At 69.9% G+C, this 230,686-nt stretch carries 164 protein-coding genes, 1 tRNA gene and 10 pseudogenes (1 of these 175 cut by a window edge); 64 read left to right on the forward strand and 111 right to left on the reverse strand.

The features are described from left to right. On the reverse strand, nucleotides 1-322 hold the beginning of the coding sequence (locus JOD64_RS03445; protein WP_204940869.1) for a hypothetical protein. Its footprint begins 2,168 nt before the window's first position; the window shows 322 of its 2,490 coding nt (coding positions 1-322); its start codon is at nucleotides 320-322; its stop codon lies off the left edge, out of view. Nucleotides 323-905: 583 nt separating this feature from the next. On the opposite strand from JOD64_RS03445, the gene JOD64_RS33700 reads away from it, so the two are divergent. Beyond that, nucleotides 906-2,654: a ricin-type beta-trefoil lectin domain protein gene (locus tag JOD64_RS33700; RefSeq protein WP_204940870.1), complete on the forward strand. Its 1,749-nt coding sequence runs from the start codon at nucleotides 906-908 to the stop codon at nucleotides 2,652-2,654. Between the two features lie 368 nt (nucleotides 2,655-3,022). Here the strand turns inward: JOD64_RS33700 and JOD64_RS33705 are convergent, their stop codons facing one another. Beyond that, nucleotides 3,023-4,678, reverse strand: a complete 1,656-nt coding sequence (locus JOD64_RS33705) for a S8 family serine peptidase (RefSeq protein WP_204940871.1) — start codon at nucleotides 4,676-4,678, stop codon at nucleotides 3,023-3,025. A gap of 119 nt (nucleotides 4,679-4,797) precedes the next feature. Then, nucleotides 4,798-6,333, reverse strand: coding sequence for a hypothetical protein (locus JOD64_RS03460; protein WP_204940872.1), 1,536 nt, complete (start codon nucleotides 6,331-6,333; stop codon nucleotides 4,798-4,800). 284 nt (nucleotides 6,334-6,617) lie between these two features. Between JOD64_RS03460 and JOD64_RS03465 the strand changes: the two genes are divergently transcribed. After that, nucleotides 6,618-6,956 carry a YbaB/EbfC family nucleoid-associated protein gene (locus JOD64_RS03465; protein WP_204940873.1) on the forward strand — a complete coding sequence of 113 codons (339 nt, stop codon included), beginning with the start codon at nucleotides 6,618-6,620 and terminating at the stop codon, nucleotides 6,954-6,956. 16 nt (nucleotides 6,957-6,972) lie between these two features. On the opposite strand, the gene JOD64_RS03470 is transcribed toward JOD64_RS03465, so the two are convergent. Then, nucleotides 6,973-20,808: a hypothetical protein gene (locus JOD64_RS03470; protein WP_204940874.1), complete on the reverse strand. Its 13,836-nt coding sequence runs from the start codon at nucleotides 20,806-20,808 to the stop codon at nucleotides 6,973-6,975. 211 nt (nucleotides 20,809-21,019) lie between these two features. On the opposite strand from JOD64_RS03470, the gene JOD64_RS03475 reads away from it, so the two are divergent. Continuing rightward, entirely contained in the window at nucleotides 21,020-21,655 is a 636-nt protein-coding gene (locus JOD64_RS03475) for a hypothetical protein (protein WP_204940875.1), read from the forward strand. 107 nt (nucleotides 21,656-21,762) lie between these two features. On the opposite strand, the gene JOD64_RS03480 is transcribed toward JOD64_RS03475, so the two are convergent. From JOD64_RS03480 to JOD64_RS03515, 8 genes are all read right to left on the reverse strand, one after another. After that, nucleotides 21,763-23,145 carry an EsaB/YukD family protein gene (locus JOD64_RS03480; RefSeq protein WP_204940876.1) on the reverse strand — a complete coding sequence of 461 codons (1,383 nt, stop codon included), beginning with the start codon at nucleotides 23,143-23,145 and terminating at the stop codon, nucleotides 21,763-21,765. A gap of 4 nt (nucleotides 23,146-23,149) precedes the next feature. Continuing rightward, entirely contained in the window at nucleotides 23,150-23,461 is a 312-nt protein-coding gene (locus JOD64_RS03485; RefSeq protein ID WP_204940877.1) for a WXG100 family type VII secretion target, read from the reverse strand. Nucleotides 23,462-23,576: 115 nt separating this feature from the next. Then, on the reverse strand, nucleotides 23,577-23,894 hold the full coding sequence (locus tag JOD64_RS03490; protein WP_204940878.1) for a WXG100 family type VII secretion target: 318 nt from the start codon (nucleotides 23,892-23,894) through the stop codon (nucleotides 23,577-23,579). A gap of 171 nt (nucleotides 23,895-24,065) precedes the next feature. Continuing rightward, nucleotides 24,066-28,136, reverse strand: a complete 4,071-nt coding sequence (eccCb, locus tag JOD64_RS03495; RefSeq protein ID WP_204940879.1) for a type VII secretion protein EccCb — start codon at nucleotides 28,134-28,136, stop codon at nucleotides 24,066-24,068. 9 nt (nucleotides 28,137-28,145) lie between these two features. Further along, entirely contained in the window at nucleotides 28,146-30,890 is a 2,745-nt protein-coding gene (locus JOD64_RS03500; protein ID WP_204940880.1) for a right-handed parallel beta-helix repeat-containing protein, read from the reverse strand. Next, the gene (locus JOD64_RS03505) at nucleotides 30,887-31,657 is read right to left on the reverse strand and encodes a hypothetical protein (protein WP_204940881.1); all 771 of its coding nucleotides are present in this window, start codon (nucleotides 31,655-31,657) and stop codon (nucleotides 30,887-30,889) included. The genes JOD64_RS03500 and JOD64_RS03505 overlap by 4 nt, the downstream gene beginning before the upstream one ends. A gap of 101 nt (nucleotides 31,658-31,758) precedes the next feature. Then, nucleotides 31,759-32,430, reverse strand: coding sequence for a response regulator transcription factor (locus JOD64_RS03510; protein WP_204940882.1), 672 nt, complete (start codon nucleotides 32,428-32,430; stop codon nucleotides 31,759-31,761). Nucleotides 32,431-32,538: 108 nt separating this feature from the next. Then, nucleotides 32,539-35,772: a hypothetical protein gene (locus JOD64_RS03515; protein ID WP_204940883.1), complete on the reverse strand. Its 3,234-nt coding sequence runs from the start codon at nucleotides 35,770-35,772 to the stop codon at nucleotides 32,539-32,541. A gap of 225 nt (nucleotides 35,773-35,997) precedes the next feature. On the opposite strand from JOD64_RS03515, the gene JOD64_RS03520 reads away from it, so the two are divergent. Continuing rightward, entirely contained in the window at nucleotides 35,998-36,681 is a 684-nt protein-coding gene (locus tag JOD64_RS03520) for a hypothetical protein (RefSeq protein WP_204940884.1), read from the forward strand. Between the two features lie 63 nt (nucleotides 36,682-36,744). On the opposite strand, the gene JOD64_RS03525 is transcribed toward JOD64_RS03520, so the two are convergent. The 5 genes from JOD64_RS03525 to JOD64_RS03545 all read right to left on the reverse strand — a co-directional run bounded on the left by JOD64_RS03525 (nucleotide 36,745) and on the right by JOD64_RS03545 (nucleotide 63,214). Then, entirely contained in the window at nucleotides 36,745-38,892 is a 2,148-nt protein-coding gene (locus JOD64_RS03525; protein WP_204940885.1) for a hypothetical protein, read from the reverse strand. A 45-nt stretch (nucleotides 38,893-38,937) separates the two neighbouring features. After that, nucleotides 38,938-58,311 carry a hypothetical protein gene (locus tag JOD64_RS03530; protein WP_204940886.1) on the reverse strand — a complete coding sequence of 6,458 codons (19,374 nt, stop codon included), beginning with the start codon at nucleotides 58,309-58,311 and terminating at the stop codon, nucleotides 38,938-38,940. Between the two features lie 126 nt (nucleotides 58,312-58,437). After that, nucleotides 58,438-60,924, reverse strand: a complete 2,487-nt coding sequence (locus JOD64_RS03535) for a discoidin domain-containing protein (RefSeq protein ID WP_204940887.1) — start codon at nucleotides 60,922-60,924, stop codon at nucleotides 58,438-58,440. Between the two features lie 233 nt (nucleotides 60,925-61,157). After that, nucleotides 61,158-62,324, reverse strand: a complete 1,167-nt coding sequence (locus JOD64_RS03540) for a PP2C family protein-serine/threonine phosphatase (RefSeq protein WP_239559377.1) — start codon at nucleotides 62,322-62,324, stop codon at nucleotides 61,158-61,160. Between the two features lie 83 nt (nucleotides 62,325-62,407). Next, nucleotides 62,408-63,214: an alpha/beta fold hydrolase gene (locus JOD64_RS03545; protein ID WP_204940889.1), complete on the reverse strand. Its 807-nt coding sequence runs from the start codon at nucleotides 63,212-63,214 to the stop codon at nucleotides 62,408-62,410. A gap of 96 nt (nucleotides 63,215-63,310) precedes the next feature. On the opposite strand from JOD64_RS03545, the pseudogene JOD64_RS03550 reads away from it, so the two are divergent. Further along, nucleotides 63,311-63,547 (forward strand): annotated as a pseudogene (locus JOD64_RS03550) (cation transporter); the annotation flags it as partial. A 101-nt stretch (nucleotides 63,548-63,648) separates the two neighbouring features. Here JOD64_RS03550 and JOD64_RS03555 read toward each other — a convergent pair. Both JOD64_RS03555 and JOD64_RS03560 read right to left on the reverse strand, forming a co-directional pair. Next, nucleotides 63,649-64,941 (reverse strand): MFS transporter, encoded by a 1,293-nt coding sequence (locus tag JOD64_RS03555; protein ID WP_239559379.1) that lies wholly within the window; start codon nucleotides 64,939-64,941, stop codon nucleotides 63,649-63,651. A 101-nt stretch (nucleotides 64,942-65,042) separates the two neighbouring features. Further along, nucleotides 65,043-65,417 (reverse strand): ArsR/SmtB family transcription factor, encoded by a 375-nt coding sequence (locus tag JOD64_RS03560; protein ID WP_204940890.1) that lies wholly within the window; start codon nucleotides 65,415-65,417, stop codon nucleotides 65,043-65,045. Nucleotides 65,418-65,493: 76 nt separating this feature from the next. On the opposite strand from JOD64_RS03560, the gene JOD64_RS03565 reads away from it, so the two are divergent. Next, nucleotides 65,494-67,476: a heavy metal translocating P-type ATPase gene (locus tag JOD64_RS03565; protein WP_307813209.1), complete on the forward strand. Its 1,983-nt coding sequence runs from the start codon at nucleotides 65,494-65,496 to the stop codon at nucleotides 67,474-67,476. A gap of 68 nt (nucleotides 67,477-67,544) precedes the next feature. Here JOD64_RS03565 and JOD64_RS03570 read toward each other — a convergent pair whose 3' ends face one another. Next, nucleotides 67,545-68,222, reverse strand: a complete 678-nt coding sequence (locus JOD64_RS03570; protein WP_204940892.1) for a TetR/AcrR family transcriptional regulator — start codon at nucleotides 68,220-68,222, stop codon at nucleotides 67,545-67,547. 94 nt (nucleotides 68,223-68,316) lie between these two features. On the opposite strand from JOD64_RS03570, the gene JOD64_RS03575 reads away from it, so the two are divergent. Continuing rightward, a complete protein-coding gene (locus JOD64_RS03575) occupies nucleotides 68,317-69,717 on the forward strand; it encodes an MFS transporter (protein ID WP_204940893.1) in 1,401 nt (466 codons plus the stop codon). A gap of 173 nt (nucleotides 69,718-69,890) precedes the next feature. Beyond that, nucleotides 69,891-71,226: pseudogene (locus tag JOD64_RS03580) on the forward strand (GNAT family N-acetyltransferase). A 248-nt stretch (nucleotides 71,227-71,474) separates the two neighbouring features. Here the strand turns inward: JOD64_RS03580 and JOD64_RS03585 are convergent. Together JOD64_RS03585 and JOD64_RS03590 are read right to left on the reverse strand one after the other, a co-directional pair. Continuing rightward, on the reverse strand, nucleotides 71,475-71,699 hold the full coding sequence (locus JOD64_RS03585; RefSeq protein ID WP_204940894.1) for a DUF305 domain-containing protein: 225 nt from the start codon (nucleotides 71,697-71,699) through the stop codon (nucleotides 71,475-71,477). Between the two features lie 9 nt (nucleotides 71,700-71,708). Further along, nucleotides 71,709-73,895 (reverse strand): heavy metal translocating P-type ATPase, encoded by a 2,187-nt coding sequence (locus JOD64_RS03590; RefSeq protein ID WP_204940895.1) that lies wholly within the window; start codon nucleotides 73,893-73,895, stop codon nucleotides 71,709-71,711. A gap of 451 nt (nucleotides 73,896-74,346) precedes the next feature. Between JOD64_RS03590 and JOD64_RS03595 the strand changes: the two genes are divergently transcribed. Together JOD64_RS03595 and JOD64_RS03600 are read left to right on the forward strand one after the other, a co-directional pair. Continuing rightward, a complete protein-coding gene (locus JOD64_RS03595; protein WP_204940896.1) occupies nucleotides 74,347-74,676 on the forward strand; it encodes a hypothetical protein in 330 nt (109 codons plus the stop codon). After that, entirely contained in the window at nucleotides 74,673-75,116 is a 444-nt protein-coding gene (locus JOD64_RS03600; protein WP_204940897.1) for a MerR family transcriptional regulator, read from the forward strand. The genes JOD64_RS03595 and JOD64_RS03600 overlap by 4 nt, the downstream gene beginning before the upstream one ends. A 110-nt stretch (nucleotides 75,117-75,226) precedes the next feature. Here the strand turns inward: JOD64_RS03600 and JOD64_RS03605 are convergent, their stop codons facing one another. From JOD64_RS03605 to JOD64_RS03635, 7 genes are all read right to left on the reverse strand, one after another. Continuing rightward, nucleotides 75,227-75,988, reverse strand: a complete 762-nt coding sequence (locus JOD64_RS03605) for an ABC transporter permease (protein WP_239559381.1) — start codon at nucleotides 75,986-75,988, stop codon at nucleotides 75,227-75,229. 163 nt (nucleotides 75,989-76,151) lie between these two features. Then, nucleotides 76,152-76,829 carry a hypothetical protein gene (locus tag JOD64_RS03610; RefSeq protein ID WP_204940898.1) on the reverse strand — a complete coding sequence of 226 codons (678 nt, stop codon included), beginning with the start codon at nucleotides 76,827-76,829 and terminating at the stop codon, nucleotides 76,152-76,154. Then, nucleotides 76,826-78,262 (reverse strand): hypothetical protein, encoded by a 1,437-nt coding sequence (locus JOD64_RS03615; RefSeq protein ID WP_204940899.1) that lies wholly within the window; start codon nucleotides 78,260-78,262, stop codon nucleotides 76,826-76,828. Before JOD64_RS03615 ends, JOD64_RS03610 begins: the two co-directional genes overlap by 4 nt. A 14-nt stretch (nucleotides 78,263-78,276) precedes the next feature. Beyond that, the gene (locus tag JOD64_RS03620; protein WP_204940900.1) at nucleotides 78,277-79,023 is read right to left on the reverse strand and encodes an ATP-binding cassette domain-containing protein; all 747 of its coding nucleotides are present in this window, start codon (nucleotides 79,021-79,023) and stop codon (nucleotides 78,277-78,279) included. Then, nucleotides 79,020-79,757 carry a hypothetical protein gene (locus tag JOD64_RS03625; protein ID WP_204940901.1) on the reverse strand — a complete coding sequence of 246 codons (738 nt, stop codon included), beginning with the start codon at nucleotides 79,755-79,757 and terminating at the stop codon, nucleotides 79,020-79,022. The genes JOD64_RS03620 and JOD64_RS03625 overlap by 4 nt, the downstream gene beginning before the upstream one ends. Next, a complete protein-coding gene (locus JOD64_RS03630) occupies nucleotides 79,754-80,308 on the reverse strand; it encodes an RNA polymerase sigma factor (RefSeq protein ID WP_204940902.1) in 555 nt (184 codons plus the stop codon). Before JOD64_RS03630 ends, JOD64_RS03625 begins: the two co-directional genes overlap by 4 nt. Nucleotides 80,309-80,531: 223 nt before the next feature. Next, the gene (locus tag JOD64_RS03635; RefSeq protein ID WP_239559383.1) at nucleotides 80,532-81,863 is read right to left on the reverse strand and encodes a low temperature requirement protein A; all 1,332 of its coding nucleotides are present in this window, start codon (nucleotides 81,861-81,863) and stop codon (nucleotides 80,532-80,534) included. A 144-nt stretch (nucleotides 81,864-82,007) separates the two neighbouring features. Between JOD64_RS03635 and JOD64_RS03640 the strand changes: the two genes are divergently transcribed. Further along, nucleotides 82,008-82,526, forward strand: a complete 519-nt coding sequence (locus JOD64_RS03640) for an EamA family transporter (RefSeq protein WP_239559932.1) — start codon at nucleotides 82,008-82,010, stop codon at nucleotides 82,524-82,526. Here the strand turns inward: JOD64_RS03640 and JOD64_RS03645 are convergent. The 3 genes from JOD64_RS03645 to JOD64_RS03655 form a co-directional block, all read right to left on the reverse strand. Continuing rightward, the gene (locus JOD64_RS03645; RefSeq protein WP_204940904.1) at nucleotides 82,511-83,350 is read right to left on the reverse strand and encodes an alpha/beta fold hydrolase; all 840 of its coding nucleotides are present in this window, start codon (nucleotides 83,348-83,350) and stop codon (nucleotides 82,511-82,513) included. The two genes, JOD64_RS03640 and JOD64_RS03645, sit on opposite strands and share 16 nt — an antisense overlap. A 19-nt stretch (nucleotides 83,351-83,369) precedes the next feature. Further along, a complete protein-coding gene (locus JOD64_RS03650) occupies nucleotides 83,370-83,939 on the reverse strand; it encodes a DJ-1/PfpI family protein (protein WP_204940905.1) in 570 nt (189 codons plus the stop codon). 88 nt (nucleotides 83,940-84,027) lie between these two features. Then, nucleotides 84,028-84,771, reverse strand: a complete 744-nt coding sequence (locus JOD64_RS03655) for a GntR family transcriptional regulator (RefSeq protein WP_239559384.1) — start codon at nucleotides 84,769-84,771, stop codon at nucleotides 84,028-84,030. Nucleotides 84,772-85,210: 439 nt separating this feature from the next. Here JOD64_RS03655 and JOD64_RS03660 point away from each other — a divergent pair, with 439 nt between their 5' ends. From JOD64_RS03660 to JOD64_RS03690, 7 genes are all read left to right on the forward strand, one after another. After that, nucleotides 85,211-86,596 carry an extracellular solute-binding protein gene (locus JOD64_RS03660; RefSeq protein WP_307813213.1) on the forward strand — a complete coding sequence of 462 codons (1,386 nt, stop codon included), beginning with the start codon at nucleotides 85,211-85,213 and terminating at the stop codon, nucleotides 86,594-86,596. An 80-nt stretch (nucleotides 86,597-86,676) separates the two neighbouring features. Continuing rightward, nucleotides 86,677-87,543 (forward strand): carbohydrate ABC transporter permease, encoded by an 867-nt coding sequence (locus tag JOD64_RS03665; RefSeq protein ID WP_239559385.1) that lies wholly within the window; start codon nucleotides 86,677-86,679, stop codon nucleotides 87,541-87,543. Then, entirely contained in the window at nucleotides 87,543-88,454 is a 912-nt protein-coding gene (locus JOD64_RS03670) for a carbohydrate ABC transporter permease (protein WP_204940909.1), read from the forward strand. The genes JOD64_RS03665 and JOD64_RS03670 overlap by 1 nt, the downstream gene beginning before the upstream one ends. After that, nucleotides 88,454-89,521: an ABC transporter ATP-binding protein gene (locus JOD64_RS03675; RefSeq protein ID WP_204940910.1), complete on the forward strand. Its 1,068-nt coding sequence runs from the start codon at nucleotides 88,454-88,456 to the stop codon at nucleotides 89,519-89,521. The genes JOD64_RS03670 and JOD64_RS03675 overlap by 1 nt, the downstream gene beginning before the upstream one ends. Continuing rightward, complete coding sequence (locus JOD64_RS03680; RefSeq protein ID WP_204940911.1) at nucleotides 89,521-90,597, forward strand: ABC transporter ATP-binding protein; 1,077 nt, start codon at nucleotides 89,521-89,523, stop codon at nucleotides 90,595-90,597. The genes JOD64_RS03675 and JOD64_RS03680 overlap by 1 nt, the downstream gene beginning before the upstream one ends. A 276-nt stretch (nucleotides 90,598-90,873) precedes the next feature. Continuing rightward, entirely contained in the window at nucleotides 90,874-92,334 is a 1,461-nt protein-coding gene (locus JOD64_RS03685) for an NAD-dependent succinate-semialdehyde dehydrogenase (RefSeq protein WP_204940912.1), read from the forward strand. 129 nt (nucleotides 92,335-92,463) lie between these two features. Next, nucleotides 92,464-93,717, forward strand: a complete 1,254-nt coding sequence (locus JOD64_RS03690; RefSeq protein ID WP_204940913.1) for an iron-containing alcohol dehydrogenase — start codon at nucleotides 92,464-92,466, stop codon at nucleotides 93,715-93,717. 662 nt (nucleotides 93,718-94,379) lie between these two features. On the opposite strand, the gene JOD64_RS03695 is transcribed toward JOD64_RS03690, so the two are convergent. From JOD64_RS03695 to JOD64_RS03705, 3 genes are read right to left on the reverse strand one after another with little or no spacing between them, the layout of a single operon-like run. After that, entirely contained in the window at nucleotides 94,380-95,129 is a 750-nt protein-coding gene (locus tag JOD64_RS03695; protein ID WP_204940914.1) for an SDR family oxidoreductase, read from the reverse strand. Between the two features lie 28 nt (nucleotides 95,130-95,157). Beyond that, the gene (locus JOD64_RS03700) at nucleotides 95,158-95,745 is read right to left on the reverse strand and encodes an NADPH-dependent FMN reductase (RefSeq protein WP_204940915.1); all 588 of its coding nucleotides are present in this window, start codon (nucleotides 95,743-95,745) and stop codon (nucleotides 95,158-95,160) included. Then, nucleotides 95,738-97,270, reverse strand: coding sequence for an MDR family MFS transporter (locus JOD64_RS03705; RefSeq protein WP_204940916.1), 1,533 nt, complete (start codon nucleotides 97,268-97,270; stop codon nucleotides 95,738-95,740). The genes JOD64_RS03700 and JOD64_RS03705 overlap by 8 nt, the downstream gene beginning before the upstream one ends. A gap of 82 nt (nucleotides 97,271-97,352) precedes the next feature. On the opposite strand from JOD64_RS03705, the gene JOD64_RS03710 reads away from it, so the two are divergent. The 3 genes from JOD64_RS03710 to JOD64_RS03720 all read left to right on the forward strand — a co-directional run bounded on the left by JOD64_RS03710 (nucleotide 97,353) and on the right by JOD64_RS03720 (nucleotide 100,689). Beyond that, nucleotides 97,353-98,135 (forward strand): TetR/AcrR family transcriptional regulator, encoded by a 783-nt coding sequence (locus tag JOD64_RS03710; RefSeq protein ID WP_204940917.1) that lies wholly within the window; start codon nucleotides 97,353-97,355, stop codon nucleotides 98,133-98,135. A 424-nt stretch (nucleotides 98,136-98,559) separates the two neighbouring features. Continuing rightward, nucleotides 98,560-99,168 carry a hypothetical protein gene (locus tag JOD64_RS03715; RefSeq protein ID WP_204940918.1) on the forward strand — a complete coding sequence of 203 codons (609 nt, stop codon included), beginning with the start codon at nucleotides 98,560-98,562 and terminating at the stop codon, nucleotides 99,166-99,168. A gap of 318 nt (nucleotides 99,169-99,486) precedes the next feature. Further along, nucleotides 99,487-100,689, forward strand: coding sequence for an MFS transporter (locus JOD64_RS03720; protein ID WP_239559386.1), 1,203 nt, complete (start codon nucleotides 99,487-99,489; stop codon nucleotides 100,687-100,689). A gap of 136 nt (nucleotides 100,690-100,825) precedes the next feature. Here JOD64_RS03720 and JOD64_RS03725 read toward each other — a convergent pair whose 3' ends face one another. Beyond that, a complete protein-coding gene (locus JOD64_RS03725; protein ID WP_204940919.1) occupies nucleotides 100,826-101,236 on the reverse strand; it encodes a hypothetical protein in 411 nt (136 codons plus the stop codon). A 282-nt stretch (nucleotides 101,237-101,518) separates the two neighbouring features. On the opposite strand from JOD64_RS03725, the pseudogene JOD64_RS03730 reads away from it, so the two are divergent. Then, nucleotides 101,519-101,682: pseudogene (locus tag JOD64_RS03730) on the forward strand (cupin); the annotation flags it as partial. A 76-nt stretch (nucleotides 101,683-101,758) separates the two neighbouring features. After that, nucleotides 101,759-103,564 (forward strand): hypothetical protein, encoded by a 1,806-nt coding sequence (locus JOD64_RS33895; RefSeq protein WP_204940921.1) that lies wholly within the window; start codon nucleotides 101,759-101,761, stop codon nucleotides 103,562-103,564. On the opposite strand, the pseudogene JOD64_RS33900 reads toward JOD64_RS33895, so the two are convergent. Both JOD64_RS33900 and JOD64_RS03745 read right to left on the reverse strand, forming a co-directional pair. Beyond that, nucleotides 103,521-103,718, reverse strand: a pseudogene (locus tag JOD64_RS33900) (transposase); the annotation flags it as partial. The gene JOD64_RS33895 and the pseudogene JOD64_RS33900 overlap by 44 nt on opposite strands. A 187-nt stretch (nucleotides 103,719-103,905) precedes the next feature. After that, nucleotides 103,906-104,679, reverse strand: a complete 774-nt coding sequence (locus JOD64_RS03745) for a hypothetical protein (protein ID WP_204940922.1) — start codon at nucleotides 104,677-104,679, stop codon at nucleotides 103,906-103,908. A gap of 378 nt (nucleotides 104,680-105,057) precedes the next feature. Between JOD64_RS03745 and JOD64_RS03750 the strand changes: the two genes are divergently transcribed. Then, complete coding sequence (locus JOD64_RS03750) at nucleotides 105,058-105,831, forward strand: AAA family ATPase (RefSeq protein WP_204940923.1); 774 nt, start codon at nucleotides 105,058-105,060, stop codon at nucleotides 105,829-105,831. A 107-nt stretch (nucleotides 105,832-105,938) separates the two neighbouring features. On the opposite strand, the gene JOD64_RS03755 is transcribed toward JOD64_RS03750, so the two are convergent. The 5 genes from JOD64_RS03755 to JOD64_RS03775 all read right to left on the reverse strand — a co-directional run bounded on the left by JOD64_RS03755 (nucleotide 105,939) and on the right by JOD64_RS03775 (nucleotide 110,900). Continuing rightward, nucleotides 105,939-106,916, reverse strand: coding sequence for a GNAT family N-acetyltransferase (locus JOD64_RS03755; protein WP_204940924.1), 978 nt, complete (start codon nucleotides 106,914-106,916; stop codon nucleotides 105,939-105,941). 502 nt (nucleotides 106,917-107,418) lie between these two features. Then, nucleotides 107,419-107,823: a DUF1062 domain-containing protein gene (locus JOD64_RS03760; RefSeq protein WP_204940925.1), complete on the reverse strand. Its 405-nt coding sequence runs from the start codon at nucleotides 107,821-107,823 to the stop codon at nucleotides 107,419-107,421. A gap of 714 nt (nucleotides 107,824-108,537) precedes the next feature. Next, the gene (locus JOD64_RS03765) at nucleotides 108,538-108,987 is read right to left on the reverse strand and encodes a group II truncated hemoglobin (RefSeq protein ID WP_204940926.1); all 450 of its coding nucleotides are present in this window, start codon (nucleotides 108,985-108,987) and stop codon (nucleotides 108,538-108,540) included. A 234-nt stretch (nucleotides 108,988-109,221) separates the two neighbouring features. Continuing rightward, on the reverse strand, nucleotides 109,222-109,755 hold the full coding sequence (locus JOD64_RS03770; RefSeq protein WP_204940927.1) for a pyridoxamine 5'-phosphate oxidase family protein: 534 nt from the start codon (nucleotides 109,753-109,755) through the stop codon (nucleotides 109,222-109,224). A gap of 53 nt (nucleotides 109,756-109,808) precedes the next feature. Further along, complete coding sequence (locus tag JOD64_RS03775) at nucleotides 109,809-110,900, reverse strand: serine hydrolase domain-containing protein (RefSeq protein WP_204940928.1); 1,092 nt, start codon at nucleotides 110,898-110,900, stop codon at nucleotides 109,809-109,811. 196 nt (nucleotides 110,901-111,096) lie between these two features. On the opposite strand from JOD64_RS03775, the gene JOD64_RS03780 reads away from it, so the two are divergent. Continuing rightward, nucleotides 111,097-111,600: a winged helix-turn-helix transcriptional regulator gene (locus JOD64_RS03780; protein ID WP_204940929.1), complete on the forward strand. Its 504-nt coding sequence runs from the start codon at nucleotides 111,097-111,099 to the stop codon at nucleotides 111,598-111,600. A 277-nt stretch (nucleotides 111,601-111,877) separates the two neighbouring features. Here the strand turns inward: JOD64_RS03780 and JOD64_RS03785 are convergent, their stop codons facing one another. Next, nucleotides 111,878-112,276 (reverse strand): VOC family protein, encoded by a 399-nt coding sequence (locus JOD64_RS03785; RefSeq protein ID WP_204940930.1) that lies wholly within the window; start codon nucleotides 112,274-112,276, stop codon nucleotides 111,878-111,880. A 29-nt stretch (nucleotides 112,277-112,305) separates the two neighbouring features. Here JOD64_RS03785 and JOD64_RS03790 point away from each other — a divergent pair, with 29 nt between their 5' ends. The 4 genes from JOD64_RS03790 to JOD64_RS03805 all read left to right on the forward strand — a co-directional run bounded on the left by JOD64_RS03790 (nucleotide 112,306) and on the right by JOD64_RS03805 (nucleotide 118,499). Continuing rightward, a complete protein-coding gene (locus tag JOD64_RS03790) occupies nucleotides 112,306-112,620 on the forward strand; it encodes a hypothetical protein (protein ID WP_204940931.1) in 315 nt (104 codons plus the stop codon). Nucleotides 112,621-113,317: 697 nt separating this feature from the next. Next, entirely contained in the window at nucleotides 113,318-115,174 is a 1,857-nt protein-coding gene (locus JOD64_RS03795; protein WP_204940932.1) for a GH39 family glycosyl hydrolase, read from the forward strand. A gap of 2 nt (nucleotides 115,175-115,176) precedes the next feature. Then, nucleotides 115,177-116,967 (forward strand): GH39 family glycosyl hydrolase, encoded by a 1,791-nt coding sequence (locus JOD64_RS03800; protein ID WP_204940933.1) that lies wholly within the window; start codon nucleotides 115,177-115,179, stop codon nucleotides 116,965-116,967. After that, nucleotides 116,964-118,499 carry an alpha-amylase family glycosyl hydrolase gene (locus JOD64_RS03805; RefSeq protein WP_204940934.1) on the forward strand — a complete coding sequence of 512 codons (1,536 nt, stop codon included), beginning with the start codon at nucleotides 116,964-116,966 and terminating at the stop codon, nucleotides 118,497-118,499. The genes JOD64_RS03800 and JOD64_RS03805 overlap by 4 nt, the downstream gene beginning before the upstream one ends. 123 nt (nucleotides 118,500-118,622) lie before the next feature. On the opposite strand, the gene JOD64_RS03810 is transcribed toward JOD64_RS03805, so the two are convergent. From JOD64_RS03810 to JOD64_RS03830, 5 genes are all read right to left on the reverse strand, one after another. Then, nucleotides 118,623-120,503: an ABC transporter ATP-binding protein gene (locus JOD64_RS03810; protein WP_204940935.1), complete on the reverse strand. Its 1,881-nt coding sequence runs from the start codon at nucleotides 120,501-120,503 to the stop codon at nucleotides 118,623-118,625. A 1-nt stretch (nucleotide 120,504) separates the two neighbouring features. Further along, the gene (locus tag JOD64_RS03815) at nucleotides 120,505-121,434 is read right to left on the reverse strand and encodes an ABC transporter permease (protein ID WP_204940936.1); all 930 of its coding nucleotides are present in this window, start codon (nucleotides 121,432-121,434) and stop codon (nucleotides 120,505-120,507) included. Nucleotides 121,435-121,456: 22 nt separating this feature from the next. Further along, nucleotides 121,457-122,452, reverse strand: a complete 996-nt coding sequence (locus tag JOD64_RS03820) for an ABC transporter permease (RefSeq protein ID WP_204940937.1) — start codon at nucleotides 122,450-122,452, stop codon at nucleotides 121,457-121,459. 64 nt (nucleotides 122,453-122,516) lie between these two features. Continuing rightward, nucleotides 122,517-124,190: an ABC transporter substrate-binding protein gene (locus JOD64_RS03825; protein ID WP_204940938.1), complete on the reverse strand. Its 1,674-nt coding sequence runs from the start codon at nucleotides 124,188-124,190 to the stop codon at nucleotides 122,517-122,519. Beyond that, nucleotides 124,187-125,218 carry a LacI family DNA-binding transcriptional regulator gene (locus JOD64_RS03830; protein ID WP_204940939.1) on the reverse strand — a complete coding sequence of 344 codons (1,032 nt, stop codon included), beginning with the start codon at nucleotides 125,216-125,218 and terminating at the stop codon, nucleotides 124,187-124,189. The genes JOD64_RS03825 and JOD64_RS03830 overlap by 4 nt, the downstream gene beginning before the upstream one ends. 119 nt (nucleotides 125,219-125,337) lie before the next feature. On the opposite strand from JOD64_RS03830, the gene JOD64_RS03835 reads away from it, so the two are divergent. Both JOD64_RS03835 and JOD64_RS03840 read left to right on the forward strand, forming a co-directional pair. After that, on the forward strand, nucleotides 125,338-127,746 hold the full coding sequence (locus JOD64_RS03835; protein ID WP_204940940.1) for a beta-galactosidase: 2,409 nt from the start codon (nucleotides 125,338-125,340) through the stop codon (nucleotides 127,744-127,746). A gap of 158 nt (nucleotides 127,747-127,904) precedes the next feature. Next, nucleotides 127,905-128,729: a phytanoyl-CoA dioxygenase family protein gene (locus tag JOD64_RS03840; RefSeq protein ID WP_204940941.1), complete on the forward strand. Its 825-nt coding sequence runs from the start codon at nucleotides 127,905-127,907 to the stop codon at nucleotides 128,727-128,729. A 121-nt stretch (nucleotides 128,730-128,850) separates the two neighbouring features. Here the strand turns inward: JOD64_RS03840 and JOD64_RS33400 are convergent, their stop codons facing one another. From JOD64_RS33400 to JOD64_RS03895, 12 genes are read right to left on the reverse strand one after another with little or no spacing between them, the layout of a single operon-like run. Further along, nucleotides 128,851-128,982 (reverse strand): hypothetical protein, encoded by a 132-nt coding sequence (locus tag JOD64_RS33400; protein WP_275581277.1) that lies wholly within the window; start codon nucleotides 128,980-128,982, stop codon nucleotides 128,851-128,853. Nucleotides 128,983-129,021: 39 nt separating this feature from the next. Further along, complete coding sequence (locus tag JOD64_RS03845) at nucleotides 129,022-129,549, reverse strand: hypothetical protein (RefSeq protein ID WP_204940942.1); 528 nt, start codon at nucleotides 129,547-129,549, stop codon at nucleotides 129,022-129,024. A gap of 14 nt (nucleotides 129,550-129,563) precedes the next feature. After that, entirely contained in the window at nucleotides 129,564-130,346 is a 783-nt protein-coding gene (locus JOD64_RS03850) for an Rv1363c family protein (RefSeq protein ID WP_204940943.1), read from the reverse strand. Further along, the gene (locus JOD64_RS03855) at nucleotides 130,343-131,599 is read right to left on the reverse strand and encodes an MCE family protein (protein ID WP_204940944.1); all 1,257 of its coding nucleotides are present in this window, start codon (nucleotides 131,597-131,599) and stop codon (nucleotides 130,343-130,345) included. Before JOD64_RS03855 ends, JOD64_RS03850 begins: the two co-directional genes overlap by 4 nt. Further along, nucleotides 131,596-133,014 carry an MCE family protein gene (locus JOD64_RS03860; RefSeq protein WP_307813214.1) on the reverse strand — a complete coding sequence of 473 codons (1,419 nt, stop codon included), beginning with the start codon at nucleotides 133,012-133,014 and terminating at the stop codon, nucleotides 131,596-131,598. Before JOD64_RS03860 ends, JOD64_RS03855 begins: the two co-directional genes overlap by 4 nt. Next, the gene (locus tag JOD64_RS03865) at nucleotides 133,011-134,261 is read right to left on the reverse strand and encodes an MCE family protein (protein WP_204940945.1); all 1,251 of its coding nucleotides are present in this window, start codon (nucleotides 134,259-134,261) and stop codon (nucleotides 133,011-133,013) included. Before JOD64_RS03865 ends, JOD64_RS03860 begins: the two co-directional genes overlap by 4 nt. Continuing rightward, nucleotides 134,261-135,241: an MCE family protein gene (locus tag JOD64_RS03870; protein ID WP_307813216.1), complete on the reverse strand. Its 981-nt coding sequence runs from the start codon at nucleotides 135,239-135,241 to the stop codon at nucleotides 134,261-134,263. The genes JOD64_RS03865 and JOD64_RS03870 overlap by 1 nt, the downstream gene beginning before the upstream one ends. Continuing rightward, the gene (locus tag JOD64_RS03875; RefSeq protein ID WP_239559388.1) at nucleotides 135,238-136,269 is read right to left on the reverse strand and encodes an MCE family protein; all 1,032 of its coding nucleotides are present in this window, start codon (nucleotides 136,267-136,269) and stop codon (nucleotides 135,238-135,240) included. Before JOD64_RS03875 ends, JOD64_RS03870 begins: the two co-directional genes overlap by 4 nt. Continuing rightward, complete coding sequence (locus tag JOD64_RS03880; RefSeq protein ID WP_204940947.1) at nucleotides 136,266-137,546, reverse strand: MCE family protein; 1,281 nt, start codon at nucleotides 137,544-137,546, stop codon at nucleotides 136,266-136,268. Before JOD64_RS03880 ends, JOD64_RS03875 begins: the two co-directional genes overlap by 4 nt. 2 nt (nucleotides 137,547-137,548) lie before the next feature. Further along, a complete protein-coding gene (locus tag JOD64_RS03885; RefSeq protein ID WP_204940948.1) occupies nucleotides 137,549-138,352 on the reverse strand; it encodes an MlaE family ABC transporter permease in 804 nt (267 codons plus the stop codon). A 1-nt stretch (nucleotide 138,353) separates the two neighbouring features. Continuing rightward, complete coding sequence (locus JOD64_RS03890; protein ID WP_204940949.1) at nucleotides 138,354-139,124, reverse strand: MlaE family ABC transporter permease; 771 nt, start codon at nucleotides 139,122-139,124, stop codon at nucleotides 138,354-138,356. A gap of 5 nt (nucleotides 139,125-139,129) precedes the next feature. After that, nucleotides 139,130-140,101, reverse strand: a complete 972-nt coding sequence (locus JOD64_RS03895) for an ABC transporter ATP-binding protein (RefSeq protein ID WP_204940950.1) — start codon at nucleotides 140,099-140,101, stop codon at nucleotides 139,130-139,132. A gap of 162 nt (nucleotides 140,102-140,263) precedes the next feature. Here JOD64_RS03895 and shbA point away from each other — a divergent pair, with 162 nt between their 5' ends. The 3 genes from shbA to JOD64_RS32775 all read left to right on the forward strand — a co-directional run bounded on the left by shbA (nucleotide 140,264) and on the right by JOD64_RS32775 (nucleotide 142,333). Next, nucleotides 140,264-140,836, forward strand: a complete 573-nt coding sequence (gene shbA, locus JOD64_RS03900; protein ID WP_204940951.1) for an RNA polymerase sigma factor ShbA — start codon at nucleotides 140,264-140,266, stop codon at nucleotides 140,834-140,836. After that, a complete protein-coding gene (locus tag JOD64_RS03905) occupies nucleotides 140,833-141,720 on the forward strand; it encodes an anti-sigma-D factor RsdA (protein ID WP_204940952.1) in 888 nt (295 codons plus the stop codon). The genes shbA and JOD64_RS03905 overlap by 4 nt, the downstream gene beginning before the upstream one ends. A 355-nt stretch (nucleotides 141,721-142,075) precedes the next feature. After that, the gene (locus JOD64_RS32775) at nucleotides 142,076-142,333 is read left to right on the forward strand and encodes an aldo/keto reductase (RefSeq protein WP_307813218.1); all 258 of its coding nucleotides are present in this window, start codon (nucleotides 142,076-142,078) and stop codon (nucleotides 142,331-142,333) included. 332 nt (nucleotides 142,334-142,665) lie between these two features. On the opposite strand, the gene JOD64_RS03915 is transcribed toward JOD64_RS32775, so the two are convergent. The 5 genes from JOD64_RS03915 to JOD64_RS03935 all read right to left on the reverse strand — a co-directional run bounded on the left by JOD64_RS03915 (nucleotide 142,666) and on the right by JOD64_RS03935 (nucleotide 146,027). Then, nucleotides 142,666-143,430 (reverse strand): ABC transporter permease, encoded by a 765-nt coding sequence (locus tag JOD64_RS03915; RefSeq protein ID WP_204940953.1) that lies wholly within the window; start codon nucleotides 143,428-143,430, stop codon nucleotides 142,666-142,668. Next, nucleotides 143,427-144,239 carry an ABC transporter ATP-binding protein gene (locus tag JOD64_RS03920; RefSeq protein ID WP_204940954.1) on the reverse strand — a complete coding sequence of 271 codons (813 nt, stop codon included), beginning with the start codon at nucleotides 144,237-144,239 and terminating at the stop codon, nucleotides 143,427-143,429. Before JOD64_RS03920 ends, JOD64_RS03915 begins: the two co-directional genes overlap by 4 nt. Then, nucleotides 144,236-144,616, reverse strand: a complete 381-nt coding sequence (locus tag JOD64_RS03925) for a DUF1048 domain-containing protein (RefSeq protein ID WP_204940955.1) — start codon at nucleotides 144,614-144,616, stop codon at nucleotides 144,236-144,238. Before JOD64_RS03925 ends, JOD64_RS03920 begins: the two co-directional genes overlap by 4 nt. A gap of 2 nt (nucleotides 144,617-144,618) precedes the next feature. Then, nucleotides 144,619-144,966 (reverse strand): PadR family transcriptional regulator, encoded by a 348-nt coding sequence (locus tag JOD64_RS03930; protein WP_204940956.1) that lies wholly within the window; start codon nucleotides 144,964-144,966, stop codon nucleotides 144,619-144,621. 254 nt (nucleotides 144,967-145,220) lie between these two features. Next, on the reverse strand, nucleotides 145,221-146,027 hold the full coding sequence (locus JOD64_RS03935; protein WP_204940957.1) for a GNAT family N-acetyltransferase: 807 nt from the start codon (nucleotides 146,025-146,027) through the stop codon (nucleotides 145,221-145,223). Nucleotides 146,028-146,243: 216 nt separating this feature from the next. On the opposite strand from JOD64_RS03935, the gene JOD64_RS03940 reads away from it, so the two are divergent. Next, entirely contained in the window at nucleotides 146,244-147,131 is an 888-nt protein-coding gene (locus tag JOD64_RS03940; protein WP_204940958.1) for a LysR family transcriptional regulator, read from the forward strand. Between the two features lie 454 nt (nucleotides 147,132-147,585). Further along, a complete protein-coding gene (gene coaD, locus JOD64_RS03945; RefSeq protein ID WP_204940959.1) occupies nucleotides 147,586-148,062 on the forward strand; it encodes a pantetheine-phosphate adenylyltransferase in 477 nt (158 codons plus the stop codon). Between the two features lie 135 nt (nucleotides 148,063-148,197). On the opposite strand, the gene JOD64_RS03950 is transcribed toward coaD, so the two are convergent. Then, nucleotides 148,198-149,028: an SdrD B-like domain-containing protein gene (locus JOD64_RS03950; RefSeq protein WP_204940960.1), complete on the reverse strand. Its 831-nt coding sequence runs from the start codon at nucleotides 149,026-149,028 to the stop codon at nucleotides 148,198-148,200. Here JOD64_RS03950 and JOD64_RS03955 point away from each other — a divergent pair. Continuing rightward, nucleotides 148,968-149,387, forward strand: a pseudogene (locus JOD64_RS03955) (IS701 family transposase); the annotation flags it as partial. The gene JOD64_RS03950 and the pseudogene JOD64_RS03955 overlap by 61 nt on opposite strands. An 88-nt stretch (nucleotides 149,388-149,475) precedes the next feature. Here the strand turns inward: JOD64_RS03955 and JOD64_RS03960 are convergent. Further along, nucleotides 149,476-150,177: a DUF305 domain-containing protein gene (locus JOD64_RS03960; RefSeq protein ID WP_204940961.1), complete on the reverse strand. Its 702-nt coding sequence runs from the start codon at nucleotides 150,175-150,177 to the stop codon at nucleotides 149,476-149,478. Nucleotides 150,178-150,455: 278 nt separating this feature from the next. Here JOD64_RS03960 and JOD64_RS03965 point away from each other — a divergent pair, with 278 nt between their 5' ends. The 3 genes from JOD64_RS03965 (at nucleotide 150,456) to JOD64_RS03975 (ending at nucleotide 154,987) form a co-directional block, all read left to right on the forward strand. Beyond that, entirely contained in the window at nucleotides 150,456-152,225 is a 1,770-nt protein-coding gene (locus tag JOD64_RS03965) for an LVIVD repeat-containing protein (RefSeq protein ID WP_239559389.1), read from the forward strand. Between the two features lie 448 nt (nucleotides 152,226-152,673). Next, nucleotides 152,674-153,006 (forward strand): hypothetical protein, encoded by a 333-nt coding sequence (locus tag JOD64_RS03970; RefSeq protein WP_239559391.1) that lies wholly within the window; start codon nucleotides 152,674-152,676, stop codon nucleotides 153,004-153,006. Nucleotides 153,007-153,700: 694 nt separating this feature from the next. Continuing rightward, on the forward strand, nucleotides 153,701-154,987 hold the full coding sequence (locus tag JOD64_RS03975) for an MFS transporter (protein WP_204940962.1): 1,287 nt from the start codon (nucleotides 153,701-153,703) through the stop codon (nucleotides 154,985-154,987). A gap of 180 nt (nucleotides 154,988-155,167) precedes the next feature. On the opposite strand, the pseudogene JOD64_RS32780 reads toward JOD64_RS03975, so the two are convergent. The 4 genes and pseudogenes from JOD64_RS32780 to JOD64_RS03990 all read right to left on the reverse strand — a co-directional run. Further along, nucleotides 155,168-155,427 (reverse strand): annotated as a pseudogene (locus tag JOD64_RS32780) (helix-turn-helix domain-containing protein); the annotation flags it as partial. Nucleotides 155,428-155,584: 157 nt separating this feature from the next. After that, on the reverse strand, nucleotides 155,585-155,992 hold the full coding sequence (locus tag JOD64_RS03980; RefSeq protein ID WP_307813221.1) for a DUF2267 domain-containing protein: 408 nt from the start codon (nucleotides 155,990-155,992) through the stop codon (nucleotides 155,585-155,587). A gap of 69 nt (nucleotides 155,993-156,061) precedes the next feature. Then, nucleotides 156,062-156,256, reverse strand: a complete 195-nt coding sequence (locus tag JOD64_RS03985) for a hypothetical protein (protein WP_204940963.1) — start codon at nucleotides 156,254-156,256, stop codon at nucleotides 156,062-156,064. Continuing rightward, a pseudogene (locus tag JOD64_RS03990) lies at nucleotides 156,253-156,543 on the reverse strand (transposase); the annotation flags it as partial. The gene JOD64_RS03985 and the pseudogene JOD64_RS03990, both read right to left, overlap by 4 nt. 330 nt (nucleotides 156,544-156,873) lie before the next feature. Between JOD64_RS03990 and JOD64_RS04000 the strand changes: the two are divergent. Continuing rightward, nucleotides 156,874-157,500: a mycothiol-dependent nitroreductase Rv2466c family protein gene (locus tag JOD64_RS04000; RefSeq protein WP_204940965.1), complete on the forward strand. Its 627-nt coding sequence runs from the start codon at nucleotides 156,874-156,876 to the stop codon at nucleotides 157,498-157,500. Nucleotides 157,501-157,609: 109 nt separating this feature from the next. Here the strand turns inward: JOD64_RS04000 and JOD64_RS32785 are convergent. Next, nucleotides 157,610-157,717, reverse strand: a pseudogene (locus JOD64_RS32785) (transposase); the annotation flags it as partial. A 582-nt stretch (nucleotides 157,718-158,299) separates the two neighbouring features. Here JOD64_RS32785 and JOD64_RS04010 point away from each other — a divergent pair. Beyond that, nucleotides 158,300-159,292, forward strand: a complete 993-nt coding sequence (locus tag JOD64_RS04010; RefSeq protein ID WP_204940966.1) for a helix-turn-helix domain-containing protein — start codon at nucleotides 158,300-158,302, stop codon at nucleotides 159,290-159,292. Nucleotides 159,293-159,430: 138 nt separating this feature from the next. Here the strand turns inward: JOD64_RS04010 and JOD64_RS04015 are convergent, their stop codons facing one another. Beyond that, nucleotides 159,431-162,529 carry a beta-L-arabinofuranosidase domain-containing protein gene (locus tag JOD64_RS04015; RefSeq protein WP_307813222.1) on the reverse strand — a complete coding sequence of 1,033 codons (3,099 nt, stop codon included), beginning with the start codon at nucleotides 162,527-162,529 and terminating at the stop codon, nucleotides 159,431-159,433. 698 nt (nucleotides 162,530-163,227) lie between these two features. On the opposite strand from JOD64_RS04015, the gene JOD64_RS04020 reads away from it, so the two are divergent. Beyond that, nucleotides 163,228-164,418 (forward strand): cytochrome P450 family protein, encoded by a 1,191-nt coding sequence (locus tag JOD64_RS04020; protein WP_204940967.1) that lies wholly within the window; start codon nucleotides 163,228-163,230, stop codon nucleotides 164,416-164,418. A gap of 440 nt (nucleotides 164,419-164,858) precedes the next feature. Here JOD64_RS04020 and JOD64_RS04025 read toward each other — a convergent pair whose 3' ends face one another. From JOD64_RS04025 to JOD64_RS04060, 8 genes are all read right to left on the reverse strand, one after another. After that, a complete protein-coding gene (locus JOD64_RS04025) occupies nucleotides 164,859-165,530 on the reverse strand; it encodes a GntR family transcriptional regulator (protein ID WP_204940968.1) in 672 nt (223 codons plus the stop codon). Nucleotides 165,531-165,655: 125 nt separating this feature from the next. After that, nucleotides 165,656-166,408 (reverse strand): amino acid ABC transporter ATP-binding protein, encoded by a 753-nt coding sequence (locus JOD64_RS04030; protein WP_184189064.1) that lies wholly within the window; start codon nucleotides 166,406-166,408, stop codon nucleotides 165,656-165,658. A gap of 54 nt (nucleotides 166,409-166,462) precedes the next feature. Further along, nucleotides 166,463-167,338 carry an amino acid ABC transporter permease gene (locus JOD64_RS04035; RefSeq protein ID WP_204940969.1) on the reverse strand — a complete coding sequence of 292 codons (876 nt, stop codon included), beginning with the start codon at nucleotides 167,336-167,338 and terminating at the stop codon, nucleotides 166,463-166,465. A 2-nt stretch (nucleotides 167,339-167,340) separates the two neighbouring features. Further along, on the reverse strand, nucleotides 167,341-168,129 hold the full coding sequence (locus JOD64_RS04040; protein ID WP_204940970.1) for an ABC transporter substrate-binding protein: 789 nt from the start codon (nucleotides 168,127-168,129) through the stop codon (nucleotides 167,341-167,343). A 137-nt stretch (nucleotides 168,130-168,266) separates the two neighbouring features. Continuing rightward, nucleotides 168,267-169,718, reverse strand: coding sequence for an MmgE/PrpD family protein (locus tag JOD64_RS04045; protein WP_204940971.1), 1,452 nt, complete (start codon nucleotides 169,716-169,718; stop codon nucleotides 168,267-168,269). Further along, nucleotides 169,715-170,539: a cyclase family protein gene (locus JOD64_RS04050; protein ID WP_307813224.1), complete on the reverse strand. Its 825-nt coding sequence runs from the start codon at nucleotides 170,537-170,539 to the stop codon at nucleotides 169,715-169,717. Before JOD64_RS04050 ends, JOD64_RS04045 begins: the two co-directional genes overlap by 4 nt. Further along, a complete protein-coding gene (locus tag JOD64_RS04055) occupies nucleotides 170,536-171,222 on the reverse strand; it encodes an RraA family protein (RefSeq protein WP_204940972.1) in 687 nt (228 codons plus the stop codon). Before JOD64_RS04055 ends, JOD64_RS04050 begins: the two co-directional genes overlap by 4 nt. Then, nucleotides 171,219-172,370 (reverse strand): pyridoxal-phosphate-dependent aminotransferase family protein, encoded by a 1,152-nt coding sequence (locus tag JOD64_RS04060; protein ID WP_239559395.1) that lies wholly within the window; start codon nucleotides 172,368-172,370, stop codon nucleotides 171,219-171,221. The genes JOD64_RS04055 and JOD64_RS04060 overlap by 4 nt, the downstream gene beginning before the upstream one ends. A 187-nt stretch (nucleotides 172,371-172,557) precedes the next feature. Here JOD64_RS04060 and JOD64_RS04065 point away from each other — a divergent pair, with 187 nt between their 5' ends. Then, the gene (locus JOD64_RS04065; RefSeq protein ID WP_204940974.1) at nucleotides 172,558-174,465 is read left to right on the forward strand and encodes a recombinase family protein; all 1,908 of its coding nucleotides are present in this window, start codon (nucleotides 172,558-172,560) and stop codon (nucleotides 174,463-174,465) included. A gap of 402 nt (nucleotides 174,466-174,867) precedes the next feature. On the opposite strand, the gene JOD64_RS04070 is transcribed toward JOD64_RS04065, so the two are convergent. The 6 genes from JOD64_RS04070 to JOD64_RS04095 all read right to left on the reverse strand — a co-directional run bounded on the left by JOD64_RS04070 (nucleotide 174,868) and on the right by JOD64_RS04095 (nucleotide 183,371). Continuing rightward, nucleotides 174,868-179,322 carry a PDDEXK-like endonuclease domain-containing protein gene (locus JOD64_RS04070; protein WP_204940975.1) on the reverse strand — a complete coding sequence of 1,485 codons (4,455 nt, stop codon included), beginning with the start codon at nucleotides 179,320-179,322 and terminating at the stop codon, nucleotides 174,868-174,870. A 205-nt stretch (nucleotides 179,323-179,527) separates the two neighbouring features. Then, nucleotides 179,528-180,112, reverse strand: a complete 585-nt coding sequence (locus tag JOD64_RS04075; RefSeq protein ID WP_204940976.1) for a sulfite exporter TauE/SafE family protein — start codon at nucleotides 180,110-180,112, stop codon at nucleotides 179,528-179,530. Between the two features lie 94 nt (nucleotides 180,113-180,206). Then, nucleotides 180,207-181,382: a metallophosphoesterase gene (locus JOD64_RS04080; RefSeq protein ID WP_204940977.1), complete on the reverse strand. Its 1,176-nt coding sequence runs from the start codon at nucleotides 181,380-181,382 to the stop codon at nucleotides 180,207-180,209. Nucleotides 181,383-181,863: 481 nt separating this feature from the next. Then, a complete protein-coding gene (locus JOD64_RS04085) occupies nucleotides 181,864-182,331 on the reverse strand; it encodes an NUDIX domain-containing protein (protein WP_204940978.1) in 468 nt (155 codons plus the stop codon). Between the two features lie 104 nt (nucleotides 182,332-182,435). Continuing rightward, nucleotides 182,436-182,840 carry a YunG family protein gene (locus tag JOD64_RS04090; protein WP_204940979.1) on the reverse strand — a complete coding sequence of 135 codons (405 nt, stop codon included), beginning with the start codon at nucleotides 182,838-182,840 and terminating at the stop codon, nucleotides 182,436-182,438. Nucleotides 182,841-182,990: 150 nt separating this feature from the next. Then, nucleotides 182,991-183,371: a transposase gene (locus JOD64_RS04095; protein WP_307813899.1), complete on the reverse strand. Its 381-nt coding sequence runs from the start codon at nucleotides 183,369-183,371 to the stop codon at nucleotides 182,991-182,993. On the opposite strand from JOD64_RS04095, the gene JOD64_RS32790 reads away from it, so the two are divergent. Beyond that, nucleotides 183,307-183,459 carry a hypothetical protein gene (locus JOD64_RS32790; RefSeq protein WP_239559397.1) on the forward strand — a complete coding sequence of 51 codons (153 nt, stop codon included), beginning with the start codon at nucleotides 183,307-183,309 and terminating at the stop codon, nucleotides 183,457-183,459. The two genes, JOD64_RS04095 and JOD64_RS32790, sit on opposite strands and share 65 nt — an antisense overlap. Nucleotides 183,460-184,682: 1,223 nt before the next feature. On the opposite strand, the pseudogene JOD64_RS04100 reads toward JOD64_RS32790, so the two are convergent. From JOD64_RS04100 to JOD64_RS04110, 4 genes and pseudogenes are all read right to left on the reverse strand, one after another. Then, nucleotides 184,683-185,968, reverse strand: a pseudogene (locus JOD64_RS04100) (IS256 family transposase). A 139-nt stretch (nucleotides 185,969-186,107) separates the two neighbouring features. Continuing rightward, entirely contained in the window at nucleotides 186,108-186,494 is a 387-nt protein-coding gene (locus JOD64_RS32795; RefSeq protein ID WP_239559398.1) for a site-specific integrase, read from the reverse strand. Nucleotides 186,495-186,509: 15 nt separating this feature from the next. Next, complete coding sequence (locus tag JOD64_RS32800; RefSeq protein WP_239559399.1) at nucleotides 186,510-187,142, reverse strand: tyrosine-type recombinase/integrase; 633 nt, start codon at nucleotides 187,140-187,142, stop codon at nucleotides 186,510-186,512. 287 nt (nucleotides 187,143-187,429) lie between these two features. Continuing rightward, nucleotides 187,430-188,038 (reverse strand): transposase, encoded by a 609-nt coding sequence (locus JOD64_RS04110; protein WP_307813226.1) that lies wholly within the window; start codon nucleotides 188,036-188,038, stop codon nucleotides 187,430-187,432. 123 nt (nucleotides 188,039-188,161) lie between these two features. Between JOD64_RS04110 and JOD64_RS04115 the strand changes: the two genes are divergently transcribed. Beyond that, complete coding sequence (locus tag JOD64_RS04115) at nucleotides 188,162-189,139, forward strand: recombinase family protein (protein ID WP_204940980.1); 978 nt, start codon at nucleotides 188,162-188,164, stop codon at nucleotides 189,137-189,139. Between the two features lie 2 nt (nucleotides 189,140-189,141). On the opposite strand, the gene JOD64_RS04120 is transcribed toward JOD64_RS04115, so the two are convergent. Next, nucleotides 189,142-189,225, reverse strand: a tRNA-Leu gene (locus JOD64_RS04120). 231 nt (nucleotides 189,226-189,456) lie between these two features. Here JOD64_RS04120 and JOD64_RS34045 point away from each other — a divergent pair. The 6 genes and pseudogenes from JOD64_RS34045 to JOD64_RS04145 all read left to right on the forward strand — a co-directional run. Continuing rightward, nucleotides 189,457-189,930, forward strand: a pseudogene (locus JOD64_RS34045) (hypothetical protein); the annotation flags it as partial. A 1,320-nt stretch (nucleotides 189,931-191,250) separates the two neighbouring features. Beyond that, nucleotides 191,251-192,300 carry a hypothetical protein gene (locus tag JOD64_RS32805; protein WP_307813901.1) on the forward strand — a complete coding sequence of 350 codons (1,050 nt, stop codon included), beginning with the start codon at nucleotides 191,251-191,253 and terminating at the stop codon, nucleotides 192,298-192,300. 176 nt (nucleotides 192,301-192,476) lie between these two features. Then, the gene (locus JOD64_RS04130; RefSeq protein WP_204940981.1) at nucleotides 192,477-195,104 is read left to right on the forward strand and encodes a fibronectin type III domain-containing protein; all 2,628 of its coding nucleotides are present in this window, start codon (nucleotides 192,477-192,479) and stop codon (nucleotides 195,102-195,104) included. A 27-nt stretch (nucleotides 195,105-195,131) separates the two neighbouring features. Continuing rightward, complete coding sequence (locus tag JOD64_RS04135) at nucleotides 195,132-196,127, forward strand: AAA family ATPase (RefSeq protein ID WP_204940982.1); 996 nt, start codon at nucleotides 195,132-195,134, stop codon at nucleotides 196,125-196,127. Between the two features lie 14 nt (nucleotides 196,128-196,141). Continuing rightward, a complete protein-coding gene (locus JOD64_RS04140) occupies nucleotides 196,142-197,329 on the forward strand; it encodes a DUF58 domain-containing protein (RefSeq protein WP_204940983.1) in 1,188 nt (395 codons plus the stop codon). Continuing rightward, on the forward strand, nucleotides 197,323-199,707 hold the full coding sequence (locus JOD64_RS04145; RefSeq protein WP_307813229.1) for a transglutaminaseTgpA domain-containing protein: 2,385 nt from the start codon (nucleotides 197,323-197,325) through the stop codon (nucleotides 199,705-199,707). The genes JOD64_RS04140 and JOD64_RS04145 overlap by 7 nt, the downstream gene beginning before the upstream one ends. Before the next feature lie 82 nt (nucleotides 199,708-199,789). Here the strand turns inward: JOD64_RS04145 and JOD64_RS04150 are convergent, their stop codons facing one another. Both JOD64_RS04150 and JOD64_RS04155 read right to left on the reverse strand, forming a co-directional pair. Further along, on the reverse strand, nucleotides 199,790-200,581 hold the full coding sequence (locus tag JOD64_RS04150) for an SDR family oxidoreductase (protein WP_204940985.1): 792 nt from the start codon (nucleotides 200,579-200,581) through the stop codon (nucleotides 199,790-199,792). Beyond that, nucleotides 200,578-201,561 (reverse strand): LLM class F420-dependent oxidoreductase, encoded by a 984-nt coding sequence (locus JOD64_RS04155; RefSeq protein WP_204940986.1) that lies wholly within the window; start codon nucleotides 201,559-201,561, stop codon nucleotides 200,578-200,580. The genes JOD64_RS04150 and JOD64_RS04155 overlap by 4 nt, the downstream gene beginning before the upstream one ends. A gap of 254 nt (nucleotides 201,562-201,815) precedes the next feature. On the opposite strand from JOD64_RS04155, the gene JOD64_RS04160 reads away from it, so the two are divergent. Continuing rightward, entirely contained in the window at nucleotides 201,816-202,679 is an 864-nt protein-coding gene (locus JOD64_RS04160; RefSeq protein ID WP_204940987.1) for a DUF1028 domain-containing protein, read from the forward strand. Between the two features lie 32 nt (nucleotides 202,680-202,711). Here JOD64_RS04160 and JOD64_RS04165 read toward each other — a convergent pair whose 3' ends face one another. Both JOD64_RS04165 and JOD64_RS04170 read right to left on the reverse strand, forming a co-directional pair. Next, nucleotides 202,712-203,410 (reverse strand): maleylpyruvate isomerase N-terminal domain-containing protein, encoded by a 699-nt coding sequence (locus tag JOD64_RS04165; protein WP_204940988.1) that lies wholly within the window; start codon nucleotides 203,408-203,410, stop codon nucleotides 202,712-202,714. Between the two features lie 23 nt (nucleotides 203,411-203,433). Further along, nucleotides 203,434-204,321: a phosphatase PAP2 family protein gene (locus tag JOD64_RS04170; RefSeq protein ID WP_204940989.1), complete on the reverse strand. Its 888-nt coding sequence runs from the start codon at nucleotides 204,319-204,321 to the stop codon at nucleotides 203,434-203,436. 139 nt (nucleotides 204,322-204,460) lie between these two features. On the opposite strand from JOD64_RS04170, the gene JOD64_RS04175 reads away from it, so the two are divergent. Next, nucleotides 204,461-205,138 (forward strand): DUF3159 domain-containing protein, encoded by a 678-nt coding sequence (locus JOD64_RS04175; RefSeq protein ID WP_204945883.1) that lies wholly within the window; start codon nucleotides 204,461-204,463, stop codon nucleotides 205,136-205,138. 315 nt (nucleotides 205,139-205,453) lie between these two features. Here JOD64_RS04175 and JOD64_RS04180 read toward each other — a convergent pair whose 3' ends face one another. Next, nucleotides 205,454-208,351, reverse strand: a complete 2,898-nt coding sequence (locus JOD64_RS04180; protein ID WP_204945884.1) for a glycoside hydrolase family 48 protein — start codon at nucleotides 208,349-208,351, stop codon at nucleotides 205,454-205,456. An 851-nt stretch (nucleotides 208,352-209,202) separates the two neighbouring features. On the opposite strand from JOD64_RS04180, the gene JOD64_RS04185 reads away from it, so the two are divergent. Beyond that, complete coding sequence (locus tag JOD64_RS04185) at nucleotides 209,203-210,546, forward strand: GH1 family beta-glucosidase (protein WP_204940990.1); 1,344 nt, start codon at nucleotides 209,203-209,205, stop codon at nucleotides 210,544-210,546. A 75-nt stretch (nucleotides 210,547-210,621) separates the two neighbouring features. Here the strand turns inward: JOD64_RS04185 and JOD64_RS04190 are convergent, their stop codons facing one another. The 3 genes from JOD64_RS04190 to JOD64_RS04200 all read right to left on the reverse strand — a co-directional run bounded on the left by JOD64_RS04190 (nucleotide 210,622) and on the right by JOD64_RS04200 (nucleotide 215,090). Further along, nucleotides 210,622-211,044 (reverse strand): roadblock/LC7 domain-containing protein, encoded by a 423-nt coding sequence (locus tag JOD64_RS04190; protein WP_088988684.1) that lies wholly within the window; start codon nucleotides 211,042-211,044, stop codon nucleotides 210,622-210,624. After that, complete coding sequence (locus tag JOD64_RS04195) at nucleotides 211,041-213,578, reverse strand: sensor histidine kinase (RefSeq protein ID WP_204940991.1); 2,538 nt, start codon at nucleotides 213,576-213,578, stop codon at nucleotides 211,041-211,043. Before JOD64_RS04195 ends, JOD64_RS04190 begins: the two co-directional genes overlap by 4 nt. Before the next feature lie 99 nt (nucleotides 213,579-213,677). Continuing rightward, on the reverse strand, nucleotides 213,678-215,090 hold the full coding sequence (locus JOD64_RS04200; RefSeq protein WP_204940992.1) for an FGGY family carbohydrate kinase: 1,413 nt from the start codon (nucleotides 215,088-215,090) through the stop codon (nucleotides 213,678-213,680). Between the two features lie 207 nt (nucleotides 215,091-215,297). Between JOD64_RS04200 and JOD64_RS04205 the strand changes: the two genes are divergently transcribed. Beyond that, nucleotides 215,298-217,220, forward strand: a complete 1,923-nt coding sequence (locus JOD64_RS04205; protein ID WP_204940993.1) for an anthranilate synthase family protein — start codon at nucleotides 215,298-215,300, stop codon at nucleotides 217,218-217,220. Nucleotides 217,221-217,326: 106 nt separating this feature from the next. Here JOD64_RS04205 and wrbA read toward each other — a convergent pair whose 3' ends face one another. The 4 genes from wrbA to JOD64_RS04225 form a co-directional block, all read right to left on the reverse strand. Then, on the reverse strand, nucleotides 217,327-217,944 hold the full coding sequence (wrbA, locus tag JOD64_RS04210; protein ID WP_204940994.1) for an NAD(P)H:quinone oxidoreductase: 618 nt from the start codon (nucleotides 217,942-217,944) through the stop codon (nucleotides 217,327-217,329). Between the two features lie 308 nt (nucleotides 217,945-218,252). Beyond that, a complete protein-coding gene (locus JOD64_RS04215) occupies nucleotides 218,253-218,621 on the reverse strand; it encodes a DUF3037 domain-containing protein (protein WP_204940995.1) in 369 nt (122 codons plus the stop codon). Then, a complete protein-coding gene (locus tag JOD64_RS04220) occupies nucleotides 218,618-219,376 on the reverse strand; it encodes a HipA family kinase (RefSeq protein ID WP_204940996.1) in 759 nt (252 codons plus the stop codon). The genes JOD64_RS04215 and JOD64_RS04220 overlap by 4 nt, the downstream gene beginning before the upstream one ends. Nucleotides 219,377-219,445: 69 nt before the next feature. Continuing rightward, complete coding sequence (locus tag JOD64_RS04225) at nucleotides 219,446-219,838, reverse strand: DUF4190 domain-containing protein (protein ID WP_204940997.1); 393 nt, start codon at nucleotides 219,836-219,838, stop codon at nucleotides 219,446-219,448. Between the two features lie 132 nt (nucleotides 219,839-219,970). Here JOD64_RS04225 and JOD64_RS04230 point away from each other — a divergent pair, with 132 nt between their 5' ends. Further along, the gene (locus JOD64_RS04230; protein WP_204940998.1) at nucleotides 219,971-221,092 is read left to right on the forward strand and encodes a winged helix DNA-binding domain-containing protein; all 1,122 of its coding nucleotides are present in this window, start codon (nucleotides 219,971-219,973) and stop codon (nucleotides 221,090-221,092) included. An 83-nt stretch (nucleotides 221,093-221,175) separates the two neighbouring features. On the opposite strand, the gene JOD64_RS04235 is transcribed toward JOD64_RS04230, so the two are convergent. Genes JOD64_RS04235 through JOD64_RS04250 form a run of 4 tightly spaced genes read right to left on the reverse strand, consistent with a single transcriptional unit; the run spans nucleotide 221,176 to nucleotide 225,511 of the window. Then, complete coding sequence (locus JOD64_RS04235) at nucleotides 221,176-222,384, reverse strand: ABC transporter ATP-binding protein (RefSeq protein ID WP_204940999.1); 1,209 nt, start codon at nucleotides 222,382-222,384, stop codon at nucleotides 221,176-221,178. Nucleotides 222,385-222,394: 10 nt separating this feature from the next. After that, the gene (locus JOD64_RS04240) at nucleotides 222,395-223,231 is read right to left on the reverse strand and encodes a carbohydrate ABC transporter permease (protein ID WP_204941000.1); all 837 of its coding nucleotides are present in this window, start codon (nucleotides 223,229-223,231) and stop codon (nucleotides 222,395-222,397) included. A gap of 1 nt (nucleotide 223,232) precedes the next feature. Further along, nucleotides 223,233-224,228 carry a carbohydrate ABC transporter permease gene (locus JOD64_RS04245; protein WP_307813231.1) on the reverse strand — a complete coding sequence of 332 codons (996 nt, stop codon included), beginning with the start codon at nucleotides 224,226-224,228 and terminating at the stop codon, nucleotides 223,233-223,235. Then, complete coding sequence (locus JOD64_RS04250; protein ID WP_204941001.1) at nucleotides 224,225-225,511, reverse strand: ABC transporter substrate-binding protein; 1,287 nt, start codon at nucleotides 225,509-225,511, stop codon at nucleotides 224,225-224,227. Before JOD64_RS04250 ends, JOD64_RS04245 begins: the two co-directional genes overlap by 4 nt. Nucleotides 225,512-225,720: 209 nt before the next feature. Here JOD64_RS04250 and JOD64_RS04255 point away from each other — a divergent pair, with 209 nt between their 5' ends. Together JOD64_RS04255 and JOD64_RS04260 are read left to right on the forward strand one after the other, a co-directional pair. Then, nucleotides 225,721-226,044: a hypothetical protein gene (locus JOD64_RS04255; protein ID WP_204941002.1), complete on the forward strand. Its 324-nt coding sequence runs from the start codon at nucleotides 225,721-225,723 to the stop codon at nucleotides 226,042-226,044. Continuing rightward, nucleotides 226,041-226,439 carry a hypothetical protein gene (locus JOD64_RS04260; RefSeq protein WP_204941003.1) on the forward strand — a complete coding sequence of 133 codons (399 nt, stop codon included), beginning with the start codon at nucleotides 226,041-226,043 and terminating at the stop codon, nucleotides 226,437-226,439. Before JOD64_RS04255 ends, JOD64_RS04260 begins: the two co-directional genes overlap by 4 nt. 18 nt (nucleotides 226,440-226,457) lie before the next feature. Here the strand turns inward: JOD64_RS04260 and JOD64_RS32810 are convergent, their stop codons facing one another. Then, nucleotides 226,458-226,610: a hypothetical protein gene (locus tag JOD64_RS32810; RefSeq protein ID WP_239559403.1), complete on the reverse strand. Its 153-nt coding sequence runs from the start codon at nucleotides 226,608-226,610 to the stop codon at nucleotides 226,458-226,460. Nucleotides 226,611-226,991: 381 nt separating this feature from the next. Here JOD64_RS32810 and JOD64_RS04270 point away from each other — a divergent pair, with 381 nt between their 5' ends. The 5 genes from JOD64_RS04270 (at nucleotide 226,992) to JOD64_RS04290 (ending at nucleotide 229,612) form a co-directional block, all read left to right on the forward strand. Continuing rightward, nucleotides 226,992-227,792 (forward strand): helix-turn-helix domain-containing protein, encoded by an 801-nt coding sequence (locus tag JOD64_RS04270; RefSeq protein WP_204941005.1) that lies wholly within the window; start codon nucleotides 226,992-226,994, stop codon nucleotides 227,790-227,792. Beyond that, nucleotides 227,786-227,974, forward strand: coding sequence for a DUF397 domain-containing protein (locus JOD64_RS04275; RefSeq protein WP_204945886.1), 189 nt, complete (start codon nucleotides 227,786-227,788; stop codon nucleotides 227,972-227,974). Before JOD64_RS04270 ends, JOD64_RS04275 begins: the two co-directional genes overlap by 7 nt. After that, nucleotides 227,971-228,672, forward strand: a complete 702-nt coding sequence (locus JOD64_RS04280) for a VOC family protein (protein ID WP_204941006.1) — start codon at nucleotides 227,971-227,973, stop codon at nucleotides 228,670-228,672. The genes JOD64_RS04275 and JOD64_RS04280 overlap by 4 nt, the downstream gene beginning before the upstream one ends. Nucleotides 228,673-228,857: 185 nt before the next feature. Beyond that, entirely contained in the window at nucleotides 228,858-229,289 is a 432-nt protein-coding gene (locus JOD64_RS04285; protein ID WP_204941007.1) for a RusA family crossover junction endodeoxyribonuclease, read from the forward strand. A 47-nt stretch (nucleotides 229,290-229,336) separates the two neighbouring features. Beyond that, nucleotides 229,337-229,612 carry a hypothetical protein gene (locus tag JOD64_RS04290; RefSeq protein ID WP_110561761.1) on the forward strand — a complete coding sequence of 92 codons (276 nt, stop codon included), beginning with the start codon at nucleotides 229,337-229,339 and terminating at the stop codon, nucleotides 229,610-229,612. A gap of 359 nt (nucleotides 229,613-229,971) precedes the next feature. Here JOD64_RS04290 and JOD64_RS04295 read toward each other — a convergent pair whose 3' ends face one another. Next, the gene (locus tag JOD64_RS04295; RefSeq protein WP_204941008.1) at nucleotides 229,972-230,682 is read right to left on the reverse strand and encodes an HAD family hydrolase; all 711 of its coding nucleotides are present in this window, start codon (nucleotides 230,680-230,682) and stop codon (nucleotides 229,972-229,974) included. Nucleotides 230,683-230,686: the final 4 nt, after the last annotated feature.

Genomic DNA, 230,686 nt, shown 5'->3' on the forward strand with positions numbered 1-230,686 from the left:
TGCTCCGGGCGGGGGCGATGTGCACGTCACGGCCGAGTATCCCGGCGAGTTCGGCGAACGTCTCCCGGTGCTCGGCCGCGCCGTCCATCATCACCCGTACGTCGTCCCCGGCCCCGCCGCCGCGTCGGACGAGGTCGGCCATCGCGGTGGCGTCCAGGGGCGTATCCCGGCCCTGGGCACCGACCAGCCGGCCGTCGACCCCGACCCGCAGCCAGATGTCGAACAAACCGTCCAGGCGCCGATACTCCGCGCGCTCGGCACCCATGGTCTTCGCCGGTACGCGCGGCAGCCCGCCGGCGACGGCGCCCGTACCGTTGTTCATCTCGGTCCGCTCGTCTGCATGCCCCCTCAACGAACGGCGAGGCCCGGTCTTCTCAATCTCGCCGCCGGGACCGTGAACGGTACGGGAGGGATTCTCCCGGATGCCCGGAAAATTTGCGGTGACGGTCATCGGGAACAGACCCGGACCGTGCGGCGGTCAGGCGTCCCGACGGTCCTGAAGAGCGAGACGCTGGGTTCGCTCCCCGTCACGACAGGGCAGCGCAGGCGTCCCACCCCTGTCCTCCCCCTCTGGGTCGGCACGGTACGGCTCACACCGGCCGGTCACCTGTCGCGTCGCACGAGCGGGGTGGACACCACGATCTGGTCGGTCAGCCTTCCAGGCCACCACAGCGAGAATCAGCCTGGCAGGCGGACGGAGCCGACCACCAGTCCCTCATCCGGCGGCCGGCGTCCCCGTCACGGCCGGCCGGAGGGTCACCCGCGCTCCAGGCGTGGCGTCCTTGTAAGGGGGCGCCCGGCGCCCCCGTGCGCCAGACGCGGGAGAAGTTCCTCAGCGTGTTGAACGCGGTCGGGCCGGCGTTCGTCGTGATGACGATCCCGATGCCAAGAAGGGTACGAACACTGTGCGAACCTCCTCGTCCTGGAGCCCGAGCCGGTGGCTCGGCCAACTCCGCAACCGGCGCGGTCAGCGGCTCGGCTGGCTGGGGCGCCGCGCGGTGGGCACCGTCATCGCGAGCCTCGCGGTGCTCTCCGCCATCGTCGCCAGCATCGGCTGGGGCATCTCGGTGGCGGCCAACAGCAACGATCTCACCGGGCGGGCCATCTCGGACGACCAGATGACGACGATCGCCACGGCCGCCCGCTCCTGTCCGATGTTGACCCCCGCCCGGCTCTCCGGCCAGCTGATGGCCGAGTCCGGCCTCGACACCGCCGCGTCCGGCACGGTGTCCGGCGGTCGGGGCATCGCCGGACTCGACGACGGCGACTGGAAGAAATGGGTCCCGTGGCCGCAGGCGCGCCGCACGGACACCTCGGCCAACATCCTCGCGCTCGCCCACCAGGTGTGTGACCTCAGCGGGCAGCTGCGGCTGGCGAAGGTACCCGGGGACCAGTGGGGGCTCTCTCTCGCCGCGTTCCGAGCGGGGCTGGAGGCCGTACGGGACGCCGGTGGGATCCCACAGTCCGCCAGCGACTACGTCGACAAGGCCAACGCGTACGCCAACTACTACGCCACGTTGCCGCAGTTCGGTGACGCGAGCACGCGCGCTCAGTTCAACCCGACCGGAGCGCCGGCCGCCGTCAAACCCCTCCCCAACACGTACGTCCAGCCCCTGCTCGCCGCGGGCAAGGTCTGCGCACAGGTGCCGCCGTCCGCCGTCGCCGCGGTCCTCATGGCCGCCTCCCAGTTCAACCCCAACAGGTTGGGGGGGAAGAGCGAGCAGGGCATCGCACAGTTCCGCGCCGACCTCTGGCAGCGCTACGGCCCACCGAACGCCTCGGCCTGGAACCCCGCCGTCGCCATTCCGGCGGTCGGTACCGCCCTCTGCGAGATGGTCAAGGAGTTCTCCGCTCTCCAGGGCGACCCCTATCTCCTCGCGCTCACCGCGTTCCGGATCGGGCCGGACGCCGTCCGCCAGAGCGGTGGCACCCCGGACGCCGCCACTCAGGCGTTCCTGCGGGACGTCGCGTCCTACACCTCCTACTACGCGCTCGACACCCGCCTCACCGCCAAGCCCGCGGCCGCATCGCCGTCGCCCACCACGCCGGCGACCCGCCCAACCCCGGGCACCTCGCCGACGCCCTCCCCGACGGTCACGGCCACGAAGCCACCGGTGCAGAGCACCAAGCCAGCGGCCCGCAGCAACCAGCCCGCCGTCATGGCCAAGGACGCACGGGGCACCTACGGTCCGTACTTCATCTACAACAACGCGACCAAGCTCTGCGTCGACCTTCCCGGGTTCTACGGCGGTAAGACGGACGGGCCGGTGAACCAGTACCCGTGCGCCAAGACCGGCACGGACAACCAGGAGTTCGTCTTCATACCGCGAGCCACCAGCCCGGACGGGCACCAGAACTACTGGATCCGCAACATGGACGACAACTTCTGCCTCGACCCGCCCAGCACCGGCACCGTGGTCAGCAGCACCCCGCTCGGTGAGACCGTCTGCTACGACAACGACAACCAGTACTTCCAGCTCGAACCCAGGTTCGTGTCGGGCGGCTTCGAGTACTACCGACTCCGCAACACCGTCACCGGCTTCTGCCTCGACGCACCCGGGAAGGGCGAGTCCAAGGAAGCCCGCCTGGCGCTCGTCCCGTGCCTGGACAACGACGACCACGAATGGGCGCTCATGGAGAAGTCGGAGTGGTGACGCGCTCCTGAGGCACGCCGACACGGCCGGGCGAGGATCGGTTCCGATCCTCGCCCGGCCGTTTCCTGCCGAGTTCTCGTCCCTGGCGGTAGCCGGCCGGGCCCGGACCTGGGTGGTGAAAGAGCCAGCCTCAAGGCGTCGCGCACACCGACTGCTCGCACAACGTCCAGGCCGGCTCGCGCCTCGCGATGCGGGCATCCAGGCCCGAGCAGCCGGTAACGCGGGACGGAAAAACGAGAGCCGGTGACCCGGAGGCGGTGCCCCTCGGGGCCCCGACACATCCGCGTCACCGGCTCTTCCGGTGCGCCGCCGACTACCGGCGTTGCCCACCTACCGCTGGCTACCGGCGTTGCCTACCTATCGCCGGTTCACCGGCGTTGCCCGCCTACCGCTGGTTCACCGGCCTCGTCGCCCGTCTGCCGCTGCGGGATCGTCTCGTCCCGTGCCGATCCCGGCGGCGGGCCAGACTCCTCCAGGTCGTCCGGGGCGAGAACGCTGCCCCGGGCCCAGCGCCGGGCCCGCAGCAGGAGCAGCACGATCGCGGCCAGCAGAATGAACACCACGACGACGATCGCCACCGTACGCGCCAGGCCAACGCCGCTCCCGCCGGTCGCCGTGGCGGCACTCGTCTCGCCCTCGACCGCGGCGCTCACGGCCGCAGCCGGCTTGATCATTCCCCAGCCGTACTGGTGGTCTGGTGGCGCGGCGCCCATCCGCTCGGCGGTCACCTCGATGCGGTGCTTCACCTGGACCGCGTTGAGCGTGGGATAGGCGGATCGGACAAGGCTCGCCTGGCCGGCGACGAAGGCCACCGCGTACTGCGAGCCGCTCATGTTCACCGTGCCGCTCCCGTTGATGCCGAGGCTCTCGACGTCGACACCGGGAGCGACCACGTCCACCGTCGAGTCCTGGTACGCCTCAGCCAGCTTGCCGTCCGCGCCGATCCCGCCCACCAGGAGCAACGCGCCTGGAGTGCCGGAACCCTCGGAGGGCGCCGGTATCGTCGCGGACTCGGTGGGCGCGGGGGCGACGATGAGCACGTCCTGGGCCAACGCCTTGGTCACCGCCGCGGCCACCTCCGGCTCCGCCAGGCTGACGAACGAGCCGACGGCGATGACCGATGCCCCGGTGGAGACGGCCACCTCGATCGCGTTCACCGCGTCGGCCGACTTGGCCTTCGCGCCGTTGCCGACGACCCGGATCGGCAGGACGGTCGCGTCCGGCGCCATACCGCTGGGTACCTCGGGCTGGTCGGAGTCGCCGGCGATGATGCCGGCCATCGCCGTACCGGAGCCGAGGCAGTCGGAGTCGCCCTGACCGTTGCCGCTGGTGACGTCCGCGCCAACGGCCACCCGCCCGCTGAGCTGCGGCAGGCTCGCGTCGACACCCGAGTCGACCACCGCCACCATCACCCCGTCGCCTCGGGACCGTTCCCACGCGTCGTGCGGCGCCAACTGCTGCTGGGCCCAGTTCGACTGCTTGCTGGCGGCGGCGGTGCGACCGCAACTCCCCGCCGAGGCACCGCCGGTCCGCTTGGACGGCTTGGTGACATTGCTGGGCGGCTTGGTGGGGTCGACGCGAGGACCGCCGCCGGTGCTCGGATTCGTCGCCGGTTTGCCTGACGCCGCCGGCTTGCCCGCCGCGCCCGTACTCGGGGCCGCGGACGCCGTCGGCAGCAGCCCGTACCGCACGCCGTCACCGGCGGCGTCCCACGGAAGGACGAGCACCCAACCGGCGTGCAGGCGGGCGGGATCACTCAGCCCCGCCCCGTCCGCCTGGGGGCGCCCCGCGTTGAGCGCGTAAATCTCGGCGGACCGTTCGCCGCTGCCGAGCACCCGTACGGCGATCTCGGTCAGGTTCTCCGGCGCCCCCTGGTACGAGGCAGCCACCGCGTAGTACTTCACGTAGCCGGATGCCGTAGCCGGATCCGCGGTCGCCACTCCGACCGTCGTCAACTGGGCCAGTCCGCATGCCACGAAAAACACCGCGAGCAGCCGATACAGGTTCTTGCGTCTCGCTGGCACCGCCAGCCTCCTTCGCGTCACCGCGCGCCCGGTCGGACGTCGACCTGACGACGAACGCGTGCCACGCCGCGTTCAGGCAATCCGACGCGGAAGTCGAAATCGCGGTGTCGGGCGAGACGTCAGTCCGCGACGTCGAGCCGGATTGACCAGCGTCCGGCCGGCACGGAGCCGAGGATCACCGGCACGGCACGCCCCTGGGTCGCCCTGGCAAGCTGGCGGACGATCGCGGCCGGCTCCGGCAGACCCGCGCAGAGCACCACGTACGGCTCCGGGCGCGGCTCGTCGGCAGCTGGCAGCTCCGGAAAGCGCTCCAACCGGCGGGTACCCGGAACGGCCTCGTGGCCGAGCGCATCGCCGACGATGGCGACCCCGAGACCCGCGCCGCGCAACTGCCGGGCGTACGCGGCGGCGCGGCGGCGGCAATCGTCATCCGGCCCGACGATCGTCAGGACATCCGGGGTACGGGCGAGGTCGACGTGCAGCCGCCACCCGTCCCGGTGCCCGAGCACCAGCGGCACGATCGCCGGTGGGGGTTCCTCACCCTCGGCCAGCCAGGCATAGGCGGGTCGGCCTTCCCCAGGCGTCACCCCGGAGAGCCGTACGCTCACCGGACCGTCCTCGGTGAGCAGCTTCTCGCTCACGTCGGGCGTCTGGTCGTCCGCACCGGGCAGGGCGGGCCGCGGCTCGACCGGGCGTCCTGCGTCGGCCGCGCCGGCGCTCGTGGTCGCCGCGACCGGGTCGGTGGCGCGCGGTGCCCCGGCCTCGACGGTGGCGTCCTCCGGCAGTGGCACGTCGACGACCGGACGCCCGCCGCCGGAGGCGGACGGGACCGGTCGCGGCGGCGTCTCGGACCGCCCTGCCTCGGGCGTCCTGGGCCCGGGCGTGCGGGCCTTGGCGGTCTGTGTCCCGGGCGTCCGGGTGCCGGCGTTCGGGTCCGGCTCGGTGGTGGGGAGCGTCGCGGCGGACGCAGACACGCTGGGCACTCCGGGCGCGGCAGGCCGGCTCGCCGGCTCCGGTGGATCGCCGGGGTCGATCGCCGCACCCGGATCGGTCACCTTTCGGGGGCCGATGGGATCGATCGTTGGCCCGGCGGCGACGGCTGGTTCGGGCCCGGACGCCGGGCCGGTCGCGGCGCGCGCGGTGCGGCGTGACCCGCCGTGCAGCACGCGCAGCGCGAGGATGACCAGTAGGAGCGTGATCGCGAATCCGCCGATCCGCAGCAGGGTGCCGTCGATCTCGCGGTCCTCGTGGGCTGCCGCCCGCGGAGGCGGTGCCGAGGAGCCCTCCGTCGACGGCGCGCCGGGCACCACCGCCGGGATCGGTCCGGTGCGTACGCCCGGGCCCTTCGCGCCGGCGGGCAGCACCAGGATCCAGCCGGGCTTGACCGTCAGGGCGTCGGTCAGGACGTCGTCGTCGGGCTGGCGACGGCCGCGGTTGAGGTCGGCGATCTCGTGGTAGCGGTTGCCGTTGCCGAGCGTCTTGAGGGCAATCGCGTAGAGATGCTCGCGCTGGCCGTTGACCGGCTGACCGACCACGTAGTACTTGCCCGTCTCGGCCGGGGTGGCAGGCGCTCCCGGCGCGGCTGTCGGGCCGGACAGGGCCCCGAGAACGGCACCAGCGACCGCTGCGAGCACGAGCGCCAGCCGAGCCAGCATCGACACCTCCCACGATGTTTCCGTGGCACCGTACTCTCCGCCGTCACGGCCGTCGCGACCGTGACGGACCAGCGTTCCCTTTCGGGCGTCCCTCCTGCCGGGTCGCCGAGCCAGCGGCGGACAGAACACGGCGCGGCAACCCGAATGTCCCGACGGACGGTGAACCGAACCGGCCAGCCCGTCGTTGGGAGGCCGTCGACACGCGCCGGGATCGCCCCGGGCGCCGATCCGACGTGAGCCGCGAGAACCGGGTCGGTGCGACCCGCGACGAGAGGAGTTCGGCCATGCAGCCACAGCAGGAACCGTTCGGCCTGGAGGCGTTCGCCCAGCAGACCCGGGAGATGCAGGAACGGATGCAACACGTGCAGGACCGGCTGCTTGCCGCCGAGGCGACCGGGACCGCCGGGGACGGTCTGGTCAGCATCACCCTGACCGCGCGCGGGGAGGTGCGGCAGGTGTTCGTCGACCCCAGCCTCGCCGACCCCGCACGGTTGGGAACGTTGGAGGAGTTGTTGGCCGAGGCCTTCACCCGAGCCAACGAGGCGATGCGACGGCTGACCGACGACGGCATACGCCCGCTCATGCAGGACCTGGCCTGGCTGACCGACCGGCTGCCGAACTGACCGACGCGCACACCCGTCACGGCTGGTAACAGCTCATGATCAGCGTGGCCAGCTCGCCAAGCTCCGCGCCGCGGTCGGGGTACCGGGTGTTCAAGAGGTCGCGCAGGTGGCGGGCCCACTCTGTCGCGTCGTTCCCGTCGCGCAGGTACGCCCGGTTGTTCATGATGAGCCGGCGGGCCTCCGGGGGAATGATGGGCCCGTCGCCCCGCGCGCCGGCAGGCCGGCCCAGGCTGATCCTCAGCGCCTCCAGCACCGCCGCGTCCGCGCCGTACGACGGATCCTCGTCCGCGCCGTTCGCGAGTTCGACAAGCGGTTCCAGGGGCACGTCCGGCCCGGACCCCAACCACGCGACCAGCCGCTCGCGGCGGGTCTGGGGGTCCGGCTCGGTGAGGTACTCGAACGAGCGGGCCGTCTGGGTCTGCTCGGCCATCTTGAGGATCGCCCGGTAGACGCCGGCGTTGTTCCCGGCCGGCTGATCGGTGCCGGCGGCGAGGTCCGGGGCGGGGTGCCGTTGGAGGATCCGGTCGAGCGCGGCCTGGTTCTCCGGACGCAGCAGCTCCGCGCGACGGTCCCGGAAGATCTCCCGCCGGCGGGTCCAGTTCGACGCCGCCAGCCACTCGTGCAGCTCAGCGGAGAGCACGTCGCCGTACGCGGGTCCGACCCCGGTGCCGGCGGCGAGGTCCAGAGCGGCACCGACGCTCTTGACCCGCGCGGGCTCGGCGGGCTCCGGGAGGCGCACCTCCCAGAGCCAGTCGAGGCCGCGCAGCACGAGCGCGCCGGCACCGGCTGCCGAGGGCGTCTCGTCGGCGATCCGCCGTACGAGCGGCACGCCGTACCGCGCGAGCAGCGCATGGTCGCCCTCGGCGGGTTCGCCGGCGAAGACGACCACCGGCCGTACGCCCAGCTCGTAGTACGCCTCAAGGGCGCCGTTCAGATCGCCCCGGATCCGCCTGGCCTGAACCGGTCCGGCGCCCCGGCCGACCACGACCACGGGGGACTCGGACCAGGTGACCGCGTCCCCGCCCGAAGCCGTCCCCGTACGCGCCGCGGCCAGCCGTCGCGCGGCGGCGGCGACCGGAGCCAGAAAGCCCTCATCCGGCCTCGGCCCCACCAGGACCAACACCTGCTCGACCGTGGCACGCCGGGGCAGGCGGGGCCGCCGACCCGACGTGTTTGGCCGAGGCGGCTGCCCACTCCGCGAAAGGTCCTCGGTCCCGGGATTGGCCTGGGCGGGGCCGCCGGAGAGGCGTACGGGGCGCATCAGCTCACCGAGTCGCCAGTCCCCCGCCGGTTCCCCGGCAGACTCGTCGTGCGACAGCCCCAGGCGCGTCAGCACATCGTCGGGCAGCCGCACGATTTCCAGGCGCGGACCGCCTTCTCCGCCGAAGAGCAGGATGCGGTCCGTGACGCTGGTCAGCCGGTCGCGCAGCCTCGGCTCGCCGAGGAGAACGTCGAACAACGCCCGCCACACGTTGTCCGGATCGGCGAAGCCGTTGACCACCGCCGCGGCCTCGGTCAGCCGCAGGTCTCCCTCCCGGTTGTACAGGTCCCGAACCAGCCTCGCGGCCAGCCGGTAGAGCACCTGCGGCTCCTCGTCGGCGGTGAAGCGGCGGACCGGCGTCAGGACGCTTCCGCTGATCCAGCTCTTCGCCGACCCCATCGTCAACCGGTCCAGGTGCGGGAGATTCCCGCCGCCGGTGAGCGCGGAATCGAGACGGTCACGGACCGCCCAGCGGAGCTGCCACAGGGTCTGCGGCCCCGTACGCCAGTAGACCGACCGACGGCGCACGTCCATTGCCCTGGTGCTGGCGATGTCCTGGGCCGCTTCCCTCCCGCCGAACAGGATCCAGACGTCCTTCATCATCGTGCGCTGCGGCTGCCGGTAGTTGAGCTCGATCAGCTCCAGGAAGGTCGCGGTCACCGGATGGTTTCGGGCGGCCATGATGGCGGAGTTGCCGTACGTCTCGCCGTCGACGTCGCGATGCACCGCCCAGCCGTGGCGGTCGAACAGCTCCCGCAGCTCGGCGAGCAGGGCCACCGGGTCATCGTCGCGGACCTGGTTGTCGCCGTCGGTGTAGAGGCCGCCGAACCGTAGGAGGATCTCCCAGCGCAGGATGTCGGCAGCCTCCGCGAACCCCTCCGGGATCTGCTTCGCCATCGCCGAGCGGTAGAACTGGTCGGACCGCATCGGCTCGTCCCGATGGAACACCTCGTCCACCAAGATCAGCCGAATTCCGGCATCCCCCGCCCAGCGGATCATCTCCTGCGTCGGCGGCTCGCTGATCCACAGGGTGGTAACCACGCCGAACGGCGCCAGCTGGCCCGCCATCCGTGCCGCGTTCCCCACGAAGCGCTCGCGGTGGCCGTCGTCGCGCCCCAGCGGAGAGCCCAGCCAGATCATGGGCAGGTGCAGCGGCATCTCCAGCCCGTCGGGCCTGGTCCACACCTGCAGCGTGGTCGCCGGTCGGTCGCCCCATGCCAGATCGGCCCGGTCGAGGAAGTCGCCCAACCGGTCCGTCGGCAGGCTCGCCAGGCGTACGCCGCTCAGGAACTCGGGCGGCGGCGGGGGCACCCGTACCCCGAAGTAGTCAGGCCCGAGCCGGCCCTGCTCCGGGGCGGTGCGATCCATCCTGGACCGCAACAGGCGCACCAGCCGCTCCCGCCCGTCGGCGCCCGGGGGGCCTGCGGCCGGCACAACCGGAGATGAACTCGGGTCGGGCAGGTCGACGGGCTCGTCGACGTCCATCACCACGATGACCGGTGCCTCGAGCGACCGCTGCCCGGCGACGTTCCTGCCCGCGTCAGGTCCCGGCACCGGGTGGGAAACGGCTGCCGGAACCGGCTCGCCCAGCGAGACGCCCCAGCCAAGCCGCTCCTCGATCTCGGCCAGGTCCGTCCGCAGGGCCGCGATCCGCTCCTCGCTCACCTGACCGGTGACCACGGGGACCAGCCGCACCGGCACCGTGCGACGCACCACACCGTAGTCGCTGGCGCTGCCCCGCTCGGCTTTGGCCCGGATCAACAAACCGATATGAACCAGCAGCAGCGCGGAGCCGGTAGGCACCTCCCACCGTGCCGCAGAACCGGCGTGTGACAGCGGCATCAGATCACCGTCGGCCGGATAGGCGACCATCAGTCCCCCGTCGACGGGGTCGGGCAGGTTTGGCTGGACCGGGCCGGTCCCGGCCAACCACCACACGCCGTCGTCGACCTCGATCGGATCGACGGAGGCCAGCTTGTCCACCCACGCTTCGAACTGGCGGTACGCGGCGACGAGGTCGTCGAGCGATATCTCCGGCGCCGCCGCCAGTCGCTGGGCCCACATCAGGAGCAGCGGGAAGTCCTTGTCTGCCAGCCAGTCCATCCCATCCCACTCGACCGACAGGATCAGCTCGATGGCCTCGGTCACGTGCGAGGGCGGGGCCATGCCGGCAGCGCGAACGGCCGCGTGCACCCGCAACACCGCCGACAGCAGTTGGTGCTCCCCTGGCCACCGCTGCGCCAGCGCGGCGGCGGCCGTGCCGCTGGGCTCGTCCACGCCCATGACCTGCCGGCGCAGTTCGTCAGGCCCGGCATCGTCCCGATTCAGCTCCGCAACCGCTGCGATCCACAGTTCGACCTCCTGTGGGCGTACAGCCGTCGGCCGATCCGGATCGTCGCCTCGCACGCTGCCGATCGCGCGCTCCAGATCGCGCCAGTGGACCACCCGGCGTCCGCCGCCCAGCGCCGACAGCAACCGGTTCATCGCGGCCAGGTCCCGGGTCGAGAAGTCGACGCCGAACACCGCCGCCGTCAGGTACGCGACGTCGCGCAACGCCTGTTCCCGGGTGACACCGGCGCCCGGGTCGGCGGGTACGCGGGCGTCCCGCCACAGCACCGCCGCCTCGCCGGCGTCCCGTTCCAGCTCGGCCAACCGCCCCAGCAGGCCTTCGACGTCCACCCGAACCGGAGCCGTGTTCGCGCCGGCGAAGCGGTCGCTGGGCTGCGCCCACCGCAGTTCCGGCAGTGGGCTCCGCCCGCCATCCGGCTGGACCTTGGCGTTGGGAAACCACTGCCGCACCTGTTCGATCGCCTCGTCGGTCAGTCCGAGCCGGCTGGCGTCCACCCGCCGCACCGCGGCCCGAACCGTCGAGTCCAGCCGGATGTGGACGCCCTCCACCACCGCCCGCGCCGCCTCCGCGCGGTCCCGCATGGGCAGGGGCCTCAAGACCACGGCCAGCTCCGACAGGTCCACCCGATCCGGGCGGGACAGCAGCCGCCTCAGCAGCATCAGCTCTCCGCTCCGGATCACCGCCAGCCGGTTCGCCGCCTCGCCCGGTGGCGACTCGGCCGTTGCCAGCTGCCGCTGAAGGTTCGCCACCGCCTCGGTGAGATCGATCGGCGGGGAGCCGTCGCCGATGGCCGTACGGGTAGCCACCACCCGCTGGTACGTCCGCCGCGCCACACCGTTCAGCCAGCCGTGATGCCGCCGCAACTCCATCGGATCGCGCGCGACGTTCGCCGGCATCACGGCTTCTCCGAGCATGCGGTATTCGCCCACGACCAGTGCGGCGTGCCGCAGGTGCCCCTCGTTGGTGTCCACCTCCTCCATGAAGGTACGAATGTGCAGCGCCTCAAGCGGAGTGAGCGGCTTCTCCGGGTCACGCAGAAGCCCGTTGTCCAGCAACTGCCCGACGGTGAACGGCTTGCCGGGCAACTCTCCGTTCAGCAGGTCGACCCCGTGAAGGAACCAGGAGCGGTCCACGCTAAACGTCGCTGCGAACTCATTGCGGATCAGCGGCGCGTACGCCTCCAGGAAGCTCCGCAACTCCTCTGGCAGGGCCTTGAAGATTCCCGAGAGCCGGGTCCGGGGAGCCCACAGCAGGTAGTTCTTGAGCCCCGGCTTTGCGTGCTGGTAGTGACCCATCGCGACCGCGGCACCCACCGTGTAAAGGAGTGTGGCGTACCCGGCCAGCGTCACCGCAGGGGAGACCCTCGCCAGGTCCGGCGCTGATCCGCCGTTGAACAGTGCCGCCAGCCATCGCCCGAACTGCATGCCCTCCCGCAGCATCTCCTGCCCGGCGTAGGATAGGTAAACCTCCGTTCTTCCTGAAAACTTCAGCAGTTCCTCGTAATGCCAGTACATGCCCTCCAGCGGAATGCCCTCGGTGTGCTGTATGTAGGCCAGGTTTCCCCTGGCGGGCTCGATGAACGCGTCATGTTGGACGTTGAGTCCAGGAAACGCCTCGCCGACCGGCATCCTCTGGGTTACCGCGCCGAGGTCCCGCACCATCGCGTCGAATTCGCGGTAGCTCGTCTCGGGATCGGCCCCGATCCGCTCGTCGTCGAGAACGAGCCACGGCTTCCACGCCACGATCTCCGCGATCACGCCCATGTTGCCGTCGGCGTCGAGGCGCATGCCATCCCGCGTGCCGACCGTTCTCCTCTCGCCATCCGGCGGCCGACCGTCCGCCCAGGTGATCCAGTACCCGTCGAACTCCTCTTCCGAGCCCAGCAGTGCGGGGGTCCGGTCGCGGGCATCGAGGGGATCGGCTGGCTGGAACCGGGGCGCCGAGACGTTCGGGGTCGTCGACCCCACGTACGGCGACGCCACGGCGACGAACCGCGCGAGTTCCTCGGGCGTCACCCCGTGACCGGTCCCCGTGCCCATCAGGCCGGCGGCCGGCGGTTGACGCCGCCAGCGCCGCCGGTCGTCGCCGCCGTCGGGCGGCGGCAGGTTCTCCGGCGCCGGATGCCACAGGCCCAGCCCGTGCCCGACCTCGTGCGCGTACGCCTCCTCCGGCGCCCCGACCGGCCAGCGGTCCTGGGTCATCCCCCTCAGACCTCCGGCCACCACCTCGATCACCTGGTGCGGATCCGGCGAGTCGAAGTCCAGCTCGACGCGGAGCAGCGGCGTCCCGCCGTCCACGTCGAGCCGGTGCCCGGGCGCGTTGAAGTACCGCCGCACCCCGGCTTCGGCGGCCCGCCGGACCTCCGCCAGCTCGACCGGTCCGACCCCCGGGCCGGCCCGCAGGCGCAGCCGACGCCGTACCGTCCACTGCTGCGGCGTCGCCGACAGGTGGTAGCGAACCAGCGTCCGTTCACCGCTGCCCGACGTGCGACGCAGCAACGGGCGGCCGTCTGGGCCCTCCGGTGGCGTGAACTCCCATGGGATCGGCCGGTCCAGGGTCCCGGGCAGCGGTTCCCACAGGTCCGTGTCCACCTCGACCACGCGGGGCTCGGCGGAATCGAGGTGGAACTCGGCGCCGACGGTCGCCGTCGGCGGGTGCGGTCGGTCCACCGGTACGCCGGGCAGGTATCCCGTACGGTCGCCGTCGCCCACCTGGATGAGGATCTTGAGGTCTTCCGTCGACTCGCCGTGATTGGCGAGGCTGCCGTCGGGGTGCAGCAGCGCGATGTTCAGCCCGAAGGCGAGCACCGCCACCTGCAGGGCGATCTGCCCGGCGACGCCCCCGGTGTGGCCGGGCTTCGGCAGGTCGCGGCGTACCTCCTCGGCCCGCCTGGCGTCGATGCCGAAGGCCGCGTAGTGCCCAGGACGCGCCGCGAAGTCGCGGGCGAAGAAGTCGGCGAGATGCTGGCGGATCGTCTCGACAGTTGGCGTCCGGGTCTCGACGCTCGGCGTCCGGTCGCCGCTGCTCGGCGGGCTCTCGGCTTCGATGGCGGCCCGGATCGCGTCGCCCGCGAGGGACAGCAGCGAGCGGACCAGCCCGTCGCCGTCGAGCGGCTCCCCGGCGGCGGTAGGAACCGCACCGGGCAGCGTGGCGGGGACGGCCCGACCGGCGGCGCGCAGGGCGGCGTGCTGGGCGGGCGTCATCGGTGGCCGGCCAGTGGCCGTCGACCCTGGTCCCATGGCGAACCGGCGGGTCGTGGCGACGGCGCTGTGCTCGTACCACTGACCGGCCTCCGCGGGGTCCGGCGCGGCGACCAGGGCGGCCGGACCGTCGGCGAGCAGCTCGGCCATGGACTGTCCGGCGGGGCCGGGCACGGCGGCACGCGGATCGGTGAGCACCACCGTGACCGGGCCGTCCAGCCCGGCCACCGCCTCCGACAGCTCCGCCACCGGCATCGGGCCGCCGAGGACGCCGACGGTCTGCCGCTCCGGGTCCACCGGCCCGGGCACCACCAGTATCGGTCCGGGGCGGCCATCCTGGAGGCCCTGTCGCAGGTGGACCGCCGTGACGTAGTCAGACATGACCTGATCGGCATCCGCCACGTTCGGCAGGAGGAAGAGCCCGGCGCCGACGGGCACCGCTACCGGAATGCGCGGCCGGGAGCCGACGCCGTGCCGGGCCACCCAGGGGCGTCTCTCGGGCGCCATCAGGTCGAGGATCGCCTCGATGCGGCGGTTCACCCCGTCGGGTACCGGCAGGCCGGGCACCCCGACGATGATTCCCGGGCCGGTCCCCGTGGCCGCATTGAACGGCAGCGCCGGGGCGGTGACAGCCGGATCGAGCGATGCCGGCCGGAACCACGCGACCGCCGGTTCGTCGGCGGCGTCGCCCCGCCGGGCCTCCCCGACGACCCAGTCGTCGTCGTCCACGCCGAGCGCGAACTGGTCGGACCGTGGGGTCTTGCCCAGGTCGTACGGCGTGCCCTCCGGCGCGGTATCGGGATAGACCAGGTACGAGTGGTGCAGCGGACGCAGGGTATGGCGACCCGCTGCGTCCACCGGCACGAATGGCCCGTCATGCGGCGGGTCGTCATCCAGCCGCCGATTCGGGATGGACAGCACGCCGCGGGTGCCGCGCAACAACGAGGTGGCGAGATCCGCCGCCTCGGCCGGGGTCAGCCGTGGCCCGCCACCCGGAAGCCGGACCAGCTGCACGTCGTCGGTCAGCGTCTCCAGGTGGGAGACGTACGCCCGGATGACGGCGTAGTCGGTCACCGACGGATCGATCAGCAGCAGCTCATGGCCGGGTCGAGGCTCGACCCGATCCATGGCGGTCGGGGATGCCACGGGTGCCTCGCCCCGGTAGTAGACCCACCCGGCCCGGACCCTCGCGAGCCCGTGCCCGTCGGCCACCGCGCTCAGCCGAGCCTCCAGCCGCTCCTGCCAGAGCCGCTGCGTCGCCGCCGCCTGCCGGGCCCAGACGCGGGCGTTGCGGACGATCCGATAGCGGAATTCGGGCGGTTCGCCGAAGCCCACGCCGAGACCGGCGAGAATCGCGTCCTCTCGCGCGGTCAACGGTCCGCCGAGCCGGGCGAGACGCAACCGGTCCGCCTCGGTGATCAGGCTCCAGCGTCCGGTGACCCGACCGTTCCGAACACCATGCTCCGGCAGGCCGTAGGGATTTTCCCCCTCGCCGATGCGGTTCAGTTGCGACCGCAGCTCGTCGATGTCCGCCCGGCGGATCGCGCGTCCGGCGTCGGAAAGAAGCTCGTCCGGGCGGCCGACCGCGTCGGCCAGCAGCCGGTTCAGCCGGGCCTCCGCCCGCGCCGCGAAGGCCCGGTACGCCAGCACCACCTCGCCCCGCTCCCGCGGGTGCAGGCGACTGCCGAGACCTCCCCCGGTCAGGATCCGCGCCTCGGCGGCCGTCGCCGTCCCTGACCGGAAGTCCAACCACATTCGCAGTCGACGCAGCTCGGCCCGCAGTGTCGCGGCCTCGCGCCCCCTCGAACCGGAAAGCTCCTCCAGCAGTTTCTCGACTCGGGCCGCCAACGCCTCCCGGCTCAGCTGGTACGCCTCGCCGGAACGGCCGGTTGCCGCTGGCGTGCCACCGGCAGCGGTTCCGTCGGTGACAGGGGTCCTGTCCACGGCGGCGGCGATCGCTCTCTCCAGGGCGGCGGCCCGCCGTTCGCGCACGGCGGCCAGCTCGGCTGGATCGCTCGGCGCTCGGTCCACAGCGCGTTGTCCCGCCGGCCGATCCACCGCACGGCCGCCCGCCGCCTGTACGTCGGCCGATACCTCCGCCACCGGCGGGCCGGTCCGCACCGAGGAACGAGCCGCGATCACGCGCTCCAGAGCGGCGGCCCGCCGCTCGCGCACGGCAGCCACCTCGGCCGGATCGCTCGGCACTCGGTCCACAGCGCGTTGTCCCGGCAGCCGGTCCCCTGCACGGCCGCCCGCCTCCTGCACGGCCGCCGGTACCTCCGCCACCGGCGGGCCAGTCCGCACCGAGGAACTCGCCGCGATCACGCGCTCCAGAGCGGCGGCCCGCCGCTCGCGCACGGCAGCCACCTCGGCCGAATCGCTCGGCACTCGGTCCACGGCGCGTTGTCCCGCCGGCCGCTGCTCCGGTGCTCCGGCTGGCAGCCGGTCCCCTGCACGGCCGCCCGCCTCCTGCACGGCCGCCGGTACCTCCGCCACCGGCGGGCCAGTCCGCACCGAGGAACTCGCCGCGATCACGCGCTCCAGAGCGGCGGCCCGCCGCTCGCGCACGGCAGCCACCTCGGCCGAATCGCTCGCCGCTCGGTCCACGGCGCGTTGTCCCGCTTGCCGCTGCTCCGGTGCTCCGGCCGGCGGCTGGTCCCCAGCCGTGGCGGGCCGATGCCGGGCCGTGCTGGACCAGCCCGGGTTGTCGACGGTGGGCTCCCAGAACCGGTCCGGGCGCTCGGTCGTCGTCCTGGACCCCGAGACCTCCGGCCGCCTCGGCGCTACCCCACCGGCCTCGGCCGGACCACCCATCCGACGCGACCCGCCACTCGACGGCTCGGCCAGCTCAGCCGGCGGCTTGGGCGTACCCGCTGGGGGCCTGGCCCGCGTGATGCCAGCTTGCGACACGGGTACGTCGGCCGGGGCGGCGCTCTCCGCCGGGCTGCCGTCCACGCGCCGGCCCGGTCCAGACCAGGGTGACCCTCCGACTGTCTCCCTCGCCACCCGGCCGTCCGCTCCCACCCCAGGGCCCCGCCCGCCCGCCGGGGAGCCGTGCGGCACCTCCGGCCTGCCCCGGCTGGCGAACGGGACGAAATCGCTCGCCGCGTTGGCCAGACCGCCCTTCGCACCGGCCGGCTGGTTCCCGCGCCCGTCCGGCGTACGACCCGAGGTGCGGCCGTCGCCGGGGGAGTCGCCGCCCAGGGTGCGGCCGTCGCCGGGGAAGTCACCGCCCAGGGTGCGACCCTCGCCGGGAAAGTTGCCGCCCTGCGTACCCCCGGTGCGGCCGGAATCGCTACCGCTCGGCTTCGGTTCCGGCACACCCAGCCGGTAACCGTCGTCGTTGGTCAGCCCGAGCGGCTTGCCATCCGGTCCCGAGGCCCGGACGCTGAAACTGACCTTGTATCGCTCCCAGTAGTAGGCGTCGCCCTGCGGACCGTCCGCCGGTCCGTCCCCTACCGGCCGGGCCTTGGGCTCGGGCAGTCGCATCCAGCGGTCCGGTGGGTTCGTCGGGTCACCGCCGGCGTGCCGTCCGGCGGTGGCACCGCCGGGCAGCCGCACCCAGCCGTCTCCGTCCACGATGTGGATCTGGGCCGGGAATTCGTGGGTGCCAGGGCCGGTGGGCTCTTCCACGGGCACGATGGGCGGGCTGTCGCCGACGTCGAGGAACCGCCCGTTCAGGTCCTTGAGCAGGTACCACTTGGTGGCAAACCGGTCTTCGACCGCGCGCCAGTACCAGTTCGCCGGCCAGTCCCGCTCGACGACCGCCGGCAGGTCACGCGACGTCATCACGCCAGGTTTGCGGGACCCCTCGCCGTGTTCCGGTGCCGCCCTATCCCGCTCGGGCGGGCGTACGAACACGGTGTGCTCGGGCAGCGGTCGGATGCCGCCCGCGTGGTCGCCACGGGCCTGGTCCGGGCCAGCCGCCGACGGCCGTGGTCGCGCCGGGTCGGCCGGGGCCTCGGCGCGGTGGGCGTTCTCCCGCCGGAAGGCGGCGACCTGCGCGTCCGCCCACGGTTCGAGGCCCAGGAGCCGGTCGAGATCGTGTCGGATGTTCTCCCGGATCGCGGGCAGTTGGTCGGCCAGGCCCGCCCGCTCGGCGTTCACGACCTGCTGGCGGAAGCTGTCGAACAGCTGCTTGCCCGGCACCGCCGACCCGCCGCGCGCCGTCGCGTACCCGTCGAGTTCCCGCTCGATGGCCCGGAACTCCCGCTCGATGCGCACCTCGCGGTCGATCCGGGCTGGATACTCGTCGAGGATCCGCCGCTGCGCCGCCCGCAATTCCGAGTCCACACCACCGTCGCCGGTACGTGCGCGAACGTGCTCCCCCAGCGGCCCGTGCCCCTGCCGGACTGCCTCGCCCAGCTCGGTCCTGAGGTCGTCGGCGATGCGCCGGTACCCATCGACGGAGAGCGCGTCCGGATGATCCGCCCGGTGTCTGCGGCCCAGGGCCGCCGCGTCGAGGCTCAGCTGATCCAGGGCTTGATGACGCGCCGCCTCCGACGACAGGCGGTCGCGCAGGGCGGTGGCGTGCCCGCGTACGACCTCGGCCGCGGCCGAGACCGTCACCGGCCGCTCCGGCGGGGACGTACCGTGTGGCGCCGCCCCGGTACGCGCGCCGCGCGGCCCCTCGAAGAGGCCGGCCAGGTCCCGCTCGATCGCCGCGCCGTGGTCCGCCCGGGCCCTGGCCAGCTCCCGGTTCGGTACGTGGTGCGGCTGGCCGCCGCGTCGCGCGTCGCGGGTCCACTCCCCTGCCACCGCGTCGAACTGGCCGGCCGGGTCGAGCCCGCGGGCACGCAACCGTCCGAGCAGGTCGTCGAGCGTGGTGACGACCTCGTCGGCGCCGTCGACGGGTCGAGCCGACGGCCCGTTGTCGCCGAGCGGGCCCTCCTGGGCGGCACGGTCCGGGGACCATTCTCCGGTGCGCGGCCCGCCCGGCCGGCCGGTGGTTGCCGGCTGGGCCGGAGCGTCCGTGCCGCCGGCCCCCCGGTGGGCGGGTGCGGTCAAATCGCGCGACGATGCCTCCACCGCCGGACGCCCACCGGGCTCTCCGCTGCCGGGCCCGGGCCTGACGGCGGCGGCCGGTGGGGCGGTGTGCGTGCCACCCGCACCGACCGGGCCTGCCCGTCCGCCGTCCCGCGACACGGCGACGCCATCCGGCCGCCCGCCGTCCCTCGACGGCGCGGGTCCGCCCGCCCGCTCGCTGGAAACGGCCGGTCGCTCGCTCGAAACGGCCGGCCCGTCGCCCGGAACGACCGGCCGGCCCACGGGAGTGCCGGGCCGGGATGCGGGCAGCGAACGCTCGCCGGTTTCGGGCACGCCCGCCGACGAGCCCGCTTCCGTCGACGGATGCGCGGGCGGGCGCCGCGTACCGGCGCCGAGGTCCGCCCGTGTCGTGATCGGGTCCCTGGCCGACTCGTGGTCCAGGCGCCCAACGTCGCTCTGCCCCCGCTGGAACGGACGGGGCGCGTCGGCCAATGGCGCCTCCGGCCCGGTCGCCGCGCTCGCACCCGACGCGGAGCGACCGGGGCGCGGCTCGGCGGCCTCGGGCCCGGTGCTCGTGCCGGGGCGCGGCGAGGTGACATGGTGGGAATCCGGCGACGACCCGGGCGGGTTCCCAATGCCCGACGAAGCCAACGAACCCTGCGGACCCCGGCCGAGCGAGGGGGGCGGCTCGCCCGGACCACCGGGCCCGGTCGGAGTGCTCGTGCCCGCCCCGAGACGACCGGGACCGGGTTGCGTTGGGATGGACTCGGCACCGATGCGAGCCGGCGTGTGAGGCCGGGCGTCCAGGTTCGCCGGCCGGAGCCCGGAGGTGGAGGCCGTCGACTCGACGGGCGCGCGACCGTCGCCGACGGGGCGGGCCGGCGGTGGCGTGCCGGGCGCCTGCCCCGTCCGCGCCGGGGGCCCGTTTACGGCGGTGTCGGGCCTGGGCGAAGCCACCGGGCCGTCGCCGACCGCCTGGTCCGGGCGGCCGTGTCCGCCGGGACCACCGCCGGAGATTCGGGTCCTTGGCGCAGGGACCGGCGGCGGCCCGGTGGTACCGACGCCCTCGGTGCCGCCCGTCGCGGACTCGAAGTGGCCCGAGGGATAGTCGCCGGGCCGGTGGAGGTTGGTGCTCGACTCGATGTCCGCCGTCGTCGTGCGGACCGGGGGTGGCGGCGTGCCGGAGGCGCCCGCCCCGACGCGCGGTGGCCCCGGCTGGTCGGTCAGGCGCACGGGCGGAACACTTGTCGAACTGTCCCCGCCGGACGTACGTGCTCGGCCGGACGGGTCCGGCCTGGGACCGCCGAAGCGCAACCCGCCCGTCAGGTCGTTGATGTTCGGCAGGTCGAAGTTCACCTTGCCGAACCACTCGCCGCCCTTGCTGATGCGTGCAATCGGCTTGTTGCCACCGAATGCCAGTCCCGCCGCCCCGCCCATCAGGATGTTGAGGACCTCCATTCCCGGATCCGGCTGGAAGGGCACGCCCATGCCAACGCTCACGCCAGCCTGGACACCGAAGCTGATGCCGGCCGCCCAGACGATGCCGTTGACGATCGAGCCGATGGCGCTCGCCGCGCCCCTGATCACGGGAACGTAGGTGATCAATGACGCGATCAGGTCGCCAACGACGTTCATCGCCCGCATGATGGCGTTGAAGGCCGTCGCCATCCAGGCGAGCCGGGCCATGTTCGCCAACGCGCTGGCGAGCGGGCCAACGGCGGCCAGGAACAGGATCCCCGCCGCCCCGAGGATGCCCATGATGATGCTTATGAGCTCCCCGGCCTTCTTCTGCTTGATCGCGTCACGGACCCCGTTGGCCATGTCGTGCAGCGACTCGGACATGGACGTGCACGCGTTCACCATGTCGGTGATTCGCTGGTCGATCTGACCGGCCACGCGATCCGACTGGATGGCGGTCTCTCCGGTCCAGGTGATGTCCCGGGCCTGGCCGGTGGCCTTCTTCAGCTCGGCGAGCCGATCGCCGTACGCCTTCCAGCGATTCGCGAGTTCATCGATTTTGTCGGGATCGGGATGGTTCGGTGACGCATCGCCCACGCCCCCACCCCCGTTTCACGGACCCGTGGCGACGGTACGGCGACCGACGGCGACCGAGAAGATCCACGTTCGTCCGCCCACCGGTCCCGGAAAAGGGACGTTGCCGGCGGGGTCCCTACGCGCGACGGTGACGATGCGGGATCAGCGGACGACCGGACCGGTGGTCGGACAGTCCCGCGACGAGAAGGGTCTACCCGAAGGGAGGTTCCGGATGGCGGATCCAGCCAAGATCACACCCCCGCCGGCGGACGTGGCACCGCCGACGCTGAGCATCCAGACAACCTGGGAACGGGATACGAGCGCGTCGCCCCAGTGGTACTCGGGCCCGAAGATCGAGGTGCAGGATCCGGTAGCGCCGGACGCCGGTGCCAAGCCGCCGGAGGCCGTCCCGGACGTCAAGGCGTTCGAGGTCAGCACCGGCGACATCGAGGACCGGGTGATCGCGATGCTGAGCGAGCTCGACGGGCAGGTGAAGGACTACAACGACTTCAAGAGCTACGTCGAGGCCCGCAAAAACTGGATCTTCTCCGTGACGGACGAAGACCAGATCGAAGGGGACGGCAACCCGTACAACGGCGAGCAGGACAGCTACTTCCCGTACATGGTCAGCGGCCAGCAGGCACCGCAACCCGCGCCCGACGACTACGACGACAACTACTATGGGGCCAGTCCGGCACAGGTCACCCAGATCAATACGTACATGGACAACCTGCTGTTGGCGTGCGCCGACGTGATCCATCTGGTCGGTCAGTACGCGCTGACCGTCGACAACGCCGGCCAGATCTACGCCAACGTGGACTACGGCGCGAAGTTCCCCGACCCGCCGCCACTCAAACCCATCATCTAGCGCCGTCGACAGGGTGCCGTCGTCGGCGGGTCGGGCAGACTCACCCACGACGGCGGCCCGGGTGGTCGGGACCCGGACCGCCGGGCTTGTCGCCAGGTTCGGACGCGTCAGTCGACCAGGCCGCGCCCCATCGCGCTCAGCTCGCTGTACACGCCGTAGAGGCCCATGGCCAGCGGCGCGACCGCGAGGCCACAGAGCATTCCGACGATGTCGACGGCCGACCGGCGTCCGGCCGCGGCGGCGCCGCCCAGCGAGACGTCCCTGGTCGCGTCGGTGAGCGGTAGCTGGACCAGCGTGAGGGTCAGGCCGGTGCCGAGCACCACCAGCCCGCCGGCCGTGAGGACGAGCGCCGTGAGGCCCTGCCCACCCAACCGGTCGGCGAGCGCGGCGAGCACCGCGAACAGACCAATGAAGCCGCCCGCGCCGAGCATGACGGCCTCGCTGGCGAAGCCCGCCTGCTTGGTCCGGATGAGCAGCCCCGCGCTGGCGACGGCGGCCAACGCGATACCCCACCAGCCACCGGAGACCGCCAGCACCGGCAGCGCGACGGCGAGCGCGAGCACCGGACCCGCGATGACCACGGCGAGGATCCGCCGGGCGCGGACCAGCAGCATGGTGACCGCCTGTGCGATGGGCGCGCCCGGCTTCGGCTTCGGCGGCTGGGAGGCCCACGCCGAGATACTGCCGGCGATCCACTTCGAGCCGCCGAGCAGCGCGACCGCGGCGACCGTGACCGCCGCCGCCGCCTCGGCGGCACTCACCCGCAGCGCGAGGAACAGCGGCAGCAGGAGCGTGCCGACCAGGAGCTGCAGCTCGACCGCGAACAGGATGATCTCGGGCGTGGTGGCCAGCGCCATCACCACGCCGACGTTCGCGCCGACCACCAGCCCGACCCACCACAGGGCGGCGTCCATCATGGAGGCCAACAGCCCCCCGGCCGAGGCCAGGCACAGTGCCGCCGTCAGGGACATGATCAGGCACATCGCGGGCGGCACGGCCGAACGCCGCTGCCGTACCGCCCAGGAGGCGCCCAGCAGCACCAGTGCTGCGGCGGTCAGTGCGATGGCCGCCGTGACCCCGGCGTCGAGCCGCAGCAGGAGAAGACCGGCCGCGGCCAGCCAGGCCAGGGCGAACGCGATGACGACGAGACCACGCGGCGACTCGCGCCGACGGTACCCGGCGGTCTCGTCGGCGACGAGTTCCTCGATGTCCTCGATGGCCGGCTCGCCGCCGGGATCGCCGGCGACGTCGACCAGGTACAGCACCGCACCGTCGGCGATCCCGGCGTCGGCCAGGGAGTGCTCCAGCGCCAGCGGTGCCGCGGTCGCGGGGGCGAGGGACCACGCGGGCGGAAAAACGTCATGACTGTCCTGGCCACAGAGGTCCGCGAGGCGGGACGCGTACTCTCCGACGGGGGCTCCGGCGGGCAGGGCGACGTCGACCCGCCGCCGGGAGCCGACGACGGTCACCAGGCTGCGCTGGTCGGACATCTAGTCAGTGCCTCCACGTCTGGGTGTTGGCGAGCTCGGCCTCGGTGTAGTTGTCGTAGTTCACCCGGAGCGCGTGTGCGATCATGCCCAGCACCCCTTCCGGGCCGAAGAGCCCGTCCGAGGCCACGTTCCACGCCAGACGCTGGTCCTCGAAGAACGTGGCCGACTCACCGGTCCAGGTGGTGGAGATCGGCGATAGCTTGCTCTCCAGCATGACGAGCTGGTCGATGATCTCTCCCGCGACGCCGTTGATGTACGGGGCGGCACCCCCGAGGGACTCGGGGACCTTCAGCGGGGTGTTGTAGATGTCGGGCATGACAGGGCTCCTTCCGGGGCCGGCATGGTGCCGGCGACGTTGGCCGAAGCCGGCACCAGGCCGGCGACGTTGGCCGAAGCCGGCACCAGGCCGGCGACGTTGGCCGCAGCCGACGTCACAGATAGACGCCGGGGATCTCGTTGTTGACCGTGACCAGGTTGCCCGCCGCGAAGTCCTCGACGTCGACGTAGTTGTTGAAGTTGCCGCGCAGGCCGGCCCCGATGTTGAGCAAAGCGTTGTGCAGCATCGTGCCGAACACGTCGAAGTCGTGCATGACCGAGTCGAAGTTCTGGGCGGCGACGCCCTCCCACTCGTCACGCAGGGAGACGACGTATTGCCGTACGGCCGTGAGACTCTGTTCGATCTCGGACGCGGTCGTATCGCAGTCGATCGCCGCGGTGGCGATGTATTCCGGTGTTACGCCGAACGGCACGACGTCCTCCTCTGTTCTGGGTGGCCCGAACGGGCTGGTCTACCGGGCTGGCCGGCTTTTCCGTCCGGTAAGGACCGACCCGGACGGGGGCAGCATCGCAGCCGGGGCGGGGACCGCGACAGTGACTGATTCCGGTGTCCCCGCCGGTCCCGGCCCCGCCCACGAGCCGGGTCACGGCGCGCTTGGCGAGGCGGTCGACGCGGCCGCCGGAGAGTCGGTGGTCGCAGGCGGATCGTCGTCGGGCTCGTCGAGCGCGACCTGGACCATCCGGGTGGGGAGCCCTCGGCGTACCAGGGCCCCACGCCCGGGCACGCGCGACGCTGCCTTCTCGGTCCCGAGCAGCGCGCCCTCGCGCGGATCGCCGGAGAGGATGAGCCCGCCGCCGCCGAGTTCCTTGACCCGGCCGTAGAGCGCGTCGCCCACCTGGGTCCGGCCGCTGCCGGAGACGCGGCGGGCGAGCACGACGTGGAAGCCGATGTCGCGGGCGTGCGGAATGAACTCGACCAGGGGCTGGAGCGGCGACTGAGCCCCGCCGCCGACGAGGTCGTAGTCGTCGACGACGAGATAGATCTCCGGCCCCTCCCACCAGCTGCGTGCCCGCAGTTCCTCGGCCGTGACGGTCGGCGGCGGCATCCGCTCCCGCAGCTTCTCGGCGACCTGCTGCGCGTAGGCGCGGGTCGTCTGCGCGTCCGCGCCGTACGCGCCGAGGTGGCTCGCCGGCACGATGCCGAGCAGCGACCGCCGGTAGTCGACCAGCACGACCCGCGCCTCCCAGCCGGTCTGTCGGTCGATCAGGTTCCGCAGCCAGGTCCGGAGGAACACGCTCTTGCCCGCGCCCGTGTCGCCGAGGACCAGGAAGTGCGGGTCGTCCGCGACGAGGTCGAGGCTGACCGGCGCGATCTCCGGCTCGCCGATACCGATCGGCACCGCTGACGGCGCTTCGCCGTCGGCGCTCAGCTCGTGCCGGTGGATCCGCTCGGGCAGCATTCGGACCGCGGGCGCCGGCCGGGCGAGCCAGGCGGGGCCCACCTTCGCCAGGATGTCCTGCTGGGCCTCGCGCAGCCCCTCGTCGGTGTCCCGGCCGTCGACGCGCGGCAGCACCACCTGGCCGTACACGCCGGGCGGGCAGAGCAGCCGGCCCGGCAGTCCCGCCGGCATGGCCTGCGCCATGCGACGGTTGATGTCCGACTCGTTGTAGTCGTTGAGCCGCAGCTCCAGTCGGGTGCCGATGCTCTCGCGCAGCGGCGGACGAATCTCCACCCACCGGTTCGTGGTGAGCACCAGGTGAACGCCGACGCCGAGGCCCCGGGAGGCGATCTCGGTGAGGATCGGATCCAGGTTCTCGATTTCGGTACGCAGCGCGCCCCAGTTGTCGACGACGAGGAAGACGTCCGCAGCGCGCAGCCCGTCCGGCAACCGCCCCGAGTCGCGCCGCGCCCGGAACTCGTCGACCGAGTCGATGCCGAGTTCGCGGAACAACCTCTCCCGGCCGACGATGAGCGCGCGGGTGTCGGCCAGTATCCGGCCCACCATCTCGTGGTCCATCCGGCCGGCCACACCGCCGACGTGCGGGGCGGCGGCGAGGGGGTGGAGTGTCTCGCCGCCGAAGTCGATGCAGTAGAACTGCGCCTCGGCCGGCGTGTGGGTGAGGATGGTCGACAGGATGAGGCTGCGCAGCAGCGTGCTGCGGCCGGAGCGCGGCGCCCCGACCACGGCGAGGTTGCCGTGCGGTCCGCCGAACTCGACCAGCAGCGGCTCCTGCGCCTGCTGCGACGGCAGGTCGACTACGCCGATCGGGATCCGTAGTTGGCCCGCGACCGGCCACATGTTCGCCGACAGCCCGCGCCCGGACTCGACGGCGACCGGTCCGAGCAGCGAGTCGAGCGGTACGGCGCGCGGCAGCGGCGGGAGCCACACCTGCCGCGCGGGGGTGCCGAGGCTCTTGAGCCGATCGACGATGACACCCAGCTCGGTGGGACCGTCCGTGGCGACGACCGACTTCTCCCGGGGCTCCTCCTCGGACAGGTCCGCCCGCCCGAGCCCGCGCAGGTCATACGGCACGATGGAGGCTGGCGGCTCCTGTGCGCGTTCCTCGGGCGCGACGAACGGCGAGGAGACATGCGCCACCCGGAACCGCCGGTAGATCGACTCGTCCACCTTGAAGTACGCCGAGCCCGGAATCGGCGGCAGCCGGTACGCGTCCGTGGTGCCGATGACGGTGCGGCTCTCCTGCGCGCTGAACGTACGCAGGCAGATCCGGTACGACAGGTGCGAGTCCAACCCGCGCAGTCGGCCCTCCTCCAGCCGCTGGGTGGAGAACAGGAGATGCATGCCGAGGCTGCGGCCGACGCGTCCGATCTGAACGAACAGGTCGACGAACTCGTGATAGGCGGAGAGCAGCTCGGCGAACTCGTCGATGATGATGAGCAGGTAGGGCATCGGCTCCAGCGGCTCGCCGTTCGGGCCGGGCTCACCGAGTGCGCGTTTGCGGTGATAGTCGCGGATCGAGTCGACGTTGCCGGCGGCCCGCAGCAACTGCTGCCGGTGCTGCTGCTCGCCGACCAGCGCCGACCGTACCCGGTCGATCAACGCCGCGTCGTCGGCCAGGTTTGTGATCATTCCTGCCACGTGCGGCAGCTCGGCGAGCGGCGCGAACGTGGCGCCACCCTTGAAGTCGACCACGACCAGGCTGAGCAGCTCCGGCGGGTGGGTGACCGCGAGGCCGGCGACCAGCGTACGCAGCAGCTCGCTCTTGCCGGAGCCGGTGGCGCCCACGATGAGCCCGTGCGGCCCGGAACCGCCCTGCGCCGACTCCTTGATGTCCAGTACGACGGCGTGCCCGTCGCCGTCCGTGCCGATCGGCACCTTCAACAACCGCTCGGGGGTCATGCCGTCCCAGAGCGAGCTGAGCACGCCGTCCACACCGCGCCCGCTGAGCAGCGTCTCCAGCATCGACACCGTCCGGGCGAGCACCTGCTCCTGCTCGTCGGTGAGCATGAGCGGGGTGAGGGCGCGGGCGATGAGTTCCGCCATGGCCGGGCTGAGCAGGTCGGCCGACGAGTTCTCGCCGGCCGCCGCGCCGGCACCGGTCCGGCCGGTGAGTTTCAGCCCGCCGTCCTCGGCGATGGTCACCCGCAGGTCGACGCGGCCCGGTTCGTCGACCTCCCGCTGACCAAGGAAGACCAGCGTGATGCCGAGCTGCGGTCCGGCGGCCTCCAGCAGCGAACGCAGCAGCGGCGAACGCCCCCACTCCGACACCGGGTCGAACGCGGTGAACAGCACGACGAGCCGCTGCTGCTGCGGGGCCGCGCCGCGGTCGAAGCTCGCCTGGACCCGCCGCGCGGCGAGCTGCTCCGCGCGTCGGCGCAGCTCGCGCTCCAGGAAGTCGGCCAAGCCACCGGGCTGGGTAGCGATCAACGGGATCGCCCCCGCCCGGCGCCGGGACTCGGGTTCAAACGTGTGCGGCAGCCACTTCGCCCACTCCCATGCCGCGCCATCGGGCGTCTCGACCGCCACCAGCACGTCGTCGGGGGCGTGCATGACGCCGAGCTGGCAGAGCATCGCCCGGCCGAGGGCCGCCACGTCGTCCGGCGCCCCGACGAGGCTGACCACGCCCGCCGAGCCGAGGTCGACGGGGATGGGCTGCCGGCCGACCTTGCCCAGCGAGTCCACGAGCCGGCGGGCGGACCGCATGGAGTCCCAGTCGTAGTCGGCGAGCGGGTCCAGCCGGGTGCCGATCTGCATCGGTGTCGACAGCTCGGCGTCGCCCAGGCCGATGCGGACGTGGAGGAAGTCCGGGTCGGACTGCCGCCGTTCCCACACCCGGCGGCCGTTGTTGGCGATCGCCAGCAACCGGTCCGGCTCCGGGTGCGCCCAGGCGCCCAGCATGCGCTGCGTCGAGGCGACCTGCCGGGCGCTGGTCCGTACGTCCATCAGCAGCGCGCGGTACCGGGCCCGCTGGCGTAGCAGCGACCGGCGCTCGTTGTGTTTGTTCTGCACCCGCGACGCGATCGTGGCGGCGAACGACACCACCGCGAAGATGATCGCGAGGGCGATCAGCATGGGTCGGCCGTACGAGACCATGTAGGCCGCGATGCCGAGGCTGCTCAGCAGCGGCAGCAGCAGGGTGAGCAGGCCGGCGTTGCTCTGCTTGACCTCCGGCGGCGCCGGCAGGACCACTTTGTCGGCGGGGGCCGGCGGCGGCGCGAACCGGGCCGGACGGTGGAACGAGATGCGGGACACCAGTTGCTCCTAGGGCGCGCCGGTCAGGTCGATCAGGTCCTCAGGTTCGAGGGCGGTCAGCTGCGCGGTGGTGGGCGCGGCGAGGTCGGCGATCCGGGCGGCGTGCCGTTCGGTCATGCGCTGGAACACGCCTCGGGCGAAGCGCCCGTTGCCGAAGCCCTCGCCGCGGTCCGCGACGTCGACGTATTGGCGCAGACTCTCAACCGCCTCGGGGGTGAGGTGGTACTCGTGGTCGGCGGCCTGGTGCCGCACGATGCTCACCAGCTCATCGGTGGTGTAGTCGTCGAAGGTCAGCGTCCGGGAGAACCGCGACGCCAGGCCGGGGTTCGTGTTGACGAACCGGGTCATCTCGGATGGGTATCCGGCGACGATGACGACGACCTCCTCGCGGTGGTCCTCCATCAGCTTCACGAGTGTGGCAATGGCCTCGTGGCCGAAGTCCATGGTGTTGCCGTCGGGGACCAGCGCGTACGCCTCGTCGATGAAGAGCACCCCGTGCAGTGCCCGCCGGAAGGCGGCCTGAGTCTTCGGCGCGGTGTGCCCGACGTACTCGCCGACCAGGGTGGAGCGGTCCGCCTCCACGAGGTGACCGCTGCCGAGCATGCCGAGGGCGCGCAGGATGCGCCCGTAGAGCCGGGCCACCGTCGTCTTGCCCGTGCCCGGGTTGCCGGCGAACACCAGGTGGCGGGAGAGCGGCGGAGGGCTGAGTCCCGCCTCGCGGCGGCGCCGCACCATCTGCATCAGCTTCACGAGTGAGCCGACGTCCTGCTTGACCTTCTCCAGCCCGACGAGCCGGTCGAGCTGCGCGAGCAGGTCCGGCAGTTCGTCGGCGTCGGCCGGATCCGGCTTGCCCCCGCGCGCGGGGGGCCGCCCGACGTCCCCGGCGTGCCCGAGGGCCACCCGTCGTACCCGGGACCCGCCGTCCTCGGCCGGCATCGTGGCGGTGCCGACGTCCGCGCTGGTGCACTGGTCGAACGTCGGCGTCGCCCCCTCGACGAGGGTCAGGTCCTCCTCCACGTCGTGCACGTGGCAGCGGCGCAGCACCGGCGCCGCGCCGGCACCGACGTACAGGGCCGGATAGCCGGTGGCCGAGATGTCGACGTCCTCGACGGTCCCGCCCGCGTCGGCGCCCAGGTACACCCCGTTCTTCTTGCAGTTGGTCACCGTGCAGGCCCGGATCGACGGGTCCGCGCCGGTCCAGACCACCACGCCGGTGCCGCCGCAGCGCTCGATCTCGCAGCCGTCGACCACCGGGGCCGCACCGGCGTCCACGAACACGCCAGCGCCGCCGCACGCGCTGATCCTGGTGTGCCGTACGGTCGGGCCGCTCCCCTTCGCCACCTCGACGCCGGTCTGCCCGATGTCGCTGATCACGCAGTGCTCGATCAGTGGTCGGTGCGGGGTGTCGAGGCGCAGCCCGACCTCGCTCTCGGAGATCGTGACGTGGCGCAGGTGTGCGTCGCCGGTGTCCTCCACCGTCACGCCCCGCTGCCGGGCGCGCTCGACGCGGCCGCCCTCGACCCGCACCAACGCCCCGCCGGTCACCCGGACACCGCACTCCGAGGTGTCGGCGACCACGCAGTCGGCGAGCCCGGCGATCGCCGTACCCCCGAGGTGGACGGCGGTGTACGTGGTCTGCCGCACCGTGGTGTCGCGCAGCACCGCGCGCGCCTCGCCCGCCAGGTAGACGCCGTTGGCGCCGGTGTCCACGACCGTACCGCCCTCGATCCGGGCCTGCGCGCTGCCGAGCAGCGCGACACCGGTGCTGCGGGTCCGCACCACGTGCGTGCCGGTCATCGCCAGGCGCACCTCACCGCTCGCGATCACGCCCGCGTCGGCGGCCGTGTCGATGCGGCAGTCGCGCAGGTCGGCGTTGGCCGGACCCGCGAGGGATACGGCGGTGCCACCGGTCCGCTCGAACACGCAGCGCTCCAGCCGGATCCCGCCGGGCTCGTCCGCGCCGGTCGCCGGCGTGTCGAGCAGCGGCCGGGCCGGCAGCGGGTCGGGCCACCAGCCGACGGCGAATTGCGCGCTGCCGCTCGCACGCACCGCGTCGCCGTCGTTGTCGAAGAACTGGCTGTCGCGCACGACCGCCGACGCCTCACCTTCGACGAGCAGCGCGGCCGTCGCGGTGTGCGAGAGCTCCACCCGGTCCAGCTCGACGGAGGCGGCGTCGCGCAGGTGCAGACCCGCACCGCTCACCTCGCGCACCGCCGTGCCGGAGAGCACCACGCGGGCACCTCCACGGAGTACGAGGCCCGTGCCTTCCACGTCGTGGACCGCGCCGCCGACGAGCCGCGCCTGGGCCGAGTCGGCGACGTCGACGCCAGCGCCGACGGTCCCGGCGACCGTGCAGTCGCGCAGGGTGGCGCTCGCACGGCCGGTCACCTCGACGAACCCGCCCCGGACCTCGCAGCCCTCCAGCGACAGGGCTCCCGAGGTGACGGCGACCGCTGGCCGGCCGCGCCCCTGCGCCACCAAGCGCAGGCCCTGTACGGTCGCCGTGCCGCCCCGGACCACGAGCGCCGGTCCCTCGGCGGGCGCGATCTCGACCTGGCCGCCCGCCTCAGCGATGATCCGCACGGTGCGTTCGAGGATCAGGCTCTCCCCGTAGCGGCCGGCGGCCACCGAGACCACTGCGCCGTCCCCCGCCGCCCGGACCGCCGCACCGATGGTCCGGTGCCGGCCCCAGCCCTTCGCACCGACCCGCTCGATCCGGGCCGGTGCGGTTCCGACCCCGCCACGCTCCGTCACTTGTCCGCCAGCCCGCACGTGATCCGCACCTGGGAGACGATGAGCCGTTCCCGGTCGCTGCCGGGCTTCCCACGCGTGTTCAGCCGTACGGTGAACTTGCCGTTGGTGACCGGGAACGCCCCGGCCGCCTGCCAGTCGCCGGATCGCGCCGCCTGGTTGAGCTGGAACGTTCCCTGGGACGCGCCGTCGCGGCCGGCGGTCACCGTGAACTGGGCCTTGGTGGCCGGTGTGAACTCGTCGCCACTGATCTTCGGGGCGTAGACGGCCACCTCGCAGCGTTGGACGCCCGTGCCCGGGAGGAACGCCCAGACCAGCGACTGCGACGGGTCGTCGATGTTGGGGTCACTGCTCATCGGGACGGTCGTGAACGACCCCCGGCAACCGTCCGCGGCCCAGGCGCCGTCGCGCACCGTCGCCCATTCCGGCGTACGGCCCTTGGCCTCGAACGTGTGGTCCTCCGCGCTGCGACAGTCCCAACCGGTCACGGCCGTGTACGACGTCGGCCCGGTCTTGGCCGCCTGCGGCGTTCCCGCCGGTCGTGCCCCGCCGCCCTTGAACAGCCCCATCACCAGCCCGAAGAGCAGCGCGCCGATGACGGCTGTGGACGCCACGAGCAGCGCGGTGTGCGGCCGGGCCACGGGCCGGTCCGGGCTCGGTTGTGCCCGCGCGTGCTCGATGAACGCCCGGACGAACTCCAGGCGCTCCGCATGCGGCGCGGCGGGCGTTCCGTCCGGACGGCCCGCCGCCGGCGGCCCCATCGTCGACACGTCGCTACTTTCCACGCTCTCCCCGCACGTCGTCTCGTCTCAGCTCGTCGCGCCTTGATCGGCCTCACCCTGGCTGGTCACGCCGTGGATGCCGTGGCTCGTCATGCCGCCGGGAAGCGGCGGCCGCTGCTGGGCAGGTGACCGAGTTCGATCGCCATTCGCGTCAGCTCGGCCTTGTTTCCGGCGTTGAGCTTCGCCCGGATGCGCTTGGCGTACGTGTTGACCGTCGCCTCGGTGAGCCCCATCCGGCCGGCGATCTGGGCGTGGGTCAGGCCACGGGCGATCCACCGCAGCGTCTCCACCTCGCGGGGCGCCAGTCCGGCCGGATCGGCGTTCACGTTGCGCACCAGGTCCGCCTGGAACCGTTCCGTCAGCTCAGGGCAGACGTAGAAGCCCCCCTGCCCGACCGTGACCAGGGCGGCGACGATGACGTCTCCGTCCGAGTGACTCGCGACGTACCCACGGACGCCGGCACGCAGCACCGCGCCGAACGTGAGCGGCCGTTCCCACGACGAGCTGACGACGGCCGGGCCGTGCCTGGCCAGCGACTCGATAACCGACAGCGCCGGGCCGCCGGGCCGCAACGACACGTCGAGGATGGAGACGTCGAACGTCGCGCCCGAGCGGTCCAGGTCCTCGACGCACCGGACCGAGGTGGCGACGGCGAGGCCAGGTGTCTCGGAGACGAACTTCTCCAGACCGGCACGTTTCACCGGATGGTCATCGATGATGGCGATGCCGAGCATCTGCTCCTCCTGGTCAGGGCCGAACACCAGGGCAGTGCCCGTGGCGCGATGTTCACCCGGGCGCGAGACCCGGGTGCCCTGACAACGGAGCGGTCGGGCGGTCTGTTCAACCAGAATCGAGGCTTCCTCCGACTATCACTTCGGCGTGAAGTTCCCCGCGTTCTGCGACTCCGCGTTGAGGTAGTTGTGGTAGGTGGCGCGCAGCCTCCTCTCCGACTCGTCCAGCATGGCGAGCAGGTTGTCGCCCGCCGTCTTCAGAACCGCCGCGTACGCCTGGAAGCTGCCGCCCGCAGGGCTCCTCCAGTGCGCCTCGACGGACTTCAGCGCACTCTGGAGGTCCCCGAGTTCCGTCGCGATGTCCCTCCGTCGCAGCCCGGTGAAGTCGGCTGCGGACGCCAGCTTGTCGATCTCGACCGCGAAGGAGAAGTGACCACCGTCGGGCCCTGGCCTGAACCCCTCGGTCGGCGTGCCGTTGGGGTCGAACTCGATCCAGTCGTCCTTGCCGAACACCCACCTCACGTCGCCGTTCGGCAGGTACTCGATCCCGAAGAAGCGGTTGGTTTTGACGTCGTACCCGCGGCGGAAGAAGCCGGCCTCGAACGTGTCGAAGATGAGGTCGTCCCCGACCGTCATCTTGATCGGGGCGCCGTCGGGCCCGTACACGGTGACCTTGTCCCCAACCACGACCTTGTACCCGTCGTCGCCGGTGTTGTACGTGATGTCGATGTCTTCGCCGGTGCTCGTCTTGCCCTTCTCCGGACGTCCCTTCTCGTCGAACTCCGTGAAGATCGAACCATCACTCGTCTTCATCCAGTACGGGTCGCCATTCTCGTTCACGCGAACGACGACGCCCGACCCGTACGTTATCTCCGAACCGCCGTCCGAGTTGTACACGATCCCGACCGAAACACCCTCGGCAGTCTTACCGCTCTTCGGATCACCACTCTCATAGAACTCGGTGAAGACGGAACCATCACTCGTCTTCATCCAAACCGGATCGCCATTCTCGTTCACCCGAACGACAACACCCGACCCGTACGTTATCTCCGAACCACCATCCGAGTTATACACGATCCCGACGGAAACACCCTCAGCAGTCTTACCGCTCTTCGGATCACCACTCTCATAGAACTCGGTGAAGACGGAACCATCACTCGTCTTCATCCAAACCGGATCGCCATTCTCGTTCACCCGAACGACAACACCCGACCCGTACGTTATCTCCGAACCACCATCCGAGTTATACACGATCCCAACGGAAACACCCTCAGCAGTCTCGCCGCTCTTCGGATCACCACTCTCATAAAACTCCGTGAAGACCGAACCATCAGCGGTTCGCATGAAGTACGGGTCGCCCTGCGCGTTGTAGCGCACCAGGACTCCGGATCCGTACGTTATCTCGGACCCGCCGTTGTCCTGGTACGTGATCGATATGGAAACGCCGTCCGGAGCCGTACCCTGCGTAGGCCTTCCATCCTCATCGAACGAGGTGAACGTGGTCGTGTCCGGGAGCACCTGGCGGATCGGCAGCGAATTCGGACCATACTCGACGACCAGGCCGCTGTCGTACCGGTAGACGGTATGACCCTCGGACGGGTATTCGACGGTGAACGCGCCGGAGTCGGGTGAATATCCCTTGTCGGGCCTGTTCTCCGCGTCAAACGAGATGTATACGGTTCCATCCGGAGTCACCTGCCGGATGATGATGCCATCCGGATTGAACTCGGCCGTCGCACCGTCCGCATAACGCGTGATCGTGTTGCCATTACTCGGATACTCGAGCGTAAAGTCCTGCCCGTCGGCGGCGCTGCCCTCGGTCGGCCGCCCTGAGCCGTCGAAGCCCGAATACACCGTGCCGTCCGGCGACACCTGCCGCAGCACTACACCATCGGCACCGAACTCCACCACACTGCCATCGGCGTAACGCGTGATCGTGTTGCCATTACCTGGATACTCGAGCGTAAAGTCCTGCCCGTCGGCGGCGCTGCCCTCGGTCGGCCGCCCTGAGCCGTCGAAACCCGAATACACCGTCCCGTCCGGCGACACCTGCCGCAGCACTACACCATCGGCACCGAACTCCACCACACTGCCATCGGCGTAACGCGTCACCGAATGACCATCCGGACGATACGAAATACTGAAATCCTGACCGCCCGCGAAACCCTCCGTCGGCCGACCCGAACCGTCGAAACCCGAAAACACCGTGCCATCCGGCGACACCTGCCGAAGCACCACACCATCGGCACCGAACTCCACCACACTGCCATCGGCGTAACGCGTCACCGAATGACCATCCGGACCATACGAAATACTGAAATCCTGACCGCCCGCGAAACCCTCCGTCGGCCGACCCGAACCATCAAAACCCGAAAACACCGTGCCATCCGGCGACACCTGCCGAAGCACCACACCATCGGCACCGAACTCCACCACACTGCCATCGGCGTAACGCGTCACCGAATGACCATCCGGACCATACGAAATACTGAAATCCTGACCGCCCGCGAAACCCTCCGTCGGCCGACCCGAACCATCAAAACCCGAAAACACCGTCCCGTCCGGCGACGACTGCGAGAGCACTACACCATCGGCACCGAACTCCACCACACTGCCATCGGCATAACGCGTCACCGAATGACCATCCGGACGGTAGTTGACCCGGAAGGGCTCCCCGTCGACCGAACCGGCTAGCGGTCGGTGTTGCGCGTCGAACTCGCTATAGACAGTGCCGTCGCCAGTGTCCTGCCAAACGACGCTACCCTCTGCATCGAAGCGAGCGGCGGAGCCATCTGCGTAACGGACGATGGAGCTGTCGTCGGCCGCCCGATAATCGATGGTGAAACTGGAGCCTTCGGCAACACCGGCATGCGGTCTGCCCTGGCCATCGGAGGATGAGTAGACCGTACCGTCAACGGTCGTCTGCCGGACAAGGCCGCCACCTGCGTCATATTCGGCGGACGAACCATCCTCGTAGCAGGTGAGGTTACCGCCGTCGGGACGGTACGTGATGGTGAAGTGGTTGCCGTTCGCAATTCCCGCATGAGGGCGGTCGAGGGAATCGAACGATTCGAGAACGGTGCCGTCGGCGGTTTGCTGTCGGAGGATGCGGGTGTCGGGGACTGGTTCGGCGTCACCACGGGGGTCGGTGGGCGGGTCGGCATTGGCGGGCTCCGAGGAGGTGTCGGCGGGCTGGGATGCGTCGGACGCCGACAGGACGGTGCCGTCGGGCAGCGTCCGCCTGAACAGGTGCCCGTTCAGGTCGAATTCGGCGACCGTGCCATCGGTGTACCAGACGGTCGAGCCGGCACCGTCGCCCGCGGGTTCGTCGGCCGTCGCCGGCGCTCGCCCCGAGGTACCGGAGTTGGTCATCTGCATACCACCTAGGACAGAGGGTCAGGCAGGTGCAGGCTAGCGAGCATTCGAGGGGCGCCGGCAAGCCCTTGTACGGGGGTCTACCGCGCAATGGCACGGGGGCACCGAAATCGGGACGTTGACAACGATCCTGGCGCGACGAAACGCTATCGGAAAAGGAGTATGTACCGCCTACCGCCCACGTTGGAGTCGCCGTACACGTGGGCGGCAGATGCGCACGAGATGGGGATCGACGTGGTCAACAAGGCCGACTACAACAACGAGACGGTCAAGCTCGGGGTGGCACCGGTCGAAATATTCGATCTGGGCAAGAAGGTCAACGATCTCAGCACGGCGATTGCCAACAACTTCCTCGCGATCCACGCGCAGTGGGAAGACCTGGCGCTCGGCTGGGCGGGCAAGAGCCAGCAGGAGAGCCAGGACTTCTCGGACAAGTACAAGGTCGCGTTGGACGACTTCTTCGGCGAGGAGGGGGCGGACACCGACGCGAACAAGAAGCAGGGCGTGATCAATCGCGTGGCCGGCGGGGTGCAGGGTGCCGGCGACGCGTACGCGCAGGCCGAGGTCAACCTGTTCTACGCGTTCAAGTGGTTTGCCGACTCATTGGAGTTTCCCGACAAGGAACTCGACACCTCGGTCCGCGATCACGCCAATGTAGACCCGCCGGAGAAGGGACCCGATCCCACGCCGGGTGAGCGGGACTTCACCGGCCCGCCGATCGGCGAGAAGACGTCGGGCGGGCCCACCCCGTGGTTCAAGGAGGGCGAACCGGTCAAGGGCGAATGGTCGTGGGTCGAGACGGTCGACGGCCCCAACGACAAGAGGATCACCGTCAAGGACGGGGCGATCTGGACCGGCTACGAGGGTGACGGCGTGACGGTCGAGTGGGTCCCGGACGCCCAGTAGTCACGTAACGGGATGGCGTCGCCGGTGCCTGGGACACCGGCGACGCCTCCCCCAGCGCGTTCGTCAGAGGTCGGGGCAGTCGGCAACGTGGATGGCCACCTCATCCAGCACGGGGCGGTACTTCTCGGGCAGTTGCGGGGCCACCGCCGCCAGGATCCTCAGCAGGTTGGGCCGTCCCTCGCGGGGCAGGTAGGCCGCGTGACGGAAGATCTCCTGCTCGACCTTTTCCCGCGACTCCCCGTCGAGCCGCATGCCGACAGCCCGCAGGATTGCCCGGCTCGCGCCGTCGTCCAGCGTCCCGAGCGTGATTGAGGCCAGATCTTCGAACGCCGTCCTCCGGGCCTCGGGCTCCTTGACCACCAGCCCGGGCACAGCGGAGAGGATCCGCTCGTGGCGTTCCTCTGCGGTGGCGGCCTCGTGCACGCCCAACCCAACATCGAGCAGGTCCTGCGTCATCCCCAGGAACCTGGCATGGGCGGCGAACACGTCCGGGTCGACGCCGAGGCCGTCGATCTGGGGGCGGAGTTCCCGCAACGCTGGACCGTGCTCGGCCAGCTCGGCGCGGATCGCCGAGGTGTCGTTCAACGGCAGCGACAGGTACGACAGCAGCCGCTCGGGCAGCCGGGTGAGATTGGACTCCCGTCGCCGATCGGTCGCTGCCCGCAGCAGCGCGGGGGTGATGTCCTTCTGCGGCGGCACGCTCACCGCACTTCCTTCGGGACCTCGGGCCTCCCACAGGTTGTCGAGGTTGAGGCTGAGGCCACCACCCGCCAGCGACCCGGCGCCCGCCGCGCCCGTGGTGCGCCGCACCAACGGGACGTGATAGCGGTCCAGGATGTCGAGGACGGGCTTGTCGACGTCGCCCCAGGCGACCACCGTCGGCACCGCGCCGCTGACGTAATACTGGAACAACCGCATCTCCAGCCTGAGCCGGTCGCCCCGGGTCGACTGGGCGGACGGTCGCGCCGCCGGCCGTCCACCGCCGATGACGATCACATCCTGCTCGCCGTCGCCGGCCGCCCTCGTCACCTGCTCCAGGAAGCGGTCCGGCATGGACCCGACCTTGCCTATCAGCTCGACGGCGTGCCCCTCGTCGCGACCCACCTGGCGGTGGACGCGCACGCCGGACGGTGGAGCGGCCAGCGGCCGCCGCGTCGACGCCTCCGGGGTACGGGAGCCGTCGAGATCGCGCAGCAGGCCGAGGATTTCCGCGTCGCCGGCCAGTTCCGCCATCTCGATACCGCCACGTGCTCGCGGGAACACGGCTGTGTGGCCGGTGCTGAAGTCGAGGAACGACACACCGTGCTCGTCGTGCACGCCGAGGTACACGCTTGTACCGGCGTCGAGCCCGTCCACCGCGACGAGCGCGTACCGGGCGGCCGCGTCCGGCAGTGGGGCCGCCATCCGAGCGAACAGTTCCCCGTAGCTGTCGACCCCCCTGACCGGCGTCCCGGTGCGGCTGAGGTCTTCCCGGGTGAGCGGCCGGCCGAGTTCGCGCAGCGGGCGGGCGTACGCACGATCCGCCAGGCCGGCCGGCAGGCCCAGGTGGACCCGATCGCCGTCGAACACCATCCGGCCGAACGGGTACGGGTGCTTGAGCACCTCCGCCGCGATCTCGTCGCTGACGTCGGCGTAGGGGTCCGTCACCCAGTGCCGGTCGGGCACGACCCCGACGACGTACGCGTCGTCGAGCGACGTGGTGGGCCGCATCTCCCGGTCGAAGGCGAGGAGCCGGTCACGGTCGACGGGCGGGCCGGCCGCGGGGTCATGCGGTCGCAGGCCGGCTGCTTTGGCGTACACCGGCAGCCCGATCACGTTGGCCTGCGCGGCGGCGTCCCCCAGGCCGAGCACGTCCTGGCCGAGCGAGTGCACCACCATCCGGTCCAGCGCAATCGGTGGGATGCCCCGCAGGAACTGGTACAACAGGGCACGCGTCCGCCTGACGCTCGGCGGGCCGGCCTCGCCTGCAGTCCGGATCCCGTCCTGCCAGCCCACCGCCGATCCGGCGAGGTCGCGCACCGCGTCCACCATTCCGGTGCCGAGCGAGAGGTAGGTGATGCCGTCGTTGCCCGGCAGGTCGTTCGCCTCGGCGAGCAGCGGGCTGCCGTCGGCGGTGGGCGGCTCGATCTGGAGATGCACGCCGGTGCCGGTCGGGATCACATGATCGAGGCAGATCGCGTCCATGATGCGTGGCGTGAGGGGAATGGTCACCAGGAGCCTCCGGGGCGACGGTGGGACGGGTTCGGTTGTGGCCGGTCAGCAGTTGGCGAGGAAATGGGCGACCAGTTCGGTCAGGCCAGCCCGTGCGTCGCCGGGCACCGTTCCCAACGCGCGTTGGTGGGCCTTGTGTTCATCGAGCCGAGGCACCCACGCGGCGCGGTCCACCGGGTCGACGCAGTCCGGATTCTTCAGGTTGGCTGGGTTCCTCGACGCCGTCACCTGCCCAATCTTCGACAGGATGGCCTTGATGCGCTCGCTCTCCTGCGGGTCCTGGACCACCACCGCGTCGTCCAACTCCGCCAACTCGATCATCATCGTGAACACTGTCGCGTTCGCCTCGTCGGTCCGCGTCATCGCCGCGGTCCGGACCAGCGCGGCGACCTGCGCATGGTTGAGTTCGCCAGCCTGCATCAGCTGCCACAGCAAGCCATCCATCGGAAACCGGTCCTTACGCGACCGTCCGCGGAGATTGAGGTAGTCGTACACGAACGTCGCCGGGACCGAGCCGCTCCGCTCCGGATCGAAGCGGGGTTCCAGTTCCAGCACGGTCGTCGCCGTCGGGGCGAGCCGCGCCGCGGACGCCTCCGGAAGCCCTCCGGCGCGCTGCGTCACCTCGAGGATGAGCTGGAAGCCGGCGAGTCGCGGGGATGTCGGGTACGCCGTCACCGCGTCTCGCAGCGCGGCAAGGGTCTCCGGCCGCCGCAGCTCCGCGTCGTGTTGCCGGTGGTACGCCTCCGCCACGCCCCAGTCGCGGATCACCAGCCAGCCCGCCAGCACCGGTGGCAGCGGCGCGTCCATGGGCGGGAGGGGCAGGGCACCTGCGGCCTCGAACAGCGCGCGGTCCGGCGTGTCCGCCATCCGCACCGGCTTCCCGTCCATGGCCCGTAGTTCCCACACCACGTCCAGCCCGGCCGGTCGTTGCCGCAGCGACACCGGCTGGTAGCTCGCCCGCAGCGCCTCGGCCAGCGCCTCCTCGGACCGCTGCGTACCGGCCGTGGCCACCAGCACCGGTGCCTGGCCCAGCCACCCGTACTCGCGCAGCACCTCACCGAGCTCGCGAATGGCCTCCATCGCCGACGCTCCGCTGAGGTCGAGAGCCATCACCGGCCGGCCGGCGCCGCCCGCGTGCCGCTTGATCTGTTCGAGCAGCCGTTGGGCTCCTGTGCCGGCCCACTCGCCGAGCGCCCTTACCTCCGCCGGACGGTCGTCCGCCCGATCGGGAACCGGCGCCTGCGGGCCGGCGCGCCGCGACGGTTTCGGTTCGGCCCGGACCTCCACGAACAGGTTCGACAGGTCTGGCGCGAGCCTGGTGATCCGGTCGATGGCCAGATCGAGGGTGAACATGAGCTTGTAGAACTCGGCGTTCGCGTCGTGCTCGCTGAGCTTCTTGGCGTCCTCCGCGAGCCGGGCCAGTCCCTGGGTGCCGGCGTCCCAGGCGGCCCGGGCGTCGCGGGCCGGCTCGGTGTCCGCGTCGATGACGCCGACGACCTGGGGCGCGGCCTCGGCCAGCACCTCCCGCACCTGGGCGACGCGCTCCAGCAGCGACCCGCTGCCGTCGAACCAAGCCAAAGGTACGGGTACGGGTGGCGTGGCGTTCAACCTCGTCGTCACCTGGTTCACGTTCAGTCGCCGCACAGCCGCCGCCAGCCCCGACGGGTCGGACGATTCCTCACTCGGATGTGCCCATGGTGGGGTACGGCCGAGGGCGGCCCTCCCAGCCTCCACCGCACCCAGGTCGCCGGCCGTGCGTCCGTTGATCTTCGAGACCCGGTGGAACCATTCGACGAGCGCGCCGACTTCAGTTGCCAGGCGACGGATACGTGCGCGCGCCTCGTCTGACCTGACCAAGGGCTCTATTCCGTCCACGTCGTCAACGTCGAGGGGGCGGAGCACGGTGGCGACGGCGGCCTGGGCCGCACTGATGACAGCGGACCGGCCGACCTCCTGCATGGCCCGCAGACGGCCCGCGAACTCGGCGGCGTTCGTCATTCGCTCCGCCGGCGACACACTGCGTGCGCGAATCATCGCCTTGATGTCAGACAGCTCTGAAATGGCGAATTTCAGGGCATCTACGCCGTTTCCGACGTCGACATGCGGCAGCCGGCCGATCACCCGGAGAGCGTTGCGGATCGCCGTCTGGGTAGCTTCGGAGACCGAGAGAAATTCCTGCACGTACTGGTCGACCCGGTCGGCGAGGTCCGTGACGTCGTTCTGGACGTCCTGTGCATGGGCCAGGGTCTCCAGGTCCTCGATCAACACCCGGAGGTCGCCCTCTGCGGCCCACAGCTGCGCTGTCCCGACGGGCAGCTTGCGGAAGAATTCCACCATTATGAACAGGGGGGCGGGATAAGACACGTCTTTTCGTCGCTCGGCCAGGCGGTCGGCGGCTTCCTCGATCGATCGCCCGGCGGATTCGGTGTCCACTGGGACGCTCGCGAGGTCGGTCTCCACCCACTGCCGGATCCTGCGATTGATCTCGTTCCGGGTGGACCGGAACGCGGCCGGCGGAAGGCCCTCCGGCCCGATGCCGGGCCCGCCCCGGCTGGCCAGCCACAGTGCCCATCGCACTCCGGGTAGGTTCGACCCCGTCTCACGGAACCCCTTTCCATGGATCCACATGCGGTAACCGTCGACGGTGCGACGGACAAGTTCGTCCCGGTCCGGTCGATCCGCCGGCGTCGCCGCGTCACGACCGAGCGCACCGCGCAGCGGCGACAGGAAATGCGGGTCGATGCGGAGCCCCAGGGCCGCCTGGACCAGTTCCCCGGGCGATTGCAGCCCCAGCCGATAGGCGGACCAGGACAGGCCCGTCGGCACCCGGCCGGTGGCGTCGGCCAGCCCAACCAGATCCCGCGCCGGCTCGCGGGTCAGTCCCGCCTCGGTGACCAGTGCCATCAGCTCGTCGAGATTCACCAGCGGCGAGCGCACGGCGTCCCGCATGGCCGACGTCGAGACGTTCAGGCGTCGCGCGGCCCCCTCGATCTCGGCCTCGCTGTAGCTCGGCTCGTGCTCTCGGCCGAGCGCCCGGATCACGGTCGCGACCTCGTTCCTCGGCACGTCGCCGAGAAGCTCGTAGAGCAGCCACTCGCCGTAGTCGGACGGCAGTAGCAGCCTCGCCAGCTCGGACGCCGGGAAGCCGATCCGCGCGCTGAGCGTGACGAAACGGCGCTGCTGGTCCGGCCCGGTCAGCCCCTCCTCGACGAGCTGTTCCTGCAGGTCAGCCACAATCTGACTGACCGACCGTCGTGTCGCCAGCTCGATGACGCGGTCTCCCAACGCCACCGCCAACTCCCACGGCTGCACCCCGAGCCCGGTGGCCACCGTTTGGACGGCCGACGGACCGGCCAGGCCCAGGTGTCGCGCGATCGCACCCTCGTTCTTCCGCTCGTCGGCCAGCAGCTTCTTCCGCAGCCCCCCGCCCTTCAACGCCCGGCGAACGTAGCTGTCCGGCAACGCGTCCAGCAATTCGAACGACACGCCTTGGGTGCGCAGCTCGCCGAAGAGCGGGTTGGCTGCGGTCCGCTGCCCCAGCCGTCGTACGAGCCGGAGCATCAGCACGAGGTCGCTGCTGGTCCAGACACCGCTCCCGCGCAGGGTGGAGACCAATCGGCCGCTCCAGGTGCCGGCCTGCGGCCGCGCCGCCGTGGACGTCCCGATCACCTGCTTCAGGGCGCCGGACAGGGACAGCGGTAGCAGCTGCTCCGGGTCTACCCCCAGCTCGCTCACCACGGCGAACAGCGGCGTCGGCGCAATGCGCATCTGTCTGGCGTATGCCGGCAGGTCGTCGGGCACGCGTCTCAGGACCGTGGCCAGCATTATCAGTTGGCGCCTGCCCTCGCGGTCCTCGACACCGACCGTGGCGGCCAGCCGCTCCAGCCGTCGAGGATCGAAGTCCGGGCCGATCGCCGCGAGCACCCGATCGAACTCCTCGGCCGGAACGCCGTTGGCGGACAGCCAGAAGCGGTCGCCGTGTCGGCCTCCCCACACGTACGACGCCCGCTCCGGGGAGAGCAAACCGGGCAGCCCCGACAGCACGGTGGGATGCGCGAGCAGCTCCGCCGCACGGGTCAGCCGGAAGGCGAACTTCATCGGCTCATCGTCCGGGCCGGTGCCGATTCGCAGATGCACCACCAGACCCGCACGGATTCGCGCGCGCCTGCCCTCTGCGGTCTGGGTGAAGCCGAAGACATGGGCATCGTAGAACTCTTGGTCGATTCGGACGTCGCCTCGTGGTCCCGCCGCCGGCCCCTCGGCCGCCGAGGCCGCCGACGGCCGTTCCGACTCCGTGTCCCGCTCCAGCAGCGACGGTACGGAGAGCAAGTCGCGCACCTGCGCGCGCAGTTCCGCCGGCGCACCACGGCCGGACAGCTCCCGCTCGATCAGGTCCCGCAGCCGGGCGATGGCAACCTCGTCCAGCTCGATGAGGGTGACGGTCCCGTCGCGACGGGCCTCGGGCGGGAACTCGATCAGCCGCAGCCTGGGGAGCCCGGCCAGCGACTCGGCGGCCGAACCGGCCGCAGGCACCGGCGCGACCCACAGGTGACGGGTGGGGAACCGCACGCGCTCTCGCATCACGGCGTCAGTCCGCTGCCCGGAGTGGGTCATCACCCCCACTCGCACATCAACAGCGTACTCAGCCGCCTCGTTGTCCTCGGTGGTTACGTCCAGCAGGAACGCAGCGGCGCGCCACGCCCGGACCCGCAGCTGATGGTCCGAACCGTCAGCCTGCAACACGAGACCGTCGGGACTTAGCGCCCTGGACAGATACCGCGGCAGGTTGTCCGAGCCCAGGAAGTCTTCCAGTGATGCGGGGAGGGCTTCGTGCTCACCGAGTACACGCCACCTGACGTTCCCAGGGACGAGCGGGCTGACCTTGTCGAATATCGACGGCTGGAACCCAACCTGCGTGATACCGATCGTGCTCGCACCGTGCGGTATCGCCCCCGGCGCCAAGCTCAGTGGAGTGCGTTCACCGGCGGTCCCGGTCGGGGCGGTCGGGACCGACCGCATGAGTTCGTCGACGGACGGCGGCACTCCACCCCCGCCGTCGACAAACGACACGTGCGTCGTCTCGCCTACATCTGGGTCAACATGGTCGACCACCACACCCTGAGTTTCACTCAGCATCAACCTCGACCGGAGTCCGTCGTAGTCCCGGACCACCCGGACGAACTGGTCCCACACCCGTTGCCCCGTATGCAAAGTGGGATTTTCCTGGGGCGCGAGCGCACGCCGCAGTTTGTCTAGCTGGTGCAGAATGGTGAACAACTGGTGAATCGCGTCGCGGACCGCCGGCTGATCCATGTTGAGGTCAGGGTCCACCCCCTCGCTCAACCACTGCCGGTACCGCACCAAGAACAGCGTTACCGCAGTCTGGACACCTTCCACCGACGGCGGCGCCACCTGCAACGACGGCAGCATCCACACCTGCCCGTCGGCCACCTGCTCGGAGCCGACCGCTCGCTCCACGTTGCCCAGCACCAGTCGGGTGGTCAGGTGCTTTGCGCCCATCGCCCGGCGGTACCCGTCGTGTGCCTCCCAGAGCAGCCGCACGGCGACGACTGAATAGTGGGCGCCGGCGAGTACGGACGCCGGCCTACCCGGCATTGGTTCCCGCCCGACCTCAGGTCGCCAGCGATGCTGCGTGCCATCGGGCGCGGTGTAACCGGCGGTAAAAACCAGATCCGGCCCTTGCGCGGCTCCAAGGTCCTGGCTCAGCGCCCGCTCGGCAACACGGTCCACACGCCGCGACACCTCGGCCAACAGGTGCCGATCCAACACCGGCCCCAACGAGTCGTCGACCTCGTTGTCGAAGGTCACCAACCGCCACCCCAGCCCTGCGACAAGGGGACCGTGCCCAGCATCGGACACGACCAGAGGAGCCTCGAGCGTCTCCACCTGGCCATCGGACGGCTGGGCCTCCGCCACGCCCAGCGGATACACCATCGACAACCGATACCGTCGCCGCAGCTCGTGCACTCCCGGGTGAAAGCCGACCACAACGAACAGCGCTTGGCGGGCCAATTCGGGGCGCACCCGCAGCAGTCCGTCCAGACGGTCGACAACCGACTCGCCAATATCCCGCCGGACCTCCGTGCTGTCACCGAGGCGACCCGGGCCGGTCTGCGGGTCGGCCGCCACCACGACAACCGAACGTCCCGCCGCCAGCCCTCCCCGATTCAGTTCATCGACGGTCACGGGCGAGAGGCCGAGGTCACCTTCGAGGGACTCGACCACGCCGGGCGAGCGCCTGCTCCCCTGCCACCAGGTCTGGCCATCGGCATATTGCTGCTGAGGGGAAACGACCAACGCACGCTCGTACGCATCGGCGCTCAACCTGATCAGCTCTTGGTGGAACGCCCAACCGGCCTCCTCGCTCATGTTTTCCGCACCGACACCGCGCGCTTCGCCGACGACGTGCCCCCTGAGCAAGGCCCCGCGCGCGATGTCCGGCCCGCCGACGAATGTGATCGCCCCAAAAAACCATCGGTGGTCGACCGGTGGCACGTCATCCCGGAGCCCGCTCATGAAGAAGGTACGGATTACCTGCGTGCCCTCGCCGGTAAACCTGGTGACAGCGGTGTCATCGTCGATCCGGAACTGCTCGCCGGGCCTCCTGCGGGATTCGGTGATTGCGTCGCTGGCCCACTGCTTGAAGCTGTCCCAGATCGCATCGGCATTCGCTTTAAGAAACGCCCGCACGGAGGGCGGAAGGTCCCGCAGCATTCCGCCGAACTGCTGCCGGGCAACGAACGCGAGATGCTGTTTCTGCGCACCACGCGGATAACCCCATGCCTTCGCGTACGCCGGCGCGAAGGCATGGTGCATCAGCCAGGCCACATGTCCCGCGATCATGCTGGCCCCGGCGGCGGGGTCCGGTTCTGCCGGAGCCTCCGTGGTCCTGACCCACTCCAGGTAGGTCCTGGCGATGTCGTCGGCCGCCCGCAGACTGCTCTCGAGGCTCGCCTTGGTGGGGAAACCGGCCGAGCTGTCACGCCACACCTTCTGCGACAGATGGCCCAGGAACTGGCGTAGGCCGACGTCCACCACACCGATGGACCAATCGAACCGGGATTTCACTGGAGAGCCGACCGGGCCTCGCGCCAGTCTGGCCGTTTCGCCTATCGCGCTGAACTTCAGGCCCAGACCATCGAAGAGTTCACGGAGTCGAGGGTTGTCGCTCTCTCCCAGCAGGGCGGTTCGGTCTGACATCTCCTTGTAGGCGCGGTAGATGTCCCCCGGCTCGGGCCTGTTCACCTCGTGCAGGTGGCTACGTGCGACCGCACTGACTCGTTCCACGACATACGCGCTCATCGCGTTGCCCGATCCACCGCGCACCTGCGCGTGCCACCGGCTTCGATAGAAGCTAGTGTCGGGCCCGTCGAAAAAATTGACCTTTTCGGTCTTAATCTGAAAGAGCCCGTCTGGGCTCTGCGCCAGGATGATTTCTCTCGCTAGGGAAAACGTCTCCTCCGGAGTGTCCAAACTAATCACGAAGTCGCGTTGCTCGTCCTTGTTACCGGTGCCCTGATAGTAGAGTTTCCGATCGACGAGAGCGTCGACAACACGCGACGGGGGCGCCGTCAGGGCCGAATCAGGAATCGGTATGGGGGCCCGATTGCCGACGTCGAAGATGAGCACCCGCAAATCAAACTCCCGAGCACCGCCACGCTCTCCCAGGTCCCGCAATTCACCGCCGGGCCACGTATCCGAAGGCAGCAGCCACACCCCACCCACGCCCGAATGCTGCGGATCGATCCAACGAGCCTTGCCCGCGTGATGCATCACCACATAGCCGTGGCCGATCCGGCCCGGCCACGCCCGCGCCACGAACCCGACACTCCCCGGCCGCTGCTCCACCAACCGATGGACCGCCTCGACGTCACGCACCAACGGCCACGTCTCCGGCCGACCCCACCCACCCCACAGCACATCGGCGACATCCCGATCATCGCGAACCTCACCGCTCGACAACCCACCGGGAAACAACATCTCCCGCGCGGCTGCCAGCGCGATCACGCAGAACTGCTCATCAGTCAGCACACCACCCTCGGACCAACGCCGCACCCGCTCGGAGATCCCGTCCACCACACTCACGAGATCGCTCGGGTCCACCGGATCTTCGATACCCGAGGCCGCTAGCGTGAAGAGAGTCTCCCGGTGCCCGTTCAGGAGCGGCCTGGTCCGGTGCGTGTCCGCACCCCGTTGCTCGGCCCACGTACGAATCGCCCAACTGAGGATCTCGGCGAGCCGTTGCGGGTCGGTGACCTGCTCGGGGTCGACGACGAGTTGATGGGGTCGCGTCGTGTTGGTGTGCGTCACCCCGTGCAGCAGGTCGTCGGGGACCATCTCGAATCGTGCGGGGGCGTCGGGGCCGGCCGTGGCCGTGGCCGTGGTGACCCGCAAGGTGAACCACTGACGGTGCCACGGGCTACGCGCGGACCCCGGAAGGTAGACCTCCACCTCTCCACCTGACCGCACCGCGACGAGGTGTCCGGGCAGTTGCAACCCGTCGACCGCGTCCAACAGGTGCGCGGTAAGCGGATCACCGTCGTACGCGTCCCGCAGTGCCCTGCTGAACTGGTTGTCCGCATCATGCCGCGGCGTGTCCCGCAGCTCGGCCAGCACGATCCCGCCGCGCACCCGGGCGGGTCCGTACTGGCCGAGGAGCTCCTCGATCACCATCTTCCGGCGGCGGTGTGCCGGGTACTGCTCGGCGGGCAGGTTCGACTCCTCGAACAGCCGCACGATCTCGCCGTTGATCCTGTCGTACCCGTGCCGGCTGGCGAGGTCGTCGACCACCGCCGTCCAGCGGTGGCCGGCCGGATCCTGCTGGGTGCGCAGGCCCAACTCGTCGAGGAGCAGCACCAATCTCGCGCCGACCCGCTCCACGGTGAGGTCCGCACGCGCGTTGCGCACCGGATCGACGGCGTGGTCCAGCCGCTTGACCCACACGTACAGGCGGTCGACCGCCGCCCGGTCAGCGGCGCTGAGCCGCACCGGGCCCTCCGGCGCCTGGAAACGCCCCAGCGCCGGCTGCATCCGCCACCGCACCAACTCGACGTCATGCACCAACGTGCGGCGGGCCGACCGGCCGACCCGGGCCACCCGGCGGGCCGCCTTACGCGGCATGTGCCGAATGCCGCGCACGAACCCCTGGTCGGCCGGTATCGGCACCGGTCTGACCTTCGCGTGCATCTCCTTGGCCTCGACGAGGAGTTTGAAGCTCTCTTCGGCCAGCTCGAACCTGGTTTTCGGCAACCCTCCGATCTCGGCCAGCGCCGTCTCGATACGGGCAGTCTGGAGGAAAATGGGAGATGTCAGCCGCATCCAGGTCTCGGCGAGGCCCGAGGCGAATCGGGCGGCAGCACCGACACCGATCACCACGCCCAGCACCGGACCAGCGAGGGGGATGGCTGCGGAGAGCGCACCGGCCGTGACCATGTGCGTGGCGATCGACGGCAGGTGCTTGTAGAGAATCTGTTGTAGGCCGGAGAGCGCGTGCGGGCGGTCAGCCGCGTCGTTGGCCTGACGCTGCGCCAACGCCTTGGTAAGCCGGCTCAACCCGAGCCAGTTGAGGAGGTGGTACTGGCTGGGGTCGGCCAACTCGTCGATCGCGACAGGGCGCGTCACCCGAGGGTCCTTGCCCTCGGCCAGCAGGTAGGTGGTCGCCTGACCGATGTAGCGCAGCCGGTCCAGGGTGTCCCAGCTCGCCACCGCCACCAGGTCCTGGAACTCGTGCGATCTCAGGGCGGACGCGCCCACGCCGTAGGCGGCGCTGCTGGCCGCGGCGGTGGCCAGATTCATCGTCAACAGATCGACGAGAGTCGCGGCCAACATGCCCAGGGTCCACGCCGGGATCATCATGACGGCGCCCTGGGCACCGTCGGAAACGGCGTTGATCGAACGACTGGGTTTCCCGTCCATCACACCGCGCGCGACAAGGTCGTAGGTCTCCGCCAGCGCGGACCTCCGGAAGGGCGTACGGCTACGCTCCGCCAACCGCTTGACCACGTTCTCGACCTCGCGGTACATCTCCCACATCATGTCGGCGGTGGTCAGCCGAATATGTTCCAGCTCGGCCCGCACCGCGTCGTCGACCCGACGCTCGCCGGAGATCTGGGCCGTCGCCTCCATCCGTGCCAGCAGTTCCCGGATCCGGTAGTACGCGCTCTCGACGTAGTCGTTACGCAGATTGTCGTAGGTGCGCTCGCGCTCGTGGTCGTACCGCTCCTCACGGGCGGCCTCCCGCTTGTTCGCGACGTATTCGAACTCCGCCGCGCCGAAAGTCGCCAGCACGGTCATGCCCACCGCCGCCGCTGCGGACGCGCTGGGCTCCCCCATGCCAAGCAGCGCGAACAGCGACGCCAGCGCCTGCGCCACTGCCGGGGGCGTTCGCTTCACGACGTTGGGCAGCGGCGACCCGAAGGGGGATGGCTTGAACTCGGAGTCGTCCAGTTTTTTGTCCGGCGCGGGCAGGATCTCTTCGGGCGTCTTGTCGGCGATCATCGACGCGTACGCCGCGTCCGAGAGCCCTTGCGCGATGGGAGCCACCAGCTGCCCGACGAGGCCAGCCTCGATGTGCTCCGGCTTCCGGCCGGCCTGCGCTCCCGCCAATGCGGTGGTCAGAATAATCAGTGGGGCGGCGCCCACCCGACGGGCAATGTTGATTGCCTTGCCGTGGCGGTCGGAGACCGGCCTGGGCGGCTCCAGCTTCGACATCACGCGGGTGTACGCCCGCCGCAGCTCGCCGAGGACGTCACCGGGCACTCGCAGATCCGGGTCCTCGATCAGGTCTCGGATCTGATCCCGTACCACGCCGAGTAGGTGGTCGAACATCTCCACCTGGAAGGTGACATGTCCGGTCTGCTCCCGCGTCCCCCGCTCTACCTTGCGCAGCTGGCGCGCCAGCCAGTTGAGACTGCCGTCCCGCAGGTCGAGCAGCGCCTCGTGCTCGGCGAGCAGCTGCCGGGCGAACGGGACATCCTCCCCCGCCAGCGAATGCGCCGTCGCCGCCAGGTGTCCCGCCAGCGTGCCGGCCACGCCGAGCCGCAGCACCGCGTCACCGGCGTCCTGCCGCACCTCGAGGACCGGTCGGCCGTCCTGCGCAGAGCCCTCGCGCATGTTCACCGACCGGAAGCGCGACCACCCCTCGCCGGGCACGACCTCGATCCGCAACTCGAAGATGTCCTCGTCACCTGCCGGACGGCCCAGAACCGACTCGCGCCGCAACCGCAGCACGTCGAGGTCGCCGTCCTTGACCACCGCGGCACCCCGCAGGTCCGGGGACGACAGGCTGAGCACCTTCGCTGCGTTCGCCACCGCCTCGACGACCTTGGCCGGATCCGGATCCGCCCGCGAGGCGAGCACCAGGTCCCGGACCAGCTCCACCGACGACCTCGACAGGCCTGACGTACGCAGCCATCGCCCGAGCGCCTCGGCCCGCAGTATCCCTCCTTCGTGCTGGTCTCGCAGCACTCCCAGACCCGCCAGGTCGCGCACCACGTCGGCCTCCAGGCCAACGACCGCGTCGTCCGCGACGGCGGCCTCGTCCGCCGGATCCGGCCCCGCCGAGAGCATCTCCAGCCACCGCAACCGATAGGTCAACCCCGCCAGTCGACCGAGGTCACCGGGCCCGAACGAGAACCGCTTCGCGGCGCCCTCCCCCGACCCGAACCCGTCGCGGAACGGCGTGTACCGGACCAGCTTCCGCAGCCGCGCACCCCGCGAGCCCCGCTCGACGGCGACCCGCGTGCCCGCCCACAACAACCACCCCGCCAGCTCGTCGGAAGGCAGTCCCGGCGAGACCCGCAACACCGCCTCCGGAATACGCCCCGGAACGGCATCGCGCGCGCTGTCCTGTCCGAGCGTCAACGCCGGCGTCGAGTACGCAGCGTTCGCCTCCACCCGTACGTCGAACGACCGTCCCCCGTGCGTGAATCGGACCGCCTCCGGCCGCCCCTCGACGACCGACTCCAGCCGCGCGAACTGTCTCATCCCCACCGGCCGGCGCCGATGCAGCACAGCCGGACCGGTCTGGGCGGGCTGCGCGGACGCCAGCTGCCGCACGTGGTTGATATCCGCGACCGCGGCCGCCACCCACGCGGCGAGATCGCCCAGGAACGGCCGCGCCGCCGCGACAAACCCTGCCAGGTCCGCCGGCGTCGCGGCGCTCGCCGCCGACGGCTTGAGGCCCAGGTACGACCCGAGTTGCCCGGCATAGTCCGCCGGGGACCTGCCGGGCAGCCACCTGGAGCGCGACATCAGCACGTCGTCCCGATCCGGGGCGACGACCTCGACCGCCGCGTGCGCCCGCTCGGCCGAGTCGACGAATTCGACCCCGACCCGCAGCACCGGATCGGCACCGCCCACGGCATCCTGGCCGCCGACCGGCAGCCGCAGCTCCGATGCGTGGAACGCGGCCTCGACGCCGGCCACCGTGTCGCCGCGTACCTGCCGCACCTGCTCCTCGGTGACCCCGGCGCCGGCCACCAGATGAATCCTGACCAGCACGTCCCACCGCTCGGCGGTAGCCGACAGCTGATAGCGCACGACGCCGTTCCTGGCGGAACCGGCCGTCACCTCTCGTACCCTCGGCGCCGCTTTCCCCGACGATGAGCGCGTCCCGGCGACCGACCCTCGGGTCACGGCGGGCTGCGCGAGGACGACGTCCTCACGCGCGGCCGTGACCGCCGGGCCCAACCGCAGGTCAGCACCACCCGCATCGACGGACCGGGGACCGTCGGGCTCGATGTCGCGGCCCGGTTCCGCAGCGGTCGGGTCATTGAGCGTGTCCCGACCGCTGGCCGCACCCTGCGAGGAACCCAACAGCTCGCCAACGGCCGGCGGCACCGCGCCCGGATTTCCGCCCTCCGCCAACCTCGACCGGAGAGCGTCGTAGGTACGAACCACCTGGACGAAACGGTCCCACACACTCTGACGCGACTCAGGCGTCAAGCCGCCGAGCGAACGTCGCAGCTCCTCCAGCCGAGACGCCACACTGGCCAACGCCTCACCCGCCTCGCTCGCGAGCCCGTCCCCCGTCGCCGCGGCCCGCGGCTCCACCACCTCGGCCATCCATTGCCGATACCGCGCCCGGAACAACGTCACCGCCGCCTGGACACCCTCCACCGACGGCGGAGCCACCTCCGGCACCGACACCATCCACACCCACGGATTGTTGATCGGCTGCGGGTCCACAACCTCTGTCAACCGATCCCGCAGCCGCTCGTCACCACCCCCACCAACCGGCCACCACTGCGTCAGCAACACTTCCGCCAACCGCACCAACCGACCCCGCGCCAGCTCCAACTCCGGTTGCTCCGCCAACTGCGCCCGGGCCGGGTCAGTCAACAACGACACCAACGCCCGGTTCTGCCAATACACCCGCTCCACCAACCGGCGCGGCTCATCAAGCCCAGCCCGCTCCGCCAACCAGCCCGCGACCGCACCAACAACCTCCGCCTCAAACACCCCCGCCACCGCACCCTCACGGAGCTGCAACCGGGGCCCTTCCGCAAGAGCCAACACTCGAGCGGCGGAAGCAGGCAACGGATCCCGCGAATCAGCAGCCGCCCACCAACTTGAGTACGGAATCGGGGTGAACGAAATGTGTGGCTCCCCGGTACCTGCAGGGTCCTCACCCATCAACCACACTTTCAGAGCACCCTCGGCACCATCCCCGTCGTGCACCAAACCGAACAAAACCAACTTCACCTGCTCCAGCAGCGAAGCTGCGTCTTTCATCAGATCGGCAACAGGTCGCCACCCGACGGACTCCCTCGGGCCAGCCACATCTTCCGGGGCAAGCCAACTGACCAACCCCTCTCTCTCGTTCCGCTTCCAGAGACGTCCATCAGCGCCCAGATACAGGTCATTCTCGAAAGGGATCGGATCTCCATGCGCCGCGCTGAAGATCTGGGCAGCCACACGTACCCCGCCCCAAAGCGTCGACCATTCCTTCGCCTTCCGGGCAACCTCGTCCGCCTCACGCGCGATACGCACTGTCGATGCCAATTGCCCGTCGGTGCCCTCAAGCGTCGTCAGACCACCCGGATGCAGATGCAACCGCTGAAACTCCACACGCTGCTGCCCCCCCACCGGCATCTGCCACCGCGGCAACATCGCTTCCCCGAACAGAGCGCCCTGCGTCACCTCAGACGACCCGGTGAAGACCGCCATCAGCACCTCCCGAGCGGTCAGACCTCCGCCCAGGGAGGTCAAACGCGCGTCAATCCACCCCTGGACAGGCTTGCGCTCAAGGCCCGCAAAGAAATCAAACCCGGCTATCAAGCCGACAAGGCCGCCAGCGGTTTCCCGCATAGGACCACCGACCCCATCGAGCAGCCCCTCGACCAACGACCCCAGACTCTGTGGAGTCAACGCGAAAAGCGGGCGCTCCGCCACCTCGATGTCATCCGGCAAAGTGACAACCTTAGCCAGAACATGTGTAAGCACAACGGCGAGCACACCCCGCATCGCCAACACTTCTTGACTCTCGGAAAGCACACGCACGTCGCTCTCGGTCAACGGCCGAACACTCAGCGAGCGAACGAATGCGCCGGCCGCCATATCAGAGAACTGAATCACCCGATCCTGCACGCTCCCCAGCGCATCCAACGCCGGACGCGCACCCTGCACCTCACGCCAGAACCCCCGAAGAAGGGGAACGATTCCGGCAAATTCAACATCCACCATCGGTCGGTAGGACATGTTCACCGGATATACATTGACCGGAAAAGCAAGGCGTGCCGAGCCACCCCTTTGCCACAGGACCTTAGGCACGTTCATGTCGGTAATCAGCGCGGCATGAACGACCTGAGCGGCAGACCGATCAATCTCGGACTCACTAGCCACCCACATCCTGAGTCTTGTCAACTTCTGGTGAACACGGGGGTGCATCGCCTGAGTGAAGGTAAGACCGTCTGTCGCAGCCGCTTCCAGCCACCGCACCATGGCCTTGCTGACTCTGTGCCGCCACTCGACCCGCGAGTCGGGCCCCCAGTTGACCTGCCCTGCCCACGGGGCCGGGGCACTCACTACCTTCACGACGAACCATTGCTCAGGGTGCCCGAGTGGAAGATCCCCCTGTCTCGCGGCCTGGTCGGAGCGCGAATACCAGGTTCCCGAACGTCCCACCACCACCTGTCGCTTGCCGAGCACGATTACAAGGTTGAGCAGTGGGACCTCGGCGATTACCTTCCCCAGCCACTCCGGCCCGAGCCTGGCCTGGTCCTCGTGGAATTGGAAGTGCACGATCGTTTCCAACTCCCCGGCCAACCAGCCCGCGTCCGGGCTGGGCTGACCTGAGTTGGACGGGCCGGACACCACTGGTCGCGGGGGACGTGGCGCCAGCCGGGGAAGCAACACCTCCCCGGACACCACATCAACCTGCGGCAACTCCCCATCCGCGTCCAGATCCATCGCATCCGGCTCGACCAACGGCGAAGCCTCAGCCTCAGGCCGGCCGCGTTCCACCGGCACCACGGCCGGCAACCGCACCTCCTCCAACAGCTCTCGCGTCCGCTCGTCCCCGTTCCCGCCAACCGGCCACCACTGCGTCAACAACACGTCCGTCAACCGCAGCAACCGATCCCGCATCCCTCCCAACACCGACCGGTCATGCGGCTCGGCATCAGCCAACAACGACACCAACGCCTTGTTCTGCCAATACACCCGCTCCACCGACCGCCGCGGCTCATCTACCCCAGCCTGCTCCGCCACATAACCCGCAACCGCGCCAACAACCTCGGCCTCGAAAATCCCCGGCACCGCATCCTGACGCACCTGCAATCGAGGCCCGTCCGGATGGACCGACACCCGTGCGGCAAGAGCAGGCAGCGGATCCGAGCCACTGGTCTCCCACCAACTGTTGGGCTGAATCGAGATGATCGGGAATTCCACCTCCAAGGGGCTCGCGGAGCCATCAAGGGCCATCTCCAGCCGTAGAATGCCTTCGGAAGCTTCCGGGTCGTGCGCCACGCCGTATGGTCCCGCCAGCGGACTGACCCGCGCCGGGAGTACCCGCTCCAGCATCGACACGGCAGCGTGCATGAGATCGTCAACAGATCGCGTAACGGCACCCGGGCTCGGGGCAGGAGCATCCTCCGGCGGGTACCAGCCGAAAAATACCCCGTTCAACTCCCTCCGTTTCCACATTCGCCCGTCATGGCCCTGAAACAGGCCATCGTCGAGAGGAACTGGATTGCCGCCCGCCGCGCTGAAAATCCGCGCCGCCGTCCGCAGTCCGCCCCACCGCTGCGTCCATTCTCTCGCCCCCCGCGCCACATCATGCGCCGCCCGGGCGATGCTCACTGTCGCCGCCAACTGCTCGTCGGTGCGATCGAGCGTCATCGAGTATCCCATTGCGGGCAGAGGACCGGTGTCGCTCAGGCGATGCTGCAGCGTAAACGCCCAGCGCCACCCCGTTCCCTCCAACGGGAACTGCACCGGCAACGTCTTCGCCGTTTCAAACAGCGCGTCCTGGCGCACCTCACGCGACCCGGTGAAGACTGCCATCAGCACCTCCCGAACGGTCAGATCCCCGTTCAAGGTCGAGGGCGAGTCAATCCATCCCGGGTCGGGCTTTCGCTCGAGACCTGCAAAGAAGTCAAACTCGGCAATCAAGCTGACAAGAAGGCCCGCGAATTGTTGCAACAGAGCACGGGTCTCATCAGGAATTTTCGCGACCAACATCGTCAGATCCTGCCGAGCCAGCCCGAAGAGGCCATGCTCTGGCGTTTCAAACAGGGGTGCGACTCTGGCCAGGACATGCGTCAGCACAGCGGTGAACGCACCCCGCAGCGCCAGCAGTTCCTCACTCTCGAGGAGCGCCTGGAGGTTCCCTTTGCTGAGCGGCCATTCGGTCAACGATCGCGCGAACAGGTCGGCCACTTCTCCGGAGAAGTGAATTACTCGATCCAACACGCTCGCCATCGCGGCCAGCGTCGTCCCGGCGCCTTGGGCCCCACTTTGGCTCGCCTGCAAGAGATGGACAATTCCAGCGAGTTCCACCTCCACGGTTGGCCAATAATGCGTGACGCCGTCGAACTCGTCGGCCGGGAAATGGAATTTCAGTCCCCGGACTTCCGGATCGACCCACACTCCCTCGCCCACGAGTAGCGCGTCACGAACGGCGAGGACGGCAGCCCGGTCAGCATCACCGCCACCACGGCGCCGGCGAACACGATTAGCGGCAACGACAGAACCCTCCGGCAGCTCGGCCCAGTTGCGGATCTCGTTCGCCTGCCCGTGCGCGCCCGGATACATCGCCTCATTCAGCGAAAGATTGCGGCGGCCGGCCCACATCAGCCACTGAATCATGGCCTTATTGAATCCGTGATGCTGCTCGGCCGTATATCGGACCTCCCTCTCCTCCTCCTCATGCACTACCCCCGGGGCGCCCACCACCCGGACGATGTTCCGATACTGACGATCAGCGATTGGAAGGTCAGACCAATGAACGAGCCGATCGCTCAGGTACCAGCGTCCCGACCGGCCACGCGGCATTAGATATTGGTCTACCTCGATGTCGATACCGAGCGATTCCAGCTTGGCAATCGTCTTTATCTGCGGGATGGATCCGACCTGGGCGGAGCCTGGGCCAAACCGCACCAACGCCTGAATTTCCTCGGCCACCAGGCCCGGCTCACCGGGCCACGGCGAGGGGTCAACCAGCGCCTGAACCAGTCGGGCGGGGTAGCCCGAACCAGTCGCACCGGACACCACAGCCCCGGACGACACCACCACCTGCCGCAACGCCCCATCCGCGTCCACCACCAACCGCGCGGTCCCTCGCAAGGACTGTGGCAAGCCCTCCCCGAAGCCCAACGCCGCAAGGTCAAACTCGACAAACCGCCGATCGTCCTCGCCCAACGCCGGCGCCGACGCCTGCGTCTCCACCAACACAAACCGCTGCACAGACACACGACGCACCAACACCATGTGCGGTCGTGGATCCCGCAAGGACGAACCATCCTTTGGCCTGACCACCGGCGAGGGCTCAACCCACACCGCCGTCATCGCCCCCACACCCAGCCCCGCCAACCGACCTACACCACTACCCGGACCAAACCTCCCACCCAACAACCCCTCCACCACATGCCGACCCGGAACACCTTCCTCGCCCGCCACCGACCCCACGTCACGCCGCAGCCCCAACCCGAGCAACACCGACGCCACTCGATCGGCACAATCCGACGCACCGTCCCACGGCGACAACTTATTCACCGCCGACGCCAAACGAACAACACCCGTTTCAGCCGACTCCAGAACGGTCGGAACAGATGCTGCTACCAGGTTGGATGCCGGCATCGGCCCCGGACTCGCCGTGGAGACCGGTGACGCGGCGGGGGTCACGGTCGGTTGTGGCGTGTCGGCACCCAGGGCCGCCACCGTGGTCCGGCGATTCGCCGGGTCGACCACCAGCACCGTCTCGTCGCGAGACAACAGCTCCGCCACCTGCCCGGCCTCCGGCCGCCTGTCGACCGTCCGAACAGCACCTTCACCATCGACTCGTGCGTCCACCACCCGCAGCTCACCGTCGTGCGAGACCAGCCACCGCGCTGAACCCCCACCCGAGCCCACCACCAGTGCCGCCGAACCCGGCACCTTCAGCAACGCCGCCACCAACGCACCCGCATCGACTCGCTCACCTGCCCCCGGGCCACCCCACATGCGCATCACCTGCGCCGCGCTCACCGGCAACACCCCACCCGTCAACGCCGCCACATCCAGCCCCACCGGCAGGCCAAGCAGCGCCACACCCGCCGCCAGCGGATACACCGCACCCCAGGACGGATCCCCGGGCACCCACGAACGCACCAGGAGCCCGTCGCGGATCTCCGACGCCCTCGACAACAACGTCAGCAGGCGATCCCACGACGGCCCCTCGTCGCCCGACGCCAGCCCGACCGCCGCTCGCAGCGTCTCCCGCGCCGCCGCCAACCCCCGCGGCAAGCCCCACACCGGAGCCGGGCGCTCGCCGGTCTCCCGGCCCTCAGCGTCCACCGTCACCACACGAGCCGACGACGCCACCGACGTGTCGACCGCACCGATTCGCGGCAGGCCCAACAGCTCCGCCGCCCTCAGCCACTCCCCCGGGTCCGCCCGATCGTCGGAGACCCGCCCGCCGTCCAGCACCGTACGCAGCACCAACCGGTCCCGGGCCGACGAGGGCAGGCGGCCCAACGTCTGCCGTAGCGTCGCCACCACGTCCGGGCGTCGCAGGGCGCTCTCGGTCACGACGAGCGTCCGCGCTCCCCCGGGCGACCGGGGCACCACCATGGCCGACGACAACGCGACCAGGTCCACCGGCTCCGACATGGGCCCGCCATGCAGGAAGACCCCCGCCGGGATCGGAACGAACCGGCCTTCGTTGCAGAGCAGCATGAAGAGATCACTGTTGGGCACGTCGTCTCCCTGGGCGCTACGGAAGCACAGCGCTACAGCACTGGGATCATTACGACGTGATGGGCTCGCTGCTTGTTCAGCGCGAGTTCGCGGGACTTCGCGCAGACGCCCGCAGTTGAATCGCGGTCAGCGCACCTCGAACTCGATGATCGAATACCCGTACCGCGTGGAGGCGCGCGCGGTGCCCACCACCCTGACGTGGCGGACCGGGGTTCGGGCGATGGCGATCTCTGCGACGCCGTCGGTGCCGTGGCTGGTCTCGTACACCGTCCGCCACGTCGTCCCGTCCAACGACACGTCAACGTGGTACGCCGTCGCGTATGCGCGCTGCCAGAGCAACCGGACCTGGGTCACCTGCCAGACCGCGCCCAGGTCGACGGCGAGCCATTGCGGATCCGACTGGGCCACGCTGCTCCACCGGGTGCTCTGGCTCCCGTCGATGGCGTGGGCGGCGGACGTACCGGCCTGTTCAACGCTGGAGGCGCTGACTGTGCCGCCGGCCGCGAGGTTCCGCCCCGAGCCGTTGACCAGGCCCGGCGGGGCGGCCTTCGTGGTGGGCGCCGGGTGTGGGGGCGCCGCCCGGGTGGGTGCTGCGGTGGCCGCCGACGGTGCCAGCGTCCGGCCGCCCGGCGTCCTGGGCGCGCCGGTGCCGACGGCCGGGATCGACGCCCCGCCGCTGGCGGGGCCAGACGAGTTGAGGAGGGATGGGCCACCGCCAGGGAGGATCGGAGTCGGCCCGGACTGCGGCGAACTCGCGGGCGATGACGGCACCGCCATCGTCTCCTGCTTCAACGACTGGCTCAGCACATAGCCTGTCGTGGTCGCCACCGCCAACACCGCGAACGCGACCACGACGGGCATCGACGGCCACCGCGTCCAGACCCGGTGCACCATTGCGGGCGCGGGCGCCGGGCCTGACGGCGACTCGTCCGGATGCGCGTCACCGCCGCGCAAGCCCCACCCGTCATGGTCGAGACGCACATCGGCGCTCCGTGGTGCCGGAAGGCGGCTCGCCAAGGCCGCGTACTCGGCCGTGGGCTCGTCTGCCGGTTCCTCCGCCGCGGACGCGGCGAGATCGCCCGGCGGCGGGGCTGGCGACGCCGGCCGCGCTGCGGGCGACGCCGACTCCACCGGGGCGACCGGCGGTGGGGATGCTGGCGGACGTCGCGGGACGATGGGTGCCGGTGGTCGGACGGTCGCGGTCCTCGGCGGTACGGCACCGTCGACGACGTACGGTGGCAGCCCGCGCAACCTCAACGGTCGCTGGATGCCGGAGTCGACCCCGCCCGTGGCGCCGGCGGCGGAATCCGATCCGCCGTCATCGTCGCCGATGACGCTCGCCGTCACCGCGATCGCGAACGGCTCCGGCGCCAACTTCACGCGGCGACGGGTCTCGGCCGGCATCCGACCGACGAGCGCGCCCAGCAGCGGCAGTAACTCGTGTCCCGGCGGCTCGCCGGGTACGCCGACGAAGATCCGCAACGTCGACGGGTCCCACGGGATGGCCCGCACGACGTCCGCGCCCGCCTCCGACCGCGGTGGTCGGACCCACAGGCCGGACTGTGTCACCTCGGCCACCCAGTGCTCGTTGAGCCGGAACGAACGCTCGTCGATACGCGGGTAACCGTCGAGACCCCGGACGGGCCCGGTCGGCCGGGCCGGGCCGCTAGGCGGGACGGTAAGGCGGGTCGCCAACGGCTCCCAGCGGCCGGCGTCCGGCCCGGAGAAGGTCCGGCTGACCCCCTGCGCGTCGTCCGTAAGCGCGGGCACGCCGGTAGTGACGAGGACTGGCTTCCCGTCCTCGCGCGCCAGGCTGGTCGCCGCGTCGAGCGTGCTGGCCATCGACCCGTACGGTGCTAACAGCAGCCGCCGGCGCAGCGGAACCGGCAGCGCCCGTACCACCGCACGGATGACCTTCTCGGACACGTCCGGTCGGCCGGGCCGGCCGATCAGCAGGACCGGGCGCTCGACGTCGAGGGGTATGCCGTAGGCGGGGTCGTCCAAGTCCGGTGCAGGCGTGCCGGGCTCCTGCGGGAAGAGCCAAACTCCCGCCGGAATGGGCAGCAGGGACAGCCCGTCCCCTACTCCCTCGGGTACGCGCAGCTCCTCTACCCGCGCCTCCCACTCCGGTCGGGGCGTACGGCGACCGGCTGAGCCGGCAGCGCCGGCCGCGTCGTAGCGCAGCCAACCGTCCACGGCGAACAGTGAGCCGCCGGGCACCAGGAGCACGTCGGTGCGGGGCGCGATGATGGTCGCTGTCAGCTCCCGGGCGAGCCGGAGGGCCGGACCGGCCTCGGGGGCGCCCGCGTCGGCGACAGCGAGCCGGGCCCGGCTGCCGGGCGGCACCGCGATGGGCAGGACCGCCTCCATCACCGGCCACGCGTCGTCGAGCAGGCCGATCACCGTCACGACGTCGGGCTCTGCCGGGACTGCGGCCGCCATCGCCGCGACCACCCCGCCCGGATCGGGGCCTACCACGGCCACCCGGTCTCCGACCCAGTTCAGTGCGGAGCCGATCCCACTCCACTGGCCGGTCCCGGTGAGCCAACCGACCGGCTGGTCCTCGGCTGGCGGCGCGGTCCCCATCACCACGTCACCAGCCCGCAGGCCCAAGCGGGGACCGTCACGGGCGCCCGCCGCATCCGGCGCTCAAGGTCACGCGTCATGATCGAGACAAGGTGGACATCGGTTACCCAGTTCACCGCGTTTCCTCGGCCAGACGGCCGAGATCGAGGAGCGCGGCGAGTGTCACGTCAAGATCGGGCACGCCGCCAGCTTAGAGGCTGGCCGCATCGCCCGCCTCACGACGACCCGCCGCAGCCGATCTCCCCACTCTGCATTGTGCGTCAGGCAGGTGGGGCGCTGATGGCCAGGATGGCGGTGTCGTCGGTCAGCCCGGTGCCGAAGGTGCCGAGCAACTCGGTGACCGCGGCGACGGCCGTGGTGGCGTTGGTGGGCGCGAGGGAGTGGGCGAATCGGGCAAGGGCCGCGGTTCCGTAACGGCCATCGGCAGTCTCGCTGCGGGCGGGACGGGCTTCAGTGAGTCCATCGCTGTAGAGAAGTAAGGTGTCGCCGGGGTTCGCCACGACGGTCGCGTTGGTGTATCGGGAGTTGGGAAAGGCCCCGACGATGCGGCCCTTCGTGGGGTGGTAATGAGCGGAGCCATCGCCCTTCAACAACAGTGGTTCGGGATGCCCGCCGCTGGCGATGATCGCGGTGAACCCGCCGACGGCCGGCGTGGGTGTGAGGATGCCGGACACAACGGTGCAGTAGCGCGCGTCCTGGCGGTACTCCTGCCAGAGCACGGTGTTGAGGTTGTGCAGCGCGGCGGCAGGGTCCGGGTTGTACACGGTCGCGGCCCGCAACGTGTAGCGGGCCAAGGCGGTGACGGCTGCCGCTTCGACGCCTTTGCCGCTGACATCGCCGAGGAAGAAGCCCCAGCGGCCATCCTCGAGGGGAAACAGGTCGTAAAAGTCGCCGCCGACTTCGTCGGTGGAAGCCGCCCGGTAGTACGCGGCGCTTTCCAGCCCGGGCGGGGTTTGCAGCACGGCCGGGAGGAGGCTGCGCTGCAGTTTGTTGACGAGTTGTCGTAGCCGTTCGTCCTCGCGTTCCGCGACCTTGCGGGCATTGAGGAGTTCTCGTTCGTAGGAACGGCGCATCGTGGCGTCGAAGATGGCCGTCCGGATGAGTTGGGGTTGACCTTCACTGCCAGCCTTGACGACGGAAGTGACGAGTACCGGCATGCGAACGCCGTCCTTCGTACGAAGGTCGAGGGCGACACCGCCGATCTCGCCCCGCATGGCCAGCATCGGCGCGAAGTGAGTTTCGTGGTAGATCCGGCCCCCACCGGTGAGCAGGTCGCTGAAACGGCGCTGACCGACGAGTTCCTCACGTCGGTAACCGAGCCAGGCCAGCAGCGTGCCGTTGATCTTCGCGATGGTGCCGTCCAGGAGGGTGGACAGGTGCCCACAGGGCGCATTCTCGTACAGGTCTTCGAGGTCGTCTTCAAGCAACGCAGGGAACCCCGCCTCGCTCGGTCGGGCGCTTCCGTCATCGCTGGGACCCGGGCCGTGCGGATCACGCCCCCCAGTGGCGGTCATCGGTAGGCGGCCCTGACAAACGACGTGATCGCCGCAGCCGTCGCTTCCGGCGCGCTCAACTGTGGGCAGTGCCCCGTCGCATCCAGTGTGACGAGCTGACTACCGGCGATCTGCGCGTGCACGAACGCGCCGACTTCGGGCGGCGCGATGGCGTCCTGAGCGCATTGCAGGATCAGGGTCGGAACGCTCACCGCGGCGAGGTCCGCACGGTTGTCGGACAGGAACGTGGCACGGGCGAACACCTGCGCCATCGCGGGATCCGTCCGGCAGAAACTGGCCGTGAGCTCTTCGCCCAGCTCGGGCCGCTCTGGATTGCCCATGATCAGGGGTGCCATGCTCGACGACCAGCCGAGGTAGTTGCTGTCGAGTGACTCGAGCAGGTCGTCGATGTCGTCGCGAGTGAAACCGCCTCGGTAGTTCTCGTCATCGATGTAACACGGTGACGGGGTGACCAGGACAAGCGCCGAGAAGCGATCCGGTTCGCGGTTCGCCGCGAGGACCCCGATGCTCGAACTGACCGAATGCCCGACGAAGATCGGCTGCTGGAGGTCGAGGTCCTGGCAGATGCTGAGCACGTCATCGGCGTAGCCATCCAGGGAGGCGTACCGGTCAGCGTCCCAGGCCGCCGGATCAGCCTTGCCAGATCCGACGTGATCAAACAACACCACCTGGGCCCACTGACCGATCTCGCTGACCACGTGGCGCCACATGTGCTGATCACAACCGAAGCCGTGCGCGAGCACAACGGTAGGGCCGCCCTCACGACCGGCCAGCGTCACATTGTTGCGGTCCCACACGCGCATTCGCCTATCCTTCACCACCCGCACCTCGGGAACCAAGCGCCTGCTCACCTGGGCGGTCGTCGGGCGGCACGGGCAGCCGGGCGAACCCGATGAGGGGTGTGTCGCCTGCTCTCCGCGGTGCTGCTGGTCGGGTTGGCGGTCAACTCGCTGTTCGGCTGGTGGTGGGCCGACCCCGCCGCCGTGTTGATCATCGCCGCGGTCGCGGTGAAGGAAGGCCGCGAAGCCTGGCGCGGCGACAGCTGCTGCGCCCCCGGCACCGTCCTGCGCTCCCCCACCGCAGGCGGCGACGCCAACGGGTGCGACGACGGGTGCTGCACCACCGACAACCGCTGAGCAGACCGGCGGACGCGGGACGGCTCCTTCGGCCACCGCCGCCTGCCAGTCGGGGAGCCAACACACAGCGGACGGGCTAGCGACATCGGGCCTAGCCGGACTCAGGTGGGTTCGCGTCGGTGCTGGCGGGTTCGGGTCAGTACGCCGAAAAGTATGAGCAGGGCAACGGCCTGGGTAAGCACCACGGCGATGATCAGGCTTGGCACCGAGCGGTCGTAGAGCAGCCCCGCCGCAGCACCGCCGGCCAAGGCTCCGGCACCCTGCACAGCGGCGAAGATGCCGTATGCGGTGGCCCGCCGCTCCCGTGGCACGAGATCGGCGACCATGGCTTTGACTGTGGAGTCCTGCAGCCCGGCAGCAGCGCCCCAGACCACGACCCCGAACACCGCCGCCGACAGGCCGCCACCAAACGCCAGCGGCGGCACGACGGCAATCATGGCGGGTAGCGCCACCAACACCCACGGCCCGGCCTTGTCGTAGAGCACCCCGGTCACCAGTGCGGCGAGCCCACCGGCCGCCATCGCCGTTGCGTACATCAGCGGCACCGCCGCGGTCGCGACCACGCCCGCGCGTACCAGATGGAAACCGATCAGCCCGAAGGTCACCAGACCCGCGGTGCACACCGCCATCGCCGCTGCGAACCAGTGGAACCTGCCCGGCAGCGGTTCCCGACCGGTCTTCGCCTCGGCCCCTGACGTTGCGCTGGCGTCGCGCTCTGCCGCAGAGGTACGGGCCCGTACCCGAAGCGTGATCAGCAGTAGCATCGCTACCACGGCTGGCACGGTCAGCACCGCCAGCCCCGGCCACAGCGCGCCGGTGGTCACCGCTACGACCGCGGCGACCAGCAGCGGACCGGCGAACGCGCCGACCTGGTCGAGGGCTTTATGCACTCCCACACCGCGGCCCATCCCGACCCGGCTCGCGGCATCAGCAAGCAGTGCCGACTTGGCCGGGCTGCGGATGGCCTTACCGAGCCGTTCGGCGAGGATCAGCACCGCGGCCACTGCCAGGCCGGCGCCGCCCAAAACCGGGGTCACCGCAAGCAGCGGTACGCAGACCGCAGTCAACCCGTACCCCACGATCGTCAAGGTCCAGTACCGGCGGGTCCGGTCCGCCATTGGCCCGGACACCAGACGCAGCAGCAGCGCCGCGGCCTCCCCGGCGCCCGTGATCAGGCCGACGACGACAGCCGACGCCCCCAGAGAGGCCAGCAGCGGCCCGTAGATCGAGCGGGCACCCTCGTACACCATGTCCGCGGCCAGGCTCACCACACCGAACCCGACGACCACCCGCCATGCCTGACCAGTGCTCGCCGCCGTCGGGGTTCGACCGGTAGCCGGGGCCACCTGCTCCACGTCGGCAGCATCGTCGACACGATTCGCTCCAGCAGACATGCCGGAGATTATGCTGCCGGGGCGACATCACCAAAGGCCGGCCCTGCCGTGGCCTCGCGGTCAGTCGAGCCGAGCGGCCGGCTTGCCTTGCGGCCGCCCCCCTACGCCGGGCGCCCGGTCTGAGCCACGACCGGTTGGCCATCGGCGTCGGAGTGTTGCGGGTCGATGTGGTCGACGTGATGCAGTGCCTGCGCGAGAAGCTTGCGGACGTGGTCGTTGGCGGCCGAGTAGTACATGAACGTGCCCTGCCGGCGGGCCGTCACGAGCCGTGACATGCGCAGCTTCGCCAGATGCTGACTCACCGCCGTCGGCGAGGTTCCGGCGAGCTCAGCCAGGCAGGCGACGGACGACTCACCCTGCAGCAGCGCCCACAGGATCTTGATCCGTGTCGGGTCGGCGAGCAGCCGGAACGTTTCGGCCGCGAGGTCCACCTGCTCGTCGTCGGGCATATCGAAGTCGGGCAACTGCTCATGCATGGTTGTCACCCTATCTGACCATCCGGCTGAATACGTACTTGCGTACCTTCGTGAATGCGCAGCTATGCTATCGGCCGTGACGATCGACGAACGCACCCGGGCGGCCGCAACGCCGTCGGCGCTGAAGACACGAACGCGAGCTGGTTGGTGGTGGTCCGTTCCGGAGGTCCGCTGGGCTGGCGCAGCGGCAGGCCTGTTCGCCCTTGGCCTGCTCGCGCAGCTGCTCGGCGCACCGGCCTGGGTGTGGTTTGCGCTCTACCTCGCCTGCTACGCCAGCGGCGGTTGGGAACCCGGCTGGGCCGGGCTGCAAGCGCTGCGCGAGCGCCGCCTGGATGTTGATCTGCTGATGGTCGTCGCGGCGGTCGGGGCGGCCTCGATCGGCCAGGTCCTCGACGGGGCGCTGCTCATCGTCATCTTCGCCACCTCCGGCGCATTGGAGGCAATCGCGACCCGCCGCACCGAGGACTCCGTGCGGCGGCTGCTCGACCTCGCCCCTGAGCACGCCAGCCGGCTCACCGCCGACGGCGAGCAGACCGTCGCGACCGCCGATCTGGACGTCGGGGACGTGATCCTGGTCCGGCCCGGTGAACGGATCGGCGCCGACGGCCACGTCCAAGATGGCGTCAGCGAGGTCGACCAGGCCAGCATCACCGGCGAGCCGCTGCCAGCGGACAAACAACCGGGGGACGAGGTGTTCGCCGGCACCGTCAACGGCACCGGCGCCCTGCGCGTCCGGGTCGCCCGACCCGCCGCCGACAGCGTCGTCGCCCGCATCGTCACGCTGGTCGAGCAGGCCAGCGCCACGAAAGCCCGCACCCAGCTGTTCATCGAGAAGATCGAACAGCGCTACTCGATCGCCATGGTCACCGCAACGATCGCCCTGTTCGTCATCCCGCTGCTGTTCGGTGCGGAGTTGCAGGCGACCCTGTTGCGCGCCATGACCTTCATGATCGTGGCGTCACCCTGCGCCGTGGTCCTGGCGACCATGCCACCGCTGCTGTCGGCGATCGCCAACGCCGGCCGCCACGGAGTCCTGGTCAAGTCGGCCGTTGTGATGGAGCAACTCGGTGCCACCACCCGCGTCGCCTTCGACAAGACCGGCACCCTCACCGAAGGCCGACCCCAGCTGAGCACCATCCGGCCCCTGAGCGGCGCAGGCATCGACGAACAGGAGCTCCTCGCTCTGGCAGCCTCCGCCGAAGACCCGTCCGAGCACCCCCTCGCGCGCGCCATCGTCGCCGCCGCACGCGACCGCCACCTGACACTGCGACCCGCCCTCTTGTTCACGTCCGCACCCGGCTTCGGCATCACCGCCGACATCGACGGCCGCACCGTCCAGATCGGCAACCCACACCGCCTGCTCGACATCGAAGCGCTAACCACAGACCGGCAGACCTGGCAGCGCGCACGCGACGCCGTTGCCACACTCGAGCACGACGGCGAAACCGTGGTACTAGTCCTCACCGACAACCGACCCCTCGGAGTTCTCGGCCTCACCGACCGGCTGCGCCCGCAAGCGCGATCCACCGTCGCTGCGCTAACTACCCGTATGGCAGCCCCACCGATGCTGCTGACTGGCGACAACGCCACCGCAGCCGCCCGCATCGCCGCCGAGACCGGCATCAGCGAAGTCCACGCCGAACTGCTGCCGGAGCAGAAGGTCGACCACGTCCGCGCACAGACCACCGCCGGGCACCGGCTGCTGCTGATCGGCGACGGCGTCAACGACGCGCCCGCGCTCGCCGCCGCCCACACCGGCATCGCCATGGGCCGCTCCGGCGCCGACCTGACCGTCGCCACCGCCGACGCCGTCATCGTCCGCGACGACCTGAGCACCATTCCAGCGGTCATCGGCCTCTCCCGGCACGCCCGCCGCCTGGTCACCGCCAACCTGATCATCGCTGCCACGTTCATCGTCGCCCTGGCCGGCTGGGACCTCCTCGGCCATCTCCCGCTGCCGCTCGGCGTCGCCGGCCACGAAGGCTCCACCGTCATCGTCGGACTCAACGGCCTACGCCTACTCCGCAACGCCGCATGGCGCAACGCGCACCCCCACTAACCCGGGTCGTTCCACAGAAGCTTCCACTGATGTCACCGACGTCCTAAGCCGAGCACGCATAGGCGCAATTACCGGCCCGGTCCGCCCACGTCTTCGCACTCGTCGCCGCGGTACGACGGCGGACCCACACACCTACCTGTCACGCCACCGCTCATCCGGCCGGCGTCCGGAAGCGCGCAAACGGCTAGGGCCATTTCGGCAACGACACGCGGCGCGTCCGCCGGATCGAGCCGTCCGGCTGCGACGTCACCTGCCGCCCCGTGCAGGATGTGGTGCAGGACGCTGGACAGCAGGTCGGCGGCGATGTCGGCCCGGAACACGCCTTCGGCCTGACCGCGACGGATCAGGCCATGAACCCGTTGCTCCGGTTTGGCGTGCAGCTCCTGCACCCGGCCCGGCGACAGGGCCGCCTCCGCCGCCTGCAGGAGCGACGACGCCTGGGCGATCAGCAACCATCCTGACTCCATGAGCGCCCGCAGCCCGTCGCGGGGGTCACCACCGAGTTCGACGGTCTCCAACACCTCGTCGCCTTGGGCCAACAGTCGAACCAACGCTGCTTCGATGAGCGCCTCTCTGGATGGGAAGTGTCCATACAGGGTCACCCTGCCGACTCCGGCCTCCTGAGCGATGTCGTTCATGCTCGCCTGCGAGTTGCGCCCGAGGCAGGCGACGGCTGCTTGCACGATCTTCTCGGCGTTCTGCCGTGCGTCCGCCCGGCGGGCCGGCGTGGCAGCGGAGTGGGGCATGCAACGTCCTTAAGTCAAACAGCGTGTGTATGGGTTACAGTACCGGACACAAGTTGAACACAGCTTGTACAACTTAGCTCCGGAGGCGCTCACCGTGTCCGAGTCCACGCCCGCAGCCACCCTTCCGACCCAAGCGACCCGCACCCCGGATCCCCGACGCTGGCGCATCCTCGGGTTGGTGGGCGTCGCGCAGCTCATGCTCATCCTCGACGTCACCGTCGTCGCGATCGCCCTGCCACACATGGGCGCAGACCTTGACCTGCGGCGGGAAACCCTCACCTGGGTGATCAGCGGCTACACCCTCGCGTTCGGTGGACTGCTGCTGCTCGGCGGTCGCGCCGCCGACCTGTTCGGTCCCCGCCGGCTCATCCTGACCGGTCTGCTGCTGTTCGCGGCCGCCTCCTTGACCGCCGGACTGGCTACCTCCGGGCCCATGCTTCTCACCGGCCGAGTGGCCCAGGGACTGGCCGCCGCCATGCTGTCCCCGGCGGCGCTCTCGCTCATCGTCACCATTTTCGACGGCGACGAGCGCAACCGGGCGCTGGGCATCTGGTCCGCGTTGGGCGGCAGCGGCGCCGCACTCGGCGTCCTGCTCGGCGGGCTCCTCACCGCCGGACCGGGCTGGGCGTGGATCTTTATCATCAACGTCCCCGTCGGAGTGGTGCTGCTGTTCACGCTGCGCTCGCACCTACCAGCGCAGCGCGCATCCGCCCCGCACGCCAGGCTCGACGTTGTCGGTGCCGCCCTGGTCACGACCGCGACCGCGACCTTGATCTACGCGTTGATCAGGGCGGGAGAACGCGGCTGGGCCACCTGGAGCACCGCGCTCCTGCTCCTGGTCTCGGCGCTTGTCTACACCGCCTTCGTCGCCCGTCAGCGCCTCGCCGCCAGCCCACTGATGGACGTACGGCTCCTGGCCCGCAGGCCCGTGGCGACCGGCAGCCTGCTGATCCTCGTCGCCACCGCACTCATGATCATGATGTTCTTCCTCGGCACGTTCGCGCTGCAGCAGCACTACGGCTACGGCGCACTGACCACCGGCCTGCTCTTCCTCCCCAGCGCGCTGTCCACCATGCTCGGCGCACAGGTGGCCGGACGCGTCATCGGCCGCACCGGAGCCCGCACCGTGGCGGTGGCCGGGCTGACCGTTGCTGCCGCCGGCCTGGCCGTTCCGGCGATCTGGACCGGAGCCGTCCCCATGGTGGCCGGTATGGCAGTCGCGGCTGCCGGTACGGGATCGCTTTTCGTGGTGTCGGCTGCCACCGCGTTGGGACAGGTCGCGGCCCACGAAGCAGGGCTGGCCTCGGGGATCGTCAGCACGTTCCACGAATTCGGGGCTTCCGTCGGCGCAGCCGTCGTCTCGAGCGTGGCCGCCGTCAGCATCGCCGGCACCGGCACCGGCGGCTTATCGCGTGGCTTCACCACCGCCGCGATCGTCGCCATCGTGACCGCCGTGGCCGCGCTGGCCATCACCCCGAGTCCCCGCTCCCGGTGATCGGCCGATAGGCGGCTCGCCAGCGACAACGACCCGTAGCGCCCCGCTGTATTCGACCGAAACCAGCCCGGTCACCGCGTCGCTCATCCCGCGGTGGCGCACGCCCCTGGTGCTGAGCCCGCAGGGACGAGATCCTGGCCCGAACGGTCAGAACCCACGCTAGGAGCCACGGCATGAGACGGGACAACGACCGTTACGTGGTGCGGCCGGGCCGGCTCTCCGACCACCCCGCGCTTGCTCGCCTCCACGCGTCTGTCCAGCTTCAATCGGTGACCGGTGGGCAACCGCACCCCGGCATCGCCGCCTGGGTCGACGACCTGCTGGACGGTCATCCCTCGGCCGTGCCCGACGACTTCCTGGTCGCCGAGGACACTGTCACCGGCCGCCCGGCCGCCAGCCTGGTCGGGCTGCGGCAGAACTGGAGCCTGGCCGGAGTCCAGCTGCCGGTAGCCCAGGTCGAGCTGGTCGGTACGGCGCCGGAGCACCGCGGCAAGCGGCTCACCGAGCACCTGTTCGCCGCACTGCACCACCGATACGCGCTCGACGGTGTGCCGGTCCAGGTGATCGAGGGAATCCCGTACTTCTACCGGCGGCTCGGCTACGACTACGCCCTGGCCAAGGACGGCGCCTGCTCGATGCCCTCGTTCGCGCTGCCGGGCACCGGCCAGGACCAGTCGGACACCCGTTTCGGCGCCATGACGGTGCGCCCGGCCACCGTCGCCGACGCGGACGCCCTCGCCGACATCGACCGACGCCTTGCCGATGGCAACGCCCTTGTCTGCCGGAGGGATGCGACGGTGTGGCGGTACGAGATCGCCGGGCGCCGTCGGGCGGATATCGCCCGGCGCGTCGTCGCCGTCCTGGTGCACGACGCTGACGTACTCGGATACCTGGCCAGTGGCGCCCGGCTCTCCGCTGCCGGCGAGCTGGTGGTGGTAGCGGCGGCGTGTAAGCCACCGGCCGACTGGCCGCGGGCCGCCGCCGCGATGCACGCACACCTGGGCCACGTCGGCCGGCAGTACGAGGCATCGGCGGGGCACCCGTTCACCGCGGTCCGCCCCATCCTCGACCCGGAGCACCCACTGGCCCGACTCGGCCCGCCCGGTATACCGAGGCGGCCCAGGGGTTGGTACGTCCACACCCGCGACCCGGTCGAGCTGCTCGCCCGGCTGCTGCCGCTGCTGCGTGAGCGCTGGCGCGTCGCGGGCTTGCGGTGGCACGAGCCGGCCTTGACCATCGACACCTACGGCCGAGCCGCCCGGCTGGAGTTCACCGACGGCGAGCTGAGCGCCGTGACGGCCCTGCGGGGCGCTGTCAGCCCCGCGACCGACCCCGGGACCCACGCCGCTATTCCGCCCAGGGGACCTGTTTCACCTGGCCCTCGGGCACCGCACCCTGCCCGACGTGCTGGACGCCTGGCCGGACTGCCTCCAGCGCGACCGGGTCACCGAACAGTTCCTGACGGCGGCGTTTCCCCAAGTGCCCGTGCGGGTTTGGCCCCGCAACTGACCAGCGGTCCAAATCGACGCCGTATCGCGGCGGCGGTGGGGGGACGGGCGGTTACCGCGAACATCAGGGTCTGCCGCCCGCGAATTGTCCCGGCGGGCGATAAAGCACCAAGCAGTGTTCTAGGGCGGCTGAGCGAGTGGGGCGGCCGAGTCGAACGACGTTGCCGGCCTCGGGCCTGGCGCTTGCGGAGCTTGGCCAGGTGACCCTGCGTGCCCGGGCGTCGAGAACGCCCGGGCACACTGCAGCGCTCAGAGGCGGGTGAGGATCCTGTTCATGGTGTCGATCTCGGCCTGCTGGTCGTCGACGTTCTGCTGGGCGAGGGCTTTGGCGTCGGTGTTGGCGCCGTTGCTGATCTCGTTTCTGGCCATGCTGATGGTGCCCCGGTGGTGGGCGATCATCATCGTGAGGAGCTGCCGGTCGAAGTCCACGCCGGTCGCGGCGGCGAGTCCGGTTCGCGCTGCTGGCGGTGTCATGCGCTTCACCTAGCGGGCCGGCGCCGGGTCCTTCGGGGCGAACCCACGATCCAGAGTTGAATCATCCGGGTGGCGTAGCTGCACGCGGCGCAGCAGTTGGGCGTTGAGCGCGACCACGATGGTGGAGGCGGACATCAGCACCGCGGCGACCGCGGGGCTCAGGCTAACTCCGGCCCAGGCCAGAGCACCGGCGGCCACGGGCAGGGCGACGACGTTGTAGCCGGCGGCCCAGGCCAAATTCTGGATCATCTTGCGGTACGAGGCGCGCGAGAGCCGGATGACTCCGGTGACCCCACGCGGGTCGGAGGAGGCGAGCACGACGCCCGCGGATTCGATCGCGACGTCGGTGCCGGCGCCGATGGCGATGCCAACGTCGGCGCGTGCCAGCGCGGGAGCGTCGTTCACGCCGTCACCGACCATCGCTACCCGCAGACCCCGGCGTTGCAGCTCGCCGACCGCCTCGTCCTTGTCGGCGGGCAGCACCTCGGCGAACACCTCGTCCTCACCGGGTCTGAAGCCCAGGTCGGCGGCGACCGCCTCGGCCACCGGCCGCGCGTCACCGGTAATCATCACGATCTTGCGGATGCCCTGCTGACGGAGGTCGGCGATGGCTTGGCGCGCCTCGGGGCGAATCTGGTCCTCGAGGGCGAGGGCGCCGATGACGCGTGCCTGCTCGCCGTCGAGGCGCAGCAGGTGCAGTACCGCCGCTCCCCGCCGCGACCACTCGGCCCGGTGCTCGTCGAGGTCGCCGGGCGCCGTGGCGTCGAGTTCGCGCAGCAGGGCGGGTCCGCCGACGGCGTAACTGACACCGTCGACATCGGCGCGCACCCCGCGCCCGGTCAGTGACCGGAAACCGGTCGCGGTGCGTCGGGCGCCCTGCTGGGCGGCGGCGGTGACGATGGCCCGCGCGAGGGGGTGTTCACTGTCAGCCTCCACCGCCGCCGCTACGGCCAGCACGTCGGTCTCGCTGACGCCGCCGGTGGCGGCGACACCGGCGACGACGTGCTCGCCGCGGGTCAGGGTGCCGGTCTTGTCGAACAGCACCGTGTCGATGGTGCGCATCCGCTCCAGGGCGAGGCGGTCCTTGACCAGGATGCCGCCCGTCGCGGCCACGGCCGTGGACAGGGCGATCACCAGCGGGATGGCCAGGCCCAGCGCGTGCGGGCAGGCGATCACCAGAACCGTGACGGTGCGCACGACGGCCTCGTCGAGGTTGCCGATCAGTGTCCAGATCAGCAGCGTCGCGGCGGCGGTGACGGTGGCGATGTAGAACAGCCAGGCCGCGAACCGGTCAGCGAGGACCTGCGCCCGGCCGCTGGACTGCTGGGCCTGCGCGACGAGGCGTTGGATGCCGGCCAGGGCGGTGTCCTCGCCGACGGCCTCGACGCGCACCCGGATGGCCGCGTCGGTGGCGACCGTGCCCGCCACCACCCGGTCGCCGCGTTCGCGGCCGACCGGCCGAGACTCACCGGTGATCATCGACTCGTCCAGCTCCGCGCGGCCGTCGGTGATGCGCCCGTCGGCCGGCACCCGCCCACCGGGTCGCACTAGGACCACGTCGCCGACGCGCAGGTCGTTGACCCGCACCCGTTCGGGTCGTCCGTCGCCGTCGAGGCGTTCGGCGTCGTCGGGCAGCAGCGCGGCCAGGGCCGACAGGGCGCCGTGGGCCTGACCGATGGCCTTCATCTCCTGCCAGTGCCCGAGCAGCATGATCGTGACCAGAGCCGCCAGCTCCCACCAGAAGTCCAGGTCGAACGCGCCCAGCGCGGTCGCCGCCGAGGCCACGTACGCGACGGTGATGGCCATGGCGATCAGCAGCATCATCCCCGGCGCCCGGGCACGGACCTCCCGCACCGCGCCCTGCAGGAACGGCCACCCGCCGTAGACGAACACCACCGTGCCCAGCACCGGGCCCACCCAGTCGACACCCGCAAAGTCCAGCCGATAGCCGAACCAGTCCATCACCATGCGACTGGTCACCACGATCGGTACCGTCAAGACCAGGCTCAGCCAGAACTTACGGCGGAACATCTCCGGGTCGTGCCCGGCGTGCTTGTCATGCCCGGCATGGCCGTCGTTGGTGCCGGGCCGTACTGGCTGTCTGCCCGGGCCTTCTCGGTGGCTCCGGTGATCACCGTGCCTGTCCACAACCTCACTCGGGGCTTGCGTCCGGTGATGCTCGTCCTCGTGCGACATCCTCATCGCCTCCTCACCATCAAGATACCCCCGGGGGGTATCTCCGTCCAGGCGTGTCGATGTTCCGCACGTCACCCGACGTGACCCAGCACTTTGTCAGCGGCGCAGGATCCGGGACCGCGGTTCGTCGCTTCGCACCCAAAGGAGCAGCGCCGGCATCGCGGCACGCTTGATCGCCGACCAGCAGCGCTGGTGCGGCACGGCACGGCACGGCACGGCATCGCCGCCGGCCTCGCATGGCGTGTGGTGGTCGTCTCGTAGCCGGTCTGCCACAACAGCGATCGAGGGACGACGATCACAGGTCAGCGGGATGCCGGGACAACGCCGCGCTGGCGCACGCCGTAACGGGTAATCCTGCGCGGCCGGTAGACGGCCAGCACCATCAGTGCCAGCAATACCGTGAGCGTTGGGCTTGCATTCGGTACTCAGGTACAGGCTTACCGTCGTCGGTATGAGCGATGACCAGACCTGGGTGCCCGAGTCGTGCACCCTGCCGAGCGGGCAACGGCCGCTGCGGCTGGCCGAATTCGACGACCTGTTCGCCACCGCCCTGCTAACGCAGCAGCGCCTGTCCCCCACCCGACTGCGGTGGCGTCTCGACCCTGCCGCCGAGACAGCCGCCCGGGACCTGACCGGCCGGGAAAGCTCCTGCTGCTTCTTCTTCTCGTTCACCCTCGCCGCCGAAACCGGCACGCTACGCCTCGACGTGCAGGTGCCGACCGCGCACGTCGACGTCCTCGACGCGCTCGCGCGGAGAGCCGACGCCGGAATGACGGCGTGAGCGGGTTGCGCAGCAGCCAGGTCGCCGCCGCGGCCGGGGTGAACCCGCAGACGCTGCGCTACTACGAACGCCGCGGACTGCTCGCCGAACCAGACCGAACCCTGGGCGGGCACCGCCTCTACCCAACCGAAACGGTCACCGTACTGAAAGTGATCAAAGTGGCGCAGCGACTCGGATTCACCCTCGACGAGATCGCCGACCTGCTCGACGCGGGTCAGCACCGCCACGGTCGCCACCCCGACGCCGGCCTGCAGGTCCGCGCCCAAGCAAAGCTCGCCGAGGTCGAGGCGAAGATCGTTGATTTGCAGGTCATCGCCGGCACACTGCGCGCCGCAGTGGACACCGGCTGCGACGACCTCGTCGAGTGCGCCGGCCAACCGTGCTGCCCCATCCCCTTCGCCACCATCGCTCCAGGAGCCCACGATGCCGACCCTCGTTGACCGCGCCCGCCGCATGCCGCCGACCAGCCCGACCCATGGGACGTCATCGGCGCCGGCATCTGCCAGATCGGCGTCGCCTTGATCATGTACGCGCCCCGGTCCGCCGGCTGTCAGTGGCCCGCCCGCGACATGGTCGGTTGGAGGCAGCCGCGGGCCACCAGTTCGACGGTGAGGACGACGGCGACGGCCTCCACGGCGAGGAGTCCGACGAGGACGACCAACTGCGTCACTCCGGCGGCGAGGGGGCTCGCTCCGCCGAGCAGCACGCCGACGAACGCGCCGGGCAGGGTCACCAGGCCTACCGTCCGGGTCTGGTCGAGCGCCGGGATCAACGCCTGTCCCGCCGCCGGACGGCACACCAGCAGCACAGCGTCTCGGGGCAGCAGGCCCAGGGCCAGGGCGGCCTCCACCTCACCGCGCCGGCTGGTCAACTCGTCGACTGCGCGACGGCCCGCCAGCGAGGTCGCGGTCATCGCTCCGCCGATGAGGATCCCCGCGACCGGGATGATCGCGATGCCACGCGGCGGCACCAGGCCCGCCATCAGCAGCCCCGCCACCACCAGCATGCTGCCTCCGACGATCGGAGCACCTGCCCACCACCCCCGGCCGCCGCCCGTGATGCGTCGGCCGGACGTGACCGTCGCCACCGCACACATCAGAACGACAAACGCAGCCGTGGCCCACAGCGACACCACGATGACCGCGATCAGCATCGACACGGCACCCAGTTGGATCGCGGCACGGATGGCGGCGCCGATGACCTGCCGACCGTGGCCCAGTTTTCCGAGGGTCACGACGGCCGCCGCCACGAGGGTCAGGACGACCAGCGCAACACCGAGCTTCGGACCCACCACGAGCATCGTCGACGGCATGGCATCAGTTTCCGCCAGGCACGGCCAGGGGGTACGGGCCGCCGGTCCCGGCGTCTTGACGGGAAGTCAGCGGCCTGTTGGTCAGCCTCATTGAGCCGGGCCAATCAGCTGGAGAGGGTCGCAGACCGCCTCGCCGGACCAGACCTCCCGCCGCCTCTCTCGATTATCCGCTCCGTGCGGTCTCCGGACCGGTGTCACGGGCTCCCCGGACCGCGATGAGCACCACTCCGGCGATGAACACCAAGGCGGCGCAGAGGGCGGCACCTAGGTCGTGCGGGGGTCGAGCAGGCCACAGCCACGGCGTGGTCAGCGCCGGCCCGTGCCACTGCGTGTACAGCGCGTAGAGGGCGATCATGAGGTAGCTGGTAGGGCCGGCCCATGCCTGCGCGCCGCCGAGCAGGGCAGCACACAGCAAGCCGATGCCGACCAGCCCGACCAGGTTGCGCAGCACCTCTACCGTGCCGCCCGCCAGGTGTGCACCGGCTCCAGCGGCGGCCAGGGCACTGACTGCGGCGACGGTCAGCGCCAGCGTGGTGGCCAGCCGCAGAAACGGCAACCAGCGTCCGGTAACGCGTTCCGGCTCGCCGAGCAGACTGGTGGCGGTGACGGCGATGGCTACGGCGCACCCGGTCTCGAAGATCAGCGGCAACTGCAGCGCCCCGTATGCCTCCCACTGCCATTGCAGCGCGACCCGCAGGCCGATGGCGCAGGCCGCCACCGCCGCCAGGGCCGCGGGGACGTGGCGGCTGGCCATGTGCAGGCGAGCCAGCCGCAGCGCGGCCCGCATCGCCCCGCCCGGTGCTACCGCGGGCGGGCGATGACGGATTGCGCCCCCCGTCATGGCAGCTGCTCCAGGGTGAGCTGGCCCGCTCGCAGCGCCGCCATGTGCTCCATGAGCCACGCGTGCCGAGCAGCGGCCGGCGCAGCGGCCAGCCGCTGTGCCGCGGCGGCGGCGGGACTACCGGGCGCGAGGGTGGAGGTGCCGAGGATGGCCTCCGTGACCGCCTGCTGCGCGGGACTCGCGTTGCGGCCGCCGCCGACGACGCTGTTCACGATGCTGTGGGTGGCGTCCACGCGTAGCTCGGCAACAAGTTCGTTGGCGGCCGTCCGCTGGGGCAGGAGCAGGTGGAACACCGGTGGTGTGCCGCTCGTAGGAGGGCCAGCTCGACTGATGCTGACGCGATTGTCGGGCCCCTGTTCATATTTCGCGGCGGCCTGGCTGATCCGCACCGGCGCGCCGGGCAGGCCCGCCAGCTCGGTGAGCACCGGTTCGAGGGCTTCCGTCACGGCGGGCAGGTAGCCGGCATGGGCGGGGTGCAGACAGACCGGGATCGAGGTGTGGCTGCAGACCGGCGTGTATCGCACCGGACGGTCGTTGCCCTCGTCGTGCAGTAGCGGGATGGCGATCATGCCGTGGGCGTCGAGGCGGCCGGTGCCGGCCAACGCGACCGCGGTTACGCCCGTCAGCAGCCCGGCGGCGGTGACGACCGCCGCGCACCGACGTAGCCACCGTCCACCGGCGTCGGCGGGCAGGCCAAGAACGCCCAACAGCGCCGCGGTCAGGCCGGCGAGGAACAGCACCTGCGCGATGGGAAGGTCGGGCAGATAGCGGTAGAAGGTCGCCACACCCGGGTCAGGCCCGATCTCCCAGGGGCCGGCCACCAACGGTGAGATCTGCCAGTACGAGTCGTCACCGTGAATGAACTGAAGACTGATCTGCAGCGCCAGGAACACGCCGATCGCGACCAGAGGGGCGGTGAACCGGCTGGGGCGGAGCACCCCTGCTGCGAACCCGAGCGCGGCGAACGCCGGCATGCTCACGACACCCACCACGGCCGGCCACCACAACGGCCCGCCCCAGGCGCCCTGCCACGCGGTCACCCCGTACAGGACACTCACGCATCCCAGGTAGGCGATGATCGCCCAGCAGGTGGTCGCGGCCCAGGTGGCGAGCTGGCGCGCCCACCGCGGCCGGGCCGTACCGATCAGCAGGTCGGCCATGCCGTGACGGCGCTCCCGCCAGCCCAGCCACGCGGCGGCGCCGACCACGGTCGGCGCGAAGACCGCCAGGGCGGTCGTCTGCATGGCCATGGCCCGGACGTTCCACAACGTCGGGGCGCCCATGCTCGGCCGGTAGGTGATGAACCAGAACAGCGCGGCGGCCAGCGGCAGCATCCACAGCATCACGCTGCGGCGCATCTCCAGCCGCAGCAGCCCACCCGTCACGGTGAGCGCCAGGCGCGAACGGCGCGCCGTGTCGTCCAGCGCAGGCATTACCGAAGCGGCGGTCACGAGCGCGCCTGCGCTAGCACCGCGCTGTATCCGCGTTCCAGAGGAGCATCGCCGGCCGCGGCGGTTCCCTCGGCGCGCGCGGTCAACTCCTCCGGCGTGCCCTGGAAGACGATCTTTCCCCGGTCCATCAGGGCGACCTGGCTGCAGGCGGCACCGACATCCTCGACGAGGTGCGTGCTGACCATGACGGTGGCGCGCTGCCCCAGGTCGCGCAGCAAAGCCCGGAACGCCACCCGCTGCTCGGGATCCAGGCCGGCGGTCGGCTCGTCCAGCAGGAGTAGTTCGGGATCGTTCACGATGGCCTGCGCGATCCCCACCCGGCGCAGCATCCCACCGGAGAGCGTGCGTAGTTTCGCCGTCGCCTTGTCGCCCAGGCCCACGCGCTCGACCGCTGCAGCGACCGCGTGGTGCACGCGCGCCGGCGGCAGCTCCTTGAGCAGTGCGAAATACTCGACGAACTCCACGACGGTGAACCTCGGGTAGTAGCCGAGCTGCTGCGGCACGTAGCCGAGCCGGCGCCGAATCTGCCGGCGCTGCCCGTACTGGCCGGGGTCACGGCCGAGCAACCGAATCCGACCCGAGGTCGGTGCGATCACCGTGGCCATCATCCGTAACAGCGATGTCTTTCCCGCCCCGTTTGGTCCCAACAGACCGAACACACCAGGGCCGGTCCGCATCGTCACCCCGGCCACGGCCTCCATGCGGCCGAAGCGCCGGGTGAGATCGCTGATCTCGACGTTCATGACGTTCCTCTCGGTATCCGGGTCGAGTAGACGACGATTGCCGCGCAGCAGGAGGCGAACGCCAGGTAGGCAGGCCACAGCCTGGTGTCGGTGACCGCGGCGGTGAGTCGACCGGCGGCCACCTGCCCGGACAGGACGGTGATCGTCCAGCCGAGCAGCCCTGCAGCCACGCCCACGTTCGCCGACCGGGCGACGGTCGCGGCGGCCAGGGCCAGCGCGCACACCGCGGTCATCGGGACCAGCCAGCCGAGCGTGACCGCCGTGGCGGATCCCGAGGCGGCCGAGGCAGCCAGCCCGAGCGCCGCGTTCACACCGAACACCGCCAGCGCCCGGACCAGCAGCACCATGCGATCGCTGACCGCCATGCTGCACGACAGCTCCCACGTGTGGTCGGTCCCCGGGCCGTACGCGAAAGCGATGCCCACGGCGGCGACCGCGGGCGCGAGGAGGGCCACGTACGGCGTTCCGGTGCTCAGCGTGGCGAGCAGTCCGGCGAGCAGCACCACCGCGGTGGCGGTGATCCACCCGAGCAGCAGCGACGGCGTCGTCACCAACGCCCGGGCCAGGCCCGGCGAGCGCAGCAGGTGCCCCGCCAGCCGCTCCATCGCCCCGGGGTGGCGACGCCACACCTGCGCGGCCACCCCGACCCAGACCCGACCAAGATCGACGTCGGCTGGCCCGGGGCTCCGTTCCTGGGGCTCCTGGACCTGACGCCTCCCATCACCGCTGGTCATTGCCCACCTCCATCGCGCACCGGCTCGTGGCGCCGCAAGGCAGCGCGCATCAACCGGCGAATCTGGTACGCGCGGCTCTTCACCGTCCCCGCAGGAACACCCATCAGCTCCGCCACCTCGGCCACGGACTTGTCCTCGACGTACATCAGCCGCCAGGTTTCGCGTTGCAGGCTGCCCTCCGGCCCCAACACCTTCACCGCGTCGGCAAGCTCGGCCCTGGACAGCGCCGCGTCAGCAGGGTCTGCGACGCGTCGGTCATCGGTGTCGGTCAGGGCAGAGAGCAGGAGTGCGGGTTGCCCGCGTCGACGCAGCCACAGCGCAGCCTGGCGGCGGGCTATCCCCCACAGCCAACCGCCGGCACCCTCCCGTCGGTACGCCGCGGCTCCCCGCCAGGCGGCCAGAAAGGTCTCCTGCAGGACGTCCTCCACGTCGGGCGGCGGCAGCACCGCGCGCAGCCGAACAGCCAGCCACGGGGCGTGCTGCGAGAACAGTTCCCGCAGCGCGCTCTCGTCACCGCCAGCCATCGCAGCGATCAGATCATCGTTGTCCATCGCCACTACTGTTGCGCTCCAGCGCGGATCGGTTCACCGATCATCAGCAACTTTTCTGTAAGAGGTCCTAACGAAATGACGTTGGGCGTGCCCTCGGGACGTGAGGACCGTTCTGCCTGGATGTGAGGAGGGGTGAGCAGCCGCCGTGGCTCGTCTCGGACGAACTCTGGGGTCATCGCCCGCCGCGGCACCGACCACGGCTCCGAACTCGGCACCCGACGCGTCAGCGTGGCGGCGAGGCCTCCTCCAGTGAACGTCCGTGGGCACGGATCATGTCAGAGACGGCGACGCCGAGCAGGACCGCGACAGCTGCTGCGGCGACCCCGAGGGGTGGTAGGCCGACCATGATCGGCGCCAGGGCCGCGAGGACGAGGATCCCGATCGACCGTGGCCGGGACACCCGGGCGAAGGCCACGTACTCGAACACTGAGCGCCCAGCGAGGTAGAGCGCAGGCCCACCGAGGATGGCCCCGACCCAGGCGGGTTTGGCGCCTTCGGATGGATCCATGAGGACGAGTTCGGAGCCGGCTGAGCTCGCGAGGATGCCGGACACCATGAGCAGGTGTGCGAACTCGGCCAACCGGCCGAGCCGGCCGGGGTCGGTGGATGCCGCGATGGCCTCGCCCAGGATTTGGCCGGCTCGGTAGAAGTAGATCCGCCACAGCAACACCGTGGTGAGGAACGACAAGGTGAGGGCCATCGTTCGTTGCGCCACGATCGGACCGCGGAGAAGACTCGACCCGGAGGTCAGGATCGTCTCACCGAGCGCGACAATGACAAGCTGCCAGTAGCGTTCGGCGAGGTGCTCGCCCGCGACGGCCCACGGGGACACCCGTGAGCGACCCAGCCCCGGCACCGGCCAGCCAAGTCTGGCCCCCAGGTAGTCGATCGCCAGAGCCACCGTCCACAGCGAATTGCGCGTCACCTCGGATGCGAGAGCTCCGGCGAGCCACGGCACGGCCGACACGACGAACCAGACGAGCGCCAGCATGTTGACGCGGCGCAGATTGTGACCACGCACGATGCCTACGAAGAAAAGGGTTCGGCCCACCTGAATCGCGACATAGGTGCTCGCGAAGAGCAGGCCCGTCTCGGCGAGGGCCCCCGAAATCGCGACCGCCAGGAGCAGGCTCCCGTACATCGTCGCAAGGACAACGAACTGGATCGGTGGCTGAAACGGATCGAATCTGCTGGTCACCCATGCCGTCTGGGTCCAGATCCACCAGAGGGCCAAAAGCAGCAGCAGAGTCTCGCCGTTCTCCGCAAGGGAGGTGGTCAACCTGTCCGCGACGTGACCCCTGGTGTAGTCCAAGACCAACTCGTGCACGATCCGGGTGAGCGCGAAGACGTACACGAGATCGAAGAACAGTTCCAGGAACGTCGGCCGCTGCGGGCTCTCCCGCCTGCGCAGCAGATTGGCCACTCTGCTGCTCGTCACCCGGCCCGCCCGCTTCGTCGGCTTGTCGCTCAAGCAGTCGTACCACGTCGCCGCGCCTCCCACAGATAAGACGCACCACGATGACCGAAGAGGCTGACGACCGACGAGGGCTGCCAACGCGCCAGCACCGTCCCTCTCCCGAAAAGCCGACGACCGACTGACCGACGTGCTATGCGGTCCTCACGCACGGCGTGCCGAATCGCGGAGGGGGTTCGTGAGCAGGTCAGCACCTGTATCGGGCCTTCCCAACGTTGGTGCGGGCTGTTCGGTCGGCCGGCGGTGCAGGATCTTGACCCATGGTTCGTCGTCTTCGGCCGGGCGGTCGGTGCGGCGCTGCTGGCGTACGCGTACCTGAAGATCACCGGTGCGGCGCGACCCACCCGCGGACAGTGGCGGCGGCTCTCGATCGTCACGCTCGGCGTCGTCGTCGGCTTCCCACTGTTCACGTCGCTCGCGCTCACCACGCAGACCTCCGCCCACGGCGCGGTCGTCATCACCGTGCTGCCCGCCATGACGGCCGTCTTCGCGGTGCTGCGGTCGAACGAGCGCCCACCACCGCTGTTCTGGATCGCCAGCATCGCCGGGCTGCTGGCGGTGTTCATCCAGCTCGCTCAGCCGGTACTCACCCTGATCTGGTCAGCGCTGCTGCTCGACGAGACCGTCACACCGGCCTCGATCGCGGCGGCGGTGGTGGTGCTGGCCTGCGTCCTGCTGATCCAGCGCACCCGGGCCAACGTCCAGGTGACCATCCCCGCGTCGGCGACTCACCCCGGCCGCTGACCGTTACGGCCTTGATCCAGGCGGAGGAAGCACGACAGCAGTTGCCTGAACTCGTGCGGGTGCTCGATCGCCGGCACGTGCCCGCATCGGCCGAGCACGTGCAGACGGACATCGGGCAGGTGTTCGAGCAGGGGCTGGGCTGCCGTCCCGAGCGGGGTGACCCGGTCCTCGGCGCCGTGAACGAGCAGCACGGGCGCGCGCACCGCTGCCAGCGTTTGCGCCGAGAGGGTGAGCTCGTCGACCCATCGGGCCCTGGGTGGAGGGAACAACGACGCGAATGCGGCCTCCCCCGCTCGCATCGCCGCCGCACGGGCATCGACGGCCGAATCGGTCACGAGCGCCTGGTCGAGGACGAGGCGACTCAGCATGTCTCGTGCCCCGAGCGGGCCGGCGGGGGCGGCCCAGACCGCGTCGAGCTCGGCGGACAGCGGCGCCCCGGGGGCGCCCATCGTCGAGACCGCCACGACACGGGTGACCTGCTGGGGGCGCGCGGCCGCCAGCGCCAGCGCCACGGCACCGCCCATGGAGTGACCCACCACGGCGTAGTACTCGATACCGAGGGCATCCATCAGGCCCGCGGCCTGCTCCGTCCACAGCCGAAGCCCACCCCTGGAGCCCGCCGGGACAGGTGTACGGCCGAACCCCGCCTGGTCAGGAGCCACCAGGTGCCAGGACGTGCCCAGCGCCTGCGCTGTCGCTGCCCAGGCGCCGGACCCGGTCGTGCCGGGTCCGGAGCCGTGCAGCATCAGCACCGTGGGCCCGGTGCCGCTCTCTAGGAGGTGGACGGGGGAGCCGTCGACTGTGACGGTCCGAAGTGCCGTCACCGGGGCAGGCCGGGTGCGCTCATGCCGATGCGGGGTTGACGGCCTTCGAAAAGACCTCCATCATCGCCCTGCCGAATTGCGGCATGTCGGGCCAGCCCCGGCAGGAGACGAGGTTGCCGTCCACGACGTCGGGAGCGTCGATGACCGTCGCGCCCGCGTTCTCCATGTCACCGGTGATGGGCGGGAAGCACGCCGTCTTTCGACCCTTCAGCAGCCCGTACACCGCTGGTACCTGCGCGCCGTGGCACACCAGCGCGATGGGGAGGTTGCGCGCGAAGAAGTGCTCGGTGATGCGCCTGACGTCGGCGTCGACCCGGATCCACTCGGGGGCACGTCCCCCGGGAATGATGAGGGCGTCATAGCGCTCGACGTCGACCTCGGCCCAGGGGACGTCGACCGGCAGCTTCCGGCCGTCCTTCTCCACGTAGGCGTCGGAGTTGGGGTCGAACTCGTGGATGACCAGTTGCACGTCACGCATCGTCCGTGACGACACGTCAACGTCCCAGCCGCCCTCCTGCACGCGATAGTAGGGATACATGGTGTCGAGTTCCTCGGCGGCGTCGCCGGTCAGGAGCAGCGCTCTGGGCACCTGCTTCTCCTCGCATCTGGGGGCGCGTGAGGTGGATCCAATCCGATCTGATCCGGTTGCGTTAGCATTCCTCGACCCCGCCCGCCCGTCAAGCCTCTACCGCCATTCCGTCCGCGTCCTTGACCTCTTCGAACAATCGCCGGAAACGCTCGCCGGACCGCAGGATGTGCCGACGCATCGCGTAGGCGGCGGCGTCGGGGTCACGCGCGGCGATCGCGGCCACAATGTCCTCGTGCTCGGCCATGGCCAGGTGAGTGACCTGGGTGTCGTGGTGAAGCCGGAAGAGGTGCACGTGGCTGTGCAGGCGAGCGAGCGTTTCACGGATGACCTGGTTCTCCGCGCTCAGGGCGACGAGATCGTGAAAAGCGGCGTCGCGCAGCCCGAAGGCGCCATAGGCCGTGGGACCGTTTCCCCCCTCCAACTCCGCCATCTCCTCCAGCATTCGTCGCAGACCGGCCACCTGCTCCGAGGATGCGCGTTCGGCGGATCTGCGCGCCGCTGCCGGCTCGAGGAGCAGGCGGACCTCGAGCATGTCCTCGAATCGGTGACGGGTGATCTGGGGGGGAATGCGGTAGCCGGCGTGGGGCACACGCACGACCAGGCCCTCGGCCTCCATGCGGTTCAGAGCGTCTCGGATCGGCGTCTGCGAGACCCCCAGCTCTCGCGCCAGGACGTCGATCGTGACGCGGGAGCCGGGCTCGATCCGTAGCGACATCAGCTGTCCGAGCAGCGTGTCGTACACCTCGTCGGCAAGCCGGCCGCCAGATCTTCCCGGCGGCATTCCGCCCGTCACGGCCCTACGGCCCCGCGCGATCATCGCTTCGTCGTCCATCGTGACGTGAGGTCCTTTCTTGCGTCTTCGGGAACCTGTTGACATCAGTCACAACGCTGCGGGATGCTGACGCCCCCACAGGATCGTATAGGAAAAGTGCCGGATGCTAGCCATCCTGCACCGTCGCGGAACTGCCCGCCAGCGCTCCACTTCCTTCACCTGGAGCTCACATGAGCATGCTCGACGTCCTGCTCGGTTCGTCACCGGGCCGCAGCTGGACCGAAGGACGTCTCGACGGCATGAAGGCCAGGCACATCGCGGCGTACTCGTGACGCCGGTTCGCGGGTCGGCCCCCGCAGCAGCCCGGCGACACGCCTGAACAAACCAGCAACTGCTCGACGAAGCACATAGCGAGGCTCTAGAAGTCCCCACTCAGAAAGCAGGCAAGAAGATGCGGTATCCAAAGCGAATAGGACGAACATCTGGTTCCGGTCGAAAGGTGCAGCTGGCGACGGCTGCCATGCTGCTGATGGCCACGACCGTTGCGGCTTGCGGCGATGGCAAGGACGACGGCGCGAAGGCGAGCGCCCCCAAGGCACCGGCGACCATCCCGGAGCTCACCAAGGACCCGCTGACCCTCAGCTTCATCTGGTTCGAATGGCCCCCCGCCCAGGCACTGGAAGCCTTCGCGAACGCGGAGTACAAGAAGGAGCGGCCGAACGCGACCATCAAGGTCAACACCGTGCCGAACGCGAACTGGCACGACGCGATGTTCACCCAGTTCGCCGCGCACAAGACCGACTTCGACATCGCGGTCCTGGACTCGCAACACATCGGCGAGGCCGTGACGAACGGCAACATCCTCGACATCACCGACTTCGTCAAGAACAACATCGACGTCACGGCCTACAACCCGTACCTCCTGGCGGCCTACGGCCAGTTCCCCCAGGCGGAGACCGGCAAGCGCGACGAGAGCGCCAGCCTGTACGGACTGCCGCTGCTCGGCGACACCTGGACGATGATCTACCGCAAGGACCTGATCGGCGACAAGCCGCCGCAGACCTGGGACCAGATGATCGCAGCCGCCGAGAAGTGCCAGGCGGACAACCCCGGCGTCAGCGGTCTGGCTTTCCACCAGGCCAACGGCTCCGACGCCGCGGCCGTAACCTACAACACGGTCAACGGCGTCTACGGCGGCAACCTCTGGGACTCCAAGACGCGCAAGATCGAGGGTGTCATCAACGACACCGCCGGCCAGGAGGCGATGGACGTCCTGGTCAACAAGATGAAGCCGCTGACCGCCAAGGGCTCCGGCAACTGGTTCATCGACGAGGTGAACGCGGCGGTCGCCCAGGGCAAGGCATGCATCGCGTTCAACTGGATCGCCGCGAGCGGCGGCCTGCTTGATCCGAAGCAGTCGACGCTCGGCACCACGCGGGAGCAGATCCTCGACAAGTTGGGTTTTGCCACCCTGCCGAGCCAGAAGACGAACCTGGTCCCTCTCGGCGGTATGGGGATGCACGTGTCTGCCTACTCCTCCAAGGCGAACCAGGCCGAGGCCCTGAACTTCATGAAGTGGTTCGAGCGCGCTGATGTCCAGAAGAAGTGGGCCGCCGCTGGTGGCGTGCCATCGCGTACGGACGCCCTGGAGTCGCCCGAGTTCCTCAACGCCGGGCCGTTCAACCAGGTGTACACCGACTCGGTTCCGCGGATGCGGGACATGTGGAACGTGCCCGAGTACGCACGCCTCGTCGACATTGAGAACACCAACGTGAACGCGGCACTCAACGGCGCGAAGAAGCCGAAGGATGCGCTCGACGACATCGCCAAGGAGCAGCAGAGCGTGCTCGACTCGAGCAGCCGCAAGGGCGGCGGCGGACTGTGAGTGACGCCGTCCCTCTGACGACCGATCACCCCGGGCAGGTGGCGTCGCAGACGCCACCTGCACCGGGTCGGTCCCGCCGGTTGAGCGACCGCTGGCTCGCCGTGACCTTCATCTCCCCCGCGATGCTGCTGTTGCTCGCCATGTCGGTGTTCCCGTTGCTGTGGGCGTTGTACCTGTCTTTCACCGACTACTCGGCCACCCGCGGGGGGCCCGCCCATTTCATCGGGTTCGGGAACTACACCGCCATCCTGACGTCGGCGCAGGTCCACACGAGGGCCCTGACGACGTTGATCTACGTGGTCGGCGCGGTCGGCCTGCAGACCGTGCTCGGATTCGGCATCGCCTACCTGATCTCACGGCGCACGCACGGGCGAGGAGTGCTGACCACCCTGTTCCTGGTTCCGATGATGCTGTCGCCGGTCGTGGTCGGGCTGTTCTGGCGATTCATGCTCGACGCGCAATTCGGCGTGGTCAACAGCATGCTCGGCTCCGTCGGCCTGGGACAGGTGGAGTGGCTCACCCGGCAGCGAACGGCATTGGTCTCCCTGATCGTGGTCGACACCTGGCAATGGACGCCGTTCATCATGCTCATCGCACTTGCGGGCCTTACCGCGGTCCCCAAGTACCTGTACGAGGCCGCGTCGATCGACCGGGCGTCGGAGTGGTTCCGGTTCCGCACCATCACTCTGCCGCTGGTATGGCCGCTGCTCCTCATCGCCGTGTTGTTCAGGGCCATCGAGGCCTTCCGGCTGTTCGACCTCGTCTACATCCTCACCAACGGAGGACCGGGCGTCTCCACCGAGACATTGTCGTTCCACGTCTACAAGGTCGCGTTCCTGGGCTTCAACACCGGAACCGCCTCGGCGTACGGGATCCTCATGGTCCTCGTCGTCATCGTCCTCACGCAGCTCTACCTGCGCTACCTGAACAAGCTCAAGGAGGGCTGATGGCCGTCTCCGTCGACGACGCCGTGTCCACCGGCCCGGCCCGGGATCACACGCCCCCCGCGCGCCGCCTTGGCGGCCGGGGCCGCTCGGTGCTGGAGGTCGCGCTGCTGACCGTGTTGGCCGTCGTGATGCTCTTTCCAGTGCTGTGGATGATCGAGACGTCCATCAAGGAAAACCGGGACGTCTACGCCATCCCCGCCGAGTTCTTCGGCTTCACGGTCACCATGGACCACTTCAAGGACGTGTTCGTCGCGCCCGGCGGCGGTCGCTCGGCCTTGTCCGTCGCGTTCCTCAACTCCGTCGTGGTCGCCGGGGTCTCCACGGTGCTGGCCACCGTGCTGGGGGTCCCGGCGGCCTGGGCCTACTCACGCTTCGCCGTGAAGGCCAAGAAGGACCAACTGTTCTTCATCCTGTCCACCCGTTTCATGCCGCCCGTGGTGGTCGTGATCCCGATCTTCCTCATGTACCGCCAAGTTGGACTCATCGACAGCAAGCTCGGCCTGATCCTCATCTACGCCGCGTTCAACGTCCCGTTCACGATCTGGATGATGAAGGGGTTCGTCGACGAGGTGCCCGCGGAGTACGAGGATGCCGCCATGCTCGACGGCTACACCCGATTGCAGGCGTTTCGGAAATTCACCCTTCCCCTGCTCGTGCCCGGCATCGCCGCTACGGCGGTCTTCGCGCTCATCTTCTCGTGGAACGAGTTCGTGTTCGCCACCTTCCTCACCTCCAGCGACAGCGTCCGGACGGCCCCACCCGCCATCGCCGGCCTCATCGGCGGCACCACCACGGACTGGGGTCTCGTGGCCGCCGCCTCCATGGTGTTCGCCCTACCGGTGCTCGTCTTCGCGTACCTGGTGCGCAAGCACCTCATCGCCGGTGTGACGCTCGGGGCGGTGCGACGCTGATGGCGGGCATCGAGGTAACCGCCCTGCACAAGCGCTACCCGGACGGGACGGTCGCAGTTGACCACGTGGACCTGTCCATCGGCCACGGCGAGCTGTTCGTGATGCTCGGCCCCTCGGGTTGCGGCAAGACGACCACGCTGCGGGCCATCGCCGGCCTGGAGAGGCAGACTGCGGGCGACATCCGCATCGGCGACACGCTGGTCAACGACCTGCCGCCCGCCGAGCGCGACATCGCCATGGTGTTCCAGTTCTACGCGCTCTACCCGCACCTGCGAACCCGCGACAACCTGGCGTTCCCACTGCGGGCCGAGGGGCTGCCCAAGCAGGAGGTGCACGCGCGGGTCGACGAGGCCGCCCGGCTGATGCGGCTTGGTCCGCTCCTGGACCGGCGACCGCGCCAGCTGTCCGGCGGGGAGCAGCAGCGCGTCGCGCTTGCTCGCGCTTTGGTTCGGCGACCGCGCGCATTCCTCATGGACGAACCGCTCACCAACCTGGACGCGGAGCTGAGGGCGGACATGCGCACGGAGATCAAGCACCTGCAGGGAGAGCTGGGGGCGACGATGGTCTACGTCACCCACGACCAGGTCGAGGCGATGTCGCTCGGTCACCGAATCGCCATCCTCAACAAGGGCCGCGTCGAGCAGATCGGCACGCCGCTGGAGGTCTACGACCGTCCCGCGAGTCTTTTCTGCGCCGCGTTCATCGGCTCCCCGCCGATGAACCTGATCGAGGTGGAGGTGGCCGACGGGAAGCTGCGCAGTCAGGGCGGACTGGTCCTCACGCCACCGCCAGGCCTGTCGCGCGACCGTAGCCTGGTCGCCGGCGTCCGGCCGGAGGCGCTGGAAGTCACCGAATCCGGGGCGGAAGGCTCGATCCCGGCCCGGGTGGTCTCGGCAGAGTGGCTGGGCGACGAAATCATCTACGTGGTCGACCACAGCGGCCAGCGCGACGTGCGGGTTCGGATGCCACCGACTGTCCGTTTCGCCGCTGACGCAACGGTCGGGCTGCGGCACACCGGCGGGACCCCGGCGGTCTACGACGTGAGCACGGAAGAGCTGGTGGCCTGATGGGAACCGTGGCAGCGCACGGGCTGTGCAAGTCCTTCGGCAAAGTCCAGGCCCTGGACGGGGTGACGCTGGACGTGCCGGACGGCTCGTTCTTCGTCGTGCTCGGGCCCTCCGGGGCAGGCAAGACGACGACCCTGCGAGCGATCGCCGGCCTGGACAAGCTTGACGCCGGGTCGGTGCATCTGGACGGCAGGGACGCGACCGGTGACACCCCGGCCGAACGCGACCTGGCCATGGTCTTCCAGAGCTACGCCCTCTACCCGCGACACACGGTGTACGACAACATCGCTTCGCCGCTGCGGGCACGCCGCCGTTCTTCGAGTGAGATCGCGGCTGCCGTCGAGCAGATGTCGAGCCTGCTGCACATCGAACGTCTGCTGCAGCGTCGTCCCGCGCAGTTGTCGGGCGGTGAGATGCAGCGTGTCGCCCTGGCCCGGGCGCTGGTCCGTCGCCCGCGCGCGTTTCTCATGGACGAGCCGCTGACGAACCTCGACCTCAAGCTCCGCGTCGAGATGCGCACCGAGCTCACCCGCATCCACCGGAGCCTCGGCGCAACCTTCGTCTACGTCACCAACGACCAGGTCGAGGCCCTGTCCATGGCCGACCAGGTCGCGGTCCTCAAGGAGGGGAAGGTGCAACAGGTCGGAACGCCGACCGAGGTGTACGAGCGTCCAGCCAACAAGTGGGTCGCCGGATTCGTCGGGAGCCCGCCGATCAGCCTGCTCCCCTGCCACGCCGAGGGAGATCGTCTGGTCGGTGCGGGAGGCTGGACGCTGCCGCGGCCCCGCTGGACCACGGCTGAGGACGGTCGTGCGCTGCTGCTGGGCTTGCGCGCGGAGGACCTGTCCGTCGAGCAGCGTGGGAACGCGTCGTTGTCGGGGGAGCTCTACGGGCTCGAGCCGCTCGGTGACCGAACGGTGGTCGACGTCCGAGTGGGGACGGAGATCCTCAAGGTCAAGGCACGACCCACCGTCACCGGTACGCCGGGCGAGCGGCTGCTTGTCACGGTCGACCTGGACCGTGCGCACCTGTTCGACGCGGGCACCGGGCTGTCGCTGTCCGAGGCCGGGCGGTAACCGCGCCGGGCGGCGACGGCACCATGCGCCCGCACGCGGCAATCGGCCCTCGGCGGACCGTCACCAGTGAGCACGGCCCGACGACGCTGAGACAGCCGTGGCCCGAGAAGGCGATCGGTGGCACGGGCCATCGCCTGCAGACAGGGACAAGGCCACATTCGACCCGCTCGGCAACCTCGCCCCCGACGAGGGCGGGTGACCCGTCCGGCTATGCGCACAGCGCGATCGCTGAGGCACCCCGCCGGACAGCACCAAGAAGATCACGGAGGCGACGCAATGAGTGACCCGATGACAGTCCTGGCCCCCGAGCACCGGCGGCTCCGGATCGGCGACGCCTGGCGCGACGCCGCAAGCGGAGCCACCTTTGCCGTCGAGGACCCGGCCACCGGCAAGACCATCGCCGAGGTGGCGGACGCCGACGTCGTTGACGGGCTCGCCGCTCTGGACGCGGCGAGCAAGGCGATGGCGGAGTGGGCGGCGACCCCGCCGCGGAAACGGTCAGAGTTGTTGACCGCGACGTACCGGGCACTGACCGACCGATCCGAGGACGTCGCCCGGCTGATAACGCTCGAGATGGGCAAGCCGCTCGCCGAAGCTCGGGCAGAGGTGGCCTACGGCGCCGAGTTCTTCCGTTGGTTCGCCGAGGAGGCGGTGCGCGTCGAGGGGCGCTACAGCACCGCTCCCGCAGGTGGATATCGCATCCTCACCGTGCCGAAGCCGGTCGGACCGTGCGTCTTCGTGACGCCCTGGAACTTTCCGTTGGCCATGGGCGCCCGCAAGATCGCTCCGGCGCTGGCCGCGGGCTGCACGACGATCACCAAGCCAGCAGGCCAGACGCCACTCACCATGCTGCTCCTGGCCCGCATCATGGAGGAGGTCGGCGTTCCCCCGGGCGTCGTCAACGTGGTGACCACCAAGCGTTCCGGCACGGTCGTCTCGGCACTGCTGGCCGACAGGCGGACCCGCAAGCTCTCGTTCACCGGGTCCACCGAGGTCGGGCGCGTGCTGCTCCGACAGGCCGCGGACAACGTGCTGCGTACGTCCATGGAACTGGGCGGCAACGCGGCCCTGATCGTGTGTGCGGACGCTGACCTGGACGTCGCGCTCGACGGTGCCATGGTGGCCAAGATGCGCAACATCGGGGAGTCCTGCATCGCGGCCAACCGGATCTACGTCGAGGAGCCGGTGCGCGAGGAGTTCACGGCGCGCTTCGCCGAGCGGATGGGCGCGCTTTCGGTGGGCCATGGTCTCGACGACGGCGTGGACGTCGGGGCGTTGATCGACGAGGCCTCGGTCACCAACATCGAAGAACTTGTCGCCGACGCGGTCGATCGCGGCGCCCGGGTCTTGGTGGGCGGCGAGCGTCCGGATGGGCCGGGCCACTTCTACCCGCCTACGGTCCTCGTCGACGTGCCCGACGATGCGCGGATGCTGGAAACGGAGATCTTCGGCCCGGTGGCGCCGATCATCTCGTTCACGTCCGACGACGAGGTGATGGCGAAGGCCAACGACACCGAGCACGGCCTGGTCGGATACATCTTCACCCGTGACCTCCAGCGGGCACTCCGGTTCACCGAAGGGCTGGAAACGGGGATGCTCGGCATCAACCGTGGTCTGATATCGGACCCGTCAGCTCCGTTCGGAGGCGTGAAGCAGTCCGGAATCGGCAAGGAGGGGTCGCACGAGGGCATCCTCGAGTACCTCGACCTCACCTACGCGGCGATCGACCTACCGTGACGGGCCTGCTGCTCCGGCCGCCCGCCGAAAATCACCGGGCCCTGCGCACACACGACCTGACCGGCCTCCACCCGGCGGACAGGGACCCGGGCCAGCACATCGCCGCCGACGTTCCGGAGAGGCACTGACATGCTTGAGACCGTCCGCGGACCACGCCAGCTGATAGTGGGCGAAGGGGTCGCGCAGAACATCCCACGAGTGGTGGCCGAGAGTGGCTCGCGAGTCCTCATCGTGACCGACCAGGTTCTTCTGGGGCAGCCGGGCGTGGCCGAGATCGTGGCCGCCGTACGGGAGAAGGTCAAGGTCGTCGAGGTGTTTGCCGACGCGACTCCAGACGTGCCACTCGCCGATGTCGCCCTGGCCGTCTCGGTCGCCGCCGAGGTGGACGCCGACGTGATCCTCGCAATCGGGGGTGGCACGGTGATCGACCTCGCCAAAATCGTCGGCGTCATCCGACGCCACGGTGGGACGCCACGCGACTTCTACGGCGAGTCGAAGGTGCCGGGGCCGACGATGCCTCTCGTCGCGGTCCCGACGACGTCAGGCACCGGCTCCGAGCTCACACCCGTCTCGGTGTTGACCGACCCGGACCGCGAGCTGAAGGTGGGGGTCTCCAGCGTCCACATCGTGCCCGACTTCGCCATCGTCGACCCCGAACTCACCTACACCTGCCCTGCGACCGTCACCGCCCACTCCGGCATCGACGCGTTTTGTCACGCGGTGGAGAGCTACACCGCGCGACCCCGGGCCCACGGACCACGCGACCCGGTGGAGCAGGTGTTCCTCGGCCGCAACCCGATCACCGACCACTACGCACTCCGTGCCGCGGAGCGGATCGCCCGTAGCTTGCGTCGTGCGGTCAGGGACGGAGGCGACACGGACGCGCGCGCGGACATGTCCTATGGGTCCATGCTCGCCGGGCTGGCATTTTCCCACGCGGGCAACGCGGCCCCGCACGCTCTCCAGTACCCCATCGGCGCAGCCACGCACACGCCGCACGGCCTGGGCGTCGGGCTGCTACTGCCCTACGCACTGGACGCGGCCAGGGATGCCATCGGCGACCGGTTGGCCATCCTCGCCGGGGTGTGCGGGCTCGACGTGACCGACGCCTCGGAGGCCGAGGCCGCAGATACATTCCTCACCTGGCTCGACGGGCTCCTTGCCGACATCGGCATCCCTCCCACCTTGGCGGACATCGGCGTGGCACGCGCGGACCTCCCGCGCTTCGCGGAGATGGCCAGTGGCGTCACCCGCTTAATCCAGAACCATCCAGGCCCGACCGACACCGCCAGCCTGACCGCGATCCTCGAAGCGGCCTGGACCGGGGACCGGACCCGACACCTCCTGACTCCGAGCAGAGGCAGTGACCGGCCTTTCACATGACGACGAGTTCCCTACGCCAACCGGGGTGTCGGAATGGTCGGCTACGCCATCGCGTCCGACGTCGCAGCCCTCCTCGGCAACTGCCCGACAGTGTGGCGGCGGACTTATCGGTGAGAGCCGCTCGTACCGATCCGAAGCTGCCACTGGCACGGCAGGATGCTGCACCGACTCTCACCTGCGGCAACATCGAGCCGCAGGCGGGGGTGGGTGCAGTTGGGCCCCGTTCGATGCCGTTGGACGCAGTTCAAGGCCGTTCAGGGCACCCTGTTGCTCCCCACCTGCTCCCCCGATCCCCGGCTCGTGACTAGGCTGCGGCCGCCGACCGGCGGACGCATTAACCTCGGAGGCCAGCCTGCCCAACGTGCGGCGCCGGTACCGCACGTCACTGACCCAGGGATGGCAGCACCGTTCGAGCCGGGCCAGGCTCCGGGGAGCCCGCTCATCGTGAGCGGGCTCCCGAAACGGCTCAACCGGGGCCTAACACTTCAGCTGCAATCGCCCGGACCGCGGCAGATCAGGTCTGATCGAGCTGTGCCTGTCTCCAGCTGGGCGTTACCGCCGGTAGCGCGCGCTCGGCGGCAGATGGAAGCGGGCTCCTTCGACTTCGCAGCCAGTCCGACAGGGCCTGGCGTCCCGGAGCCGGGTCTGCGTCGGTGCGTCGCCTACAGCAGGGCGCCGCCGGTAACGTCGATCCACTGGCCGGTTATCCAGCGGCTGTCGTTCGAGGCGAGGAAGGCAACCGTGTCGGCGACGTCCTCCGGGGTGCCGATCCGACCCATCGGCGACAGCGATGCCAGCCAGGTCAACGCCTCGCCGACGAGTCTTCCCTGGTGCATGTCGGTGTCGATGACGCCGGGAGCCACGGTGTTGACCGTGATGCCCCGCAGCCCCAGCTGCTTGCCCAGTGTCGCGGTCAGCACGTCCATGGCGCTTTTTGACATGGCGTAGGAAATCGATCGCGACATCGATGAGCCGTGGGTCAGCATCGTGGAGATGTTGATGATCCGACCGCCGTCGCGCAGCCGGCGCAGGCCGTGCTGGGTGACGAAGAACGGCGCGGTGGTGTTGACCGCGATGAGGCGGGCGAACGTTGCCCGGCCCACGTCCTGGATCTCCGCCTGGTCGCCCAGGATCCCGGCGTTGTTCACCAGGATGTCGAGGCTGTCGGCGTTGGCGTCGAAGTTGGCCCACAGCGTCTCGGCGTCGCCGTCCACACCGAACTCGGCATGAACGGTGAAGGCGTTCCCGCCGGCCGCCTCGATCGCCGCGACGGTCTGCGTGGCCGCCGCCTCGTTGCTGCCGTAGTGCACCGCGACGCGGGCGCCGTCGCGACCCAGCCGGGTCGCGATCGCCCGGCCGATGCCTCGGCTGCCGCCGGTCACCAGGGCCGTCTTTCCGGTAAGTGTGGTCATGTCTGGTACGCCCCTCGTGCGGTTCTGGTCAGACCTGGTACGGGGTGGTGGTCTTGGCGTCCTTGAGTACCCGCGCCCACCAGGTGACCTGGTCGAGCAGGGTCTTGGCCGCAGTGGCGGGGCCGTGCGGATCCCTGGGCCGGCCGTCGCCGTCGAACTGCTCCCAGGCGCTGTGGAAGCTGACCGTGTCGCGGGTGGTGACGGCGTGCAGTTCGGCGAAGACGACGCGCAGGTGTTCCACGGCCCGCAGGCCGCCGGAGAGCCCGCCGTAGGACACGAACGCGACCGGCTTGGCGTGGAACTGCACGTTGTGCCAGTCGATGACGCTCTTCAACGCAGCCGGGTAGCTGTGGTTGTACTCCGGGGTGACCACGACGAAGGCGTCGGCGGCGTCCAGCCGTGGCGTCAGGCCGCTGAGCGCCTCCAGCGTGTGCGCTGGCGGCGACATGGTCGGGGCGGCCGAGCCGATCGGCACGTCGGCCAGGTCGACCAGATCGACCCTGACGTCGTCGCGGCCTTCGGCCTCACCAACGAACCAGTTGGCGACGGTCGGGCCGAAGCGTCCGTCGCGGACGCTGCCAATGATGACGGCGAGTTGCAGGCGGTGCTCAGACATGGTGCTCCTCAAGGGTGGGAATGGGCTCGGAACGGGTGGACTGGGGGGTGGTGCCGCCGCGCAGGGCGGTCTCGCGGATGAACCAGGCCAGGACGAAGGCGATGGTGCCGAGGGCCAAGCCGGCGGCGGCCATGCCGTGCACGCCATCGGTGACGCCGGCACGGATCGCGTCCTGCGCCATGTCGGGCAGCCGATGCACGGCATCGACGGTCAGCTCGCCGTCGGCGAGGATCCGGCCGGCCGGCTCGCCGCCGAGGCGGTCCTCGATGGTGGTTGCCAACCGGCTGGTATAGAGGGCACCGAGCATGGCGGCGCCCAACGAGGCACCCATGGTGTGCCAGAGCGTGACCGAGCCGCTGGCCGCGCCCATGTCGCGGGGCGGCGCGCTGTTGATGGTGATGATCGTGGTGCTCTGCATGATGAAACCCACCCCAGCTCCGCCGAGCAGGGTGAGCGCCGAGGCGAGGGCCAGGTTGGTGTCAGGCTCGAGGACGAACAGCGTCAGCATGCCGACGGTCAGCACCGCGCCACCGAGGATCGCCAGGCCGCGGTACCGGCCGGTGCGGGAGATGATCTGTCCGCTGGCGACCGACACCGCCACCATGCCGAGCATCGCGGGTAGGATCAGCAGGCCACTGGCAGTCGGTGAGGCACCCTTCGCCAACTGCATATACAGCGGCAGGAAGGCGGCGAAGACCATCATCGCGGCGCCTGCCGTCAGGCGCAGGATCTGGGCCAGGGTGAAGCTTCGGTCGGCGAACAGCCGTAGCGGCACGATGGGTTCGACGGCCTGCTGCTCCACCCGCACGAAGGTCGCCAGCGCCAGCAGCGCGGTCGCGGCCAGCCCGAGGATCGGTGCCGAGGTCCAGGTGTACCGGGTGCCGACCCAGCTCGCCAGCAGGCTCAGCGCCACGAGGACGACGGTCAGCAGGAGTGCCCCCATGGTGTCGATGCGGGCGCTGATCCGCCGTGCTTCCAGCCGTATCGTTGTCACGATGAGCAGCGCGGCGACGGCGCCAACCGGCAGGTTGATGTAAAAGGCCCACCGCCAGCTCAGCTGCTCGGTAAACACGCCGCCGAGCAGCGGCCCGGCGATGAGGGCAACCGGCATGATCACGCCGAACAGGCCCATCAGCCGGGCACTCTGCCGGGGCGGAACGAGCTCGGCGATGAGCGCCAGGGCACCGACCATGAGGCCGCCGCCGCCCAGGCCCTGGACCACCCGGAAGGCGATGAGCTGCCACATTTCCTGGGACACCCCGGCCAGCGCCGAACCGAGCAGGAACACCGCGATCGCCGATAGGTAGGCCGGCCTACGCCCGAACAGGTCCCCGAGCTTGCCCCAGATCGGCGTCGCCGCGGCCATCGGGACCAGGTAGGCGGTCATCACCCAGGAGAAGTCCTGCGCCCCGCCCAGGTCACCGACGATGACCGGCAGCGCGGGCCCCAGCATCATCCCGTCAAGCGGAGCCATGATCATGCCGAGGATCACCCCGATCACACCCATGTAAAGACGTCGGCTCACGGTCCTCACTCCAATCGCGTACGTCGTACCCAAAATGAAGCTAGCCATTCGAGTACGATGTACGCAAGAGAGGGGGTGTGACGTGTCGAACGCCAGCAGCGTCAGCATCTGGATGCGGCCGGAACAGGTGCAGAGGTCCGGACCCGGCCGGCGCCCCGGCTACAGCCGGGCGCAGATCACCGCGACCGCCATCCGCATCGCCGATGCCGATGGCCTGGACGCCACCACGATGCGCCGCATCGGCCAAGAGCTGGGCACCGGCGCGATGTCGCTGTATCGGTACGTGCCCAAACGCGACGACCTCATCGACCTCATGGTCGACGCCGTCGGCGGCGAGATTGAACTGCCCGACCGGCCCAGCGGCGACTGGCGCATCGACCTGTCCCTGGTGGCACACCAGACCCGCGCCGTCGGGTTGCGCCACCCCTGGCAGGTCACCCTCGCCCGGCGCCCCACCCTCGGCCCCAACTCACTGCGCGTCTACGACTTCGCCCTCAGCGCCCTCGACGGGTTCGGTTTGCACATCGACGCGATGACAACACTGAGCAACATGGTGGGCAACTACGTCAACAATGCCGTCCGCGACGAGATCGGCTGGCTGGAGCACGCGCGGCACACCGGCATGGACCGCGGCCAGTGGATGGCCGAGTACGTCGGACCGTACGTCAGCCAGGTGGTCGCGTCCGGCAAGTACCCAATGTTCACCCGCAACGTCCTTGAGGGCAGGCTGTCGCACCAGCCGCCCGACGAGCGCTTCCAGTACGGACTCGACCACGTCCTCAACGCCATCGCCGCTGTCCTGCCCGACCCACCCACCCGACGGGCACCCGATGCCGGCCGTGCCACCACACCAGATGCGAGCTGACAGCGCCGATCACCGGTCAGCATCGGCGACCCAGAAAGACCTGCTTCAACTCCACATTGCCGCGCTCCACTCGATCGAGCGCCGAGATCCCGCGCAGCTCGTTGTCCTGGACCGGCGATGTCTTTCGGCATCCGCTCATCGACATGTGCGGACGCCGCCCTACCGCCTCCCCGGGGCACCAGCGCTGACGCCTTCGGGCCCACTTGACCTACTCACACTCCCTCACCAGCCACTATTGACAGCGTTCGACGTCCGCTCGGTGCCGCTGAGCACTCCGCGGTGAAACAGGACGCCGCACCGACTCCGTGGTCGCATCGGTCGACCGGGGAGCACGCCCACCGCCGCCGCGCCTTGTCAGCGGCTAGAAGCGTGCACCTGATTGCGGCGGCAACGCTCGCACGATGATCAGCTACGCTGCGACACCGTGGGACATGTCCTCGCCCGGCTGGCCGGCTACGGAATAGCGCTGACACCGCACTGGCCGTACATGTTCGAGCGACACCAGGCTGACTCGGACGCCGTACGGGTCACTCGCTGGACCCCCTCCGGTCCCGCGCAGGTGGTAATCAAGCCCCATCAGCTCACCGACGGTAGAGACGTCGTGGACGTTGCAGCTGGGCCGAGTCGTCCCTGCTGGTTCGTCGAGACGTCTACCTTCCGTCTGCGCTGGCCCACTCAGTTCACCGTCGAGTCAGCGCAGGATCAAAGCGATGGCACACCGTTCTACCTGCACGGACCGGGCGAGGCGATCATCTTCCCTCAAGGCCCGGTAGCGAAGGAACGACTAGTAGATCCGCACGCCCTTGTCGCCGCTGGGCAGAAGGTTCTGGATCAGCACGTGGCCGACGACGGCTCCAGATTGATCGAGTTGGGCTATGAGCACAACGAAGAGCCGTGCTGGCAGGGGCACTGGACGATCCCGTACGACTCGGACCGGGTCTTGGTCCTGACGGCTCAGGCGCTCTTGGCGCACTCGACACAGACCCGCGAAGCTGCGGAGGTTATCGCAGCGTCTTTCGAACGCTGTCAGTAGAGGCCCGCTTTCGGCATGTGCGGACGTCGCCCGCCTGACACCACCGCTGACGCCTTCGGGTCACGCCACACCGCTCGACGGCATCACCGCAGACCAAGGCCATCGTCTCCGTCCGGCGTCGGTGAGCACTTCGGGCGCGGTGACCGCTTCGCCAACCTGCACCCAATCTGCTCCCCCTAAGCCGGGCTCGCACCGGGCCGCCGACCGCCGACCGACCGCGAACTGCCGGCCCAGTGCCTTCTTGCGGCGGATGCGGCCCTGCCATGCTCGATCCCTCGCTCGGCCCGGCGCCTTGATTCCGCGCCTTAGCGTGGCGGGATGGCAGCACCCCGCATGGCACCGCCGTCGGAGATAAGCGGCCAACTGACGTTCCTTCTCGCGGTGGCGGCGGGAGTGGCCATCGGCAACCTTTACTGGGCGCAGCCGCTGCTCAGCTTCATCGCGGGTGATCTAGGGGCTGCGACCACGACGGCCGGATGGCTCGTCACCGCGACGCAGGTCGGCTACGCCGTCGGCGTGCTGCTGCTCGTGCCGCTCGGCGATGTCCTCGACCGCAGCCGGTTCGTGCCGGTGATGCTGCTGGCCTCGGCCGCTGCGTTGCTGTTGTGCGCGCTGGCTCCGACGATCGGCGTACTCCTGCTCGCACTCGGCGTGCTCGGCGTTACGACGATTTCCGGGCAGGTCCTCACGCCGCTCGCCGGGGACCTGGCCGGCGACACCCACCGCGGTCGGGTCGTCGGCGTTGTCGGGTCCGGGACCCTCACCGGTATCCTGGCTTCCCGCACGATCAGCGGGTTCGTGGCCAGCGCCGCCGGTTGGCGCACGGTCTTCGTCTTCGCCTCGGTCGTCGCCATCCTGCTCGCGGCCCTGCTCTACCGAGCGATTCCGCCGCTGCCACCGCGAACGCGCATGTCATACCCGCAGCTCATCGCCTCGGTCGGCGCTGTGGTCCTGCGCGAGCGGGCAGCCCGATGGACGCTGGTCCTCGCCGCCATCGGGTTCGCCACGTTCTCGCTGTTCTGGACGGCGCTGACGTTCCTACTCAGCGGCCCCCCGTTCCGGTACCCGGTAGCGGTGATTGGGTTGTTCGGGTTGGCCGGCCTCGCTGGTGTCCTTTCCGGCCTGCACGGCGGTCGTCTGCACGACCGTGGTTGGTCGCTTCCGGCCACCGGCGTGGCATGGGTACTGGCCCTCGGCGCCTTCGTCGTGGCGGCATTCGCCGGCCGGTCCGTCGCACTGATCATCATCGCGATCATCCTGGTCGATGTCGCCCTCCAGACGCAGGCCCTCCTCAACCGGGCGCGGCTGTTCGCCCTCTCCCACGAAGCCCGCAGCCGACTCAACACGGCGCTAGCCACCAGCAACTTCATCGGCGGCGCGTTCGGCTCCGCCGCCGCGACCACGCTCTGGTCCGCCGGCGGTTGGGCAGCGGTCACGATCACGGGAGCGGCACTTTGCTTTTTCGCGCTCACCGTATGGGCGCTGGGACGTCGTGGTCCACTCGTGATCCCGCTTCGGTAGGACGGACGGCGCTGTGACGGACCGCCGTGGAACCTCCCTCAACCGCGCAACATGTGCCCGTAGTGCCCGTAGTGCCCCGGACTCCGACCCACCATGACGCCCTCGTGCGCAGTCCACGCGTCCGCTTCTCGGCTACCTATAACCAGGCCCACGGGCGGACGAGTCGCCAAAGGCGCCCACGCCAGCGCGCACGGCGCGGGTGCAAGAACTCCTCGATGTCCTCCAGCGCGTTAGTCGCGGTGCCCCTGATGTGAGGCCTCAGACGCGCCTTGCGCAATGCGACGACGACACGACCTTCGTCGAGTCGACCGTAAACCCTTGCAAGATGCCCAAGGCAGGTAGCGGACAGCGCTTGAACCTGGCGGTCATCATGGTCGAGCAGAGCCAGGTAAAGCTCCTGCGACTCCCTCCAGTCGCCGTCGCCGTACAACGCGCACCCCACCATGGCATCCAAAGCACCCGTGATGTCTTCGCGATCGAGAGCCGCCCGCACATCGACCGGCCGGGCCGGCGGCGGATTGTGAAACGTTCGGTGCTCGTGGGTCACGCCCTGCATCCTCTGTCATCGCCGCCGTAGGCCGGCATCCGATCCTCGACATGGTCGGATGCGCTCCCAACGATCGGCCGCCACACCCGATCAGCGGCAGAGGCCGCACGTTAGAGCAGACGCCAGGTTCGTGGATCATCTGGATTCGTTCGACATGCAGATCTGGCTGATCGAAGCGTGGACGGGGCCCTCCCTGGTTCCTCAGACGACGCTACAGCGCTGTCGATGTTCACCGTCGGATCGTACTGATCAAGGCCCTCAACCTCACTCGCTTGCCGCCGGTTGGTGGCGATCCAGGGCGCGAAGAACGTGGTGCAGGCCGTGGAGGCCCCGCATCGACACCGAGTGCCCACCGCCGGCGTCATCTACCGCGACCCGGACACCGTCCACATGCTCAGCAATGTGGGCGGCACCAGCTACATCCGCGCCTGGTCGAACTGAAGTAACCGCTGGCATGGCGGTCCGACGGAAAAAACCGGCATTCCGGAAAAACCACCGCAGTAGGTGCGTAACGTGCCGGACATGGTCTCTCGTACATGGCGTAACCTGTTGCTCACAGCGCTCGGGATGGGCGTGCTCGCTGGTGCCGGTCAACTCGGCATCGCGTTCAGCTTCGGCATCGTCCAGCTCACCGGCGCCTCCACCGGCGCCGCCGTCAACCAGTGGCCTGCCCAGCTCGTCTGGGTGGGCTGGTTCGCGGCACACGCCGCCGTAGCCGGCACCGTCGTCGCCGCACGCCTGGCTCGCCGGTTCGGGGTGCTGGAGAGCACGGGCAGGTTGGTGGCCGTCGCCGCCGCCGCCGCGCTGGGCGCCACCGTCGTGGCGCCTCTCTGCGTCCGGCCGGCCCAGGCCGCCGAGCGCTTCGCTGTGGACCCGATCTTGGCCGTCGGCATCTGCGCGACCCTCGGCGCGCTGGTTGGCGCGGGTGCCGCGATCGCCGTACTGGTGAAGCCGCCGCTGGGTTGGAACATGGCGGCAGTGGGCGGCGTGGTTTGGCTGCTGGCGCTCGTCTCGGTCGTCCCGTCGCTCGCAACCGCCGGGCCGTTGCCCGCCGTACGGCTCGGTGTGCTGGAGCCGGCCGGGCTCGACGCCGACACGGCACACCGGCTGGCGATCCTGATTCTGCCGGCGGCGGCCCTGCTCATCGGAGCGGCGACCGGCGCGCTGGCCCGCTGGCGCGGGCATTCGCCGCTGGTCAACGGCGTGACCGGCACGGCCGGCACGGTGCTGGTCGCGTTCACCTATCTGACCGCCGGTCCCGGCGACGCCGTCGACCGGTACCAGATGACGCCGTACTACGGGGCGCTGCTCGCCGTCGCCGCCGGTGTGCTCGGTTCGGCCGCCGCCGCGTTGTTCCGCTGGCCGCTCCTGCCGCGCACCGCCGAAGCGCAGGTCGCCGAGCCAACCGACATCCTCCATCCGCTGTCCGCCGGCCCCGCCGTACGGCAGGCCATGAGGCCGACCGTTGGTGGTACGACCGACGAGCCGGAGCCCGTCGACCTGGCCGGCACGGGGCCGGTCGTCCGCGCGACCGCAGCGAAGCTCCCGACCGCAGCCGAACCGCTGGGCTTCGGTGCACCGGCTGGGGACCGGGACGCCAGCGCCGCGCTGGCTGTTAGCGCCGCATCGGCCGACCTCGCCACACCGGCCGACCTCGACGACACCCCGGAGACATCGGAACCGGCCCCCGCGGCGGCGGCCCACCTTCCCGCGGGACCCGGCGGGGACGGCTCCGGGACGGCGGAAGCCGACAACACCGAACCCGAAGGGATGTCGCCCGACGGGGCCCTCGTCGCCCCAGGGACCCTCCGGATGTACCAGCCGCCGAAGACCGACCGGACGCGGGTTCAGGCGACCTGGCCGGTCGTTCCGGCGCGGCGGGTGCCGCCCTCGGCCGAGCCTGCTCCGGGCGCCGAGGCGACCCAGTCAGCCGACACGCAAGAGAGGCCCGAACCGGTGCTCCCACCTCGGCACCGGCCGCCCCTGCCCAACCTGAACCAGGCCGCGAACTGGGACGCCCTCGCGACCGCCCGGCGCGCCGGGCCCCCGCCCACGACCGATGCCGCGCCAGCCCGCCCCGCCGGGACCGACCCGGCCCCCGCGCCGGCCGACCCGGCACCCGTCGTCGAGGCGGGACGGGCCAGCGGGCGGCTGGGCCTGTTCCGGCGCAACAAGTCCCGGGCCGACGGGGACCGCGCGGGCACCCCGGCGGACGGCGAGCCGCTGCCGACGCAGGACGCGGAGTTCGTCGACTGGGTGACCCGGCTGGGCAATCCGGTGGCGGACAACGAGCCGGATCAGGAGATGCGGGGCAGGGCCAGGACGTAACCGATGCGCTGCTGCTGCAGCCACGGGGCAGATACAACTCCTGGTCGATCAGCGTGCGCCCGTGCGAGCCGGCGTAGGCCAGGAACACCCCGAGCTGGCAGTTCTCCGTCCGTCCGGCCGTGCCTGGGTACTGGCGCTGCACCCCGGCCGACTGCCGGTGAAGGCCCCGGGCAGGTGCAGGTGCTCGCCCGGTCCGGTGTCGACGGTCTGATCGACCCCGTCGGCGGCAACTCCCTGCGTTCGGTCGCCCCGCTGGTGACCGAACGCAGGGCAGATGCTGCCAGCGGCCGACGCCACCGTTTACGAACTGGGCAGCCTCCGAGCCAACCCGGGGCTCCAGGTCAGCAGCCCAGCCGCTTACTCGAAAGGGCGATGTCGTCGATCCAGAGGTCAAACTCGCCCGGCGTCGTGCCGCCCTGGTAGAGCTGCCAGCCGATCTTCACCGTGTCGACCGTCGGCAGGACGAAGGGAACATCGTTGCCACCGTGGTCACTCGTGGAGGCGGTCAGCTCCGGGTTCGCCACGCCGTCGATCCACACGGCGACGCGGTTGTCCGCCGCGTCGATTTTCCACTCGAAGCACTGCCAGGTGTCCTCAGCGACCGGGGCGGACTCCCGCCAGTTGGTCCAGTCGCCGGTCGGACCGCCGTCGGCGCCGACCCCCCAGAAGGTTCCGGGGACCGTGGGCGCGTACTGACCACCGACCGGACGGACGACCTCCGCGCTGCCGGTGCCGGTCGCTTCCACCAGCGTGAAGTGCGCCCAGTCCGGGGCCGTGGGGAAGGCATCGACACGCAGACGCATCCGGCCGTAGAAGCGGTTGCCCGGCGCGGCGAAGTCGTCGACGCGCAGGAAGGCGCGTCCGTTGTCAACCGTGCGGATGTGCAGCACCTGGTTGCCACGACGGGCACGTTCGACGGTGAGCGTGCCGTGGCGGGTGTCGACGCCCCAGTTCAACGTGCTGGGCCCTCCGGGAGGCAGTCGCTCGAAGTCCTCACAGAAGAGCAGGCCACGGGGGCACGAGGACGGGGAGGCCCCCGATGCGCCGGCCGGGTTACTGCCGACTGCGGTGCCGAGGATCAGGGCGGCGCTGAACACCGCGAGAAATTTGCGCATGGTCATCCTCCATCACGGCTGGTCACCACCACAGGGTCGGGCCAGCAGGAACTCTCCGGTCATCCGACGCTGCGCTGCTCCCGCTCGCATCGTTGCGATGCGGTTGCTCGCGCTGCGGCGATCCGAGCCATTCCGGCACGACCGCATCAGCTCCGTTTACATTGATCGGCATGAGTATATGTGAAGAGGTTGCCTTCGGTCGGCCGGCACCGGATCCCGCGTCCCGCGTCCCGCGCGCGCTGAGTAAGGGCGGCAGCATCTGCCCGCGGACGGTGACAGCAGCAGCCGCGTAAAAGGGGCGTACCGTCGGAATATCCTCCGGCCTGGACAAACACGGTCGAGATGGTAGACAGAACGGCGGCGCGAAGGGGTCACCTGATGGCCAGTGGAGACAAGTCGTCGGACCCGCGTCGAGACAGCGGTGGGTTCCTGCGCTGCGTGGAACTGACCAACGACGACGCGGACCGCTCCGCCTATCCGTTCACGCTGCCCATCGTCGCCGGCCTACGGGCGGCCGGCCGATTGGAGCTGGATCCGGCGGTGACGTTCCTGGCCGGAGACAACGGCACCGGCAAGTCAACTCTGATCGAGGCGATCGCGGTAGCGGCTGGGTTCAACCCCGAGGGCGGATCCACCAACTTCCGGTTCAGCACGCGGGCCACCGAGTCGTCTCTTGGTGAACACCTACGACTGGTACGCGGCACCAGGAAGCCGCGCACCGGGTTCTTCCTGCGGGCCGAGTCGTTCTACAACGTGGCCACCGAGATCGACCGCCTTGGTGTCGTCGACGGCTACGGTGGCACCAGCCTGCACGAACGATCCCACGGCGAGTCGTTCCTCGATCTGGCCACCCACCGGTTCAAGCCCCAAGGCCTGTACCTGCTCGACGAACCGGAAGCCGCCCTGTCCGTGCATGGCTGCCTGGCGCTGCTCACCCGCATCCACGACCTCACTCAGGCCGGCGCACAGTTCGTCATCGCCACCCACTCCCCCATCCTGCTGGCCGTCCCACACGCCAGGATCCTGCAGATCGAACCCGACGGCGTCATCAACCCCGTCGACTACGACGACGCTCAGCCGGTAGTACTGACCCGCTCGTTTCTGGCCAACCCGCAGCGCTACCTGCACCACCTGTTCCGCGACGGCAACTGAACCCGGGCGAGACAGAGAGCTGGGTGGGTTGGTCGGCCTCCGGTCGCGAGCTCGCCGAAGTCGCTGTCACGCCGCCTGCCCGGTCGAGTAAGCCGAGCAACGCAGTGTCAGCTGGAATCAGGGCCGAGACTGCGCATCAGCACCGCGTACCCGCGCCCCGAACCGACGAAGCCGAGCTTGCGGTAGAGCGCGAGAGCCGCCGGATTGGTGTCACTCACCCGGAGGCGAACCTGCTGAAAGCCTGCGGACCAAGCCCTGCGGAGGGCGTGTGTGATCATGGCGGTGGCGAGGCCACGGCGGCGCCAGGAAGCTCGTGTGCCCAGACAGTGCAGCACCGCGGTGGGTTTCTCCGTGTCGTCGTCGGCGAGCGCAAACAGGAAGCCGGCCACCGGGTTCTCGGCCCCACCCGCCTCCACGAGCACCAGGCAGGACAGGTCGGGCAGGAATCGGGGGTGCGCGATGGCGTGCGCTGGCCAGGTGCGCTGGTCTGGTCGGATCGCGGACGGGCTGTCGGCGTAGGCCTCGTTGTGGGCCAGCCGCGCCAGCTCCTCGTAGCGCTCGTCGACGGGGCTGAGCACCAGGCCAGGCGGCAGCACTTCGGTGGGCAGCGACTCCGACAGCGCCAGGACCAGGTCCCGCTCGTGCCGGACCAGCTCGAAGCCGTGCCGGGCCAACAGCTCGTGTCCGACGCGGTCGTTCTCGGCGCACCGGGTGCCGAGGACGGCTGCCAGCGCGGATCCGCGGGCCTGCCGCACCTGCTCGGCCTGTCCGAGGATCCAGTGGTACAACTCCGCACGGACGTCGCTCGCGGTGTCGGGACGGACCACGTTGGCCAGCCGGATCCGGAGGACATGATCGACCTCGCCCATCTCGGCGACCTCCCCGTACGCGGCGACGTCCCCGTCGTCATCGCGGCCGACCCGGGTGCCCGACCCGAGTTCCGGCCCGAGAGCCGCCAGCCGGGTCGTGACGTCGTCGGCGTGCTGCTCCAGGCCGACGGGCGCAACCGCCTCGACTCGCCGGAACAGGGCTGCCAGCGACACCGCATCGGCCCGCGTGGCGGGTTTCCAAGGCGCGATCTTCATCGACGGTCATCCTATTGGGCCGACGCCCAGCGTGGGGGGCCGGTCGCCCAGCATCGGGTTGGCAGGGTGGCGGCTGGACACAGAACAGGCATGTCCACAGTCAAGAGAAGAGCGGTTACGGCTCGTATGACTTCCGGGTCGGCAGCCGCTCACCGGACTGCTCCGACAAACGGCCGGCCAGTCGGGAAGACACCGATCCTGGCTGCCTCACGGCGCCGTTGGACGTGCAGCCTCACCAATAGCCGAGTAGCTGCGCCCACTCCTCGTTCAGTACCACCTGAACGCACTCCAGCACTGACTTTCCCCTGGCATACGGCGGCCAACCCCGGCCGGCCGGCACTGGTGCGGGCGCCGAGAGTTGATCGGCCGTCACCGTCGACGGCAAACGCTCTAGTTCAGCGCCTTGCACGTCTCGCGCAGCCAGCACCTCGTCGAGACTGGGGGCCGCCGCTCGGTCCAGGCCCTGCTCCTCCTGGTCAGGGACGAACTCGCAGCCGCCCGTTCACCTTCGTCGCCGGTATCGGGCTGGCCCTGATCTTCGTTCGCGCCCGGTCATGAGCGACCGCGCGCGGACCGCCGCATGATGCAGTCCGGGGCAAGGCCACCTTGCCTTTCGCCCCAGCTCAGGCCCAGGGCGGGAGGAGTTGCCGGAGTAGCGCTCTAGAAGGATCGGACCTAGGTACCGGACCGGGACGCGATCGCGAACCGTGATCTTGCTGGTGCGGTCGCAGGAAACGCAGGTGACCAGGAGTTGGATGTCGAGGAGTTCGCCGTTGGCATTGACGCGGAACTTGCCGTCGCCGGTGCTGGCGAGGCCGGAATGGCAGTGGACGCAGCGGAACCCGAGCACGGGAAGGGGCGTGCGCCGAAGGGTCCAGGACGGAACGATATGAGGACGCGTAGACATGATCCCTCTGAAGACCTGACGGAAGGCATGGGAAAAGAGCCGACGGCGACGTCGGCGACCGATGCACGGCAAGGTGTCAGGTCTAAAGAGCAGGCGGCGTCACGCGGGGTGAAGTCCTCTCGTGAGTGGGTCGGAGAAGAAAGACCCAATTGCAAGGTAGGGCGGGACGGGCTGGCCAGGCCACCCATTTTTGTCATGGTTCCGAGCACTGAGGATCGGGGTCTGCGAACCGGACGTCGACCACGCGTCGTTCGCCCTCACTGCGCCTGTCTGCCGTATTCCGGCCGCCCCCGTGGGACTTGTTCCTCCAGCTGGCCTTCGCCCTGTTCTTCGGCAGCCTCGCGGGGACGACCGCCGCCTACCTGCCGTCGTCGTCACGACGGCGCTCGCATCGAGGCAAGAGCGGACAGCAGGCCAGGACGCGTCTAAAGCGGATCCAGAAGCAGCCCGCCATCCGGCGAGTAGAAGTACTCGCGCACATGCCGAGCCCAGTCTTCGATCTTCGGGTCTTCCCGGGGAACGACCACAGACTCCAGCGTGACCAGCTCGCATCCCCACGCCGGCTCTTCGGAGAAGTCACTTCCCGGACCCGCCAAGACCCAGCTTTGAACTCCGCTCCCGGCGTTGTCTTGACACAGAGGGGAGCCATGTGCGGACGTCCGTGGCAGCTGGCCGGAGGGAGCCTCGAGGACGTCAGGGTTCGCGGATGCCCCGTCAGTTTTCAGACTGTCGCGGCCACGTCCAAGCGGGAACCTCACGGATCGGATGCAGCTGGTCATCGCTCTCGGCATGCGAGTTCTGCTGGGCCACGCGGGCGCCGAACTCGAGATGTTCGCGCACGGCCGCGCGGAATGCGTCATCGTCCGGTAGGCCGGCTTCATCGATCGCTTCGAGGTAAAGGGCGACAAACCGCTCCCGCTGCTCGTCGGTGATCTTCAGATGTCGGTGGACGTCAATGATGTACTGAAATCCCAGTCCAGTGGTGAACCTGTCGGGGCCGCCGAAGGACTCGGCGGTGAACCACGTGAGGTGTTCGACATGGCTCGGCTGGCGAGCGGGGAACACGCTGCGCAGCACCGGGTCGTCCAGCACCTTGGTATAGAACAGTTCCTCCAGACGATGCAGCGACACGCCGCCGCCAGCGAATTCGTACAGAGTGGACATCAACTCGTCCTTCGTTGCCTGGACTGAGCGACTGGGTGCGCTCTCTGAAATCCGATCGCTGCGACCGTACCTCTTTGTGACAAGCATGGTGGCCTACACAAAGCCGCAACGTCCGGTCATCGACATGCCCGGACCTCCGTCAGGCCCACTCCTAATGACCGGCGCAGCGTGTGCATCGGGCCAGATGTGCGTACCTGTGATCGTGGCAGGTGTAGGTGTGGTCACGCCTGGCCTTCAGCTCCACCGGTAGCGAGTTTGGGACGACTCGTTGCCGGTGGCGAAGGCGAACCCCTTGTCCGGCTGGACTCGGTAGAGGTGGACATTGCCGGTCCGAACGGCGTCGCCCAGTTGATACCAGGTTCCGTCCTCGCGGGTGAGCTGCCAACCGTAGGCCTGTTCGAACGCGGTCGCCACGGTTTCCCTGGTTGCCTGGTCGGTGATCAGGCTCGCAGTGCCTTCAATGATGTAGTCGACGCCGGTCAGGGTATCGGTTCCGGTGGTCAGCGCGCAGTGCTGGTTGGCGGCGAGGTTCTTGGCTTTCTGCTCGTTGTCACCGGTGGTGAACCACATCGCGTCGAGCGCCCAGATAGCCAGCAACGGTGTCACGTGGGGGCGTCCGTCCCGGCGCACCGTGCACAGCTGGAATTTCTGGATCCGACGTAGTGCCCATTCCGTTGCCTCCCACGGCGTCGGGCTGGCACCTGGTGAGGAGAACGGACCGAGACTGGCGTGCGGCAGGTTCGAGTCGCCGGCCGTATGAGTGGACATCGTGTCCTCCTTGTGTCGTCGTGGACTCCGCCCCTGGCTCGCCGGCTGGGGGCTTATCGTGTCCCGGAGAGATAGTCGGCCAGGAGCGTAGTGACCGACAGCGCGGTGTCGAAGGTGGGAACGAGCCGGGTTTTCGTCAACGCGAAAGCGACCCCTCGCTCGGGGTCCGCGTAGGCGTAACTTCCGCCCCCGCCCGGCCATCCGAACGCCGCCGAGTTTTCCTCGGCTCGGGTGCCGATCCTGCCGAGCGGGAAGCCCAGCGCCATCCGTACCGGACTACCGAAAATCTGATCTACACCTTCGAACGCGAGCGCGGACAGTTCTGCCAATCGCGCGGAGTTCACGAGTTTGCCCTGCAGCACGCCGTTGTACATTGCGGCGAGGCCGTGCGCAGTGGCGATACCGACCGACGGTATGTCGGCGCGCAGGATCTGGCTGTTGTTGCCGAAGTCAGCACTCGGCCGGCGTTCCCACGGCGCGAGGATCGCCTCAGCGTCGTCCGAGTCGGGTGGCCATTGCTGCGCCTTCTGCTCCAGGCGCGCGAACCCTGGCAGCGCCTCCGTGGGAGCGGCGAAGTAGAGCTGCCCCTCGATACCGAGCGGCACAGTGATCCAGTCACGCAGCAGCTCGCGCATGGGCCGCCCGGTCGCGCGGCGGGCCAACTCGCCGACGAGGTAGCCGAAGGTGTAGGAGTGGTAGCCCGTGGCAGCGCCCGGCCGCCAGCGCGGTTCGGCGGCCGCCAGCGACTCACATACTCGATACCAGTCGGGAAGCTGGTCCGGAGTGATCTCGCGCGGCATGGCCGGAAGCCCGACGGTGTGGGTCAGCACGTGCCGCAGTGTCGCCGTGGCCTTGCCGTGCAGACCGAACTCGGGCCAGAGGTCCGTGATCAGGCTGTCGTAATCGAGGAAACCACGCGCGACGAGCACATGCGCGAGCGTGGCCGTCACGTTCTTGGCCGTGGAGAAACCGAAGATCGGCGTGCCGGAGGTGACTGGTCGCCCGGTAGCCGAGTCGGCCGTGCCGGCGACCGCGTCGACGATCAGCGCTCCATCCTGATAGACAGCGACCTGGACACCGCTCTCCGCGCCGGTATCGACGAGCGTATCGATGCGATGCTGGATCTGCTCCTGTATGTCACTCACGGCTACCTCGTCACCTCCCGAAAATGTGGAGGGCCCTCCCCTCCGGCGAAGGGCGGTGCGCCGACCGCCCGCCCAGCAAGCCAAACCGGCCGCCGCAATGTCTCGGGATGGCCTCCGCTAGTGGTTGCGGTTCGCAACTGGCACCGATGCTATTTTGTGTGGTGGTAGATTGCAACCACTAGCCGGGAGGTTCCAGATGCGGAGCGAGCCGCGTTCGGGATGCCCGATCAACGCCGCCGTCGAGGTGCTCGGCGATTCGTGGGCGATGCTGGTGCTGCGCGACATCATGTTCGGCAATCGGCGGTACTTCCGGGAGTTGCTCATGGGCTCCGAGGAGGGGATCGCGAGCAACATCCTGAGCAGCCGGCTCAAACAGCTCACCGCCGCGGGTCTCTTGACCCGCGATGACGCCCAGCGAGGGCAGCGGGCGATGTACTCCCTGACCGAGGCGGGGATTCAGACACTGCCCATCATGGTCGTTTTAGGCAACTGGGGCCTCGCGTACCGGGTCGGGTCCCAGCGGCTGCGCGTCCGCGCAGAACTGCTGCGCGACGGCGGTCCCGATCTCGTGGCCGGGATGATGGACGAGCTGCGCGAGCTCCACGTAGGCATTCCGCGGCCAGACCCAACCGCACCGCGCCCGAGCGAACGGCTTCAAGCCGCCTACGACAACGCCATGCGCGTCGACGTTGCTCCATAGTCGCCGGCACCGCTCGAACGGCGACCATGAGCGACTGGCATTCCGCCCATCCGCGGCCAGCTGATGCCAAGCGGCCCAACGAGAGACCGACGGCGAGCCACCAACATCAGGTGCACGGTATTCGACATGAGCGGACGCGGCCCTACCGTCTCCCCGGGGCGCCAGCGCTGACGCCTTCAATTCATGCTACGGGCGGTCCAGCGGCGTCCGCCGGTCACCGCAAATCCTGAGCGGAGACGACGGCCTGGTGTGACGGACCAGATCGCGAGCCAGGAGGTCACACGTCGGCTTCGAGAGCGAAGGTGTTGCCGTCCGGGTCCTGGAACCACGCGATACGTCCACCTCCGGCCCGCGCGGTGATCCCCTTGGCGTCGTGCTCGAGCTGCTCGTAGCGAACGAACTCGACGCCGGACGAGGAGAGCTCCTCGACAATCTCGTCGATGTCGTCGACGTACCATGTCGCCAGCGTCGCCGGGGTCTTCCCGGCAGTGACCGACTGGTACACGTTCAACGCCGGCCCGCCACCGGAGCCATAGACGCGGCTGCCATCGGCGATGGTGGCGCTGGGGCCGGACAGCGACGCCCGCAGGCCCAGTGCGCCTTCGTAAAAGGCCACGGCCTTCTGAATGTCGGACACGGCGATCGAGGTTCTGAGGTGGTACGCGCTCAAGGGCATGAACCACTCTGGCAGGTAGCCCACGAATCGTGGCGCCGAACCGACGACCTGTTCCGGTGCCCTTCGATCCGGAAAGTGACCGTGACGACAGGCCCGACCCTGCCCAGCAGATCACGGCTGTCTGTATCACCGAGCCGGCGGCATCACCGATGCGTGTCGCGGGAGAGGTCGAGCAAGCCTGGCTACGTGACCTGCGGTACCGCCACTGGGAAGCCCACCGGTTACGCACCACGGCGACGACCGTCGAACTCGACGTTGCCACCCGCGCCGATGAAGACGGTTACTACATCACCGGGCTGATCGTCGTGCGGTGGCCGCCCGCTCGAGGCGGAGACCGTTCGTGACAGCGGGCTCGCGTCGTGTTTCGTCCGCTCGCGAAATTGGTTGAGACGCGTGGGCGTCCGCTCTCCCACATGTGCGGACGCCGCCCTACCGCTTCCGCGGGGGCGCCAAGGCTGACGCCTTCGGGTCCACCGAAAAGGTCACCAACACGCAGGGCCTGGCCAGGGCATTGCCCGTGGGATCGACGTCAGATGGCCTAACCCAAAGAAGGCCGGGTGAGCTGAGCTCTCCGCTACGGCGACCACTTCGGAGGCCTGCACCCACCTGGCTCGCGATGAAAGGGGTAGACCGTTGTCCTCCACGGAGCTCCCGGACGCTCACGCCTCGGCGGTTTGATGGTTGAACGCTCCGCCCGGCGAACCTCGCTGTCGGTGAGAAGTTCCAGTTCCACCAGCCGGCCAGATCGTCAGGAGCAGGTCGACGAAGATCTACTCGACCGGCGTCGACGGGTGTAGGCAGCCAGGAATGCGCGCCAGCATGGTTGCCTGCCGCCACGCCAGCCTCGTCTCCGCCGCACGACGGCTCACCCAGCCCCTGTCGTCGGTGGTCACGGGTAGCGCCGGCTGGAAGACGCCGTATTCGACGCGTTGCTGGTAAGTGCGCGGTGAACAAAAGTCACGGTGCCCCAGGCGCAACCGCCACAGAAACCGGTTACAGTGCTCGGACCGAACCACATGACACACCCCTGGAGGTGCCCCGGTGACGAGCACCAGCGACCACCAGCCGGCAGACGCCCGATCCGACTGGGAGGCCCGCATCGCACTGCGAAGCGATGAGGAGGGCCCAACGAGCGGGATCCCGCTGCTCGTTGGGCCCGCTGACCTGGCGGCCGACGCCGGGGTCGGCCACGTCCGACTGTCCTGGTCGCCGGTCTCCGGCGCCGTCGGCTACCTGGTGCACCGCACACCGCTGCGTGACGGCGTACCCATCGGTGAACTCACCCCGATCGACCACCTCGGCGGCGACGTCCTCTCGGTGCCCGACACCTGGTACGTCGACACCGCCGGTGAGCCCGGCAAGCCGTACGCCTACGCGGTGGCCGCCGTCCCCGAGGTCACCGTGACGGGTCCGCTCAGCGCCCCGATCCACGCCGCCGCACTGCCGGCCGACGGCAACGCTCCGACCGTCACGCTGCGGGTCGATGCCGCCGACGAGGGCGTGCCACTGCCCCGGCCGTGGCAACCGATGATCGGCAGCGAGCGGCTGTCTCAGCTGCTCTGCACGGACACCTCCGGCGGCCGGGAGATCGGCCGTGAGCTGCTCGCCGCGCTGCGCCGCATCCGAGAGGAGGTCGGCGTGGAGACGGTCCGCGCGCACTCGATCCTCCATGACGACCTGGCCGTCTACCGCGAGGTGGACGGGGTGCCGGTGATCGACTTCACCGGCGTCGACCGGGTCTACGACCTGGTTCTCTCTATCGGCCTGCGGCCGGTCGTCGAGATCGGCTTCATGCCCCGCGACCTGGCCAGCGACCCCGATCGGACGGTCTTCGAGTACCGCGGCGTCATCTCCCCACCGAAGGACTGGGACCGCTGGGCCGAGCTGGTCCGGGCCCTCGTCGCGCACCTGCTCGAGCGGTACGGCGAGACGGTGCTGAGCTGGGACTTCGAGGTGTGGAACGAGGCCAACCTGGAGGTGTTCTGGTCCGGCACCCGAGACGAGTGGATGCGGCTGTACGACGTCACCGCCAAGGCGGTCAAGGACGTCGACCCGCGGATCCCCGTCGGCGGGCCGTCGTCGGCCGCCGCCGGATGGGTGGACGCGTTGCTGGAGCACGCCAACCGCTCGGGCGCGCCGGTCGACTTCGTCTCCACCCATACCTACGGCAGCCCGCCGCTGGACCTGCGCCCGACCCTGCACCGGCTGGGCTTTCCGGACGCGCGGATCCTGTGGACCGAGTGGGGCGTGACGCCCACCCACTTCCACCCGGTCAACGACGGCACCTCGGCGGCGACCTTCCTGCTCAGCGGGATGCGCTCGGCCGCCGGTCGGGTCGAGGCGCTCTCCTACTGGGTGGCCAGCGACCACTTCGAGGAGTTGGGCCGCCCGCCCCGGCTGCTGCACGGCGGCTTCGGTCTCATCACCGTCGGCGGCATCGCCAAGCCCCGCTACCACGCCCTGCGGATGCTCGCCCAATTGGGCGAGACCGAGCTGAGCGTCCAGGCTTCCGGAGACGGCGCCAACGGGCTGGTGCAGAGCTGGGCCAGCCGGCGCGCCGACGGCAGCCTCGCCATCCTGGTCTGGGGCTCCACCCTCGACCAGTCCAAGCGCGACGGCGACCCGGCGCTGGCCCGTCAGATCCGGCTGGCTGTCGAAGGTGCCGCCGGCCGCACCGTGACGGTGACCCGCCTCGACCGCGAGCACGGCGACGTCACCACACTGGCCGAGCAGCTCGGCGTGGCCGACTGGCCCACCGGGGAACAGTGGGACGCGTTGCGCGTTGCCGACTCGTTGCCGGTCGAGAAGGTCGAAACACGCGCTCGGGTCGGGGCTGCGGTGGTGGAGCTGCACCTGCCCCAGCCGGGGGCGGTGCTGATCGAGGTCGCCGGGAGCTGAGCGTGACCTCCCCCTCCGAGGCGTCCGCAGGCGACGTGTCGCACCGACCGCGGGCGTGGGCCGGGCGCGGTCAGGTGAGCGTCGACTGGGACCGGGTGCCCGGCGCCGCCGGCTACCTGGTGCACCGATCCGAAGGCGACGGCCCGTACCAGGTGGTCGATCATCGCGGCGGTGACCTGTTGGCGGTGCCCGGCCCGCCGTACGCGGACACCACCGTCGAGCCCGGGCGGACCGTGCGGTACGCGGTCCGCCCGGTGTTCGACGCGGACCGGCCCGGCGAGGCCCCCCTCGGGCCGCCGTCCGAGCCGGTCGCCGCCCTGGCCGACGGCGACGGCCTGGTAGAGGTGACCGTCGACGCCGGTTGCCCGCTCGGGCCGGTGCACCGCCCGTGGCGAGACATGATCGGTTCCGAACATTTGAGTCTGCTGCTCAGCGCCGACCGGGTCGGTGGCGAGGAGATGGGCGCGGGGCTCGCCACCGCGCTCGGGCGAGTGCACCGCGAGCTGGGGGTCGAGCGGGTCCGGGCGCACGGCATCCTCGGCGACGACCTCGGCGTCTACCGCGAGGTCGACGGCCGCCCGGTGCACGACTTCACCGGCATCGACGCGGTGCTGGACGCGCTGGCACCGACCGGGCTGCGGCCGGTGCTGGAGCTGTCGTTCACGCCCCGGGCGCTGGCCCGTGACGCGTCACGGGTGGTCACCGCCGCGGGCGTCTCCAGCCCACCGCGAAACTGGGACCGATGGGCAGCGCTGGTCGGTGACCTGGTCCGGCACCTGCGCGCCCGCGTCGGCGACGGCGAGCTGCGCCGCTGGGCGGTCGAGGTGTGGAACGAACCCGACCTGGAGTGCTTCTGGACCGGCAGCCGGGAGGACTACCTGCGGATGTACGACGTCACCGCCCGCGCCGTGCGGGAAGCCTGTCCCGGCCTGCCGATCGGCGGGCCAGCGACCGCCGCCACGAAGTGGGTCGAGCCGTTCCTCGATCACATCGACGCCTCCGGCGCCCCGCTGGACTTCCTCTCCACCCACGTCTACGGCAGCCCGCCGCTGGACCTGCGCCCGGCGCTGGCCCGGCACGGCCGGGCCGGCACGCCACTGCGCTGGACCGAGTGGGGCCCCTCCCCCACCCACTTCGCACCGGTCAACGATTCGGTCCTCTCGGCGGCCTTCGTGGCAACCGGGATGCAGGAGGCGGCCGGCCGGTTGGCGTCGCTCGCCTGCTGGGTGGCCAGCGACCACTTCGAGGAGTTGGGCCGACCGCCCCGGCTGTTGCACGGCGGGTTCGGGCTGCTCTCGGTGGGTGGCCTGGCCAAGCCTAGGTTCTGGGCACTGTGGATGCTGGAGCGCCTCGCTCCGGTGCAGCTCGCCGCCCAGCTCACCGGTGACGGCGCGGGCGCGCTGGTACGGGCTTGGCCGTCGCTCGACCCGGAGACCGGCCGGATCGCCGTCGTGCTCTGGAACGGCACGCTCGACCAGGGCGTGCTCGACCGGCCCGACCAGCGCGACCGGCTGGAGCGGTCGGTGCGGCTGCGCATCGACGGGCTGCCGCACGGCGCGTACGAGGTGCGGCACCGGCGGCTCGACGAGCGGACGTCCAACCTGTCCGCCACGGCACGGCGGATCGACATCGACGAGTGGCCGACCGACGAGCAGTGGGCCGGGCTGCGGATCGCCGATCGTCTCGCCGACGCGACTCCACCGGTGATCCGCACGCCGGATCGCGGCACTCTCGGGCTGCCGGTGACCCTGCCCATGCCGTCGATGTCCCTGCTGGAGCTGACCCCGCGATGACCGCGACCGGGCCGTGGTGGCGCGAGGCCATCACCTACGAGGTCTACCTGCGCTCCTTCGCCGACGCCGACGGCGACGGCCTCGGCGACCTGACCGGCGCGCGGTCCCGGCTGCCCTACCTGGCCGGCCTCGGCGTCGACGCGGTCTGGCTGACCCCGTTCTATCCGAGCCCGGACCATGACGGCGGCTACGACGTGTCCGACCACCGAGCGGTCGACCCCCGCATGGGTACGCTCGCCGAGCTGGACGGGCTGATCGCCGACGCCCACCGGCTCGGCCTGCGGGTGGTGGTCGACCTGGTCCTCAACCACGTCTCCAGCGCCCATCCGTGGTTCATCGCGGCCCGCGCGGCCGGCCCCGGCTCACCGAAGCGGGACCGGTTCCACGTCCGGCCCGGCCGGGGCGTCGCCGGGGAGCTGCCGCCGAACGGCTGGCGGTCCATCTTCGGTGGGTCGGCGTGGGCGCCGTTCGGCGACGGCGAGTGGTACCTGCACCTGTTCGACATCGAGCAGCCCGACCTGCGTCACGAGCATCCCGAGGTGGCCGCGGACGCGGCGGCGACGCTGCGGTTCTGGCTGGAGCGCGGCGTCGACGGGGTGCGCTTCGACGCCGCAGGCTCGCTGGTCAAGGACCCGGCCTATCCGGAGCTGCCCCCCGGCTGGCGGGCCGGTGACCCGTCGCCGTACAGCGATCGCGACGAGGTGCACGAAATCTACCGCCGATGGGCGCGACAGCTCGCCGCTTATCCGGGTGACCGGCTCGGCGTGGCCGAGACCTGGGGCGGGCCGGAGGTGATCGGGCCGTACCTGCGCCCGGACGAGTTGGGCCAGGCCTTCGCGATGGACCCGCTCTACTGGCCGCTGCGGCCGGAGCCCTGGCGGGCGGGGGTGGACGCGCTGCTCGCGGCCACCACCCGGCACGGCCGGCTGCCGGCCTGGGTGCACGGCAGTCACGACGTGAGCCGGGCGGCGCAGCGGTGGGGCCGCGACGGCGCCCGGGCCATGCTGCTGGTGATGCTCGCGCTGCCCGGCGCCGTGTACCTCTACGCCGGCGACGAGCTTGGCCTGCCCGAGGTGGCGCTGGCCGACGACGAGATCCGCGATCCGGTGTTCCGCCGCTCCGGCGGCGAGGAGCGGGGCCGCGACGGCGCGCGGGTGCCGCTGCCGTGGACCGACGGGCCCGCGCCGTACGGCTTCGGGCCGGTCGGGTCGACGCCGTGGCTGCCGCAGCCGGCCGGCTGGGGTGGCTTCTCGGTGGCTCGGCAGGCCGACGATCCCACGTCGGCGCTGGCGCTGACCCGGGCGGCGCTGCGGCTGCGCGAGCGGTGCTGGCGGGGCCGGCCGGCGGAGGTAGCGTGGCTGGACGCGCCGCCGGGCTGTCTCGCGTTCCGTCGCGGCGCCGACGGCCCCACCTGCCTGGTCAACCTCGGTAACGCGGCGATCGACCGGCGACCGCCCGGGTCGGTGCTGCTCGCCAGCGCACCGGTGGGCGGCCCGGGGCTGCCCGCCAGGTCGGCCGCCTGGCTGGCTTGACCTCTCGCGCAGAAGCGCTCGACGTGCGGACCGGGATGCGGCCGGAGCCGCCTCGCCTCAGCCGGACGTCGGGTCCGCCGCACCGGTGGCGGCAGACCCGACGGCGCCTCGTCCTGGGCGTCGCTACGAGCCGGCGACCTTGGCTGCGAAGGGGTTGGGGATCGAGTCGAGCAGCAGCTGGGTGTAGTCGTCCCGGGCCGCTCCGATCACCTCCCGGGTCGGGCCACGCTCCACCAGCACGCCCTGGTTGAGCACCAGCACCTCGTCGGCGAGGAGCCGGGCGCTGAGCAGATCGTGGGTGATGTAGAGCATCGCGAGCCGCCGGTTGCGGACCAGCTCGCCGAGCAGCTCCAGGATCTCAGCGCGGATCGAGACGTCCAGCATCGAGATCGGCTCGTCGGCGATCAGCACCCGCGGGTCGGGGGCGAGAGCGCGGGCGGTCACCACCCGCTGGCGCTGCCCGCCGGAGAGCTGGTGCGGCAGCTTGTCCAGGAACTGTCCGGCCGGGGAGAGTCCAACGCTCTCCAGCAGTTGCGCCGCGCGTTCCCGGATCGCGGGGCCGCGCAGGCCGGCGAAGTTGACCAGCGGGCGGGACAGGGCGTACGCCACAGTCCGGGTCGGGTTCAACGCGCTGAACGGGTCCTGGAAGACCATCTGCACGTGCCGGCGGTAGTCGGCCAGCCCCCGTCCGCGCAGCCGGTCCACCCGGACCTCCGCGCCGCGGACCCCGCTGAAGCGCACCTCGCCGGCGCTCGGACGTTCGACGCCGGTGATCAGGCGGGCGATCGTGGACTTGCCGCTGCCGCTCTGCCCGACCAGGGCGGTGACCCGGCCGGGGTGCAGGGTGAGCGACACGTCGCGAACGGCCTCGACGGTGCTGGTGCGCAGCCCGCGCCGGATGGCGTAGCGCTTGGTGACCCGGTCGACGGACAGGACGGCCTCGGCCGCCGCGTCGGCGGTTTCGGTCGGGTCCGTCAGGGCGCCGGTGGCCGGGAAGTGGCTGCCGATCGTGGCGGCGGCGTCCGCCGCGCCGAGCTGCACCACCGGCAGCCGGTTCTCCTGGGCCACCAGACAGCGGACCAGCCCGCCGTGGTCGGGCAGCAAATCGGGATGGACCTGGCGGCAGGGGTCCTCGGCGTGCGGGCAGCGGGGAGTGAACAGGCAGCCGACCTGCGGCCGGGACAGGTCTGGTGGCCGGCCCGGGATGTAGGTGACCTGCACGTCGGGCAGGCGCGGGTCGGCGTACGAGCCGAGCAGGCCCCGGGTGTACGGATGCCGCGGTTCGCGCAGCATGCCGGCCGCCTGGCGGTTCTCGACGATCTCGCCGCCGTACATCACCATCACCCGGTCCGCCATCTCCAGCACCGTGCCGAGGTCGTGGCTGATGAAGAGCACTGCGAAGCCCAACTCGCGGCGCAGTTGGGCCAACCGGGTGAGGATGCTGCGCTGCACGACCACGTCGAGCCCGGTGGTCGGCTCGTCGAGCAGCACCAGCTTGGGGCGCAGGGCGAGCGCCAGGGCCAGCGCCACTCGCTGCTTCATGCCGCCGGAAAGTTCGTGCGGATACGCCTTGAGCACCCGGGAATCCAGCGAGACCAGGTCGAGCAGCTCGGTGGCCCGCGCGGTGACGTCACCGGGAATCTTGTGCGCGGCGAAGGTGTCGGCGAACTGCGCCTGCACCCGGATCACCGGGTTGAGCGAGTTCATGCTGCTCTGGAAGACCGTCGACAGCTTGGTCCAGCGCAGCCCGCGCAACTGGTCCTCGGTGGCGGTGGTCAGGTCGACGCCGTCGAAGGTGACCCGGCCGCCGCTGATTCGGGCCGGTGGGGAGAGCAGCCGCAGGACGGCGTTGCCCAGCGTCGACTTGCCGCAGCCGGACTCCCCCAGCAACCCGACGAACTCGCCCTCGTCGATGGCGAAGGAGACGTCGTGCACGGCGCGGTTGGCCGGCTGGTCGCGCGGGGTGTAGGTGACGGAGAGGTTTTGCACCTCGAGCAGGGCCATGTCAATCCTCCCGGAGGTGCGGGTTGCTCAGCGCGTCGATGCCGAAGTTGATCAGGGTGAACGAGGTGATCAGCAGCGACAGCGCCAGGCCGGGGGCGATCAGCCAGGCCCACTGGCCGGTGAGTAGGGCGCCGCCGAGGCTGGCCTGGTTGAGCATGGTGCCCCAGCTGACCGTCTGCGGGTCGCCGAGCCCCAGGAAGGCCAGGCCCGCCTCGCCGCCGATCGCGCCGAGCGCCGCGCCCATGAAGCCGACCACGATCAGCGAGGTCATGTTGGGCACGATTTCGCGGGCGATGATGCGGGCGGTGCCGTCGCCAGCGAACCGGGCCGCGGTGATGTAGTCGCGGGTGCGCAGGGTGATGATCTGCGAGCGCTTGATCCGGGCGCCGTACGCCCAGCCGGTCACGCTGATCACGAAGATGATCAGCCACAGACCACGGACCGGCGCGTACGCGGCCAGCGTCACCATCAGCGGCAGCGCCGGCACCACCAGGCCGAGGTTGATCAGGAAGGAGAGCACCTCGTCGACCCAGCCCTGCAGGTAGCCGGCGGTCAGCCCGATGACCAGCGCGATCAGGGTGGAGAGCAGCCCGGCGGCGAGTCCGACGATCAGTGAGGTGCGGGCGCCGACGACGAGTTGGGAGAAGACGTCCTCGCCCTGGGCCGTGGTGCCGAGCCAGTGACCGCCGGTCGGGCCGAGCGACGTGGGGAAGTCGTCGTCGCGCGGGCCGTACGGCGCGATCAGCGGGGCGAAGAGCGCGACCAGGATGAACGCGCCGAGCAGCAGCAGGCCGATGCGGCACTTGCGGTTGCGCCACAGGATGAGCAGCCAGCCGGGCAGTCGGCTGCGCCGGGCTAGCTCGGTGGCGGTGGTCTGGAGGCCCTCGGTGTCCGTGCCCGGGGCCGGTACGGCGGGAGCGGGTGTGCTCATGACAGCTCCCTGGTCCGCTCGGTCATGCCGTCTCCGCCTTTCGCACCCGGGGGTCGAGGAACCCGTACAGCAGATCGGCGAGGAAGTTGGCTACCAGCACGCCGACGGTGGTGAACAGGAAGATCGCCTGCATCAACGGGTAGTCCCGGCTGGACACCGATTCCAGCAGCAGGCGGCCCATGCCCGGATAGTTGAAGACCGTCTCGACGAGGACCGTGCCGCCCAGGACGCTGCCCAGCGCGATGGCGAAGCCGGTGACGTTGGGCAGGATCGCGATCCGGGCGCCGTAGGTGAGGGCGATGCGCCGCCGGGGAAGGCCGCGGGCGACGGCGAGCCGGGCGTGGTCCTCACCGAGGCTCTGCACCATGTTGTTGCGCATGCCGATGATCCAGCCGATCGGGCCGGTGATCAGCAGCGCGACGGCGGGCAGCACGCTGTGCTGGAAGGCGTCGGAGATGAAGATCCAGCTCCAGCCGGGACTGCTGCCGCCGCCGTAGCCGCCACGCTCGGGAAACCAGCGCAGGGTGATCGCGAAGACGTAGATGAGCAGCAGGGCGAGCCAGAAGAACGGCAGCGTGCCGAGGAACGTCGAGCCGAGGGTGATGACCGAGTCGACCCGGCTGTTGCGCCGGTACGCGGCCCAGGTGCCCAGCAGCGTTCCGACGATGAAGGAGATGATCTGCGTGACCCCGACGAGGATCACCGTCCACGGCAGGGCTTGGCCGATCATGTGGGTGACGCTGTAGGGGAAGTAGGTGTACGACACCCCGAAGTCGCCGTGCAGCACCGCGCCGAGGTACTGCAGGTACTGCTCGAAGAGGTTGCCATCGGGGGCGCCGAGCATGATCCGGACGGCCTGCACCTGGGCCGGGTCGACGCTCTCGCTCTGCCCCGCCAGCCGGGAGACGATGGCCTCGGCCGGGTCGCCGGGTTGCAGTCGCGGGATCAGGAAGTTCAACGTGACGGCGGCCCACAGGGTGCCGAGGAAGAAGACGAAGCGTCGGGCGAAGTAGGCCACCGGGACCCTCCCTTCCGGGGGACGGGCCGGCCGGCGTGCGGGTGCGCGCCGGCCGGCCATCGGCTTACTTGGCGTTGGTTCCGGTGGGCCGCAGGTTGGTGATGATGAGCAGGTTGTCGCTGGGCGCGGCGTAGGGGTTCTCCTCGCTGGGCCAGCCGGTGGCCTTCGCGGTGCGGTACTGGAACCACTTGGCGCCGTACCAGAGCGGGATCACCGGCACCTGCTCGGTCATGACCCGGGTCAGGTCGGCGACGGCGGCCTTCTGGCCCGCCTCGTCGGTGGCGGTGCGCAGGGTGTCGATCAACTGGTCCGTGCGGGGGTCGGTCCAGCGGACGAAGTTGCTGACCGCCTTCTTGCCGATCGGTGCGGACTGGTCGCTGGCCAGCGGCTCCTGGAAGTTGCGGAACATGTTGCAGCTTCCACCGTGCACGCCGAGCAGCATGTCGTAGTTGCCGATCGCCCGGTCGTTCTCGTATGCCTCGGGGGTGGGCGTCTCGGCCCGGACGGTGAACCCGAGCGAGGTCAGGTTCGCCACGATGATGCGCTGCGCCTGCACCCAGTCCGTCCAGGCGCCGGGGACCCGGAAGCTGAAGGCGATGGGCTTGCCGTCCTTGCCGACCCGCTTGCCGGCGCCGTTCTTCGGGTAGCCGGCGGCGGTCAGGTCGGCGTCGGCCCTGGCGGCGTCGTAGCCGGCCACGCCCTGGCTGGGGATGTCCTTGGGCAGCCACTCGGCCTGCCCGGGAACTACCAGGCCGGTCTGACTGGCCGGCTTGACGTAGCCGAGCTGCGCCTTGTCGACGATCTCCTGCCGGTTGAAGGCGGGCACCAGTGCCTTGCGGAAGGCGGTGTCGTTGAACGGCGCCTTGGTCAGGTTCATGTAGACGCTGATCGAGCCGCCGGAGGGGAACCAGTATTTGTTGTTCTCGGGGTCCCGGTCGACGTACGCCTTCTTGATGTCCGGCACGAACATCGCGTTGGTGTCGTACTCGCCGCGGCTGAGCTTGAGCTGGTCGATCTGACCGCCACCGTCGGCCTTGTGGAACCGCAGCTCGTCGACCTTGACCTTGTCGGCCTGCCAGTAGTCGGCGTTGCGGCCGAGCGTGAGCTGCTGGGGATTGAAGGCCTTGACGGTGAAGGGTCCGGTGCCGACCGGCTTCTCCGGGTTGGGGAAGGTCACCGGGTCACCCACGGCGGACCAGACGTGCTTGGGCACGATCTTGATCTCGCCGAACAGCGTGAACGCCGCCGCGCCGGGCTGGGCGAACCGCATCGTGACGGTCTGCGGGTCGGTCGCCTCGACCGCGCTCAGGTACCGCCAGATCCCCTTGGTGTCGAGCGCCTTGTGCTGCTTGAGCATGTCGTAGGTGAAGGCGACGTCGTCGGCCGAGAACGGCTTGCCGTCGTTCCATTTCACGCCCTGGCGCAGCTTCCAGACCAGCGTCTGCGGGTCGGTCCACGTCCATTCCGTGGCCAGCCAGGGCTTGGCCTGGCAGCCGTAGTTGTCGTACGTGATCAACTGCTCGAAGACGTACTCCGTGGCGCCGAGCCGGCTGGCGTCCAGGTACGGGTTGTAGTTGGCCTGCGGATTGCTGCCGCCGCCGAAGTCGCCGTAGTCGAGGTACGCGATCCGGCCGTCGGTACCGGGGCCGGACTTCTGCTCCGTGCCGGTGCAGCCGCTGGCTGCCAAGGCGACGGCCGCAGCCACCGCGGCGATCCGGGCTAGTCTCGATCGTTTCATTTGCCGGTACCTCCAGTGGGGGATTCCGCCGGGCAGCCGCAGCTGCGGCGCACGACGAACTCGGTGGGGAGGACGATGGTCTCGGGTGTCGCCGCGCGGGGGTCGGCGGCGGCGTTGAGGATCTGACGGGCGGCCTCGGCGGCCAGGTCCCGGATCGGTTGACGCACGGTTGTCAGCGACGGCGAGACGAGCGCGGCCATGGGCGCGTCGTCGAAGCCGGTGATGACGAGGTCGTCGGGTACGCGCAGCCCTCGGCCGAGGGCCCCGACGAGGACGCCGATGGCGATCTCGTCGTTGGCGCAGACCACCGCCTGCGGGGCGGTGCGGCCGACGAGCAGTCGCTCGGCGGCGAGTACGCCGTCCGGCTGCTGCATGGCGACCCGTACCGGCTCAGCGGGTGGGGTGAGGTCCAGCTCCTGGTAGGCCTCCCGGAAGCCGGCCCACCGCTCGCTGACGTCGGGCGACCCGTCCGGGTTGCCGACGAAGGCCAGGTGGCGCAGGCCGTGGTCGACCAGCAGGTGTCGGGTCAGCCGGGTCATGGCCGGAGCGTTGTCGACGCTGACCGAGGAGACCGCGTCCGGACCCCGGCCGGCCAGGACGACGACCGGGACCATCGTGGCGAGCCGGAGCAGCGCAGATTCGGAGATGGTGCCGCCGATGACGGCGATGCCGTCGACTCGGCGGGCCATCTCCAGCACCTGGTCGTCGGAGTCCTCGCGCAGATGCGTGCAGAGGATGTGCACGCTGGCCCGGGCCGGCACGGCCTCCGACTCGAAGCCCTGGATCAGTTCGGTGAAGTACGGGCCGGACAGGCCGGGGAAGACCAGGCCGAGCGCGCCGTGCCGGCCGGCGGCGAGCGCTCGACCGAGGTGGTCCGGCCGGTAGCCATGCTCCTCGATGGCCTCCAGAACGCGGCGGCGCATCTCCTCCGACACCTGACCGGTGCCGTTGGAGACCCGGGACACCGTGGCGACCGAAACTCCGGCCAGCCGGGCGATCTCCCGAACCGTGACCCGACTGTTGCCCATGACTTCCTCTATCCGTAACGTGCATGACAGAAACCGGTTTCAGGGCACCATAAGCAGGCGTTCGCCAGATTCACAAGAGGGACCGCCTGAAGATCCGCCGAGAGGAAGAGTCACACCGCATGTCGCGAGTTCTTCTCCACGACCGCAGGATCGTCATCGACGGTCGTCCCCGGCTGCTGCTCGCCGGGGAGGTGCACTATTTCCGACTGCCCCGGGCGGAGTGGGCGGACCGTCTCGACCGGCTGCGCGAGTGCGGCGGCGACACCGTGGCGACCTACGTGCCCTGGCTCTGGCACGAGTTGCCCGATGGCGCCGTGGACCTGACCGGTCGTACCCACGAGCAGCGCGACCTCGCCGGCTTCCTGGACCTTGCCCACGAGCGGGGCCTGTACGCGCTGGTCCGGCCCGGCCCGTTCATCATGGCCGAGATCAAGAACGAGGGCATCCCCTACCGGTTGTACGACGAGCACCCGCACCTGCTGCCGACCACCTGGGACGGCCGAACCGTCGAGACCCGGACCATCGACTACCTGGCTCCGGAGTTCCTGGCCGCGGCCGAGGGCTGGTACGCCGAAGTGATGCCGGTGATCGCCGAGCGGCTCGCCGATCGCGGCGGGCCCGTGATCGGCGTCCAGCTGGACAACGAGATCGGGATGCTGTCCTGGGTGACCAACTCCCCCGACCTCACCGACGTCGTCTGCGAGGACGTGCGGCGCTGGGCCGTCGACCGGTACGGCAAGGACATCGCCGCCGAGCGCATCGGTGCCGACCCGGGCGACCCCGACGCCTGGGCCGCGGCGGTGCGTACCCCGACTGAGGCGCGGTCGTTGACGGTCCACGACGATCTGGGCCGCTACATGCGCGACCGGTACCGGCGGTACGTGGTCGCGCTGCGCGAGTCCGCCGAACGGCACGGGGTGACCGGCGTGCCGTTCCTGATCAACGTGCACGGCACCGGGGGCGGGCGGGGCCGGACCTTCCCGATCGGCATCAGCCAGCTCTTCGAGGCGTACCGGGGTCAGCCGCAGCTCACCTCCGGCTCGGACTACTACCTCGGCGATCTCACCGTCACGAACGTCGCCGACCTGTACGTCAGCAACGCCTTCCTGGCTGCCGTGCACGACGCCCACCAGCCGCCGATGTCGCTGGAGTTCGAGGCAGGCAACGGCGACTACGGCCAGGACCTGTCCACGCTCTACCCGCCGGAGGCGATCGAGCTGAAGACTCGGCTCTGCGTGGCGCAGGGCAACCGGCTGCTCAACCTCTACCTGTTCGCGGGCGGATACAACCCGCCTCTGGCCGAGCCGGTGGGCGATGGCAACGACCGGATCGCGTTTACCGGCGAGCGGCACGGATTCGCCGCGCCCGTCGACCCGGAGGGGCGGCTCAACCCGACGTACGCCGCGGCCCGACGGGCCCTGCACGCCGTACGCGGCGTCGCCGACCTGCTCGCCGATTCCGACGAGGAGAACGACGGCCTGGCGCTCGGCTTCGTGCCCGACCACTACCTGACCGAATACCACCACCCTGCCTCGGCGTCGCGGGCCGCGCAGGTCGCCGACCTTGAACGATTCCGCGGCATGGGTCCGCGCGACGTGCTCGCCCGGGCGCTGCTGCTCGCCGGCTACTCGTTCCCGGCCGTCGACCTCCAGTCGCCGCTGCCGGCGGACACGCCGCCGGTGATCGCGCTGGCCAGCGCCGTCACGCTCGGGCGGGAGGTGCAGCAGCGGCTGGTCGAGCACCTGCACGGCGGCGGTCGGCTGCTGCTGCACGGCGTCCTGCCGCAGCGGGACCACGACGGCACCCGGTGCACGCTGCTCGCCGACGCGCTCGGGCTGACCGTCACCGGCCGCGTCGACGACGGGCCACAGTCCTTCCCGTCAGTGGTGGGGCAGGGCTGGGCGGCGGGCCGGGCCGAGGTCCGGGTCGGCTACGCGCAGCGGTTGGCCGGCATCGCCGCCGAGCCCGTGCTCGTCGAGGTCAGCTCCGGCGAGCCGTGCGCGGTGGAGGTCGCCGTGGGCACCGGACGGGCGCTGGTGATCACCGCCGACGTGCCCTGCGACCTGGACTTCTGGCGAGCGGCGGTGGCGCGGCTCGGGGTACGCCAGCGGCTCGCCGCGAACGCCGACGGGCCCGGTCTCGTGCTCACCTCCACCGTGGACCCGGCTGGGCAGCGGCTGCTGCACCTGGTCAACGTGGCGCCGTCCGCGGTGACCCTCGCGCTCGGCTGGCAGGGCGTCCCGGTGCTGGCCGGCCGGCGGCTGCGGGTGCCCGCCCGCGCCGGGCTGATCCTGCCGTACGGGATCCGGTTCGGCGCCGCCACGCTGGTGGAGACAACCTGCGAACTGGTTTCCCGCGATGGGAACACGGTGCTGCTGCGCCCCACCCAGGGCGACGACGAGGTGGTGCTGGCTACCGACCGGCCGATCACCGCGAGCCGCGGCAGCGTGCACAGCACGCAGGGGCGGGTGACCGTGCGGCTTCCCGGCGGGCCCGACGACGACCCGGTCCAGATCAGCGTGGCCTGAGGGGGGCCGTTGGCACGATCGAAGCAGGCTCGAGCAGTGCAAACCCCGACGTACCCCTCCTGCCAGTTCGTTCCGGGAGTGGCCATCAGCCGTCTGGTGGGCTGTTGGCACCGCACGGCACGGCGAAACAGCATCACCGAACGAAGGGGAACCGCCCCATGACCATCACCCACCTGCCGCCGTTGACCAGCCCGTACCCGGTGTCCGCCGCGGACCTGGCGTCGTACCGGCGCGACGGTCACGTCCGGCTGCGCGGCGTCGCGAACGCCGGCGAAATCTCTGCCTTCCGTAACGTGATTGCGGCCGGCGTACGACGGCTGAGCACGGAGGACAAGCCGATGAACGAGCGCGACACCTACCGTCGCGCGTTCCTGCAGGTCGAGAATCTGTGGCGGCACGACCCGGCGGCGGCCCAGTTCAGCCTGGCCAGCCGATTCGCGGGCGTGGCCGCCGCGCTACTGGGCGTCGAGCGGGTTCGGCTCTACCACGACCAAGCGCTGTTCAAGGAGCCGCAGGGCGGTCACACGCCCTGGCACCAGGACGCCATGTACTGGCCGCTGGACGGGCATCGGTGCATCACCATGTGGATGCCGCTGGTCGACGTCAGTCCCGAGGCGGGCGGCATGTGCTTCGCCAGTGGAAGTCACACCGCAGGTCCGCTCAGTGACGTCGTCATCTCCGACGCGTCCGAGGAGCACTTCGAACGGCTCGTCTCCGACCGGCGGTTCCCGATCGCGGAGCCGATCCCGATGGCGGCCGGAGACGCCACCTTCCACTCGGGCTGGACGGTGCACAAGGCGTTGCCCAACGCGTCGACGGGCATGCGGGAGGTGATGACCGTGATCTGGTACGCCGACGGCCTGACCGTCACCCCGCCGGCCAACCCGGCGCAAGTCAATGACCTGGCCATCTGGCTGCCCGGCGCGGCGCCCGGTGACGTGGCCGCCACCGAACTGAACCCCCTCCTGCCGAAGGCCGGCTAAGCACCCGGTTGCTCCCAGTCTGCTCCTCCGAGCCGAAGGTGCCGGTTCGCGAACGCCAATCAGTGGCCACCGCGGGAGACCGTCGTGGCCACTGATTGGCGTTCACCGGAGCAACGCCTTCTCAGCGCAGCTCGTCGATTCCGGCGTGCACCGGGCACCCTCCCGGACCGCATCGGTCAGCCCCGTCGGCGTCGGTGACCGCCTCGATACGACGAAGCCGCTCGTCGCTCCCGCTGCCCCGCACGTCAATCACGTGCAGGAGCCTAACTGTCCCCGGGTAGGAACAGCCGAGTCAGATGGCAGCTGCCCGGGACACCTTCCACTCTCCGTTCACCGGGACCAGGGTGAGCACCACCCGGTTCTGGTCGACCTTCTCGCCTGCGGTGTTCACGTTGCGCCGGTACTGGTTGAGGTAGACGAGCAACTCGACCCGTTCGGCGGTCGCGGTCACCACGCCCGTCGCGGACACCTCGGCCGCCACGATCGCCTGCTGGGTGGCTGCGGTCTGCTTCAACGCCGCCGTGGTCTGCTCGTACTCCTTGCCGAACTGCCCGGTGGCGAAGGTGCGGCCGTTGGCGACGCTCTCGTCGAACGTCCGGTAGTCGTAGGAGAAGATCGCCTTGGCGGCGGCGGGCGCGGTGGCCAGTGCCTGGCGTACGGCGCTGTCCCGCTGCCCGGCGCGGTGATCGCCCCACCAGCCGGCGCCGGCGACGGCGGCCGCGAGGACGATCGCGACGACCAGGGCCGGGACGAGCCGGATCCGGGCGGAACGCAGCCGGGGAACGCGCGGCCGCCGCGGGAATCGGACCAGGGTACGCACGTGTCCTCCCTCTCTCATCCGACGAACTGCAGCCGTGCCACGAGCCACCGCCCGGATGCCTTGTCGTGGACGATGTCCAGCTGAATCCGGTAGTGCGACGGCCGCCCCTCGGGTGCCTTGACGTTCTTGACGGTGGCGTCGACGGCGACCAGTACAAGCGCTCGGCGGCGATCTCCGGAGACCAGCCCGGCCCGTAGCACCGTTCCGCGCGAGTCGACCTTGTTCTCCACGACCGCGGCGCGGACCTGCGACTGGCCCCGGGTGAACTCGTCCTTGAAGTCGCCGGTGGCTCCGGCGGTGATCCGCTGGACGTCCCGGTCGACGCTGGCCGCGCTGACCGAGACGAAGTTGACGCTGGCCTGTTTGGCGGCGGCGAGGGCCTGCTGCCGGGCCTGGTCCGTCGCCCGGTCGACGTACCAGCGGTGCCCGGTCACCCCGCCGGCGGCGACCGTGGCGGCGAGCACGGCCACGAGCAAGACGACCAGCGACCGTCGCCGGGTGGTCGACGTGGCGCGCTCGCTCCTGCGGCGGGCATCCGAGGCGTCCTCCGGCGAGCTGTCCGCGCTCGCGGGATCGTCTCCGCTCGCCGGGTCCGCGGCATCCGCCGGGTCCTCGACCGGCTCCTGGTCGAGCCGCCTCAGCAGGTCCTCGATCGGTTCGACCGGTCGGGGGAGCTGGCGTGGCACGATCCGGCGCTGCGACGCGCGGCCGGGCACCCCAGGCTTCGCCCCCTTGATGACTTTCAGCGTGTGGTCCCTCCGAGCCCGCATCTGCGCCTCCTTCTTCGCGTCGCTCACGGCGTCACCCCGGCCAGCAGCAACTGCTTCCACGACTGGTCTCCGGCTGTCCGGGACTGGCCACCGGTCCCGCCGAACTGCAACGGCCGGCCGTCCGCGCCGAGTACCAGGCCGGTCACCGGGTCGTACCCGCCGGGCTCGGCCCCACCGGTCGGGGCGCCGCCGGGCGACCCCGCGTCGGGAGCCGGTTTCCGACCACCCGGTCGGGGGGCGTTGCCGGCGCCGCGCACGCTGGCGCCGGCCGCCCGCTCCCCCGCGTCGCAGGTCGTTCGGCCGCCCCCGTACACGCAGGACGGCGGATCGTCGACGTTGAGGACCAGGCCGAGGTGGGCGGTGCCGTCGCCCGGGGTGACAGTGAAACCGCCGGCGACGGCGATCGGGTACACCACCAGCAGTTGCTCGATGCCGGGCAGCCGCCGGGCGGCGATGCCGTTGACGGCCACCAGGTTGCCGAGCAGGGTGCCGACCGTCGGTTCCAGCCCCCGCAGCAACACGACCAGTTCCCGACCGGCGGGAGGCCCCGCGGCGAGCAACCGCCGCAGGTCGGGGTCGGCGTCGCGGACGGTGGCCGCCAGCTGGGCCAGGCCCACCGCCCACCGGCGCAGCGCCTGCACCGACTCGGCCTGGGTGGTGAGCACGGTTCGCCCGTCGTTGATCAGCGCGAGTGTCTCCGGCAGGCGGGTGGTCGCATCGGTCAAAAACGCGTCCCCGTCGTTCAGGATCCGGGCCAGGGCCAGCTCGTTGCCCTCGAACGCGGCGCCGAGTTCGGTGATCAGGACGGTGAGGTCCTCCGGCCCGACGGAGCGCACCAGGGCGTCGAGGTTACTGAGCAGGACCTCCGGCGCGAGCGGGACACCAGTCCGCTCGACCGGGATCACCGCGCCGTCGGTGAGGTAGGGACCGCTGTCGCGCTCCGGACGCAGGTCCACGTACTGCTCGCCGACAGCGGAGCGGTGCGCCACCACGGCCCGCAGGTCGTCGGGCACCCGGACGTCGCGCTGCAACCGCAGGTCGGCCCGGACCCCGTCACCGCGCAGGGCAACCGCGGCGACCCGGCCGACGGGCACGCCGCGGTAGGTGACCGGGGCGTTCGGGAAGATGCCGCCGGCCCGGGCAAGGTCCAGGTGGACGACGTAGCTTCCGCCGAGCAGCCGGTCGCCCAGCCCGACGTAGCGGACGCCGACGTAGCTGACGCCGAGCACGCTCACCACCAGGAACGCCAGAACCTGAACCTTCGCGGTACGTCCGATCATGGCTTCAACCCCCCGGACAGCAGGTCCGGCAGGGTGCCGACCTGTCCGATCACCGCGCCGGTCAGCGGCAGGACGCACTGTGCCGTCAGGACCGTGCCGGAGGGCAGTTCGGTTCCGACGGGAAAGACCGTGCCCGGTGGCACGAGGCCCTTCGGCAGGATCAGCCCGCCGATGGGCACCTTCGAGCCGGGCTTGAGCAGGACGCAGCCCTCCGGCAGCAGACAGTCCTTCGGCGGCGTCCAGGTGGCGGGGAAGTGGAGCGGGTCGGGCAGGCACTTCAGGATCGGCAGGTCGGGCAGCGGACGGGACCCGCCGCCGGGCCGCGGCACGGTCGGTGTGCCGCCACCGGCCGCCGGCGCCCCGCCGGGCGTGGCGCCCTTTGCCGGCGTGCGTGGACGGGCCGGCGCGGCGGGGGCAGCGGCGACCAGGTTCGCCAGGATGGACGCCGAGTCGAGGTCGGCGGTGATGGAGAGGTTGACGAAGTCGCCGACGATCGCGCCGGTGACATTCGGCGGGAACGGGAACGACAGCATGAATTCCAGCGACTTGGGCAGGTCGTCCCCGGCACGTGTGAGCTGCTCCAGGATCGGTTGCAGCGCCCGCACGTCGGCCAGCGTGTCGTCGCGGCTGCTGTTGACCACCCGGGTGCCGACGTCACCCAACCGGTCCAGTGCGGTCAGCGCCTGGGTCAGTTGGGCGCGCTGCCCGGCCAGCACGGTCAGGCCCGGGGCAAGGGAGTCCACGGCCTCGCCGAGCACCTGCTTCTGGCGATCGAGCCGGCCGCTGAGCCGGTCCAGGGCGTCGAGGGCGCGGACCAGGTCGGCCTTCTGCTCGTCGAGACCGCCAATGAACGTGTCCAGCTGGTCCAGCGTGTCCCGGACGGCGGGCTCCCGCCCCTCGAGTGCGGCGCCGAGCTCCTGGTTGATGGTCCTCAGCTGCGCCAGACCACCGCCGTTGAGCAGCAGCCCCAGCGCGGCGAGGACCTCCTCCACCTCGGCGCCGCGAGCGGTCCGCGACAGCGGGATGAGGTCACCGTCGGCGAGTCGACCGGAGGAGGCGCCGGTGGGTGGCGACGCGACCGTCACGTACTTCTCGCCCAGCAGGCTGCTCTGCCGTACCGCGGCCGTCGCGTTGGACGGCAGGCGTACGTCCGCGCCGAGGCGCAGGGTGACCCGGGCGGTCCAGCCAGCCAGGGAGATCTTCTCCACGCTGCCGACCGTCACGTCGTCGACCTTCACGGCAGCCTGCGGCACCAGGTCGAGCACGTCACTGAACTCGGCGGTGACGGCGTACCCGTCGCCCTTTGGGGCGCCGCCGGGCAGCGGCAGGTCGGCGAGGTCGGGCAGGCCGCACCCGGCCGGCAGCATCACCACCACGATCGCGTACGCCAGGGTCCGTAGGGTGCGGGTGCTCACGACACACCCCGCAGGATGCCGCCGAGGGTGGGGTCGCTGGTGATGCCGGGGCCGCCTGGCGCCTGGGCGGGGATCGGCGCACCGGGGGAACTGAGGGGAGGCTTCCCCGGTGAGGACCCGCCGGTCGCCGGGGCGCCGGGCGGCAGCTTGAGGAGTTTGCGGAGCTGGTCGGTCATGGGCAGCCCACGGGAGTGCAGGGTCTGCGCGAGTGCCCGGCACTTGGCGGGCACCTGCGACGTGGGGAGCTGGTCGGCGATCAGTGAGCAGGCGAAACCGGCGGGGTCATAGGGACCCATCACGTTGTCCCGGGTGTCCAGGGTGCCCGACCGGGGGTTGTAGGCCAGGTTGAGGTTGCCCAGGGCGAGCGGGGCGACGTCGAGGATGTCGATGACGGCCTGTTGCTGGCGGACGAGGATTCCGGTGATGTCCGCCAGCGCGGCGACATTGGAGGTCAACGCGTCGCGGTTCTGCCGCACGAACGTGGTCACGTCGGCCAGCGCGGTGGAGAGGTTGCGCAGCGCGGCGGCCAGTTCGTCGCGCTCCCCGGCCAGTTGCTGGGCGACGTCGGCCAACTGCTGGTTGAAGGCGCGCACCTCCCGGTCGCTGCGGGCGAGCGCGGTGGTGAAGCGCTGGAGGTTGACGACCGACCCGAAGAGGTCCTGCCGCCCGTCGGAGAGGGTGGCCAGTGCCCGGGACAGTCCGTCGAGGGTGTCGTGCAGGTGCTGGCCGTTGCCCTCCAGGTTGGCGCGGCCGGTGGCGACGAGGTCGGACAGTGCGCCGTCGCGGTTGGCGCCCTGCGGGCCGAGGGTGCGGTTGAAGTCGTTGAGCGCCTGGTAGATGTCGTCGATCTCCATCGGGGCGGCGGTCCGCTCCAGCGGTATCTCGGCCCCGTCGGCGAGCACGGCACCACCGGCGTAGGCGGGAGTGAGCTGGACGTAGCGGTCGCTGACGACGCTGGGCGGCACGATGAGCGCCTGGGCGTCGGCGGGGACGGCGATCCCCGGGTCGTAGGACATGGTCACCTGGACGGTGCGGCCCTGCGGGGTCACCGCGACCACCTCACCGACGCGGACGCCCAGCATTCGGACGTCCGATCCGGGGTACACGCCGACCGCGCGGGAGAAGTGGGCGACGACCCGCCGTGGGGGTGTGCCGTCGCGGAGAAGGATCACGCTGGCGGCGACGGCTACCAACAGGACGGTGGTGACGGCGACCGGCCGGCGCCACCGCTGGATGGGAGCGGGCATCAGCGGCCTCCCGTGGGCTGGTACGGCTGGAGCAGACCGGAGACGTACGAGTCGAACCAGCGGCCGTTGCCCACCACGTTGGCGAACGCGGTGACGAACGGCCCCATCCGCTGGATGGTCTTCTCCAGGTCGTCCCGGTTGCGTTGCAGGATGGCGACGACCTCCCGCAGCTTGTGCAGCGCGGGAGCGAGCTGGGCGCGGTTGTCGCTGACCAGGCCGGACAGCTCAGTGGCGAGGTCGTCGGTGCCGACGAGCAGCTTGTGGATGGCGTCCCGACGCCGGCTCACCTCGCCGAGCAGCGCCTCACCGTCGGTGACCAGTGCGCGGAACTCCTCGTCCCGGGTGGCGAGCACGGCGGTCACCTGACGGGCGCGGTCGAGCAGCGTCCGCAGTTCGGCGTCGCGTCCGGCCACGGTCCGGGAGAGCCGGGAGAGGCCGACCAGGGAGGCATCGACACTCGCGGGGGTGCCGGCGAAGGTCTCGGACAGGGTAGTGAAGGCGGCGACGAGCTGATCGGTGTCGACCTTGTCGAGGGTTTCGGCGAGCCCGGTGACCGCCTGCACCACGTCGAACGGCGCGGCGGTGCGGGCGAGGGGGATCTGCCCGCCCTCGGGCAGCCGGCCCGGCCCGGCCGGTGAGAGGGCCAGGTACTTCTGGCCGAGCACCGTCTTGATCCTGATCGTGGCGCCGGTGTCGGTGCCGAGCCGGACGCTGTCGTCGTCCACGCGGAACCCGACCCGCACGTACGGCGCGCCGCCGCGGGCGAGTTCCACGGTGGTCACCTTGCCGACCCGCACCCCAGCGACCCGCACCTCGTTGCCGGTGACGAGGCCGCTGGCGTCGTGGAAGGCCGCCTCGTAGCCGCGTCCGGTGAGGTCGGCTAGCCGGTCGAGCTGGAAGGCGCCCAGCAGCACGGCGACGATCAGCGCCAGGCCGAGCGTGCCGACGACCACCGGATTGCGTTCCCGAAACGGTGTCACTGGCTGCCTCCGGCGCATCGGGCGGCCGGGGCGCTGAAGGTGGGCAGGTCGATCGGTGCCCGGCCCGACACCGCTACGTTGCCGTCGAAGTCGCACAGGTAGAAGTTGAACCACGAGCCGTAGGATGCGACGCGGGTCAGGGACTCGTACCGCTGCGGCAGCCGCCCGAGGGTGCCGTCGATGACGGCCGCGTTGCGGTTGAGGGTGCCGGAGAGCTCGTCCAGGGCGCGGACGTCCGCGGCGAGCGGTGGTCGTACCTCGCGCAGCAGCGACGACGTGGCGGTGGTGAGCTCGCCGATGCTGACCAGTGACTCGCCGATGGCCGCGCGGTCGGCCGACAGCCCGGAGACGAACTGCTGGAGCTGGCTGATGCTCTGGTCCAGGTTCTGGTCGCGGTCGGCCAGCGTGCCGAGGACGCCGTTGAGGTTGGTGATGACCCGCCCGATGACGGCGTCCCGGTCGGCGAGGGTGTTGGTCAGCGACGCGGTGCGTTGCAGCAGGCTGCTGATGGTGCCGCCCTCGCCCTGAAGCACCTGGATGATCTCGTAGGCGAGTTTGTTGACGTCCTCGGGCCTGAGCGCCGTGAACAGGGGCCGGAACCCGTTGAACAACACCGTGAGGTCCAGGGCCGGTGTCGTCTGGCCGAGCGGGATGAGGCCGTCGGGCCGCAGTGGACGCCCCTCCCCCGGCCCCTCGCTCAGCGCCACGTACCGCTGGCCCACGAGGTTGCGGTAGCGGATCTTGGCGCGGACGCTGGTGGCCACCGGGATGTCGGCGGTGACCGTGAAGGCCACCTCGGCGAGTGTGTCGTCGACGACCCTGATGTCGCGGACCCGGCCGACCTGCACCCCGGCCACGCGGACGTCGTCGCCGGGCAGCAGGCCGGTGACGTCGGTGAACCGGGCTCGGTAGGTGACCCCACCCGGTGGGAAGGCACCGAGAGTCTGCGCGAGCAGCGCCGTCAGCAGCAGGGTCACCGCGGCGAAGGCCATCAGCTTCAGCAGGGGCGCCATCGCTCTGTTGCTCATCGCGCGTTCACCACCCCTCCTCTCAGCAACGGCCCCCAGAGCAGGACGGCGATGTCGGGGACCTCCGCCGGAAGGACGCCGGTGACGGCGCCGACTAGCGGCTTGACCAGCGCCCGTTCCTCGCCGGTGGCGGCCCGGCCCATCGCCGGGGAACCGGCGGCGGGCACGGCCGCCGCCTGGCCGACCGGCAAGGGGGTGTGCGGGCGAGCGCCGCCGTGGTCGTAACCGTCGGCGACCGGCACGGTCGGCGCCGGCCGCCCCGGTTGGGGCAGGCCCCGGCACTGCGGGCCGTCGTGCGCGCCGTAGGCGGGCTCGTCGCGGCCCTTCTCGTACTTGCCCCCGTCGCGGGTGACCTCCAGGGTGACGTGCATCCGCCCGCCGGCGAAGACCCGCTCGACCTGGGGTTGCAGGGCGACCAGGCCGTTCATCAGGCACGGGTACTCGGGGGCGTATGTGGCGAGCAGTTCCAGCACCGGGCGGCTTACCTGGCCGAGCTCGATGATCTGGTCGCCGTGCCGGTCGAGGAAGCCGCGGGTGGCGTTGGCGGTGTCGGTGGTGTCGGCGAGGAACGCGGCCAGCTGTGCGCGTTGGTCGGTGACGGTGCGGGCGGTGACGGTGACATCCCGCAGCAGGGCGAGCAGGTCGGGCAGGACGGCGTCGTAGCTGTCCAGCACGACGGCGAGCTTGCGGACGTCGTCGGCGATGGCCGGCATCGCCGGGTTCAGCTGCCGCAGGTACGCACCGAGCCGCTCGATGTTCGCGCCGAGCTGTTCGCCGCGTCCGTCGAGGGCGGTGGCGATCGCCCCCAGCGTCGCGGCGAGCTGCTCGGGCCGCACCGCCTGGAGCAGTGGCAGCGCCTCGTCGAGGACGCGTTCCAGCTCGACGGCGGTGTGGCTGCGGTCCTGGGGGATGACCGCGCCGTCACGGATCGGTTCGCCGCTGCCGCCGGCCGGCACGAGCTCGACGTACCGCTCGCCGAAGAGCGTCTTGGGCAGCAGCCGCGCGCTGACGTCGGCGGGGATCCGCGGCGTCGTGGCCGGGTCCAGGGCCAGCCGGATGGTCGCGCCCGCTCCGGTGCTGTCGACCGAGCGCACGTCGCCGACGACGACCCCGCGGACCTTGACGTCGGCACCCGCACTGAGCTGCAGGCCGGACCGGCCGGCCTTCAGGGTGACCCAGGTGACCGGCGTGAACGCCTTGCGGTATTCGAGCACCGAGGCGGTCAACGCCGCGGTCAGCACGGCGATGAACACGATGCCGAGGATGCGATGTCTCATGGTCACCCCGCGATCCGGACGGTGGTGGTGGCGCCCCAGATGGCCAGCGACAGGAAGAAGTCGACGATGTTGACCGCGACGATGGCGAGCCGCACAGCCCGGCCGACCGCGACGCCGACGCCGGCAGGCCCGCCGCTGGCGGTGTAGCCGTAGTAGCAGTGCACCAGCACCACGATCACGCTGAACACCAGCACCTTGCCAAAGGACCAGAGCACGTCCTCCGGCGGCAGGAACAGGTGGAAGTAGTAGTCGTACGTGCCGGCGGACTGTCCGAAGTAGAAGACGGCGATGGTGCGGGTGGCCAGGTAGCTGGCGAGCAGCCCCACCACGTACAGCGGGATGACGGCGACGAACCCGGCGATCATGCGGGTGGTGACCAGGAACGGCAGCGAGGGGATCCCCATAACCTCGAGGGCGTCCACCTCCTCGGAGATCCGCATCGCCCCGAGCTGGGCGGTGAACCCGCAGCCCACGGTGGCCGACAGGGCCAGCGCCGCGACCAGCGGGGAGATCTCCCGGGTGTTGAAGTACGCCGAGACGAAACCGGTGAACGCGCTGCTGCCGAGCTGGTTGAGCGCCTGGTATCCCTGGAGGCCGACCTCGGTGCCGGTGAAGAAGGTCAGGAAGCAGATGACACCGACGGTGCCGCCGAGCACGGCGAGCGCACCGGAGCCGAAGCTCACCTCGGCCAGCAGCCGGATCACCTCGCGCTTGTAGCGGCGCACGGTGCGCGGCGCCCAGGCGAACGCCCGCAGGTAGAAGGCGAGCTGTCCGCCCAGGTTGTCGAGGTGGCGCAGCGCTGACACGTCAGCTTCCCTTCTGCGGTACGACCTGGAAGTACACGGCCGTGACGATGAAGTTCAGCGCGAACAGCAGCATGAAGGTGATCACCACGCTCTGGTTGACCGCGTCGCCGACGCCTTTCGGGCCGCCCTTGGCGGTCATCCCCTTGTAGGAGGCGACCAGCGCGGCGGCGGCGCCGAAGAGCAGCGCTTTGACCTCGCCGACCAGCAGGTCCGGCAGTTGCCCCAGGGCCTGGAAGCTGGCCAGGTACGCGCCGGGTGTGCCGCCCTGCAGGACCACGTTGAACAGGTAGCCACCGGTCACCCCGACCACGCTGACCAGGCCGTTGAGCAGCACGGCGACCAGCATCGAGGCGAGCACGCGGGGCACCACGAGGCGGTGGATGGGGTCGATGCCCAGCACCTGGATCGCGTCGAGTTCCTCGCGGATCTTCCGGGAGCCGAGATCGGCGCAGATCGCCGAGCCACCCGCGCCGGCGATGATCAGCGCGGTGACGATCGGCCCCGCCTCGCGGACCACCGCGAGCACCGACGCCGCGCCGGTGAACGACTGCGCGCCCAGCTGGCGGACCAGCGAGCCGAGCTGCAACGCGATGACCGCGCCGAAGGGAATGGAGACGAGCGCGGCGGGCAGGATCGACACCGAGCTGATGAACCAGGCCTGCTGGACGAACTCGCGGACCTGCACCGGTCGCCGGCCGAGGCCGCGCAGGGTGTCCAGGCAGAACGCGAAGAACTCGCCGGTGTGGCGTACGACGGTGACCGGTCCGCTCATCGGTATCACCGCCGCCCGTTCCCGGCCGGCACCCCGTCCGCCAGCCCGGCGAACGAGCCGGGAGGCGGCGTGACACCGTGCTCCCGGCACCACTGCCCCGGGGGCCGCTCGGCGGCGCGGGGCAGTCCGTCCGACGGCGGCAGTTGCAGCGGAATGGGCGGCAACGGTGGCAGCTCCACACCGGCGTCCGCCTCGGCCTGCAACTCCTCGGCGTCCTTCTCCTCGGCCATGCCAATCGGTCCGATGCGCTGGGCGTTGAGGAACTGCCGCACCACCGGCTCCGTACTGGACAACAGCAACTCCCGCGACCCGAACATGGCGAGGTGCCCGTGGTAGATCAGGCCAATGTTGTCCGGCACCGTGCGCGCGGTGTTGATGTCGTGCGTGACGATCAGGAAGGTCGCCCCGGTCCGCTGGTTGAGGTCGACGATCAGCTGGTTCAGGTACGCGGTGCGCACCGGGTCCAGCCCGGAGTCCGGCTCGTCGAAGAGGACGATGCGGGGGTCGAGCACGAGCGCGCGGGCCAAACCGGCTCGTTTGCGCATCCCACCGGAGATCTCCCCCGGCAGTTTCCGTTCGGCGCCGATCAGGCCGACCATGTCGAGCTTCTCGCTGACGACCTCGCGGATCTGGGACTCCGACTTGCGGGTGTGCTCCCGGAGCGGGAAGGCGACGTTGTCGTAGATGGTCATCGAGCCGAACAGCGCGCCGTCCTGGAACAGCACCCCGAACAGCTTGCGCACCTCGTACAACTCCCGCTCGGAGAGCCGGGGCAGGTCCCTGCCCTCGATCCAGATCGACCCGGCGTCCGGGCGGAGCAGCCCCACCAGTGTCTTGAGGAACACCGACTTGCCGGTGCCGGACGGACCCAGCAGCACGGATATCTCGCCGGCCGGCAGGGTCAGGCTGACGTCCGACCAGACTGGCTGGCCACCGAAGGACTTGGTCAGCCCCTGCACCGCCACCTCGACGCCCATCTACCCCCCTCTCGGCTCCTACCTGTGACATCGCGGTGATCCCGGCGGGCGTAACAACTTCTTTCGGCTACCGCGTCAGCACACGCCGTGAACTAGGCAAAGTGGCGCGCGTCTCGATAGCGTGCGGTTAACCCGCCGGTAACGAAGGTGCCTCGCGTCCCCATGACCACAGCGATCGAGCCAGAGCTCGTTCACCTGGCCGCCAACGGCGACCGGGCGGCGGTCGCTGCCCTGCTCACCGGTGTGCGGCCGGGGCTGGTCCGCTACTGCCGGGCCCGGCTGGGTCGCGTCGGCGGGGCGTACACCACCGCCGACGACGTCGCCCAAGAGGTCTGTCTGGCGGTGTTGAAGGCCCTTCCCGGCTACCGCGACCAGGGCCGGCCGTTCTCCGCGTTCGTCTTCGCCATCGCGGCGAACAAGGTGGCCGACGCCCAGCGCGCGGCGGTCCGCGCCGCCGCCGTCACCGACGCCGACCTGGAGCAGGAGGACACCACACCCGGGCCGGAGCAGCAGGCCGTCGCCACTGATCTGGCGCGACGGCTCTCGGTGCTGCTGCACCGCCTCCCCGACCTCCAGAGGGAGATCATCACCCTCCGCGTGGCGGTCGGTCTCACCGCTGAGGAGGTGGGCTCGATCCTCGGCATGTCGGCGCCGGCCGTACGGGTGGCCCAGTCCCGTGCCCTGGCCCGGCTCCGTACGCTTGCTGGCGACGGACTTGACGAGGTGGCGGCATGAGCGAGTCCCGGCCGGACGGCGGCGAGGCCGTGGACCTCGCCGCGATCCACCGCGACGACCTGCTCCTCGACGCGCTCGGCCGCGGCGAGCAGGAGGACGACGCCGACGGCCTCACGGCCATGCTGGCCGCCTGGCGTGCCGACCTCACCACCGACCAGCCGGCCACCGTGGTCGACGGCCCGGTCCAGGTCGTCGCGCCGGCTTCCGCCAGTCGGGCCCGCACGCTCCGGGCCGGCGCCCCCGCCGCCCCCGTTCCCGGCCCGACCCGGTGGCGGCCGTCCGGGCGGCGCGCCCTGGAGTTGGCCGCCGCCGTGCTCGCCGTGCTCATGCTGGCAACGGGGCTGGGAGTCGCCAGCCACGACGCCGGGCCGACCAGTCCTTTGTGGTCGCTGACCAGGGTGCTGCATCCCGAGCGGGCGGAGGTGCTCGGCGTCGAACACACCACCGCCCGTGCCCGCGAGGCCGTCGCGGACGGCCGGTACGACGACGCCTGGGAGCTGGTCGACCAGGCCCAACGGGACCTGGGCCGGGTCGCCGATCCGGCCGACGTCACCCGCTTGCGTGCCGACATCGATGCCGTCCTGCGGGATCTGACCACGCACCTCTGTCTCGGCTGGCCCCGCTGCGCCACCGGCCCAGTCATCCCGACGCCATCGCCCGCGGTGTCGACCGGCGCCGCCCCCGAGCCCTCCGGCGTCCCGGCGCCGGGCGGGACACCACCACGGCCACAGCGCCCGGCGCCGACGCACCCGTCGACCTCCACCGCCAACCCGTTGCTGCCTCGACCTCCGTTGCCGTCGGTGCCGCTCCCGTCGGTGCCGCTCCCGTCGGTGTTGCCGTCACTACCCTTGCTGCCCCTGCCGACCGGCGGCCTGCTCGGATGACCGGCGACCTGCTCGGCGGCCTGTCCGCGCTGGCGTGTCACGCCAACCTCGATCGGGGTAACGGCTGCGGGCCAGGTAAAGGGCGTAGAGGTTGCTTTCGCTGCCGCCGCTGGTGATGTAACCCAATCAGCGCTCGGCTGCGCGGAACAGGCCGGCGGGAAGGGAGTCTGTCAATCGAACGGTGCAACTCGGGTTGTTGACGGCTACTTGCGGCCTGCGGACAGGCGTCCTTCCAAGGCGATGTCGAAGGCGTTCAGGGCGGGTTTCCAGCGCATGGTCCACCGCCGGCGGCCCCTGACCGCGCTGCAGTCGGAATACTCGCTGTGGACCCGCGACCAAGAGAGGATCTGCCCCCGTGCTGCGCGAGTTCGGCATCGGCCTGGTCGCTTACTCCCCGCTCGGCCGGGGCTTCCTCACCGACGCCCTGCGCACCCCCGGCCGACGTCGAGAAGCTCGACGACAGCGACTTCCGCAAGAACAACGCCGATTCACCGGCGAGAACTTCCAGCGCAAGGTCCGCCTCGCCGACCAGGTGCAGGCGGTCGCCGAGCAGGCTGGCGCCACCTCGGGACAGGTCGGCTGGCATGGCTGCTCGCCAAGGGCAACGACATAGTGCCCATCCCCGGCACCAAGCGGGTCAGCAGGGTGGAGGAGAACGCCGCCTCGGACGCCGCCGCGGGATGTCACAGCCTGCTGCGCCGCCTTCACACGAGTGTCAGGACATCAGGCCGAGCTGCGCCATGATGCCCGCCAGGTCGGGGTGGATACTGAGTTCCACGAACCGCCCATCCTTCACCCGAGCGAGTTACGCTACCAGCCGTATGCTGACGTATCCGCGGAGCGACTCAGCCCCCGGTCAGCCTGATGCCGCGCTCAGGGTGGCAGACCTGCGCAGGGGGACAGCGCCGCATCCATGCGGATACGGCGCTGTCTTCTTGCGATCGGCTAGCTGATCTTCTTGCGGTAGATCGCCGTCGCGGCGGCGTAGGCGACCACGAGCAGGCCGGCGCACCAGACGAGGGCGGTCCAGATGTCGTTGCCGACGGGTTGCTGCGCGAACAGCGCACGGAGAGTATTCACGATGGACGTTACCGGCTGGTTCTCGGCGAACCACGCGACCGGGCCAGGCATCGAGTCGGTGGGGACGAACGCCGAGCTGATGAAGGGCAGAAAGATCAGCGGGTAGCTGAAGGCGCTCGCGCCGTCGATGGTCTTGGCGGACAGGCCCGCTATCACGGCGATCCAGGTGAGGGCGAGGGTGAACAGGATCAGGATGCCGGCGACGGCGAGCCAGTCGGCCACGGATGAGCCGGTGCGGAACCCCATGATCAGCGCGACGCCTGTGACGATCACAATCGAGGCCAGGTTGGCGACGAGTGAGGTCAGGACATGCGCCCACAGCACGGACGGTCGTGGGATCGGCATCGACTGGAAGCGTTCGAAGATGCCGCCCTGCATGTCGAGGAACAGGCGGTACGCCGTATAGGCGATGCCGCTTGCGATAGTGATGAGCAGGATGCCGGGGAGCATGTAGTTGATGTACGACTCGTCGGTTCCGGTGTTGATGGCTCCGCCCAGCACGTACACGAAGAGCAGCATCAGCGCGATCGGGGTGACCGCCGTGGTGATGATGGTGTCCGGGCTGCGGAGGATGTGACGCAGCGAGCGGCCGGTGAGGGTTGCGGTGTCGCTGAGGACGTGGGCGGTCATCGGGATTCCCTTCCTGCGGGCACGGCTGCCCCGTCGGCGGTGTCACCGGTGTCGGCGACGAGGGCGAGGAAGACGTCCTCGAGGGTCGGCTGCTTCTCGACGTACTCGACCTTGGAGGACGGGATGAGTTGTTTCAGCTCGGCGAGAGTGCCGTTCTGAATGATCGTGCCCTTGTGCAGGATCGCGATCCGGTCGGCGAGCTGCTCTGCCTCGTCGAGGTACTGGGTGGTCAGCAGGATGGTTGTGCCCTCCTTGGCGAGCTGCCTTACCGCCTGCCAGACCTCGATGCGGGCCTGCGGGTCGAGGCCGGTGGTCGGCTCGTCGAGGAACACGATCGGCGGGTTCCCGACAAGACTCATCGCGATGTCCAGCCGCCGGCGCATGCCGCCCGAGTACGTCGCCGCCCGGCGATTCCCAGCATCAGTGAGCGAGAAACGGGCGAGCATGTCGTCGGCGATCGCACCCGGATTCTCCAGATGGCGGAGCTTCGCGACCAAGACCAGATTCTCCCGGCCGGTGAGCACTTCGTCGACCGCGGCGAACTGGCCGGTAAGGCTGATCGACTTCCGTACGTCGCCCGGGGCCGAGGAGACGTCGAAGCCGTGGACTGTCGCGGTGCCGGTGTTCGCCTTCAGCAACGTCGACAGGATCCGCACCAGCGTGGTCTTTCCGGCGCCGTTCGAGCCCAGCAGAGCGAAGATGCTCCCGGCTGCAACGTCGAAGTCGACGCCCCGCAACACGTGCAGGTCCTTGTAGGACTTCGTGATGGCCTGCACCCTGATCGCGGGTTCGCGCGTGTTGGTGGTCATGCGCTCTTCTCCTCGCCGTTGTCGCCAGCGGCGGCGTCGATCGCTTTCCGGAGGCGCACGCGTTCCTTGTCTATCCACTGCTTGCCGGAGTACGCCTGCAGGAACGTTTCGGCGAACTCGACCGGGTCGTCGCCGACAATCGCGCGGACCGGCGTTCCGTCGGCGACCGCACGCTCCCAGAGCTCGACGAAGTCGCCGAGCATCGTGATGAGCGTGTCGCCGTCGAGGATCCCTCCTTGGTACATGAAGTACCGCTGAAGAGCCTCGGCCGCGTTGCGATAGGGCTGCGGCAGGGCCTCGATCCGGGCCATGTGGTGCTTGTACTGCCTCTTTTGATCAAGTGACCCGACGAGCGTCTCGATCCACTTCGCGGCCATGCTCATGCTCCTTCGTTGTGTTGGTTGTCGTTGTGGTGGAGTTGCTCGATGCGTTCCGCGAGGACGCTCCACGTCCTCCAGAACTCGGCGAGTTGCTCTCGCCCCTTCGCGTTGAGCGAATACACCTTCCGCGGAGGCCCTTTCGCGGAGGGGACCTTCTCCACGTCCACGAATCCGCGCTGCTCGACGCGGACGAGCAGCGCGTAGATAGTGCCTTCCGCGATGTCCGAAAATCCGCGGTCGCGCAGCCACGCGGTGATCTCATAGCCGTATGCGGACCTGCGGGCCAGGATCGCCAGGACGATGCCTTCGAGAGTGCCCTTCAGCATCTCTGTCATCTGGTTGCCCATGCCATCATCCCCTCGCTACCAAGCGACGCTACTACCGGTAGACCGTAACACTAGGTACCGGTAGATAGCAACGCTGAATACCGAGGTGCGCCCGGACCACCTGAACGACGGTGCGGGTTCGGGGGCGAAGGCCCACTGTGATCAGACAGAGCGCGAGCAGAGCAAGTGCACTTTTCTGACCGTTTCATGACAAACCTCTCTTCGATAGTGCGCAGCGGCTTCGGTCCCACCTGGTTCTGGGGTTGCGGACGCGACTACGGCAGGGCGAGCTCATAGCGGCGCGTTCGACCGGAAGGGCGGAAACCGAGGTGCTCGCGGACCGCGAGCAGGTGGGTGTCGCCCTCGTCGGTGAAGGTCTCGATCTCGTCAACGTGCGGATGGACCTCACGCAGTCGTTGGATGAGGGCGGCGTTGACCCAGACGCCCAGCCGCCGTCCGCGATGGTCGGGGAGCACCGCCGGCCCGTACTGACGCGCGCGGTTCGGGGAGAGCGCGCCGACGACCGCTACCGCGTAGGCCGCCAGGTCGCCGTCCGTCTCGGCGGCGGTCAAGACAGTGTCACCGGTGCGGCTCGGACTTTGGCGCAATTCCTCGACACGGCGCATGGCCGGAAGAATCCCGGTCCGGTGTATTAGTCGGTATCCGGAAGGCTCTGCGTCGACCATCTCGCCCAGCCAGGCCCAGTGAACATCGCAGTAGGTGAGGAGGTCGAGGCGCTTGGATCTGGCGTGCCGGAACCCGTGCCGCAGACAGAACGCCTCCCCCGGCGCGCCCGCGGCCACGTCCGCGAACAGGCGAGGCTCGGCGGTGTGCGCCCGGACTGTGGCCAGGAGCCGTGAGCCGATGCCACGACGCCGCCACTCCGGTTCCACGTACAAGGTCAGCTCGGGGACACCCGGCCGGGTGGCGGCAGTCGGAGGCGGCAGGAGGTCGTGCCAGAACGGGATGATCGACCGCAGGGCGGCCAACCCGGCCACGGAGCCGCCTGGCACCACAGCCTGCCACCGCGAGACCCCGGGGCGATCCGGCACCGCCACGATGTCGCTTAACGTTTCGCTCACGGAACCTACGATCGCCGCACCCGAGGTGCGCAACAACGCCAAAGATCGAACCGCCGGTTAAGTCGCGGGTTATCGATCGACGCCCTGCCCTGCCTGCACCTCGACCGTGGCCCGGATCACGGTCGGGAGACGCGCCTTCGTCACCGCCTTACACTTCGGTGTTGCGCGGGCCTGCGACGGGATTCGGACGCCCTGCAACCGGAGGGAGCTGGCTCGGTGGAGCTGCGTGACATCGAGATCTTCCTGACCCTGGCCGGGGAGCTCCACTTCGGACGGACGGCCGAGCGACTCCGAGTGTCTCAGGCGCGAGTCAGTCAGTCGATCAAACAGCAGGAACGCAGGATCGGCGCAGCCCTGTTCGAGCGGACCAGCCGCACCGTGCGGCTCACCCCGCTCGGCGAGCGGCTTCGCGACCGACTCGACGCGGGCTACCGCGAGATCATGGCCGGCATCGAGGAGGCTACCGCCGCCGCGCGCGGGCAGATCGGCACGCTGACCATTGGCACGATGGGTCCCCATCACCAGGAAATGCAGGCCGTCCTTGACCTGTTCCGACAGCGACATCCGCAGTGCACGTTGCGTACCCGTGAGATCCTTCCCACCGACCCGCTCGGTCCACTGCGCGCCGGCCGGGTCGACGTCGGGATACTCTGGCTACCGGTCCGCGAACCCGACCTCACCGTCGGGCCGCATCTGTACAGCGAGCGCCTGGTGCTGGCCGTCGGCTCCGATCATCCGCTGGCCGATCGGGACCGGGTCGCGATGGAGGAGCTCGGCGACCACCCGGTAGTGGGTCCCGAGGGGCCGATTCCGGGCTACGTGTGGGAGGCGCACACGCCATCCGTGACACCCGCCGGCCGGCCCATCCGATGTGGAATCACCGTGGACACCCTCGAAGAGGCATTCACGGCGATCAGTGCCGGCCTGATCATCTCCCCCATCGGGCCCCATGTGGCCGCCTCCCGGGTGCGCCCGGACATCACGTTCGTGCCCGTTGTCGACGGACCGGTCCTGCGGTATGCGCCAGTGTGGCGCAGCGCCAGCGAAACCGGGCTGATCCGCGCCTTCGTCGAAGCCGCCAGGGACGCGCAGAACACCCCGTAGCAAGAGCAGGAGACGGTTAACACCCCACCGCGGAGCACTCCGCGGGAACCAGGACGCCGCACCCACTCTGACCTGCGGCAACGTGGAGCCGCAGACAGAGGTGGGTGCAGTTGAGCGCCGTTCGACGCCGTTGGGCGCAGTTCAAGGCCGTTCAGGGCACCCCGCTGCTCCCAACCTGCTCCCCCTAAACCGGGCTAACACTGGGCCGCCGACCGCCGACCGATCGTGAGCTGCCGGCCCAGTGCCTGGGTTGGCACCAGCGCTGGTCCCCGCAGCCGAATCAGTCGATCGGGGAGCACGCCCACGATCAGCCGCCGCTTTGCCAGCGACAGATCAGGATGTCGGCGACGACAAGCCCAGAGTCGCGTCGGCACATGTACGGCTGGGATGATCGTGGCCAGGCGGTGGGAGTCGCAGTGACGGCTACGTCGCATCGTGGAGTAGCGCCGGTTCGTTGGCGGTCTATCCCGGTACGTTCGATCCGTCCACCCCAGGGCACCGCGACCTGGTGGACCGTGCTCGGGTGATGTTCGACCGGGTCATCGTGTTGCTGGCGGTGAACGCCGACAAACAATCGACCACCGAGGCCACGACCACGGCCGCACTCGTGCGCGACGCCGTACCGGCGGCCTGGGGCAATATCGAGGTGGCAACCTGGACCTGCCTGATCACTGCCTACTGCTCGCGCCGCGGTGCCACGGTCATCGTCCGCGGCGTGCGCACGGCCGCGGACCTTCGCTACGAGCACCAGCTCGCCGCGATGAACGAGCAACTCGGCATGCAGACCGTCTGGTTCCCGCCCCGTCCGGACCTGGCTGCCATCTCGTCCACGGCCGCAGGCGCATACCGCTCGGCGCAGTCGGCCCATTCAACGCCACAGACCCCACAGGAAGGTCCCGAAGCCGAGGATGTTCGACGGAGCGCGCGTTGAAGGCGTTGTCGCGGCCGGGGTCGCGGCGCCGAGGCTCCAGCGGGGTGCTGGGGCCTCGGCGCCCTTCGCCTTGCTCGACATAGCGGGGGACGCTACAGCCTGCGGGTGTTCGGCCGCTGGAGCGATCTCGGCCGATCAGGCCTGCAGGCGTACACGGCGGCGCCGTGCGACGAGCACCAGCGCGATGCCGACCGCGACGGCGACCGCAGCCGCGCCGACGAACAGCATGGTGTTGTCGCCGGTGACCGGCAGGCCCGGGCCGGCGCTCGACGACGCGGACGCAGACGGCGACGCCGACGGCGACGCTGATGCTGACGGTGACGCCGATGCCGACGGCGACGCCGACGGCGAGGCCGACGCCGACGGCGATGCCGACGGCGAGACGCTCGGCGAGCTCACGGCGACCTTCTTCGCCGGCACGAAGACGCGCGGCTCGTCACTGTCGTCGGCGCGCACCTGCGCCAGAGTGTGGTCGTCCTCGCCGTTCTCGCCGGCCAGGATCTTCCAGCCCGCCGGGGCGGTGAAGGTCAGCAGGACGTCGCCGGCTGGGAGGTGGGCGAAACGGAACAGGCCCTTGGCGTCCGTGATGGCCTCGGCGTACTTCGTCTTGCCGCCGGCACTGGTGGCGACGACCTTGACACCCGAGACGCCAGACGTCCGGGGCGTCCACTCGGCGCCATAGGACTCACCCTGGAAGACGTAGCCGCCGAGATCGTCGAAGACGCCCGCCACCAGCAGCCGCACGCTGGTGATGTTGTCGGCGTCGTTGGCCTCTCCGTTGTCGGCGGCAAGCGAGAAGGCAACGAATCCGTAGCCGGACTGCCACGCCACGTGGTTGGTCTTGCCGGTGATCCGAACGGTCTTGGTGGCGCCGGCGGCGAGCCTGCCCTGGCCCGGCAGATGATCGCAACCGCACCACCGGCGAGCTGGCTTTCTACCTGTGCTGGTCACCGCGTCCGATGCCACTGCACACCCTGGTCCGGGTGGCTGGCTCCCGCTGGAGCATCGAGGAGTTGTTCCAGACCGGCAAAGGCCAGGTCGGCCTGGACCACTACCAGGTCCGCAGCTGGACCGGCTGGCACCGGTTCGTCACCCTGGCCATGCTCGCCCCGGCCGTCCTGACCATTCTCGCCGCCACCGCGCAGCAGCCCGACGCTGCCCCGACGATCATCGCGTTGACCGTCGCCGAGATCCGCCGCCTCCTCAACGCCTTCGTCCTCGCCGCGTCGCTACCGCCAGAGCACACGCTGCGCTGGTCGATCTGGCGTCGAACATCCCAAGCCCGAGCCCGACGGTCCAACTACCAGCGCAGACAGGCGATCTGACGTTGGAGTACTAAAAGCCATAGTCGAACCCTGCGGCTACATTTTGGACCAGCACAGGGATGGCACCTGGCACCGTGTCGGCGAAGGGCTACTTCGCGCCGGTGAGTGCCTGCCGCATCCGGTTGATCTCTGCGCCCTGCTCGACGACGACGCTGCTGGCCGTCTCGTTGACGATGACGTCGACACCGAGCGCCAGCACCTCGCCCGCCATGTCGATCGCGCCCTGATGGTGCTCGACCATCATGTCGACGAACATCCGGTCGAACTCGTCGGCTCGGGCGGCGGTGAGGAGTTCCAGCGCCTCCGCCGTCTGCATGCCGGCCATGCTGTGCTGGTGGCCGCCGCCGGAGTTCCGGTCCAAGCCCCGGTCCGTCAACCAGGTCTCCAGCGTCTTGATCTCCGGTTCCTGCGCCGCCAGGATCCGGTCGGCAATGATCTTGAGTTGCGGGTTCGCTGCCCGGTCCGCCGCCAGTCGGGCCATCACGAGCGCCTGCTCGTGATGCGGAATCATCATCGTGACGAACCGGATGTCGGCGTTGTTGTACGTCGGACGCGGCGCGGGGGACTTCTCGTTCGCCCGGACGGTCTTCGCCGGCTCGCCGGGCGCCGCGGGCATCAGCACCGGCGCGGTCGCGTCCGGCAGACCGGGCAGGTCGAGAGATGCCTGGGGGCTGGCCGTCGCGGCCGATTCCGGGCGGCCCTCGGGCCACCAGACGACCACCGCCGCCCCGACGGTCAGCACGGCGAGCACCGCCAGCTCGACGAGGACAATCGCCCGCGAGCGTCCCAAAAGCGCTCGGATCCGTACACTTAGCACAAATCGACTCCCGCCATCTGACCGAGGTTGGCCGGGATGTTAGCGCGAGCCTGACCTGCACGGGAAGATCACGGCAGCGAAAAGGTTCTACTAGCCCCACCTGCGGTTATTCGTGCCGCCTCATGCCCACCAGTTTAACGCAACCGTGATCAGAGGCCCGTGCAATTTGTGAGCTGGGTCACAATCTTGGCGCCGGACACCGGGTTATCGTCCCGTTACTGTGCCGACCCGATGAACGAGGGGTGTCCACAATGCTAAGACGAACTCCACAAGAGAGCCGGTGGCTGGCCATCGGTCTGGCCGCCACGGGCGCCCTTCTCCTCACGGCCGTCGTGGCCGCGGCGCCGGCGAGCGGCGCCGCCGATTCCAGCGGCAGCACAGACATCTGCGAATCGTTTGAGGCCGCCGGCGACAACTTCGCCGAGTACTGCATCACCGAGGAGGCGGCCAACGACGTGGCTGCCGCGAACACCACTCCGGGCGTCGACGAGATCGCCAGCAGCCCCAACATCCGGCAGATCGCCAACATCCCCAAGTTCGGCGGGTTCGCCAGCGAGGGGGCGTATAACTCGGACCTGGCCTTCCAGGGCAACTACGTCTTCGCCGGCAACTACGAGGGCTTCAACGTTCTCGACGTCAGCAACCCCAGCTCGCCTCAGGTGGTTAGCCAGGTAGTCTGCTCCGGCTCGCAGGGCGACCCGTCGGTCATGGGCAACCTGCTGTTCCTCGCGGTGGACGCGCCCCGCAGCAACGACTCGTGCAACAGCACGAGCGGCTCCTCCGCACAGCAGAGCTCGTGGGAGGGCGTCCGGATCTTCGACATCAGCGACAAGGCGAATCCGCGGTACGTCAAGTCGGTCCGGACCGACTGCGGTTCGCACACCCAGACGCTGGTGCCGAGCAAGGACGGAAAGAGCGTCTACGTCTACGTCCAGTCGTATGGCCCGTCGAGCGGCGCCTTCTACTGCAAGCCGCCGCACGACAAGATCTCGATCATCAAGGTGCCGGTGGACAACCCGGCCAGCGCTTCAGTGGTCGCCACCCCGATTCTCTTCCCGGGAACCAACGGCGCCGGCTCCACCAGCGGCTGCCACGACATCACCGCCTACCCGGAGCTGGACCTGGCCGCCGGCGCCTGTATGGGTGACGGCGTCTTGTTCGACATCTCCGACCGGGAGAACCCGGTGATCCTCAGCCAGGTCCGGGACACGAACTTCGCGTTCTGGCACTCGGCCACCTTCAACAACGCCGGCACCAAGGTCGTCTTCACCGACGAGCTCGGCGGTGGCAGCAGCGCGATCTGCACCAGCACCTACCGGGCCAACCAGGGCGCGGACGCGATCTACGACATCGTGGGTTCCGGTGCCGACCGCGAGCTGGTCTTCAAGAGCTACTTCAAGATCCCACGGTTGAACACGACCCTGGAGAACTGCGTCGCGCACAACGGCTCGCTGATCCCCGCCATGGGCCGCGACGTCATGGTCCAGGCCTGGTACCAGGGCGGCATTTCGGTAATCGACTTCACCGACTCGGCCAACCCGGTCGAGATCGCCTACTGGGAGCGGGGCCCGCTCTCCGACACCCGCCGCATCCTCGGTGGGGCGTGGTCGGCGTACTACCACAACGGCTACATCTACTCGAACGATATCCAGAAGGGCTTCGACGTCCTCAAGTTGGACGACCCGCGAACGAACAACGCCCGGGCGGTCGCCTTCGTCGAGCTGAACGTGCAGACGCAGCCCAGCTACCCGGCCTGCACCAGCGTCCTGCGCAACCGCCAGAACGGCGGACTCACCGTCACGTCCGGCATCACCTGCCTGGACGGTGCGACCGTCAACGGCAGGATCAAGGTCGCTCCGGGCGCCGGGCTAATCGCCTTCAACTCGACCCTCAACGGCTCGGTCACCGCAACCGACGCCTCGGTAGTGTCGATCGTGGAAAGCCGTGTGAACGGCTCGGTGCACGCCCTTGGTGGCACCGTGCGGGACAGCAAGGTCAACGGTTCCGTGACGACGAGCTAAAGCACGGCCCGTCAACAGCATGACGGCTCCGGCCCGGCGGATCTCCGCCGGGCCGGAGCCCGTCTCCGAGGCGACGCCGTCACCGCCGTTACCCGGCCTGCGTCAGCGTTCTCGAGGGCGGTGAGCCCACCGTCATCGCCAACGCGGGCGCGGCGGGCGGGCCGCGATGTCCTGCACCGCGCAGCCCATGTACCCGCGTCGTCTTGGTCGGTGCCGAACTCGGCGTCCGCCAGGCGGGGCCCGACCGACGTGACGTAGCCGACGACCACCGCGCCGCGCACCGGCGTACTGGCAAATCCGCCGACCGACTCCAACCATCCACATCCGCCGCCTCACCAGACCAGCCATCCGACAACAGACCGTGACCGGGTCCGCGTTCGCAACCGGGCACTCGCACCAACCGAATACGCGATTCCCGCCAGCCGTTCCGAACACCGAGTAGCAACGGATGAACGGGCCCCTGGCCGACGAACTCGTCGGCGACCTCGAACTCGTGCACACCTTCACCGGGCCGATGCCCACCGGCCGGATCTTCGTGAACTTCCCCAAGTGGGGCGACGAGGTGCCCGCCACGGTGGCGGAGCTACGCGACGGCCGCGAGGTGCCCTTCCCGGACCAGGCATGGAACCAGCCCGCCCGGGACGACGACGCCGGCGCCTTCGTCTCGGTGCAGAGCATCGTGGTGGATAGCCCCGACGAGTACGAGACCGCCTGGCACATCCGCCAGAAAAAACCAGCCGAACCAACTATCGCTGCCCCTTCGCCATCCGGCGGCGGGTAACCACCGCTCCATCAAAGCGGGGGAACTCACTGCTACATTCTAACCCACAGCTGGACGCTAAGGTCCAGGCATGAGTTCCGGAAGCGTTGATGGAGCATGCCGGATGATCGGTGCACCAGCAAGCCAGGCCATCGAGCATCCCCCTGACCTCCTCATGATCGAAGCAAGCCGCAGACCCGGCAGGGTCAGAGCCAGGGGTGCACACGTTTGCGAGCGATGCCGCGACGTCTTGGACTGGACTATATCGTCCATGTAGCGTCATGGTCGAACGGAGCGACCGAACTCATCGGGCCAACCACCTGCCGCTACTCGAGGACCGAGCATGCGGGAGTCATCAGCCGCGGAACCGACTGCGGTGGGCGGGCGTCGAGGCCCGACCGAGATTGCGACGTAGTCGACAAAAACCGCGCGACGAATCTGACACCAACTAGACGGGACGACCGCTCACACCAGCACCGCATATGCGGCACGGAACGACAACCCGGCTTCGGCGAAAGGCGGACTTCACCGAGAAGGGAGCAAGAAATGAACTGAAGGCTTAACACCGCCACGCAACCGGGCAGCCGCCCACTGGTCTCAAGCGGCTAGATCGCAACGTGAGTTGTCTTGACTGCCCGCGTGACTCGCGCGGAACACCCTCGGGTGCTTAAAAAGCCGAGCCCTTCCAGGAGCATGCGATGAGTGAGGAGAACTCATGATCGAATCCGAACTGGCGACGCCGGCACACCACGCATCGCAGGTGCGCGTGGTCACGACATCGTCGTGCAGCGCGGCCGTCCCGATCGAGCCTGCAGCTGTCCGCGCTGCTGCGGAGCCCGGTAGCAGGCGGGGCTGGGCGTCCGTCAGTGCGCTCGCGCTCGGCGCGTTCGTCATCGTCATGACGGAGACGCTTCCGGTGGGGCTGCTGCCGCAGATTGCCGACGGACTGGATGTCTCGCTCGGCCTCGCAGGGCTGATGGTGCTCGTGCCGGGTTTCAGCGCCGCGGTGTCAGCGCCGCTGTTCTTCCTCGGTTCCGCCCGCTTCGACCGGCGCTCGGTCATCCTTGTCCTGGGTCTGACGGTGCTTGTGTCGAACGCGGTCGTCGCGGTGGCGCCGAACTTCGTCCTGGTGCTGATCGCCCGCATGCTCTTCGGCGCCACCCTCGGAGCCTTCTGGACCGTGGTCTCACCGGTCGGACCCAAGCTGGTGGGCCGGGCCGGCGGCACTCGCGCCATCACCATCATCGCGGCGGGTATTTCGGGTGGGACGGTGGTGGGGCTGCCTGCGGGACAGTTCCTTGGCAACCTCGTCGGCTGGCGTCTCGCTTTCGCCATTGCGGCGGCGGCGACACTGCTTGTCGTGGTTGCGCAGACGGTCGTGCTGCCGGGTATTCCCCCGGACGGGCGTACGCACCTGCGTGATCTCGTGGGAGTCGTGACGCGTCGGGCCGCCCGGTTTGGGATGGCAGCGGGCGCGGTGGTGTTCATCGGACAGTTCACCGCCTGGACGTACATCACCCCGTTCCTGATGGACCACACACAACTGTCCAGCGGCGTGATCTCCCTGCTCTACGTCATCTACGGCTGCGGTGGCATCGTCGGCTCAATCGTCGCCGGATCGCTGTTCAAGCGCGGAGTGATCGGCAGCTTCGCCGGGGCAGCGACGGTGGTGGCCGCATTACTCATCGGGCTGGCGTGCGCGAGCTCCTTACCCTGGCTGGCTGGCCTGTTGCTCGTGCTGTGGGGCCTGCTCTGGGGAATCGTGAATCCAGGAACGCTGGTCTGGATACTCGACGCCGCCCCGGAAACCCCGGAGGCCGCATCGGCGGTGAATGTGACGAACCTTCAGATAGCCCTGGCGGCAGGGTCTGGCCTCGGCGCGATCCTTGTTTCGTCGACAACCTTGCAGATGGTGTTCCTCACGGCGGGCTTCATTGTCCTTACCGGCGCCGTGCTCGCCGCGGTGGCGGCGCGGTTCGTGACACTCGCCCGGAGGGAATGAGGAGACCGAAACGAGGCGAGGGGTGGCCTGGCACGTAGACGTGCGCACCCCGAAACCTCCAGAAGCGCCGGCATGGTTCAGAAAAGTGAAAGACGGCTCGATGCAACTCGTGACGTCAGCGACTAACCTGGGCCCGCCAACTCCGCGTATATAGCTGGCCGACAGCTATTGAGGATCGGTGGCTTCGCAGACGTAGCGCCAGGCGGTGGCGACGCCGATGCCGAACCCGGCGGCGAGTTGGGCGTAGGTGTGGCAGATGAGCGATGGTGAGCAGGGCTTGGCGGCCGGGTCCAGACGCCGCCACCGGGATCGACGCTGCTGGCGGTGGTTGCGGAGGCGCTCGGCGAGGTGGTTCAGGTCCGGCTGGACAGCGGGACCGTGCCGGGGTACGCGGCCCGGCGGTTTCTTCCGACGGGCGCTTTCGACGTTGAAGGCGACACCCGGCAGAGGTGGTCACCGACGCCGCCGCGATCTACCCCGGCGTCCTCGACAAGCTGATCCGCGGGGCGTTCACTGAACTCGCTCAGGCGATCTGACCTCGGACCGAGATGGGTTCAACACGTCCGCCGATCCCTCAACGCAACGGCCCCGCCGGGCCTACGTGCCAATCCGGCGGGGTTCGAGCCGGGTGGCCGCCGGCCCCGTCAGCTGCCAGAACTCCTTCGGCAACTGGGCGATGGAGTCCTCGTACTCCTTCGCGCTGACCGCGTCCCGCAGCGTGTCCAGCACGGCGCGCACCCCGTCAGTCGCCGTCTGGAACTCCACCGCGGCGCGTTGCTGCACCCGCTCGAAGAACTCGGGAAGCTCGAACGGTTCGGCCTCCTCGTCGGGCTTGCGTAGGTCTCCCCGCAGCCCCTCGGGGAGCTGCACGGCGAGATCCCGTGCCTGGCCACCGCTGAGCCGCTCCGCCAACGTCGCGAGCGTGGCACGGGTGATCGGCTCGGCCAACGTCGGTGACATCTTCGGTCGCGTCGCCACCGACTGGATGAACTCCGCGTACTGCACCTCGAACCCCCTCCTGCCGCGAATGCTGCGTCTACCCGCGCGTCCAAGGGTGAAACGGCGCCCGCCGCGTCAGTGGCCGGAAGCCTCCGCGGCGCATGCCGCCGTGACCACGCCGAGCTGCTCGACCAGATCCGGGCGGTGCACGACCGGTCGGGCGGCACCTACGGCAGCCCGCGGGTGCACGCGAGTTGACGTGGCCACGCCGATCACCCGGAGGACGGGCTCGACCCCGAGGCGGTCACGCAGCTCGTCCACGAGCCTCATGACCATCGCCAGGTCGGGCCGAGTTCCAGGGCGAGAAAAGCGTTCGCTGCCTTCAAGATTTCGTTTGCTCGCTTGAGCTCGGCGTTCTCCTTGTGCAGGCGCCGCAACTCCTCCAGCTTCCAGGTGGTGGGGCGGTCGCCGCGCTCGCCGCGGTCGGCCTCGTCCTGGCGGATCCAGTTGCGCAGCGCCTCGTGATGCGCGCCATGCTTGGCGGCCAACTTCCGGATCACCGGCCTGGGATCAGACTCCCGGTACAACCGCACCGCACGAGCCCGCAGCTCGTCGGGGTACTTCTTCTGGGCGACCTCGGAGGACTCCCTTCCGCTTTATCAGAACAGGATCGAAATCCTCCGAGCTACCGGGGGAACCTCACCTGCACCGTCCCCCGGGACAGGCCGAGTTCGACGTCCAGCTTGCGGGTGGCGGGCATCCGGGTGTGCGGGGCGAGCCGCCCGGTACGGATGGCACCCGGAGTGCCTGTTCGAGCCCGGACCGGCGGCCGCTCGCCGGGGGGCCGGGTCCAGATGGAGATCCACGCCCAGGGCTACCGAAGTGGACCAGGATTTCGTCATGGTATTGGGCCTTAAGCATTCCAAGCCGTGCGTAACATCGCTGCCATGACAGGTGAAGCATCCACGCCGCAGACCCGAGTCGACTTCTACTTCGACCCCGCCTGCCCTTTTTCCTGGATCACCTCGCGGTGGATCCTCGAGGTGGAGCCGCTGCGCGACCTTGACGTCCGATTTCACGTCATGAGCCTGTATCTGCACAACGAGGGCAACGAGCTGCCCGGCTGGTATCGCGATCTTGTCGATCGCTCCCTCGGCCTGGTCCGCGTCGCCACGGCCGCGGCCGAGCACCACTCCGAGGACGTACTCCGCGGCCTCTACACCGCCTTCGGCACCCGCATTCACGATAAGGGAATGGAGGACTTCGACGCGGTCGCTGTCGAGTCCCTGGCCGAGCTCGGGCTCCCCGCGAGCCTCGCGGAGGCGGCGCGTTCGGCCGCGTACGACGCCGCCCTCCAGCGCAGCCACGACGCGGGCAAGGATCCTGCGGCGGGCGGTTATGTGGGCACGCCCACGATGCACATCGACGGAACGGTCTTCTTCGGCCCAGTGATGAACAGCATCCCGCGGGGCGAGGAGGCGGCGCGGTTCTTCGACGCAGTGCGGACCCTCTCGGCACACCCGGACTTCTTCGAGCTGAAGCGGGAACGGACGGGCAGCCTGCGCTTCGACTAAGAGTTCCTAACAAAGTCGTAGGACGTGTCGGTACGTGATGATGCAGGTGGCGAGGCCGAGGGAAGGCTTCATGCATGTCATCGCGGCGTTCCCGCCGGATGCGTAGCCGTCGCCGCCAGCAGGTCATCCCCGAGCCGAACCCCAGCTGCTGGGGCAGGAGCTCCCACTGGATGCCGATGTGCAACACGAACAAGATCTCGCACAGCACCTGCCGGTCCGGGACGCCGCACGGCCCGACATCGTAGATCAACCTCTACAAGGGACAGCATGCCCAGAGATCATTTTGTCAGGAACTCTTAGCCGTCTCGAAGCTTCGCGCGGTGGCCGTCTCTCATCTACGCAACACGCCCATCACGGGCAAGTCGTACTCCGCTTTCGTGGACGCAACCATCACCGGCGCACCCTGGTGAGGTGCTCGTGACCGCGCCTGAGGCGGGCGACTAAGATCCGGAGGTGGGGCTCGATCCGTCGAGCAGACGGGTCGTCCGGAATGCCCGGCCATGCCAGTCCGTCCCGATCCGGGTACTCGGCACCGATCCGGCATCCGTTGGCGAAGAGGCGTACGAGCAGGAAGCGAACAGCACCATGCAGCCGGGCTGGTTGTCTCTGGACCAACACAGCGAGGATGTGCGCGACCAGGCGCGGGCTTTGATCGACGCGCTTCAGCCCTGCCCCTGCCCCTGCCGAAAACCTCATCCGGCCTGGTGGGAGTCGGTGTACGGGGTGTCGGGGGTCTTGACCCAGTTGCTTGCGCTGGGATCTCGCGCGGCTGGTGATCGCTGCGGCATGATGGTCCGCCGTGCTGCTGCGACTGGCTTACATGGGTGTGACGAACGCGTTCGCGGTGCTGCGCCTGCTACCGATGAGCAATCGGGACAAGGATGTGGAGATCCTTGCCCTGCGCCATCAGATCACCGTGCTGGAAAGCCAGCTCGGCAAGGAGAAGGTGCGGTTCGACGCGAGTGATCGGGCGTTCCTGGCGGCGCTGCTGCACCGGCTGCCGCGCGATGTGCTACGCAGAGTGCGGCTGCTGGTCCGCCCCGACACGGTGCTGCGCTGGCACCGCGACCTGGTCGCCCGCCGCCACGCGCACATGTCCCGGCCGAAGCGCCCGGGCCGGCCGCGGACCCTGCGTTCCGTCCGCGCCCTGGTGCTCCGCCTGGCCCGGGAAAATCCCAGCTGGGGCTACCGACGCCTGCACGGCGAACTGCTGGTTCTGGGGGTGCAGGTGGCCGCCTCCACCGTGTGGGAGATCCTGAAGGAGGCAGGCATCGATTCGGCACCCGACCGGGCTTCCAGCACCTGGGCCGACTTCCTGCGCTCCCAGGCCGACGCCCTGCTGGCATGCGACTTCCTGGAGACCGTCACCCTGACCGGGGCGAGGATGTACGTATTCGCGGTGATCGAGCACGGCAGTCGCCGGATCCGGATCCTGGGCGCCACCACGCACCCGACAGCGTCCTGGGTGGTGCAGGCCGCGAAGAACCTCGTCATGGACCTTGAAGACGCCGGTTACCGGGCGCGGTTCATGATCCGGGACCGGGACGGCAAGTTCCCCGAGCTGTTCGACGCCGTCCTCGCGGACGCGGGCATCGAAATCGTGCTGAGCGGCATCCGGATGCCGAGAAAACAGTTCTACAACGGGCACCGGCCTCACCAGGGCATAGCCAACGCCCGCCCGCTGCACCCGTTGCCCGCGCAGGTCACCGATCCGGACAAGTTGGCCTACCTCAACATACGAAGACGCGAGCGCCTCGGCGGCATCCTCCACGAATACGAGCATGCCGCGTGACCTGCGCGGACGATATCTTCGGCAGGGGCAGCGTCAAGGCGTTTGCCCAGCGGAATGTGGGCGATACCGCGGCCCGGTCGACTAGAGTCGACCGGGCCGCGGCCTTTGGTGGGCGGATTCGACGACGGCCGGTGTCTCCTATGGAGCGAGTTCCTTGTTCGACCGGGCCGCGTGGGAGACGATGAGGTCATTCTCAGCGGCGGTGAAGACGCCCGCATCGAGGAACTCCTCGGCGATGCGGGTGACGGTGCTAACGAACTGGCCGTGATTCTTGAAGGGCGCCTCATCCCAGACCAGGTCGAGGAAGGTCGGGCCGTCGGTGCCGGGTGAGGTAATTCCCTGCACGGGTACGTCGTAGTTCGGCAGGCCGTCGTTGCGCTTGTGGTTCGGTACGCCGGTGTCGACCGACCCGAACACGATCGTCGGCTCGACTCGCCGGAAGTACGACGAGGCGGCCTGGGCATCGCCGATGTAGTACGGCCGCAGGTTGAAGCCGTGGGTGGTGAAGAGCAGGTCACCCCCCGCCGTGGTGCCGGCCTGGGTGATCGCCGCGCGGGAGTAGTCTCCGTCCCGCTTCAGGTGCCGGTAGAGGGACAGTTCGCGGTAGTTGCCGCTGCCGGGGTTGCCGAGGATCTGCATGAGGAGGGGGCCCCAGAAGATCGACTGCGTGTCGGGGCGGTCGATCGCCCGTTCGATCCGGATGCTGAACGGCATCCGGATCTCGATGGTGTCGCCCGGCGCCCAGGTACGGCTCAACGTCAGGTAGCTTGCGGGTTTCGCGTCGACGTCCTGGCTGACGCCGTTGATGCTGACGTGGAAGCCCTTCTCCACCCAGCCCGGCACCCGCAGCTTGATGTCGAGCGGCCCGCTGCCGTTGACGGTCAGCTTGGTGTGGTCCTCCCGCGGGTAGCTCGTCTCCTGAGTGACGACGAAGCCCTTCTCGGCCCAGGTGAGCGTCGACGGTACGTACAGGTTGACCCACAGGGTCGTGCCGTCGGCCGACTTGAAGTACACCGTCTCCTGGTACTTGGTGTGGTTCTCCAGGCCCGTCCCGCCGCAGCAGGTCCCGGTGTTGCCGTAGCTGCGGGTGATGCCCGGGGTCAACGGTTGGAAGTAGGTGACCTGTGGGTTGCTGACGCTCGTCGTGTCGGCCCGCGAGCCGGCGATCTGGTTGAACAGCCCCCGCTCGTAGTGGTCCATGTACGCCGGGTCGTGCTCGTGCAGGAACAGATTGCGGGCCAGCTTGAGCAGGTTGTACGCGCTGCAGGTTTCCGCACCGCCCTGGGCGATCGAGTTCGCGATGTTGTCCCGGTTCTGGAACAACTCGGTGTTGTTGTTGGACCCGGGGTAGTTGCCGCCCAAACCACCGTGTGCGTACCTGCGGTGCGGGACGAGCATGCCGAAGAAGTTCTTCGCGGCCTGGAAGTACTCGGGGTCCCCGCTGTGCTCGTAGACACGCATGTATCCGACGAACTGCGGCATGTGCATGTTGACGTGCAGCCGATCCGGGCGGCGACGACCGGGCCGGGTCTGTGGCGTCGTGACGAGGATGTCGCGGTTCTCGACGCAGGCGTCGAAGAGCGACTCCCGGTTGTCGAAGCGCTTGGCGGTGTCCAGGTGCTTCGCGTCGCCGGTGAGCGCGTAGATCTCAGGGAACACCTCGTTCGCGCCGCCGGACTCGCCGGCGATGTAGAGGTCCCACATGTAGTTCAGGTTGTCCCGGGTGATCGGGCCCGCGTACTGCGGGTGGTTCTTGTCCCCGATGGTCAGCGCGAGGTGCGCCCAGTCGGCCATCTTGACCACGACGTCGAGGGCCTTGTGGTTGTCGGTGTGGTAATACGCGTCGAGCAGACCGCGCATGATCTTGTGCTGCGTGTACCACGGCGCCCACGTGTTGGTGCCCGCGTTGCCGCCGTAGACGGCCCACCGCGGCGGACCGAGCCGCAGCACCGTGTCCTCCGGCAGCGCGCCCAGATAACCCGGGTGGGTCGGCACCCAGTCGGCGGCCCCGCTGCTCTGGGCCACGACGATGCCGCCGTCCCGGCCGTTGGGCGAGGCGTCCTTGATCGCGGTACCGCCCTCCTCCTCGAACCGGTACCAGGCGATCGACCCGCCGGCAGTACTCCCGGTCGGCGAGTCCAGCATCGACCGGACCTCCGCCTGGCTCAGGGCCCGGTCAAAGATGTGGAACTCGTCGATGCTCGCGTCCAGGAACGCATCGCCGTACTGCGACCGCCCGATCCACCGGTTGCCGGGGTTCCCGAGGTTGGCCGGGCTGAGCGTCATGGCCGTGTTTTGGCCGGCCTGCTGACCGTTCACGTACAGCGTGCCGGTGTTCTGGGTGAGCGTGACGGCCAGGTGCACCCACTGGTTGGTCGGCAACGCCGCGTTGCCGTCGATCCGTTGCTCCCCACCGCCACCGCTGACCGTGATCGCGAACCTCGGCACGTTGCCGGTGACACCGGCGCGCGGGGTCAGGAACATGTTGACCGTAGTGTTCTGACCGAAGTCGAACAGCCGGCTCCAGCTCTGAGTGGCCGCGAGGTTCACCCAGGTGGCGATGGTGAAGTCGGCGAGCTGGCTGATCGCCTCCTGGGGCAGGGTCACGTGCTGCGCCCGGCTGGGGCCGTTCAGGCGCAGGCCGCTGCCGAATCGGCCCGGCACCCGACCGATCTGCGGCTCCTGCGGCTCCTCACCGCCCGGGCCGCCCCCGCCCATCCGCGCGGTGATCGCCGCCTGGCACGCCGCGAGCTCATTGACCATCCAGTCGAGCTTGCTCTTGAAAATCGGCTCACCAAGGTCGGCGTAGCCCTGCGCCAGGGCCGTCATGAAGTGGCCGGCCCAGTGGCCGCTCAGCAGTCCACCGTCCTCCCAGCCGCCAGGGACGGAGACGCCCGCCGGGTTCGGCCGACCGGCCTGGTTGTTGAACAGCACGAGGAACCGGCGCTCGTCGAACTGCCGGAGCCAGGCCTTCATGCGGTCGCGCTTCTCCTGGAGCAATCCGTTGCCCAGCTTTACGTCACGCAGCTGGAACGGCCTGACTGGGGCGGTAGCGCCGGGGCCGAGATCGGCCGGGGTCGCGGCGAGCGTGCTCAGGCCTGCTGTCGCCTCGAGGGCTGGTGCCGCCTCGGCGGCTGTCGCCGGCAACGCGCCTGCGGTGGCCGCCGCGGCCACACCGATGGCTGATGCCTGAAGAACTTTGCGCCGACTGATGGGGCGCTTGTCGGGTTGGGTCACTTGGAATCGTCCTCACATGTCGGTCCGTACTGACCGCTCGGCCAGCCTCTTGCTCGCGGTCGATCCGCTTGATGGATTGGCCTCGGCCGGGGTGGTCAGCTGTCATGCCGGACGGAGGTAGCGATGACCGAGCGAATGATGGGCCCGGATGACAGCGGTCGGCCAGTAGCGGGCGGGATGCCGCTGGGCGTGTTGGGGTAGTCGCTCAGGGAGTTGTCGACGGTTGGCCCCCGTGGCGGTCCGTCTCGTGTGCAGGTGTCATGCGTGCGGCGCGAGCCCCGCGACTGCAAGGAGGGACGCCGCGGTGCTCGGCGCGTTCCGCTCTCCAAGCCGTGACAAGGCTCGTCGATGGGTTGGCGCTATCTCATCGACGCTCCTCCACTAAACCGTTGTGCTGGCCCACAGACGCCGGTGCCCGCGGCGGCCCACGGAAGGCGCTGAGTCAGCGGCGGGGGGCCTTGATCACCAACCAATGTGAGCGCTAACTCTAAGGTCGACAGTGCCGGCGGGCAAGCAATAACTCTCGATTGACACGTGCCGGAAACATCTCTATGTTAGCGCTCAACAGGCCTGGCTGGTCGGCCGTCAGCCGTCCGCTCCGAAGCCAGACGCACGACGTGGTGACCAGGCGCGCGCCATCCGACAGGATGCGCAAGGCGACCGGAGCACACAGTGCACTTCCCGCTCATGGAGGCGACGTGGCCACCGAGTTCGGCGTCTCAGAGTTGTGGGATCCGGTGGTGCGCCGTGACCCGCACAGGTTCTACGACCGGGTGCGAGCCACTGGCAGGCCGGTCCTTCAGATCGATCCCGCAGGCAACCGGTTCTGGGTGATCGCCGGACATGCCGATGTGCTGGAAGGGCTGCGTCACCCGGCGATCGGACACGAGGTTCACCGGCGTTGCCCCGGCGGTAGGCAGCCCGCCCGGCACGAACTGTCGGAGGTAGCGAGGATCGAGGCCCGCCAGCTCATCAGCCTTGATCCGCCCGACCACACCCGCCTGCGAGGGCTGGTCAGCGGCGGCTTCACGGCACGGGCAGTGGCCCGGTTGGAGCCGTGGATCAGCCAACTCGCCGACCGGCTGGTCGCGCGGGCGCGCCAGCAGGGACGGATCGACGGGATCGCCGACCTTGCCGACCCGGTGCCGGTCAACGTCATCGCCGAGCTGGTCGGCATTCCGGAACCGGACCGGCCACAGTTCCGCGCCTGGTCGGCGGCGATCGTGTCGGCCAGCATCGACAGCTCGGCCGCCACGCTGGCATTCGCGGCATACCTCGACGAGCTGGCGGCCCGGCGGCGGGCCGTCCCCGCCGATGACCTGATATCGCAACTGGTGGCCCACGAGGAACAGGGCGACCGACTCGACCGGGACGAACTGGTGGCGCTGGTGCAGCTGCTGCTCATCGCCGGCCAGGAGACAACCGTCGACCTGATCAGCAACGGCATTCGACTCCTGCTCACCCATCCCGACCAATGGCAGGCACTGCGGGACGATCCGCTGCTGGCGGCAGCGGTGGTCGAGGAGACACTCCGGTTCCGGGGCCCGGTCGAGATCGTGCCACCGCGATTTTCCCTTGAGGACGTCGAGATAGCTGGTGGTCGGATCCCTGCGTTCGACCGCGTGGGATTGTCGTTGTGGGGAGCCAACCGTGACCCCACAGTGTTCGACCGGCCGCACGTGTTCGACATCCACCGCACCGACGTTCGCAAGCACATCGCCTTCGGGCACGGGATCCACTTCTGCCTCGGCGCCCACCTGGCCCGGCTGGAGAGCCGGATCATGTTCGAACGAATCGCGCAACAGCTTCCTAACCTGCGTCTCGCGGTCGAGCCCGATGTTCTCGACGGCTTTCGTCTACATCACGACGGACTGCCGCTGGAGGTTTGAAGCGGGACGCTCGGTCACGCCGTCCCGCGCACGAGGTAAATGGTCTCCCGGCAACCGTGCACGAGGTCGTTAGGCAGCCCCCGGAAGCTGGCCAGCCGCTGCTCCCTTCGCCCCACCTGTAGGCGGCTTTGCTGTTGTCGACGTCGAGACCACCGGCTTGGTGGCGCCGGGTGGTCGGTGACTGATCGACATCGCATTCCCTCCGCCACCACTGTCATCCGCCTCACCCTGCAACCGAACGGCAATTATTGCCAACCATTCGCGGTGGTCTCGTTACGACGCCGAAAGGTATCCGATTCGGCGTAGACAGACGCCTTACCTGTGGGGGCTCACCATCTCGCGAGCGACAGAAATTCCGTCCCTGCCGAAAGTGGCGCGACCGCGAACAACCGAGCGCCCGGCCGAGGAACGCTGGTTCCTCAGCCGGGCGGGGTGAAGGGTCAGGACTGGGTGTTTCCCCGGAACACGGGGTCGGGGTCGGGGTCGGGGTCGGCAGAGTCGTAGAAGCGCAGCCGAACGTCGCGAGCCGCCGCGAAGTGGACGTTGGCACGTTCGCCCGCTACTTCGACATCGCGAGCCAGGATCGCCTCCAACAGCGCCTCGTGCTCGCCGCGGGAGTCCTGGTATCTCCCGGCGTAGTGAAGCGCCGTCGCCGGATAACGGCGGAGGTAGAGGTCGAGGCGCTTCAGGAAGTCGATCAGTGCGCTGTTGTGTGTGGCCGCCCAGATGGCTTCGTGAAACTTCCGGTTCGCGGCGTTCAGCGCGGCCACGTCGTCGGGCGGGACCTCTCGCAGGATCTCGTGCAGTCGGATGAGCTGCATCCGGTCGAAGCTGGTGTGCCGCTCCGCGGCCCCACGGGCGGCCGCGGCCTCCAGCGGAATACGTACCTCGTAGATGTCGAAGAGTGCCTGGGCACTGCGGCCAGCAACGCGAAGTTGCCGCTCTGATGACTCGACGAGGCCGTCACGGGTAAGCAGGCGCAGTGCCTCCCGAACTGGTGTCCGGCTGACGCCCATGCGCGTCGCGACCGTCGTCACGACCAGCGGCGCCCCGGCTTCGAGTTCGCCGCTGATGATGTCGTCCCGCAGCCTCGCGTAGACGTCGGCGGCCAACTCTCTCGAACCGTTGGTCACCCCTTCGTCCCTCTCACATGCCTGCCTTCATTGCTCGACGGGAGCCATAAATCCAGCTCTGCAGGAGAGCCGATCTCCATCACGATGCGCGATACCATCCCCGTTTATAGCACCTTTGAAAGGAACGACTGCGTGCGGCCATTTTGCGGTCGGGCCAGAACTTGCTGCGGGTCGCCGTACTCGACAACGACTCCGTCGTCCATGAACACGACCGTGTCGGCGACCTCCCGGGCAAAGCCCATCTCGTGGGTGACGACGACCATGGTCATGCCCTCTGCCGCCAGCGACTTCATCACGTCCAGGACCTCGCCGACGAGTTCCGGGTCCAGCGCACTGGTCGGTTCGTCGAAGAGCATCAGCTTGGGCTCCATCATCAGGGCGCGGGCGATGGCAACGCGCTGCTGCTGGCCGCCCGAGAGTTGGCTCGGGTAGCTGTCCGCCTTGTGGGCGAGACCAACCCGCTCCAACAGCCGCTGAGCCCGCTCGGTCGCCAACTGCCGGGAGTCCTTCTTGACCCGTACGGCGGCCTCCAGGCAGTTGCCGAGAACGGTCAGGTGGGGGAAGAGGTTCCATTGCTGGAAGACCATCCCCACCTCGGCACGCTGCCGGCACACCTCCCGGTCACGCAGTTCGTGGAGCTTCTCGCCGACCTGGCGGTAGCCGATGAGATCGCCGTCGATCCAGATGCGGCCGGCCTGGATCTTCTCCAGGTGGTTGATGCAGCGCAGGAACGTGGACTTCCCCGAGCCGGACGGTCCGATCACGCACGTGACCTCGCCTCGGGCTACCTCGAGGGAGATCCCCTTCAGAACCTCGACCCGGCCGAAGGACTTGCGTACGCCCTCGGCGCGGACCATCGGGCCCGACAGGCTCGACGATGCGATTTCGGTCGTCAATGTCGTCTCCACTGTTCAGGCACCGGCCACCGCAGCCGGCGCGGGTTCGTCCCGCCGTGGCTTGGTCGAATGCGCCGAAGACCGCCCGATGTGCCGTTCCAGGCGGCCCTGCAGGAATGAGGTGATCGAGACCAGCAGGAGATACCACAGGCTGGCGACGATGAGCAGAGCGATGATCTCGAAGTTCCCGGAGTAGATATTCTGCGCGGTCGAGAGCAGGTCTCCCCCGGCGATGAACGCCACGAGCGAGGTGTTCTTGAGTAAGGAGATGAACTGGTTGCCGGCGGGCGGCACGATTACTCGAAGTGCCTGGGGAAGCACCACCCGGCGTAGCAGGAGCGCTCGGTTCATACCGAGGGCCTGCGCGGCCTCCACCTGGCCCCGGTCGACAGCCGCGATGCCGCCGCGGACGATTTCGGCGTTGTAGGCCGCCTCGTGCAGCGTCAGGCCCAGGATCGCGGCGACGAATCCGGTGATGATGTCGTTGGTCTCGACGACGAACGACGTACCTGAGATGCCGATGTGTGGGAACAGCAGCCCGAGGTTGAACCAGAGGACGAGCTGCACGAGCAGGGGGACGCTGCGAAAGACCCAGACGTAGATTCCACTCAGCCAGGACAGCACCCGGCTGCTCGACAGCCGCATCACGGCGAGTCCGATTCCAAGCAGCAGACCGGTGATCTCGCAGATCACCGCCAGCTTCAGCGTCACCAGCAGGCCCTGCAGGATGGCGTCGGCGAACTGGTAATTCGCGATGACGTCCCAGTGCACGTTGGGACTGGAAGCGAACGTCCAGGCGAGGAACGCCGCGACCAGCACTGCGACCACCGTCAGCGCCCACAGTCCGGGCCGCGGGACCGGTTTCGCGCGGATCTCATTCTGGGCAGCCATGGTCAGCTGGTGCTCCCCTCCAGCGAGTCGCCGCCGTTGACGACGACCTTGTCCACGGCGCTGTCCTGGACGTCCCACTTCTCCAGGATCTTCTGGTAGGTGCCGTCCTTAATGATCTGTTCGAAGCCGTACTGCAGCGCGGCGATCATCTCTTTGTCGCCCTTCTTCACCGCGACCGCGTCGTATGAGGTCGCGAACGGCTTCCCGGCGACTTCGAGCTTCCCGCCGGACTCCTTCGACTGGTAGGCGGCCTTCCCGAGGTTGGCGATGTTGGCGTCAGCCCGTCCGTTCGTCAGCTGCAGAAGGGCGTCGGCAACCGTCGGGAACTTCAGGATCGTGACCTGCCCCTGGCCCGCCTGGACGCACTTGGCCGACTGGGCCTCGGCGAGGTCCACGGAGATGGTGCCGGTGACCAGGCTGAGGGTCTTTCCGCACATGGCGTCCTGGGAGTCGACCTTGCCGGGGTTTCCCTTCGGGACGATGAAGACCTGACCCGACTCGATGAAGTCGACGAAGTCGACCTGCTTCTGCCGTTCGGCGGTGTCGGTGACGCCGGATATCGCGATGTCGTAGCGGCCGGCCTGCAGGCCCGTGATCAGGGAGGCGAACTTCGTGTTGACGAACTTCGCCTTCACGCCGAGCGCCTTGGCGACTGCGTTGCCCATGTCGACGCTCACGCCGATGATGGTCTTGCCGTCCGGGCCGACGAAGTTGTTGGGCGGAAGTTGGGCGTCCGTGGCGATGGTCAGGATTCCCGCCTCCTGAACGCTCTCGGGCAGCAGGGTGCTCACTGGACCGGGGGTACCGGTGGAACTTGCGTCGGTCGTTTGGTCGGTCGATCCGCAGGCAGCCGCTCCGAGGAGCAGGGCCGCGCTGGCCAGGGTCGCGGCGGCGACGGAGTACATACGTTTAGGAGATTGGTTGGGCATCAGTAGCCTTTTCTGTCCGGTGACCCGTGACTGGGGGAAAGCTCGCGAAGGCCCGACATGAGGTCGGTCATCGACGTCTGTGGGAGCCGCTGGAGCGCCTTTTCGAGCGCCTCCACCTGCGGCGCCGGCAGTGCGGTCGAGGCGTTGGAGCGGAACTTCATGAGGTGCTCGTCGGCGGTGAGCGTGCGAGCGCCGAAACCGCGGTTGACTGGGATTGCGATCTCCCCCTCCTGGCCCTGCTGCGTGCCGTAGCGCAGGACGCAGGAGATCCTTCGGGGGAAGGCGGCGGTGGCGGTGTCCGATTCGACCATGCGTACACGTCCCGCGAGCGCCCGCCGCTGTGGCTCAACCGCGGCGGCGTCGGTAAAGTCCTGCAGGCCCACCCCGAGCCCACCGCCCCCGAGCATCGCGGCTGCGAAGGCGTAGGGCCCGCTGAACTGGGCCTCGTAGCCGGTGGTCGGACTGGCCTTCTTCTCCGGCGGTTCGGCGATGGTCCGCAACGTGGGCTTGGCGACTCCGGCCTCGACCCAGTCGAGTTGGTCGGCGGTGATGCCTCGCTCGCGGAGCATGAGCGCGGCATCGATCACCGGGTGCGTGTAGATATTGCAGGGGTACGGCTTGAAGCCGACATCGCCCAGCGTCCAGCCGGTCCCCAGGTCGTCGGTCAGGGCGGCGAGGTCGACCCGGTCACCGCAGTGAGCCTGCAGGAAACCGAACCGTCCCTCGAGCACGGTGGGCGGGCCAGTGAGCCCGGCAACGGCCAGTTCGGCCGCCACCGTGCCTGCGTGGGCAGCCCATCCGCAGTGGACCTTTTTCACCGTGCCGCCGGTGCGGTTGGCCTCCAGCAGGCCGGCGCCCATGCTCGCCGCGATCCCGATCGCGTGCCCGATGACGTCCTGGTCGCCTCCGAGCAGCATCGCCACCGCGACGGCGGATCCGAGGGTGCCGCAGATCGAGGTCGCGTGCAGGCCGCGTTCGAAGAAGACGGAGTTGCCGAGTGCCTCGTCGTAGCCTGCCATGCCGAGCCGGTTGGTGATCTCGATCCCGACCGCCGCGGCCGCCACGAGGGCGTCGTAAGAGGCGTCCACGGCTTCGGCGGTGGCAATCACCGCCGGAATGACCGAGGCGCTGGGGTGTAGGACCGACGGCAGGTGGGTGTCGTCGAAGTCGAGGGCGTGGGCGAGGGTTCCGTTGTGGAAAGTCGCGGAGGCGGTCGGCACACGCTGGTTGAGCCCGATCGCGGTGGCGTGTGGGGCGCCGCCCCAGGTGCGCACGACGGTCGAGGTCACCGGGAACACGGCTGTGGTAGTGGCCGCGAGGGAGTTACCGAGAACGTCGACGATCCGGCCGTGGATGTCTTCGCCGAACCGCTCCACCAGCATGGGGTTGGCGCGCTGGTCCGCGGCAAATCGGGCGAGAAGGTGCGCGATCGGTTTGTCGTGGGAGGTCATTGTGCCGTCACCGCCAGCGGACGCAGGGGCGATCCCGTGCCGCCGAAGATCTTCAGCGGAATCGCGACGAACAGGAACTCCGCGACGTTGTCGGCCGCGAGCTTTTCGAGGTCGAGCATCTCGATGAGGTAGATGCCGCGTTCGACGAGGAGCAACCGGTGCACAGGCAACAGCGAATGCCCCTGCCCGGCGGGGATCTGTTCAACCGATGTGGTGTCGCCGCCAACGGCCACCACACCGGTGTCGGCGAGCCAGGCGGCCGCGTCGGTCGTGATGCCGGGTACGCCGTCGTGGAGGCCGAGGAACCGTTGCGGGTCGGCGAAGTAACGGGACCAGCCGGTGCGGACAAGCACGACGTCGCCGGCGCGTACCTCGACGCCGGCAGCGGCGGCCGTGGTCTGCAAAGTGGCGGCGTCGACCGATACTCCGGGGGCGAGGACTTCGACGCCGGCAGTTGCCGCGACGTCCAGCAACACACCTCGGCGCAGGAACGGTGGGATGGTTTCGGCGCCGTGCTTGGTGAACCGACCGGTCTGCTGGGCGGCTGCCGCATCAACTCCTCCGTGCAGGCATCCCGCGTCGGAGAAGTGGGAGAGCGCGTCGATGTGGGTGCCGACGTGCCCACCGGTAACGATGAGTTCGCTGGCCGAGGAGGTGCCGTCGGCGCGGTTCTGGTCACCGTGGCGGCGTTGCAGCGCCATCCGGAAGCCGGGGTGGTTGGGTGAGCAGGCCATCCCGGTCTGCAGAGTCTGGGCGAGGTCGTAGACCTTGCCGGCGGACAGGCTTGCCAGGACAGACGCTAGGGCGGGACTCGCGGTCACGATGCCTTCCCGAGTACGCCGCGCCGGATCAGTTCCTCGTCGATGCCGGCTCGTCGGGGCGAGCCGCCCCGGATCTCCTGAAGGCGTTTGGCCTCCCGTTGCTGGATCGCCTGTGCTTCGGCGAGCACGGAGTCGACGTCCTGGTGGGGGACGATGACCACGCCGTCCGCGTCGGCCACGACGAGGTCGCCCGGAGCGCAGACCACGCCGCCGATGGCGACCGGTCGCCCAATCTCGCCAGGCCCCTGCTTGAAGGGACCGGCCGGGCTCACGCCGACGGCGAACACGGGCAGCCGCAGCTCCGCCAGGGACGCGACGTCGCGGACGGCTCCGTCGAAGACCAGGCCACCCACGCCGAGCGCGGCGGCGCTGTGCGCCATCAGTTCTCCGAACAGGGCACGGGTGAGGTCTCCTTGGCCGTTGACGACGATCACGTCACCTGGCTCGGCCATGTCGATGGCCTTATGGATCATCAGGTTGTCGCCGGCCCGGGTCCAAACCGGCAGGGCCGACCCAGCGCATCGTGCACCTGGCCAGACGGCCTGGATGCGCGGATCGACCACGCCGAGCCGGTTCATGGCGTCGCCGATGTTGGGCGACGGCACGTCGGCGAAGGCGGCGACGGTGGTGGGGTTGGGTCGGGTCCACGCTGAGGTGATGCGAAATCCCGGCGTTCCGCTCATGCTGCGACCTCCTCAAGCTCGCGCTCCGTGGCGGCGATGGCTGTGGCTACGTCCACCACGTGCCCCTGCTCCTGTACGGCGCCGGCGAGCTGCCAGACGTCCAGGCGGATGTCGTCGGGTCGGCAGTAGCCCATGGTCCCGACCCGGATGACGGTTCCGTCGAGCCGAGAACGGCGAGCGCCTGCGATCTGCGTGCCATAACGGTCGCGCATCGTGGCGACGATCTTGGCGGCGTCGACTCCCTCTGGCACGCGGAGCACGCTGACGCAGGGCGACGCAACGTCGGCGTTGGGATACAGCGACAGCCCGAGTTCAGCGACGCCAGCCGCCAGTGCTCGGCCCAGGTGAGCCTGTCGCGCGAAGGTCTGGGTGAGCCCGGTCTCGTGCACCATCCTCAGCGCCTCGTGCAGGGCCCGGACGAGGTTGACGGCCGGGGTGAAGGTCGCCTGTCCCTGCGCCGCCATGTCACGCGCTCGGCGCAGGTCGAAGTACTCCCCGCGCGGATCTACCTTGTCGATGCGCCTCCAGGCCTTCTCCGAGGCAGTCACCAGGGCAAGCCCTGGCGGGCACATCAGACCCTTCTGCGAGGCAGAGACGACCAGGTCCAAACCCCAGGCGTCCACCTCGATCGGGAGGCAGCCGAGGCTGGACACGGCGTCAACGACCAGCAGGGCCGAGGTGTCCCGTACGACGTCGCTGATCGCGGCCAGGTCCGTGACCGCCCCGGTGAAGGTGTCGTTGTGTGCCACCAGGACGGCGACGAACTCTCCACCATCCGGAGCGGACAGACGCCGACGCAGTGCCTCGGCATCGGCGCCACCGCCCCAGGAGGAGGACAGCGCTTCAACGGACGCGCCGAGCGAGGTGGCGAGGCGGCCGAAGCGTGCCCCCCAGTGACCGTTGTCGAGGGTGAGCACCCGGTCGCCAGGTCGCAGACTGTTGGCGAGCACGGCCTCCAGGGCGCCGGTCCCGGACGACGTGAGCACGATCGGGTTGGCCGTCCTGGTCCCGAAAAGCGGCTGCAACATGGCCGCCGTGTCGTGGAGGAGCTCCTTGAACTCCGAACTGCGGTGATAGATCACCTGCTGGCCCAGTGCCCGTAGCACCCGTGGTGGGACTGGAGTTGGTCCCGGAACCCGAAGTCGCATGCGCTACCTCTCATCACTTTGCATCCCTGCCTGTATACAGCTGTGAACAGGTGTATGCAATAGGCTGCCGATGCAATACAGCCACGTTCTGAGCAAGTCGTGGAGTTGCGCATCCCGTGTGTTCAGAGGGGATTGCACGGCACGCTGCGACTCCGCCGCCCCGGCCGGCCCTGGGCCGTGGGTCGCGATGAACTGCGTAGCCGCCGGCCTCATTGCCCAGGCCACCGCCAACCACGTGCCTTGCCCATCGGCACACGACCGGGCCCGCAATCGGCACCGTAGCGGCATCGCCTGGTCCAAGAGCGCCGTCCGCGTCATCCTCACCAACCCCCGCTACACGGGACGGCAGGTGTGGAACAAGCAACGCACCGACGAGGTGCTACTCGACGTCGACGACGTGGCAATGGGCCACACCGGCGTCATGCGCTGGAACGCCCGCGACAAGTGGGTGGTTTCCAAGGACATCACCCATGAGCCACTCATCGACGACGCGACCTTCGAGCAGGCCCAAGCGATACTGCAACGACGCGGACGGGGAACCGGCGGACAACACGTCCGGCAGCGCACCCGCGACCCGTACGTCTTCCGGGGCATGCTCTACTGCGCCGCCTGCGACCGACGCATGCAGGGCCAGTACAACCACGGCGACGCCTACTACCGCTGCCGCTTCCCGCAGGAATACGCCCTCGCCAACCAAGTTGAGCATCCCAGCAACGTGTACCTGCGCGAGGATGCCCTCACCGACCCGATCGACACCTGGCTGGCCTCCGCCTTCGCACCCCACCACATCGAAACAACGATCACCGCGATGACCGAAGCCCAGCCCTTAGATCATTCGCCCACAGCGGGCACAGCAGCTCAGACGATCATCACCGAGTGCGACGCCAAGTTGGAGCGCTACCGCGCCGCCCTCGACGCTGGAGCCGACCCGGCGGTGGTCACCGGCTGGATCGCGCAGACCCAGGCCGAACGCGCCCGTGCGGAGGCAGACCTCCGCGCGAACACGGGCACCGCCCCGCGCAGGATGAGCCGAGCAGAAATCACGACCCTGGTGAACGCGCTCGGCGACATCACCGCCGTGCTCCGCGGCGCCGACCCCGCCGACAAGGCCGAGGTCTACCGGCAACTCGGTCTCCGGCTGAACTACCAGCCCGAAACGCAAACGGTGCGCGCTGCGATCGACCTCAGCGCGCACCGTGGGGTTATGGTTCGTGTCCGAGGGGGGATTCGAACTCTTGCACGCATCATTTGTGCACCATTGTGGGTGCGCATGCTGATAGGTTACGGCATGGCCAGGATTGGTCCAATCCCCAAAATCCACATCACTGTGCGTGAGCATGAATGGCAGCTCGGACACATTGGGCCACATGCCTTGCGCAGCGGCTCGCCCCGTCATCGACTGGCCAAGATGAATGTGCAGCTATCCCCTATGGCCGCTCAATCAGGCGTCGGCGAGCCGCCGCTAAGAATTTCTGCCTTTGGCGCGCTTCAGCCGGTCGACGTGCCGGCAGCCGTAGCGGTCGGATTCTTCGGCGCTCAGTGCACGAGGTTCACCGCCCTCGTTCGATGTCTGCGCTGGTCAGCCGGCCGACGACGGCTGGGGCCCCCTGGCGCACGGGATCTCTTGAGGCATGTCGAGTACGTCAAGCGGCCAGCCGCAGCCTCGGTGTCATGTTGCGGTGGCCGCCAAGTCGTTAAGGGCTGCGTTGATCACGGGCCAACACATGCTGAGAGTATCGCGGTCTGGAGCATGGCCGATCTTCACCTGGGCGTTGGGATGCACGAGGTTGCGGTATTCGCGGAGTTTTCCAGCGAAACCGCGGACGTCGGCTTGTATCCACTTTTCATGGTGGGCGGTCTCGATCAGCTCATGCAGGGTCCACTTGTCGAGAGGCTTTTGTGCGTTGGGCGTGCGGGCCTTGACGGCGTCGAGGAGAACGCCTTCCAGAAGGCTACCGAGCATGATGATCGCGCTGGCGTAGGCACCGTTGCGGTCGCAGATACGTGCCTCGTTGAGCCGACTTTCAAGGACGATCGCGAGGTCGGCGTCGCGGACGATGTCTGCCATGGCCACGTGGAGCATGACGTCTGGTGACTGTTGCTCTTGGTCCTCTGGCTGCTTGTAGGGCCGAATGACGGGTCGCCCCTGGCTGTGTGCGATCTCGAAGCCTTCGATGGCGAGGATGCTGTTGAATAGCTCGGTGACCTCGGCGGCGGCCAAGGGCTCGTTGCGATGAACGTACTCACGTCGGTCAGCAAGGCGGCAGACGAGCGCGTCGATGGCCCCGGGTGTGTCTCGACGTTGACGGAGCTGGTTGGTGAGCCAGCTTCGGCGCTGTTCGCCGTTGTAGGGCGCGACGTTCTCCCAGCCGGCTTGTTGGAGAAGCTTGGGCAGCTCGGCCCCACGTCGATACACGGGGTAGTCGTCGCCACCGCAGGCGATTCGGGCGATCTCATCGAGGGTGTTGTCGTCGATACTCTCGAGCACGCGGGTCTCCTAGAGGTCGTCTTCGTCGTCGGACAGCGTTGTGGGTCTCCAACGTGGCTGCTGGCGTGGTGCTGCGGGCAGTGAACGGGGTTCGATGCCTCGTTGCTGTAGTTGCTGCCAGAGTGGTTCGAGGGCGGCAGCGGGGTCATGCAGGTATTCGCTGTCCCGGATGCGAATGAACTGCCAACCGGCTCGGCGTAATTCTCGCTCGCGGTGTAGTTCCTGCTGGACCTGCTCGGGTTGTCGGTACCGCGACGGTGTGTCGCACTCGACGGCCAGCCGGCCGTTGTCGCCGACGACGACAAGATCGATGGCTCGGTGGTCGACGGGGTAGTGCGGGACTACGGCGTAGCCGCGCCGCCGCAGCTCCAGGAAGACGCGTTGCTGCAGCAGGCAGGCGAAGGGTTCGGTGCGGGTGTCGGGGGTGACGTCATCGAGCTCGGGATCGACCGCGAAGGTCGCCGGAGGGTGGAGCATGTAGGTCAGCAGGGAGTGGCGAAGGTCGGTGGGATTCAGGCTGTTAGGGGGCACCGAGGTGAACAGCCAGAGTTGGTCGCGGGCGCGACTGGCGGCGACGTTGTACCGACGCTGCTCAGTGCGGCCGGTGAGAGCCGTTCTGGCCTTCGTTACGACCATGGACAGCAGGATGATGTCGCGTTCGTCGCCCTGAAAGTCGGGTGGCTGGCCAACTCGAATCTGTCGGTGGCGTATGTCGGCCGGGTCGATGCGCTCGTAGAGCAGCTTCTCAAGAATCTGAGTCTGCTTGCCGCTCTGCAGCGCGATGATGCCGATGGTCTTGTTGCGGCACATCGGGTCGTCGATGATCTTCTGAACTTGATCGATGATCGCGCTGGCTTCGACCTGATTGCGCAGGGTTGCCCGTTGTCCCTCTTCCATGGCGTCGTTGACCTGTACGACTCTGAGGGGGTCGAGGCGGTCAGCCCCGAACTGGCGGAGCGGGATGAGCCTGCTGTCGTAGAACTGCGCAGAGGACCATCCGATGATTTCGGGCATGCATCGGAAGTGTTCGGAAAGTCGAACGACATCGGAGAAGCGGGTGGCTAGGAGTTCGTAGAGATTCGAGGTGGGAAGGAAACCGTTGCGCAGGTTCAAGGCCATGTCGGCTAGGTGCCGGTCTAGGCTCTCTTGCACGGCCTCGGAGTCGTTGTTTCGGTAGTTGGCACCGGGTGCGCACTGCTTTTCGTCGCCGACGACGATGACTCGTGGTGCCAACCACAGAAGGAAGAGGTTGTCCACGCTGGCTTGGCTGGCTTCATCGACAATGACGACGTCAAAGGCGTTGGGTTGTGGCGTGATGGTGTCGATCACGGCTGATAGGGGCATGACCCAGGCCGGGACGGCCTGCTGGGCGTTCTTCATCGCCTCGAACGCTGCGGTGAGATACCGGTCCTTGTTCTTGCCCTGCCCTCGGCCGTAGGCGCCCATGTTGGTCTTGTAGGACTGGAGAGCTTGACGCTGTTCTTCCGTTATATGTTCCAGGCAGTGTTGCAGAGCCTGTTTGCCAGCTAGCTCGGCGGTCACACGGTTGAGTTCTAGTTCAACATCGCCGATTCGCTGCTCATGGATCTGCTCGGTATCTGCCGGCCGGATCATCTGGTGGTAGGCCGCTGCTGCGCCCCAGGCCCACGACGCTTCGAGGTCGTTGAGGCGGTGTCCCCAGGTTGGATCGTCGAGGTTCTCGCTGATCTGGGTGACGAGTGCCGGGTGGGCGGCGGAAAGTCTCTGGAGCAGCTGGTCGCAGCGCTGTTGTGAGTCCTTGTCACTCCTGGCCAGATCAAGCTGTCGGCGGGCTGCGGCGTAACGGTCGATGTCGCTGCAGCCGAGAGCGACGCTGAGATCGGCGGCTTCGGGGGCGACATCTGGGTTCCGGCACCATGTCTGCACGGTGTTGGTGAGCTCAGTCAGGGCCTCGGACGCCTGCCGTGCCCCGGCAACAGTCGTTCGGTTGTGGCCAATGCGGACGAGGAGGTCCCAGTTTTCTGGACTGCGGACTGCGAAGCGGATCCCGTGGCTGCGTAGCAGACGCTCCACTGTGTCCCGGGCTGCGGCGAGCGTACGCAAGGCCGAGGCGTTGTGTGAGATGTCGTGGAGATGTGCCACTCGACGGCGGAGCGGCCCGTGGAACGTCGGAACTCCGACCTGGGCCCATGCCTCCAGAGCTGTGGTGACAGCTGTTTCGGCCTGAAGGAAGGTGGACAGCGCGGTCAGCTCCGAGGCGGTGGCGGGCGGCGCGCCGTCAACCGTGCAGCTTTGCAGCAGGTCGGTGGCGTCGAGCTGGGCGCGTGGGGGCAGGTAGCGGCGTAGGCGTCGGCCATTGGCCAGGTGCCTACGCAGGCGCTTGGCCTGGCCCGAGAGGCGGCTGAGGTGGGCTGCGGTCAGGGGTGTGATGCCCAGATCGATGTCGCAGTCGTTGAGCGCGGTCAGGGCGCGTACGTGGGGCTCCACCTCTCGCAGTTCGGCGAATAGGGCCTCCCAGTAGGCGGGGCTTTGCCGGGTCAGGAGCGCTTCGGCGGCTCTGCGTCGCCAGTCTGCGGCGTCCCAGTCAGTGATCGTGTCGGGTAGGCCGCAGGATGCCAGGGCGTCGGTGGCAACCGCGACGTGGCGCTGAATTTCAGCAAGGCTGGCGTCGTCGAGGGTGGTGAGTGACCAGGCGGCGGCGGTGTGGTCGGAGCCGAGGAGCCGCTCAGCGTGAGCGATGGTGGCGATCATGGCGGCGACGTCCGCGGCGTGTGGAACCTGGTCGGAGGCGGGAATGAATTGCTGGGCTCGTGCGGCGCGTTGTGGTGTGGCGGAGGTGAGAAGCTGCCACAGCTGTTGGGCCTGGTCGTTCGACAGGGGCGCATCCCCGCAGGCGCCGGTGGGTAGGGGTTCGATCCAGCCGTGCTGATCGCGGCCGGCGTTGAGTTGTTCGACGATCTGCGCGAGAGTGCCGCCGTAGCCGTCGGCGATCAGCGGGTGGGTCGTGTACTCCTGTTCGCGGATCACGCCCAGATCACGGATCGTTTGCTCAAGCCGAGCGCTCAGGCTGGCGCGTTGGTACCGAAGTTGGGTGATGTCGTTACGTAGCTCGTCGACGGTGATCGTGGAGGACAGCTCCGACAGCGCCGTGATGCTGCGGTCAAGTTCGTCGGTGCCTGTCCGTTGCATGCCTGTCATGAGTACACACAGTTGCCGCACCGACTCGGGTAACTTCTCGCGGAGCACGCGCAGCGCTTGGTCCTTCTGGCTCGTGATGAGCAGCCTCTGGCCGTCGGCGAGCAGCGCGCAGATGAGGTTGGCGATGGTGTGTGTCTTGCCCGTGCCCGGTGGGCCCTGCACGACGACGGTCGTGTCGTCGCTGAGCTTGGCTAGCACCCTGCGCTGCTCTCGGTTACTGGCGAGAGGAAACAGCGGGTCGTCGCTGTTGACCGGGCGATCCCGGCCTGCGCCCGTGAGCCAATTGCAGCGCTGCGTTGCCTCGATCGGGGTCACGAGTTGCGCCAGCCCGAGGGGGGTAGGAGAGTCCGTGTCCTCAAGGCTGTCAGCGATGGTGCGGTAGACCCGCTCCAGTCCCTTGCGGTCACGGCGGCGGAGGAACAGGGCTGGGGCGAGGGTCAGCCGTGTCGTGTCGGCCTCGTCGAGGAGCGGAGGTTCCCACCAGTCGTCAGCAAGGTGGATAGCACGTTCCCAGCAACGGCGCCGCCAGAGTTGCAGTAGGCGCACCACCTCCGGCGAGAATGGGTGCAGCTGCGCTCCCGTATCGAACCAAGGAGATTCGAAGGGTTTGGCGCGGTATCCGTCTTGAGACGTGAGAAAGTCCTGGTCCTCGATCTTCATCTGCTGGTCGAGGGACAAGGCGACCTGCAGGCTGTCGGTCGCCGGGTCCTCAACGATGGCGGCGTTCCAGACCAGCAGGTGCCGCCGAATGGCCCAACGGCCAGCGGCGCTGGAGGTGAGGAGACCGACACCGAGCACAAGCTCCTCTGCATCGCCACGTTGTTGTGCCAGGCGCTGAAGTCGCTCCAGGTGGGTGTAGGTTGCGCGCTGCTGCCTCATGCCGCGCTCGTGCTCGGCCCACTTCGTCCACACGGCGAGCCATGCCTCGTACTCCCGCCGAAGGGAATCGGAGATTGCCGGGCCTGTGGCTGCACGCCCACTGTCGTTCGTCTCGAGCTGGAGTGGCGGGCCCTCGGCATTGCCGTACTCCGTACCGTCCAGTAGGTCACGCAGCGCTGTTGGAGGTACAGGTGGTTCAGGTGGCGGAGGGTAGGCGACCTGCATGATGACCGGTTTGCGGGAACGCGCGTTGTCTTGCGGCGGCCTACGAAACCAGTAGGTGTTGGCCTCGTCGATCGCGTCGCGATCCGGCCGCTCGCTGCTCTTGACCTGCGCGAGCAGGTGCGCTACTAGACCTTGGGTCAGACGTCTGACGGTAGGACTTGTCGGGGACACGGGGTCCGGCACAGTGCCTCCTCGGGCTCGCCCAGCCCAACAGGATGCACGCAATCATTTACTGAAGGCAACCATCTGCCGGAAGGGCGACATCTAGCGACTCCACCAGTGGACAGGGCGCAAGTCGTCGATGGCTGTGCCGCACTTTGCCCCGGGAGGCCGGCCGGGACCCGACGGGTACGGCGCCGCCCTCATGCGGACTGCGGTGGTAACGAGGTCAGATTGCCCGACTTCCTTCGTGCGGTTCCGTCACGGTCCACCCCGAGGCAGTGCAGTAGAGCAGCGCGCTAGTGGCTTCGGTGCCGATGTACGCGGCGCGGGTCAACCCGTACGCGAGGAAGAACGGCGCGGTCAAAGGCCCCACCGAACCGAGCAGCGCCGAGCCGAGCCCGGAGCCCGCGCCCACGCCGGCGAACGCCGGGTCGGACGGCCGACGCGGGTGCGGCTTGCGTCGTCGCCAGACGACCACCGCGATGAGGAAAACCCCCAACAGCCACTTGAGCGGCCCCAGCGGGGCACGGACCAGTAGCAGCCCTCCAAGGACAGCCGTGGGCACGGCCCCCAGGGCGAACCAATGCACCAACCGCCAGTTCACCTCCCGCCGGTTGAACCACGCCCGCGAACCGTTGCTCCACAGCTGGGTCACGGTCAGCATCGGCACCGCCATCCGCAGCCCGAACAGCCCGGTGAACACGGGCAGCAGCAACACGCCACCGCCGAAGCCGGCCACCGCCGACAGCCAGGCCAGCGCGAACGCGGCCGACGACGCCACGGCGAGGGCGCCGACCAGATCCATCGCCATGCCTCACCTGTTCCAGACCACCAGCTACGGAAGAGCCCATCCTCGCCGACACCACGACGGCCGCGCCATCGAGCGCGTCCCCGTAGCCGCTGGGCTACCTCGCTCGAAGGGTGAGCAGGGTGATCTCGCTCGGCGCGAAGATCCGGAATGGCGGACCCCAGAAACCGGTCCCCCGGCTCGTGTAGAGCTGGGTCTGGCCATGCCGGCTGAGGCCCTGCACGACCGGCTGGTCGAGCCGGACCAGGTAGTGGAACGGCCACATCTGGCCGCCGTGGGTGTGCCCGGACAGTTGCAGATCCACGCCGGCCGCGACCGCGTCGTCGATCTGCTTGGGCTGGTGCGCCAGCAGCAGCACGGGCAGCCGCGGGTCGGTGCCGGCGAGCGCCGCGGCGTGGTCGGCGCGGTGACCGGCGACGCCGGACGAGGCGGCGGTCACGTCGTCGACCCCGGCGACGACGAGCCGGGCGCCGCCCCGCTCCACCACAAGGTGCCGGTTGTGCAGCGGCTCCCAGCCGAGGGTCCGCATGTGCTCGACCCAGCCCTGCGCCTCGCCGTAGTACTCGTGGTTGCCCGTCACATACACCCGGGCCAGCCGGGCTCGGACGGCGCCCAGCGGCGCGGCCTGCGCCCGGCGCTGGTCGACCGTACCGTCGGCGATGTCGCCAGTGTGGCAGACGATGTCGGCAGCCAACCCGTTCACCACCTCGGTGGTCCGCGCGGACCAGCGGGCACGGTCGATCGGTCCGTAGTGGGTATCCGTCAACAGCACCACCCGGACCCCGTCGAGACCCGCACCCAGCCGATCCACGGTGACGTCCACCCGCCGGACCCGGGGCACTCGCATCGCCTCGGCGTACCCCCAGACAGCCAGGACGACCGAGACGACCGCCGCACCGACCGCCACAGCCCGGGACCGCACCGGATCGGCGACCCCCGCGGCGACCAGCGGGAGCCGGGCCACGTTGCCGAGCAGCGCCCAGACGAACAGGATCCAGACCAGCCCAAGCAGGGTGTCCCCCGCGCGGGCCGCCGCGTCCAGCCGCCGCCGGCCGTGCCCGAAATACATCAGAACGGGGAACGCGACCAGCGCGACGACGAACACGCTCGTGCCGGCAGCCACCACCGGCGCCGGCCACCGCGCCGCCACCGTCAACGTCCACCACGGCAGCCCGAACAGCAACGCCAGGACCGCGACCAGCGTCGCCCCGGACACCAGCGATCGCAGCGACCCTCGCGCCGGCCGCACCTGTACCGCATCGCCAGCAGCCATCGTCGTCCTCCGTTCGGGTCTGTGCAGCATGACACGGTCCGGGCCGGATCGACCACGCCCGGAACCCGGGACGGATCCGGCCCGTAGGGGATCGACTCGCGACCCGGAGGCGCCTCGGTTCGCCTACGGTCAGCGGGTGGCGGGCGACGCCCCGGCCGAGAGCCTGCGCCTAATTATTTCAGGGTTTCCGGACGGCCCGTGCGGTTGAGTCGGCGCTGTCGTTTCGCGGCGGTCGCGATCGACGTGGGCGGCGACATCGCCGCCACACGGTTCCTACGCCGAGGCTTTGGCTGCTACTGGGACGAGACGCACCTGCTGGCCGTCGACAACCACGGAGCCCGGCGAACGCTTGGCGGCGGATCGTCGGACGACGAAGACCCGACTGCGGAGAGTTCGAACGGGCCCGCGACGACCTCGCGCCCTATCAGGTGGCGCTGAGTGGGAGCCCGCGTGGTCGGTTTTGGCCATTTCGCTGGCACCTTTATGGGCACCGGATGTCCGCACCCGGCGATGCGGTTGTCCGTGCTTCGTCGCGACGAGGCAGCCGGTCAGGCTCAGGCAGGGAACCAAGCAATGCCGGCAGGGCGCCAAACACGAGGGGAAGGCCGCCCAGCTCGCTGATCCCGACACATGCGATGTCGTCATGCTCATCAGGTGCGCGGTTGGTGGGAGAGCCGACCCAGTCTCTGATTTGCCAGACGCCCACGTGAACGGCGTCCTCGCCACTGCCAGCATGCCAGTCGCCCAACCGTGAAGCGGACTCCGCCAAAATGTGAACCCCTAGCTCCTCGCGCATCTCACGCGCGAGGGCCTGTAGTTCCGACTCACCCGCATCGACATGCCCCCCGGGCAGATCCCAGAGATCCGGGTATGCCCGGCGGGTCGGACTGCGGTGTACCAGCAGGACCGCACTGTTCTCCACGAGCGCGCCGCAGACGACGACATGCATGACGGGATTAGAGCACAGGGATAGGACAGGCTCGCTCCAGCCAGAGGGCACGCGCGTGCATCCGGCTCTGCCGCCGTTCGTAGGCCCGGCCTGTTCGCCGGCCGTCACTGTTGCGTGGATTGCTTGGATCGCCCGCCGTAGAGGGCTACGAAGACGCGGTCCCGCAAGATCTCGTACTGCTGGCGGCATCGCCTGGGTGGGCCCGGCGGGCGTTGCTGGACTTGACCACCGACAACGACTTCCGGTGGCTGGAACTGGTCAGCTGTCAGGTCGACCTCGCGGCCGTCGGCCAATCGATTCCAGTAGTGGTAGCCGACCTTGGCCTCTCCCGCGAGGACCTCGCCGAGGATCAGCTCTCCGCCGAGCAGGTCCTGAATGATCAAGGCAGTCACCCCGCATTGACCACGGGCTGCGTTGCCGATGTGCCAATCCTGCACATCGTGCGGGTCGCAGATATCCGCTCCCCAGCCGCCGCGCAGTACCGGCCGCAGCATCTCCAGGTCAATCACGAGAGGGACTGATCGTTGGTCGCGCTCTTCAGACGTCACCCAGGAAGGGTCAGCCCTCGACCGGGTCGAGAGTCAAGGGATACCCCGCCTCGGGTCCTGGCCGACCGAATGGCACCACTAGCGGGCGCGCGCATCTGTCACCCCTCTGCGTCAAGGGGCGGCGAGTAGTGGTGTTCTAGGTAGTTGTTCGGCGGGTCCGGGAAGTGACTGTTCCGAAGTGTCGACCATGGGGATTGGGTCGGCCACGCTGGATTGAAGAGTCGTACCCACGTGTCGTCCCGGGCCCGTCCTCGCAAAGACGGCGTCTTTGATCATCTGCTTGTAGACGGCGTCGGACAGGCGTCGTTTCAGGCAGCGTATGGCTTCCATCGGGGTCTTGCCGGCGGCGAATTTGCGCCGGTAGTACGCGCGACCTTCGGTGTCGTGCCGCATCTGGACGATCGCCATGATGTGCAGGACCCGGTTGATGCGCCGGTTCCCGGCCCGGGACAGTCGGTGGCGTTTCTGGTCGCCGGACGAGGCGTCCAGCAGTGCGGTGCCGTTCCAGGAGGCGAAGTGGCCGCGGTTGGGGCGTCAACGGGATGTTGGTTCGGTGCTTGCCGACGTCCCGGTCATCTAGTGGTTTGAGCACTCGCAGTCGGCGTTGAAGCACCTGTAACAACGAGGCTTGTCCCAGCAGTGCCAGCACGCGTCACAGGCGGCATCGTTGGTACGCAAAGTGTGGTGCGCCACGGCTTGCTCGTTCGCAAGATCAACTGGATCATGGCAGGTCTCGCAGGTTCCCACTTCGGCGATCTCACGTCCAGTCACAGTGTCCACCCTGCCATCTCCGGCCTGCCAATTGCCATACGACTCGGAGGGGTAACTGGGGTGGAGACGATCGACTCAACCCAGTGCTGACGCTGCCAAGTTGGTCATCAGACCTGCTTCGACAGACATAACAACGGTGATAAGCGTTGCTACCATCCGGCTCACCTTGCTCTCAGGACTCATTGCCGATATGGACACTGAGGCAAGGGTTGAGATGCAAGCCAAACTAAGGAAAATCAGCACCACGGCCCAGTGGGTCAACACCGGGTTCAACCGACCGGCTCCGTGATCAAGGGTAGCCATGTCCGGCACATGCCGTCTCCTCCGTTCGGCTCGTTAGACTTCGAGACGGCCTTGACGCTCGCACACACTGCCCTTGAGTCGATGACGGGTGCGGCAGCGTGCGCCCGGCGCGGGCAGGCTACCGGCCTGCCGCTTGACTCCTGACCGCATAGGGTCGCAGAGGCTCCGCTGCTCAAGGGCGACCGGTTTGTGGCCGTCGCCTGCAACGCGAAGCGCCTTTGACGGTGGAGGGGTGGCCGGACACCATGCGCGCCGCCGCACCCGGAGCTCGACGACCGTGACGCGCTCTGCGGCCGGACGCGGGCAGGTGGTGCACGTCGTCCAGGCCGTGCCGGTCGGCCGCTGGCCAAATCTTCCCACCCTCATAACCCACAGCTTGTCTGTGGTCGGTGCGGCCCGACTCCGCTACTCCACGCCAGCCGACGGGCTGCCTGCGTGTCCGGGCCAAAGCGCCTGAGGTAACGCCGCCCGCTCGACCATGTCCGCTAACCTACGATCGCGACTGTGGTGGCAGCGAGCCGTCGACCTTGCCACGACGCGCACATCTAGCCGCGATTCGGACGACGCCCACGTCCACCGATTACTCATCGTGAGCAACGAACGTGCGTCACCGGGGCGACCAGCGCCGCAAGGTCCCCCAGCGCCCCTCGCCCAGGCCTCCGCACATCTGGCGCTCCAGCAGCAGCCTCGGCGGGGCTGTCTCGCTAAGGGTGTTTCCGGCGATCTTGGTTAGTAGGTTTCAGCGGCTGGGAAACGGTCGCTGAAGGTGATGGCGAAGGCGTTCAACGCGGGTTTCCAGCGCATCGTCCATCGGGTTCTGCCTGCTCCGGTGGGGTCCAGGGACCGGGTCACCAGGTACAGACACTTCAACGCGGCCAGCTCGTTCGGGAAGTGGCCGCGGGCCTTGATCGCCCGCCGGTAGCGGGCGTTCAACGACTCGATCGCATTCGTCGAGCAGATCACCTTGCGGATCTCCACGTCGTAGTCGAGGAACGGGATGAACTCCGCCCACGCGTTGTCCCACAACCGGATCACCGCCGGATACCGCCCGCCCCACTTCTCCGCCAGGTCCTCGAACGCGGCCCTGGCCGCCTGGGCGTTCACCGCGGTGTAGATCGGCTTGATGTCGTGCTTCAACTCGTCCCAGTACTTCCGGGAGGTGAGCCGGAACGTGTTGCGGATCAGATGGATGATGCAGGTCTGCACGATCGTGGCCGGCCACACGTTCGTCACGACCTCGGGCAGTCCTTCAGGCCGTCGCAGACGAGGAAGAACACGTCCTTCACACCCCGGTTACGCAGGTCGGTCAGCACGCTCATCCAGAACTTCGCGCCCTCACCACCGGTGCCGGCCCACAACCCGAGGATGTCTTTCTCCCCGTCAAGGGTGACCCCGATCGCGGCGTAGAACGGCCGGTTCGCGACCTGCCCATCGCGAACCTTAACCACGATCGCGTCGATGAACACCGCCGCGTAAATCTCGTCCAACGGGCGGTGCGACCAGTCAGTCATCTCCTCGATCACCTTGTCAGTGATCCGCGAAATGGTCTCCTTCGACACCGACGCCCCGTAGATCTCGGCGAAATGCGCCGAGATCTCCCCGGTCGTCAGGCCCTTGGCATACAGCGACAACACGACCTCGTCGACCCCGGACAACCGCCGCTGCCGCTTCTTGACGATCTGGGGCTCGAAGGTGCCGGCCCGGTCCCGGGGAACGTCAATCCGCACCGGCCCCGATGCGTCAGTCAGCACCGTCTTCGAACGGCTGCCGTTACGAATGTTGCCCGCGCCGACGCCGTCAGGTTCGTGTTTGGCATAGCCCAGGTGCTCGGTCATCTCCTCGTTCAACGCGGTTTCCAGGACGGTCTTGGTCAACTGCCGCAGCAGCCCATCCGGGCCGGTCAGCGACAGCCCCTGTTCCTTGGCCGCCCGGACCAACTCGACGGCGGCTTTCGCCTCCGCTGACGGCTCGGGCCGCTTCTTACGTCCGGTCTGATCGTTCTGTGTCGCGGTCATCACGGCACCCTCCTCACCAGGCACAACGCCCGGCAGGTCAGGCCGGAAACACCGTTAGATCCACAGTCCCGCCTCGGCTGTAACAGGGGAATGGTGAACCTGGAGCCGATCGCATCGGCTGGATCGGTGACTCGACGGGCTACGTCGGTGACCGTGGAAGCCCTCGCTGTTCGACGGCCAGTGGGTGTGGCTGACCGGTGAGGGCTGCAAGCGCGGCGGCGACGGCGTGCAGGTCGGCTTTGATGTAGGTGGTGGTGGCGGGTCCGCGGCGGTCGGTGTGGCCGGCGTAGGCGCGGGCCACACCGTAGCCGAAGTGCCGCTCGACCCAGGTCAGGGTGGTGTGGCGCAGCCAGTGCGTGGTGACGCCCTGGGCGGCGACCCACGGCAACTGCCGGCCGATGCGTTTCCACATGAGGTCGTAGCGCCGATAGGTGGCGGGTTGGCCGTTGCGGTAGCGCAGCAACGCACCAGTCGGGACCACGGCGCCCCGGGCTCGGGCATGATCACCCAGTCGGCTGGCGAGCATCGGGGTTATGGGCTGTCAGCGTTGCGTGCCGCCCTTCTCGGACAGGCGGATGAGCGCGTGGTCGGTGTCGAGGTCGGTCAGGCGTAGCGCGAGGGCGCCGCCGCGTCGGCAGGCGGTTTCGGTGTGCAGGCGCAGGATCAGGGCGTCGAGCACGATGTCGTTGCCGCCGCTGCGGGCGGCGGCGTTGATGTCGGCCAGTTCGCCGGGGGTGAGGGCGCGGCGGGTGTTGGGCAGCCGGCGAGGTTTGCGGACCCGATGGGCCGGGCTGTCCGCGATGGTCAGGTAGCCGTCGGCGATGGCGCGGTTGTAGAAGGCGCGGGCGGCGGCGATGAGGTGCTCGCCGGCGTGCCGGCCGTTTCGGGAGTTGCGGCGAGGGCGGGCGCCTGCGGCGGCCTGTCTCATGAGGGCTTCGATGTCGCTGGCGCGCACCGCGTCGATGCGCAAATCGCCGAGGGCTGCGGCCATTCGTCTCCAAGAGCTGCCGTAGGTGCGTCGGGTGCCTGGGCTCGCCGCAGCGACCACAGCAGGCAGGTACTCGGCGACTGTCGGCACGGCAGGCCGGTTACTGCCGGTGAGGTCGGCGGCAGTAACGCCCAGGTGCGCGAGCAGTGCCCGGGCGGTGGCAACACGATCGGGATCCATGGTCATGAGGGCTCTCCGAGGATGCGGGCGTGCAGGTCGGCCAGGACCGCCGTGATGGTGTTTGAGGGGTGCACGACAATGCGGCTGCGGCCAGGAGGACGGGTTCGCCGGTGGCGATGCCGCAAAGGTGTCGGGCGGCGGCCGGTAGGGGCAGTTCCTCGCGGGTGCCCACGGCGTGCGCGCCTTCGGCGGCCGGGGTGATAGCGACCGTTTCCCAGCCGCTGAAACCTACTAACCAAGATCGCCGGAAACACCCTTAGCGAGACAGCCCCGTTGAAGGGCCAGGGTTCGGGTTATCTCGGTGGTTCGGGTTCGAGGGTCATGCCGGTGCTGGCGAGGAAGCCGGCGAGGAGATCTGTCTGTTGCTGGCAAGCGCGTAGTCGACGTTTGACCAGTTGCGCGAGGTGGTCGACGCCGCGGGCGGCGGTGTTGGTCAGGCCTCGTTTCATCCAGCGCCAGATGCCTTCGGTGGGGTTGAGGTCCGGGGCGTAGGCGGGTAGCCGGATCACGGTTAGCCACGGTCGGGCAGCGATCAGGGCGTGCATGCGGTGGCTGACGTGGGTGTTCAGGTTGTCCCAGATCAGCAGTATCGGTGCGTGTAGGCGTTGGTGGGCCTGGTCGAGGAAGGCGATGTAGTCGTCCTCGCTGAAACTGCCACGTTCGCCTCTGCGACCGCGGTGCAGCCGGGTTCGCCACATCAGCCGGCCTCGTTGTCCGGGCTTGAGGCAGACCAGGCCGGCGATGGAGACCCGACCGGAGCCCTTGCCGCAGACCTCGACGACGGGCGTGTGTCCGCGCCGGGCCCAGGTCTTGCTCACGGGTGGCCTCAGGACCTGCCCTGCCTCGTCCTGGAAGCAGATCCAGGCGCCCCGCGTCGCGGCTAACCTCTTACCGACGGCCACCGCCTACGATGCCAACTCGCGATCGCCTCGGGGTCACGTTCGACCGCCCGGCGGTTGCTGGACCTGCTGGGTGTGCACTCCCAGCGGGAGGTGTCCCCGGCCCGGCATCGCACCACTGCGGCCATGCGCGCTCAGGCAGAGTTGCAGGGCCGACACCTTGGCGGCCGGCCACCCTACGGCTACCGGCTCGCCGACGCAGGCCCTCATCCGAACCGCGCCCACGCCGCCTGGGGACGGCGCCTGCACCGCTTGGAGCCCGACCCTGCCACCGCACCCCACGTACGGTGGATCTTCGAGCAGCGGCTCGCCGGCCGGAGCGTGGCCAGCATCGCTCGCGCCCTCAACGACAACGGCGTCCTGTGCCCGTCCGGCGCCGACCCAGCGCGTAACCCCCACCGCAGCGGCCGCCAGTGGATGCTGACCACTGTCGCGGCGATCCTGGCCAACCCCCGTTACACCGGGCGGCAGGTCTGGAACCGTCAACGCACCGACCACGACGACATCGAACCGGACGGCACCATCACCAGACACCATGAGATCCAACGGTGGAGCGCCTCCACCGACTGGGTCATCTCCCGCGAGATCGCGCATACTCCGATGGTCAGCGAAGAACACTTCGTCGCCGTCCAGGCAATCCATACCGCGCCGACCCCAGCCGACGGCATCCCCCGCTGCTACGTGTTGGCCGGAGTGATCTGCTGCGGCGTGTGCGGCCGGATCATGGACTCCCGCTGGGTCCACGACCGTGCCGGCTACCGATGCCGACACGGCAACACCAGCACCAGCCCCTCCTCGTCGAGACGACAGAAGACCCTCTACGTCCGAGAGGACCATCTCCTGGACAGGATTCGACACGACAGCTGCCTGCGTAGGCATCACCCGGCGATGCGCGACCAGGATCCAGACAGCGTCGCGGGCTACCTGCGGCTCAACAACATGATCATCGTGTGTGACCACGACGCCTGGACCATCGAAACTGACACGGCGGTCTTCCCGCTCACCGCCCCGACGAGCGTCCTGCCCCGCACAGCGAAAATCCCCGCCCAACGGGACGGGGATCGCTCGAAACGCGAAGAAGAATCACGCTTCGTGGGGAAATGATGTGTCCGAGGGGGGACTTGAACCCCCACGCCCTATACGGGCACTAGCACCTCAAGCTAGCGCGTCTGCCATTCCGCCACCCGGACCTACACGTTCAGCCTACCTCGCCGACCAGATGATCTTTCCATCCGGTGTCGGCACGGCGGGCCGCACGGGGAGTTACTGTACACGCCACTCGTGGATCATGCACATCGCCTTCCGGTGCCCCTCCCCCAGCGCTCCAGCCGCTGCTCAAACCGCCTCGCAGGCGCTCATCGACACCACTGCGGGGCGTGTCCGGCTAGCGTTCGGTGGCCCTCTGGCGGCAGCATTGCCACGTGTCCCATCCCTCCCCCCTGGCAGCCGCCCAGCATCGGGCCCTCGCCCTGCGCGCCGCAGGCGACCTCAGCGCCTCCCGGCAGCTGCTCGCGGAGGCCGTCGGATCCGCTCCCCCGCCGTACGGTGCCGACCACCCCGAGATGCTGCACACCGCACACCTGTTGGCCCGGCTGCACCGCGAGGCGGACGACCTTCTCGCCGCCCGCCGGGTGCTCGAGGAGGCGTTCGCGGCGGGCGAGCGGCGCTGGGAGCACTCCGACCCGGTGTTGCTCGCCCTCGCCTTCGAACTCGGCGAGTTGGCGGAGGAGTTGGGCAACCGGCACGAGGCCCGCCGCAACTACACCCGCGTCGCCACGGCCGGGCCCGCCACGCTCGGGGAGCACCACCCGGCGGTACGCGCGGCCCGCGACTATCTCGGCTCGCCCGCTCCAGCGCCGCACGAGCAGCACGGCCCACCGCCGACGCCCGGTCCGGACCGGGCCGCCACGGCGACGGAGTCGGCCACCCGGTCGGCCCTGTCCGGCCCGACCCTGTCCATGGCGACCCTGGCCGCGATGCGGCCCTCCGCTGGTGGCCCGTCGGCCGCCAGCTCACCGTGGGCTCCGCCGCAACCGCCGGCCACACCCCGAGCAACCCCTCCTGGGGTACGCGGACCCGCCGCGCCCGCCCCCATCACCACAGCGCCGGCTCCAGCTTCCCGGCTGACACCTGCCCAGCCGACACCTTTCTCGAACACTTCGACGCAGCCCAGCCCGGCGACCGCCGAACCCAGGCCCTCGGTACCGCCGCGTCAACGCGCCAACCACCAACCGCCCGGGACCGACCAGTCGGTGGCCGGCCAGCCACCCCGGCCCAGGGCCGAGAGCCAGCCACCCCCGCCGAGAGCGGAAAGCCAACCACCGTCGAGGGCCGCAAGCCAGCCCAGGGCCCAGGATCAGCCGCCCCGTTCGTCCGGTCAGCGGCCACCGCAGCGACCGCCGTCCGGGCCAGCCGTAGCGCCCCGTCAACGCATGGGCGACCCGGCGAACCACCCGGCGGTCGACGTGCGACACCAGCCGTCCACCCCACCGGCCCCGGCGCCGAGCGTCACCACGCCAGCGTCGGGGGTGCCGGCACCACGCTGGGACAACCCCACAATCCAGGTACGACAGATCGAACCGCTACTCGTCGAGGAGGCTGCCCGAGCCGCAGCCAGACCAACGGGGGTGGGTGGACCGGTCGACGCATCCGGCGCCGAGGCGACGTCGCCCGGTGGGCCCTCCCCTACCAACCGGCAGCCAGGGCCGGCGCATCCGGTGAGCGGAGCACCAGCCCACCCGGTCAGCGGGCCACCCGTGTCTCCACAGCCGACCTCCGCGCCACCTGGCCACCCGTACCCCGTCTCCGGACCACCCGGCCAGCCATACCCTGTCTCGGGACCACCCGGCCAGCCATACCCCGCCTCCGGACAACCGGGCCAGCCGTACCCGGTCTCGGGACCACCCGGCCAGCCGTACCCCGTCTCGGGACCACCCGGCCAGCCATACCCGGTCTCCGGACCGCCGGGCTACGGGCCACCCGTGTCGGCGCCACCCGGGCACACCTATCCGGTGTCCGCTCCGCCCGGTTCCGGGCAGTCAGTTTCGGCGCCGCCTTACGGGCAACCCGTGTCCGCGCCTCCGGTGAGCGCACCGCCTGTGCCGCCGTGGGGGATGACCGCGCCGCCGTGGAGCCGCAGCGCTCCACCACAACCCCTGCCGGCTCCCGGCGCCGTCTCCGCTGAGCGATCCCCGGTAGACACGGGAAGCGCCGGCGTGGACGGTGAGCTCGGACTGGGCAGCGCCGACGCCACGGTGGTGCCGACACCGCAGGCCGGGGTAGCGCCGTCGGACCAGACCGTGGTGTTCGCGTCCGTCCCAGCGGACCGTGGCCCGACCAGGGGTGACACCAGTTCGAGCCAGCCCGTCGCCGCGCAGCCGGTGCCGACGGCCACGCAGCCGAGCCCACTCGCCGCGCAGCCGAGCCCGACGGCCGCGCAGCCAAACCCACTCGCGGCACAGCCGAGCCCAAAGGCCGCGCAGCCGAGCCCGCACGCCGCACAACCGAGCCCGGTCGCGGCCTCGGCCGGGCCGACTCCGGCAGCCTGGTCATCGGAGACCGGAGCCGACCCGGCGGGGCCGTGGCCAGCCGCCCCGCAACCGACGCCGCAGCACCACCAGGGCCAGTACCCGCCCCAGGGCCAGGGCCAGTACCCCACTCAGGACCAGTACCCAACCCAGGGCCAAGGCCAGTACCCCACTCAGGACCAGTACCCAACCCCGGCGCTGTACCCGGGTCAGCAGTACCACCCGGTACCGGACCCGTACCGGCCGGCGTACGCCGATGAGGGCGGGTCGGCGGGCCGCAGCCGTGCGACGCTGATCGGCGCGGTGGTAGCTGCCGGGGTGGCCGTCGTGGCGGTGGCCGGCCTGGGTGCGGTGGTGTTGACCCGCGACGATCCGCCGCCCTCCGGGACCGCGCCGGCGGCGGCGGGACCGACTGCGGCCGGGCCCCCGCCCGGCGACGTGAAGCTACGTGATGACTCGACCACGATCACGCTGACCTGGACGGACCCGTCCGGCGGCGCGGTGCCGTTCATGGTGGCCGCCGGTCGGGCCGGGCAGCCCCTGGGAGTGATGGCCACGGTGGACCCGGGTAAGACCAGTTACACGGTCAACGGGTTGAACTCGCGGGTGGATCACTGCTTCACGGTGTTGGCGGTCTACTCCACCGACAGCTTCGCGACCTCGGGGCAGGTCTGTACGGCTCGGGAGCGCACCACCCCGTCGAGCGGCAAGCCCTCGGCCGGAGCGACGCCACGCTGAGGTGAGCTGAGCTGAACCGAGCTGAGCTGGGCGTCCACACCGCACACGCTCGGTATCCACAGGGGTGACGGTGCGGGTTCCCCCGTCACCAGCAGCGCCATATGATGGCACCCGGCTCAGGGGAGGGGTCGCCGCGAGGCGCGCCACCTGCCACGACTCAGGGGAGGCAGCCGGCTGTGGCCAGCATCGACGACGCCGTACGGACCGACGCCCCCCGCCCCCGGTCCCGGCTTCGGGGCGGGCTGGTGACCGTTGGCACGGTGACCGCGCTGCTGGCCGCCATGGGGTTGACCGTCCTCGGGCTCGGCGCAGCCGACAACGCGGTGGCGAATTACGACGCGAGTTCCTGGCTCTGGAGCGCGGCGCGCAGCGAGTTGGCCCGGGTCAACGGGGTCACCGCCCGGGTGGACACCCGCACCGAGATTCCCAACGCCCGTCAGCACCCGATGCAGATCGCCCAGACCGACCGGCTGCTGATCCTGCGTGACCTGCAGACGGGGCAGATCAGCTCATTGGACCTGGCGACCCTGCAGCTCAGCGCGACCACCAAGACCACCCCTGGCCTGGGCGTGAGTGTCGCCCTGCACGAGGATTCGGCGTTCGTCGTCGACGCCGTGCAGGGCATCGTGCGGCAGCTCGACCCGCGGTCGCTGACGCCGGTCGGCGAGCCGGTGCGCTATCCGCCGGGCATCACCGGCGGCACCTTCGACGGTAAGGGTCGGCTCTGGATCGCGGTGCCCAGCGAGGGCACCGTTTCGGCGATCACCGCCGCCACGTTGCCGTCCGCGCCGGCCTCGGCCGCGCCCGCCGGGGCGGGGCTCAGCCCGAAGCGTGTCGAGGCGTACGACGTCGCCGAGGCCAGCCACGAGCTGGTGGTCTCCACCCTGGACGACGGTGTTGCGGTGCTCGACCGCACGGCCGGGAAGCTGGTGCGGGTGCAGCGGGGCGAGGTTCATCCGACGCCGTTGACGCTGTCCGGTCCGGCGGCGCTGCCCGCGCGCACCAGCGGGCAGCGGGTCCCGGTCACCGTGCCCGCCGAGCGGCGGGTGCTGGTGGTGGGTGACGGTGGTGAGGAGCGGGCGTTCACGGTGCCGGGTGAGGGCGACCGGCTCAGCCCGGCGGTGGCCTGGGCGGATCGCTTCTACTGCGCCGACGAGGCCACCGGCACGATCTACGCGTTCGATGCGGGCGGTCAGCTGGTCGAGACCATCCGCGGGCGGGCGAACGGGCCGATGGAGCTGGAAGTACGCGAGAATCACCTGTTCATCAACTCCCCGGACGCGGCGACCGCTCGGGTGGTGGACGACAAGCACCAGGTGCGCGAGGTCAACAAGTACGCCAACGACGTGCTCGGCGGCGACCCGCCACCGGTTGCCCCGCCGCCGCCCCCGCCGAAGAAGCCCCGGGTGGGCAAGCCGAGCGCGCCCCGCAGCGTCACCGCCGCGGCCGGCAACGCTCAGGCGCGGGTGAGCTGGCGGCCGGCCGCCGCCAACGGTGCCGAGATCATCAAGTACGTGGTGGAGGGCGCCGGTCAGCGCCTGGAGGTGGGTGCCAACCAGCGTGCGGTGGAAGTCAAGGGTCTGACCAACGGCGAGACGTACCGGTTCGCGGTGCACGCCGTCAACGCCAAGGGCGACGGTCCGTCGCGCAACAGCAACCCGGTGACCCCGACCGCGGCGGTGCCCGACCCGCCGGCCAGCGTCACCGCCCAGGAGCGGCCCGACGGCACGGTGCTGGTGAAATGGCCGGCGGCGAACGGGCAGGGCAACACCATCGCGAGGTACGCGGTCACGGCCAGTTCCGCGGGGGCGAACGCGCCGGCCGGTGAGTCGACGAAGACGGAGCTGGTCGTGCCCGCCGGTGAGTTGGAGTTCGGCACCCAGTACGCGTTCACCGTGGTGGCGGTCAACGCCAAGGGCGCCGGGTCGGCGGCGTCGCCGATCAGCAACACGGTGGTGCCCTTCGCGGCGCCCGGTCGGCCGCTCGACCTGAGTGCCGGCACGGTCGCCAACCAGCCGGGTGCGGTCACGGTGCAGTGGTCGCCGGCCGAGGCGAACGGCCGCCCGGTGACGAAGTACCTGGTGGACGTTGGTGGGCGCGTCAGCGAGGTGGCCGACACCCGCACCACCGTCACCGGGTTGGGCAACGGCCAGAACGTCACGGTGAAGGTGAAGGCGGTCAACGAGGCAGGGCCCGGCCCGGAGGCGACCGCCACCGCACGGACGGTCGCCGAACCTCGGGTCACGGTGACCGGCTCGTCGGCGACGGCCACCTCGGCGACGGTGACGTTCACCGTGGACGCTGGTGGAGGTCAGGCCACCTGCTCGGTGAGCACGCCGGGGAAGCCGGCGAAGGCCGGGGCGTGCTCCAGCATCACGGTGCCGGGCCTGACGCCGGGCACGAAGTACACGTTCACGGTGACGGCTACCAACGCCGCCGGTAACGGCACAGCGACGAAGGCGCAGGAAACGCCCCCGCTGTACGGGATCGCGACCTGCAACAACGGGCCGGACGGCGACCAGCGGACCTACTGCAACGAGGAAGTCGACGGCCGCAACGGTAACGAGGTCTTCAAGGTCACCCGGCAGGACAACGACCAGCAGGCTGGCTGGGCGAAGCCCGGTACCCGGCTGCAGGCGTACTGCAAGAAGGCCGGTGAGGACGTCGACTCCTGGATCTACAACAATCAGAAGCGCAGCACCTGGTGGGTGCAGGTCGACTTCAAGGGTGGTAAGAACTACATCCCTTGGGCCTGGCTCAACCTGGAGGGCGGCGACAACATCAACGTCCTGCCCACCTGCTGAAACACCAGGCGAGGAGCACCACCGACCGTGAACACCCACGAGCCGCTCACCCAGCCGGAGGTGCAGGGCTTCGCCGCCCTCGCCGCCCGGCTGGCCGAGAACATCAACGCGGTGGTGCTCGGCAAGCCGCAGGTGGTTCGGCTGGCGTTGACCGCGCTCTTCGCGCAGGGTCACGTGCTTCTGGAGGACGTGCCCGGAGTCGGTAAGACGACCCTGGCGCGGGCCATCGCCGCCACGGTGAAGGGCGAGTGGCGGCGCATCCAGTTCACGCCCGACCTGCTCCCCTCGGACGTGTCCGGGGTGACGATCTTCAACCAGGCGACCAGGGACTTCGAGTTCCACCCGGGGCCGGTCTTCGCCAACATCGTCATCGCCGACGAGATCAACCGGGCGTCGCCGAAAACCCAGTCGGCGTTGCTGGAGGTCATGGAGGAACGCACCGTCACCGTGGACGGGGTCCGGCATCCGGTGCCGTCGCCGTTCCTGGTGGTGGCCACGCAGAACCCGGTCGAGATGGACGGCACCTACCGGCTGCCCGAGGCGCAACTGGACCGTTTCCTGGTCAAGCTGTCCGTCGGTTACCCGGACGAGGCGGTCGAGGTGGAGGTGCTGCGCGGCGCGACGGTGCGCTCCCCGGAGGCACTCACCCCGGTGACCGACACCGCCACCGTCGGGGAGATGGTCCGGATGGCCCGCCGGGTGCACATCGCCGAGCCGCTCTACGCGTACGCGGTCCGGCTGGCCGCCGCCACCCGCACCCACCCGCACGTGCGGGTCGGAGTCAGTCCCCGAGGTGTGATCGCGTTGACGCGTGCCGCGTGCGCGTACGCGCTGATCGACGGGCGGGGCTGGATCATGCCGGAGGATCTGAAGGCGCTCGCTGAGGCGGTGTTCGCGCATCGGCTGCTGCTCACCCCGGACGCCCAGGTGCGCGGGATGACCGCCGCGGAGGTGCTGCGCCAGGCCATCGCCTCGGTGCCGGTGCCCCTGCCGTCGGGGCAGCCCGCTCCGGTGCAGGGCTGACCGGCAGCACCGGCATGGGGATCACCGCCCGCGGGGTCGGGCTGCTCGTCGCCGCCGTCGTGCTGTTGGGGGCGGGTTTCCGGTTCGCGTACCCCGAGTTGACGCTGCTTGGCGCGGCAGCCGGAGCGGCCGTCGCCTATGCCGCTCTGGTCGCGGCCTGGCGGCCCCGGCTGACGGTGACCCGCCGCGCCGACCCGGACCGGGTGGCACGCGGCGAGCCGGCGAGCATGACGTTGACCGTGCGCAACACCGGCCGGCTGCGGTCGGCGAACCTGCTGGCCGAGGACCGGTGCGGGGAGCGCACCGTGCCGGTGCCGGTGTTGCGCCTGCGGCCCGGTCGGGACACTGAGGTCCGCTACGACGTGCCGACCCATCGTCGCGGGGTGGTGCCGGTCGGGCCGCTGCGGGTGACTCGCCGCGACCCGCTGGGGTTGGTGGCGTTGGCCCGCCCGTACGGTGCGGCGGTGCCGGTCTGGGTGCACCCCCGCATCCATCCGCTGGCGGCGGTGCCCCGCGGCTCGGGGCGCAGCCTCGACGGTCGGGTGGACGGGGTGCCCCACGGGTCGATCACGTTCGACTCGCTGCGCGAGTACGTGGTCGGTGACGAGCTGCGTCGGGTGCACTGGCGGACCAGTGCCCGGGTGGGTGAGCTGATGGTGCGCGAAAACGTGGACACCAGCCTGCCGCGTCTGGTCGTACTGCTGGACAACCGTGCCGCCGGGCACCCGGAGCGGGTGGCGGGGGTGGCCGAGTCGTTCGAGTCGGCCTGCGAGGCGGCGGCGTCGATCGTCACCGCCGCACACCGCGCGGACCTGCCCGTGTTGTTGCTGTTGGCCGCCGCGCAGCCGGACACCGCAGCCGAGGCGGGCACGCCCGGCGGGGACGCGGACGTCGGGCCGGTTCTCGGGCCGCTGGACCGGCTCGCTGCCGCCGAACTGTCCGCCGACGACGGCGCGGTACGCGCGGCAACCACCCGGCTGCGCCAGGACCGGCTCGGTGACACGCTGATCTTCCTGACCGGGCCTGGTGGCCGGGACGAGCTGGGACACGTCGGGGCGCTGCGCGGGGCGTACCCGTCGGTGGTGGTGGGGGTGTTCGGCGCGGCCGAGCCGACGCCGCCGGGCACGGCCGGTCTGGTGGTGGTCGACGCGGCGGACGGCGCGCAGTTCGCCGCCGAGTGGGACGGGGTACGCCGGTGGTGACGGGCGCCGTGCGGGTGCTGCGGGCGGCGATCGTCCCGCTGGCGCTGATCGGGTTGACCGCGCTCGCCGGGGTGGTGCTCGGCCGGGTGTACGCGGGTGACCTGCTGACCTGGCTGGTCATCGGCGCGGCGGTCGGTTCGGTGCTGGTCAGCGTGGCCGCCCGGCGGCTGCCGTCCTGGCTGGTGGCACCGGTGTCGGTCGCCGCGATGGCCGGCTGGACACTCTGGTCGCTGCGGCTGGCCGCCGCTCACGCCGAGCTTCCCGGCGGCCTGCTGGAGATCACTGCGGACGCCGCTCGCAACGGCATTCCTCGGCTGCTCACCGCGATGATCCCGGTGGAGCCCACACCGGACACGGTGCTGGTGCCCGTCGTCGCCGCCTGGCTGACCGGGCTGGCCGGTGCGGAGGTGGCGCTGCGCGCCGGCCGGGTGCTGCTGGGCTACCTGCCGGCGGCGGGGCTCTACGCCGCCGCCCTCTACGTGGTCGGCCCGAATGCCGCCCCGGCGGTCGGGGCGACGCTGGCGTTCGTCACGGTCGCGGCGGTCGGCCTGGCAGCCCCCGCCAGGACGACACCGGCCGGCGGGGATCCGACCGCCGAGCTGGCTCCCCGGGTACGCGCGGCGGTGCGGCTCCGGCTGGCCACCAGCGCGGCGCTCGGGGTGGCCCTGGTGGTCGGGCTGGTCGCACTGCTCGGCCCGGTCCTCGCCGACCAGGTCGACGGTCGGCCGGTGGACCCGCGCCGGTACGTGGAACCACCGCAGGTGCAGACGCTCGACGAGAACCCGTTGATCCGGATCTCGGGCTGGGCGTTGCATCCGGAGCAGAAACTTCTCGATGTGAGCACGGAGCGTGCCGCTGCCCAGGCCGGCGACACCGCACCGAGCGCAGAGCCGGCCACCGAGGACAGGCCGGCGGCGAACGACACGGGCGGCGCGAGCGTCCGGATCCGGTTGGCGGTGCTCAGCGACTACGACGGGGTGACCTGGCGGGTCGGCGCGACGTACCGCAACGCCGGGCGGATCCTGCCGGCTGCCACAGCGCCGCGCGACAGCACGGTGCGGACGGTCCGCCAGCAGGTCACCGTGGCGGAGTTGAGCGGGCGGCTCCTGCCCGCCGTGGCGACACCCCGGGAGGTCAGCGGGGCGCGGGTGGCGTACGACCAGGCGAGCGGGACGTTGATCAGGCCGGAGGGGTTGACGCCGGGCCTGCGGTACGCGGTGACCTCTGCCGAGGAGCACCCGGACTCGAACCTGTTGGCGACGGCGAACGTACCGGCCGGTGAGGAGGTGGCCCGGGTACTGCGGGTCGCCGACGGGGTGCCCGACCCGATGCGTCGGCTGGCCGCGCAGCTCGCCGAGGAGAACGGCGCCCCGTACGCCCGGGCTCTGGCGATCGAGCAGTTCCTGTCCGAGCACTATCGGGTGGTGGCGGACGCGCCCAGCGGGCACGCGTACCCGAATCTGGGTTTCTTTCTTTACGGACCTCGGAACGGCGGCGGGCAGGAGGGCACCTCGGAGCAGTTCGCGGCGGCGTTCGCGGTGCTCGGCCGGCTGTCCGGGCTGCCGACCCGGGTGGTGGTGGGTTTCCGTGCTCGCGGGCAGGGGCCGGTGCTGGCCGGTGACGCGTTCGCCTGGCCGGAGGTGCTCTTCGACGGGTTGGGTTGGGTGTCGTTCGACCCGCTGCCTCGCCCGAACGAGGAGCCGAGGCCGGTGGAGGAGGATTTCCGCCCGACGCCGGAGGATCCGCCGCCGTCGGAGGCACCGGAGCCCACCGTGGAGCCGAGCGCGTCGCCGGAGCCGGTGGCCGCCCCCGCGGGGCCGCCCGGCCGTGACGGTGTGTCCACTCCGGTGCTCGTCGCCGGGGGCAGCGGTGGCCTGTTGCTGCTGGTAGGGGCGCTGCTGCTCACCCTGTTGGCGATGCGCCGCTCGCTCACCCGCGCCCGGCTCGGTTGGGGTGACCCCGGTCAGCGCATCGCTGGCGCCTGGCGGGAGGTCACCGACGCGCTGCGGCTGGCCGGCCGACCGGTCGGTGACGACCTGGCGGCAACCGAGGTGGCCGGGCACGCCCGCCAGGCCCTCGCCGAGGCCCGAGCCCGCCGAGCCGGCAGCGACACCGACAGCAGTGGTGGTGGTGATGCCGCCGCGGGTGCGGACGTCGGCGGCGTCGACGAGTTGGCGGAGCTGCTGAATCGGGTGGGCTTCGCCCCGGATGCGGCTACGCCGGACCAGGCGACCCGGGCCGCCGAGGCGGCCAGCGTCTACGTGGCCACCCTGCGGGCAGCGCGCCCCTGGTGGCGCCGCGTGCTCTGGTCAACCAACCCAACCCCCCTACGCCAAGCCCACCACTCCCCCCACCACCCCAAGCGGCCCCAGCGGTGATCAAGAGGTTTGCGTCAATCCGAGCCCGGATCCTGACGCAACCTCTTGATCACCCGCCGAGGGTGCGGGGGTGGGGTGGTTGTTAGGGGGTCAGGCGGCGGATGAGTTTGCGCATGCCGGCCTGCCAGCCGTCCGGGTCCTCGGCGCGGCGGCGCGCGTAGTCGGCGACCTCCGGGTGCGGCAGGATCAGGAAACGCTCCTCGGCCAGCCCGGCGATGGCCGCGTCGGCGACCTGGTCCGGGGTGAGCACCGCACCGGACGCGGCGACCACCCGGGCGCCGAGGTGGCCCTCGGCGATCCCGTCGGCGAGCATCGGGGTGTCCACGCCCTGGGGGCAGAGCGCGCTGACCCGGATGCCCCGGTCCCGGTAGGTGATGGCCAGCCACTCGGCGAACCCCACCGAGGCGTGCTTCGTCGCGGTGTACGCGGCGTCACCCACCGCGGTCAGCACACCCGCCGCCGAGCAGGTGTGCAGCAGGTGGCCGCCGCCCCGTGCGAGCATTCCGGGCAGCACCGCCCGGGCCGAGTAGACGTGGGCGAGCACGTTGACCCGCCACGCTCGGTCCCAGCCGGTGTCGTCGACCTCCACTCCCCCGCCGGTGGTCACGCCCGCGTTGGCGCAGAACAGGTCGATTCGGCCGTACCGTTCCTCGGTGTCGGCGACCAGCGCGCGGACCTGCTCCTCGTCGGTGACGTCGAGTGCGATGGCGTGCGCGACCGGGCCGATGCTCTCGGCCACCGCGTCCGCCGCTTCGGCGTTCAGGTCGGCGACCACGATGGCGGCGGCACCCTCGGCGGCGAAGCGACGCGACAGCGCGGCCCCGATGCCGCCGCCGGCACCGGTGACCACCACGATCCGGTCGGTGAGGTTCACGCGGACGCTCCTGTGGGGTCGGCGCCCAGTTGGGCGATGAGGGTGAGCAGCGCGGTCGTGCCGCCGGCGGTCACCTCCGGGGTGGGCAGCAGCGCGAGCACCGGCACATCCACGCCGGCGTCGGCATAGCGGCGCACCTCGGCGCGGCACCGCTGGGGTGAGCCGTGCAGCACCAGGGCGTCGACCACGTCGTCCGGCACTGCCGCGCTGGCGCCGCGCCGGTCTCCGGCGGCCCAGGCCTCCCACATCGGCGCCAGGGCTTTGTCGCGGCCGAGCCAGCGGTGGAACTCGGCGTACGCTCCGACGGTGAGGTAGCTGGTGATGAGCCGGCGGCCCAACGCGCGGGCGTAGGTGGCGTCCTCGGTGGGGCAGACGAAGATTCGGGCGGCGACCTCGAAGCCGGCACGCCGCTCGCCCAGCTCGGCGAGGGCGCGCGGCACGTCGTCGGCGCTGAGCCAGTTGAGGATGACCCCGTCGGCCTCCGCGCCGGCCAGCCGGAGCATCCGCGGGCGCAGCGCGGCGAGCAGGATCGGTGGCGGCACCGCTGGTGGTCGTTCCAGCGTGAACCGGCGCACGGTGAACGTGTCGTAGGCCTCGTCGACGGTCTCCCCATGCAGCGCGGCGCGCAGGAAACGCAGCATGTCGCGGGTCCGCCGGAACGGCTCGTGGAACGGCACGGAGTTCCAGTCCTGCACGAGCACCGGTGAGGACGCGCCGATGCCGAGCGAGAACCGGCCCGGCGCGGCCTCGGCCAACGCCGCCGCGCTCATCGCCAGCAGCCCCGGGCCCCGGGTGAAGACCGGCGTGATCGCGGTGCCCAGCCGCAGCCGGGGCTGCCACGCCGCGGCGAGCGCCAGCGGGGTGAACGCGTCGGTCCCGGCGACCTCGGACGACCAGACGTCGGTGAACCCGGCCCGGTCGAGGGCCGCGTAGCCGGCGTCATGGTCGGTCAATGCGAGGCCACCGAGCGGTACCGTCATGCCCCATCGATTCGTCACCGATCGATCGTGCCCGTTGACGGGGCACACGAGCAAGATCCCCGTACTGGGCAGAATCGCCGGTTTCCGGCCCTGCCCAGCACCGACGGTGCTACGACTTCGAGGATGTCGGCGACCGTGAACGCGCGTGCCGAGATCGCCGGGCGCACGGTGCCCCACCGGAGGCCGCCGCGCCGCCCTTCTGATCCATCGGAGTACGACGATGTCATGCCGACCCGGCCGGATAGGCTCAGCGGGTGACCTTCTCGCTCGTCGCCCGCTCCGCCGACGGCCGCCTGCATGGCGTCGCCGTCGCCAGCAAGTTCCTCGCCGCCGGTGCGCTGGTGCCGGCCGCCGCCGCCGAGGTCGGCGCACTGGCCACCCAGGCGCACGTCAACCTCGCCTACCGCCCGCAGGGCCTCACCCTGCTGCGTACCGGGGTGGCCGCCGCCGACGTGGTGGCCGGGCTGGTCGCCGCCGACCCCGAGCGGGAGCACCGCCAGCTCGGCGTGGTGGGGGTCAGCGGTTCGGGCGCCAGTTGGACCGGGCCGGCCTGCCATCCGTGGGCGGGCGGGCGGACCGGCGACGGCTGGGCCGCGCAGGGCAACGTGCTCACCGGCCCGGAGGTCGTCGACGCACTGGGTGACGCCTGGCTGGCCGGGTCGGCGCTGCCGTTCGCCGAGCGGCTCGTCGCCGCGCTGCGGGCCGGCGACGAGGCCGGCGGCGACCGGCGGGGCCGGCAGAGCGCCGGCCTGCTGGTGGTCCAGCGTGGCGGAGGGTACGCCGGCGGCAGCGATGTGCTGGTGGATCTTCGGGTGGACGACCACCCGGACCCGGTCGCCGAGTTGAGTCGGCTGCTCACCGTGCACACGATGCTGTTCAGCCGACCTGACCCGGCCACCCTGCTCGACCTGAGCGGCGCGGTCGCCGAGGAGGTGGCCGCCCTGCTCGGCGCGCTGGGCCATTCGGTGGCGGACGACGGGACCGAGGCGGCGTTGATCTCCTGGGCCGGGCTGGAGAACCTGGAGGAGCGGCTCGTGCCGGGGCGGATCGACCCGGTGGTGTTGACGCACCTGCGCGGCGTCGCCCCGCACGTCCCCGCCCCCCGCTCCGCGAGCTGACCCGCCCAGGCCGGTGCCGGCCGCGACCAGGGTCAGCGGCCGAAGGCAAGCCAGCGGAAGCCGGCGGCGTCGATCGCGGCCTGTTCGGGGGCGGTCAACGCCGCTCGGCCGGTGGTCTTGCGGATCAGGGTCAGCTCGTCCCAGCGCAGCCCGGCCGGTGTCGGCTCGCCGCCGGTGAGCAGGTCGGCGATCACCGCAGACGCCTGCGGGGTGAGCCATGGCGGCCGGCCCAGCGCGGCGGCCAGGTCCAGACCGTGCACACCCACCTCGACGACCCGGGTCCGCAGGAACTCGGTGAGGAGCATCGCGTCGCCGTGCCGGGTGCGTACCACCCGATCGGTCGGCGCGGCGGCGATCGCCGCGTCGGTGGTCCGCCAGGCCCGGTCCAACTCGGTCGCCAGCGCTGCTCGGTCCACCTGTAGCGCGTCCTGCCGGCCACCGGCGATCCGGTCGGCGTCCACCTGCGCGGTGAACTTCGCCCTGCCGAAGTAGCCCGCGGCGTCCACCTCAGGGCGTGGCGGGGCCGGCGCGGCGAGCATGTCGGCCAGCCGGCCCACTCCGGTGCGGATGTGGGCGATCAACTCCCGGACAGTCCACGGCGGGCAGTCGGTGGGTCGGTCGAGGTCGGCGTCGACCAACTCGGCCAGGATCTCGGTGAGCTGCGCGCACTCGGCGGAGAACGCTACGCGGACGGGGTCCCTCAGGCTGCGGGCATCCAGGCTCTCGATCATCCGACGACCCTACTGCTGCTCGCTCAGCCCTTGACCCTGGGCACCAGCCGGTGCACGACGGTGAGCACCAACGCCATCACCACCGCCATCGTGCCGGCGATGCCGGCGGCGCTGCCCGCGTACCCGATGAACAGTGGTCGGCGGGCGAGGTCGTCCGGCCCGGTGTCGCGCAGGTCGACCAGCCAGGCCAGTGCCAGTCCGCAGGCGACCAGGGCAAGCACACCGCCGACGCCGAGCACCAGCGCCGCGATGCGGTGCGCGTCGCCGGGGGCGACCTCGGCCTGCTCCCGCTGGGTGATCAGCAGGACCAGCCCGGCCATCGCCGCCCAGACACCCACCACCAGGTACGCGGCGACCGCGTCGCTGGGCCGGTGCCAGCCGGCGGAGAGGGTGGCGACTCCGGCGACGGCGGCGTAGCCGGCGGCGAGGAAGGCACCGACCGCCCGCACCTTGGCCGGCAGCACGAGCACCAGCGCGACGGCCACCGACGCGGCCACCGTGGTGTGCCCGCTGGGCAGGCTGTTGCCCACGGCGACGCGCTCCGGGTCGAGGCCGTAGTCGGGCCGGGTCAGGCCGTGCTTCAGCAACTGGGTCGAGAGGTTCGCTCCGGCGATCAGCAGGGTCGCGGTGATGGCCAGGGCGATCCGTCCCCGGATCAGCGCGATGAACCCGATCATCGCGGTGGCGGCCAGCAGGGAGACCACCGACATCGCGTTGAGGATCCGGTTGACGGGGCCGTCGATGGTGTCCTGCCCGATCCGGTTGCCGGTGAGCGCCACCGTGTCCACCCACTGGCCGATCCCGGTGTGCACGGCCACCCGCCACACGGCGACGAAGGCGGCCGCCTGGACGAGGGCCAGTACGACCAACCAGACCGCGGTCCAACCCCGTGCCGTCGCGCGCATCCGCACACGGTAGCGGCCGCTGGTGGCCGGACGAGCGGTGGCCCGCCGCCCGTCAACGGTTAGGTTGTGCAGAGGCGAGGAGGCGGTGGTGGGCGGATTCCCGGAACGCGACAGCGGTCACGCCAAACCCGAACCGGACCAGCGGGTGCCCGCCGAGCCGGGGCCTGGAGCGCGGGCGCGGACCGAGTCGCTGGCGGAGCTGCTGGGCGGGCGGGGCGGTGCCATCGACGCCACCCTGCCGCCGCTGGCGTTCGCGGCCGGTTGGCTGCTGGGCGGCGAGTCGCTCTGGGGCGGGGTCGGCGCGGCGCTGGCCGTGGGCGCGGCGGTGGCCGGCGTACGGCTGTCCCGCGGTGATCGGCCGCGTTCGGTGCTGATCGGTCTGTTGGCCGTCTGCGTCGCGGCGCTGATCGCGGTGCGCACCGGCCGGGCCGAGGACTTCTTTCTCATTCAGGTGCTCTCCAACGCGGCCAGCGCACTCGCCTGGGCGGTCAGCATCATCGTGCGCTGGCCACTACTCGGTGTGTTGGTCGGCGCGGTGCTGGGGCAGCGCACCCGGTGGCGGCGTGACCGGGCGTTGAGGCGCGCGTACGGCCGGGCCAGTTGGGTGTGGACGGCGACGTACGTGCTGCGGCTCGCGGTGTTCGTGCCGTTGTACCTCAGTGGGCAGGTGCTCGCACTGGTGGTGGCCCGGGTGGCCCTGACCTGGCCGCTGGTCGCCGCGGCGCTGGCACTGAGCTGGGTGGTGCTGCGGCGGTCGTTGCCGGACGGGCACCCGGGTCTGCGTCATCCGGTCACTGAGGACCCGGCCGCGGCGCCTCGCTGACCCGGGCGAATCCGGGTGGTGGCGGGCAAAAAAGTGGAGAGGCCGCCACGGGGGGAGCGGCCTCTCCGGTGACGTACGTTACTCCGTCGCGGACTTCAGCGTGATCCCGTGACGGCCCGAATTTCTGGGCTTTTTCGCGGTTGGCTCCAGTCCGGGCGGTGGGGTGGGCCAGCCGATCCGCTGCGTCGGCCAGATGGCCGGCCCACCCCGGCCTGACCGTGGGTGTCAGGCCGTCCGCCGACCAGGGTCCGTCGTTCCCCGGACCCGGGCCGGACCCCGGGGTGGGCGGTCCACGCCGCCCGCCCCGGGTCGCTGTCAGCCGTTCGGGAACAGGCTGCCGTAGTCGGCGTACGCCATGGCGACGTCCGCCTGTGCCCAGAATCGGTGGTAGTTGAAGCTGGGCTCCGCACCACCGTTCAGGTACGCCTGCACCTTGGGCCAGTCCGGGTCGTTCTTGTAGAAGGACCGGATGTCGAGGAAGCTCTTGCCGGCGGCGATGGCGTCGCCGTTCGGCATCTTCCCGGTCCAGCCCGACGGGACGTAGAGGCCCTGCCCGGTGGACGCGTTGTAGACGTCGTCGAAGCGCCGGTAGTCGCCGCGCTTTTCGGTGGTGGAGACACCCTTGGCGTCGCTGGCGGCGGTGAGCGCGTCGAGCAGCCCCTTGGCGGTGTTCTTGGCCGCCAGGTTGCCCGACTTGGCCGCGTACGCGATCAGGGTCCGGGCGTAGGCGGCGGTGACGCCGACGTCCTGGCCCTTGGTGGTGACCTCGACGTGCAGGTTGGTGTTGGGCTGCGGGCTGGAGGGGTTCCAGGTGGTCGGCTGACCGGTCCACGCCATGTCCGACGGGATCGACCAGTTGGTGCCGAGGGTGGTGTTGGCGATCGCCCAGGGCACCCACTTGTCCAGCAGCGCCTTCGCTTTCGCGTTGCCGGTCTGCAGGTACAGCTCGGCGATCCGCTGCATCGACCAGGCCTGCATGCCGAACCATTGGTTCGACGGCGGGTCGTTGTAGACCGGGTCGACGTCGTAGAACATGCCGTAGAAGGTGCTGGTGCCGGCCGGTGGCTGGGCGTAGCTGCCGTCCCAGCTGTTGGTGGCGCCACCGGCGATGCCGCCCTCGGAGGACTGCAGCCAGGTGTAGAACTCCAGCTGCCGTTCGAAGCTCTTGGTCCAGTCGGCGACCGCGGTCGACGACTGCGGCTTGAGCTCCGGGGTGTTGGTCAGCGCCCAGGCCGCGAACGGGTTCTGGTAGCCGAAGTGGTTGTGGCTGGAGCCGATCCGCCAGGACCAGTTCTGGCTGGCGTCGTAGGCGCCACCCCAGGCGTAGTACCAGGACAGGAGGTAGTGCGCCGAGTCCTTGCCGCTGCCGGCGGGGCAGGTGCTGGCCCCGACGCAGTTGCCGATCTTCTTGAAGTACTTGTCGAACATCGCGTACCGCAGGTAGTCACCCATCTTGGCGGCCTTGGCCACGGTGGCGGCGACGTCGGCCTGCTTGTTCTGCGCCTTGGCCCAGGTCAGCGCCCAGTACGCGGCCTGCACGGCGCGGGCGTCGGCGTCCGGGGCGTTGGTGTACTTCCACTGCTTGGCGGGGGCGCCGGTGTCCTTGACGAACAGGTCGAGGTAGCCGTACTGACCGCCGTGCTTGAAGGTGTCGCAGGACGGCTGCGGGACGGTCTCCCACACCGACTCCTGGGTGCCCCGCTGGAAGGTGTTGATGTAGGCCGGCTTGGTGGTGCCGTCACCGCAGCGGCCGAAGCCGTAGGTGTTGTCGACGTCCATCAGCCAGTGCATGCCGTAGATGTCGCCGGTGCCGTAGGTGGACTGCAACTCCGCGCGGAGCGGGTCCTGCCCGACCGAGATGTTCGGGTTCAGCGCCGAGGGGTACTGGCTGGGCAGGTTGTACTCCGCGGCGTACTGCGGGGTGCCGGCGGAGCCCGCGGTGGGCTGGTCGGCGTGCGTCGGGATGATGTACTTCTCCATCACCGTCCAGGCATTGTTGAACGGCGCCCAGTTCTGGGTGACCCGTCCGTAGTTCGCCTCCAGCCAGAGCCAGAAGCTGAACGCCTCCGAGGTGGTCTCGTGCCCGTGGTCGGGCGCCTCGACGATCAGCGTCTCCACCGAGTGGTACGGCACGCCCTCGGGGCTGAAGTAGCCCGAGTTCTTGATCTTGCCGTACTGCTCGAGGAACTTCGCCAGGTAGGCGTTGTCGCCGCCGGGGGTGTCGTTGTCGATCTCGGTGGCGGTGACCGCCAGCGAGGCGAGACCGGTGGCGGAGGCGGTGATGGTGGCGGCGCCGCCGGCGGTGTCGGTGTCCTCCGCCGCGGCGAGGGTGACGGTGATCCCGGTGTTCCAGTTGCTCGGCGTCAGCGTGGCGGTGGCCGGCGAGACCGTGACGTCGGTGTCGCCGGTGCGGGCGAGGGTGACCGGCACGTTGGCCGTCGGCGCGGCGCTGAGCTTCAGGTTGAAGGTGGCGGTGCCACCCTCGGTGACGCTCACCGCGGACGGCGTGGCGACCAGCGTCGGGCCGCTTGCGGCGGTGACCGTGAACGCCTTCTCGTCGACCCCGATGCCGTTGGCGTTGTCGTACGCCTTGGCCTGCACGGTGTAGCTGCCGGCCGGCAGGTCCTCCTGCGTGTAGGCGTACGGAGCGGAGGTGTCGGTGTTGATCAGCAGGCCGTTGCGGTAGAACTCGACCTTGCTGATCGTCCCGTCCGGATCGCTGGCGGTGGCGGTCAGCGGCACGTCGGCCGGCGCGGTGAACGGCCCGGTCGGCAGGCCGAGGGAGACCGTCGGCGGCTGGTTGGCCGGGGTGCCGTTGCAGGGGGTGCCGTTGAGGGTGAACGAGGTCGGCTTCGGGTTGCTGCCCGAGTGGGCGCCGTTGAAGCCGATGGTGGTGGAGGCCCCGGTGCCAAGGTTGCCGTTGTACGACTCGTTGGTCGCGGTGACCTCGCTGCCGGACTGGCTGAACTTGGCCGACCAGCCCTGGGTGACCCGCTGGCTGCTGTTCGGGAAGGTCCACTTGAGCGTCCAGCTGCTGACCGCGTCACCCAGGTTCTTGATGGTGACGTTCGCGGTGAAGCCGGTGTTCCAGTCGTTGGTCGCGTAGACCACGTCGCAGGCGGGTGCGGCCTGTGCGGCGCCGGCGGGCAGGGTCACCCCGCCGATGGCGAGCACGGCGGCAGCGATCATCGCCACTCGACGGCGTCGTGCCAGTTGTCTCATGTGCGCGGTGTCTCCTCGGACCAGGCCGGGACGGTCCCCGGCGAGGCGCCTGCCCGCGAGGGTGGTGGTCCGCGGGAGATTCGAGGCGCCGGGAAGGTGGTCTCCCCCGGGCCCGGCCGGGGTAGGGCGGTGCGGCCCGCACGGGAGGGGGTCCCGCCGGCTGCGATGGGGTGACCGTGACCGGAAGTGGTGCTGCCGGCTGCCCTCGGTGGACCCGCGCTCACGCGATGTGGCTCCTGTCGCGTTGAATCGACAGTCTGCCATGGAAGCGCTCCCACAACAAGCGCACAGGGCGCCGGATCGACTCCTTGTTTCGATCTCGTTTTGGGTCTTTCACAAAGGCGTGACGGGCGTTACAGTCGCAACATCGGTCGATGGGAGCGCTTCCATCGACAATGTTCCAACAAGAAGATCACTGGGACCGTCCCTGACGGACCCGGTGAACCAGCCCGAGGGCCGACGACGGGCCAGCCCGGACGCCGTCGTCAGCCATCGTCCCGCCCCACGGAGGGAGGTGGAACCAGAGCCACTCGCGTGGCCCGGCTCCCGCGCGACACGCACGGCAGGACCCAAATTCCGCCCGTGTGTGTGCAGTTACGGTGGGGACGGGGGTTGCCCTCCCCCGTCCCCACACTAAACCCCCGTACACGATGGGAAAAGAGGCCGACGGGACAGGCGCGCCGCGCCGCCCGGCGGCCTCGTTCGCTGTCCGGGGCCCCCAACAGCCTCGACCCGCCATCGCCGGCCGCCATGACGGCCAGGTGACCGGGCCGGCCACTCCTGGCCTATCCTGGGAGCGCTCCCGAATCTCGGCGGTGGCCCCGTATCCACGAGGAGAATCCATGTCGATACCTACTGGGCCCGCCGGCCCGCTGCGCTTCCCCGACAACTTCGGCTGGGGCGCGGCCACCTCCGCGTACCAGATCGAGGGCGCCGCCAAGGAGGACGGGCGCGGCGAGTCCGTCTGGGACACCTTCAGCCGCGTCCCAGGGCGCATCCGCAACGGCGACACGGGCGACGTGGCCGCCGACCACTACCACCGGTACGCCGAGGACCTCGACCTCATGCGCGACCTCGGGTTGCGCAGCTACCGCTTCTCCATCTCCTGGCCACGCATCCAGCCCGACGGCACCGGCGCGCCCAACCAACGCGGGCTCGACTTCTACCGCCGACTCCTCGACGGCCTGCACGAACGCGGGATCGCCCCGATGGCCACCCTGTTCCACTGGGACCTCCCCCAGGCGCTGCAGGACGCCGACGGCTGGGAATCACGCGACACCGCCTACCGCTTCGCCGACTACGCCGACCTGGTCTTCCACGCCCTCGGTGACCGGGTGCCGGCCTGGCTCACCATCAACGAGCCCAAGACCGTCGTGCAGAACGGCTACCTCACCGGCCACCACGCCCCCGGCCGGCAGGACCCGGACGCCGCCTACCTGGTCGCCCACCACCTGCAGCTCGCGCACGGGCTCGCCGTCGGCGCGCTGCGCGCCAGCGGCAATGACAGCCGGATCGGCCCCGCACTCAACCTGCACCCCTGCTACCCCGCCGACGACTCCCCGCAGGCCGCCGCGGCCGCCCGCCTCTACGACAGCTACGAGAACCGCCTCTACCTGGACTCCCTGCTCAGGGGCAGCTACCCGCAGGATCTGCTGGCCGACCTGGGCCCGCAGAGCCGGATGGTCCAGGGCGTCCGAGACGGCGACCTGGCGATCATCTCCGCGCCGATCGACCTGCTGGCCGTGCAGTACTACACGCCGATCTACGTCACCGCCGACGGCGGCACCGAGCGGCGCTGGACGACCACCGAGGCCGAATGGCAGCAGATCTACCCCCAGGGGATGTACGACCTCCTGACCCGGGTCACCCGCGACTACGGCCCGATCCCACTCACCATCACCGAGAACGGCCTGCCCACGCCGGACACCCTGGCCGCGGACGACACCGTCCACGACGCGGGTCGGATCAGTTTCCTGCGCGACCACCTCACCGCCGTGCACCAGGCCATCGCCGCCGGGGTGCCGTTGGAGAGCTTCCACGTCTGGTCCCTGCTGGACAACTTCGAGTGGGACGCGGGCTACGACCAGCGCTGGGGACTGGTCTACGTGGACTACCCGACCCAGCGGCGGGTGCTCAAGAGCAGCGCCACCTGGTACCGCTCCGTCATCACCGACGGCGGCTTCTGAACGGGCCGCCACCCGGACGGCCGGGCCCGGACGGCTCGGCTCTGGTGAGCCGGCGACCGTCCGGGACTCGGCCAGTCAGCGAGGCAGCGCCTGCTGCAACTCCGCCCGCAACGCCGGGGTGAGCATCTCCCCCGCCTGCTTGGCCAACCGGGCCATCTCGTAGCCCACCACACCGATGTCCGCGTCACCGGCGGCCAGCGTGGCCAGGATCGAACCGTCGCGAATCTGCATCACCAGGAAGTAGCCGCGACCCATCTCGACCACCGTCTGCTTGACCACATCGCCGTCGAACATCGAGGCCGCGCCCGCGGTGATGCTCATCAGCCCGGAGGTCACCGCGGCGAGCTTGTCCGCGTTGTCACGCGGCAGGTGGTCGGAGATCGCCACCAGCAGCCCGTCGGAGGAGACCACCACTGCGTGCGCCACGCCCGGCACCCGCTCCGCGAACGCGCTCACCAGCCAGCTCAGGTCACGCGCCTCCTGGCTCAACGTCGTCACTGTCGTCGTCCCCCTTCATCGTGCCCCCCGGACGGTGGCACGGGTATCTCGGTGGTGTCCTCGGCCTCGGCTCGCCGCACCCCGCTGTAGAGCCGGGAAAGCATGCCGCCGACCGCCTCCGGGTCCGGATCGGTGCGGTTCGGCACCGACATCGGTTGTGCCGAACGGGTGACCGCGCTCAACTGCGCCATCGGCACCCGCATCGGCAACCCTCGCTCATTGGTGCCACCGGTCACCGGGACTGCCGGCGGCGCCGACGGCGCGGGCACCGCCGGCGCGGACGGTCCCTGCCGCGACCACCAGCCTCCGCCGTCGCCACGGGCCGCCGCCGGGGTCAACACGTCCTCGGCGCGCACCGGCACCGGACGCGCCTGCCGCGGTACGGCGACGCCCGGGGGGCGGCCGGCCACCGGCATGTCCCGTGCGCCGATGCCCGGCCCCGGGGCAGGAGCTTCCCGGGTGATGCCGGGGCTCCGGACCACTCCCCGGGCGGCGCTCGCCGCCAGCATCCGGGGCGACGCGGGCGGATCCAGCTCCACCGGGCCCGCCGGCGCCAGCAACTCAGCGGGCAACGCGAGCCGGGCGACCAGGCCGTCCTCGCCCCCGTCGAGCCACACGCGCAGCCCCAGCCGGGCAGCCAGGTGGCTGACCACGAACAGACCCATCCGCTCCACCGCCGCGACGTCCGCAGCCGGAGGGCTGGCCAGCACGGCGTTCGCCTCGACCAGCGCGGCCGGGCTCATGCCCAGACCACGGTCGGTGATCTCGATCAGCGGGGTCCCGGCCCCGACTTTGGCCGTCACCACCACGAGGGTGTCCGGGCGGGAGAAAGCCGTGGCGTTCTCCAGCAGCTCCGCCAACAGGTGCACCAGCTCGCCGACCGCGTGCCCGACCACGTACATGTCGGCCACCGACTCGAAGCGGACCCGCTGGTACTGCTCGATCTCCGCAGCGGCGGCCAGCAGCACCGCACCGAGGCCGACCGGCCGGTTCCACCGGCGGGTGGAGTCGGTGCCGGCGAGCACCAGCAGACTCTCGTCGTTACGGCGCATACGGGCAGCGAGGTGGTCGAGCTTGAACAGGTTCTCCAACTGGTCCGGGTCGCTCTCCTCACGCTCCAGGTCGTCCAGCAGCTCAAGTTGGCGCTCCACCAGCACCTGGCTACGGCGGGCCAGGTTGACGAACATCGCGTTGACGTTGCGTCGCATGAGCGCCTGCTCGACGGCGACCGTGACCGCGCTGCGGTGCACCGCCACGAACGCCTCGGCCAGCTCACCGATCTCGTCGAGCGAGCGGACCACCGCCGGCGCGACCTCGATGCCGGGCACCCCGCCGGTGACCGTCTTCAAGCGGTCCAGTGCGTCGGGCAGCTCGACCTGCGCGATCCGGAGCGCCTGGCTACGCAGCAGCCGCATCGACCGGGCGACCGACCGCCCGACGAGCAACGAGATCAGCAGCGCGACCAGCAGCACCGTGACGACCCCACCGACGACCAGCAGGGTGGCCCGCAGCTGACCGTTGCTGGCGTCGTCGGCCTGCCGCACGGCGTCGTCCAGCACGCCGGCCTCAAGCTGGCGCAACAACTCCTGTCGCTGCTGGCTCGCCGACCACCACTGCTCCGACGGCAGCACCGCCGGCGACGCGTCTCCGGCCGACAGGCTGCGTTCCTCCAGCTGCACGGCGGTCAGGAACGTCGGGGTCACCGTGGTCTCGTCGTACCGACGGATCTGGTCGGTGGTCGCCGCCACCCGGAACGCGCCGAGCGCGGTCAGCTGCTGGGCGCGCAGATCGGCGAGGAGCACCCGGTCCTCGGTGCCGTACCCACCGGCGCGGGCGGCGGCGTAGAGCTGGGCCCGCACCCGGGAGGAGAGCTCCTTGACCCGGGCCAGCTGCACATAGCGCAGCACCGCGTCGTTCAACGCGGGTTGGTCCTGACCAGGCGTCGGCTCGGCGAGCAGGTCGATCATCGCGCCGACGGCCCGGTGGTAGTTGCTGAGGATGGTTTCGCTGCTGAGCACCGCCGGCGGGATCGCCGGCCGGATGTCGACCACCTGGTCGTACGCCTCCAACGCCTCGGAGAAGGCGACCCGCCAGGACGCGTCGGCGTCCGCGAGAGGCTCGGCGGCCCGACGCAGGTCCACAATGGCCCGGTCGGTGGCCGTCTGCAACGGCTTCAGGTCGGTCGCCGCCACTTCCCGGTCGCCGCCCCTGCGCAGCGCGCCCAACTCCCCCGCCGAGCGGTCGCGTTCCTGCTGGAGTTGCTGCACCACCGCGGTGATCTGCCGACCGATGCCGACCTGACGGGAGAAGTCGTTCAACGCCGTCGTTCGCCCCACCAGCGCGCTCGTCTGCACAGCCGCGAGCACCAGGAACGCCATCGACGGCACCATCAGCACGGTGGCGAGTTTCGTGCTCATCCGCCAGTCCCGCAGCCGGAACGGTGACCGGCGTCGATGCGGGACGACTCGGACGTCGAATCGGCGCCGACGGTGGTTCGACACCGCGCCGTTCGCCGGGTCGGGACCTGCCGCCACCCTGCCTCCTCCGTCCTACCGCGTCCACCGCGGTCCGGGGAGCGCAGTCCATCCAACCAGGCCCGGGGGCGCTGTCAACGGCCCGGGCATCGCCGAGGTTCAGGAAGGATACTGCGGGTGGGAACGTCCTGCCGTGGTCGGCAGAACCAGCTCGTCCGTCCGGCCGATGTCGGCGAGGTCGGCCGCGTCACCGAACCGACCCAACGCCACCAGTGCCGCGCCGGTGGCGCCGATCTCCGGGTTGCGTTGGTGCGACACCGGTCGCGGTGCGAGCGCGGCGGCGAAGGCCTGCCGCCACCACGTGGAGGCTGCCACCGCGCCCCCGCCCAGCACCACACCGACCGGCTTGTCGATCGTGGACTCCAGCACCGCGAGATCCCCGGCGACCAGCTCACACAGCCCCTGCATCAGCCCGGCCAGAATGTCCACTGAGGTGGTGCTGAAGCTCAGGCCGCCGAGTCGGCCGGTGCCCGCCGGTGCCAGACCCGGCGGCCGGTCGCCACCGAAGCGGGGGTCGGCCGGTCGGCCACCGCCCGCCGGCACCAGCGCCAGCGCCGCGTCCAGCTCCGCCCCCTGGGGCAACCGCAACTCCCGGTCCGCCCAGGCGAACAGGTTGCCCCCACTGGCGTACGCCGCACCGGTCACCACGTGGTCGTGGTCGACCCGGTAACGCCACAGTCGCTCGGGCAGCCGAGGCATCGGTTCGCCGGCCGGGATGCGCTGCATCAGCCGGACGGCCGCGGAGGTGCCCACGGTGACCGCCGCGCGGCTCGGGTCGACGCAACCGGAGCCGACGTTCGACGCACCACCGTCGCCGACGGGCGGTGACCACCGGGCCTGCGCCAGCTGCGGCCAGCGGCGGGCCTTCTCGGCCCGGAGCCGGCCGTGCCAGTCCAACTCGCCGAGGGGCGGCAGGTCCTGGGGTCGCGCCCTGGCCAACGTCAGAGCCTCGTCATCCCAGCGCAGAGTGCTCAGATCGAGCAGACCGGTCCCGGAAGCCTGGGAAACCGACATGGGTGCCGCGTCGAGCAGCTCACCCAGCACGTACTCGGGCAGGCCGACGAACCGGGCGATCGGGGTGCCGGACTGCTCACGCAACCAGGGCAACCGCATCGACCAGTACGAGCGGTGCCACCAGCAGCCGGTGCGCTGGTGGAAGCCGTCCGGGTCGGCCGGCCCCGCCGTGCCGCCGACCGGCACGGGCCGGGTGTCCAGCCAGGTGATCACCGGGCCGAGGGGGGTGCCGCCGTGGTCGAGGGGGAGCACCGAGTGCCACTGGGCGGAGACCGCCACCAGGTTGACGTCGTGCAGGTGCCCCGCGTCGGCAAGCTCGTCCAGGCAATCGACCAGGGAGGCGAGATAGTCGGGCCCGGACAGCGTGCCGGTGCCGTCGTCGCCGATGGCAAGGTCGATCTTGCGCCGGGCCAGGGCGCCGGGCAGCGGCCGGGTGTCCGCGTCCAGCACCAGCCCGCGTACGGAGGAGGTGCCCAGATCGAGCGCGAGAATGTTCATCGCCGGTCAAGTTACCCGGTGTCAGGCGCGCGCCGGGGGCGTAGGGTGGATCGTATGCTCGCGCATCTGACCTGCTGGTGGCCCGCCAACCTGGCGGCCCACTTCCGCGCGTAGCTCCATCCACGCGGCCGCCATCGAGGCGGTCGCCCGGATCTCCCGTCCGGAGAGCCCGCCCCGACGGCGGCGCCCGGCTCGACGGAGACTCCGATGACCCACCTGACCGACCTGCTCGCCGCCGTCGCCGACGGTGTCGATCCCGGCCCCTTCGCGCTGCTGCGCCGCGACGGCGCGGACGAACTGGAGCTGTTCACCGGCCCGGTCGACACCGTCGAGCGGCTCGCGGACATCCCGTTGACGCCGGGCACCCCCGGGGCGCGGACGTTGGCCCTGGTGCCGTACCGGCAGATCACCGAACGCGGGTTCGCCTGCGTCGACGACGGCGCCCCGCTGGAGTGCCTCCAGATCCGCGAGCACCGACGGATCGCGCTGGCTGACGCTCTGGCCATGCTGCCCGACGAACCGGTCCGCACCATCGATGCCGCCTTCGACGTCAGCGACGAGGAGTACGCGCGGACGGTGCAGCGGGTGCTCGCCGAGGAGATCGGCCACGGTGAGGGCGCGAACTTCGTCATCCACCGCGCCCTGCACGCCACCGTGCAGGGTCCACCGCTGGTTGCCGCGCTGGCCGCGCTGCGCCGGCTGCTGGTCAACGAGCGTGGCGCGTACTGGACGTTCGTGGTGCACACCGGCGCACGGACGCTGGTCGGCGCCAGCCCGGAGCGGCACGTCAGCGTCGACGACGGGCTGGTGATGATGAATCCGATCAGCGGCACGTTCCGGAGCGCCGGTGGCACCGCGGACCGGGCGGCCCTGCTGCGCTTCCTCGCCGACGAGAAGGAGGTCGAGGAGCTGTACATGGTGCTCGACGAGGAGTTGAAGATGATGGCCACCGTCGCCGAACACGGCGGCCAGGTGATCGGTCCGTACCTGAAGGAGATGTCGCACCTGGCGCACACCGAGTACCTGCTCGCCGGGCGGGGCACCCGTGACGTGCGGGAGGTGCTGCGCGAGACGATGTTCGCCCCCACCGTCACGGGCAGCCCCATGGAGAACGCCTGCCGGGTGATCGCCCGGCACGAGCGCCGGGGCCGGGGCTACTACGCGGGCGTGCTGGCCCTGCTCGGCCACGACGAGACCGGCCGGCAGACACTCGACGCGCCGATCCTGATCCGCACCGCCGAGATCTCGCCCACCGGCCGGCTGCGGGTGCCGGTGGGAGCCACCCTCGTCCGACACTCGACGGCGGCCGGCGAGGTGGCCGAGACGCACGCCAAGGCGGCCGGTGTGCTGGCCGCGCTCGGCCTCGGGCCGGCGGCGCCCGGCGGCGGCGGCGGGCCGGTCGCGCGACTGGCCGACGACCCGGCGGTACGCGAGGCGCTGGCCGCCCGTAACGCACCGCTGGCCCGGTTCTGGCTGGATCAGCGGGCACCGGACGCGCCGGGGTTGCCCGGGTTGGTCGGCCGGCGGGCCCTGATCGTGGACAACGAGGACACGTTCACCGGGATGCTGGCGCACCAGCTCGGCGCTCTGGGGCTCACGGTCACGCTGCGACCGTGGCACGTCGGCGGCCCGGTCGACTCGTACGACCTGGTGGTGGCGGGTCCCGGGCCGGGCGACCCGGGCAGCCTGGACGAGCCGAAGATGGTGGCGCTGCGCAGGCTGCTGGCCGGGCTGTTGGCGACCGGCCGACCCACCCTCGCGGTCTGCCTCGGCCATCAGGCGCTCGCCGGGCTGCTGGGGCTGACACTGCACCGCCGGGAGGCGACCTATCAGGGGTTGCAGCGGGAGGTGCCGCTGTTCGGCCGGACCCGGCGGGTCGGGTTCTACTCGACGTTCACCGCCCGCGCAGAGGCGGACCGGCTGGCCACCGCGTACGGGCCGGTGGAGCTGGCTCGGGACGCCGGCGACGGCGCCGTGCACGCGCTGCGTGGGCGCGGCTTCGCCGGGGTGCAGTTCCACCCGGAGTCGGTGCTCAGCCCGGACGGGCTCGCGGTGCTGAGCGAGCTGTTGAGTGACCTGCTGCCGGCACCGCGCACCGACGAGTTGTCCGCCGCCAGCGGACGTGCATAGTCGCCCCGCCTCGGGGTAGGGCTGGATCGACAGGTGGCGTGGGCGGGCCGAGAGCCCCCGCCCGCGCCACCTGTCGCAGTCGACGTCACCGGGCTCGCCGCCGCCGTCACCCAGCCATGCCGGCCTTCAGCGCCGCCCCGATCTGCACCGCCCGCCGCGCGGTGAGCGCGCAGGCCCCGAGTGCCACGGAGTCCGGGGGGATCTCCCCGTTGTTGCTCGTGTGCGAGGCGCCGTACGGGTTTCCGGCGATGAACTGGCTGGTATCGGTGTATCCGGGCGTGACCACGATGCCGCCCCAGTGGTAGAAGACGTTGAAGAGCGAGGTCAGCGTGGTTTCCTGCCCCCCGTGCAAGGTCCCGGACGAGGTGAAGCCCGCGTAGACCTTGTTGGCCAGCGCGCCCTGCGCCCAGAGCGGGCCGGACGTGTCGATGAACTGCTTGAGCTGAGCGGCGATGATGCCGTACCGGGTCGGCGCGCCGAGGATCACGACGTCGGCCCAGGACAGGTCGTCGAGCATCGCTTCGGGCACATCCTGGGTTTCCAGGTGGTGCGCCTGCCAGCCGGAGTTGGAGCGGATCGCCTCGTCCGGCGCCAACTCGCGCACCTTGCGCAGGCGGACGTCGGCCCCGGCATCCCCGGCGGCCTCGCACACGGCCTGCGCCATCTGGTACGTGGTGCCGGTGGCGCTGTAATAGATCACCGCTACCTTGATCTGGGCAGCCATCAGATGTTCCCCTTCTCGTCTCGGGTCAGCTCCCGCGACTACCCGGTGAGCACGACCTCTAACGGCAGCGCCCGCGCGCTTCCCCGTGCCGGTCGCCGGACGTGAATTTTCCGCAAAATTCCCGACTGTTTCGCCCCCTCGACCCGCGCGGACGGCGATCCTGATGCCACCGGTGCCGACGGGAACCAGCCGTCGCCCCGCATCGTGCACCTGAACGGGGGATCACGCTCCGCCAGCAACGGCGCTGGCGCAGCGTGATCAGGGGCCGCCCAGCGTGACCAGCTGCCGCCGGCCGCTGCCGCTGCCGCTCAGCGGACCAGGGCTGCCATCAGCCGGTCCAACTCGGCCGCCGGATCGAGGGTGAGCCCGGTGTGCACCGGGCCGGTCTGGATCATCGTGCTGCGCGGTGCGGCCAGCCAGTGGAACCGCTCACCGAGCCGCATCCGGGTCGCCGGCCCGTCGCCGGAGCAGGTCCGGTCCCAGGAGCCGAGCACCGCCGCCACCTCCGGCAGGTCCACGTCGGGTGCCAGCGCGCGGACCCGGTCGGCGTCCAGGTGTGTACGCGCGGCCAGGAAGTCACGCTGCTGGCAGTAGAGCAGCACCCCGACGTTGATCTGCTCGCCGCGCTCGATGCGGGGCACCAACCGGATCAGCGCGTACTCGAACGGATGCCTCATGCCGCGCTCCCCTGCGGCAGCCAGTCCGCCGTGCGGGTCATCCGGGCCGACAGGTGCTCCAGGTACGCGGCCCGGGCGGCATCCGCCGAGTCGAAGTCGGCGGCGGTCAGCCAGTCCGCGGGCACCAGCGCCAGCACCTCGGTGAGCAGCTCCGGGGTGACCCTGGGCGCCAACTCGGCGTCGGCTTCGGCCAGTCGGGACGCGTACGGGGCCAGCACGTGGTCGTCGGCGCGGTACGCCCGGTGCACGGCGCCGCCCGCGCGCGGCCAGTTGTGGTGGAAGTACAGCGAGGCGCCGTGGTCGATCAGCCACAGCTCCCGGTGCCAGACCAGCAGGTTGGGGTTGCGCCAGCTCCGGTCGACGTTCTCCACGTACGCGTCGAACCAGAGCACCCGGGAGGCCAGTGCCGGGTCGACGGGGTGCGCCAGCGGATCGAAACCCAGCGCCCCGGGCAGGAAGTCCATCCCCAGGTTGGCGCCCCCGCTGTTGCGCAGCAGCTCCTGCACCTCCTGGTCGGGCTCGGCTCGCCCGATCACCGGGTCGATGTCGAGCACGACCAGCGGGGGCACCCGCAGCTCCAGCCGGCGGGCCAGCTCACCGCAGATCACCTCGGCGATCAGCGCCTTGGGCCCTTGGCCGGCGCCCCGGAACTTCGCCACGTACGTGCCCAGGTCGTCGGCCTCCACCACGCCAGGCAGCGACCCACCCTCGCGTAGCGGGGTGACGTAGCGGATCGCGGTGACCTGGCGGAGCACGCCGCCCACCCTACTGTGATCGGCCGTGACGGGCAGCCGCCCCGGCCGACCATGCCGGTCCCGCGGGCGTCAGTCGAGCTTGTCGCGCAGTTTGTCGACCTGGGTCTGGAGGCGGTCCACCGCGTTCTCGTTGTTGATGAAGGTGGTGATGCCCGCAGCCAGCCCCAAGCCGATCAGTACGGCCAGGATGCTGAGCACCAGGCCGCCGATCGACACGCCACGGCCGGTGACCCCCGGTCGGCGGGCCATCTTGAGGCCGACGATGCCGAGGACGATCCCGATGATGCCGAGCACCAGCCCCAGCCAGGCGAGGATCGCCGTCAACGCACTGAACAGACCGGCCACCCCGAACACCAGGGCAAAGGTCGCGGCGGCGCTCGTCTTCGCCTGGCTGTTCCCCCGGTGGGTCCGGGATCCGGCCGGTGCGCCGGCACCCCGGGCCGGCTCGCTTGCGGCAGTCATGAGGCTCCCTTCCGTACGCGCGGCGCGCGCACTTCCGGATGGCCGCCTTCCCACTACGTGGGCGGTTATGCCGCACCCGGTGCCCAATCGCGTGCCCTACCCTGGCGCAACCACCTCCGGGGAAGGAATCCGATGACCAGGGAACTCACGGCATCCGAGGCGCTCGACCTGCGGATGACGAGCCTGCTGTTGCGGGCCCACCCGAGCGCCCGACCCGGTGGCGTCGCCGACGTGGTCGAGTGGTTCGGCGCGATGCAGGCGCAGGATCTGGCGAGTGGCCTGTGGTCGTTGGGCGCTCGGCTGCCGGGGCGGACCGTCGCCGACGTGCAGGCGGCGCTGGAGCGGCGCGAGGCGCTGCGCACGTGGCCGATGCGGGGCACCGTGCACCTCGTCCCACCCGCCGACGCCCGCTGGATGCTGGAGCTGACCGGCGTCCGCTCGCTGGCGGGCGCGGCGACCCGCCGGGCGCAGCTCGGGCTCACCGACGCGGACGCGGACCGGGCGGTGGACGTGCTCGGCGCCGCGTTGGCCGGCGGGGGCCGGCTCACTCGGGGCGAGTGCCTGGCGGTCTTTCGCGCGGCGGGTGTGGCGACCGACGGTCAGCGCGGCTACCACCTGCTCTGGTACGCGAGTGTGCGCGGGGTGACCTGCGTGGCACCCAACGTCGGCACCGAGCAGACCTTCGCTCTGCTCGACGAGTGGGCGCCCGAGCAACGCCACCTGGATCGGGACGAGGCGCTGGCCCTGCTCGCCCACCGCTACGCCCGCGGGCACGGGCCGGTCACTGCCCGCGAGTTCGCCGGCTGGAGCGGCCTCACCCTGACCGACGCGCGGCGCGGGCTCGCCGCCGCCGCCGACGTGCTGCGCACCGTACGGGTGGAGGACGAGCCGATGCACGTCGACGCGGCGCTGGCCGACATCGCGTTGGCGGACGCGCGGACGTCGCTGGACGACGTGCTCGCGCTGCCCGGGTTCGATGAGTACCTGCTCGGCTACCGGGACCGCACGCTGATGCTCGACCCGGCGCACCAGGCGGCCGTGGTGCCGGGCAACAACGGCATCTTCCAGGCCACGGTGGTGCGCGCCGGCCGGGTCGTGGGGGTGTGGAAGCGCAAGATCGGCCGGTCCGGGGTCACTGTGACGATCCAGCCGCTGACGACGCTGGACGCTGCCACGCGCGCCCGGGTGGAGCAGGCGCTGGGGCGGTACGCCGACTTCCTCGGGCTGCCGGCCCGCTACGACTGGTTGGCCTGACCGCTGCCCGACCTGCCGCCAATGCCGCAGGGTCACGACGAGGGCCGGCGGGCGAACCCACCGGCCCCGTCGTGGCGGCGCCGTCAGTCGGCGAGCGCGCCGGCCGCCCGACCCTCGTGCAGGGTCAAGTTGCGGCCGTTGGCCGGGTCGAACAGGTGGATCTTCTCCAGGTTGAACCAGACCCGGCGCGACTGCCCCTCGACAACTGGTGACTCGGCGGACAGCCGGGTGACGAGGTTGCCGCCGGCACCGGCGAAGTCGGCCGCACCGGCGTCGGCGGCCAACTCCTCCAGCTCGGCGGCGCTGGCCCGCTCCCCCTCCACGGTGAAGTAGACGTACTTGTCCGAGCCCATCGACTCGACGATGTCCGCCGGCGCCTCGAACTCGATGCCCCGGCGACGGGTGTCGTGGTCGACCAGCTCGGCGTCCTCGAAGTGCTCGGGGCGGATGCCGAGGATCAGCTCGCGGGGCGCGTCCGCTGCCTCCAGTTCGCGGCGTACCCGGTCGCCGAGCGGCACATCGCCCAGTGCGGTGTGCAGCCCGCCGTCCTGCACGGCGGCGTGCAGGAAGTTCATCGACGGCGAACCGATGAAGCCGGCCACGAAGAGGTTGCGCGGGTGGTCGTACAGCTCCTGTGGAGCACCGACCTGCTGCACCGCGCCGCCGCGCATGATTACCACCCGGTCGCCGAGGGTCATCGCCTCGGTCTGGTCGTGGGTGACGTAGACGGTGGTGGTGCCGAGCTTCTTCTGCAACCGGGACACCACCGTGCGCATCTGCACCCGCAGCTTGGCGTCGAGGTTGGACAGTGGCTCGTCCATCAGGAACGCCTTCGGCTGACGGACGATCGCCCGGCCCATCGCCACCCGCTGACGCTGACCGCCGGAGAGGTTGGCGGGTTTGCGGTCGAGCAGCGGAACCAGTTCCAGCACCTTCGCCGCCTCGTCGACCTTCTGGTTGATGGTCTCCTTGTCCAGCTTCGCCAGCCGCAGGGGGAACGCCATGTTCTCCCGCACTGTCATGTTCGGGTAGAGCGCGTACGACTGGAACACCATGGCGATGTCCCGGTCTCGGGGAGCCTTGTCGTTGACGCGCTGCCCGGCGATGCGCAGTTCGCCGGAGCTGATGTCCTCCAAACCGGCGATCATGTTGAGGGTGGTGGACTTACCGCAGCCCGAGGGTCCGACCAGGATCACGAACTCGCCGTCGGCGATCTCCAGGTCGACGTCCTGCACGGCGACGGTCCCGTCCGGGAAACTCTTGCTCACCTTGTCGAGCACGATGTCAGCCATGACTACTCACCTATCCCTTGACTGCGCCGGAGGTCAGGCCGGACACGATGCGGCGCTGGAAGAAGAGGACGAACAGGATGATCGGAACGGTGATCACCACGGCGGCGGCGCAGATCGCCCCGGTGGGGTCCTCGAACTGCGACGCGCCGGTGAAGAACGACAACGCGGCCGGCACGGTGCGTGACCGCTCGGTGGAGGTCAGCGAGATGGCGAACAGGAAGTCGTTCCAACAGAAGATGAAGACCAGGATCGCCGTGGTGAACAACCCGGGCGCGGCCAGCGGAGCGATCACCCGCCGGAACGCCTGCGCCTGGGTGGCGCCGTCCATCTTCGCCGCTTTTTCCAGATCCCACGGGATCTGTTTGAAGAACGCCGACAGCGTGTAGATCGCCAGCGGCAGCGCGAAGGTGATGTACGGCAGGATCAGCCCGGGCCAGGTGTCGAAGATCTTGAGCTGACGCTCGATCTCGAACAGCGGCGACACCAGCGACACCTGCGGGAACATCGCGATGAGCAGCGAGACGCCGACCAGCAGCCGCTTGCCGGGGAAGTCCAGCCGGCTGATCGCGTACGCGGCCATCGCGCCGAGCACCACCGCGATCAGCGTGGCGATCAACGCGATGCCGATCGAGTTGACCAGCGCCCGGACGAACTGGTCGGTTTCGAAGATCGTCCGGTAGTTGTCCAGCGTCCACTCCCGGGGGATGAACTTCCCGTCGGTGAGGGTGGCCGGCGTCTTGAACGACAGCGAGGCGATCCACAGCACCGGGACCATCGCGAAGACGACCACGAGGACGTCCAGCAGACCCCAGCGCACCTTCGCCCGCGCAGTGGTTTCGACAGCCATGTCAGCGCCTCTCGGAGTCGTCGCTGCCGGGGGCAGCGGTGCCGAACAGCTTCACGAAGACGAAGGCGATGATCGCCACGGTGATGAAGATCAGCACCGACATCGTCGAGCCGATACCGAGGTTGAGACCCCGGAGCAGGTTGTTGTAGGCGAGCATCGACACCGACGACGTCTCGTTGCCTCCGGCGGTGAGCACGAAGATGTTGTCGAAGACCCGGAACGCGTCCAGCGTGCGGAACAGCAGCGCGACCAGGATCGCCGGCTTCATCACCGGCAGCATCACCTTCGTGAACTTCTGCCAGGCGGTCGCGCCGTCGGTGGAGGCCGCCTTGAGCAGGTCCTCCGGCACCAGCGCCAGCCCGGCCATCAGCAGCAGCGCCATGAACGGGGTGGTCTTCCAGATCTCCGCGAGCATGATGATCGCCAGGGCGCTGGCCCGTTCTGTGAGCGGCGCACCGTCACTGAACAGGTCGGCCAGGTAGCCGGTGCCGGGCGTCCAGGCGTACCGCCAGGAGAACGCGGCGACCACGGTGACGATCCCGTACGGGATCAGCGCCGAGGTCCGGACCAGGCCGCGACCGACCAGGGTGCGGTGCATGATGATCGCCAGGCCCATGCCGAGCACCAGCTCGACGGCCACGGTGACCACCGTGATCAGCGTTGTCACCCCGAACGCGGTCCACCAGAACTCGTTGCTGAGCACGGTGACGTAGTTCTCCAGGCCGATGAACTCGCGCTGGTCCGGGAAGCGCAGGTCGTAGCGCTGCAACGACAGCCAGAACGAATAGATGATCGGGTACGCGGTCACTGCGACCATGACCAGCGCCGCGGGCGCGCAGAGCAGCAGGCCGAGCTTGCGTTCGGCCTTCTTGTTCTCGCTCAACGGCGACTTGCGACGGCTGCCGCGTTGGGTGGGCACGGTGGCACGCTGGCCGGTGGATCCGCTGGTCTCGTCGGCGGCGACATCGGCGCCGGTCGGCGTGGCGTTGATGCTCACGGCAGGACCCCCTTCGACTGGAGGGCGTCGGCGATGGCGTCGCGCAGCTCGTCCGCGGTCTGCTGCGGGCGGATGCCCGACGGCGGGGACAGGATCGCCGACATCACTGTGGAGATGCTCTGGTAGGCCGGGGTCAGCGGACGGGTCGCCGGGTCCTTCAGCTCCTCCAGGATGGTGTCCTTCATGGGGTACGCCTCGGTCATCTCCGGCTCGTCGTAGACCTCCTCGATGGTGGGTGGCACACCGTCGTTGATGGCGGAGAACTTCTGGTGCTCGGCGCTACGGATGCACCGGGCGGCCTCGAACGACAGCTCCGGGTGCTTCGAGTAGGAGCTGACCGCCAGGTTGACCCCGCCGATGGTGACCTTGCTGGGGGTGCCCTCGTCGACGCCGGGGATCCGGGCCCAGCCGACCTGCTTGGCCAGCTCCGGGTCCGCCTCCTGCAGGGCCGGGTAGACGAACGGCCAGTTCACCTGGAACGCGCCCGAGCCGGACTGGAACTCCAGCCGCACCGGGTCCTCGGTGGCGTTGCTGAACGACGGCGAGGTCACGCCCGACGTGGCGAAGCGGCGGAGCTGCTCCAGCGCCCGAACCGTGCCCTCGTCCATCTCGGCCTTCGTGCCGTCGTCGTTGAGGATCTTCCCACCGGCGCTCTCGGCCAGGGTGTTGTAGAGGACGACCAGACCCTCGTACTGGGCGCCCATGGTGAGCACCTGGTACGGCTTGCCCTGGTCCTTCAGCTGCTGGGCCGCGCTGATCATCTGGTCCCAGGTCGTCGGCGGCTGGGGCACCAGGTCCTTGCGGTACCAGAGCAGTTGGACGTTGGTGTTCTTCGGCGCCGCGTACAGCTTGTCTTCGTAGCGGGCGGTCTCCAGCGGCCCGGCGAGGGTGCCCTGCTCGACCTCGGCCTTGTCCTGGCCGGTCCACTCGCGGATCCAGTCGGCGCTGGCGAACTCCTGGGTCCAGGTCACGTCCAGGCCGAGCAGGTCCATCCCGCTGTCCTCGGCGGCCAGCCGGCGCACCATCTGCACCCGCTGGTCGTCGGCCTGCCGGGGCAGCACCCGGTAGGCGATCTCGTACCGCCCCTGGGCCTGGGCGTTGCAGTCGTCGACGACCTTCTGCAGGTTCTGCTCGGGCGGGTAATACAGGTTGAGTGTCGGTGGGCCACCAGTGTCGTCCGCGCCGCACGCGGCCAGCGGCGCGAGCAGCGCCATCGCGGCGGCCGCCGCTCCGAGCCGAACAATCGGCCGACGCCGGTGTCGAGCCGTTTCGGGGTCCGTCATCGCCCTCCCCCTCTCTTCGGCGAAGACCGGGGAGGGGCATCCGCGCCCCGGCGCACGGCGAGCCGTCTCCAAGCCGGGAAGCTGCGGAAACACTCCGGCTCGGATGCTCTGTGCGGCTACACTGCCCCACCCGTGAAGCCGCGAAACCTGGCTGTCACAGCGAGTGTCCGTGCAGTGGCGCGGCAGTATGACAGGTGTAAGCTGCGCGTATGACAGAGCCTCAGCGCCGCTTCACGATCTCCGTTCCCCCGGACGTGGGTCAGATCCTGGAGAGCCAGGGCAACCGCATGGCCAGTGCCTACGTCACGGAGTCGGTGCGTCGACGCAGGCGGGTGGAGGAGCACAAGGAATTGCTGCTCGCCGCCGGCATTCACGTCACCGAGCAGGGTGTCGCTGAGGCTCGGGCACGCCGCCTGGGCGTGGAAGCCGAGTGGCCCCCGGAGCGGTTCGAGGCCGAGCGCGCAAAGATCCGCGCCGTCATGGAGGCCGAGATGAACGGCGACGATGCTGCTCCCCGCGCCGACGCCGCATGACCTCGGAGACGACACCACCGGTCCGGCTGGTCCTGGACCGGTCGGCCCTGCTGGGATACGCCGTCCTCCGGACGGTGCACGTGGGCGAACCCGTCCACGAGGTCATCGAGGACGGGGTGCGGTTCGGGGTGCCGGTGGTGGCAGCCGCCGAAGCTCTGAACATGGCAACCGGCAAGGACCTGGCCCTGCTGCACAAGCTGCTGGCCCTGCCCGCCTGCGCACTGCTACCGGAGCGGGCGCAGGACCTGCCGGAGCTGACCTTCTGGCAGCGCAGGACCCGCCGCTTCGACCTGGCGGCAGCCGCCGTGGCGGGCCTGACCCACGACGCCGCGGTTCTCACCGGCGAGGGACCCGGGTACTCCGACGGGGTGCCGCTGATCCACTTCCCGGGATGAACCACGGCGAGCCGAGCGTCAGCTCCGGGCCCTCGCCCAGGAGAGGAAGCGCTCGGTCATCCGGGCCGGCGGATGATCCGGGTGGAGTTGGGTGAGCTGGTTCGTCGCCTCGTGCATCAGGGTGCCGAGGTAGATGAGCAGTGCGGTCCGGCTGGCCCGGTACTCCGTCAACAGGGCGAGCTTGGCCGGCTGGCAGGGCCACTCCCTGCCACAGTTCCGGCACCGCCACAGCGGGCGCATGGCGACGTGCGGGACGGGCGGCCGGACCACCATCACCGCCACCGCACCGCGGGCTGCTGGTCTATCGGGCTGAACACATCGACCTCCTCGGGGACGGGGAAGGGGCCGCTCCCGCACGGGGGAAACGGGAGCGACCCCGGGTGCAGGGCCCACCGCCGCCATTCCGGCCACCAGCGGACCCGCCACTGGTGACAGTGTGGTGATGACGCGACTACCGTCGATACGTGCTCGCGTCATCCGTGCAGCTCAGCCGTCCAGGTGAGCACCCATGAGGGACAGGCCGAGCCACACTGAGCGAAGGTTGGGGAATTGATGGGGACCGTCACCGACTACGTGCTGGAGGAGCTACGCCTGTTCCGGGCGGCGACAGGGCTCAGTCAGGACGACTTCGGCAAGGGCATCGGGTATTCGGGCTCGCACGTCAGCTCGGTGGAGACCGGCGGACGACCACCCACAAAGGAGTACATGCGGGCTGTCGACGCCCACCACGAGACCAGCGGACGATTCCTGCGCATGCTGGAGAGGTTGGCCCAGCTCGACGCAGAGCCGGCCTGGCTCCGCGAGTGGATCGAGTTCGAGCGGGAGGCGACCACGCTGCGCTGGTTCGAGCTGGCGTACGTGCCGGGTCTGCTCCAGACCGAGCGGTACGCCCGCGCGACGCTGGCCGGTGGCCGGTTCGACGCGGAGGACGTGGACCGGATTGTCGCCTCCCGGCTGGAGCGGCAGGCGATCCTCCAGCGTCCTCGCCCGCCTCAGCTCATCGCCGTCCTGGACGAGGCCGTGCTGCGTCGGCCGGTGCTCGACCAGCCGGGGCTGATGGTCGAGCAGTGTGAGCACCTGGTCAAACTGGCGGCGGCGGAGCATATCCAGGTGCACATCGTGCCGGCGGATGCTGGTATGTACCTGGGGATGGGCGGCCAGTTCATCCTCGCCGAGATGCCGGACGGCGAGCGCGTGACCTATGCCGACAACCAGCTCACCGCGCAGATCGTCGATGCGCCGGCCGACGTCGCTAAGCTGGCGAAGACATGGGAGATCGTGCGGAACGAAGCGCTTCCGCGCCGGCAGTCAATCGACCTGATCAAGGAAGTGGCGAAGTCATGGACATGCTGACCCCGCAGTGGCGGAAGTCGACCAGGTCCGGCGGCAACGGCGGTGCCTGTGTCGAGGTCGCCGACAACCTGCCGCACGTGGTCCTGGTGCGCGACACCAAGGACCGCGACGGCGGCACCCTGCACGTCGACCCGGCGGCCTGGAAGGCGTTCGTCGGTTACGCCAGGCAGCACGGATCGTGATCGCACGCTTCAAGGATCTCTGTCTGGATGCCGCGGACCCGCTCGCCCTGGGCGCCTTCTGGGCCCGGGTGCTCAACGCAGACGTGGCCGACGCCGGCGACGGCGACACCCGGGTCGACCCCCGCTCGGCACGCTCGAACGCCGAGTCGATCTGGGTCAACCGGGTGCCCGAGCCTCGGGTCGGCAAGACCCGCGTACACCTGGATCTGCGGTTGGCCGACGCGGAGCCGGCGGCGTTGCTCGCGGATGGCGCCCGAGTGGTCCGCGAACCGGACAGCCACGCGCACTGGTGGGTGCTCGACGACCCGGAGGGCAACGAATTCTGCGCGTTCCCCGCCAAGGAAGGCACCCGGCCCGGCCCGTTCGAGCTGGTCGTCGACTCGACCGACCCGGCCGCCCAGGCGACCTGGTGGGCTGGTGTGCTCGGCGGTGCCGTCGAGTACGGGTCGACCGACTCGTCGGTGGTCGACGCCTCCGGCTTCCCCTGGGACTACTGGGTCTTCACCGGGGTGCCCGAGCCCAAGACGGTCAAGAACCGGCTGCACTGGGACGTCGATCTGGTCGACCCGGAGCCCACCGCGCTGATCGGCGCCGGTGCGACGCTGTTGCGGGAGCCCAGCGCGCGCAGCAACTGGTGGGTGCTGGCCGACCCGGAGGGCAACGAGTTCTGTGCCTTCGCACCGCGGTCTATTGGGTGAACGACCGACTACCGAGCGCGGGCGGTGTCCGCTAGCGTTTTCCCAACGCCGCAGCCAGTGCGTTCGCCGCCGCCGTCGACACGCCTCCGGCCCATCCCAGCCTGCCCGATCGGTTGGTAATCGCGGGAACGCCCCACCGCCGCTCCCCCGGTTCGGCAGGATCGTCCCAACGAGGAGGTGCCGTCGTGCAGGACACCCGCGCTCTCGCCCTGACGTTCGAGGTGAGCGGCCTGCCACCGGTCAAGACCGAAGCGTTGTCCATCTTCGCCGCCGGGCATCGGCAGGCGACGAGGGTCCGCGACCTGCTCCAAGCCGCCCTCACGGCGGCCCAGCGCACCGGTTGGACGCCGTTGCCCGGGCCGATCGAGGTGGACCTGGTCCTGCGCTGCCCGCCCGGGCACCGGACGAACGACGCCAGCACCCTGCTCGGCGGCGTCTGCGCGGTGCTGCAGGACAAGAAGCGGGTGTCGACCATCGGCCTCGCCCACCTCGGCGTGCTGGTGGACGTCGCCCTCTACGACGACGACCGGCAGATCCGCCGATTGTCGTACCAGGAGGAACCGGCGGAAACCTTCTCGTATCGGGTGCGGGTCGCGGCCGTACCGACCGGGGTTTGACCGACGTTCGCGGTGGGGTACCGCGGACGCCGACGAAGGGAGCACCGATGTCGGAGCCACATGTCACGCTCGACCCGCGCGGGCTCGACCCTGTGCAGCAGAAGCTGCGGGGCCCGCTGGAGGAGCAGCTGACCTCGGCGCTTCAGGCAGCCACCGACCGGGTCCGTACCGGCTACGCCGGCGAGCCGGTCGAGCAGGTCTGCCAGCGGCTGTTGGAGGAGACCCGCTCCGGGTTGCATCCCGACATCGCGGCCGGGTTCAACCCGGACATGGACGAGTTCTGCAGGGTGGCGGTGGCGATCGTCCGGGGCGAGGTTTCCTGACCGGCACGGCCACCCGGTTGATGTGGTGGTCAGAGCCGGGCCCGCAACGACCCGGCTCTGACCCCGACCGTCCGACCGTTCTGCACTCAGCTCCACGGTGCGCATCCGCCGGACGCTCGGCACGCGCCCGGCGAGTCCCCCCCGGCCGAGAGCGCCGGCCCAGGTTAGGCGGGTCGTGCGGTGCCGGACAAGCGCAGCGGGGCCAATAGCGGCATGACTGATCTCAGAATGGAAAAACGGCATGTCGCCGTAACGCGGCTCTGCTCGCCAGCGCTATTCGGGTCGCCGCCCGCAGTGGGCTGTTCGGGTCGCCGCCCGGAGCGGGCTGTTCGGGTCGCCCCCCGGAGTGGTCGGGGCGGTCAGAAGTGCCGCAGCAGGTCGCGGAACGCGGCCAGCCGCAGGACACCGGCGTCGGTCGGGTCCAGCTCGTCGTCTTCCAACACCCAGGTGTTCTCGTTCGGAATGAACACCGCGTTCAGCCCGGCAGCCCGCGCCGGCAGGATATCCGACTTCGGGGAGTTGCCGATCATCCAGGCACCGGACGGGTCGAAGCCGTGTTCCCGCACCAGCCACCGGTACGTCTCGACGGTCTTCTCGGCGACGATGTGCGCGGCCCGGAAGTGGTGCAGCAGCCCGCAGGCGTCCAGCTTGCGTTGCTGCTCCGCCCGGTCCCCCTTGGTCAGCAGCAGCAGTTCGTACCGGCCGGCCAGCTCGTCGAGCGCGTCGGCCACGCCGGGCATCAGCTCGACCCGGTGCTCGACGAGGGCCATCGACAGCCGGTCGATCTCCTTGCGCTCGGCGTCGGTGGTGGGCCGCTCACGCAGCCGCTCCAGGCACTCGGCCAGACTGCGCAGGAAGACCTTGCTGCCGTACCCGTGTGCCACCGCATTGGCCCGCTCGATGTCGTCGAGGATCATCCGGATCTCGGCCCGATCCAGGGTGGGGTGGTCGAGCCACTCGAGGAAGTCGTCGATCACCCGCTCGAAGACGACGTTGTTCTCCCACAACGTGTCGTCCGCGTCGAAGATCAGCACCTGTGCCTGCCGCCGGGCCGTCTCGCTGACCGTCATGCCA

The sequence above is a fragment of the Micromonospora luteifusca genome (assembly GCF_016907275.1).
GTDB classification, from domain to species: Bacteria; Actinomycetota; Actinomycetes; order Mycobacteriales; family Micromonosporaceae; genus Micromonospora; species Micromonospora luteifusca.

Coding starts and splice junctions, on each gene's coding strand:
- JOD64_RS03460 (WP_204940872.1), bottom strand. CDS start 6,333: ATGCTGGCTCGGCTGGCGCTCGTGCTCGCAGCGGTCGCTGGTGCCGTT.
- JOD64_RS03465 (WP_204940873.1), top strand. CDS start 6,618: ATGCAGCCACAGCAGGAACCGTTCGGCCTGGAGGCGTTCGCCCAGCAG.
- JOD64_RS03475 (WP_204940875.1), top strand. CDS start 21,020: ATGGCGGATCCAGCCAAGATCACACCCCCGCCGGCGGACGTGGCACCG.
- JOD64_RS03480 (WP_204940876.1), bottom strand. CDS start 23,145: ATGTCCGACCAGCGCAGCCTGGTGACCGTCGTCGGCTCCCGGCGGCGG.
- JOD64_RS03485 (WP_204940877.1), bottom strand. CDS start 23,461: ATGCCCGACATCTACAACACCCCGCTGAAGGTCCCCGAGTCCCTCGGG.
- JOD64_RS03515 (WP_204940883.1), bottom strand. CDS start 35,772: ATGACCAACTCCGGTACCTCGGGGCGAGCGCCGGCGACGGCCGACGAA.
- JOD64_RS03520 (WP_204940884.1), top strand. CDS start 35,998: ATGGGGATCGACGTGGTCAACAAGGCCGACTACAACAACGAGACGGTC.
- JOD64_RS03545 (WP_204940889.1), bottom strand. CDS start 63,214: ATGCGCGTGTGGGACCGCAACAATGTGACGCTGGCCGGTCGTGAGGGC.
- JOD64_RS03555 (WP_239559379.1), bottom strand. CDS start 64,941: ATGTCTGCTGGAGCGAATCGTGTCGACGATGCTGCCGACGTGGAGCAG.
- JOD64_RS03560 (WP_204940890.1), bottom strand. CDS start 65,417: ATGCATGAGCAGTTGCCCGACTTCGATATGCCCGACGACGAGCAGGTG.
- JOD64_RS03570 (WP_204940892.1), bottom strand. CDS start 68,222: ATGCCCCACTCCGCTGCCACGCCGGCCCGCCGGGCGGACGCACGGCAG.
- JOD64_RS03585 (WP_204940894.1), bottom strand. CDS start 71,699: ATGACACCGCCAGCAGCGCGAACCGGACTCGCCGCCGCGACCGGCGTG.
- JOD64_RS03590 (WP_204940895.1), bottom strand. CDS start 73,895: ATGTCGCACGAGGACGAGCATCACCGGACGCAAGCCCCGAGTGAGGTT.
- JOD64_RS03595 (WP_204940896.1), top strand. CDS start 74,347: ATGAGCGATGACCAGACCTGGGTGCCCGAGTCGTGCACCCTGCCGAGC.
- JOD64_RS03605 (WP_239559381.1), bottom strand. CDS start 75,988: ATGCCGTCGACGATGCTCGTGGTGGGTCCGAAGCTCGGTGTTGCGCTG.
- JOD64_RS03610 (WP_204940898.1), bottom strand. CDS start 76,829: ATGACGGGGGGCGCAATCCGTCATCGCCCGCCCGCGGTAGCACCGGGC.
- JOD64_RS03615 (WP_204940899.1), bottom strand. CDS start 78,262: ATGCCTGCGCTGGACGACACGGCGCGCCGTTCGCGCCTGGCGCTCACC.
- JOD64_RS03620 (WP_204940900.1), bottom strand. CDS start 79,023: ATGAACGTCGAGATCAGCGATCTCACCCGGCGCTTCGGCCGCATGGAG.
- JOD64_RS03625 (WP_204940901.1), bottom strand. CDS start 79,757: ATGACCAGCGGTGATGGGAGGCGTCAGGTCCAGGAGCCCCAGGAACGG.
- JOD64_RS03630 (WP_204940902.1), bottom strand. CDS start 80,308: ATGGACAACGATGATCTGATCGCTGCGATGGCTGGCGGTGACGAGAGC.
- JOD64_RS03655 (WP_239559384.1), bottom strand. CDS start 84,771: ATGGACGACGAAGCGATGATCGCGCGGGGCCGTAGGGCCGTGACGGGC.
- JOD64_RS03670 (WP_204940909.1), top strand. CDS start 87,543: ATGGCCGTCTCCGTCGACGACGCCGTGTCCACCGGCCCGGCCCGGGAT.
- JOD64_RS03675 (WP_204940910.1), top strand. CDS start 88,454: ATGGCGGGCATCGAGGTAACCGCCCTGCACAAGCGCTACCCGGACGGG.
- JOD64_RS03680 (WP_204940911.1), top strand. CDS start 89,521: ATGGGAACCGTGGCAGCGCACGGGCTGTGCAAGTCCTTCGGCAAAGTC.
- JOD64_RS03685 (WP_204940912.1), top strand. CDS start 90,874: ATGAGTGACCCGATGACAGTCCTGGCCCCCGAGCACCGGCGGCTCCGG.
- JOD64_RS03690 (WP_204940913.1), top strand. CDS start 92,464: ATGCTTGAGACCGTCCGCGGACCACGCCAGCTGATAGTGGGCGAAGGG.
- JOD64_RS03695 (WP_204940914.1), bottom strand. CDS start 95,129: ATGACCACACTTACCGGAAAGACGGCCCTGGTGACCGGCGGCAGCCGA.
- JOD64_RS03700 (WP_204940915.1), bottom strand. CDS start 95,745: ATGTCTGAGCACCGCCTGCAACTCGCCGTCATCATTGGCAGCGTCCGC.
- JOD64_RS03720 (WP_239559386.1), top strand. CDS start 99,487: ATGGCAGCACCCCGCATGGCACCGCCGTCGGAGATAAGCGGCCAACTG.
- JOD64_RS33895 (WP_204940921.1), top strand. CDS start 101,759: ATGGTCTCTCGTACATGGCGTAACCTGTTGCTCACAGCGCTCGGGATG.
- JOD64_RS03745 (WP_204940922.1), bottom strand. CDS start 104,679: ATGCGCAAATTTCTCGCGGTGTTCAGCGCCGCCCTGATCCTCGGCACC.
- JOD64_RS03750 (WP_204940923.1), top strand. CDS start 105,058: ATGGCCAGTGGAGACAAGTCGTCGGACCCGCGTCGAGACAGCGGTGGG.
- JOD64_RS03755 (WP_204940924.1), bottom strand. CDS start 106,916: ATGAAGATCGCGCCTTGGAAACCCGCCACGCGGGCCGATGCGGTGTCG.
- JOD64_RS03760 (WP_204940925.1), bottom strand. CDS start 107,823: ATGTCTACGCGTCCTCATATCGTTCCGTCCTGGACCCTTCGGCGCACG.
- JOD64_RS03765 (WP_204940926.1), bottom strand. CDS start 108,987: ATGTCCACTCTGTACGAATTCGCTGGCGGCGGCGTGTCGCTGCATCGT.
- JOD64_RS03770 (WP_204940927.1), bottom strand. CDS start 109,755: ATGTCCACTCATACGGCCGGCGACTCGAACCTGCCGCACGCCAGTCTC.
- JOD64_RS03780 (WP_204940929.1), top strand. CDS start 111,097: ATGCGGAGCGAGCCGCGTTCGGGATGCCCGATCAACGCCGCCGTCGAG.
- JOD64_RS03785 (WP_204940930.1), bottom strand. CDS start 112,276: ATGCCCTTGAGCGCGTACCACCTCAGAACCTCGATCGCCGTGTCCGAC.
- JOD64_RS03805 (WP_204940934.1), top strand. CDS start 116,964: ATGACCGCGACCGGGCCGTGGTGGCGCGAGGCCATCACCTACGAGGTC.
- JOD64_RS03810 (WP_204940935.1), bottom strand. CDS start 120,503: ATGGCCCTGCTCGAGGTGCAAAACCTCTCCGTCACCTACACCCCGCGC.
- JOD64_RS03815 (WP_204940936.1), bottom strand. CDS start 121,434: ATGAGCACACCCGCTCCCGCCGTACCGGCCCCGGGCACGGACACCGAG.
- JOD64_RS03825 (WP_204940938.1), bottom strand. CDS start 124,190: ATGAAACGATCGAGACTAGCCCGGATCGCCGCGGTGGCTGCGGCCGTC.
- JOD64_RS03830 (WP_204940939.1), bottom strand. CDS start 125,218: ATGGGCAACAGTCGGGTCACGGTTCGGGAGATCGCCCGGCTGGCCGGA.
- JOD64_RS03835 (WP_204940940.1), top strand. CDS start 125,338: ATGTCGCGAGTTCTTCTCCACGACCGCAGGATCGTCATCGACGGTCGT.
- JOD64_RS03840 (WP_204940941.1), top strand. CDS start 127,905: ATGACCATCACCCACCTGCCGCCGTTGACCAGCCCGTACCCGGTGTCC.
- JOD64_RS03855 (WP_204940944.1), bottom strand. CDS start 131,599: ATGATCGGACGTACCGCGAAGGTTCAGGTTCTGGCGTTCCTGGTGGTG.
- JOD64_RS03865 (WP_204940945.1), bottom strand. CDS start 134,261: ATGCCCGCTCCCATCCAGCGGTGGCGCCGGCCGGTCGCCGTCACCACC.
- JOD64_RS03875 (WP_239559388.1), bottom strand. CDS start 136,269: ATGAGCAACAGAGCGATGGCGCCCCTGCTGAAGCTGATGGCCTTCGCC.
- JOD64_RS03880 (WP_204940947.1), bottom strand. CDS start 137,546: ATGAGACATCGCATCCTCGGCATCGTGTTCATCGCCGTGCTGACCGCG.
- JOD64_RS03890 (WP_204940949.1), bottom strand. CDS start 139,124: ATGAGCGGACCGGTCACCGTCGTACGCCACACCGGCGAGTTCTTCGCG.
- JOD64_RS03895 (WP_204940950.1), bottom strand. CDS start 140,101: ATGGGCGTCGAGGTGGCGGTGCAGGGGCTGACCAAGTCCTTCGGTGGC.
- shbA (WP_204940951.1), top strand. CDS start 140,264: ATGACCACAGCGATCGAGCCAGAGCTCGTTCACCTGGCCGCCAACGGC.
- JOD64_RS03905 (WP_204940952.1), top strand. CDS start 140,833: ATGAGCGAGTCCCGGCCGGACGGCGGCGAGGCCGTGGACCTCGCCGCG.
- JOD64_RS03915 (WP_204940953.1), bottom strand. CDS start 143,430: ATGACCGCCCACGTCCTCAGCGACACCGCAACCCTCACCGGCCGCTCG.
- JOD64_RS03920 (WP_204940954.1), bottom strand. CDS start 144,239: ATGACCACCAACACGCGCGAACCCGCGATCAGGGTGCAGGCCATCACG.
- JOD64_RS03925 (WP_204940955.1), bottom strand. CDS start 144,616: ATGGCCGCGAAGTGGATCGAGACGCTCGTCGGGTCACTTGATCAAAAG.
- JOD64_RS03930 (WP_204940956.1), bottom strand. CDS start 144,966: ATGGGCAACCAGATGACAGAGATGCTGAAGGGCACTCTCGAAGGCATC.
- JOD64_RS03965 (WP_239559389.1), top strand. CDS start 150,456: ATGCTAAGACGAACTCCACAAGAGAGCCGGTGGCTGGCCATCGGTCTG.
- JOD64_RS03970 (WP_239559391.1), top strand. CDS start 152,674: ATGAACGGGCCCCTGGCCGACGAACTCGTCGGCGACCTCGAACTCGTG.
- JOD64_RS03975 (WP_204940962.1), top strand. CDS start 153,701: ATGATCGAATCCGAACTGGCGACGCCGGCACACCACGCATCGCAGGTG.
- JOD64_RS03985 (WP_204940963.1), bottom strand. CDS start 156,256: ATGAGGCTCGTGGACGAGCTGCGTGACCGCCTCGGGGTCGAGCCCGTC.
- JOD64_RS04000 (WP_204940965.1), top strand. CDS start 156,874: ATGACAGGTGAAGCATCCACGCCGCAGACCCGAGTCGACTTCTACTTC.
- JOD64_RS04030 (WP_184189064.1), bottom strand. CDS start 166,408: ATGGTCCGCGCCGAGGGCGTACGCAAGTCCTTCGGCCGGGTCGAGGTT.
- JOD64_RS04035 (WP_204940969.1), bottom strand. CDS start 167,338: ATGGCTGCCCAGAATGAGATCCGCGCGAAACCGGTCCCGCGGCCCGGA.
- JOD64_RS04045 (WP_204940971.1), bottom strand. CDS start 169,718: ATGACCTCCCACGACAAACCGATCGCGCACCTTCTCGCCCGATTTGCC.
- JOD64_RS04055 (WP_204940972.1), bottom strand. CDS start 171,222: ATGAGCGGAACGCCGGGATTTCGCATCACCTCAGCGTGGACCCGACCC.
- JOD64_RS04060 (WP_239559395.1), bottom strand. CDS start 172,370: ATGCGACTTCGGGTTCCGGGACCAACTCCAGTCCCACCACGGGTGCTA.
- JOD64_RS04065 (WP_204940974.1), top strand. CDS start 172,558: ATGAACTGCGTAGCCGCCGGCCTCATTGCCCAGGCCACCGCCAACCAC.
- JOD64_RS04075 (WP_204940976.1), bottom strand. CDS start 180,112: ATGGCGATGGATCTGGTCGGCGCCCTCGCCGTGGCGTCGTCGGCCGCG.
- JOD64_RS04080 (WP_204940977.1), bottom strand. CDS start 181,382: ATGGCTGCTGGCGATGCGGTACAGGTGCGGCCGGCGCGAGGGTCGCTG.
- JOD64_RS04085 (WP_204940978.1), bottom strand. CDS start 182,331: ATGCATGTCGTCGTCTGCGGCGCGCTCGTGGAGAACAGTGCGGTCCTG.
- JOD64_RS32790 (WP_239559397.1), top strand. CDS start 183,307: ATGCGCCGGTTCCCGGCCCGGGACAGTCGGTGGCGTTTCTGGTCGCCG.
- JOD64_RS32795 (WP_239559398.1), bottom strand. CDS start 186,494: ATGCTCGCCAGCCGACTGGGTGATCATGCCCGAGCCCGGGGCGCCGTG.
- JOD64_RS32800 (WP_239559399.1), bottom strand. CDS start 187,142: ATGACCATGGATCCCGATCGTGTTGCCACCGCCCGGGCACTGCTCGCG.
- JOD64_RS04115 (WP_204940980.1), top strand. CDS start 188,162: ATGCGCGCTCAGGCAGAGTTGCAGGGCCGACACCTTGGCGGCCGGCCA.
- JOD64_RS04140 (WP_204940983.1), top strand. CDS start 196,142: ATGGGGATCACCGCCCGCGGGGTCGGGCTGCTCGTCGCCGCCGTCGTG.
- JOD64_RS04155 (WP_204940986.1), bottom strand. CDS start 201,561: ATGACGGTACCGCTCGGTGGCCTCGCATTGACCGACCATGACGCCGGC.
- JOD64_RS04165 (WP_204940988.1), bottom strand. CDS start 203,410: ATGATCGAGAGCCTGGATGCCCGCAGCCTGAGGGACCCCGTCCGCGTA.
- JOD64_RS04185 (WP_204940990.1), top strand. CDS start 209,203: ATGTCGATACCTACTGGGCCCGCCGGCCCGCTGCGCTTCCCCGACAAC.
- JOD64_RS04200 (WP_204940992.1), bottom strand. CDS start 215,090: ATGAACATTCTCGCGCTCGATCTGGGCACCTCCTCCGTACGCGGGCTG.
- JOD64_RS04205 (WP_204940993.1), top strand. CDS start 215,298: ATGACCCACCTGACCGACCTGCTCGCCGCCGTCGCCGACGGTGTCGAT.
- wrbA (WP_204940994.1), bottom strand. CDS start 217,944: ATGGCTGCCCAGATCAAGGTAGCGGTGATCTATTACAGCGCCACCGGC.
- JOD64_RS04215 (WP_204940995.1), bottom strand. CDS start 218,621: ATGAGGCATCCGTTCGAGTACGCGCTGATCCGGTTGGTGCCCCGCATC.
- JOD64_RS04225 (WP_204940997.1), bottom strand. CDS start 219,838: ATGACTGCCGCAAGCGAGCCGGCCCGGGGTGCCGGCGCACCGGCCGGA.
- JOD64_RS04230 (WP_204940998.1), top strand. CDS start 219,971: ATGACCAGGGAACTCACGGCATCCGAGGCGCTCGACCTGCGGATGACG.
- JOD64_RS04235 (WP_204940999.1), bottom strand. CDS start 222,384: ATGGCTGACATCGTGCTCGACAAGGTGAGCAAGAGTTTCCCGGACGGG.
- JOD64_RS04240 (WP_204941000.1), bottom strand. CDS start 223,231: ATGGCTGTCGAAACCACTGCGCGGGCGAAGGTGCGCTGGGGTCTGCTG.
- JOD64_RS04250 (WP_204941001.1), bottom strand. CDS start 225,511: ATGACGGACCCCGAAACGGCTCGACACCGGCGTCGGCCGATTGTTCGG.
- JOD64_RS04255 (WP_204941002.1), top strand. CDS start 225,721: ATGACAGAGCCTCAGCGCCGCTTCACGATCTCCGTTCCCCCGGACGTG.
- JOD64_RS04260 (WP_204941003.1), top strand. CDS start 226,041: ATGACCTCGGAGACGACACCACCGGTCCGGCTGGTCCTGGACCGGTCG.
- JOD64_RS04270 (WP_204941005.1), top strand. CDS start 226,992: ATGGGGACCGTCACCGACTACGTGCTGGAGGAGCTACGCCTGTTCCGG.
- JOD64_RS04275 (WP_204945886.1), top strand. CDS start 227,786: ATGCTGACCCCGCAGTGGCGGAAGTCGACCAGGTCCGGCGGCAACGGC.
- JOD64_RS04290 (WP_110561761.1), top strand. CDS start 229,337: ATGTCGGAGCCACATGTCACGCTCGACCCGCGCGGGCTCGACCCTGTG.
- JOD64_RS04295 (WP_204941008.1), bottom strand. CDS start 230,682: ATGACGGTCAGCGAGACGGCCCGGCGGCAGGCACAGGTGCTGATCTTC.